The sequence below is a fragment of the Halomonas sp. I1 genome (genome assembly GCF_032334135.1).
In the GTDB taxonomy this organism is placed as follows: Bacteria; Pseudomonadota; Gammaproteobacteria; order Pseudomonadales; family Halomonadaceae; genus Halomonas.
Window position 1 is genome coordinate 284695 of record NZ_JAVXUS010000001.1, and the last position, 223558, is coordinate 508252.

The following is a 223558-nucleotide window of genomic DNA, read 5'->3' on the forward strand; positions in this document are numbered from 1 at the left end:
ATGAACAGGGTGCCCTGAAGCCCGGCGTTGAGGGGTTCGACCCCTTCATTCAGTCGGGGGCGGGCGGCTGGGCGGCGAACCGGGAGCGTTATCTGCAAGGCAGCAGGTGAGGCCATGGCAGGCCAGGCATGGTGCTGGCGTGAACCTCTCTCGCCACCCGACACGCGTCACTCCGCGTCCGCCGGCTGGCTGATGGACTTGGCAGCCTGACGAAGCGGCACCAGTTGCTGGCCGATCAGCGCCAGTTGAGTATGCAGCAACGGGGCCTCGCCCGATGCCGATTCAGCGTCCAGTGTGGCCAGGCCCATCGATAGCGTTTCGTCCTCGTCGGGCACCGGCTCACGCTCGCTCAGGTCGCGTGCCAACTTTCCCAGCGACGCCTCGATGGCCTCGGCCGCCGCTTCGGCCGAGTCGTCGCATGACGCCTCCGGTTCGCCACGATGGGCGCCGAGGGCCGAGAGATAGTTGAGCAGTGTATGAGAATGGAGCAGGAAGCGCAGGCCGATATCGGCGTCCCGGCGGAAGAACTCCGGCTCCTGCAGCACATTGCCGAGCAGCGTCGATAGCTCGGCATCGGCATTGTGGGCATTGCGCCGCGCCAGCCGATAACCGAGGTCATCGCGCTTTCCATGGCGGTACTGGTCGATGAGCGCGACGAAATAGACCCGACTGGCCTCCAGGGTGGCCGCTGCCTGATGATGCAGTCGACGGCCTTGCCAGTCGGGCAGGATCAGCAGCACCGCCAGCCCCGCGATGCCAGCCCCCAGCAGGGTATCGAACAGGCGTGGCCAGATCAGACCGAAGCCATCGCCTACCTGATTGAAGCAGCACAGTACCATCAGAGTGATCGAGGCCGTGGCAAGCAGGTAGCGGCGCCCTCGCAGGGCAAAGAAGGCCACCCCGGCCAGCACCGCGATGCCGACCTGGATCGACGCAGCGGGAAACAGGGTGATCATCGCCCAACCGGCCACCAGGCCGACCACCGTACCCAGGATGCGCTGCCTCAGGAACCGCCGCGTGGCTCCGAAGCTGGGCCGACAGACGAAGAGGCTGGTCAACAGGATCCAGTACCCCTGAGTGGGATGGATCAGATGCAGTACGGCATAGCCCGCCAGCAGGGTCACGGTCAGGCGAACGGCGTGGCGGAATACCGCCGAGCGCGGGGTCAACTGGTCGAGAATGCGTTCTCCGATGTCCCGCACGCCATGGGGCGTTCGATCATGAAGCGCCGCGTCCTCTCGCGGCGATGTGGTCTCGGGATTGCTGGCACTGGCCAGGCTCAGTTCCAGGGTCGCCAGGTTATCGGCCAGCGCGCTCAGAAAGGGGAGCAGAGAACGCCACTCGGGACGGTCCTGTTGCTCGAGATGAGCCAGCGAGGCATTGAGATCCTCCAGCGCCCGCTCGCTCCGTGCATGCTCGAAGGTACGATTGAGCAAGAGTGAACTGGCCAGAGCCCGGCAGGCCTGCCCTTGCTGGTCGAGCAGCCGTTGAGCGCGGAACAGCACGTCATGATGGAAGAACGCCTCGGTCAGCTCCCCATAGGGATAATGCGTCGAACTGGCGCGCTCATGGATATCCTGAGCGATAAAGTAAAGCTGCAGATAACGATCCAGCTTGCCGCTTCCCCGGGTTCCCTGCAGGCGGCGGAAGATCATCTCCTTGGCCTGGTTCAGCGCCTCGACCACGCGACCATTCTGCCGAGCCAGGGCCAGGCGACGCTCCTCGACGTCCAGATCCCGCAACGGCTCGAACAACGCTGACTTGAGCGCCAGGTAGCGACCCAGCTCGCGGAAGACACGCGCCAGGGATTGCTTGAGGGGCTGACGCGAGAAAAGCGCGCACCAGGCGACCGAAATCGCGCCATACCAGGCGGCGCCGGCCACCAGCAATGCCGGCTCGCGCCAGACGTCGCCCATGGCCGGATTGCCGCGATGCTCGAGGCTGATCATGGTGTAGATCGCCAGGATCAGGGTCGCGCTGGCGATGGTCGCATAGCGCTGATTCACCGCCCCCAGCATGGTCATGGCGAAGGCCGACAGCCCCAGTCCGAGGGCAAACCATCCAGGCGTGTCGAACAGCAGCTCCACCGCCAGCGATGCCACCGTGAAGCAGCACAGGGTCACCAGCAGGGCCCGCAACCGGTCTCGCCAGTGGTCATCCGTCTCGGCCAGAGCACTGGCGATGATGCCCAGGAACAGCGGAATCAGGCTGTTCATGTCATCGCGCCACCAGCACAGAAGAACGGTGCCGGTCAGGGCAATGAAGACTCGAAGGCTGTAGGCGAAGGACTCCAGGGTCCAGAGGCGACGCAGGGGCTGGGAGAGAAAGGGCGGCAGCATAGACTCCGTGACGGCATCGGCGAGGTGGCGAAGCCACCCAGTATAAGGCCTTTCAGTATTTAGACTTTAGTATAACGCTTGATGCCGACTTCTCCGAACTCATCTCATCAACGGCCTGGCGAGACCCAAAGCATTCGAGCGGCGAGATGCGAGATACGAACCCCGAAAACCCAGCTCGTAGCTCGTGGCTCGTGGCTCGTGGCTCGAAACCCAAAGCATACGAGAGGCGAGATCCGAGATCCGAACCCCGACAACCGTCTCCAGAGCCGAAGCTCCCTGCTCGAAGCTCGAAGCTCGTGGCTCGTGGCTCGTGGCTCGTGGCTCGTGGCTCGTGGCTCGTCAGATATCGCGCAGCAGCTTCTGCAATCGGTTCAAGTCACCGGAGTCACCGACCAGTCGCACCCGGCCTGCCATCATCCCGTCGAGGAAGGCTTGCTGGGTCGGCTTGCGGAGGATGCGTACTGCAGCGGCGGCATCCTCGAAACGCAGTTCCAGATCGAGATCCACCGGTAGACCGGTACCTGTCTCGATACCTCGCGGCGACATTCGGTAATGGCGGGCAATGGAGAGGTCCTCGGTGGCGATACCCCAGTCCAGCCCACGTATCTCGGTCAGGCGTTCACGGAATCGGGACTTGCGGCGCAGGGCTCGCTTGAGCAGCACGCCCAGCACCCACAGCATCACTCGAAGCTTCATGCGGGGATATCCGAGGGTTCGGAAGGGAAATTCACGGCCCGCCAAGATGGCGGGCCGTGCCGGGACGGGCCATTACTTGGTGACAGCGTCCTTGAGCCCCTTGCCCGGCTTGAAAGCCACCGTCTTGCTGGCCGGGATGGTAAGCGGCTTACCGGTCTGGGGGTTCTTGCCGGTGCGGGCGGCTCGCTCGCGCACGGTGAAGGTTCCAAAACCGATCAATGAAACATCCTTCCCATCGGACACACTGCCGGTAATCTCATCGAGAATGACATTCAGTACTTGACTGGCCTTGTCCTTGGATAGATCGGCACGCTCGGCAATCGCCGCGGCGAGTTCTGGTTTGCGCATACAGCCCTCCTTGTTTGACATCCTACCGGTGTCGGCCCACCGGCACTCTTGTTCTTCGGTTTTTCGCTCATGGATCTCCGGCTCCGCCCACCGACTGACTCTCGGTGACCCTGTCCACAAGGACCCGGGCCCCATGGGCGAAAGCCGCGTTGGTGACACAACAACGGTGCCCGCTCACAACGGCCGACAACCAGTGACACCGGGTGGCGCCGTCGTCGACGACTCTAGCCTAGCAACGGCGGAGCGATCCGCGCCAGTTCGACTTTCCGACGTACCTGGCTTCCCGTCAACGCAAATCCGCTCAAACGTCCGTCCTCGTCTTCGGCCAGGGCACTCAGGTTCCGGCCCTCGCCCTCGATACGCCAACGCGCCGGTGTTTCCCGAGGCGGCAGCGAAACTACCGGCAGCAGCGGTGTCTTCACCAGCACCGGCCAGGGGCCATAGCGCACAGCGGTCGGTGTACCGGCCAGTGTCGCCGCCAGCGCCCTGGCGCTGGCCTGCAACGGCTGAACGTACATGGCATTGACCCCATCGACACAGGCCACGTCCCCCAGGGCATGGACACCGGGGGCCGAGGTGGCGAGATAACGATCGGTGAGAATGCCCTCGGGAGCCACCGACAGCCCCGCCGCCTCGGCGAGTTCGCTGCGCGGCCTCAGTCCGGTGGCCACCAGCACCAGATCGGCCTCGAGGCCGGTACCATCGTCCAGAGTCACGCCCACCCGGGCACCGTCACCGCTCAGTTCGACCACGCTGCGACCGGTGCGCAGTGCGATACCGGCCTCGATGAAGGCCTCACCGAGAGCATGCCCCAGGGGCTCCGGCAGCAGACGCGGCAAGGGCGCGGACTCCGGCGCGATCATCTCGACGGCATGCCCCCCCGCGGTCAGGTCGTTGGCATACTCGCATCCCACCAGGCCGATGCCGACGACGGCGACCCTCGCCGGCCTGCCCAACGCCGCCAGGGCGGCGTGGAAGGCACGATAGTCATCGAGATCATTGATGGTAAAGACCCGGTCGGCCAGGGCCTCGGGAATCGCGAAAGGCGGCGTGGGCACCGCGCCGGTAGCCAGCACCAGCTCGTCATAGGGCAGGCGCTCGGTACCAATGCTCAGATGACGCCCTGACGGGTCGATGGCATCGACCCGAGTCCAGGTGCGCACGACCACATCGAGCGCTTCGGCCACCTCAAGGGCAGAGCGACTGGCCAGTCGCTCGGGGGGCAGGCGCTTGGCGAAGCCGGTGGACAACATCGGCTTGGAGTAGTCGTCACCGCTGTCGCCGGTAATCAGCGTGATCGGCCGCTCCGGCTGCAGGGCGCGCAACTGGCGCACCAGGCCGAGACCGGCCATGCCGGAGCCGATAAGGGTCAGGGGAGCGGTCATGGAAATCCTCGTTGCACGGGCCGCCATGGCCCACCACGGAGCGGAATATCGACCCGCCATGGTACACTAGCTGCCCTCAGGATTGGACGCGGAGAGCACGAATTGCGCAATGGCCCATCACTCGAACCTCGATGGCGCCCCCTGGCGGCTGCCCGTCCGGACATGAGCCCCGGCTGGTGGGACTGGCTTGCCACCCGGGACTCGCTGACCGAACGCTTGATCGACGCCGGCCAGCCGCGCCGCTTCCGGGTTCGGTTACTCGATCAACGCCATGGCTACCCGCATCGCGACGAGGCCCTGGCACTGGGCCTGGCGACACACCGCCTCGCCTGGGTACGCGAAGTGGCGCTGTGCCTCGACGAACGCCCCTGGGTCATGGCCCGCTCGGTGGCTCCGCTGAGCGCCTCCCACAGCCAGCACCGGCTGGAACGACTCGGCGAACGGTCCATGGGCAGCTGGCTGTTCCGCCAACCGGACCTCGAACGCGGCCCGATCGAGATCTGCGCGAGCCCGGGCCCCTTCCACGACGCCGAGGGCCCCTGGGGGCGTCGCTCGGTGCTGCGACACGACCGCTTGATGGTGCTCGTCCAGGAGTTCTTTCAGCAGGCCATGGTGGATGATCTTGGCTTGCCTTCACGTTAAGAAAACACTGATTTATTACTGCGCTCGATAGCCTGGCCGCCGGCGGTACTCGTGCGCGAGCCCGGTCAAATCCTCATTTACTATCGTGTAAACTGCGGTTATTGCGTTCCGGCGACGAACCAGTCTCTCGTTGCTCGCGACATAAATCAGCGCTTCCTTAGGCTAAGAACTTTCAGAAACCGACCGCGACAAGGCCTCCTCCATGCGAGAGAACCTGATGGATTCATCCCTGATGCGCCCTTCCGGGCTGGCCCGACTGCCCGACTTCCTGCACCTCACTCGCCTCGACCGCCCCATCGGCACCTGGCTGCTGATGTGGCCGACCCTCTGGGCGCTGTGGATGGCCGCCCAGGGCGTTCCCGAGCGCAAAATCGTGCTGGTCTTCGTCGCCGGCGTCTATCTGATGCGTGCCGCGGGCTGCGTGGTCAACGATTACGCCGACCGCCATTTCGACGGCCACGTCAAACGCACCCGCAACCGGCCTCTGGCCACGGGGAGAATCAGCGAGCGGGAAGCTAAGGGCCTCTTCGTGACCCTGGTGCTGCTCGCCTTCGCTCTGGTGTGGCTCACCAACCCCTTCACGGTGATGCTGTCGGTCGGCGGCGTCTTTCTGGCCTTCATCTATCCCTTCATGAAGCGCTATACCCACCTGCCCCAGGTCTTTCTAGGGGCGGCCTTCTCCTGGGGCATTCCCATGGCGTTCGGCGCGGTGCTCGGCCATGTCCCTGCCGAGGCCTGGCTGCTGCTGGCCGCCAACGTGGCCTGGACCGTGGCCTATGACACCGAATATGCCATGGTCGACCGGGACGACGATCTGAAGATCGGCATCAAGTCCACTGCCGTACTGTTCGGCCGCGCCGACAAGCTGATGATCGGTCTGCTGCAGCTGGTCACTCTGGCGCTGCTGGCCAAGGTGGGCCACGCCCTGGAACTGGGCCTTTTCTTCTGGCTGGGGCTCGCCGCCATGGCGGCGACCTTCGTGCACCAGCAGCGGCTGATTCGTGACCGGGATCGCGACCGCTGCTTCCAGGCATTTCTCAACAACCACTGGTCGGGCCTGCTGGTATTTGCCGGTATCGGGCTGTCATGGTGGCCATCGCTCGGCGGCTGACATCATCATGAACAGGCAGGCGACAAGACGCGACTGTCACGGTATTGTCATAAGGAAATGCTGTCATCGTCACCGACTTGTCATTGACCTTGACCATGAGGCCCCGGGATGACCGCCAAGACCGTACTGATCGTCGATGATGAAGCGCCGATCCGCGAAATGATCGCCGTCGCGCTGGAGATGGCCGACTATCACGTCCTCGAGGCGGACAATGCTCAGGCCGCCCACGCCATGATCGTCGACCACCAGCCCGACCTGGTGCTGCTCGACTGGATGATGCCCGGCACCAGCGGTATCGAGCTCGCGCGCCGCCTGAAGCGCGAGGAGACCACCGCCGAACTGCCGCTCATCATGCTCACCGCCAAGAGCGAGGAAGACAACAAGATCCAGGGCCTCGATGCCGGCGCCGACGACTACATCACCAAACCCTTCTCGCCCCGGGAGCTGGTGGCCCGGCTCAAGGCAGTGCTGCGCCGCTCGACGCCCCACGGCGTCGAGGACCCGGTGGAAGTCGATGGCCTGCTGCTCGACCCGGTCAGCCACCGCGTCAGCGTCGACGGCAAGTCCCTGGAAGTCGGCCCCACCGAGTATCGGCTGTTGCAGTTCTTCATGACCCATCAGGAACGCGCCTACACCCGGGGGCAACTGCTCGACCAGGTCTGGGGGGGCAATGTCTATGTCGAGGAACGTACCGTGGACGTGCACATTCGCCGCCTGCGCAAGGCACTGGGCGACCCCTATCAGCAGTTGATCCAGACCGTGCGAGGCACGGGCTACCGTTTCTCCGCCAAGGGCTGACGTGAGGCGGCTCTGGAAACGCGAACTATGGCGTCTGGCGGGACTGACCGCCATCGGCGCGCTGATCGGCTGGCCCTTCTCGGCCATCGGCGCCGGCATCGCGGTAGCCCTGGCGCTCCAGCTGGCCTATCAGCTGCGCCAGCTTCACGCTCTGCACGAATGGCTGGCCCATCATCCTCATGACGAACCGCCCGCCGCCTCCGGCTTGTGGGGCGAGCTGTTCGATCGCCTGTACCGTTATCAGAAGGGTCAGCGCATCACGCAACGGCGCCTGCGCGACACCCTGAGACGGATTCAGGAATCCTCCGAGGCGATGCGCGACAGCGTGGTCATGCTCGACCGTCACGGCGACATGGAATGGTGGAACAGTGCCGCCGAACGCATGCTGGGGTTGAAACCTGCCCATGATCGCGGTCAGCACATCACCAACCTGCTGCGCGATCCGCGCTTCGTCGATTATTTCCAGGCCCGGGACTACCGCGAGCCCCTGACGCTGAGCTCTCCCATCGACGAGCAGATGATCCTGCAGTTCCAGATTACGCTCTACGGCGACGACGAACGCCTGGTGATGGCTCGCGATATCACCCGCCTGCATCGTCTCGAACAGATGCGACGCGACTTCGTCGCCAACGTGTCCCATGAGCTGCGCACGCCGCTGACGGTGCTGAGCGGCTATCTGGAAACCTATGGCGACATGGCCGACCAGTTGCCCGGCCGACTGGGGCGAGGTTTCGAGCAGATGCGCAGCCAGACGACGCGCATGCAGAACCTGGTCAACGACCTGCTGCTGCTGTCGCGACTCGAGATCGATCAGGGTGGCCAGGACGATACGCCCATCGAGCTTGCCGGTCTGCTGGACAATATCCGCCGCGATGCCGAGGCGCTTTCCGACGGTCGTCACCACCTCGATGTCGAGATCGACGACTCACGCCGCCTGGTCGGCAGCGAGAAGGAAATCCACAGCGCCCTCTCCAACCTCGCCTTCAACGCCGTGCGCTACGCCGGGGAGCAGGCCCATATCGTCCTGCGCTGGACGAGCCACCCGGACGGCGCCTGCCTGGAGGTGGAGGACGATGGCGAAGGCATCGACCCTCACCACATTCCGCGCCTCACCGAGCGCTTCTATCGGGTCGACAAGGGCCGCAGCACCGCCACCGGCGGTACCGGCCTGGGTCTGGCCATCGTCAAGCACGTGCTGCTGCGCCACGGCGCACGACTCGAGATCGACTCCCACCCCGGCGAAGGTGCCACCTTTCGCTGCGTGTTCCCCGGCGAACGACTGGCCGCCGCCGACGACAAGGGGGATCGCCAGCGGCGGGCCTGATCCAGGGCATGTCCTGCGCTCGTTCAGCGCACCGGTGGAGCGGCTCGACCGGCGTCGGGTGTCAGCGCCCGGTAATAGCGATCCCACATCAACACCGCGGCGGCCACGGCACCGGGCAGCAGGAAGAGATTGGCCAGGGGCACCCAGGTGATCAGCGTCACCCAGCCCCCATAAGTGAGAGTCGGCCAGCGACGCGCCGCCAGTCGTCGACGCATGTCGGCGAAGCTCACCTTGTTGTTGTCCATGGGGTAGTCGAGATAGGTGATGGCCACGGTCCAGGCCGTGAAGGCGGCCCACAACAGCGGCGCGATCAGATTGATCACGGGGATCCAACTGATCACGAACAAAATCGCCATGCGCGGCAGGATATAGGCCAGCTTGACCAGCTCGCGACCGAGGGCATCGATGGCAGCACGTACCAGGCCGCGATCATCCAGGGGCGCACGTCCGGTGACCTGGATCTCGACCTTTTCCGCCAGGAAACCATAGAAGGGCGCGGCGATCAGGTGCGTCACCAGGGTGAAGGTAAAGAACACGATCAGGACCAGACTGATCACGAACAATGGCCATATCAGCCAGGAGAGCCAGTCGAGCCATCCCGGTACCATCGCCATCCAGCCATCCAGCCAGCCACCGAAATGGCCCAGCACATAGGTCAACATGCTCCCATAGACCAGCAGGTTGACGAGTATCGGCAGAAACACATAGCGGCGCAGTCCCCGCGAGTAGACCAGGCGGGTCCCTCGAGACAGCGCCGTGAAGGCATCCAGCATCGGTTTCACATCCTCGATCACGACGAAAACGGCCGCCGCTCGTGGCGACGGCCCATGTCTTCAGGCATGACCCGGCGAAGGCGGTTTCAGCGCTCGCCGAGCTCCTGATCGAGATCATCCGGATCCGTATGGCGGATGTCGAGTCCCTTGACCAGATAGACCACATACTCGGCCAGGTTGTTGGCGTGATCGCCGACACGCTCCAGGGCTCGCAGGATCCACATGATGCCGAGCACCGGTGAAATGGCGCGGGCATCTTCCATCATGAAGGTCATCAGCGAACGCATGGCGGTCTGATACTCGCTGTCGACCTGTTCGTCCTCCTGCACGACCTGCAACGCCAGTTCGGTATCGAAACGGGCGAAGGAGGTCAGGGCATCGCGCATCATGCGCCGAACATGCTCGCTGATGATGCGAACTTCGACGAAGCCGCGGTTTCCGACGTTGTTCTCGATCAGCTCGATGGCATTGCGGGCAATCTTGCTGGCCTCGTCACCGATGCGCTCCAGGTCGGAGGCGGCGCGGATCACCGCCAGTACCAGACGCAGGTCCGATGCCGCAGGCTGGCGGCGAGCCAGTACCCGTGTGCACTCGTCATCGATCTTGATCTGCATGTCGTTGACGGCGCGATCATTGTCCACCACCCGTTCGGCCAGGGAGGAATCGGCTTCGAGCAAGGCGCCCACCGCATCCTGTACCTGCTTCTCGACCAGGCCACCCATGGCCATCAGGTGGGTCTTGAGTTCCTCGAGCTCATGATTGAACTGGCGAGAAATATGCTGGCTGTGAATATCGCTGGTGATGTCCATCAGACTCTCCTGGGAGCAGGGCCATCAGGCCATGCGTCCGGTGATGTAGTTCTCGGTACGCGCGAGGCGCGGATTGGTGAACAGGGTATCGGTGGGGGCGTATTCCACCAGTTCGCCGTTCTGCAGAAAGGCGGTGTAGTCCGAGACTCGTGCTGCCTGCTGCATGTTGTGCGTGACCAGCACCAGGGTCAGGCTCGATTTCAGATTGCGGATCAGTTCCTCAACCTTCAGCGTGGAGATCGGGTCCAGCGCCGAAGCCGGCTCGTCGAGCAGCAGCACCTCAGGCCCCACGGCCAGGGTGCGGGCGATCACCAGGCGTTGCTGCTGCCCCCCGGACAACGACCAGGCGGAGGCCCGCAAGCGATCCTTCACCTCGTCCCACAGCGCCGACGAGCGCAGCGCCCACTCGACGATGTCGTCGACACGACGCTTGGGCATTCTGCCCTGCAGCCGCAGCCCGAAGGCCACATTGTCGTAGATCGACATGGGGAAGGGGTTGGGCGCCTGGAAGACCATCCCTACCCGTCGACGCAATTCGGCCACCGCCACCTCGGGAGCATGAATATCCTGTCCCTCGAGACGGATCTCGCCTTCCCACGCCACCTCCTCGTTGAGGTCATGCAGTCGATTGAGCGCGCGCAGCAGCGTCGACTTGCCGCACCCCGAAGGGCCGATGAAAGCCGTGACCCGGTGGCGCGGTACCCGCAACGTCAGATCGGCGAGCGCCGGCTTGTCGCCGTAGCGCAAGCCGAAGCCGCGAATCTCCAGACTCGTGGCATCGGGGCTGAAATCGATGAACGCGCCCGGCGAGGATCGCGTCTCCTGCATGACAGACATCAAGGGTCCCCTTGGCGCGACGGTGCCACCTCAATATTTCGGGAGGGTACCGTGGCGCGATCTCAAATGATGACGCAGAAATATTGCAGTCAGGTTAAGCACCAGAATCACCAGGACCAGCAACAATGCCGTGGCATAGATCAACGGCATCGCCGCCTGGACATCGCCGCCATGGAAGGCAGCATCGAAGATGTGGTAGCCCAGATGCATGAACTTCCTCTCAAGATGGAGGAAGGGAAACTCGCCATCCACCGGGACCTGGGGCGCCAGCTTGGCGACACCGACCAGCATCAAGGGCGCCACCTCACCGGCGGCGCGCGCCACCGCCAGGATCATTCCGGTCAGCATGGCCGGCGTGGCCATCGGCAAGACCACCCGGGTCAACATCTCGAGTCGGGTGGCACCCAGCGCCAGGGCGCCCTCGCGCTGGCTCTCGGGGATTCGGGCCAGTCCCTCCTCGGTGGCGACGATCACCACCGGCAGGGTCAACAACGCCAGCGTCAATGATGCCCATAACAGGCCGCCAGTACCGAAGGTCGGCGACGGCAGCGACGATGCGAAGAACCAGTCGTCCAGCTGGCCGCCGATGCCATAGACGAAGACACCGAGCCCGAAGACGCCATAGACGATGGACGGCACGCCGGCCAGGTTGCGTACGCCAATGCGTACCCAACGGGTCAGCCTTCCCTGGTGGGCCACCTCGTTGAGGTAGACCGCCGCCAGAACGCCGAAGGGCGTCACGAAGATCGACATCAACACCACCATCAGTATGGTGCCGAAGATCGCCGGCCAGACACCACCGGCGGTATTGGCGGCACGCGGTCCCTCGGAAAGGAAACGCCAGACATCCCGCCCCCAGGTCACGACCTTCTCGGTCACCCCCATGGCATTGGGTCTCAGCGCCCCCACCACCTCGATCAGCGGCTGACGCAACCGCCTGCCATCGACGGTTTCCAGCACCAGGGTGTCATCGGGCATGGCGGCCTGCCGCTCATGCACCCGCGCCTGGGCCTCGGCGAGTGCCTGACGCTCTCCTGGCGTCGCCTCGCCCGACTCGAGACGATGTACCAGAGGGCGAATCGTCCGGTCACGAAGCACATCGACCGATTCGCGGTGCGCTTCCAGGGTCGTCAATCGCCGCTCGAGAGCCGGCCAGGCCGCCTCACCGGCGATACGCTCGCCCGACTCGGCCTCGATGGCCGCAAGACGACCGATGAACTGGCCCCAGCGCCGCCGCTCCAGTACCACCAGGCCGGGAGGGTGGCCCACCTCCCGGATTTCGTCCAGGTCCACCCAGGCCCAGATGGCATCATCCAGGTCACGATTGTCGGTGCGATACAACCGTTCCCTGCCATCGCCGCCGGGCAGAGGCGCTTCCTCTACAGCACGCCCGGCCAGTTGTCGACCGTCATCGAGGGTCACCAGCGAGACATCGGCCGGCCAGAAATGTCCGAGCCCACGCACCGCCAACAGTCCCAGCAGCAACGCCAGCAGCGCCAGCGACGCCGCGACACTGCCGGCGGCCAGCCAGGCCCAGGGGCCCTCGCCACTCGCTGCTCGCTTCGGTGCACGTGGCCAGGGCGCCTTCATGATGTGCCTCCCATCCGGTGATAGCGACGGCGCAACCGCGACCTGACCACCTCGGCCAGGGTATTGACGCAGAAGGTGAAGACGAACAGCAGCAATGCCGCCAGCAACAGCAGGCGATAATGCGTTCCCCCCGGCGCGGCTTCGGGCAATTCGATGGCGATGCTGGCCGCCATCGAGCGCAGGCCATCGAGCGGGCTGGCGGTCATGAGCGCCGTATTGCCGCTGGCCATCAGCACGATCATGGTCTCCCCCACCGCCCGACCGGCGCCGATCATCACCGCCGACAGAACCCCCGGACCAGCCGCGGGCAACACCACTTTCCAGAATGACTGCCAACGGGTCGCACCCAGCGCCTCGGCGCCTTCGACCAGACTCTTCGGCACGCCCGACAAGGCATCTTCGGCCAGTGCATAGATACTCGGCATGACCGCGAAGCCCATTGCCATGCCGACGATGATCGCATTGCGGTTCGTATAGTCGAGCCCCAGGGAAACCTCGAGCCAGGCACGCAGATCACCGTCGAACCACCAGGCCTCCAACCAGGGTGCCAGCCAGGAAGACAGGCCCCAGATCAGCAGCAACCAGGGCAACAGCCACAACGCCGCCCACCCCATCGGCAGGCGGCGACGCAGCCCGGCTCCGAGGCGAGCCCACAGGCCGCCAGCGAGCAGCAGCCCCGGCGGCAGCATAATCAACAGGGTCATACCCAACGCCAGATGGACATCGAGCCAGGGCGCCAATACCAGTCCGGCGATGAAGCCAATGACGACGCCCGGCATGGCCTCCATCAACTCCAGGGTCGGCTTCAGGCGAGCCCTCAGGCGGCGCGACATGAACAGCGCCGAGTGCGCCGCCGCCCCCAGCGCCAACGGCACGGCGATCACCAGCGCCCAGAGCGCCGCATCCAGAGTTCCCCACACCAGGGGCAGCATCCCGAAACGAGGTTCAGCGCCTTCCTCGGGCAGTGCCGGCTGCCAGCGATGCACCGGCATGTCGAGCCCCTCGTAGGACTGGGGCAACCAGAGCGCATCCAGATTGATTCGCGGCGTATCCGTCGACGACCAGAACAGCGGCACCACCTCCACGGCCAGAAACACACCGATGGCCATCACTGCGGCGATCACGCCAATGCCGCCGGCGGTGATCAACGCCGTGGCCAGCCGGTCACGGGTCTGGCGAAGATGCCGGCGCAAGGGTGGCGGTGAAGGCGTGTGCGACATGGTGGGTCCAGAATGGAAGAAAAGCGGTAGCGAAAAAGTACGACAGTGTCATGACAATGCGGTGACAACCCTCAGGAATCCAGCGCTTCCAGCCCCAAGCGCCGGCGTTGTTTTTCCAGCACCTCCCGAGGCAAGGTCACGAATCCCAGTTCCTCGACGATCGACTGCCCTGCCGGCGACAGGACCAGGTCAACGAATGCACGCTCGACATCGGGCAGCGATTCGCCCGGGGGAAGGTTCACGTAAAGCCGCAGGTCACGAGCAAAGGGGTAGTCACCGCGACGCACCGCCGCCGGACCGGGCCGATGCAGGACACCCTCGGCATCGCGCAAGGCCACCGGATGGACGCCGGGCGTCAAGTGGTTGAGGCCCGCATAACCGATCGCCTGCGGGTCCGAGGCCACCGCCGCGACCACGGCGGCGGAGCCGGGGTGCTCGCTGACTTCGGGACGAAAGGCGCCATCGCACAAGGCCTCGCGACGAAACAGCTCATGCGTGCCGGAGACGGCATTGCGGCCATGCGGCATGATGCGTCCCTCAATGCCACCATCGATAAGCGGCGACCAGCGTTCCATGCTGTCATCGGCACCGCAACGACGGCCATCCGAGAAGATGGCATCCAACTCGGGGCGACTCAGACTACGCAGAGGATTGTGCCGATGCACCACCACGACCAGGGCATCCCGCGCCACGACGAGGGCCCGAGGGGGATAACCGTAGCGGCGCTCGAACGCCGCTTGTTCCTCCCCGGTCATCGGTCGCGACATGGGGCCCACCAGGGTCGTGCCGGCAGTCAACGCCGGTGGCGCACTGGCCGAACCACTGGCCTGGAGCTGAAGGCGCATGCCCGGATGCTGACGCGTCAGGCGCTCGCCCCAGCGCAGCATCAGGCCCGCCATGGTATCGGAACCCACGGTGCCCAGGGTGCCGACGGGCTCCTCGGCCGACGCCGGCGAGGCCCAGACCACACTCGCGACCAGCAAGACGGCCCATAGACGTTGGCGAATGGCGGATGGCATGCGTCCTCCCGACGGACAGGCAACTGATGGACATGTCCGCGTCATGATGCCGCAAAAGGTGGAGAGATCACGAACTTGCCGTTTATCATGGCTCGCCAGGACCGAGTGATCAGGAAACGCAATATCAGGCGTTGATGGATCTCCCCCCACACAACAATAAGCCAGGCCTCGACCCATGAGTGAACTCGATGATATCCCGGCACCACGCGGTCAGTTGACCCTGAAGCTGATCGCCAATCGCCAGGACACCAATCTGCACGGCGACATCCCCGGCGGCTGGCTGGTCGGCCACATGGACCAGGCCGCCGAACTGGCCGCCGGCCGAGAGGCCCACGGCCGAACCGCCACCGTGGCCATCGAGGCCATGGATTTCCTTTGCCCGGTCCGGGTGGGCTCCATGGTCAACATCTTCACCGACGTTCAGGAGATCGGCCACAGCTCGGTCAAGATCGAGGTCGAGGTATGGAGCCGTTCGCCCCAGGAGCGCGACCCCAATGAGCTGCACAAGGTCACCGAAGCCCGTTTCGTGATGGTCGCCCTGGACGATAACGGACGGATTCGGGCCGTCCACCAGAGCGACCGTTAGGCCTTGCCCGAGAAGCGCCTGAGACCGGCGACCTTTCAGGCAAGACCTGGCACCCGGCACGGTCTTACCCCAGCTGTTTTTCCCGAGCCTTCAAGTAGGCGAACTCGCCGACATCGGTGAAGGGACGCACCTTCTGCTGGAAGGCACGATAAGAGTCGTAGACCCGGCGTGACGCCTCGTCGTTCTCGACCTGCTTCTGCAGCACCTCTTGGGAAGACTCGCGCAACGCCGACATGACATCGTCGGGGAAGGAGCGCAGCTTGACGCCGTGCTCATCGACCAGCGTCTTCAGCGCCTCAGCGTTGCGCAGCGCGAACTCGCTGATCATGGCCAGGTTGGAGGCCCGCGCCGCTTCCGTCACCACGGCCTTGAGATCATCCGGCAGCGCCTTCCAGGCATCCAGATTGACGGTCCCTTCCAGAATGGCGCTGGGCTCGTTCCAGGCCGAGGTGTAGTAGTAATCCGCCACCTGGTGCAGGCCGAACGCCAGATCGTTGTAGGGCCCGACCCAGTCGGCCGCGTCCAGCACGCCGGTCTGCATGGAGGTGAAGATCTCGCTGCCGGGTGTGGTCATGGTGGTCACGCCGATGCCGCTCATCGCCTCCCCGGCCAGCCCGGGCAAGCGTAGCTTGAGCCCCTGCATGTCCTCCAGCGACTTGATTTCCTTCTTGAACCAGCCGGCCATCTGAGTGCCGGTATTACCCACCGGAAAGGGCTTGAGGTTGTGCTCGGCATAGACCTCGTCCCACAGGGACTGGCCATCGCCATCATACAGCCAGGCGTTGGTTTCGGTGGTGTTCATGCCGAAGGGCACGGCGGTGAAGAACTGGGCGGCGGCGACCTTGCCGCGCCAGTAATAGGAAGCGGAATGCCCCATTTCGGCGGTACCGGCCGATACGGCATCGAAGACTTCCATGGCCGGCACCATTTCCCCGGCACCATGGACCTTCACACGCATACGCCCGCCCGACATGCGCTCGATGCGCGCGGCGAAGTCATTGGCGCCGGTGCCCAGGGCGGGAAAGTTCTTCGGCCAGGACGTCACCATGTTCCAGGTGATGGTCTCCTGGGCGGAGGCGGTAGAAACGAAAGGCGCGGCGACGGCACCCGCCGTGCCGGCACCCAGCGTCTTGAGACTGGTCTTGAGAAAGTTGCGACGCTCCATGGCGAGGGCGGCTCCTTGATGGTTTTTATGCATCGTGCCAAGCGGCACTGTGTCCATCGGGCAGTATGCGCGAAAGCCAATTTCATCGGCAAGGTAGAGCCAGTTCTCGCCGAATGGCCAGCCGCCTCAGCTCGCCCGTTCCAGCGCAATGGAGACGGGCATGCGTACCGAGCGCTTGGGCTTGCCCAGCAACTGCACCCCCATGGCAGTAAAAAACACGACCGCAAACACCACCGTCGGAATCTTGCCGAAAAAGTGCAACGCCAGGGCACCGAGAATCACCGGCACCGTGACCAGCACGATCCTCGAGTACTTGCTGGCCGCCTCTTCCATCGCAGCGACGTGACCGGCAAGCGTCTCTCGGGACTCGCCCGCCACCAGATCATCCACGCCGCACTTGGGGCATGTGACCGTCTCGTCACGCAACAACCGCTGCGCGTGACGGTGTCGCAAGCCCACCTCCTTTTCACAAGCGGGGCAGGTATAGGTGGCAACCTTGGTACCTGAATCTTTCATGGTGGCGTCCTTATCTAAATTAAAAAAATGGGAATCGTTCAACTGCAGGATAGAAATGCCTAGTGGCCAGGCTACCCCAACTTCTGGTGTGAGCACGAAAATCTGCGGAAAGCTGCCGGCTTAAAGCTAATTGTCACTCCTTTTATTGGTGAGCATATTACTTACCATTTGAAATCCCATTAACACCCAAATCATTAGTAGCACAGGGCCCATTAAAATTAGCGTATAACCATGAACGGCTCCTCTGTGTACGCTTGAATAATAGTCAAAGGCCTCAATATTACCTGACCATGCCCCCCAAACAACCCAAACACCAAACGGAATGACCAGAGCTGAGAAAACCAAAAAACTTATCACCTTCTTTTTTACACCCCCTTCCATGTCGACCGGTAGTGAACACCTCTTTTTATAAATACCTTTAACCACAAAAAAACACGCTGCCGCAGACGATGGAGAAAAAATCAAATCAAGTATGGTGATCGGCACCCCCCACTTTACTCTAGCCACCTCCAGCGGCAGACTGATTACCAGGAACCCCATAACACACCCTAAAAATACAAGCAAAATTCTAGCCATAACCACCAAACTCTACACCTGTTTTCATAGAATAACTGCAGCACTTTGGAGCACGGGATTCTGGAGATGCAGATGCATGACCAGCCCCCTTAGCTTCCCATCAGCCGGTGATACTGAGCCATAATGGATGGGACGCTTGGTTTTCCTTGGTAGGCATATTCTTCCTTGGCCAAGCTACCGCCGGGGCGGGCGATGGCGCGCCTTTCCTGGCGGGGTGGTGTGAGCACGGCGTCCTTGCCGTGCGGGAGCGGTATCTTTCAGTCGAAGATGAAGGGTCACCCCACATGGGCCGCAAAAGGCACGCTGGGATAGGCCGCCTTCGGCGTCTCGCCGGCGGCGTCGTAGCCGAAGCGTTGTTCGATGGGGCCAAGGTCGAGGAAGGTCTCGCCACGCTCATAAGCGGCTTCGACCTGGCGGCTCAATTCGGTGAGCTCGGCGGACGGTTGCGCCCACTCGTCTTCGGGAAGCGGCTGTGACCATTCTGCCAGCCAGCCTTCGGGGGCTGCCTTGGGCAGCACGTGATTGACTCGGTACTCGGTGTACCAGCTGGCGAAGTAACCCAGCTCCATCCAGCACTTGAGACGATAATGCCAGAACGGCTTGCCTTCCCGCTCGTAGCGTTTCTTCTGGCGCGCCATCTCCTCCCTGTACCAGGCCACACTGTAATCGTCGGCGGACTCGGGCACCGCCTCGGGGCCTTCTTCCATGTAGCGGCGGATCAGCTCCCATTGCATCAAGGCCATCTGCAGGCTGGTCACATTGGCGGAAATCCCCGCCCCGGCCAGGCTATAGCCCGGTCGCTCCGGATCCGGCGGCAGGATATGCAGCTCCCAGCCGATCCCCGCCGGGCCACCTACCGTTACCGCCATGTTGCGCGTGGCCACCGCCACCACGTCTTCCCAGGGCACGAAGACGGTCTCCTTGCGCCAGCCGGCCAGGCGGCGGACCCCTCGATACAACGCCACATAGCCAATGGCCAGAACCGGCAAGACCACCAGGTGAAGCATCGCCATCCAAGTAATGCCAACTGGCCCCAGAAACTTTTCTTCTGACCCCAGAAAGCCCAAACCCACTAGCGTGGTCATGCCACTCATGGAAAAAAATGCAAACCAGAAGCCATACATTAGGTGAGCGCTAGGTGCCGGCAAGAAAATCCTTCGCCCGGGGTGCTCCACCACGAAGGCCACTTCGCGGCGCTGGCGATGAAAGCGTACCGGCGCGGTGCCACGAAGCCAGAGGTCGGGGATAATCAGCAGCGCTCCGAAGAACAGCACGCCTGCGTAGGCGCCCCCCCCCATATCCCCGAAGCATTGCCCCAGGTTAGACCGCCATCGTAGACACCAAAGGTGACGAAGAAGAACACCCCTAAAAAAAAGAGGATCATCCAGACCGCCGCCCCCCCCAGGCCAGCATGCCATTACGGCTGACGTTATGTTGCAGGTCCAGGGTCGCTTCGTTGCGGCGATAGACCAGTCGCCCCACGTCCGCGCCGGCCCCCGCCGTGGGCCCCAAGGGAATCGGCCTCGGGCTTAGTGCATAAAGCTCATTGGCACCGCGCGTCAGATGCTCGCCGGCGCGCAGCGCCATGGCAGCGGCGTCCTGTTCCTTGGTTTGGGTGGTCATGATCCTTCCTTTGTTCGTGGCAAGCTTCGATGCCCTACTTTATTAGGCGGTCCAGGGCGCAAGCGGCATGGCCTGCCAGGCGCTGGCCTCACGCCCTTCCAAGGGCTCGACGGGCCTCCAGTCCTCCCCGGGCGATACAGCATCCCGGCGGCTAAAGACCTCGAAGGCCGTAGTAGCGGTCGGCGACGATGCCCCCTGAGAGGTGATACGCACCACCAGTACCAGGGTATCCCAGTCACCGACGCGCTCGGGGTCCAGGGCATAATCCAACCGGCAGCTGCCCTCTTCCTGGGTCAGACCGGCGTGGGCCATCAGATCCTCGTGAAGCTCCTGCTGGCTACCGCGCGTTACGCCCCAGAGGCCCACCTGGAGGTTATCTGGATTGGGCGACTCCACCCCCGGCAGATTGAGACGCAGGTTCAAAGAGTTCGCCGGCGGTTCCGGCCCCACCGGCATGGTGGTCATACGCGCTGGCTGCTCGCCACGACGCCAAAGCACCGGCTTGCCATGCACCTCGGCGAGCTGCTGATGATGTGCCTGGAGCTCCCAGCCCTTGGGCTCGTCTCCCCAGACGCTGTTCTGGCACCACTGTTGCAGCGGCGAGAGCGAGTAGTACTCGTAGAGCAACTCGCCGATCACCACCAGCACCACCCCGACGGCGGCAATCCAGTTCAGCGGTACTGGGCCGAGGAAGGTCTTGCCCTGCTCCGAAGCGGCTTCGACCTGGCGACTCAACTCGGTGAAATCGGCGGATGGTTGCGCCCACTTGTCTTCGGGAAGCAACTGGGACCACGCCTCTACCCAGCCCTTGAGCAGCACATGATTAGGCCAGATTCTCGGCCTGCTCTGCAGAACAGGCATGCCGATGCCGTTCATTGATATGCATGACTGCATCAGACCCACGGCGGATATGGGGTAGCACGATTTCACTGGCCTTGGTGAAACGATGCCCGACTCGCACGGTATAGGATTTGAACACCCAGCTGAGGAAATTCTGCACGAAGGTAGCATCCTCGACATCCCGCCACTTGATGCCGAACATGCCCTTCGACCAGGGGAATATACCGCGATAGACCCAAACGCCTTCGGCGTCTGTATAGAGAACGATGCTACGAATCGTCAGTATCTGGACGACACAGACAGACAGCCAGAACAGGATGAAGATGGCCCCCAGCCAATCGCGAGTACCGGTCAGGGCCAATCCAATCACTACCATGACCAGAAAGATGATGATGGGGCGCACATAGGCCGTCCATGACATGGTGAAACGCTCACCGAGTTCGTTGGGCTGTTGCACGGATTCCATAGTGTTTTCCTCCTTGAATTAAAAACCGAGAGTGATAACTCCGTCATCCTTGATGAGCAGCAAAAGGCACGCTGGGATAGGCCGCCTTCGGCGTCTCGCCGGCGTCGTCGTAGCCGAAGCGTTGTTCGATGGGGCCAAGGTCGAGGAAGGTCTCGCCACGCTCATAAGCGGCTTCGACCTGGCGGCTCAATTCGGTGAGCTCGGCGGAAGGTGTGGCCCATTCGTCTTCGGGAAGCGGCTGTGACCATTCTGCCAGCCAGCCTTCGGGGGCTGCCTTGGGTAGCACGTGATTGACTCGGTACTCGGTGTACCAGCTGGCGAAATATCCCAGCTCCATCCAGCACTTGAGGCGGTAATGCCAGAAGGGTTTACCCATGGGCTTGCCTGCCTGCTCGTAGCGCTTCTTCTGGCGCGCCATCTCCTCCTTGTACCAGGTCACGCTATAGTCGTCGGCGCGTTCGGGCACCGCCTCGGGGCCTTCCTCCATGTAGCGGCGGATCAGTTCCCATTGCATCAAGGCCATCTGCAGACTGGTCACATTGGCGGAAATCCCGGCCCCGGCCAGGCTATACCCCGGTCGCTCCGGGTCCGGCGGCAGAATATGCAATTCCCAGCCGATGCCCGCCGGACCGCCGATGGTTACCGCCATGTTGCGCGTGGCCACCGCCACCACGTCCTCCCAGGGCACGAAAACGGTCTCCTTGCGCCAGCCCGCCTTGCGCCGAGCCCAACGATAGAAAAGCACATAGCCGATGGCCAGGGCGGGGGCGATAACCAGATGGGTGATCGCCATCCAGACAATACCCGTAACCCCCAACAATTCTTCTTCCCCTCCCAAGAAGCCCAGGCTGAACACCACGAAGCCGCCACTGATAGAAAACAGCGCAAACCAGAAGCCATACATCAGATGAGCGCTGGGGGACGGCAAGTAAACCTTGCGGCCCGGGTGCTCCACCACGAAGGCCACCTCGCGGCGCTGGCGATGAAAGCGTACCGGGGCGGTGCTACGAATCCAGAGGTCGGGGATGATGAGTAAGGCCATAAAAAATAGAAATGCTCCGTAGGCGCTCCCCCCCCATATTCCCAAAGCATTGGCCCAAGTAAAGCCGCTATAGGAGGCAAGATAAGCAACAAAGAGGAACACTCCCACAAAGGCAAGTATCATCCAAACGGTTACATCCCCCAGTGCCAGCATGCCGTTGCGGCTGACGTTATGTTGCAGGTCCAGGGTCGCTTCGTTGCGGCGAAAAATCAGCCGGCCAATATCCGCGCCGGCCCCGGCCTGAGGACCTAGCGGAACCGGACGCGGACTGAGGCTATACAGCTCATTGGGGCCGCGTGTCAGGTGCTCGCCGGCACGTAATGCCAGGGCGATCGAGTCCTGTTCATTATCTTCCGTGGTCATGGTCCTTCCTTGATTGATGGCACGTATTTCGCTACCCGAGTAATTAGTGCTTCCAAGGCATCAGCGGCATGGCCTGCCAGGCGCTGGCCTGGCGACCTTCCAGGGGCTCGACGGGTCTCCAGTCCTCCCCGGGCGATACAGCACCCCGGCGGCTAAAGACTTCGAAGGCCGCAGTAGCGGTAGGTGATGATGCCCCCTGAGAGGTAATACGCACCACCAGGATCAGGGTATCCCAGTCACCGACACGCTCGGGGTCAAGCGCATAATCCAACCGGCAGTTGCCCTCTTCCTGGGTAATGCCGGCGTGGGCCATCAAATCGTCGTGCAGTGCCTGCTGTCCGCCGCGTGATACGCCCCAGAAGCCCACCTGAAGGTTGTCCGCATTGGGCGACTCCACCCCCGGCAGGTTGAGACGCAGGTTCAGGGAACTCGCCGGCGGTTCCGGCCCCACCGGCATGGTGGTCATACGCGCTGGCTGCTCGCCACGGCGCCAAAGCACCGGCTTACCATGCACCTCGGCGAGATGCTGATGATGAGCCTGAAGATCCCAGCCCTCCGACTCGTCTCCCCAGACACTTTTCTGGCACCACTGCTGCAGCGGTGAGAGCGAGTAGTACTCGTAGAGCAACTCGCCGATCACCACCAGCACCACCCCGACGAATGCGACCCAGTTCAGCGGCACCGCCAGGCGCAACAGTCGCAAGCGCAACAATACAGCAGACGTGCCCCGAATTTTCCCCATCAGCCCGGCAATGCCAATCGGCAAGGTACCACCAATAATGGCCACATCGCCTGCCATGGCGATACCGGCCGCCAGACGCTGGCGATCAGTATCGGCGCGCCCCAACTTAGAGCCCTGTCGAAATAAATCTATAAAGGCTGCAGCAAACGAGAACCATGCCACGCCGATCATCGCGCGATTGGTCAGCCGCGCCCAGGCGTCCAAGTGATCCAGGCTGCCGGCCGCCTGCTTGACCGCCGTCTGGAAGGACTTGCCTTCGTAAAGGCGTCGATAGCGGGTATCGTGCAGAATCTCCAATACACTGGCGGTTGAGGCAATCGTCCCGAACGCGCCGGATAGGACGTTCAATGCTGCCTCGCCAATTCGTTCATTTGTTCGCAAGGAAGTACTCAACTGCTGAATGGCCCCACCAAACAGATAGCCATTCAACACCAGCATGAAGCCACTCAGCCCCACCGGCACGGCACGACTCGGGGCGATCTCCCCCTTCTCATTGCGCAACAGGGCATCCCAGGTCTTCTGATCCTGCAGCGCCTGACGAACCTTGCTCCGTTCAGTTAACGCCGCGCGGGAGGTCTGCTCGCTAAGGCCGGATACTTTAAAGGCCTGATGGCCCGCTTCATCGAGGGGATACGTCGCCTCGGCCAGTTCATCGAGCACACCAGCCAGGGCCTGACGCGGTTGACGAACGTCTGCACGCGCCTGGCGTATCCGCGAATCGTAGACCCGCTTGGGTAACTGCTTGCGCTGGCGCTCCAGTGTGCGCTCGATACGACTCGTCCTTTCCACCTCGTCCGCCAGGCGTTCGGCGCGTTGCAACAGGCTGTTGAGACGCTCGAGTACGGATGACTCGGGTATTTCCCAACCCAGTTGATAAGCGGAAAGCCGCGTGTAGAGCTCGTGTCGTATGCCGTTGGAGGTGCGCTCGAACAGGGCGCTGAAGCGCTCCTCGAGATTCAGCGATTCGGCCTCATCCAGCACGCTCGCCAGCAGGGCGCGCCCCAGCAATTTTTCCTTGGCCGTCAGCTCCGTGACGACAACCGCACGGGCGTCTTCGCCCAGGCCCTCCAGGTTCTGCAGGCGTAGCTGGTTCTGCTGTTCAAGGTGAGCTTGCCATTGGGCGCGAGTACCTGGTGTCGACTTCGCCGACATCAGCGCCATCAGGGTGGCCTGGGCGCTCTTCCAGTGGGCCGCCGCCGCATTGATGAAGCCGGTCAATGGTGTCACATGCAGACGGTGCGCCACCGTGACCTCGCCGAAGTAGTGCTGGTTCAGGAAGTCCTGCTGACCGCAGGCCTCCAAGGTCGTGAAGAGCCGATGCTCGAGGCTGCTGCGCAGGATGGCCTGGGTATCGTCTTCGCCATCGAGCAGGCTGGCATACTCGTGCCAGCGCGGCAGCAGGGTCTTGATGTCTTCGCCGACCTGCTCTTTGTGGGATCGCCACTCGCCCTGCCAACGGTCGGCATCGGCGAGAAATGACCGTATCTCATCGAGGCGAATGACGTCCTCGATACCTTGCTGGGCCAGCCATCGATCCCCTTCCTGGCTGCCGAAGACGCGCTCAAAATAGTCGTCGTGCGTCTCCCGGGCGAAGTCGCGGACCGATTCGGCGTCGGTACCCAGGCGCTCGGCGAGTTCACCACTCACAGTATGCACTTCCGCTTCCAGCGCCTGCTGTTCGCGGGACCGAAAGCCGGGGTGCCCGCCGCTGCTGGCAAGATCCTCCGAGCGCTTCTCATCGTACCGGTTCTGCAACCCCATCAGCTCCCGGAGCCGCTCCCTGTCCGACTCGCTGGCTTCCCCTAGCCATTCGGGAATCTCCCCCTGACCGGCACGCGCGATCATAGGATTCAGGTCGAGCTGCATGAAGCCGTCGATGGCCCGGGCGGCAAAGTGTTTCTCGGGCTCCTCGTCCAGCCAATCGGCCTCCTGACCGGCAATCAGCGTCCAGGCGCCGGCCAGATCGTTGGCTCGGGCCACCACGTCCTCGACGATCAGGCAGGCACTATCCTCACGATATTCGGCCTGGATATTCCCCTTGATGGTGGCCGCCTGTGCGGTCTGCCAGTCCGCGCTCGCCGTCCACTGATACTGGCCATAATCCAGGCGTTCTTCGGAGACGGTTCGCTCGCCCAGGTCATCCGCCAGCACCTCACCTAACTTATCGGGTGGCAACAGGTGGTCGGTGCCGTTGCCCGGGCAATAGCCACCAATATTGACCGTCAGCATCACCTCGTCCTGTACTTCCGACTTCGCCAGCAAGAGAGCCGCCCGCGTTTCCTCCAGTTCCACCTGGCTGTAGAGCACCTTGATGCTGCCGCGGCGTTCGAGAATGATCGGGTCACCGCTGCCATCCGGCATGACCTCGAAGGTCTGCAGCTCGTCGGGGGCGATGCTGTGAATCAGGTAGAGCCATCCCTGCCTGGCGGGTCGAATGCCGTTGGGACGGAAGTCTCCTTGGATGGGCGGCGATACCTCCGGCAGGGACACCTCTTGCTCGGGCTCCACCAGGGCATAGCGTACCGGCACCAACTGGAGGTCCGGCTTCTGCAGCGGACACTGCCCGGCCTCCTGGCCGGGATCGTTATCGCTCTGGTTATCAGCCACCCGGTTGGCGGATTCCATGTCGATGCTCATGCTGACGTCTCCTTGTTCAGCCGGTCCTGCGCGAGAGCCACCGCCGATTTGAGGCGCTCCATGGGCGGACGCCCGTCTGCCACTGTCAGGCATCTGGCCAACTCGGGCATGGACTCTTCCTCCAGCGCCGATCGGCCGTGGGCCCCGAGGATGTTGGCCAGACAGAAATGCGCGCGCCGTCCATGAAAACCAAGTGCCGCCGTCAACTCGATCACCTCGCCCGCAGCCTGCTCGGCGCCGTCGAAGGCGGGTAGCCAGGGCCCCTTGGCGAAATAGGCCTGTAAATGCTCGGCAAGCTCGAGACGAAATCGACGCCAAGCGATACGCGATAGCGACGCGCAATGTGCCTCGGTCAATTGGAAGCACCCAGGCGACTCGTCACGATGCCGCTCACTATCAGTCTCGAGGTGGTGCCAGTTCAGATCTGCTCCCTGCATCTCAGGCAACCAAAGACGTTCGATGGGGCCCAGGAGCGAGCTGGCCGTCGGGGCGGGCTCCGCCTCGAGCAAGCAGCGCATGACCTCGGGCGAGGCGATCCTCAGGAGTTGCTCGCCATGCCAGGGGTGCTCGACGATCAACAAGTTCCGAAGATGGTCGGCCAGCGCTTCCAGAGGTTCGTCGGAAGCCAGCAACCACCCCGCCTCTTTCGGCGCCACCTGTTCGATAAACCGTTCCATAATCGGGCTTTCGGGCTCGATCTCCACCAGGCAAGGCGACACGCCCCGGCAGTCGATCAGCGGGGTATCCAGAAATAGTGGCTCATAGACCGGCGTAGGATGCGTCTCGTAGAGCCAGCGCTCCACCGGCTCCATAGCCACGCCATCGAGCAGCAGGAATAACGAGGGCCGCGCGTGAGAGGCATGGACTGGCGGCGCTATCTGCGACCAGGCCTTCATTCCGAGCCGCTTCCCTGACCGTTGGACGAGGGTTTGCACAGCTGCGCCGTGGCCATCTGTTGTCGTAGCACGGCCTCCTGGCGCGGCGCCTCGATCGCCTCATGCGACTCCTCCTCGGCCTCCCCCGGCAGGATCGGGGTCTTGGCGCTCTGGCCGCTGCCGGAGCCGGGGCTGCCGCCGGAGTTGATCTTCACGCTCGGGCCGCTGAGGGTGACGCCGCTGGGGTCGAGCTTGACGAAGCTGCCGCCGGCCTTGAGCGTGACCTCGGCGCCGGCCTCGATGACCACCTTCATGCCGGCCTTGTGGTGTACCTCGCTGCCGGCCTCGACGAGCTGGGCGCGGCCGATCTTCTCGTGGCGGGTCTGGCCCACGCTGAGGTGGTCGTCGCCGTCGACCTGGGTACGCCGCTCGCCGTGCACGGTCAGGTGGTCGTCGCGGTCGAGTTCGCTGATGCGGTCGCGCTTGATCTTGAGGTCACTGTCGCGGCCGACCTCCTCGGTACGGTCGTTGCGGGTCAGCAGCTCCAGGTCCTTCTGGGCGTGCAGCCAGATCTGCTGCTGGTCGGCCTTGTCCTCGAAGCGCAGTTCGTTGAAGCCTTCACCCTGATGGGTCTGGGTGCGCAGCACGGTGCGCGTCTTGTGCGCCGGCAGTTCGTAGGGCGGCACGTTCACCGCGTGGTGGGTGCGTCCGGTGATGATCGGTTGATCGGGGTCACCCTCCAGGAATGACACGATGATCTCGTGGCCGATCCGGGGGATGGCCTGGAAGCCGTAGCCGCCGCCGGCCCAGCCCTGGCTGACGCGGATCCAGGCGCTGGCGGTCTCGTCCGGCTTGGCGTAGCGGTCCCAGGGGAACTGCACCTTGACCCGGCCGTGTTCGTCGCAGTAGATCTCTTCGCCCTCGGGGCCCACCACGAAGGCGATCTGCGGGCCGTCGACACGCGGCTTGGGCTGGGGGTCGGCCTGCCAGGTGATGTCCGCCGGGGCCAGGCTCAGCCGGTTGTTGAGCGTGGTCTGGCCGTCGGCCTGTGCGGCGTCTTCTTCCAGGGCCTGGGGCTGGGTGCCGTGGTGCGCTGCGCTGACCACCTGCCAGTCGCCCGGGGCCGGCAGGTCGTCGCCGCCGAGCGTGAAGCGGCGGCCGGGCGCCAGCTCGGCCAGGTTGCTTTCGGCCTCGGCGGTGGTCGCGTCGCGGCGCAGCCATTCGAGACGGTGACGGGTGAAGGCCTTGCCGGAGGGATCGGCCTTGAAGCGCCCGGGGTAGTCGAAGTGCTCGTATGCCTTCTCACGGGCACCACGCTGGGCATGCTGGTCGAGCCCCTCGCCCTGCTTGTCATGAAGCTGCGCGTAGGCGGGCTGCTTGAAGCTGTAGTCCTTGAGGGTGGCGCTGGCCGGGCGCACGCGGCTGGTCTGGCGCAGGCGGCGCACATGGGTCTCGGGCGGCGTGCCGCCGGCGCGGGAATGGTAGGTGCGCTCGCCCAGCGAGCTCAGCGCCTGGGGCGAGTCGGCGAACACCAGGCGGTGAATGCCGCCCTCGGCGTCCTCGAACTCGTGGAAGAAGCTGAAGCCTTCCTCGGCGGCCAGGCGCTGGATGAAGGCCAGATCGGTCTCGCGGTACTGCACCACGTATTCGCGCTTGGCGGGCTCGCGGGTGGCGGAGAAGGCCACGTCGGTGAGGCCATGTTCCTCGCACAGGGTGTTGATCACCGTCAGCGGCGAGACGTTCTGGAAGATGCGCGAGTTCTGCCGCAGCGAGAGTCGCCACAGCGCCGGGCGAATGGTGACGTGGTAATGGGTGCGGCGATGACCGCGATCCCCGCGGGCGAACTCGCTGACCACGCCGTGCACGCGGCGGGTCGGCCGGTCATCATGCCAGACGGTGAGCGTGGCCTCGCTTTCCAGCAGATCGCCGGGGTTGAGGTCGGGACGGCGGCTGGCGGCCTCGACCTCCAGAGTGAAGGGCGCGGAAAGTGCTTCGTCGAGGCGGAAGTCGACCACCGCCAGATCGAGACCGTCGCCGCCGGCCAGGCTGAGCGTGAAGTGCAGGCGATTGGGGTTGGCCATGTCAGCTGCCCTCCCCGGTGGCGCTGCCGATCACCACGCCGCCGCAGTCCACCTCGTGGCCGGTCAGGGCGGCGGGCTTGCCATCGATCATGACCGTGGCCGAGCCTTCGGCGATCTGGCGCGGGTGCAACGAATGATTCGGCTTGGTGTGCGGAGCCAGGGCATCTCCCTGGCGCGCCACCGGCTTGCCGTCGATCATCACCGTGGGACTGCCTTCGATGACCGGCGTGGGGGGAAAGCCTTCATGGTCGGTGCCGATGTCCCCGACCAGTACGAATTTGCGTCCCATCTTGACCTCCTTGTTTAACTGACGGCCGTGTCAGGCCGAAGGAAACACTGCATAAATGCCTGCGCGCGTAAATCGCTGCGTTGCGCGGTGCTAGAAACCTCGCCTAACGACTAGTTATGTCTCGTTTTCTGTGCTCCGCGCGCCTTGCGCTTCACAGCGCTCGGCTATTTATTCAGCATTTCCCGAACGGCGGACGCGCTTAGCCTCGTTCCATTGGGCCGGGGCCTCGTAATGGGCCACGCCCTGAGCGTCGATATAGCGACATTCGAAACCGGCCTTCTCCAGACTGCCGATCGCGATGCTGCACTGGCGCGGCAGCCGCACTTCCAGCGGGGTGCCGCGCAATACATTACGCAGGGTGGTCAGCAGCCGTCCGGCATGACCGCGCTCCTGCCACTGGGGCTCGACGAAGAAGAAGCGCAGTTGCCAGGCCGCCTCGTCATCGCGGCGGCAGACGAAGGCCATGCCGAGGGCGTGGCCATCCTCGTGGCGCAGGGCCAGCAATCGCCCCTGCCAATGCGCCACACCCTGCTGATCGCGCTGCAGCCAGAGGCCGCGATGCACGACGAACTCGAGGGCCCGGCGCAGGGTCTCGAGGCGCGACTCGTCACGCAGCACCCAGGGCGAGGCCCCGTTGCGCTCGGCGCGCCTGGCTGCCTCGAGAAAGTCGTCGATGTCGTCTGTGCGGGCATCCTCCAGCGGCAATGCCAGCGGCCTGGCGGACGCCGTGGCGGTGGCGTCCGGGGCATGCGGCTCGACCCGGGGTGTCGCGGTCGGCGCCGACCCGAGGGTCGTCTCCCGCGCCTTGTCGACCCATTGCTTAATTGCCTTGAGCATTGTCGCGACCTCCCTCGTCACGCTGGGCGACATCCGCCGTGCCGACCTCGGCCTCGCGTTCGGCATACAGCGCCACCGGCAGGTTGAAGCCGGCCACCAACGGCCTGGTGAAGGGGTTGTGCGGGCCGTCGGCGGTCAGACGGTAATGCACGCTGCCATTATCGACCTCGAAGCTGAGCTCCAGAGCGTGCTGACCGGCACCCGCCAGTTGCGCCTGATCGAGCAGGCGGAACCAGGCCCAGGGACCGTTGCGACTGAGGGTACGCGGCGAACGGTTGTACTCGCTGGGCACCAGAGTGATGCGGCTTTCATTGCTGTCGCGCAGGCCATTGGGCCAGATCATCGAGACCGGGTGGCGCGAACCATGGGCATAGTCGATGAGCTGACCATCGACACTGATCACCGCTCGGCGCTTGTTAGCACTCAGCGACAGAGGTTCGAGGGAGAAGGGCACATCCAGGCTGCCGTCACGATCCAGATAGGCATCTCGAATCCGCTCGGCTCGCTGGAAGGCCTGCATCACGCCCTCGCGCAGCAGGGAGTTTCCACGTGCATCGTGCAGCGCTTCCTCCTCGATGAACGGCTTGAGGTTGGACTCGTAGAAGGCATCCAGGGTGCCGCCGGAGGCAAAGAAACTCTCGAAGTCATTGAGGGCGACGTCGCGCTCGGCGCCCGGCGCTAGCGGATAACGACCCGCCAGACGACTCTGGAAGGGGGCTACCACATCATCGCGCCATTGCTTCTCGAGGTGACGGATCGCCGCGCTCATCAGCAACTGCCAGCTCTGATCGGCCAGGCTGACCAACATGCGGCCCACCGGATCCGGCGTTTCCTCGGCGATGCGCTGCAGACGGGTAATCGGGTCACCGCCACCCAGGGAGATACGGTCCCGCGCCAGCAGAAAGGCCTCACGCCCCGAGTCGCTGGCCTCATCAACCTGGCGCAGATAGTCACGCAGCTCGCCGACGGCGATCTTGATTTCGCTGAGGTTGGAGGGGTTGTCGCCACGCGCTCGGGTCAGGGCATCGAGCTCGACGAAGTCGCGTTCGATCTCGCTGGCCAGACGATAGCGCGGCGATTTCTGCAGGGCCTGACGCGCCTCCTCGTCGCCTTCGGGGAGCGTCGGGTAGAGGTCGGTCTGCTCTTCGACCTCGCCGAGCAGGCGATCCAGCGGGCGGCTGGCGCCGATCAGGCCATCGGCCACCACCACGGCCTGGTGAATATCGGGCAGGGGCACCATATGGATATCGGCCAGAGCCTCACGCCAGGTTCGGCGGTAGTCGCTGACATAGAGTTCGCGCAGGACATCCTGCAGGCGTTCACGGTCGGCCTTGCTGAAGTCGATGTCGTCGCGCTTGCCGAGTACCCACATGTCGATCAGGGCCAGCTCGGTGGCCTGGTCGAGCTGGTCGAGGAAGTAGTTCTCGAAGCCGCCCCGGGTCAGCAGACTGGGGATACGCACGTTCTGCGGATCGTCGTTGCGCGACATGAAGACCAGATTGAAGGCCGGGCCGACGCTGTCGCGCAGGTCGAGCATGGCCGAGCTACGCTGGTCGCTGCCGGACTTGAGGGAGGCATAGACGCGCTCGTGCATGGGCTGGCGGGCCAGCTCGCGTTGCGCCGCCGAGATGCTGCCGCGCAGTGGTGACATGGCATCCTGGGCACCGGGCACGCCGGCCTCGGCATGACCGGCCAGGTCGGTGTCGGCCATGGCATTGTCGAGGTGGTAGAGCAGTTGGCGCTGCACATCGCCCTGCCCGGGGAAGACCTGCTGCCAGCGCGCCGCCATGAAGTCGTGCACGCGTTCGGGCTGACGGCCGCTGGCATCGGCCATCATGCGGATGATGCGCAGCAGCGAGAGCTTGCGGTTGCTGCCCTCCACGGCGTCGTTCATGTCATCCATGATGCCGATCATCAGGGATGGCAGGAATTTCTGCTCGAGCAGCTGGAGGTAGGCATTGTCGATCTCGGCCCCCAGCTCATGCCCCTGGTAGAGCCCCATGTCGGCGAACAACCAAGGCCGCGAGCGGTAGTCACCGAACTCCTCGGTGGTGCTGATCAAACGGTTCAGCGGCTTGAGCAGGTCGCGCCCGGTAGGATCGCCGATGTTCCACTCATCGGGCTTGAGCATCAGGAAAGCCTGAGCCTTGTCTTCCACCGCGGCCAGGGCCTGCTGGTTCTTCTGGTAGAAGTGGCTCCAGCCGCCGACCATCGCCAGGCCGACGAACAGGCAGGCAAAGGTGCTGTAACGCTTGAGCTTTTCGCGCCGCCAGATCACCCGAGCGTTGTCACCGGCGAGGTTGGCTTCGGGGTAGATGATGCGCTCGAAGAGTTCTTCGGTGAAGTACTGCCCGGAACGTGCTGCGCGGTGGGCGGGCAACACACTGGTCTCCATACCGTAGCGGCGCGCTGCGGCATCGACGAAGGGGTCCTCAGGCACGCCCTGCTGATACACCGAGGTGAAATAGGCACCACGCACCATAGCAGCGGTGGAGAAGCGGTCGCTGGACAGTGCCTCGGTCAAAAAGCCATGCAGGACGTCACGCAGCCCGGCCAGTTGGCGAACGAAGCGGAACACCGCCTCGCGTTCGTTCTGGTCGCGGCATTCGTTGAGCAATGTGGGCAGTTGATGATTGAGGCGTTCGAGCATGGCGTCGTAGTGACTGACGAACTCGTCTTCCCACTGCCCGGGGGTGTCCAGGGCCTCAGCGGAGAAGGTGAAACCCATCGGCGTCTTGCGGGCAGTGCGCGAGTAGTGACGGAAGAACTCGTCGAAGCCATGCAGCAGGTCCATCTTGCTGAAGGTCACATAGACCGGCAGGCGGCTGCCGTGGCGCTCCATCAGCTCGCTGAGGCGGGCGCGCAGCAATGCAGCGTAGGCCTTGCGCACCACCACCCGGGCATCACTCAGGCGTGCCAGATCGAGCACCAGCACTACGCCATCCAGCGGCCGCCTGGGGCGTTGCTCCTCCAGCCAGTCGACAAAGTGATCCCAGAGTCGGCTCTTGGCTTCCTCGGGGGAGTCCTCCTGCAGGGCGCCCTGGGTCAACAACTCGCCGTCCGGGTCGATCAGTACCGCCTGGTCGCCGATCCACCAGTCGAAGCCGAGCTGATCGCGCTTGTGCTCGCCCGAAGCGTTGAGCAACTGCGTCAGCGAGAAGTTCTGTCCAGAGCGGTTGACCAGGCTGGTCTTACCGGCGTTTTCGACGCCCATCACCAGATACCAGGGCAGCCTGTAGCGCGCCCTCTTGCCGCCACCCAAGCGATCGGTGAGCGTCGCTAGAATGCTGTCGAGCCTCGCCTGCTGGCGAGCGATCAAATCGAGAACCGGGTCCTGGCGGTGCTGTTCCTGCGACTCGGCCTGCTCGTCGACCGCCTTGAGGCGCCGGGCCAGACGAATGCCCCAGACCACCGCCACCACGACGAACAGCACCAGAGTCACCAGGGCACGATTGACCCAGGGCTCGAGGGGACGCGTGTCGAAGGCCTGCCATTTTGGCCCCAGCCACCAGATTGCCACCACCAGCACGATGAGCAGCAGCCAGCCGAGCCACTTGCCCAGATTCTTGAGACTGCCCTGCACGCCCTTGGCGGCATTGGCATGGCTTCGGGCCTGGTTAGCCTGGCTCTGCATGGTAGAGAGCCCGGGCACCCAGCGACTGAGCGCCGATTTTATGCGTCCTTTCATTTGACTGCTTTCCTCATCCCTGTCGATTCGGTTGTGCTCATGACGCGCCCTCGCTCAGCGCTTGAAGCCGTTGCGGCAAGGCTGGCTCCCAGTGGTCGAGGTGGATGCCGCTGACCGCGTCGAGCAAAGCTCGATAATGTTGGCGAGCCATGGCCTCGAGCCCGGCCTCATGAAGCAGGTCGGCACTGGCCAAGCGCCAGTAGACGCTCTCCCGGGGCGAGCCCGAAGCCGCCAGCCCCTCATCGAGGACGGCCAGTGCCTCGCCCAGCCCCTCGCTTTGCAGCCGCTCGCGGGCGGTTTCCAGGCCCTGCTGCCAGGGGTCACCCCCGGCACCATAAGCGACGTTGGTCGTGCCGCTGTCTGCTCCCGAGGCCAGCCACTGTTGGATGGTCTCGTCGAGAAAGGCCGTGCCATCGCTGAAGGTCAGCTTGTCGAGACCGGGGAGGCGGTCGACGAAGCGGCGGGCTTCATCACGAATGGCTTCGGCGCAACCACCATGATCGAGACGCCTGGCCATCTCGGCGCTCAGGCGGTGGCCTTCCAGCCAGTAGGGACTGAGCGCCAGGCTATTCTCGATGCGCCGCCATTCCTCGAGACTGGGCCGGCCCGCCAGGGCCTCGCGATAGGCCGCCACCCGGTCAGCGGAGACCGGCGCCAGGTCGGTACGACCATCGGCTCGACTCATCGGCAGCGTCTGTATGGTGTGCCAGATGGCGTAGCGACGTAGCCGGTAGCCCAGCGGATCACCGGGGGCCTGGTCATTGAGAAACTCCGCCATCTTGATCAGCGACTGGCGGTTGGCGCGCTCGTTGCCGGACTCCAGACGCACCTCGGGTACTCGCGACGGTTCGGGGGCATCACTGTCGGTCGCCGGAGCGGCCGCCTGCCGCGGCGTTGACGCCTGCCGAGTATCGTGGCGGCCTACCGAGGCAGCAGCGGCGTCCGCGCCAGGCTCGGCCTGCTCCAGCAAGCGCGCCAGGTCGGCCAACGCCTGATCCGGCAGCTCGCGGGCGGCGGCCTGCTCACGCAATCTCTGCAAGGCCTGGCGGCAAGCAGCCAGTTCGGCCTCGGCGGCCGCGAAATCCAGCGACCCGGCCAGCTTGAAGCCGCGTTGGGTAAACTGCTGAAACAGCTTGCCGCGCATGCGATTGCCTTTTGCCCCGGGGGCCGGATAGGCCTCGACCCACCAGTGCTCGAGGCTGCCCGCCAGCAGGTGCAGCGACAGCGCGAAGCGCACCGGGTCGCCGCCCTGTTGCAGACAATGCAACAGGTGGCCCAGTACGCGCAGGTCCTTGCCCTGCTCGGTCAACAACCGCACGGCCCGATCTTCCGCGCCGGCCCAGTCCATGTCGCCATGCTGCAGGGAACCGACGCGCATCATCTGCTCATCTAGCCAGTCATAATCGTCGCTGTTGCCCAGGGGCTCACCCACCCCGTCACCGATAGGGCCGAGGATGTCGTCGAGCTGGGATTCACGGATAATTCTTATCGCCATGTCGTCATCAACGGATCGCTTGCCTGAGGTCGTCGCTGCCACATCGTTATCACCAGCGGCACATCTTGCGCAGGGGCTTTATCAGCTCTCGCAGGCCCGCCACGTCGAAACTGAGGCCATCGATGATCGACATCTCGCTGGCCAGCTCCAGGCGATGGCTGGACAGCAGATGCTTCAGGGTGTCGATGGCCGGCAGTCCTCGGCCGCCACTGAGCACATGGCCGCCATCCAGCACGCGCCAGTCCTGATCGGCCCTGACCGATTCGCCCTGGAAGGTCAGTGCCACCCGGGTGGCATCGCTGGGTTCGGGCAGATGTAGCTGAAACCGCGTGATATTGGCGGCACAGCTGATCACCAGCACGGGACGCGGGGGCACCGTGCCCAGTGCCGGTACGCTCAGCAGTACGCTGTCGTCGGTCTGTTCGACCATCAGCCCCATGTTCTGGGCATCGCGGCCGGCCTCGAGACGCACCACGCGCTGCCAGAGCCGCGAGCGCTCACCGGACGCGACATCACTGCCTGTCGATGCCTCGCGGAAGAGGTCGTCATAGCACTGCAGGCGCTCCAGGCGGACGTCGCTCGCGGCGCATTCACGGGCCTGGTCGAGGCGCTGTTGCGCGGCGTCGGCGCCCTGGCTATTGCCCTGCGCGGCGCCACCGAGGACCAGCGCAACACAGCATGCGGCCCATGCCAGGCACGGGCGGCGTTTGCCCGAGGTACGAGGGTGTCGGGGGTGAGTTGCTGTCATGAGTTATCCAGTTGCAGTTGGCGGCACTTGTGCGCCAGGGTCCGCTTGGGGAGCCCCAGGCTCTCGGCCGCCAGCGTTCGATTGCCATCGAAGAGTGCCAGCCGCTGCTGAATCAGCGACGCTTCATAGTCGCGCAGCGCCTGACGCAGATCGGCGATGTCGTCTTCATCGTCTGCCGCCCTGACCGCCTGCGACTCGAGTTGGTCGACGGCCTCATCGCTGGCGATGGGGCTGCGGGGCAGTACCATCAGGTCGATATCATCGCCGCTGTGCGTCATGGCACAGGCGTAGTCGATCAGATTCTTGAGCTCGCGGACGTTGCCCGGGTAATCCCGGTCATGAAGGTCAGCCAGGGCAGCCCGGCTGATGCCCACGAGTTCACGGCCCTCGCGCTCGCAGAAGTCGGCGATGAAGGCCTGAACCAGCGGCTCGATATCCTCACGACGCTCGCGCAAGGGTGGCAGCGCCAGCGGGAACTGGTTGAGGCGGTAGTAGAGGTCTGCCCGGAAATGGCCATCGCGCATGCGCTGATGCAACGGCTGGTGGGTCGCGGCGATCAGCCGCAGATCGACCCGGCACTCCTCGCTGGCGCCCAGCGGGCGATACCGCCCGGATTCCAGAACCCGCAGCAGCTTGGCCTGGAGCGACAGCGGCATGTCGCCGATTTCGTCCAGAAAGAGAGTACCGCCATCGGCCTGACCGACCAGCCCCTGCTGATCGCGGTCGGCACCGGAGAAGGCCCCCCTGGCATAGCCGAACAGCTCGGACTCCAGCAGGCTCTCTGGGATGGCCGCACAGTTCAGCGCCATGAAGGGGCCCTCGGCCCGCGCCGAGGCTCCGTGTATGCCGCGTGCCACCAGATCCTTGCCGGTGCCAGTCTCGCCGCGCAGCAGCACTGCCAGTTGGGTCTCGGCGGCGCGGACGGCCTGATCTCGCAGGGTCTGGATACTGGTGGAGTCGCCCTTGATCTGCTGACTCAGGCGACCGCTCAATGTCTGACGCCGGGCATCGGCATTGAACCGGGTCAGCGAGTCCTGCAGGTTGGCCTGATGCTGGCGCTCGCCCTGCTGGCGCAGATGCCAGGCCCAGAGCTGACAGAACAGGGCCTCGAAGGCCGCGAAGTCCAAGCTGGCCGTCAGCGGATCGAGGGTGTCGCGTGGCCCGACCAGACTCATGACGCCCAGCCATTGCTGATCGTCATCCGGGGCGCGTAACGGGCGCACCGTGAGCTGCCAACCGGCTGCACAGTCGGCTATCAGGGCCTGGAAGGCGGGGTGGTCGAGGCGCGAGCGCGCCTCGCCAAGCGCGATCTGCATCGGCTCACCGCGTCGAATGGCATGGGCATAGGGATGTGTGAAGTCATCACAGGCCAGCCGCACCCCCTGGCCCTCGTCGGAGAGCCAGCGCCCGCTGGAATCCAGCACCAGACAACTGGCCCGGGGAATGCCCAACCGCTGCTGCAGCAGCGTTTCGGCGCGCTGGCGTAGTTGGCGGGGAGACTGACTTTCGACCAGCGTCAAGGCACCGACCATCCCGGCCAATGGCGCCGAGTCAGGGGTGGTGATGGTGCGACCGATCGTCAGTTCTGCCATGGGGTTATGCCACCTCTGCCTTGAAGCCGCCTTCGGATACGCCGAGCACCACGCGCGAGATGGATTCCTGACGCGACAGGCGCTCGAGGATCGAACGCGAGACCGGCGGCAGCAACTCGCCCTCGATGACCGAGTCCAGCATGCGGGCGCCATTCTCGCTGCGGTTGGCCCGCTCACAGATGGCCTCGGCAAGCGCGGGGTCCAAGGTCACCTCGGCCTGACGGTGACGGTCGCGGATACGCTCGGCCAGGGTCTCGAGCTTGGCATCGACAATGCGCTGGAGTACCTGACGATTCAGCGGGAAGTACGGCACCACTTCCATGCGCGCCAGCAGGGCCGGCTTGAAGAACTCGGCCAGCACCGGGTAGAGGGCCGGTTCCAAGGCCTCGGGCTGGCCGGCATGGCGGACAATGGTCTCGTAGCCCAGATTGGAGGTCAGGAAGAACAGCACGTTGCGGCAGTCGATGAGCCGGCCTTCGCCGTCGGCCATCTCACCCTTGTCGAAGGCCTGATAGAAGAGGTTGAGCACGTCGGGGTGGGCCTTCTCGACCTCATCCAGCAGCACCACCGAGTAGGGGCGCTGACGAATGCTCTCGGTCAGCAGGCCGCCCTCGCCGAAACCAACATAGCCGGGGGGCGAGCCGATCAGGCGGGAGACGGTGTGCTTTTCCTGATACTCGGACATGTTGATGGTCGTCATGAACTGACGCCCGCCGTAGAGGCTCTCGGCGATCTGCACCACGGTTTCGGTCTTGCCCACACCACTCGGGCCGACCAGCAGGAAGGCCCCCAGCGGCAGGCCTGGACGGCGCAGGTCGGCACGCGCGGTCAGCAGGTGACGATGCAGGCGATTGACGGCCTCTTCCTGGCCCTTGATGGCCCGGCCAAGCTGTTCGGGGAGTTCGGTGAGCCGCGTCAGCTCGTCACTGGTGATACGCTCCACCGGGACACCAGTCCAGTCACCGATGACCTCGGCGATCTGGGCGTCCTCGACACTGGCATGCACCAGGGCATGATCGCGCTGCAGTCGCTCGAGGCGCGCCTCGTACTCGCTCAGGGCCTCGCGGCGCTGCTCATCCTCGTCGGGGAGGGCATCGCCGGCGTCCGGCGAGCCGTCGAGCAGGGCTTGATGGAGCTCGAGCATGGCATCGACGCATTCGCGCTGTTCCTGCCAGGCGCCCTGCAGTGCACCCAGCTCGGCCTCGTGACCGGCCAGGCGACGCATCAGCTCGTTGTGGCGTTGCTCGTCGGCCGGACGCCCCAGGCGCGTCTCGCGCTGCAGGTGGTCGTACTCGCGCCGCGCCGCTTGGTACTCGCTCTGCAGGTGACTGAGGCGACGCGGCTCGGCGTCCAGTGCCTGGGCGAGTCGGGTGCAGGCAGTATCCAGCACGTCGATGGCCTTGTCGGGTAGCTGGCGGCCGGCCAGATAGCGGGCGGAGAGTTCGGCGGCCGCGCGCAGGCCACTGTCGCCGATCAACACGCCATGGGTCGCCTCGTAGACATCGCGCAGGCCACGCAGGATGACCAGTGCCTGTTCGGTGTCGGGCTCGGCCAGGGTGACGGGCTGGAAGCGGCGCGACAGCGCCGGGTCCTTCTCAATGTGTTTCTTGTACTCGCGCCAGGTAGTCGCAGCGATGGTGCGCAGCTCGCCCCGGGCCAGCGCCGGCTTGAGCAGGTTGGCGGCATCGGCGCCACCTTCCTGGTTGCCGGCCCCGATCAGGGTGTGCGCCTCGTCGATGAACATCAGGGTCGGGCGCGGCGCCTGGCGCACTTCCTCGATGACGCCCTTGAGGCGCTTCTCGAACTCGCCCTTGACCGAGGCACCGGCCTGCAGCGCGCCCAGGTCCAAGGCGATGAGTTCCACGTCCACCAGCGAGGCCGGGACCTGACCGGCAACGATGCGCAGGGCCAGGCCTTCGACGACCGCGCTCTTGCCGACGCCAGCCTCACCCAGGACGATGGGGTTGTTCTTGCGGCGCCGCCCGAGGATATCGAGCATCTGGTCGATCTCGGGGTCACGTCCCAGCACCGGGTCGAGTTCGCCGTTGCGTGCCTGCTCGGTAAGCGAGGTGGCAAAGCGCGCCAGGGCGGAATCGCCACCATTCGCCGGGCGTGGCGCATTGTGTTCGGGGGTGGCAACCACGGCTTCGGCCGATTCGCGCGTCAGCAGCGTGAAGTCACGACGCAGCCGTTCGCGATTGATGCGCTCGAGCACGTTGCAACTGCTGGTGCCCAGGTAGCGTTCGGCATGGTGCAGCAGGGCGGTAAGTATCAGGCCGCTGCGCAACTCGCGGTGCTCGAACTCGGTGCTGGCCAGCAACCAGGCGTCCTGCAGCAACTCGACCAGCAGCGGCGAGAAAGCCGGTACGTCGGTGTCCAGCTCGGCGGTCGGGCGGGCGTCCTCGACCAGCGCCTGACGCAGCTCGTCGACATTGATGCCTTCGACCTCGAGTAATACTCGTATGTCACACAGCGGCTGATCGACCAGCGCCAGCAGCAGGTGCATGGCACTGACTTCCGCGGCCTGCTGTTCACCGCAGATCGCCGCGGCCTGCTCGAGCCCCTGACGGGACACGCCATTGAGGCGGCCGATCAGCGCCGCCAGATCCATCCTTAGCATGCCAGCTTCCCTAGTTGGTAATCCGGTCCAGTAGTGCACCGACCTGATCGGCCTGGTGCTCCAGCGAAATCGAGAGTCCGAAGTAGATCACCAGCATCATGCCGGCAAAGATCGCGAAGATGCCCCACAACGGCATGCCTTCTCCCTGGCGCCGGGAGGTGTTCTGCACGTTGTCCAGCGGGTGAGTGAGCAGGTCGTCCTCGTGGTGGTCCAGCGAGGCCAGCTGGTCACCGAGCTCGCGCAGTATCTGGTCGTATTCTTCCTTGCCGTCGGAGCGCACCTTGTAGCGCCCCTCGAAGCCCAGACACAGGCAGAGGTAGATGAAGGCCAGCATGTCGCGATAGCGCCGCGGCTCCTGGCGCAGGCGCGAGAGGATCGAGAAGACCTTTTCGCCGCCCCAGGTCTCGTTGTGAAAGCGTGCCAGCAATGAGTGCGCCGCCCAGACACTCTGATTGCCCCAGGGCGTGGCCATGACGGCTTCATCGATGAACGAGCACAGCACATAGCGATAGGCCAGCAGCGTGGGCCGGTCATAGCCCTGCTCGGTAAGCTCGACTTCGATGGATGCTATCTCGTCGACGACCTGGCGATACAGTTGGTCAATATCATCAACGTGTTCGACATGGCGAACCCGCACGACCATGCCCAGCAAGGGGCTGGCCGCATCGACCAGCGGATTGATGCTGTGGCCACGCAGCCGGAACCAGTAGTCCTCATCAGCGTCCAGGTGTCCCGCGTGACTGTGGACCAGCCAATCGAGTCCTTCCTCATTGATGCTGTCTTCATGGCGAGTGGCGTCGGGTGATACGAGCGTCGACATGGCTTAACTCCTGATGGCCCAGAACTGCATTTCGAGTCCAGGGAAGTCCCCGGCCACATGAAAGGCAAAGCCGCTGGCACCGCGCAGCATGTTCCAGGCCTCACTGTGGCGATCCAGACGGAAATAGGTGTAGCCCGCATGGAACGGCAGCTGCCGGGGCGCCACCGGCAGCGGCTCGAGGGGAATACCCGGTAGCTGCAGACTGATCAGCTCGCGTACACGCTCGACGCTGGCCACCTTGGTCTGCTGCACGAACAGTTTGCGCAACCTTTCCGGCGGCATGTCGGCGCGCACGGCGAGGATAAAGTCGGCATCTTCCAGCAGGCTCGAATCCTGCAGCGTGGCCACCTTGAGACCGAAACGTCGTGCCTGTAGCTGAATCGCCAGCGCTCGAGGTTCCAGCACCGTCGACAAGGACTGGCGCAGGCTCTGCATCAACGGCCGGAAGGCGGTTTCCGGATGATCGTGGTCATAGGCTGGAAACTCGGGTGGCAGACGAGACTCGCCCGTGAAAGTGAGAATTTCGCAGCAGGCCTCGAGCATGGCGCTGTAGAGGCGCTCCGGATGCAGATGGCCGAGCCGGGACAGATGCTGAAAACGCGGATGTACGCGGTTGAGCAACTGCAACAGCATGAATTCGGACACATCCGCCACACCGCTCTGGTTGGGGGTTGCCATGCGATGCGCCAAGTTGCGAGCACGTTCGCGCATCAATCCCGCCATTTCACTGACGAAACGTTGCAATACCGGCACCGCCTGTGCGTTGAGCAGGGTCGGCAGGAAATTCTCGTCCAGTACCAGACTGCCATCCGGGCGCCGCTCGACGATTCGAGCCACCGCCAGGCAGGCATAGGCACTGCGGTCTTCACTTTCCAGCAGCAGGCGCGGCGCCACACGGGCGAGATGCAGATCGGCCAGATCGCCTTCCTGAGAGTGCAGGTCGCGCACGCCGCGCGTCTCGGCACGATAGCGGGACGGCAACGACGAGGATTGCCAGTCAACCTCCGCGACACCATCGGTGGCCAACGGCAGCCCGAGATACACGATCTGGTTGGCCGTAGCGGCGTTGTCGATTTCCAGCGGTGAAGGCTCGACATCGTCGTCAGGCAACTGAAACGCCGTGCCATCCGGCATCACGCCGCTGGCCCTCGTCAGCGCAACGCGGCCGAAGCTCAGGTATTCCGCATTGATTTCCAGCGACAGAAACCCATGCAGATGGCTGCCGACACCGCGCAGGCGAGTCTCGATCAGCCCTTCCAGGCTTCTCTGCTGTTGCTGGAAGTGTTGCGGCTTGATGAACAGGCCTTCACTCCAGACGACTCGGTTACGACTGGTCATTGGGTTTCCTTTCTCAACTTGGCTTCATGCGCCAGCAAGTGCACCAGCAGGTGGTAGTCGCGACCGGTGTCATCGACACGCACGACTTTCTTCCACTGAGCCCGGTTGGGCGATGCGTAGAAGGCGATGATGCCGATATAGCGGGTGTCCTCCTCTATCTCGAAGGGCTCGTAGAACTTGAACTGGCCCGGCAACAAGGTGAAGTCATCGTGAGCCAGATAGTTGGTGCCCAGTGCGTCTTCCAGATCGCTGAAAAGCTGCTGACGATCAGCGGCCATCAGCATCGAATCGTCCTTGAGTTGCAGGATCTGGAAACGCAAGGGTGTTCCCTCGCCACCGAGATAGGGATTGACGTTCTCGGTAGCCAGCATGCTCAAATCGACCTTGGAGGGCCGATCTTCAAGCGGACCGACCGGCGTCGAAGGGTCACTCCAGACCTGATACGTCTTGCTGGCCACATCGGCCGTGGTCGAACAGCCCGCCAGCAATGCCACCAACACCAGGACAAGTGCACTGAGCCATGCACGTTTCTTGACGATGTCTCTGGTCATGACGCCTCCCGTTGCTGACGACGCAAGGAGGCGTCATAGGCCTGTTCGAAAACCTCCCAGAACAGTTTCTCGAAGCCCTGCTGGCGACCCGAGTTGAGTTCCTGAAAGTAATGGCGATACATGTTCCAGGCCCAGTCACCCTCGTTGTCGGTTTGCGCGCTGCCGGCACCACGGTAGGCCATGAAGCGCTTGAGCAACGCATCCGGCGAGAAGGCGGCCAGAATTGAGCGCAAGGCTTCATTGATGGCTTCTTCGATGGCCACCATGTGTTGCTGCTGGTGCTGCAGGCACTCTGTCACGGCGGCCGGGGCCGAAAGGTGTACAGGGCTGCGCTGTGCCGAAAACAGGGTTTCCAGGGTACGTTCGTAACTTTCGCCGAGGCGCAGCGGGTTGTCCTCGATAGGCTGGAGATGACGATCACGCAGCGGATAGCGGCGATCGTCATGATGCTGATGCAGCTGCAACAGCCCCTGGATGGTGGCATTCAGCGTCTTGCCCGACTCTTCCAGAAAGGCTTGCTGCTCGGTGCTGTCAGCAAAATTCAGGTGGCCGCCCAGGGCCCGCATCAAGGGAGAGGCACTGAGGTGCTCCATGCCGCTCTGGCCTGGCTCTTGCCAGCGGTCTTCGAGCTGTTCGCCGACCGAGCGCTCGAGATCATTCAGCAGCTTTTCGTCCATCTTGAGTTCCTTCTGGTATCCATGGGAAGGCAGGGAAGGTGTCCAGCTGACGGGATCTGCCTCGTCCACCGTGGTCATGAGTTCGTCTGGTGCCTCGAAAGGCGCGTCGGTCTGGCCGCTATCCTGCGTCGAGAGGGCAGCCAACGGGTCATGCTGGCGCTGTTCGGCGGTGATATCGCCCAGTGCCTTCAGGGGATCGTCACGCTGCTGGGTCTCGACCGTGGCAAAGGGACTGGCTTCTTTACTTTCCAGGAGTGCCTGATCATCGTTGACGAGCGTTGCCAGCGACTGCACACCGCCCTGCTCCGCCTGACGGTCACCCATGTGTACGCGCATGCGATATTCGCCGACGATCAACTCGTCACCGTCTCGCAGCGCCACATACTTGCTCTGCCCCAACGGCAAGGAGGCGTCGTTGACGAAGGTTCGACCACTTTGATCGATCAGGCAGAATTGGCTATCCCGCAAGCGGATTTCAGCATGTCCCGGCTGAATTCGGCCTGAATGATCCTGAAGCAGCCAGTCATCCGTGGGGGCGCTGCCCAGAGTACCGCCGGAGGCCGGGAAAACATGACTGCTGGTGGAGCGGCCTTCGAGCCGTTCACTGTTGGTGACCACCAGCGTGATTGCGGAATGTCGGGACGTTTCTGTCATGGAAATCTCACCGGGTCATCTGGATACGGACCCGGCGTCGCCGAGCCGTGGCGTTGAGGTCTGGGTTCACAAAGGTGGTCCAGCCAAGCTGGCAGCTCTTGCTATCGCCCAGGAGCATGGGGCGAACCTCGCTTTCGAGCAGCTCCAGTTCCAGGTCATAGGCCAGGGGCTCACGCAGCACGAAGGACACCAGGGTTTCCAGGGCGGCGTGGTCACGACCATCGGGCAGAAAGTCGCGAAAGCGCTCCAGGCTCAGGCCGCGCAGACAGAGCGCGAACTTGCCATTGATATCAGCCACACTGGCACCGGAAACCAGGTCCTGCCCCAGGGTGGCGCAACGCATGCCCATACTGCTGCGCTGGTCGTCGGGAATGATCACCCGCCGATAGACCCAGGGCTCGATCTCGACCTCGGGCAGGTCAAAGCAGTGGCCGACGATGCCGGAAACCACATCTGGCGAGCGTGACCGACCGGCCAGGAGACCGGCATAGGCGAGCATCTTGCTCCAGTTGATGGGCGTTTCACCGCGCAGGCGGTCATCGGCCAGCCCGGCAAGCGCGAACACGGCGGAAGAAAGTCCGTCGCTGGCTCCATCCTGATAGCGGACGTAATGCCGATACTTACGCCAGCCGCGATAGAGCAGTGTCAGGTAGCGGTGGTTGAACAGATTGAGAAAGTCTGTCGCCACGCCTTCACGATGCGCATCTTCATGCGCCATCGACTCCAGGTAATAGCTAGGCAGCGGTGATTGCGAACCCTGGAGCCCCAGGAAGCTGATGCGCATATTGTAGGTATCGGCATCGCGAGACTCGAGGTTGACGATGTCACTGCTGGGAAAGCCCAGCGAAGCCGTGGCGTGAAAGCGCACACGCTCGGTGTCCACGGCGCTGCCCTTTTCCAGGTCATCGCCGTGATACTGGTGAAGCAGCTCGACCAGCCGATAAAAGTTGTAGTGACGTGCGCCCTCGACCAGCGGGGAGAGCGTCACATCAGGGGTTGTTGCCCCGTCTGCAAGTTCCATGTGTAACGCTCTCGATTCTGCTGATTGATGACTTCCAGCTCATGAAAGGAGTTGATGCTGGCGTAGAGGGAGAAAAAGCGCGACAGCATACAGCCGAACAGGTAGAGGCCACCTTCATCACCGAAGGCTTCCTGATCCAGGGTCATGACGGAGCGCAGCCCCCGCACCGGCAACCCTTTATAAAGCCGGTCCACCGGCTGGGTCTGAATATCGACGATGCCCTGCAGGCGCTTCTGGGACATCCGCTCTGCCTGCCGATCCACCAGGGCACGAAAATCGTAGGCGCGTAGCACGGAACACAGGGCGTCACGATTCAGCAACGATAGATAGTTCAACGACAGATTGGAGATCAGCGTCCACAGCAGGCTGCCGTCCAGCGTGGGACGCATGGCCGGCGTGGGCCGGGTGATGTTGCGAAAGGTCGCAAACGAAGGGCTTTCATCGGTAGGAACATGCACATCGCCAATGGCCAGGCGCTCGGGCAACTCCCGGTTGCTGCAGGTCAGGCGCAGGGAGATGGTTTCGCGAAAGCCCATGCAGGCCTGCTCATCGCCCCGCACGAAGGCAATATCATGATCGAAGCCATCCCCACGCAGGCTGTCGCGCACACGAATTCGATAGTAGAGCGCCTGACGATCCCGGTCTCGTTCGATCTGGTGCTCGAAGCTTTCAAACGGCACATAGCGACGCGGCGCTCCACGAATGCGCCCGCTAGCGCTCTCCAGCCAACCTTCCACGTCATCGACGCTGAAGACTTCATAGTGCGAGGGGTAACGGCCACTGGGACGCACCCGATACTCGCTACGCTCGCCGGTCAGGTCGATCGGGTCGGCATCGTGCTCGAAGAGATTGATCGCCGGTGTGCAGAATAGCGCCAGGCTTTCGTCCACGACCCTGGCATCGGCCGGCAGGGTGCGCGAGAAGGTGAAACGCAGGGATACCGTCTCGGCCACACCGGCAGGCAAGTAGTCCCCCAGCGACTGCAGCTCGATAAAATGAAAGGCCTCGGGAAAACATAGGTATTCCTGCAGGATTCGATAGCCCTGATAGGCGTTTCGGGGATAAGGCAGCAAGGCATCCCTGGCACTCATGCCCACCGACTGCAGGAGGTAGGAAGGTAGACTCAGGCTGCGTCCATCGACCTCCAGTTCGATTCCCGCGAGATAGTGGTTCAGCCATAGATACAGGGTGCGCGCAGTGTATTCACTGCTGCCCAGATAAAGCCTCAACGCTCCGATGCCGATCTCGTTCAAGGGGCGATCACTGTGCACCGAGAGGTTCAACAGAAGCTGCGATGTCTCGCGGGAGTGCTGCACCTGGACCCCTTCATGGGCCAGCGGATAGACATTCAGGTCATGACAGGTGCGGAACTGGCAAACCGTGTCCTCGACGGCCTCGCTGGACAGCGCGGTGCCCTTGGGCACGACCTGGCCCGTACTTAGACTATTGAGGTGCGGCTTGAACTGGGCGATCGTTACACTGGGAACCGGCCTCAGATAGTTGGGCCAGAGCATGGCAACCAGTGAGTGCGTCAACTCGGGAAACTCGTCATCGACCTTCTCGCGAAGGCGTCCCGAGAGAAACGCAAAGCCCTCTAGCAGCCGTTCGACGTCGGGATCGGTGCTGTGCTCAGCGAGAAAGCGGCTCAGGCCGGGATTTCCCTCGGCGAACTCGCGTCCCTGGCGCTTGAGGAAGTCAAGTTCATCCCGATAGTAGCGATTCAGCATAACGGCCTCAGTTCAAGCACAGATAGCGCTTGTCGTTGAGCAGCAGATCAATGGTGGTTTCCGCCATGTCGTGATCGACATCCAGGACGGCCTGAACCTGAAAGCGCAGCTGCAGCGGGTCGTTGTCGTGATGGTGCTGAGTCTCGACATGAACGCGGTGAACACGCGGTTCATAGCGCTCGATGCACTCACGGATGGCACTCTCGACCTTGAGTTCCAGATCAAGCGCGCCGAGCGTGGCATCGTTCAGGTCCAACAGACCCAGGCCCGGTGCACATTCGCTGTGCCCCGGATGACTGTTGAGAAGCTCGACCAGATGGCGCTTGATGGAAGTGACCGTGGCCTCGACAACATCCGCCGACGGTACCGGGTGATTCGGTGCCGACAGGCGTTCGAAAAGGCTGGCGCCAGCCAGGCCGCTTCGATCTCTGGAAGCGGCCATGACGTCACTCCTTGTCGAGGCGACCCACCAGCGACAACTCGAAGTTGGCGCCCATATACTTGAAGTGCGGGCGCACTGCCAGGGATACCTGGTACCAGCCCGGGTCGCCTTCCACGTCGGAGACGTGCACCGAGGCGGCGCGCAGCGGACGGCGGCTTCTCACATCGGCAGGCGGGTTTTCCTGATCCGCCACGTACTGTCGAATCCAGGTGTTGAGCTCGCGCTCCAGGTCCTGACGCTCTTTCCAGGAGCCGATCTGCTCGCGCTGGAGCACCTTGATGTAGTGTGCCAGGCGATTGACGATGAACATGTAAGGCAATTGAGTGCCGAGCTTGTAGTTGGTCTCGGCCTCACGGCCCTCGGGCGTATTGGGGAACGTTTTGGGCTTCTGTACCGAGTTAGCCGAGAAGAAGGCCGCGTTATCGCTGCCCTTGCGCATCGTCAGCGAGATGAAACCTTCCTCGGCCATCTCGAATTCGCGCCGATCGGTGATCAGCACTTCGGTGGGAATCTTGTTCTGCAGTTGCCCCAGGGACTCGAAGGTGTGCGTGGGCAAGTTCTCGACGGCACCACCACTCTGCGGTCCTATGATGTTTGGGCACCAACGATACTTGGCAAAGCTGTCGTTGAGACGCTCGGCCAGCAGGTAGGCCGTATTGCCCCAAAGATAGTTGTCGTGACTATCGTTGACCGACTCGCGATAGTGGAACGACTTGACTGGATTTTCCTCAGGGTCGTAAGGCGTTCTCAGCAGGAAGCGGGGCGCGGTCAGGCCCAGATAACGGGAATCCTCCGACTCGCGCAGACTGCGCCAGCGGGTATACTTCGGCCCTTCGAAGATGGCCTTGAAGTCCTTGATGTTCGGCAGCTCTTCGAAGCTGTCGATGCCAAAGAAGCTGGGCGCCACGGAAGACAGGAATGGCGCATGCGCCATGGCGCCGACCGAGGCAGTATACTGCAGCAGCTTGATATCCGGTGTGGAGGGGGTGAAGTCGTAGTGGCCAATCATCGCTGCCACGGGTTCACCACCGAATTGACCATACTCAGCAGCATAAACATGCTGATACAGCCCACTCTGACTGAGCTCGGAGGCGAACTCGAAGTCCTCGAGCAGCTCTTCCTTGGTGGCGTGAAGGACATTGAGCTTGATATTCTCGCGGAAATCCGTGCGGTCCACGAGCAGTTTCAAGCCTCTCCAGGCGGACTCCAGGTGTTGAAACTCATCGGTGTGAATTACTTCATCGACCTGTTGGCCGATCTTACGATCCAGCTCGACGATCATTCGGTCGACGACTGACTTGTTGACCTGCTGCTGAGCGTCATCGGACTTCAAAAGCTCGCTGATGAAAGCCGCAACGCCCTGTTTGGCCACATCGTACCCGTCTTCATTGGGTACCATGCGGGTCTGCGCCATCACCTGGTCGAGCAATGACTCGGACTGAACCTCTTCGCTGGCAACGGCCTGGTTCTGTGTGGATTCCGTCATGATAATGCCTCGCTTCCGTGCGGGTAATCAGGTGTCGTTGGAGGATGCCTGGTTGTCGATGAGGTCCAGCTCGCTCAGCAACTGATCACGAGTAGCAGGATCTTCGATCAAGGCTTGCAGCCGCTCCCGGAAAGCAGGCACATTGCCCAGCGGTCCCTTGAGAGCAACCAATGCCTCACGGAGTTCGACAAGCTTCTGCAACTCGGGGATCTGACGAGCGACGCTATCCGGGCCGAAATCTTCCAGAGACTGAAGCTTCAGATCAACATTGAGCTCCTGACCGCTGGCATCATCCTCCAGGCGGCTGGGTACGGAAGTTTGCAGGCTTAGCCCGGCTTCACGCATTACGGACTGGAAGTTGTTCTTGTTGACCGAAACGGCCTCGCGATCCTCGATCGGCGCTTCTTCGTTACCCCCCTTGAAGTCGCCGACGATGAGCAGCTTCTGAGGCAGCTCCGTTTCGGCCTGATTATCTCCCGTGGCAGGTACGTACTTGATGTTGATGCGCTCTTTCGGCGCCACTGAACCTTCCTTGGCCATGATAGAAGCTCCCTTATCGTTAACGCTGAGATGGTGGTAATAGGGTTCCACCGGACCTTAAGCGTGGCTCAATCAACCAAATGCAATATCGGCCACAACGTCATCGCCACTGAATCGGATGTACTGAAAAAGGCATATAAGCACATCCCTGAAGACCGGGAGGAGGATATCATCACTACTAACTGATAGGGGGATTGCCAACATGGCCATCAACAAGAGGAAAGAGGGAAGACAAAAACACCACATCACCAATAACAAAAAAAACTCCATAAAAATCAATTAGATAAATACACGCAAATGCCAAAAAACTCCCCCATGTAAGAAATATCCTACGTCAATTTAATTAATCGATTACGAATAAAATGGTAAAAAAATCAAAACCTGCAAAACGACAGCTTGAAATAGCTTACATGCGGGGTGTGCTCGGGTGCCGTATAGTCCAGAGACAGGTATGGCCGCTATTGCAAGCTGCTGGCGCAAGGTCAGAAACCCTACGGTCGCTTGCGCACCTACCAGCCTTTGAGCTGCAGGACACGCTGGACCGGCTTGCAGTTCTCACCCAGCACGCCCGACAGCCGGCGATAGCCGTAGCTAGGTCGCGCTTTTGCACCGGTAACACAGACTGCGCCGTGGGAAGCCCAGCCGGCGGCAAAGTTTGGCAAGTGATACCTTGCGGCCTTCCTGGGCCATTTCCACCTGCAGCGACCTTACGAGTTCTCGTCCTCGTCGAGCAGGCGGCGCCACTTTTTTTAGTGCGTTGATCTGCAAGTGGGCCTCGCCCAGTGCCCCCTTGGTTTCCCACAAGTCGGACTCGTATTGCTCGCGGATATCCTTGGGGCGGGCCCTGAGTCCGTTCTCCATGTTGCGCTGGGCTTCATCGATCCAGCCTTCGACCTCGGAGACGGTGAGGTCACGCTGTCGGACGACCTCGGCGACCATGGTCTTGCCCTTGACGATACCCATGACCACGGACGCTTTACGCTTCGCGGTCCATTGCTTGATGGGGATATCGTTGCTCATTTTCTCCTCCTGATGGCTGCACTATACCCTGTGCAGCTCTGGAGGGGGCACTGCAGGCGCGCCTTCCCTGGCGAGAATTGGCCGCATGGCGTCCCTGCCATGCCTCGCTCCCGCGAGTCTGACTCGCAGGCTGTATTATCGACTATCCTTCTCGGCGACTCGGGATCGAGGGCCGGGGCGGCTGAGGGCCATATCGCTCATGCCACCAACAGCTCCCGGACACAGAATGCCAAACACTACTTAGAACCCATAACGTGGCGGGAACTTGGAAAGAGGTGGCTCTTTATTCAGCCATTCTTGAGCTAATTCCTCTGCCTCCTGTATTTTCTCAGGAGTCATATCACCTCGACTTTTATCCATAATCCATTCTGCGGTATCATTACCAGTTTCTTTAAAAACCGCATAACTAATACCCCAACCTTTAACTACGTTTTTTTTATTTTGGCATAAACCCTCTCTTATTTTTTCATTCCATCTTTCCGGGTCAAGGTAGCAACCACCCATTGTTAAGCGTTCTTCCAAATAACCATTATTTGATGATTTTACTTTCCACCGCCAAGCAGCTTCAGGTCTATTCTCCTTTCCTAAAACCTCGGCTAAGGCATCCATCGCTGGTACATATCCTTGCTCCGCTGCCTTGCGTAACCACCTTTCAGCGGCCTTCAGGCGCCGGGATTCCAGGAAGTACCAGCCGTAACCGCCATGGATCATGCTACCCATTCGATACTGGGCTTCGGGATTGCCAGCTTCGGCGGCGCGCTCGAGCCAGTCAATCCCTTCATCTTCGTCATCCAGGGCCGCATAGATATAGTAAAGCGCCACCATAGCATCCGTATCGCCGGCCTCGGCCTTAGGCAACGTGATGGCCCGGGCCTTTTCCCGCCAGCCTTCGGCCTCTTCTGGACAGTAATCTCCCGCAACACAGGCCCCGCCGCTGTGCAGCCTTAGCATGGCATAGGGATCACCGTGATCGGCGGCCTTGAGGTACCAATCCATGGCGTCGTGTGAGAGCCCTCTATCCAATAAGCGATTGGCTTCCCCCAGATAATACATGGACTCAACATCACCAGATTCGGCTGACTTTTCGAGATAAGGTTGCATCTTGATCCATTCGGATATGCCCCAAAGGCGCATCCCCTCTTCCTTGGCGGACCGGGCCTCGTCATCGAGGGCCAGCACCGAACACGGCAGACTCAGTAGCGCGATGGCGAACAATAACCGGACGAAGCACATCTTAGGGCTCCCGATAAGTGGCTTCTTTACCACGGGGTGTCTGAACGAAATGGCAGTGGGTGTCCATATCCTGACCGAGGCGTTGTGACACATTTTTATAACTTCTTCTGGCATCACCCGCATCACGATCTCCAGTAGAAGAAACAACTCTCATGAATTGGTCCAACCGATAGCGATTCTCGCAATAGGCACGCCCAAAGGCCTGGCGTCTGGCGCTTTCATTGTCGCTTTCCTCACCACTCCCCTCGGCGCCGCTGTACTCCCCATCCACCGACATCCTGGCCACGGCCTTCTCGAACAGGCGCTGGGCGGCGCGTCTTGGATAGTGGCCGTTCGTATAGCCCTCTTCGATCCATTCCAGGCATTGGGCGATGGCGATCTGTTGCAGATCGATCGCCTCATTGCGACCGTAGCGTTTGCCTTCGATTTCATAGCCCAGAAAGCCCGGCGCCGCTCTCAGCACATGCAGCAAGGGCCCCATAGCTTCGGGTGGAAGATGCTGCACCCAGGCACGCAACTCTCTTGCTCTGGCCGGGTTGGATGCCGTATCGACAATGGCATACGCGATCGGCCCGGCGCGCTCCGAGCGGGTGAAACCGGTATACAGGTCATCCAGGGTATCCAGGCCGCGTAGGGCCAGCATGCCAACATCCACCAGCAACATCGTCTGCACGAAGAACAGCTTGCGAAAGCCGTCGAAGGCCTCGGGGGTGATCCAGTCAACCACCTCGTATTCGTTGTCGACCAGGGCCTGGTGCAGCATGCCCATCCAGGGGTCCAGCCGGTTGGGGTCGAGAGTGACGGTCAGCTTGCCGCCGTAGCCGACCTTGAAGACCAGCCGCCCCTTGAGGGTCAAGACGAACTTGCCGTCCACCAGGCCAAGCTGGAAATCCGCCGTGGCGCCGTAACCCGCCGTTTTGGCCTGGTCGAGACCGACCACCGATACGCCGTTGTGGTCGAGGCTCAACCCTGTCTCGGTGGCAAGCGCCACACTGGCACCGGCAAAGCCCTTGAGCACCGGCTCGAGTTGCAGCGAGTAACACCCCAGGCTGCGGCGCTCGTTGCCTTTGTTGTGCAAGGTGCACGTGTATGGGCGACGCTTTCTTATCTCTAGCCACGCTACCGCCGGGGCGGGCGGCAGCGCACCTCCCCTGGCGAGAATTGGCCGCATGGCGTCCCTGCCATGCCTCGCTCCCGCGAGTCTGACTCGCAGGCTGTATTATCGACTATCCTTCTCGGCGACTCGGGATCGAGGGCCGGGGCGGCTGAAGGCCATATCGCTCATGCCACCAACAGCTCCCGGACACAGAATGCCAAACACTACTTAGAACCCATAACGTGGCGGAAACTTGGAAAGGGGTGGCTCTTTATTCAGCCATTCTTGAGCTAATTCTTCTGCCTCCTGTATTTTCTCAGGAGTCATATCACCTCGACTTTTATCCATAATCCATTCTGCGGTATCATTACCAGTTTCTTTAAAAACCGCATAACTAATACCCCAACCTTTAACTACGTTTTTTTTATTTTGGCATAAACCCTCTCTTATTTTTTCATTCCATCTTTCCGGGTCAAGGTAGCAACCACCCATTGTTAAGCGTTCTTCCAAATAACCATTATTTGATGCTTTTACTTTCCACCGCCAAGCAGCTTCAGGTCTATTCTCCTTTCCTAAAACCTCGGCTAAGGCATCCATCGCTGGTACATATCCTTGCTCCGCTGCCTTGCGTAACCACCTTTCGGCGGCCTTCAGGCGCCGGGATTCCAGGAAGTACCAGCCGTAACCGCCATGGATCATACTACCCATTCGATACTGGGCTTCGGGATTGCCGGCTTCGGCGGCGCGCTCGAGCCAGTCAACCCCTTCATCTTCGTCATTCAGGGCCGCATAGATATAGTAAAGCGCCACCATGGCATCCGTATCGCCGGCCTCGGCCTTAGGCAGTGTGATGGCCAGGGCCTTTTCCCGCCAGCCTTCGACCTCTTCTGGACAGTAATCTCCCGCAACACAGGCCCCGCCGCTGTGCAGCCTTAGCATGGCATAGGGGTCACCGTGATCGGCGGCCTTGAGATACCATTCCAAGGCCGCTCGAGTCATGCTGCCCATATGCTGACGACGCTCGGCTTCTCCCATGTAATACATGGACTCTACATCTCCGGCATTAGCCGCCTTTTCCAGATATGCCAATGCCGCTGTCGAATGACTAATGTTGTAGAGACGCATCCCTTCTTCCTTGGCCGCCTGGGCCTCGTCATCGAGGGCCAGCACCGAACACGGCAGACTCAGTAGCGCGATGGCGAACAATAACCGGTCGTAGCGCATCTTATGTCTCCCGATAAGTGGCTTCTTTGCCGCGGGGTGTCTGAACGAAGTGGCAGTGGGTGTCCATATCCTGCCCAAGGCGGCTGGTAATGCTTCGATATTTCTCACGTGCTTTTTGTGCTTCAAAATTGTCCGTTAATCCATGTTTCATAAACTGATCCAACTGATAGCGACTCTCACAGTAGGCACGCCCAAAGGCCTGGCGTCTGGCGCTTTCATCGTCGCTTTCATTGCTACTTTCATCGCCACCTGCCTCGGCGCCGCTGTACTCCCCATCCACCGACATCCTGGCCACGGCCTTCTCGAACAGGCGCTGGGCGGCGCGTCTTGGATAGTGGCCGTTCGTATAGCCCTCTTCGATCCATTCCAGGCATTGGGCGATGGCGATCTGTTGCAGATCGATCGCCTCATTGCGACCGTAGCGTTTGCCTCCGATTTCATAGCCCAGAAAGCCCGGCGCCGCTCTCAGCACATGCAGCAAGGGCCCCATAGCTTCGGGTGGAAGATGCTGCACCCAGGCACGCAACTCTCTTGCTCTGGCCGGGTTGGATGCCGTATCGACAATGGCATACGCGATCGGCCCGGCGCGCTCCGAGCGGGTGAAACCGGTATACAGGTCATCCAGGGTATCCAGGCCGCGTAGGGCCAGCATGCCAACATCCACCAGCAACATCGTCTGCACGAAGAACAGCTTGCGAAAGCCGTCGAAGGCCTCGGGGGTGATCCAGTCAACCACCTCGTATTCGTTGTCGACCAGGGCCTGGTGCAGCATGCCCATCCAGGGGTCCAGCCGGTTGGGGTCGAGAGTGACGGTCAGCTTGCCGCCGTAGCCGACCTTGAAGACCAGCCGCCCCTTGAGGGTCAAGACGAACTTGCCGTCCACCAGGCCAAGCTGGAAATCCGCCGTGGCGCCGTAACCCGCCAGTGCTTCGCCGGCCAGGGTCGCGCTGGAGAGGTTGCCCCAGTCATCCAGCGGGGCACTGAGCAGGCCAAGTTCGTCCAGGGCGGCGTACTTGGGCAGGCGTTGAATGATGTCGCGAGGCGGTTTCCAGCGCAGCGCCACGCTGCACTCCACCCCGATACCGACCCCGGCGAAGGCATCGAAGGCGCTGGCCGTGCCCGCCGTGTTGGCCTGGTCGAGACCGACCACCGATACGCCGTTGTGGTCGAGGCTCAACCCTGTCTCGGTGGCAAGCGCCACACTGGCACCGGCAAAGCCCTTGAGCACCGGCTCGAGTTGCAGCGAATAACACCCCAGGCTGCGGCGCTCGTTGCCTTTGTTATGCAGGGTGACGTGTATGGGCGATGCCTGGGTTTCGTCGGGGAGCGAGAAACGCCCCAACGAGAGTTCGCCGCCCAGCAAGTTGAAGGTGGCTTCTACCTTGGCCGAGAGGCTCGCCTTGCCACTGCCACTCGGCGGCGTCGCGGTCGGTTGGCCGATAGCGGTCGATTGCGCCGACACCCCGCCCTGTGTGGCGGCCGATGCACTGCCTTCCATGAATTGCACGGATAGCGCGGGCGTGGTGGCTTCGACCTTGTCGGGCCGGTCGGCCACAAGCGAGTCATTCAGATCGCCCTGGCGCATGCCGACCATGCGCAGGTACTGGGCCTGCGCCGAGGCATCGAACAGGCGCAGCACGTCGCGGGAGGGGCCGGTGAACAGCATGTTCTGCAACGCCTGGCCCCAGGCCTCGCGCTTGCCTTCCAGCCCGTCGATCTGCAAGGCCTGTTCTTCGAGATAGGCAAAGAAGCGCTCGGGCTGGAACAGCCCCATGGGTTCATCGTGCCATTCGCGGCGCCAGTCGATCGCCTGGCAGCCCCGACCGGCGAGCCAGATGGAAAGCGCATTTTCCTCGGCCTCCCACAATTGCCCAGGGAGAGCGCCGTCGCCGGGCAGGGCGCGCGTCAGGCCATCGTGCTCTTCGGCGTTCATGGCCAGGGCGGCCAGTTGATGCAGACTCAGGTGACTGAGCGACTTGGACCCGAGCGGTGAGCTGAATTCACGCAACGGGAAGTTATTGCGCACCACGACCTGAACACTGCGCTTCCTGTAGCCGAGTGCATGCCGCGGGTTGTCGACATCGGCATCCCAGAACAGGCTTCGTCGCGGTTGCATGGCTTGCGTTGCCTCGCGTGCCACCGCATAGACCGCATCCAGTCGTTGGCAGTACTGCTCGTAACGCCGGCGTTCGTCACCCAGCAGGAAGACGGGCAGCGTTGCCTGTCCCGCCGTGCTGTCACGCCAGTCGTCCAGCTTGGCTCCCATGGCGGAGGTCAACGCCGGCAACTCACCCAGCAACTCGAGGTAGGCATCGAAGGCGCGAATCCCCCCTTGAACACCAGACACGCGCCGGGTGCTGTTCGCCAGGGCGAATTCCGGCGTGGCGACGCCCATGGAGGCCAGCCGGAGAATGCTCTGCAAATACCCGGCCTCAACACTGCCATTCGCCTCGTCGAGATAGTCCGCATAGTTGAGGACATCGCAGGTGCTCAGTGCCTCTTCCGGGTTGCGGGTCTGGCAACTGGACATGTACCGATTGGCCTCCTGAAGCGCTTCCTTCCATGCTTCCCCCTGCGTCTGGGCCCGCAGCACATAGGCGGCGCGAGATTGCTGGTAGGTGCCCAGCGCAGCGTCTATCGCGTTTTCCCAGGCGCCGTAGTAGCGATCTCCTTCGACCTCGTAACCCTGCTCCTCGGCGGCTTTGCGCCCCTGTCCTTCCAGTGCGGCGATCTCGCCCTTGAGTTCATTGATCTTCCGGCTCGCCCGGCGAATCGATGCCCCGCGGCTCGAAGCCTTCTGTGCGTTGGCATCAACGAGCTCACGTTGCTTGTTGCGATAGGTGTCGCGCTGCTCCGGGGTCATGAAGCTCTCGACACTTGCCGGCATGATGCAATCGGTCAATCCGGACTCGGCATTCAGCTTCTGCAGGCGACGTTGCGGATCGCTCTCAGCAACGATGCCGGCGAGCTGATCGGCCGCTTCATGCAGGGCGTCGGAGACTGACTGCGTCAACAGCCAGAAGCTGCCGGTGCCGCTCAAATACAGAATGTCGGCCCACTGATTGTCCTCGCAGGGGTGAGGGGGCTCGGCCCCCACCTCATCGCCGCCCGGCTGGACCTCGCAGCCGGACAGCTCATGGACTGTGCGCTCCGGTGGTGTCGAGGCTGCGCCACCATCGGCGACCTGCCAGTCCCCTGTGTTGGAGTGGCCCCTTGCCGCGCCATCGTCCTTGATCAGATCATCCATTGAGTGACATCCCTTGCTGCCGCTTGCGACGACTTATTAATGCACTCGCGCATCGCCTCGACTTTCTTCCATGCCGGACGATTGGCCTCGAGGAGTTCTTGAATATCATGGCGCTGCCACCACCCTGGCTGCTTCAACAACGGTAACAAGGCTTCGAGATGTCGGGGCCGCGTAATGCCGTGCTGATTGAGTATCTGCAGCCCCTGAAGCCATTCCGAGTCGAGCTCATCGAGCCGAATCTCTAGCCGCTCGGCCAGAAACCAGGCTCGCGGCGCCGCTTTCAGCGCGGCTTGCATCTCGCGCGTCAGGCGTGGCGTTGCCTCCGAGACATCGTCCGGCGCCATTTCCTGCCAGGCTTGCCATCTGCCTTGAGGAGTAGGCGTGGAAATACCACCGAGCGGTGCCAGCCATTGCCTCAGAAACCGCCATTCTGCACTGCCCAGCAAGGCCGTCAGTACCCTCGGGTCCTGCCAATTGACCAGCGATTGCCCACCCTGGGCATCGTTCCAGACGACCATGTCTTGCAGATACTCGAGCAGATCGACAAAGGCGACATTCGGCGCCAGTTGACAGCACCAGCCCAGGCAGCGCTGTCGACAAAGCGACTCGGCGTTACGCCAGGCATTGCTATCGGGAGAGACCCTGATGAGCCAGGGGCTGGCCTCCTGCAGAGGTGCCATTGGCGTGCCGGCCAGCAGCACGGCATGTTCCTGCACCCCTTCACAGCCGAGCAGGTCGCGACTCGCTGCAGTGGCCCGGCGTTGATCGATGATCAGGTCGATGGGGCGATCCGTTCGTATCCAGGCCGCGGGGGCGCCCGAGACATAAGCCCTTTCGGGCAGTCGCGCTAACCACCCATGCATGGACAGTCCTCCCGCGTGCACTGGGTGTCGCTGATTTTCCCGCAGAGAGGCAGCATGGCGGCGCTGGAAACTTGGTAATCGAGCAGGCTCGGCAGCCTTTGCGGCTCCACCGTCTTATGCTGTTCCGGCTGAGCCTCCCCCGGCCGCAGCGGTGCCTGGGCGCTCTGGCCGGTGCCGCTGCCGGGGCTGCCGCCGGCGTTGATGCGCACACTGGGGCCTCCGATGGCGATGCCGCCGCCGTTGACGTTGAGAAAGCTGCCGCCGGCGGTGAGAGCCAGTTCGCTGCCGGCTTCGATGACCACCTTCTGGCCCGCCTTGATGTGCAGCTCGCGGCCGCTCTCGGTCAGCCAGGCCTGGCCGGCGTTGATATGCAGGCTGCCGTGAATGGTCAGGTGGTGGGCACCGTCGCTCTTCTCGCGCCGCTCGCCGCGCACGCTGTGGTGCTCGTTGCGGTCGAGCTCGCTGATGCGGTCGCGCTTGATCTTGAGGTCGCTGTCGCGGCCGACCTCCTCGGTACGGTCGTGGCGGGTCAGCAGCTCCAGGTCTTTCTGGGCGTGCAGCCAGATCTGCTGCTGGTCGGCCTTGTCCTCGAAGCGCAGTTCATTGAAGCCTTCACCCTGATGGGTCTGGGTGCGCAGCACGGTGCGCGTCTTGTGCGCCGGCAGTTCGTAGGGCGGCACGTTCACCGCGTGGTGGGTGCGCCCGGTGATGATCGGTTGATCGGGGTCACCCTCCAGGAATGAGATGATTATCTCGTGGCCGATCCGGGGGATGGCCTGGAAGCCATAGCCGCCGCCGGCCCAGCCCTGGCTGACGCGAACCCAGGCGCTGGCGGTCTCGTCCGGCTTGGCGTAGCGGTCCCAGGGGAACTGCACCTTGACCCGGCCGTGTTCGTCGCAGTAGATCTCTTCGCCCTCGGGGCCGACCACGAAGGCGATCTGCGGGCCGTCGACACGCGGTTTGGGCTGGGGGTCGGCCTGCCAGGTAATGTCCGCCGGGGCCAGGCTCAGCCGGTTGTTGAGCGTGGTCTGGCCGTCGGCCTGCACGGCGTCTTCTTCCAGGGCCTGGGGCTGGGTGCCGTGGTGCGCCACGCTGACCACCTGCCAGTCGCCCGGGGCCGGCAGGTCGTCGCCGCCGAGCGTGAAGCGGCGGCCGGGCGCCAGCTCGGCCAGGTTGCTTTCGGCCTCGGCGGTGGTCGCGTCGCGGCGCAGCCATTCGAGACGGTGGCGGGTGAAGGCCTTGCCGGAGGGATCGGCCTTGAAGCGCCCGGGGTAGTCGAAATGCTCGTACGCTTTCTCACGGGCACCACGCTGGGCATGCTGGTCGAGCCCCTCGCCCTGCTTGTCGTGCAGCTGTGCATAGGCGGGCTGCTTGAAGCTGTAGTCCTTGAGGGCGGCGCTGGCCGGGCGCACGCGACTGGTCTGGCGCAGGCGGCGCACATGGGTCTCGGGCGGTGTGCCACCGGCGCGGGAATGGTAGGTGCGCTCGCCCAGCGAGCTCAGCGCCTGGGGCGAGTCGGCGAACACCAGGCGGTGAATGCCGCCCTCGGCGTCCTCGAACTCGTGGAAGAAGCTGAAGCCTTCCTCGGCGGCCAGGCGCTGGATAAAGGCCAGATCGGTCTCGCGGTACTGCACCACGTATTCGCGCTTGGCGGGCTCGCGGGTGGCGGCGAAGGCCACGTCGGTGAGGCCATTTTCCTCGCACAGGGTGTTGATCACCGTCAGCGGCGAGACGTTCTGGAAGATGCGCGAATTCTGCCGCAGCGAGAGTCGCCACAACGCCGGGCGAATGGTGACGTGGTAATGGGTGCGGCGATGGCCGCGATCCCCGCGGGCGAACTCGCTGACCACGCCGTGCACGCGACGGGTCGACCGGTCGTCATGCCAGACGGTGAGCGTGGCCCCGCTTTCCAGCAGATCGCCGGGGTTGAGGTCGGGACGGCGGCTGGCGGCCTCGACCTCCAGAGTGAAGGGCGCGGAAAGTGCTTCGTCGAGGCGGAAGTCGACCACTGCCAGATCGAGACCGTCGCCGCCGGCCAGGCTGAGCGTGAAGTGCCATCCCTTGGCGCGCATGGCGTTCCTCCTGGAAGCCGTTTCTTGGATATGGTGCCATTCGGCAGCCGTCGTGGAGAATCACATCCGGGTCATCCACGACGGCTGCCCGGGCCAATGCCCAGGCAGCGGATTCCACCCGTGCGGCCTGAACCGAACCCAGGCCGCCGAGTGGCATCGGGGTGTTAACCCTCGATCGGCGCGCGCCAGTCGTCGGAACCGGAGGTACCGGCGACGGTGTGCTCCCAGTCGATCTTGCGGTAGGCCAGGGAGACGTCCATCAGTTGAGTAAACTCGGACTTGTTCGAGTCCTGAGCATGCGGCATGCGCAGGTTGATATCGACGATGGTGGCGTCGGTCAGGGTGGTGGTAAAGAAGTGTTCCTGCTTACCCTCTACCGAGGTGCGGTACCACTTCAGCTCAACGTTGGGCAGCATTTCCCCGGAAGCCAAGGCGTTGTACAGCAGCGGCACGGCCTTGTTCAGGGCCACGGTGAAGATGAACGGCTTGTGGGCACGCTGGCCGGCCGGCTGGCCGGACTGCGGGTCGGTCGGCACGGTGACGATGTGCTTGAATTCCTGAACCAGCATCTGGTCTTCGTGGCCCTCGACATAGATGTTGCCGACGGACTCGGGCGTGAAGGCACCGGCGGTGATGTTGCCCTGCGTCTGACCTTCGATGCTGATATAACATGGTGTTGGCATGAGTCGATTCCTTGACCGTGAATTCGCTGGGCGAATTTCGTTGAACGATTGGCGAATGTCCAAAGGACGCCCTGAAAAGGGCACTTTTAGTGCCAATTCATGCCATTTCTATTTAATTCAATAAGATATTGTAAATTCAAAACAAACGTAACGGGCAAATCGAGCAAGATCTTGCCTGGAAGCGAGCAAGAAGTTGCCCAGCGGGCAAGATCTTGCTCGATTTTTCGGGGCTTATGGCGCTTTTATTACGATGATTCTGTGGATAACTTGACGGGCCGCCGGACAAGACGGCCACCTTCTTCAAGCCGTGAAACCCCAACCTACAAAGGCGTCAACTTGGCGAAGCCAAGCACGAGCCACTTGTCACCCTCGCCCTCGAAGCTGACCTGGACCCGGGCGCGCTCGCCCTCGCCTTCGGCGTTGAGGATCACGCCTTCACCGAAGACGGGGTGACTGACACGCTGGCCGAGCGACAGCGACGGTAGATCCGTGCCGCCTTCGACGCCGTTCTGCTGCAGGGTCGGCGTGGGGCGCGAGGTGGTGACGGGTCGCGAGATCTGACCACGCAACCTGACCTCTTCCATGAAGCCTTCGGGCACCTCGCGCAGGAAGCGCGAAGGCCGCTGGAAGGTCTCCTTGCCATGTAGCCGACGCAGCTCGGCATGAGTGAGGTAGAGTTTTTTCATGGCCCGCGTCATGCCCACGTAGCAGAGCCGCCGTTCCTCTTCGAGACGCCCGGGTTCTTCCATCGACATCTTGTGCGGGAAGAGGCCTTCCTCGACACCGGCCATGAAGACCACGGGAAACTCCAGGCCCTTGGCCGAATGCAGCGTCATCAGCTGCACGCAATCCTCGAACTCGTCGGCTTCGTGATCGCCAGCATTGAGCGCCGCCTCGGCCAGGAAGGCTTCCAGAGCGGCCATACCTTCACCGGCTTCCACGCCTTCGAAGGCCTCGCTCTGGGTGAAGGCCTTGGCCGCCGTGACCAGTTCCTCCAGGTTCTCGACCCGAGCCTGGCCCTTCTCGCCCTTTTCGTTGCGGTGATGCTCGACGAGCCCGGTGCGTGCGTTGACGTGGTCGATGATATCGTGGAGCGACAGCCCCGACGCCTCGTTGTCGAGCTGTTCGATCAGGTCGGCGAAGGCCTGCAACGACGAAACGGCACGACCTCGCAGGCTGCCGTCCGAGGTGGCATCGTGCAGGGCTTGCCAGAGCGAATCGCCGGTCTGACGGGCCCGGTTGCGCAGGGTCTCGACCGTGCGGGTACCGATGCCACGAGCCGGCACATTGATCACCCGTTCCAATGACGCATCGTCGTCACGGTTAAGCAGCAGACGCAGATAGGCCAGGGCGTTTTTGATCTCCAGGCGCTCGTAGAAACGCTGACCGCCATAGATCCGGTAAGGCACGCCCTGACGAATCAGCGTCTCCTCGATGACCCGTGACTGGGCGTTGGAACGATACAGAATGGCGATCTCGCGACGATTGACGCCTTCCTCGACGCGCTCACGAATGGTGTCGACGATGTAACGTGCCTCGTCGAGGTCATTGAAGCCGCCATACACCGAGATGGGCTCGCCCCGGTCCCCCGCCGTCCACAGCTCCTTGCCCATGCGTTCGGCGTTGTAGCGAATCAGGGCGTTGGCGGCATCAAGGATCACGCTGGTGGAGCGATAGTTCTGCTCCAGGCGTACCAGCCTGGTGTCCGGGAATTCCTTCTCGAAGCGACGGATATTCTCGATACGCGCCCCGCGCCAGCCATAGATCGACTGGTCGTCATCGCCGACCACGGTCATCGGCGTACGCATGCCGGTGAGCAGTTTCAGCCAGGCATACTGCAGCGTATTGGTGTCCTGGAACTCGTCGACCAGCACATGGCCGAAACGCTCCTGGTAATGGGCCAGCAGGGCGGGGTTGTCGCGCAGCAGCTCGAGGCTGCGCAGCAGCAGTTCGCCGAAATCGACCAGGCCGCCGCGCTCGCAGGTCAATTGATAACGCTCGTACAGCTCGACCATCTGCGACAGATAGGCGTCGCCATGGGCATCCACCTGATGGGGGCGCAGGCCCTCCTCCTTGCACCCCGAGATGAAGGACTGCACCTGACGCGGCGGGTAACGCTCGTCGTCGATGTTGTAATCCTTGAGCAGACGCTTGATGAGGCGAAGTTGATCGTCGCTGTCGATGATCTGGAAATGCTGCGGCAAACGCGCATCCTGCCAGTGAGTGCGCAACAGGCGGTGGGCGATGGAGTGGAAAGTGCCCACCCAGACATGTCGCAGCGAAATGCCCAGCAAAGCCTCGAGGCGCGTGCGCATCTCCCGGGCCGCCTTGTTGGTGAAGGTCACTGCCAGCACGGCGTAGGGCGAAAGCCCCTCGGCCTGCATCAGCCAGGCGATACGATGCACCAGAACCCGCGTCTTGCCCGAGCCCGCGCCGGCCAGTACCAGCATGTTGCCCTGGGGAGCACTGACGGCCTCGCGCTGGGCCGGATTCATCTGATCGAGGATCGCCGTGACGTCGTCCATGGGGAAGGCATCGCTGCTCGGAAAATGGAGCGGTAGGTTAACACAAGCCGTAAGCCGTAAGCCGTAAGCCGTAAGCCGTAAGCCAGAGAACTACCCTCGAAGCCTGAGGTCATGAGTTTTCTTACAGCTTACCGCTTATAGCTTACAGCTCCTGAGCCGGCTACGCCGGCTCAGGACTCGTCTTCTTCCGGAAAGCGCAGCGGGTTGAGGCTTCGCTTCACCGCCTTGAGCTGTTCGGCGAGCTTGGGGCCGCGAGTCTTGGCCACGCCCACCGCCAGCACGTCGACCAGTACCAGGTGGGCGATGCGCGAGCTCATCGGCGTGTAGATCTCGGTGTCCTCGTGCACGTCGATGTATAGCGGCAGGCTCACTTCACCGGCCAGGGGGGTGTCGCTCGGGCATAGGCCGATCACCGTGGCACCAGCGTCACGCGCCATCCGCACGCTGGCCACCAGCGCCTTGGTACGGCCGGTCTGAGAGATCGCCACGACCACATCGCCTTCCTTGAGGGTCGCCGCCGACATGTTCTGCATGTGCGGATCGGTATAGGCGGCCGTGGAAATCTGCAGGCGGAAGAACTTGTGCTGGGCGTCGAAGGCCACCGCTCCGGAGGCGCCGAACCCGTAGAACTCCACGCGATTGGCCATGGCCAGGGCATTGATCGCCTGGCTGAGCGATTCGTTGTCCAGCCGGTCGCGGACCGATAACAGGGTGCCAACGGTGGAATCGAAAATGCTCTGCGAGAATTCCGCCACCGAGTCGCTGTCGTTCATGGAGAACTGCGCGAACTGGCTGCCCGTGGCCAGCATCTGAGCCAGCTTGAGCTTGAAGTCCTGAAACCCGTTGCAGCCCAGCGCCCGGCAGAAACGCACCACCGTGGGTTCGCTGACCTTGGCTTCGGTGGCCAGGTCGACGATGCGCATGTGGATCACTTCTTCGGGGTTGCGCAGCACGAAACGCGCCACTTTCTGCTCGGAGCGACGAAAATGCTCCATGCGGCGTCTCATTTCATCGAACAGGCCAAGGCTCACGCGGCACTCCTTGTTGCGACTCGCGGGCGTTATCTCGGCGTCCCGCGCATGTGTTGAGGGTCTCGATGTACACAGTATGCCCCAAGCCGTTCGGCAATGCGCACCCGGGGATTCATCGAGTCCATATGACAGACGTTGGTTGACGTGGCGTCATCATTCTGTCAAGTGGGGTATAGTAAGAAGTGCAGTGTCGGGCAGCGTCATTGGATGCCGGCACATTCACTGCAGACAGGAGAGTCGATCATGCGAAAAGCCGAACGGTTAACCTCCGTCAAGAGCGAACTTCTCGACATCTTCATGAGCATGGAAGTCAGCGAACACGAGCAGCGTTCCCGCACCGCGGCCCAACGCAACCTGCGCGCTCGGCGCGGTATCGAACTCCACGAGGAGTTCAAGCGCCTGAGCCAGGATATCGCCGAGCTTCCCGAGGACGAACCGAACGACGATATGCACTGATCACCAGACTCTCCACATGGCGTCTGACGCCAACACAAAGCCCCGCCGAAGCGGGGCTCAGGGGGGTGTCACCCTTGGTGACACGGCATCGCCGGCTTCTCAGAGGCTGGACACGAACACCGCAACCACCCCTATCGGAGCGACAAAGCGTGACACGATCGTCCAGATCATGGCGCCGGTGTCACCGAAGCCCAGCTCGCGACGCACGCTATCACGATCCAGCACCCAGGCGACGAAGACGATCGCCATCAGGCCCGTCAACGGCAACAGATACTTGCTGGTCAGGGTGTCGAGGAAGTCGAACACGTTGAAGCCGAAAATCAGCACGTCACTCCACACGTTGAACGCGAGCAACGCCGAGATTCCCAATGCCCAGGTCGCCACGCCCGCAACCAGGGTTGCGCCGACACGCGACAGCGGGGTGCGTTCCTCGACGAACTCCACCACCGGCTCCAGCAGGGAAATCGCCGACGTCAGGGCGGCAAACGTCAGCAGCAGGAAGAACATCAGTCCAAGGATGATGCCGCCTCCCATGTTGCCGAAGGCCAGCGGCAGGGTGACGAAGATCAATCCGGGGCCGGAGCTCAGGTCGAGGCCATTGGCGAAGACAATCGGGAAGATCGCCAGGCCGGCGACCAGGGCCACCAGGGTATCGAGGATGATGACGGTCCGAGCAGTCTTGAGCAGATTGACTTCCTGCCCCAGGTAGGAGCCATAGGCCATCATGATGCCCATGCCCAGGGACAGTGTGAAGAAGGCTTGACCCATGGCTGCCAATACCACGCCACCATCGAGCTTGCCGAAATCGAGATTGAACATGAATCCGACCGCCTCACCGAAGTGGCCGGTGGTCATGCCATAACCCACCAATACCAGCAACAGCACGCCGAGCGCGGGCATGAGGGTGCGAACGGCTCCCTCCAGCCCCTTGGTCACGCCACGAGCAACGATACCGATCACCAATAGCATGAAGATCGAATGGCCGATCAGCAGCAGCCCTGGATTGCCCAGCATGCCCGTAAACAGTGCATTGATACCATCGGCGTCCTGGCCGCTGAAGGCTCCGGTCACCGAACTCAGGGTATAGTACAGCGACCAACCGCCGATGACGCTGTAGAACGACAGGATCAGGAAGGCCCCGAGAATGCCGCTGACCCCGACCAGCATCCAGATGCGGGGCTGTCCAGCCCCCTTGGCCAGATCGCCCATGGCATTGGCCGGGTTGTTCTGGCCACGACGGCCGATCAACCATTCCGCCACCAGGATCGGTAGCCCCACCAGGGCGATACACAGCAAGTAGACCGCCACGAAGGCCGCGCCACCGCTATCGCCTACCATGTAGGGGAATTTCCAGATATTGCCCAGACCGACCGCGGAACCGGTTGCCGCGAGGATAAAGGTCAGTCGGGATGACCATTGTGCATGGGAAAGTTTCGACATGTTTCACCTTGAGAGTGCGTGTCGTCATTGATCGATCGGATGCAATGACGGCGTTGTGCTTGTAGTCGTCACGTCCGCGGTACGTCGGATCACAACGGACCGCTTCCAAGGGCATGACAGGTGCCGAGCAGGATCGCTGCCAGGGCGACGTCCCGTCACCGTTCGCACAATGTAACGGGAACCTCGAGGGGTTCGAAGACAAAATCACGCCGGGTAAGCGTGAATGCCCGCAATACCCCATGGCAAGTGACGATCAAGCCGTAAAAATATCTGATCATACGCTTGATGGCCAGCCGCCGGCCTGCCACGTCGATCATCGAAAAGGCTCAGAACAGCTCGACTTGCCGCTCTCCGGCAAACTCGGGCAGGGGCGGCGACCCGATATGCGTGGCAAGGGCATCGTGAAGCCGACGTGCTATCCGGGGGGAATGGCGATTATCGGCAGTATGCACAAAAAGGAAAGGGCTTATCCCCTGTTTTATCCACAACGCCAGCCTGGCGATCCAGGGGTGGAAATAACGGTCATTGATATCGGCATCGACATGGCCGATAAAACGCACCACAGGAAAATTTCCTGTGGAAATCACATGTAGCGGGCGCTTGGGCTTTTCGTCCTGGGCCTTGATCATGCCGGGGTGGCCCTGGGCCGAGGTGGAAAACAGTGGACGGACATCGAGCATGACACGATTGGCACCCTGACTTATCAACAGCCTGTTGAGTTCTATCTCGGCCGCCCCCTTGTGGAAAAATTCACTGTGGCGAACTTCCACAGCACAAGGAACATCGCTTGGCCAGCGCGCCAGCAGGGCCCGCAGTCTGGGCAGCTCCTCGGCCCCGAAATCCCGCGGAAGCTGGACCATCAAGGGACCGAGCCGCCCGCGCAGAGGATCGAGCGCCTCGAGAAAGGCGTCGAAGGACGACTCGATACCATCCAGCCGGTGCTCGTGAGTCAGGCTCGACGGCAACTTGAAGCAGAACCGGAAATCGGTCGGCACCTGGCGAGCCCATGTCGCCACGGTTTCCGGCTTCGGCGCCCCGCTATAGAAGGTGGTATTCCCCTCGACCGCGGAGAATACCCGGGCGTAGTCGCCGAGGTAACCTTGCGCGCCGCCGTGGGGCGGATAAAGGCTACCGCGCCAAGCGTCGTTGGCCCACATCGGCAGTCCCAGATGCAATCGTCCGCTCATCGCTGCCTGCCCACTCCTGGCCCCATTGGTCGCGCATGAATCGAGCATCACACTATACCGAGCCTCCAGGCTCTCGATCACCCATCCTCTGCTGAAGTGCCACGCCCTTTCGTGAAAGGGCGCTTCACGGGGCTTTCATGGCTCATCGGAAAATGCGTCGACAACACCATATGTTTGTCTAGAATGGATGATAGATACCATATCTTGTATAATAATGGCGTCGCCGTCATGATGGCGTCATTCGGGGCATTCGGCCCGATGGTTGTGACGAGACTTTTTTAACTGAGAATCTATATCATGTTTATTAAGATTTATAGCTCGCCCGACTGCATGCAGTGCCATGCCACCTACCGCGCCCTCGACAAGCAAGGGCTCGATTATACCGTGGTGGACATCAGCGAAGAGCCCGAGGCGGCCGATACCGTTCGGGAGCTCGGCTATCGCCAGTTGCCCGTGGTGGTTGCCGCGGACGACCACTGGTCCGGCTTCCGCCCGGAGCGCATTCGTCAGTTAGCCGGCTGACGGCGGAGACGAACGTGAGCGAACTGGTCTATTTCTCGACGCGATCGGGCAACACGCGCCGTTTCGTGGAGAAACTCGGCCTGCCCGCCCAGCGGATACCGTTGAGCCGCGATGAGCAGGCCCTGCGCGTGCATCGCCCCTTCGTGCTGGTGGTTCCCACCTATGGCGACGGCGATCCCGCCACGGCCGTGCCCGCTCCGGTGATCCGCTTTCTCAACGATGCGCACAATCGGGCCCTGATCCAGGGCGTGGTGGCAGGCGGCAACACCAATTTCGGCAGCGCTTACGGCCTGGCGGGCCGCGTCATTGCCCACAAGTGCCAGGTACCGCTGCTTTATCGCTTCGAGCTGATGGGCACCCCCGAGGATGTCGCCAAGGTACGTGAGTGCCTGGCCACGGAGATCGACAATGCTGGATGACACCCTGACCCACCCCGACGACACAGAGGAAACGGCGATGGCCTCCGCCGAACATGCGGCGCCAAAGGTGCTGGACTTTCATGCGCTCAATGCCATGCTCAACCTCTATGACGCCGACGGTCGTCTGCAACTGGATGCCGACAGGGAAGCCGCGCGTCAGTATTTCCTGCAGCACGTCAACCAGAACACGGTGTTCTTCCACACCCTGGAAGAGAAGCTGGATTACCTGGTCGAGGAAGGCTACTACGAGGGCGAGATCCTCGCGCAGTACGACGCAAGCTTCGTCAAGGCGCTGTTCGATCAGGCCTATGCGCTGAAATTTCGCTTCCAGAGCTTCCTCGGCGCCTTCAAATACTATACCAGCTACACCCTGAAGACCTTCGATGGCCAGCGCTATCTGGAGCGTTTCGAGGATCGCGTCTGCATGGTCGCCCTGACCCTGGCCCGCGGCGACGAGGCGCTGGCCCGGACCCTGGTCGACGAAATTCTCCATGGCCGCTTCCAGCCCGCCACGCCGACCTTCCTCAACTGCGGCAAGCAACAGCGCGGCGAGCTGGTCTCGTGCTTTTTGCTGCGCATCGAGGACAACATGGAATCGATCGGCCGCGCCATCAACTCCGCGTTGCAGCTGTCCAAGCGCGGCGGCGGGGTAGCCTTCTCGCTCAGCAATGTGCGCGAGGCCGGTGCACCGATCAAGCGTATCGCCAACCAGTCATCGGGCGTCATCCCGATCATGAAGATGCTGGAGGACGCCTTCTCGTACGCCAATCAACTGGGCGCGCGACAGGGTGCCGGGGCGGTCTATCTCAACGCGCACCATCCCGATATCCTGCGCTTTCTCGATACCAAGCGCGAGAACGCCGACGAGAAGATCCGCATCAAGACCCTGTCGCTGGGCGTGGTGATTCCCGACATCACCTTCGAGCTGGCCAAGCGCAACGAAGCGATGTACCTGTTCTCGCCCTATGATGTCGAACGGGTCTACGGCGTGCCCTTCGGCGATATCAGCGTGACCGAGAAGTACCAGGAAATGGTCGACGATGCGCGCATCCGCAAGACCAAGACCGACGCTCGGGAACTCTTCCAGACGCTCGCCGAGCTGCAGTTCGAATCCGGCTACCCTTATGTGCTGTTCGAGGATACCGCCAACCGCGACAACCCCATCGCCGGGCGTATCAACATGAGCAACCTGTGCTCGGAGATCCTGCAGGTCAATTCGCCCAGCGTTTACGACGATAACCTGGATTATCGCCGGACCGGCGAGGATATTTCCTGCAACCTCGGCTCGCTGAACATTGCTCGTGTGATGGATTCCCCGGACTTCGGTGCCAGCGTCGAGACCGCCGTGCGTGCACTGAGCGCGGTGTCCGAGATGAGCGACATTCGTTCGGTACCCTCTATCGCCGAGGCCAATGCCCGTTCCCACGCCATCGGCCTGGGGCAGATGAACCTGCACGGTTATCTGGCTCGCGAGCACATCCATTACGGTTCCGAAGAGGGGCTGGATTTCACCAACCTCTACTTCTACACCATTACCTACCACGCCGTGCGCGCCTCGAACCGCCTGGCCATCGAGCGTGGCGAGTCCTTCGCCGGCTTCGAGGACTCCGCCTACGCCAGCGGCAGCTATTTCGACAAGTACACCGAAAGCGAATGGCAACCCAGGACACAGCGGGTTCGGGATCTGTTCGACCAGGCCGGTATCCGGATTCCCACGCGCGAGGACTGGCGCGAGCTCAAGGCCTCGGTCATGCGCCATGGCCTGTTCAACCGCAACCTGCAGGCGGTGCCGCCGACCGGCTCGATTTCCTACATCAATCACGCCACCTCCAGCATTCATCCGGTGGTGTCGAAGATCGAGATCCGCAAGGAAGGCAAGCTGGGACGCGTCTACTATCCGGCGCCCTACCTCAACGATGACAACCAGGACTATTATCGCGACGCCTACGAGATCGGCCCCGAGAAGATCATCGATACCTATGCCGAGGCCACGCAGCATGTCGATCAGGGCCTGTCGCTGACGCTGTTCTTCCGCGACACGGCTACCACGCGGGATATCAACCGCGCGCAGATCTATGCCTGGCGCAAGGGCATCAAGACGATCTACTACGTGCGGCTGCGTCAGGCAGCCCTGGAAGGCACGGAAGTGGAAGGCTGTGTGTCCTGCACACTTTAAGATAACCGTCTTCAGGCAGGGGCATGGGGACAAGCCGAGAGGAGGTCCGACGCCAGGGAAGGCGTCGGTAGCGTACAGGGATGTATTTACAGCGCCTCCTCGTAGGCTTGTCGCCAGAGCACTCAGTTTCTAAAGAATGTCTTTTAATGCTCCCGGGGCGCTGGCCGTCCCGCGTGACAACCGGATGAGATATCAACCATGACCGTTCGACTGACCCGCGTCGATGCCATCAACTGGAACCGCCTCCAGGACGACAAGGACCTCGAGGTCTGGAACCGGCTTACCAGCAACTTCTGGCTGCCCGAAAAGATCCCGCTGTCCAATGATGTGCCATCGTGGAACACCCTCAGCGAACGCGAGCAGCAACTGACCATCCGGGTGTTCACCGGCCTGACGCTGCTCGACACCATTCAGGGCACGATCGGTGCGCCGGTACTGATCGAGGATGCGGTGACGCCCCACGAGGAAGCCGTGTTCACCAACATCAGCTTCATGGAGTCAGTGCATGCACGCTCCTACAGCTCGATCTTCTCGACGCTGTGCGCCACCCGGGATGTCGACGACGCCTACCGCTGGAGCGAAGAAAACCCGCACCTGCAGAACAAGGCGGAGCTGATCCTCGATCGCTACCGCACCGACGATCCGCTGATGCGCAAGGTCGCCAGCGTGTTCCTCGAGTCCTTCCTGTTCTATTCGGGTTTCTACCTGCCGATGTACTGGTCGAGCCGCGGCAAGCTGACCAATACCGCGGACCTGATTCGCCTGATCATCCGTGATGAAGCGGTGCACGGCTATTACATCGGCTACAAGTTCCAGCTTGCCCTGGAGCAGGAAACGCCGGAGCGCCAGAAGGCGATCAAGGACACCACCTATGATCTGCTGCTCGACCTCTACGACAATGAGGTCCAGTACACAGAATCGCTTTACGACGACGTCGGCCTGACCGAAGACGTCAAGGCATTCCTCCACTACAACGCCAACAAGGCATTAATGAACCTGGGGTTCGAGGCGCTGTTCCCGAACGCCACAGAAGCCGTCGACCCGGCCATCCTGGCCGCACTCTCGCCGGGTGCCGAAGAGAACCACGACTTCTTCTCGGGCTCGGGCTCCTCCTATGTCATCGGGCGCACCGAGCGGACGGAGGATGAGGACTGGGCCTTTTAACACCCTCCATGATAACGCCGGGGCGTCTACCCCGGCGTCGCTCTTTCGGATATGCCCGATGGGCCGTGGTGACCGCTATTCGACCGTCACGGACTTGGCCAGGTTGCGGGGTTGATCCACATCGGTGCCCTTGAGCACCGCAACATGGTAGGACAACAGCTGCAGCGGCAGGGTATAGAGGATCGGCGCCAGCGCGTCCTCGACAGGCGGCAGGTGCAGTACTCGGATGCCATCGTCGCTGGCCAGGCCAACACCTTCATCGGCAAAGACGAAGAGCTCTCCCCCGCGCGCCCTGACTTCCTGAAGGTTCGACTTCAGTTTGTCGAGCAGTTCGTCATTGGGCGCCACCGAGACCACCGGCATGTCGCTGTCGACCAGTGCCAGCGGGCCGTGCTTGAGCTCTCCCGCCGGATAGGCCTCGGCATGGATGTAGGAAATTTCCTTGAGCTTCAGCGCCCCTTCCAGGGCGACCGGGAAGTGGGCGCCACGGCCGAGAAAGAGGGCATGATGCTTCTCGGCAAAGGCCGTGGACAAGGCCTCGATCTCCCCATCCAGCGCCAGGACCCGCTCGACCCGGGCGGGCAGCCCGCGCAGGGCCTCGACCAGGGCAGCCTGCTCCTCTGCATCCTGGCCACGCACGCGGCCGAGCGCCAGGGTCAGCAGCATCAGAGCCGTCAACTGGGTAGTAAATGCCTTGGTCGAGGCCACGCCGATCTCCGGACCGGCCCGAGTCATCAGCGTCAGGTCGGACTCGCGGGCCAGGGAACTGCCCGGCACGTTGCAGATCGCCAGGCTGCCCAGGTAACCGCTGTCCTTGGCGAACCGCAGCGCCGCCAGGGTATCAGCGGTCTCACCGGACTGGGAGAGGGTCACGAAGAGCGTGTTCTCGGGCACCACCACCCGACGATAACGGTACTCGGAGGCGACCTCTACCTGCACCGGTACACCGGCGTAGCGCTCGAGCCAGTAACGGGCCACGAGACCGGCATGATAACTGGTTCCGCAAGCCACCAAGTGGATCTGGGAGACTCGCGAGAACAACGCTTCGGCACCGGGGCCGAAACTCCCCACCGGTACCGAGCGATCACCGAGCCGCCCTTCCAGGGTCTCGGCGATGACCGCCGGCTGCTCATGGATCTCCTTGAGCATGAAATGGCGATACTCGCCCTTGCTGGCACTGCCATCGCCATGCTCGAAGGTCTGAACCTCGCGCTCCACGGCCTGGCCCGAGGCGTCGAATACCTCGATGCTGCCGCCGGCGGAGAGCCGCACCACATCGCCTTCTTCGAGATAGATGAAGCGATCCGTGACCTGCAGCAGGGCCAGCGGGTCCGAGGCAATAAAAGCCTCCTCGATCCCGACCCCTACCACCAGGGGGCTGCCCTTGCGCGCACCGATCACCACATCCGGCTCGTCGGCATGGATCACCCCCAGGGCATAGGCACCATCGAGCCGTGCGATCACATCCTGCACCGCCGTCAGCAGATCCGTGGCCCGTGCTTCACGCTCGATCAAATGCGCGATGACCTCGGTGTCGGTCTGGGAGGCGAAATCATAACCGGCACCTTCCAGCTCGACCCGCAGGGACTCATGGTTCTCGATGATGCCATTGTGCACCACCGCCAGACGTTCACCGGACTGGTGGGGATGGGCATTCTCCTCGCTGGGACGTCCATGAGTCGCCCAGCGAGTGTGGGCGATGCCGCTGTGACCGGTAAGCGGCGACGCTTCCAGCTTTTCCTCGAGAGCCGCCACCTTGCCCAGGGCCCGGCGACGTTGCAGGCGTCCGTCGGTATCCCGCACCACCATGCCTGCCGAATCGTAACCGCGATATTCCAGGCGCAAGAGCCCTTCACGCAGGATTCCCTGTACGTTGCGTTGCGCCACGGCGCCGACGATGCCACACATGCCGAATCTCCTTAGTCATTCCCAAGCTTGGTAGGGCGCTTCCAGTCATCCTTGCTGATCATCCTCGACCGCTCGACCGCCAGGGCATGGTCGGCAACATCACGATCGATGGTGGACCCGGCTCCCACGGTAGCCCCCTTGCCCACGCTGACCGGCGCCACCAGGGCAGTGTTGGAGCCGATGAAGGCGTCATCGCCGATTTCGGTACGATGCTTGTTCGCGCCATCATAGTTGCAGGTAATGGTCCCCGCCCCCACGTTGACCCCCCGTCCTAGACGGGCGTCGCCGACATAGCTCAAGTGATTGATCTTGGAGCCCTCGCCGACCTCGGCATTCTTGGTCTCGACGAAATTGCCGACCTTGGCGCCGACCGCCAGCCGAGTCCCCGGACGCAGGCGTGCGAAGGGGCCAAGCTGATTGTGGCCGGCCACCACGGCCCCCTCGATGACGCTGTGGGGTTCGATGACCGTCTCGGCACCGATATGGCTGTCACGGATCACGCAATGAGGGCCGACACGTACGCCTTCTCCCAGTTCGACATCTCCCTCGAAGACGCAGCCGACATCGATCTCGACATCATGGCCGCACGTGAGGCGACCTCGTACATCCAGACGCGACGGGTCACGCAAGGCGACCCCTTGCGCCATCAACGACTCGGCGATATCGCCCTGCAGAGTACGCTCCAGTCGAGCCATCTGCCGGCGATCGTTGACCCCCTCCACCTCGACCGGGCGCGAGGGCTGGGCGGTGGTGACCTTGACGCCTTCGGCGGCGGCCATGGCAATGACATCGGTGAGGTAGTATTCGCCCTGGGCATTATCGGCCGACAGGCGGGGCAACCAGCGACGCAACTGGGCAGCGGTCATGGCCATGATGCCGGTATTGCACTCGCGCACCGCCCGTTGAGCCTCATCGGCATCCTTCTGCTCGACGATGGCCACTGCCTCGCCGGCTTCGTCACGCAGGATTCGACCATAGCCGGCGGGATCCTCCAGCGTCACCGTCAACAGCCCCATGTGCTGCTCATCGACGGGGGCCAGCAGCGCCCTCAGGGTGTCGCGTCGGATCAAGGGCACATCGCCGTAGAGCACCAGCACCTTGCCATCGCCGAGCTCTTCCAGAGACTGGGCCACGGCATGGCCGGTGCCCTTCTGTTCGGCCTGCAGAACGAAATGCACCGGGTACTCGGCCAGAGCCTCGTGCAGCCGTTCGGCACCATGACCCACGACCACATGGGTCCGTTCGGCCTCGAGCCCCGAGGTGGTGTCGAGTATATGGCGCACCATCGGCTTGCCGGCCAGTGGATGCAGTACCTTGGGCAGCGAAGAGCGCATGCGCGTCCCCTTGCCTGCTGCGAGTATCACCACATCGAGGGTCATCATGACTCCTTGTCCACTCATCAGATCCGATTCATTCTAGGCTGTCGGCCGTATCACTGGCCATCTTGGTTCGCTTCATCGGCGGCGCTACTGACGCCGTCACCGGCTTCCACCACCTCGATCCCCAGCCTGTCGACCACATCGCGACCGAAATGTGCCGCGAAAGCCGGACTCGCCAGGCTCTGCCAGCCATCTCCCTGGCGCACCAGCATCAACACCGCCAGGTCATGACGTTGAGCAAGGGCCATGCCTTCTCGCTCGCCGAGCACCGTCATGGCCGTGGCCCAGGCATCGGCGCGGGCGTTGGACGAACCGATGATCGTCACCGAGGCGAGACGGTGCTGGATCGGTCGCCCGGTACGGGGATCGATGGTGTGCGAATAGCGACGTCCATCCACCTCGAAATAATTGCGATAGTCTCCCGATGTGGCCACCGAGGTATCTTCCAGAGGCAGGACATGCTCCGCCTGGGGTCGACCGTTGCGCGGCACTTCGACGCCAATACGCCAGGGCTCGGCCTCTCCATCGCGATGGCCATCCACCTTGACCTCACCGCCCAGGTTGACCAGGAAGTTCTCCACACCCTGATCGGCCAGATAGGCGGCGACTCGATCGGTAGCATAGCCCTTGGCCACGCCGGAGAGGTCGACGAAGACATCCTTCAGTCGCCTGGCTCGATTATCGTCGACCTCCAGCTCCAGGGTCTCCATGCCGACTTCGGCGAGACGCTGCTCGATGAGAGAGTCGGCGGGCACTTCCTCGGGGCGGGCCTCGGGGCCGAAACTCCACAGGTTGACCAGGTCACCCACGGTGACATCGAAGGCACCGCCACTGGCGTCGCCCACCGATCGGGCAATATCCAGCACATGGACCAGCGGGGCGGAGAGTCTCTGCCATTCGCCGATCGGCGCCTCGTTGAAGGCCATCAGCTCGGCGTCATCGCGATAGGTCGACATCGAGGCATCCACCGCCTCCAGTTCGTCGAGAAAGCCGTCTTCCAGCGCCTCGGCCTCGGACTGCGTGAGGGGATCGGCGATGGTCACCTGATAGAAGGTCCCGAAGATATCGCCCTTCAGGGTGACGGGGGACTCCAGCGTACGCTCCGAACAACCGGCCAGCAGGACGACCAGCAGCAGGATTGGGATAACAAGGCGCTGTAAAGGGCTAAGCATGTAGATACTCCAATGGGAGGACAGCAATCGCTCTATAGGCGGAGAGGCGATGAGCTTCTCCGGCGCCAAGCCTTCGCGAGGGCGCTATGAACCCTTCCTTGGGCGCTACCGACGCCCTGCAGCGCTCTCGCATCCTGCGCCGCTTGCAGGTCCTGGGTTGGCCTTCCCTGGCCAACCCGTTCGGAGCAGTGCTCCTCACCCATGGCGTCGGACCCTCGCGCCGCCTTGTCCCCGGCGCTCATCGATCGCGCTAACCAAATAACCAGATCAGCGCAATGCCCAGAATGAGACGGTAGACCACGAAGGGCTGCATACCGATCCGCTTGATGAAGGCCAGGAAGAAGTGGATGCACAGATAGGCACTGATGCCCGACAGCACCGCACCCACCACCAGCGCCGTCCAGTCCACCGGCAACGGGGAACGAATCAGCTCCAGCGACTCCAGCCCACCGGCCAGCACGATCACCGGAATCGACAGCAGGAAGGAGAAGCGTGCCGCAGCTTCCCGGGTCAATCCCAGCATCAAGGCGGCCGTCATGGTGATGCCGGAACGCGAGGTGCCGGGTATCAAGGCCAGCGCCTGGGCCAGACCGATCCACAAGGCATCGCGCCAGCTCATCCGGTACTCGTCGCGCCGACCACGGTGGCGCCAGTCGACATAGCCGAGCAATAGACCGAAGACGATCAATCCTCCGGCCAGCACCAGCGGGGAGCGCATCACGCCCTCGATGACATCCTTGAACGCCAGGCCGACCACACAGACCGGGATCGTCGCCAACAAGACCCACCAAGCCAGACGTGCATCTTCATCGGTACCGCGCCCTGCCAGGCTGCAACACCAGCTGGTCGTCATGGCCGCAAGCTCATCGCGAAAATAAAGCACTACCGCCATCAAGCTGCCAAGGTGCAGCGCCACATCGAAGGCCAGGCCCTGATCCGGCCAGTCGGTCAGTACCGGCACCAGGATCAGGTGGGCGGAGCTGGAAACCGGCAGGAACTCGGTCAATCCCTGGACAATGGAAAGCAGAACGATCTGTAGCCAATCCATGGAGCACTCTGTGTCAGGCTGGGAAACGGCGCCCGCAGGCAACCGGCTCACGAGGATACACATCCCGCGCCCCGCTGTCCGCTCGTCTCAGCCACCGGACAGGATCAAGGTCGCGAAGCTGAAGTAGATCAAGACCCCGGATGCATCGATCAAGGTGGTCACCAACGGCGCCGAGGCGGTCGCCGGGTCCCAGCCGAACCGGTCGAGCACGAAAGGCAGACACATGCCCAGCAGGCTTCCGAACAGCACGATCGAGATCATGCTCACGGCCACCACGAGCGCCACGGCCTCGCCACCGCGCATCACACCGATCGGCGCCACCGCCAGGGCCATGGTCAGCCCCAGCGATCCGGCCACCAGCAGCTCGCGTCCCAGCAGCTTGCCCCAGTCTCGAACACCGACATCGCCGGTGGCCATGCCACGCACCATCAGGGTTGCCGCCTGGGCACCGGCATTGCCGCCACTGCCGATCAACAGCGGCAGGAAGAATACCAGCGCTACCTGGGCGGCAATGGTGTCCTCGAAGTGTGCAATACCGGCGCCGGACAGCAGGTTGCCGAACACCAGCAGTACCAGCCAGGTCACCCGCTTTCGATAGAGGCTGAGCAGCGGCACTCGACTGACACCATCCTCGAGTTGCCCGATGGACATCCCCTTGTGGATATCTTCGGTGGCCTCGGACTCGACCACGTCCAGCGCATCATCGTGGGTGACGATACCGACCAGACGTCGCTCCTCGTCGACCACCGGTACCGCCAGCAGGTCGTAGCGTGCCACGATTCGGGCCACCTCCTCCTGAGGCGTATCCACGGTGGCGTGAATCACATCACGGATCATCAGCTCGTCGACCCGAGCCCCGGGGCGGGCCACCATCAGTTGCCGCAACGACATGGTACCGGCCGGACGTCCATCGGCATCGAGCACATAGAGCTGATAGACCGTTTCGGCGTCCGGTGCGGTCTGGCGTACTCGCATCATCGCCCGAGAAACAGTCATGCCCATCGGGATCGCCACATAGTCGGAGGTCATCAAGGCACCGGCCGTCCCCTCCTCGTAGCTGGCCAGACGCATGAGTTCCTCGCGTTCCCGATGCGCCATGCGCCGCAGCAGTACCTCGCGACGGTCCTCGCCGAGCACCTTGAACAGGTCGGTACGCTCGTCGGCGCCCATTTCCTCGAGTACCGCCTGCAACTTGTCGTTGCGCATGGCAGCCGTGAAGGTGAGCTGTTCTTCATCATGCAGATGGCCGAGAACGCTGGCCTGGCGCTCCAGAGGAAGGCTGTCCAACAGGGCTCGACCGCGCAGCTCGTCGTCGTTCTCGAGCAGGTCATGGAGAATCTCGGCGATATCGGCGGAGCGCAGTTCGGGCAACTGGGCATTCAGCCGTTTCCGGTCATCTCCTTCCAGGGCACGGAGCAGGTCTACCTTGTGTTGCTCGAGGGACTCGTTGAGTGACATGGACATCCTCTCCCACCGCCGGAACGGCTCGATCACCCGATACGAACACGAAAACGCCTCCCGAAATAGATCCGGGAGGCGCCCTCGTCAATCACGCTCGGCTCGGTGCGGGCGTTCAGCCGCGACCGGCCTTGCGACGCAACTGCTGGATGGTACGCAGTTGGGCCATGGCTTCGGCCAACTCGGCCGCGGCGCGGGTGTAATCCAGCTCCGCGGTCTTGTCGTTCATGGCCTGCAGCGCCTCTTGGCGAGCCTGCTCGGCGGCTGCCTCGTCCAGGTCATCGGCACGCACGGCGGTATCGGCCAGCACGGTGACCACATCGGGCTGTACCTCGAGGAAGCCCCCCGAGACATAGAAGTGATCCTCCTCACCTCCGCCCCGGACGATCCGCACCGGACCGGGCGCAAGCTCGGTCAGCAGCGGCGTGTGGCCACCGAGGATCCCGAGATCCCCCATGCGGCCGGCCGCCACGACCTGCTCGGCTTCGCCGGAGTAGATCGACGCCTCGGCGCTGACGACCTCGCATTTGATGCTTTTCGTCATGATGACGTCTCCCAGGTGGAGGGATTACTTCATCTGGTTGGCTTTCTCGACGGCCTCGTCGATGGTGCCGACCATGTAGAAGGCCTGCTCCGGCAACTCGTCGTACTCGCCTTCGAGAATACCCTGGAACCCGCGAATGGTCTCCTTGAGGGAGACATACTTGCCGGGAGCGCCAGTGAACACCTCGGCGACGAAGAACGGCTGCGACAGGAAGCGCTGGATCTTCCGCGCCCGGGCCACGGACAACTTGTCCTCGTCGGACAGCTCATCCATGCCCAGAATGGCGATGATATCCTTGAGCTCCTTGTAGCGCTGCAGCACGCCCTGCACACCGCGCGCCACCTTGTAGTGCTCTTCACCGATGACCAGCGGATCCAGCTGACGAGAGGTGGAATCCAGCGGGTCGATGGCCGGATAGATACCCAGCTCGGCGATGGAACGCGCCAGTACCACGGTCGCATCCAGGTGCGAGAAGGTAGTCGCCGGTGACGGGTCGGTCAGGTCGTCCGCGGGGACATAGACCGCCTGCACGGAGGTGATGGACCCCGTTTTCGTGGAGGTGATGCGCTCCTGCAGGACGCCCATCTCCTCGGCCAGGGTCGGCTGATAACCCACCGCGGAGGGCATGCGGCCGAGCAGTGCGGACACCTCGGTACCGGCCAGGGTATAGCGGTAGATGTTATCGACGAACAACAGCACGTCGCGGCCTTCATCGCGGAATTTCTCGGCGATGGTCAGACCGGTCAGGGCCACGCGCAGGCGGTTGCCGGGCGGCTCGTTCATCTGGCCATAGACCAGGGAGACCTTGTCGAGGACGTTGGACTCCTGCATCTCGTGATAGAAGTCGTTGCCCTCGCGAGTCCGCTCGCCGACACCGGCGAACACGGAGTAACCGCTGTGCTCGGTGGCGATGTTGCGGATCAGCTCCATCATGTTGACGGTCTTGCCGACGCCGGCGCCGCCGAACAGACCGACCTTGCCACCCTTGGCGAAAGGACAGACCAGGTCGATGACCTTGATGCCGGTCTCCAGCAGCTCGTCTGCCGCCGCCTGATCCGCATAGCCAGGGGCCTTGCGGTGGATCGGCATGCGTTCCTGTTCACCGATCTCGCCGGCTTCGTCGATAGGCTGCCCCAGGACGTTCATGATCCGACCCAGGGTCTCCTTGCCCACCGGCACAGAAATGGCGGCACCGGTGCTGGCGATCTCGAGACCGCGCTTGAGCCCTTCGGTGGAGCCCATGGCGATGGTGCGCACCACGCCGTCGCCCAGCTGCTGCTGGACCTCAAGGATGGTCTCGCTGTTCGAGACCGTCAGCGCGTCGTAGACCTTGGGCACTTCGTCCCGCGGAAACTCTACGTCAATCACCGCGCCGATGATTTGTACGATACGTCCGCTCATCTTGGTTCCTCTCAAAGTACCTGCAAATGAAACCTGTATGCCTGGCGCTATACGGCGGCGGCGCCACCGACGATCTCGGAAATTTCCTGGGTAATGGCCGCTTGTCGGGCCTTGTTGTACACCAGTTCCAGGTCGTCGATCAGGTTGCCGGCGTTGTCGGTGGCACTCTTCATTGCGATCATGCGAGCGGCCTGCTCACAGGCCACGTTCTCGACTACCGCCTGATAGACCTGCGCCTCGACGAAACGCACGAGCAGGCTATCCAGCAGCGCCTTGGCATCCGGCTCATACAGGTAGTCCCAGCTGCTGGGACGCTCGAATTCCTCGTCGTCCTGCGCCTCGGCTCCCATGTCGGAAGACAGCGGCAACAGCTGACGAACCACCGGCTTCTGGGTCATGGTGTTGACGAACTCGTTGAACACCACGTAGAGGCGGTCCAGCTTGCCCTCGTCATAGGCGTCCAGCATCACCTTCACACTGCCGACCAGATCCTCGGCCCTGGGCGCTTCGCCCAGTCCGTTCTTGGCCGCCACCAGGTTGCCGCCATACTTGCGGAAGAAAGTGCCTGCCTTGCTGCCCAGAGTGCAGAAATCGAGCTCCGCCCCCTGGTCATGCCAGGCCTTGGCCTCCTTGACGACGGACTTGAACAGGTTGACGTTCAAGCCACCGCACAACCCCCGGTCGCTGGACACCACGATGAAACCGACACGCTTGACCTCGCGTTCCTCCATCCACGGATGCTTGTACTCCGGGTTGGCATCGGCGAGATGGCCCACGACCTTGCGAATCTGCTTGGCATAGGGCTGGCAGGCCTTCATACGGTCCTGCGCCTTGCGCATCTTCGACGCAGCCACCATTTCCATGGCGCTGGTAATCTTCTGCGTGTTCTTGATACTCCCGATCTGGGAGCGAATCTCTTTTGCGGCTGCCATAGCGATCTACCCTTGTTCGTGGACTCAGAAAGCTCCATGGCCCGCTCTGCCGAGCGGGCCGTCGGATTACCAGCTCTGAGTCGCCTTGAACTTGTCGAGACCTTCCTTCAAGCCGCTCTTGATCTCGTCGCTGTAGTCGCCGCTCTGGTTGATCGTGTCGAGCAGTTCGGCGTACTCGGACTTCATGAAGTCCTGCAGGGCACGCTCGAAGTCCAGCACCTTGTTGACCTCGACATCTTCCAGATAGCCTTCGTTGGCGGCATACAGAGTGACGGCCATCTGTGCCACGGACATCGGCGCGTACTGGTTCTGCTTCATCAGCTCCATCACGCGCTGGCCGTGCTCCAGCTGCTTGCGAGTCGCCTCGTCCAGGTCGGAGGCAAACTGGGCGAAGGCTGCCAGCTCGCGATACTGGGCCAGGGCCAGACGCACGCTGCCGCCGAGCTTCTTGATGACCTTGGTCTGGGCCGAGCCACCCACACGAGAGACCGACAGGCCGGCGTTGATCGCCGGACGGACGCCCGAGTTGAACAGGTCGGTTTCGAGGAAGATCTGACCGTCGGTGATGGAGATCACGTTGGTCGGAACGAACGCGGAAACGTCGCCGCCCTGAGTCTCGATGATCGGCAATGCGGTCAGCGAGCCGGTCTTGCCCTTCACTTCACCGTCGGTGAACTTCTCGACGTAGTCGGCGTTGACGCGCGCCGCGCGCTCGAGCAGACGCGAGTGGAGGTAGAAGACATCACCCGGGAAGGCTTCGCGGCCCGGCGGACGACGCAGCAGCAGGGAAACCTGGCGATAGGCCACGGCCTGCTTGGACAGATCGTCATAGACAATCAGGGCATCTTCACCGCGATCGCGGAAGTATTCCCCCATGGTGCAACCGGAATAGGCGGCGAGGAACTGCATCGGGGCCGGGTCGGCGGCGCCGGCGGCAACCACGATGGTGTGCTCCATGGCGTCGTGCTCTTCGAGCTTGCGCACCACGTTGGCGATCGTCGACTGCTTCTGGCCGATGGCCACGTAGACGCAGGTGACGTCCTTGCCCTTCTGGTTGATGATGGCATCGATGGCGATGGCGGACTTGCCGATCTGACGGTCACCGATGATCAGCTCGCGCTGACCGCGACCGATCGGCACCATGGCGTCGATCGACTTGAAGCCGGTCTGGATCGGCTGGTCGACCGACTGACGGGTGATGACACCTGGTGCCACCTTCTCGACCGCATCGGTCTTGTCGGTGCCCAGTTCGCCCTTGCCATCGATCGGGTTGCCCAGGGCATCGACCACGCGGCCGCGAAGCTCCGGACCCACCGGCACTTCAAGGATGCGACCGGTACACTGGGCGGTCATGCCCTCTTCGAGCTGCAGATAGTCACCCAGCACCACGGCGCCGACGTTGTCGCGCTCGAGGTTCAGCGTCATGCCATAGATGCCGCCGGGAAACTCGATCATCTCGCCGAACATCGCGTCGGCGAGACCATGGATCTGCACGATACCGTCAGACACGCTGACGATGGTGCCCTGGTTGCGGGCTTCGGATGCGACATCCAGCTTTTCGATACGCTGCTTGATGATGTCGCTGATCTCGGAAGGATTCAGTTGCTGCATGCCATGTCCCTCAGACTCAGGCGGAAAGGGCCTCGTGGAGGCGATTCAGTCGACCACGCACCGATCCGTCGATGACGGTATCGCCGGCACGCAGGACAACGCCGCCCAGAAGGCTGCTGTCCACCTGAGTGGTAATGGAGATTTCGCGGTTCAGACGCTTGGCCAGTGCACTCGCGAGCGTTTGTTGCTGCGCGTCGTCCAGCGGGAAGGCGGAGACGATATCCACGTCCATGCGCCTCTCCTGCTGGGCCTTGAGCAGCGCGAACTGCTCGGCGATGGCCGGCAGAGCCGCCAGGCGGCCCTTCTGACCGACCTGGAAAAGGAAGTTGCGCAGCTCGTCGTTCACGGCATCACCGCAGATTTCGACGAGCAGTTCCACCTTCTGCGCGCTGGTAAGCCGCGGATTGCCGAGCACCTGCCGGCGCAGGTCATCGTTGCCGACGACTTGCGCCACGCTGTCGAGCATACCGGCCCAGCCCTCGAGCGCCTGATGCTCAGTGGCATACTCGAAGGCTGCCTTGGCGTAGGGGCGAGCGACGGTTGACAGTTCCGCCATGGGTCACCTCCTCAAAGCTCGTCGGCGAGTTTGTCGACGAGCTTCGCGTGCTGCTTCTCGTCGATGGAGGATTCCAGGATGCGCTCAGCCCCCACGATGGCGAGCCGCGATACCTGCTCGCGCAGCTCCTCCTTCGCGCGGTTGACTTCCTGCTCAATCTCGGACTTGGCGTTGGTGATCATGCGCTCGCCTTCCTGGCGGGCCTGCTCACGTGCCTCGTCGATCATCTGGTTGGACCGCTTGTGGGCCTGTTCCAGGATTTCGGCCGCCTGCTCCTTGCTCTCACGCAGCGTCTCTTCGGCCTGTTGCTCGGCCAGTTCGAGATCGCGTGAAGCACGGCTGGCAGCGTCCAGGCCATCGGCGATCTTCTTCTGGCGCTCCTGCAGGGCCTGCATGACCGGGGGCCATACAAACCGCATGCAGAACCAGACGAAGAACGCAAAGGCGATAGCCTGGCCGATCAGGGTTAGGTTCAGGTTCACGCCAGCACCTCTCGCGTCACAGGTTTGGGGTTAAGATCACGACGGGTCTTGCGACCGTCGCAGATCAACCGACAAACGGGTTGGCGAAAGTGAAGAACAGCGCGATACCCACACCGATCATGGTCACGGCGTCCAGCAGGCCGGCGACGATGAACATCTTGACCTGCAGCATCGGGATCATTTCCGGCTGACGCGCGGCGCCTTCCAGGAACTTGCCGCCCAGGATACCGAAGCCGATGGCGGTACCCAGGGCACCCAGGCCGATCAGCAGGGACACGGCGATTGCGGTCATACCCAGAACTTGTGCTTCCATGATGGTCTCCAGTTTCAGTCGAGTGGTTTCAAGGGTCAGTGGGTTAAGGGTGAAGTGGTCAGTGCTTTTCCACCGCCATGCTCAGATAGACGATGGTCAGCATCATGAAGATGAAGGCCTGCAGGGTGATGACCAGGATATGGAACACCGCCCAGGGGAAGTGCAACGGCAGCTGCCACAGCCCGATCAACGCGATCAGGATGAAGATCAGCTCACCGGCGTAGAGGTTACCGAACAGACGCAGCGCCAGTGAGACCGGCTTGGCCAGCAGGGTGACGGTCTCCAGCAAAAAGTTGACCGGCACGAACAGTGCCTGAACCAGCTTGTTCGGCGAATTGAACGGATGCAGGGTCAGTTCGCCGATGAAACCGGAGAAGCCCTTGGCACGAATGGTATAGAAGATGATCAGGGCGAAGACCGACAACGACATGCCGAGGGTGGCATTGATGTCGGTGGTCGGCACGACCTTGAAGTAGACGTGGGCGGGATCGGCACCGAACATGGCCCCCACTTTCTGCGCCAGCATCGGCAGGAAGTCGACGGGTACCAGGTCCATCAGGTTCATCAGGAAGACCCAACAGAAGATGGTCAGCGACAAGGGCGCGATCAGCTTGCTCTTGCCGTGAAAGGTATCCTTGACCGAGCTGTCGACGAACTCGACCATCATTTCCACGAAGTTCTGCAACCCGGTGGGCACGCCGGTGGTTGCGGCTCGTCCCACCTTGCGAAACAGCAGCAGGAACAACAGACCAAGGCCGATCGACCAGCCCATGGTGTCGAGGTGCAGTGCCCAGAACCCCATCTCGGAGGCTTCGTCTGCGGAATGCGCGAAGCCCCAACCATTCTCGGGATGATGCCCGAAGGTCAGGTTCTGCAGGTGGTGCTGGATATAATACGACGTGCTCGGGTTGTTGCCTGCCATGGTCTGCCCTCGATGTCAGGTGTGTGACGGCCGCCGCAGGAGCCAGGGCCCCAGCCAATGAACGAACAGCGTCACCACATAAGCGCCAAAGAAGAAAGCGGGGTTTGAGGGAGGCACTGCGATGAACACCAGTGTGAACAGTACCGCCGTCAAACCGAACTTTCCGGCTTCCGCTTGATAGAAGCCATTAACGATGTTCTTGGCGTGTCGAGCCCCCTGATAACGAAAGACTCGCCAGGCAAAAAAGGCATTGGGCAGAAAGGCCACGGCGCCACCCGTGAGCGCGGAAAGCGCGCCGAGACCGCCATCCAACCAGGCAGCAACCCCCGATACCAGGCCGATCACCACCAATTGTGCGAGTAACAATCGCCTAACGCTCGGACGCTTGATCCTGGCTGCCATGGGCTCTCCATTTCTCTGCCTTGTCGTGGCGCCCAGGCCGCCTCGATGACCACCGCGTCTGCCAACGTCGGCGGTCCGGCGCGATTATAGGGAAGCGGCTCGATGGCTTCAACCGGATGAGGGGCGAATATGCGCGATATCGCACCGGCTTACGACTAAAAGTCGAGGAAAAAACGCGAACTTCTTTAGCCTGCTAAATGGGTCAGTGCCTCAACGGATGTGCTCGAGAATGCCATCCAGTTCTTCGAGACTGGCATAGCGGATCGTCACTCGCCCCTTTCCGCTCTGGCCATGCTGGATCTTCACCGGGGCACCGAGCAGGTCACCCAGACGCGATTCCAGCCTTGCCACATCCGGGCTGGGCTCGGGCCTGGCGGCCTTCTTGCGTCCTCCCGCAGCCAGCTGCTTCACGAGGGCCTCGGTGGCGCGCACGGTCAGGTCCTTGTTGACCACTTCGTGGGCGGCCTTGCGCTGCTTGGCACCCGACAACGCCAGCAGGGCACGCGCATGCCCCATATCGAGATCGCCCCGCTCGAGCAGCGTCTGTACCTCGGGATCCAGCGACAGCAGACGCAGCAGATTGGCCACCTGTGCCCGGGAACGACCCACGGCGTCTGCGGCCTGCTGTTGCGTCAACTCGAACTCGTCGAGAAGACGCTTCATGGCCATGGCTTCCTCGACCGGGTTGAGGCTCTCGCGCTGAATGTTCTCGATCAGCGCCAGCGCCAGTGCCACCTCGTCGGAGACCTCGCGTATCACCGCTGGAATGACATCGAGCTCGGCCAGTTGCGCCGCTCGCCAGCGCCGCTCGCCGGCAACGATCTCGTAGCGTTCCTCATCGATCGGACGCACCACGATCGGCTGCATGACGCCCTGGGCACGAATCGAGTCGGCCAGTTCCTCCAGCGCCTCGGGCTGAATGTCGCGACGAGGCTGATAGCGGCCTCGTGTCAGTTGACCGAGCGGCAGGCGTTCGAGACGTTCGTCCGCTCCGGGCAATGCCGGGGCGGCACCATCCAGTTCTGCCCCCTCCAGTGACGTGTCGACCTCGGGCAGATCAAAGCTGTCACGGCGTCGAGCGTTGGCGCCGATCAAGGCATCCAGGCCTCGTCCCAGGGCGCGTTGTTTGCGCGTCATCGAGTTTCCCTCATGTCCGGGGCTATACGGTTACAACGACAGGCGACGGATCAGTTCCTTGGCCAGCACCCGATGGGCCTGGCTGCCCCGCGAAAAGCGAGCGTACTTGGTCACCGGAAGACCGTGACTCGGTGCCTCGGCGACCCGGACGTTACGCGGGATGGTGGCCTTTAGCAGTGCATCGCCGAAATAGTCGCGCAACTGCTTGCTGACGTCACGGGTCAGACTATTACGGCTATCGAACATGGTGCGCAGGATGCCGAAGATCTCCAGGGGCGGGTTCACGCTGTCCTTGATCTGTTCGACGGTATCGAGCAATGCCGAAAGCCCTTCGAGGGCATAGAACTCACACTGCAGCGGAATGAGCACGCCATCGGCAGCGGTCAAGGCATTGACGGTGAGCATGTTCAGAGACGGCGGGCAGTCGATCAACACCACGTCGTACTCGGCGGCAACGTCCTCCAGCGCCTTGACCAGACAACGTTCGCGCCCTTCATCGCGTTCCAGCAGTTCCACCTCGGCGGCGGTCAGGTCGCCATTGCCGGGCAGCAGGGCAAAACCGGCCTCGGGGCAATCGAGTATCACCTCGCTGGGCTTGCGATCGCCGAGCACCACGTCGAGTACGCTGCCATCGAGCTCATGCTTGTCGATACCGCTGCCCATGGTGGCATGTCCCTGAGGATCCAGGTCGACCAGCAGCACGCGTCGATCCAGGGCCGCCAGGCTGGCGGCCAGGTTGACGGCGGTGGTGGTCTTGCCCACGCCGCCCTTCTGGTTGGTCAAGGCGATGATCTTGGTCACGGCGACATTCCTTGCGAGTGACGGACGCCTCAGGGGCGACCCTGGGTGGAATCGGTACGCTCGAGAATCACGAGCCGACGCTGGCCAGACTCGAAGGGCACCCTCAGCTCATGGCTAGCCCTCGGAGCCACATTCTCGGGCAGTCCGCTCAACTCATCATCCACGGTGGGGCCCTTCATGGCCAGCCACCGACCGCCATCGGCCACCAGATCGGCACTCAGCGAGACGAAATCCCCGAGGCTGGCAAAGGCTCGGGAAATCACCTCGCAATAGCCCTCCTGCGGGCCCTCGAAGGCCTCGACCCTGGCCTGGACGGGCGTGACATTGGTCAGGCCCAGTTCCATCACCGCCTGGCGCTGGAAGCGCACCTTCTTGCCATTGCTGTCGAGTAATGTCACTCGACGCTCGGGCTCCAGAATCGCCAGTACGAGGCCCGGCAACCCTGGCCCGGCGCCGACATCGAGCAGGGTCGCCCCCGTCACGAAGGGCGCCACGGCGGCGCTGTCGAGCAGATGGCGGGAAACCATCTCGTCGGGCGCACGTACCGCGGTGAGGTTATAGGCGCGATTCCACTTGTGCAACAACGCCAGCAGCGTCAACAAGCCTTCCCGGCGCGTCGGAAGGGCGTCGATACCGAGATCGTCGAGGCCCTGCTCCAGGCGCTCGCGCAGCCGATGGTCGTCACGAGTCATCCGTTGGCCACCCGGCTATCATCGAGCAGGCGTCGCTTCTTCAAGTGAATCAGCAGAATCGATACCGCCGCCGGTGTCACACCGGAAATACGCGATGCCTGCGCGAGGGTTTCCGGCTTCGCCTCGACGAGCTTCTGACGAATCTCGTTGGACAGCCCTTCGACCTGCTCATAGTCCAGATCATCGGGCAGAGGCGTGGCCTCATGCCGCTTGAGCTTGTCGATTTCGTCCTGCTGGCGATCGATATAGCCCTGATACTTGGCCTGAATCTGGACCTGGTCGGCCACCCGGTCATCCTCGACCGGCTCGCCGACCAATCCTGCCACGTCCTGATAGCCGAGTTCGGGACGCCGGAGCAGGTCGAGCAGGCTATATTCACGCTTCAAGGGCTGACCGGTCGTCTCGGCGACACGTTCGGCAGCATCGCTGCCGGGCTGGACCCAGAGGGACTTCAGGCGCGTGGTCTCGCGCTCCACGGCCTCGCGCTTGGCACTGAAGTCGGCCCAGCGTCGATCATCGACGAGCCCCAGCTCTCGACCGGTCTCGGTAAGCCGCATATCGGCGTTGTCTTCACGCAGCAGGAGACGATACTCCGCTCTGGACGTGAACATCCGGTAAGGCTCCCGAGTCCCCAGGGTGATCAGGTCATCGACCAGTACCCCCAGATAGGCTTCGTCACGGCGTGGCCACCAGGCATCGAGGCCGCGTGCCCGACGTGCGGCATTGAGCCCGGCCAGCAAGCCCTGGGCCCCCGCCTCTTCGTACCCGGTGGTACCGTTGATCTGCCCGGCAAAGTACAGGTTGTGGACAAATTTCGTTTCCAGCGAGTGCTTGAGATCACGGGGATCGAAGAAGTCATATTCGATCGCGTAACCCGGCCGCGTGATATGGGCGTTCTCCATCCCTCGGATCGAGCGGACGACCTGCAGCTGGACATCGAACGGCAAGGACGTGGAGATGCCATTGGGATACAGCTCGTGGGTATCCAGTCCCTCGGGCTCGACGAATATCTGGTGGCTCGTCTTGTCGGCAAAACGATGCACCTTGTCCTCGATGGACGGACAATAACGGGGCCCCACGCCTCCGATAGCCCCGGAGAACATCGGTGAGCGCTCCAGGTTGGCATGGATGATCTCGTGGGTCCGCTCATTGGTGTGAGCGATATGGCAGCTGACCTGACGAGGGTGCAGGTTGCGTTCGCCGCGATAGGACATGACCGGCGTCGGATCGTCGCCGGGCTGCTCGTCGAGCACCGAAAAGTCCACGCTCTTGGCATCGAGACGCGGCGGGGTGCCGGTCTTGAGACGATCAACGCGAAACGGCAGGGCACGTAACCGTTCAGCCAGGGCGTTGGAGGGGGGATCGCCGGCACGTCCCCCACGGCTGTTATCCAGCCCGATGTGGATAACACCGCCGAGGAAGGTGCCTGTGCACAGCACCACGGTCTCGCCCATGAAACGAATTCCCGTCTCGGTGCGGACGCCGCATACCTGGTCACCCTCGACGATGAGATCACCCGCGGCTTGCTGGAAGAGCGTCAGGTTGGGCTGGTTTTCCAGCATGCCGCGGATGGCAGCCTTGTAGAGAACGCGATCCGCCTGGGCACGAGTGGCTCGTACGGCTGGTCCTTTGCGGGCATTGAGCACACGAAACTGGATACCTCCCATGTCGGTGGCCAGTCCCATGGCGCCGCCGAGGGCGTCGATTTCCTTGACCAGATGACTCTTGCCGATCCCGCCGATGGCGGGATTGCACGACATCTGGCCCAGGGTCTCGATGTTGTGGGTCAAAAGCAGCGTCCGGCAGCCCGTGCGGGCCGAGGCCAGAGCGGCTTCGGTGCCCGCATGTCCACCACCGATGACGATGACGTCGAAACGGTCGGGGTACTCCAAGGTTCACCTCGTTCGGTGCAATGGCACCGATATTGCGAATCGGGGATGAAATCAGCCAGCCAGTATAAACCTCCTGTGGGTAATCGTCAGGGTTTTCCACACCCTGATTTTTCGCTTCGGTCCTGTCTGACCTCACTAGCTATTACATAAACAATAAAAGAATAAGAAGTTCTGTTGTTGTAGTAACTACTGGTGTGGACGTTTTCCGTGGATAAAGCGTTTTATTTTTTTAATATCAATGAGTTGAAGTGTTGATCAAAAGTTGGAGAAAGCGCGGGCGACCTGCGGACGAGGTGTTCGGGGCCTGTGGATGAAAGGGGAGGTTGCCCACAGGCGAGCACGAGCACGGCTTTTCCACCGATCCCTACCGTGATTGTCACCGCGTCTGTGAACAACCCGGCTTTTTTTCCACATCCCGGCAATGGCGGGCACCCTGGCGTGATTAGAGCGCTTGCGCCGAGCAGGTTTTCCACAGGCAAAAAAAAGCCCTGTCGATAGCGACAGGGCTCGCGGACGAGGCTGAAAAGCGGGGTGGGAAAGGTGATGTCAGTGCTTGAGCACTCGAGACAGGAAGCTTTGTGTTGGTGCTTCCGTGGGCGTGTCAAAGATGGTCTCGGGAGGACCTTCCTCGACGATCCGCCCCTTGTCGATGAAGATGACGCGGTCGGCGACCTCTCGGGCAAAGCCCATCTCGTGGGTCACGATCATCATGGTCATGCCGTCGTTGGCCAGCTCGCGCATGGCATCGAGGACTTCGCCGATCATTTCCGGATCCAGCGCCGAGGTGGGCTCATCGAAGAGCATCAGCCGCGGCTCCATGGCCAGGGCACGGGCCAGGGCGACGCGTTGCTGTTGTCCGCCAGAGAGCTGTGTGGGGTATTTGTAGATCTGATCGCTGATGCCCACCCGCTCCAGCAGTCGTTCGCCTGTCTCGACGGCTGTGGAGCGATCCTGGCCGCGTACTTTCATGGGGGCCAGGATCACGTTGTCGAGTACGCTCAGGTGCGGGAAGAGATTGAACTGCTGGAAGACCATGCCGACTTCGGTACGGATCTTCTGTAGCGCCTGAGTGGCCTTGCCGTCGGGCAGCAGCGGGTTGCCATCGACGTCCAGCTCGCCCTGCTGGAACTCTTCCAGGCCATTGACGCAGCGGATCAGGGTTGACTTGCCGGAGCCGCTGGCGCCGATGATGACCACTACTTCGCCTGGCGTCACCGTCAAGTCGATATCCTGCAGAACGTGAAGGCTGCCGAAGTGCTTGTTGAGCTTGTTCAGGCGCACGATGGGCTCGGCGCCGGACGTGGACTTCTCGTGATTCATGTCGTGCGTTCCTTTATTGTCCGACCAGGCCCTTGCGCTCGAGCAGACTCAGCGCAAGCGAGAGCGTCAGGGTGATCGCCAGATAAAGCATGGCGACCATCAGGTATACCTCCAGGGCCGTGAAGGTGGTGGCGATGTAGATCTGCCCCTGGCGGACCAGTTCACCGACCCCGATGACCGAGAACAACGAGGTGTCCTTGATGCTGATGATGCCCTGGTTGCCGAGCGATGGAATCATGCGCCGGAAGGCCTGAGGCCAGATGATGTAGCGGAAGGTCTGGGTCCTCGAGAGACCCAGCGACAATCCGGCCTCGCGCTGGCCTCGTTCGATGGACTGGACGCCGCCACGCACGATCTCCGATATGTAGGCACCGGAGTTGACGGCGATGGCCGCGATACCGGCGACCAGCGCATTGATGGGGCCACCGAGGAGCTGTGGAAGGCCATAGAAGATGAACAGCACCTGCACCAATACTGGGGTGCCGCGGAATATCTCGATATAGGTCGCGGCGGGAATCCGCAGCCAGGCAGACGGACTGATACGCAGCAGGCCGAAGATGATGCCGATGATAAAGCCGATGGCCAGGCCACCGAAGGATATCAGCAGGGTGTAGGGAATACCCGTTGCCAGTTGCGGAATGGAGGCGAAGGCCGCCTGCCAGTCGAATTGAAAGTCCACGGTGGGTCTCCCTTTCAGCGTGTTGTCATGGAAACACTGGTCTGGTGCGGCAACGATGAGGAGGACGCCGACAATGGCATTCGCCATACAGCATCGTTACACGGGGCTGCGCCGGCACGCTGAAAGAGTTCCGGCAGAGAGCGCATCCTCTTGCTCGCTTGATGGGCAGTGTTTCCTTGTCGAGAGAGGAACATGCTGGCAACGAAATGGGGTCGGGTCCTCGGACCCGACCCCATGTTCAGCATGACGTCTGAATCATTCCTCGTCGGAAGGAGCACCGAACCACTTGGCGTGGATGTCATCGTAGGTGCCATCTTCCTTCATCTCGGCCAGGGCCTCGTTGACGGGCTCGACCCATTCGCTGCCTTTGACGAGCGCGAGGCCGTATTGCTGGCCTTCGTAGAGCGGGCCAACGGTCTTGACCTGGCCTTTGCCCTTGGTCTGGGAGAAGTAGCCGACATTGGGCGCGTCGTAGAAGACCGCATCGACGCTTCCCCCCAGCAACGCCATGTACATGTCGCTTGAACCTGGATAGGGCGTGATATCGGCGCTGTCGCCGAGGTTTTCCTCGAGATAGTCGTAGCTGGTGGAGCCGATCTTGGTACCGACCTTCTTGCCCTCCAGGTCTTCGACGGCCTGGATACTGTCGTCGTCGGCGTTGACCAGCAGCTTCAGGCCGCTGTCATAGTAGGGGGCGGAGAAGTCGACGATCTCGGAGCGTTCGTCGGTGATGGTGATGCCGGCGATGGCGATATCGACGTTGCCGGTCTGGACGGCGGGGATGATGCCGTTGAAGTCCATGGTCCGGAGGTTGTAGTCGAACCCGGCCCGTTCGGAGACTTCCTGGATGATGTCCATGTCGAAACCGACCATTTCTCCGGTTTCCTGGTCCATCATCTCGAAGGGTACGAAGCTCGGATCGGTGGCCACATTGAGAGTCTGGTCCTGGGCGACGGCGAGGCCGGAGGTACCCAGGCCAAGACCGATGCAGGATGCCAGCGAGACCGCCTTCAGTTGACGTTTCATACGTTTCCCCATGGAAGCAATTATTGTGGAATACTCATCCACCATGGCGAGTTGTCGTGAAAGCGTCAAGTCCGGGCCAGCGGGACCTTCCAGCGGCGGGTCAACGGTTACGTTCAGACCATGAAGGAAGCGCCACAACCGCAGGTAGTGGTGGCATTGGGGTTCTGGATCATGAAGCGTGCCCCGGCCAGGCCTTCCTCGAAATCCACCGTGGAACCGACCAGGTACTGGTAGGACAGGGGATCGACTACCAGGGCCACATCGTCGAATTGCACCAACGTATCGTCGTCGGCGACCGCTTCGGCGAAGTCGAAACCGTACTGGAAACCGGAACAGCCGCCACCGGTCACGTAGACCCGCAGCTTGAGTTCCTGGTTACCCTCGTCCTCGACCAGGCTTCTGATGCGTGCCTTGGCGCTGTCGGACAGCAGCAGCGGAGTAGGAACGAAGGATGCGACACCGCTCATCGGTGACCTCCTCGTGATGGGTGGGTGTGGTTCATGCCACGATTATCCACACCACCCAGTAAAAAGGTCAACTATTGTGTGGGGGCTAGGGCATCATGGCCGGGGCGTCGAGGCCGGCCGTCTCATCGAGGCCGAACATCAGGTTGAGGTTGTGCACCGCCTGGCCGGAAGCGCCCTTGACCAGGTTGTCGATCACCGAAAGCACGACCACGGTGTCGCCGTCGCCGGGGCGATGAATCGCCAGGCGACACATGTTGGCGCCCTTGACGCTGCGGGTTTCGGGATGACTGCCCGCCGGCATCACGTCGACGAAGGGTTCATCGGCGAAGCGACGCTCGAACAGGCCCTGGAGGTCGTCGACATCATCGTGGAGCTGGCCATACAGGGTGGCGTGGATGCCGCGGATCATCGGGGTCAGGTGTGGTACGAAGGTCAGGTTTACCGGCCCCCTGGCCGCGTCGCCGAGCCCCTGGCGGATTTCCGGCAGGTGGCGATGTCCCGAGGCGCCATAGGATTTCATCGATTCGCTGGCTTCGGCCAGCAGCGAAGGTACCTTGGCCCCTCGTCCGGCGCCGGTAACGCCGGACTTGCAGTCGGCGATGATCCGCCCCGGATCGATCGATCCACTCTCGAGCAGCGGCAGCAGGCCGAGTTGCACGGCGGTGGGGTAGCAGCCGGGCACGGCGACCAGGCGAGCCGCGCGAATGCGCTCTCGGTTGGTCTCGGGTAGTCCATAGACCGCCTCATCGAGCAGTTCGGCAGCGCCGTGCGGCTGACCGTACCATTGGGTCCATTCTTCGGCGTCACGCAGGCGGAAATCCGCCGAGAGGTCGATGACACGGGTTCCCCGGTCAAGAAGCTCGCCGGCCAGGGAATGAGCGACGCCATGGGGCGTGGCGAAGAATACGGCGTCGCAGGTCGCCAGTCTTGCAGGGTCAGGGTCGCTGAAACGCAGATCATCGTAATGACCGCGCAGGTTGGGGTACAGCTCGCTGACGGCCAGGCCGGTTTCGCTGCGCGAGGTGATGGCCTCGACATGCACCTGCGGATGGCGAGCCAGCAATCTGAGCAGTTCGACTCCGGTATAGCCGGTGCCGCCGACGATTCCGACCTTGATCACGATGGGCTCCTCATTGGTGGACGCTGGGACCTCTGTCTCCGGATATGATACACAAGAGAAGCATGGCCTACCCAGTGGTGGCCATCCAGCGTTTCCATCATGCTCGGGTCCAGAGGAAGGTCACCTTGTCGCGACGCCCGCTACTCGATTTCACCCTGGATGGCTTCCGCCGTCGGTTGGCCAGTGTCGATGCCCTGCCTCAATTGTGTGTACTGGGTATTTTCTCGGGATTGATCACCGGGGGGTTGATGGTCGGCTTCCGCCTGTTGCTGGAAGTCGGGGCCATGGCCTTCATGCCCGGCGCCGATCCCGAGGCGTTCGAAGGTCTGTCTCCGGCGACCAGGGCCTTGCTGCCATTGCTGGCGGTGACCCTGATCGGCCTTTGGTTATGGCGCCAACCACCGGCCGGGCGCCAGATCGGCGTGGCCCATGTCATCGAGCGACTGACCTATCACCAGGGGCGCTTTCCGGTGCGCAACTGGGTCACGCAGTGGTGGGTCGGGCTGGTGTCGGTGTTGGGGGGGCTGTCCGCCGGGCGCGAGGGGCCGGCCATCCATCTCGGCGCCGCGGCATCCAGCGGACTCGGCCAGCGGCTACGCTTGCCCCACAACAGCCTGCGTGTCCTGGTGGCCTGCGGGACTGCCGCCGGTATCTCGGCCTCGTTCAATACGCCGATCGCCGGCGTCATCTTCGCCATGGAAGTGGTGATGATGGAATATACCATCACCGGCTTCATGCCGGTCATTCTGGCATCGACGATCGGTGCGTTGGTGGCGAGGATGGTTTATGGGGGCGAACGACCCTTCCAGATGAGCGGTGTGGAACTGGAATCGCTCTTCAATCTGCCCTGGATCGTGCTCAGTGCGCTGTTGATCGGTTTGATGGCCGGCCTCTTCGTGAGGGTGGCACGTTCCGGCAACATCATGAAACGCCTGCCCTTTGCGGGACGCCTGGCGATGGTCGGACTGCTGGTGGGAGGTGTGGCCTGGTGGTATCCCCAGGTACAAGGGATGGGGTACGACAGCCTGGGGGAAATACTGACCGGTACACCGTCGATCGATATGCTGCTGGCGCTGGCCATCGGCAAGCTGTTGCTGACGGCGATCGCCGTAGCTTGTGGTATTCCGGTGAGCATCATCGGTCCGATACTGGTGGCCGGGGGGGCTGCCGGCGCCCTGTGCGGGCTGCTTGGTGGCTGGCTGTTGCCTGAAATCGCTGCCGGTCCCGAGGTATATGCCATGCTAGGCATGGCGGCGATGATGGGGGCTGTGTTGCAGGCGCCCCTGGCAGCATTGATGGCACTGCTGGAGCTGACCCACAATCCCGGCCTGATCCTGCCGGGCATGCTGGCTGTGGTGGTCGCGGGCTTGACGTCGCGGCAGCTGTGCGGCTGCGACGGCTTCTTCATCAGTGTCACGCGCCATGGCTTGCATCCCTTGCAACAGCCGCTGATGCAGGCGCTTTCCCGCGTATCGGTCCCGGCGGTCATGGAGCGTGCCCTGGTGCGTACGCCGCGTCGCGTGACACGCGCCGAAGCCAGTGCCCTGCTCGATGGCAAGCCGGAATGGGTGATCATCGAGCGCTCCCGGGACGACAAGCCAATGCTGGCGCTCAAGGCCGCGGCCCTGGCGCGCTGGATGCTGGAACATGACGAGGGCGACAAGATCGGCAAGGATGGGCGTCTTGATCTACTGGAAATCCCCGGACAGCGCCTGGACCTGGCACCGATCCACCTGCAGGCGACTCTCTCCGAGGCCTTTGACCGGCTCAACACCAAGCACGTGGACGCTCTCTACGTAGAGCATGGGCACCGTCCCGGGAAGAAGCGCATTTCCGGTATCATCACTCGTGATGCCATCGAACGCTATTATCGCTTCAGCGACACTTGAGGAGTCGACATGTATCCCTGGATCAAGGCCCTTCACCTCGTGGCCGTGGTGACCTGGTTTGCCGCCATGTTCTATCTCCCGCGGCTCTACGTCTATCACGCCACGGCGCGTGACCGGGACGAGCGGCAAGCCATGGCGTATTTCGCCACCATGGAGCGCAAGCTCTATCGCGGCATCATGACCCCTTCGATGATCGCCGTTCTGGTGTTCGGCGGGATACTGCTCTATCAGGCGCCGGGCTGGCTCGGACAGGGGTGGATGCATATCAAGCTCACCCTGGTGGCATTGCTGGTGGCTTACCACCATGTCTGTCTGATCTATCTCAAGCAGTTCGCCGCCGAGCGTTGCCGGCGTTCTTCGCGTTATTTTCGTATTTTCAATGAGTTGCCTGTGGTCGCCTTGCTGGTGATCGTCATTCTTGCCGTGCTGAAGCCGTTCTGATGTCGAATTCCCTGATGACCAACCCCCACTTGCCGGTGGTGCTGGTGCTGGGGGGGCATGATCCCACCGGCGGTGCCGGCCTGGTGGCGGATGCCGAGGCCATTGCTGCCTGCGGTGGATGGGCACTGACGATTCCTACCGCCATGACGGCTCAGAACTGTCGAGATGTCAGGGCCGTTCACCCGGTGGGAGCCGGTCTCATCGTCGAGATGGCGAATGAGCTTGTGGATATCGAGATCGCCGCCATCAAGATTGGCTTGCTGGCCGATATGGCGACGCTGGATGCCGTGGTGGAGGTCGTTCGACAACGCCCCGGCGTGCCAGTGGTGGCGGACCCGGTACTCAAGGCCGGAGGGGGGCGCGAGTTATCCACCGAGGCGTTGGCCAGTGCCTATCGGTCGCGATTGCTGCCGCTTGTGGATATTCTGACACCGAATCACCTGGAGCTGTCGCGACTGGCCGAACGTCATTGCCATGACGAGACCCAGCGGGCGGTGAGCCTGATGCGCCTGGGGTGTCAGGCGGTACTGGTCACCGGGACCGAGGTGCCAGAGGCCCGTGAGTCGGCCGAAAGCGTGGTGCACACCCTGCACACGCCGGATGGCGATCGCCAGTGGGAGTGGCCGCGGCTGGACGGTGTCTTCCATGGCTCGGGGTGCACCCTGGCAGCGTCCCTGGCGGCCAGGCTAGCGTTGGGTGAATCGCTGGCCCGTGCCAGCGAGCAGGCTCAGGCTTTTACCTGGGAGGCCCTGGCGAATGGCTGGCGCCCCGGTCAGGAGCAGTGTCTGCCGAGGCGACTTTGGCGGTTACCGATCGACATGAAAGTAAGTCGACGGTGAGCCACCGGGCTGGTCTTTACCGGCGTCTGCGTCGAGAATGGGAGCCACGATGATCGGCCGAACGGGTAGGCGTATTTCGACGACATTCACCGTGAAATCACCGCTCGCTAAAAGCTTATCCAGAGATTTATCCACAGCCTGGAAGCCGCAGGCATCACGCTTCCAGGTGATCGAAAGGTTATCCTTCAACAGGACTAGAGGTTGACATGACCACATCCGCACAGCTCTTCGAACGGGCCTGTCGACACATCCCCGGCGGTGTCAATTCGCCGGTGCGTGCCTTCAAGGGACTGGAGCGTCCCCCGGTTTTCATGGAGCGTGCCCAGGGCGCTTATCTGTTCGATGTGGAAGGTAAGCGTTATATCGATTATGTCGGTTCCTGGGGGCCGATGATCACTGGCCATGCCGATCCCGATGTATTGGGGGCCGTTCGCGAGCGACTCGATGCCGGCCTCTCTTTCGGCACGCCTACCGCCATCGAGACTCAGATGGCCGATCTGATCTGCGAGATGATGCCCAGCATCGAGATGGTGCGCATGGTCAATTCCGGAACCGAGGCCACCATGTCGGCGGTGCGCTTGGCCCGTGGCTATACCGGACGCGACAAGATCGTCAAATTCGAGGGCAACTATCATGGCCATACCGACTCCTTGCTGGTCAAGGCCGGTTCCGGCGCTCTCACTCATGGCGAACCGAGCTCCCCGGGTGTACCGGCCTCACTGGCCGAACACACCGTGACGCTGCCCTATAACGATGCCGATGCCGTGGAAGCCTGTTTCGAGGAGATCGGCGATCAGGTTGCCTGCATCATCGTCGAGCCGGTGGCCGGCAACATGAACTGCATTCCGCCTCAGCCGGGGTTTCTGGAGACGCTGCGTCGGGTCTGCGATCGTCACGAAAGCGTCCTGATCTTCGATGAGGTGATGACCGGGTTTCGAGTCGCCATGGGGGGTGCCCAGGCCCACTATGGCGTCACGCCCGATCTGACCTGTCTGGGCAAGATCGTCGGTGGCGGGATGCCGGTGGGTGCCTTCGGTGGTCGTCGTTCGATCATGGAGAATATCTCGCCGCTCGGTCCGATCTATCAGGCCGGCACTCTGGCCGGGAACCCCCTGGCCATGGCGGCGGGCATTGCCCTGCTCGACAAGGTTCGTGAGCCGGGATTCCATGATGCTCTGACCCAGCGCGTCGAGACGCTGTGCAACGGACTTCGGACCAGAGCCGAGGAGGCTGGTATCGACATGATTGCCCAGCAAGCCGGGGGCATGTTCGGCATCTTCTTCACAGGCCAGAGCCGTGTGGACAATTTCGCTCAGGCGACGGCCTGCGATGCGGATGCTTTCCGGCGATTTTTCTCCGCCATGCTGGAGCATGGCATCTACATGGCGCCGTCAGCCTTCGAGGCCGGCTTCATGTCCAGCGCTCATGCACCCGAGGATATTCAGGCGACCCTCGATGCCGCCGAATCGGCTTTCGCGTCGATGCGCCAGGCTTGAGACGACGTTCCAGCTAGGAGATAGGCGATGAGCCAGCGACAGCCCCACGATACCCTGCCTCGGGAAGGTGACTACGATCTTGCGTCACTGCTTCTGTCCCTCTGCGCCTGGCACGGTGAGCATGACACGGATGATGCATCCTGTTCCCTCCGGGCGATTCGGGAACGGATGAATGCCGAGATACAGGGCCTGGAGTTGCTGATGAGCGGTGATGAGGACCGCCTCCGGTTGTCCGACCTGGCTCGTTGGCTAGAGGAAAACATTGCTCGCCTCGAACCGTTGCTGAGTGCGCGCGACACAATGTTGCTGCCAGAAAGCTGGGCAAGCGCCAATCCCCGTAGTCGATTGCTCGATGAAGGACGTGTCCTGGTGGCCAATGCCATTGATCGGGATCTTGACGGTGCGGGTGTCGATGGACCCCTCGATCCGGCCAGCGACGTGGCATCGTTGCTGGTGGGGCTCGAGGTGCGCGATGAGGGCCAGCTCTCTCATCAGGCTCTGGATAGTTACTTGCGCATTTCCGGTGATTACGAATTGCCCCGACTGTTACCGGTCTTCCGTGTCATTGAATGCCTGTCCGGTGCCCGTCGGGCCTTGCGACGTCGCGAGGAGGCCGGCGATGACGAGCAGCCGGCGTTGCTGGCGGAAACCATGAGTGCCTGTCGCCGCTACCTCGATCTTGCCGAGCGCTATACCGAGTTCCGATTCCCCCCTCTGGTCATCGGTGTCGGTGTGGCCGGAAGCGGCAAGAGTCGTTTTACGCGCACCCTGGTGAGCCGGTTGGGCGCGATCCGGTTATGCTCGGATGTGGAACGACGCCGGCTGCATGGGATTCATCCACAGGAGGAGAAGAAAGATGTGCCTGTGGACATCTTTTCCGATACGGCCACGGAAAAGACTTACCGCCGCTTGGCGAAGTATGCCGGCGCCTTGCTGGATGCCGGATTGCCGGTCTGTATTGATGGCACCTGCCTCAAGCGTGAACAACGTGACCTATTGCGCCATCAGGCCGAAGGCCGTGGCTTGCCCGTGCTGTTGATCAGTTTCGAGGCCGATGAGGCAACTCTCGAACGGCGTATCACCAAACGGGCCGCTCGTCAGGATGTGCTTGCCGAAGAAAGCCTCGCCATCCTGGCCCGACAACGTGAAGCCTTCGAAGATTTCAGCGATGAGGAACGTCTGTTGCTGGTCAGGCTTGATACCACTGCTGACAACGCTGCCGAGATACTGGCCGGGTTGATTCAGGAGCATGTGCGCTGAGACAGGTTTGACGTCAGCGTTCGCCGCGGGTCGGCGGCGCACCGAGATGCTGGCGTGCCCAATGTATCGCCTGCTTCCGCGTGTTGACGCCGATCTTCTTGAAGGTGTTGTAGAGATGCGATTTCACGGTGTGTTCACTGATTTCCAGTATCTCGGCGATCTCCAGGTTGGAGGAACCGGAACCCAGCAGGCCGATGATTTCTCGCTCTCGCTGGGTGAGCCCGCACGCCGGGCGATAGGCATTCAGTTGTTGCTGGCGCAGGTATTCCAGCAGACGCGCCATCAGCGTTCTTGACATCCAGGGGAGCCCGTCCATGAGGGTATTCAAGCCTTTGCAGATCAGTGACAGGTCATCCTGGCGATAGAAGACACCCTGCAGATGCATGGCAGCCAGCAGTTCGGCGGCCTTGTCTTCGTCGGTGAGGTTGAAGACCGCCAGTGACACGCCGGGCTGGTCCGCAGAATGGTCATACCAAGCTTGTATCGATGCCGCGTCCATGTGGTCGATGTCCAGCAGGATAACCGTGGGAAACGCCGTGGCGTCCGCCGGCCTTGACCCGGGAAGCGCGATGGCGACGGGGCACTCGAGCTGCTGATGTAGATAATCCACGAAAAGCTGGGATTGCGGGCTGGGTTCGGTGACGAGAAGCAGAGAGCGGTGGTCCTTGTCCATGGTGGAATCCTTGGCGTGACGAAAGCATTGTCTTGGTTTGAGGCCCGTCAGGAAAACACGGGATGAACGCCCGCGCGGATCATTCATGGCGTTATCGTTGTTCTTCTTGTGCGCTGATGCGTCGACCTCATCGACGGCCCAATGTTCCGGTCGACCTAGACCTGCGGTTATTCGCCTCTTCGAGCTATCATGGTTTCTTCGGCCTGTTACCCGGGGGCGGGGGCGCTCGCTGATCCATACCATGTTCCCTTTCATGAGCGTAATAGCTTGTCTCTATCATGAATGTAATCGCTCCGTCGGGAAAGTTAAATAATGTGTCGCCATGAGATGTATGTGATTGTTTGTTAATGTTTAATTCGCTAATTCATCGCGGCTCGTGACGGATACCGAAGCGTTTCCTCACCTTTAAATGGCTCGTAGAATACGACATCGACTCCCGTTTTCCGCCTTTCATTCGCAATGAGCGCACGACATGTCCAAGCATCTGGTACTGGCCAGCGGTAACGCCGGCAAGCTACGCGAATTTCATCAGCTTCTCGCCCCGTTGGGCTTCGATGTCAGGCCCCAGTCGACATTTGCTGTCGACGAAGTCGAAGAGACCGGGTTGACCTTCGTCGAGAATGCCTTGCTCAAGGCTCGAGAGGCCAGTCGTGTCAGTGGTGCCCCGGCCCTGGCGGACGATTCCGGCCTTGCTGTCGAGGCACTTCAGGGCCGACCCGGTATCTATTCCGCTCGCTTCGCCGGGGAGCCCAGGGATGATGAGCGCAATAACCGCCATCTTCTCGAGGCATTGAGCGATATTCCTGAAGGGCATCGTCATGCCCGCTATTGGTGCGTGCTGGTACTGCTGCGCCATGCCGAGGATCCAGTACCCTTGATCGTCCAGCGGCACTGGGACGGCGAGATCTTGGCTCATCCCCGTGGCGAGGGCGGCTTCGGTTACGATCCCTTGTTCTGGTTGCCGGATCAGGGGATGTCGGCAGCCGAACTGTCAGCCTCGGAGAAGAATCGTCTGAGTCATCGCGGTCGAGCTCTTCACGCCCTGGTGGACGCCTTGTCCGATGCTGTGTGGTCACCATGATCGACCACCTGCCGCCTCTGGCGCTCTATGTGCACGTTCCATGGTGTGTGCGCAAGTGTCCGTATTGTGACTTCAATTCCCATGGTGTGGGGCGGGGCGCCGAGTTGCCGGAGGAGGAATATCTGGCGGCACTGATCGATGATCTGGATGCCGATCTGCCGTTGGCCGCCGGTCGCGAGATTGTCAGCGTCTTCATAGGAGGGGGAACGCCGAGCCTGATGGCACCCTCCTTCTATCGTCGATTGCTCGAGGCACTGAAAGCACGCCTACCGTTGGCTCCGGACATCGAGATCACTCTCGAGGCGAATCCCGGTACCCTGGAGCGCGGGCGTTTCGCCGGGTATCGCCAGGCCGGCATCAACCGGCTCTCGCTCGGCGTCCAGAGTTTTCAGGACGATCAACTCGCCGTTCTGGGGCGGATCCATGGTGGCGCCGACGCCGAAGCTGCCATCCGGGAAGCTCGACATGCCGGCTTCGATAACCTCAATATCGATCTCATGCATGGCTTGCCCGGCCAGACGGTCGAATTGGCATTGGCTGACCTGGACAGGGCGCTGGCGCTTTCGCCCGAGCACCTCTCCTGGTATCAGCTGACCCTCGAACCCAATACCGAATTTCATTCTCGGCCGCCGACCCTGCCGGAAGAAGAAGTGCTCTGGGATATTCAGGATATTGGCCACGAACGACTGGAAGCGGCGGGGCTCTCGCGTTACGAGATATCCGCCTATGCACGGCCCGGACAGCGAGCACGCCATAACCTCAATTACTGGCGCTTCGGTGACTACCTGGGTATCGGTGCCGGTGCCCATGGCAAGTTGAGCGCACGGGAGGGGGAGGGCCTGGCGATCGAACGACGCTGGAAGGCGCGTCAGCCGGAGGCCTACCTGAGACGTCGCCGGGATCCTCGAGGATTCGTTGCCGGTCGTGCTCCGGTGGATCCCGATGAGCTCCCACTGGAGTTTGCCATGAACGCGTTGCGCCTCGTCGATGGTGTCTCGATGGCGACGTGGTGCGCACACACTGGGTATACGCCGGAGGTCATGTCATCGCGTCTGGTAGAGGCACGTGAAAAAGGACTTTTGGTGGAAGATGCCGGGAGACTTCAAGCATCGTCCCGCGGTCTATTATTCTTGAATGAGCTGTTGGCTCTCATCAGCGAAGCCGACGCGTAAAGGACGCCACCTTTTCCACAAGGAGTTACCCATGATGAAACCTCTTCGTCCGCTCGCCCCTCTGGCGGCCGCCGTTCTACTGGTGGGCTGTACCACCACGAACCCCAACAGCGGACAGACACAGCGCAACCAGACGGGAACTGGTGCCGCCATTGGTGCAGTGGTCGGGGCCGCTGCTGGCGCCTTGAGTGGCGATGGCAGCACGAGTCGGCGCGATCGTGCCTTGATCGGCGCCGCCGTGGGTGCTGCCGCTGGCGGTGGCGTGGGTGCCTACATGGACCGCCAGGAAGAACAACTGCGTCGCAACATGGAAGGGACCGGTATCGGGGTGGAGCGTCGAGGTAACGACATCGTGCTCAACATGCCGAGCAGTGTCACCTTCGGTTTCGACTCCAGTGATCTCACACCGGCGGCCACCAGTGCCCTGCAGGATGTTTCCCGGGTACTGACGCAGTATTCCGAGACCTTGATCAATATTGTCGGCCACACCGACAGTACCGGTGATGCTGCCTACAATCAGCGCCTTTCCGAGCGCCGTGCACAGGCGGTAGGGCAGTACCTGAGCCAGTCGGGCGTATCGGCCAGTCGGCTCAACATGCAGGGGTATGGCGAGAACCAGCCAGTCGCCAGCAATGAGACGGAAGCCGGCCGTGCCCAGAATCGTCGCGTCGAGATGACGTTGACGCCCATGACGCAGAGCTGATCGAGTTTGCGCTCCACGCATTGGCCCGCCTAGGCGGGCCTTTATTTGCCCACCTTGCCCATCCCGGGATTCAGGATCATGCTTTCCTATCAGCACGCCTATCATGCGGGCAATTTCGCCGACGTTCACAAGCACTTGACGCTTTATGCCGTCATTGATCACCTATTACGTAAATCGTCTCCTGTTACGTACATAGATACTCATGCCGGTCGTGGCCATTATCCCCTGGATGCCGAAGAGACCCGTCGATTAGGTGAGTACCGTGATGGTGCAGAAAGGCTCTGGAAGGAACGGCGCCGCCTGGCCGATGACCCGCTGCTGGCGGATTGGCTCGAAGGATTGGCGACGGCCCAGAACCGACAGAATCCGAAAACCCTCGGTCACTATCCCGGTTCGCCCTGGTGGCTGGCCCAGCGGTTACGTGAGCAGGACGCGCTGCAGCTGTTCGAGTTGCATCCCGGAGAGCACGACCACCTGAACAGGCAAGGCGTTCTCAACGGGGCACGTCACGTGCACGGCGATGGTCTGTCGGGGTTGATCGAGGCCTTGCCGGTGACAACGCCACGTTTGTGTGTACTGATCGATCCAAGCTACGAGCGCAAGGCGGAGTATGGCGACGTCGCCGATACGCTGCTCAAGGCCATGCGCAAGGCACGGCACGCAGTGGTGATGGTCTGGTATCCGCTATTACCGGCGGGGCGGCATGACGCGCTTCTCGACGCGCTCAAGAACGGCGGGTTGCGCAAGATCTGGCGCAGCGAACTAAAGGTGGCTTCGCCCCGACGGGAACACGGCATGTATGGCAGTGGCATGCTGGTGATCAATCCCCCCTGGGGATTGGACCAGCGCCTGGCCGATGCCATGGCGCAACTGGCGCCTGTGCTGGGAGACGCCTGCCACTACCGGGGCGACTGGTGGGTTCCGGAATGAACGACATGCCGGGCGATAGATCCGGCAACCCAAGGCAACTCAAGGAGGACGCCGAGGGGAGTGGTACGCATGCCGGGTTTCCGACCGGCAGAGGCCGGAACAGCTGTTGTCAGGTCTCTGTTACTTGCCGATGCAGAAGCTGCCGAAGATCTCGCCCAGGAGGTCATCGGCGCTGAATTCGCCGGTAATTTCCCCCAATGACTGCTGTGCGTCTCTCAGGTCTTCGGCGAGCAGTTCGCCGGCACCATGACCGGAGAGCTGGGCAGCGCCGTTATGCAGCGCCGTGGCGGCACGATCCAGGGCATCCAGGTGGCGGCGACGTGCCGAGAAGCGTCCCTCGGTCGTCGTCGAGAAGCCCATCACGGCCTTCAGGTGTTCCTTCAAGTTATCCACACCCTGGCCGGTCTTCGCCGAAAGGCGGACGATGGGGGTGGGTGTGGATAAATCGAGACCCGGTGGCTCCTGGCTGGTATCGACCTTGTTGCGGACCAGAGTGAGGCGGCTCGGGTCGGCGAGCCGCTGAACGAACTCGGGCCAGATGGTCATCGGGTCCACGGTATCGGTCGTCGTGGCATCGACCATCAGCAATACGCGATCGGCCTTTTCGATTTCCGACCAGGCTCTGGCCACGCCGATCTTCTCCACTGCGTCCGGTGTATCCCGCAGCCCGGCGGTATCGATCACGTGCAATGGCATGCCGTCCAGGTGGATGTGCTCGCGCAGCACGTCTCGCGTCGTTCCTTCGATGTCGGTGACGATGGCGGTGTCCTGCTCGGTGAGGGCATTGAGCAGACTCGACTTGCCGGCATTGGGCCGCCCGGCGATGACCACATTCATGCCCTCGCGCATCAAGGCGCCCTGACCGGCGCTATCGCGGACATCGGCGAGTGTCGTACGGATCGATTCGAGCTTGCCGGCGACGTGGCCATCGGCGAGGAAATCGATCTCTTCCTCGGGGAAATCGATGGCCGCCTCGACGTATATGCGCAGTTCGATGAGCTCTTGAACCAGTGCTTCGACGCGTCTCGAGAATTCGCCTTGCAGCGAGCGCAAGGCGTTCTCGGCGGCACCGCGGGAGCTTGCCTCGATCAGGTCGGCAATGGCCTCTGCCTGGGCCAGGTCCAGCTTGTCGTTGAGGAAGGCGCGTTCGGAAAACTCGCCGGGTCTGGCCAGTCTCGCTCCGAGCTGCACGCAGCGTTCCAGCAGCAGATCCATGATCACCGTGCCGCCGTGTCCTTGAAGTTCGAGGACATCCTCCCCGGTAAAGGAGCCGGGCCCCTCGAAGAACAGCGCGATGCCCTCGTCGAGCATGCCGTTCTCGCCCCGGAAAGGGCCATAGAGTGCTTGTCGCGGGGCAGGGCAGTGTCCCAGTACCTTGTCAGCGATCGAGCGGCAGGCGGGGCCCGATACGCGGATGATGCCCACGCCGCCCTGTCCGGGCGGTGTCGCCAGGGCGGCAATGGTGTCCTGTGCGTAAAGGCGTTCGGCCATCGATGATTCCTCGAGTGGGTCGCCGACATTGTCGATGTCGGCGCTCGGAAACGCCAGACCCCCGCGGGGCGGGGGTCTGGAAAAACGAACGAGCAGGCAGGTCTACTTGGTCTTCATGCCTTTGCCGACCTCGGGATCGGCCTCGATCTTGCGGGTGATGAAGTACTGCTGGGCGATGGAAGTGATGTTGTTCACCACCCAGTAGATCACCAGGCCAGCGGGGAACCACAGGAAGAAGAAGGTGAAGACCACCGGCAGCAGCTTCATGATCTTCGCCTGGGTCGGATCCGGCGGTGTCGGGTTGAGCAGTTGCTGCACGAACATCGATGCGCCCATCAGGATCGGCAGGATGAAGAAGGGATCCTTCACCGAGAGGTCGGTGATCCAGAACATGAAGGGCGCGTGACGCAGTTCCACCGACTCGAGCAGCATCCAGTACAGGGCGATGAAGACGGGCATCTGTACCAGGATAGGCAGACAGCCACCCAGGGGGTTGATCTTCTCCTTCTGGTAGAACTTCATCATCTCCTGGGACATCTTCTGGCGATCATCGCCGTACTGTTCCTTGAGGCGCTGCATCTCGGGGCCCAGCTTGCGCATGCGCGCCATGGACTTGTAGGCCTTGGCGGAGAGAGGCCAGAGAGCGGTCTTGACCAGCAGCGTCAGGATGACGATGGACCAGCCCCAGTTGCCGATCAGGTCATGGATGTGATCGAGCAGCCAGAACAGCGGGTTGGCGATGAACCACAACCAGCCGAAGTCGACGGTCAGCTCCAGGTGCGGCGCGACCGCTTCCAGGCGATCCTGGATCTTCGGCCCCATATAGAGTGTGGCCTGCAGCGAGGTTTCGCTCTGGGCGCCCAGAGTGCGGGTCGGACCGGCGAAGGCCGCCACGTTGCGATTTTTAGAGTCGGTCGAGGCGTAGTAGAGGTTCTGTTGGTCCTGGGGTGGGGCCCAGGCAGACGTGAAGTAGTGCTGAATCATGGCGACCCAGCCTCCCTCGACGTCGCGGTTCTCGAATTCGCCGTTGCGGATGTCTTCGAAACCGACCTTCAGATAGCGATCTTCCGGCGTGGAAAAGGCGGCGCCGAGGAAGGAGCTCATACCCATCTTCGGGCCGCTCGACGGGTCGCTGGTATTGTCGCGTACCAATTGGCCGACGAAACGCGCGGTAACCGGCGTTTCGCTGGGATTATCCAGCAGGTAGGCAACCTTCACGGCATAGCTGTCGCGATCGAAGGTGAAGCGCTTGATGACGTCCACGCCGTTGACGGTGGCACCAAGATCCACCTGGAGCTGGTCGTCATTTTCGCCCAACCGATATTCGGTCTGCTGGGGGGTAAAGGCGATGCGGCCCTGGTGCCCCTCCAGCTGGAGCCCCGAGCGGGCCACATAGCTGCGAGTGCCGTTATCGGAAAGCAGCACGAAGGGTTGCTCGGAGTTCTCGGCATACTTGTGCTGAGGCAGGGCGGCATACACGATGTCACCGCCTTGTGGATCGATGCGTACATCGAGTACATCGGTGGCAACTGCTACCAGGTCACGGCTGTTGGACGCCGCTTCGTTGCCGGGCATCGCGTTGCCCATGTCAGCGTCGGTGGTGCCACTGGATGGAACCGACAGGTCACCGCCGTCAGTGTCCCCGGTACCCTGGGACGGGGTCGATGCATTGTCGGTAATGGCCGGGGCCTGCGGCGCCTGAGTCGCCTGGCCATAGTCCTGATTCCACTGCACGACGATCAGATAGGCGAGTATCGCCAGGGGGATCAACAGGAGTAGTCGTTTTACGTCCATGAGGGGTCTGCCCGATGGGTGGTGAACATTCCGATGGCGCAGCGTGTGTCGCACACCCGACATACACGAAAGCCTGCCGATGGCAGGCTGGCTTCCGTCAGCGGAGCGTCCGCTTTCGAAGGGGCGGCGTCAAGCTCCGCAGCGAGAAGCGAGAACAGGCTCATGCGCGCTCCGCAGGATGACATCGGTGGTGCGCTGGATCGACCATCAGCGGTCTGTCGAGGCGCAAGAGGAACGGCTCGGCGTCTTTTGCGCTTCGCGCTCAAGGCGTCGCCACATACCCTGCAATTGGCGGTGGACAATCTCATTGTCCAGCTCCTGTACGCCTCGCCGGGCGAGCAATACGATGTCCACGGAGGGGAGTCGATGCTGGCGAAGCCGAACGGATTCGCGAGTGATTCGCTTGAGGCGATTGCGATCAACGGCCCGGCGGACGTTCTTCTTGCTGAAGATGAGGCCAAGGCGCGGGTGGCCCAATGCGTTGGGCGAGGCCAGGGCCATCAACCCCTTGCCGTGAAGCTTGAAAGCTGCCGTATCGAAGACACGTCGATAGTCCTCGGCGGTCAGCAGGCGCAGCCGCCGAGGAAAGCCCTGATTGGACACGCGTTTACGATCAAGCGCTCAGACGCTTGCGGCCCTTGGCGCGACGACGCGCCAGGACGGCACGACCATTCTTGGTGGCCATGCGAGCGCGGAAGCCATGTGCGCGCTTGCGCTTGAGAACGCTGGGTTGGAAGGTGCGTTTCATAACTGATTATTCCCACGTGGTTTTTGGAACGGATCGATAACGTCTGGGTACCCGGTTTCGATTGGAAACCCGGGGAGATTCGGATCAAGACCGGGAATTGTAGTGATTTCACGCCTACGGCGCAATTCCTCCTTGTGTGTCGTCACGCTGTGAACCGGCCTCATGGGCATGACAACGGTTACCTATTACGTATATATATTGAAAAAGCTGTTATTATAACTGGGGAAGATTTTTGTGGATAAGCTTTCTTTCCCCTTATAAATCAAAATTTTGCTTTGTTTCTTTTCGTGTGGACATCCTTGGAGGAAGTCGTGTGTTCCCGGTGGGTATACAGTGGATGGAAGCGGGTACTGTCCACAGCAGTGAATGATCCCCATTTTGCCCCCGGGCGTGTCCCGGTCCTGGGGACAGGGTTTTCCACAAACCTTTTTCAGGGCTCACTTCATGTGGATAACCCGATGGCTGGACGATACAATGTGCGGTCGTTCTTGAATCTATGATGGTGAGGTTGCGTGTCGCTCGCTCTCTGGCAACAGTGTCTGGCTACCCTGCAGGATGAATTGAGCTCTCAGCAGTTCAACACCTGGATTCGCCCATTGCAGGCGGAAGAGGAGGGGGAGTCCAACCAGTTGCGCCTGTTGGCTCCCAACCGGTTCGTGCGTGATTGGGTCAGTGACAAGTACGCCAAGCGCATCAGTGAGTTGATGCGCGAGCTGGCCCCTGCCAAACCACCCAAGGTGGTGTTGACCGTTGGCAGTCGTCGGGCGGCACCTGCCCCCCAGCCGCGGGAGCTCGGGGATCCGGTATCCGCGGCGCCTCGAGCTCCCGCCGTGCATACTCCTCCACGGGGTGATGTGGCGGATGAATCCGAAATCGATCGGTTGCGGGATGAAGGGGAGACACCGCGACGTCCCTCCGGCGAGCGACAGGTACAGGTCGAGGGCAGCCTCAAGCATAACAGCGGGTTGAACCAGAATTTCACCTTCGAAACCTTCGTCGAGGGCAAGTCCAACCAGTTGGCGCGGGCCGCTTCGCGCCAGGTCTCCGAGAATCCCGGCGGTGCTTATAATCCGCTGTTTCTCTACGGCGGAGTCGGCCTGGGCAAGACCCACCTGATGCATGCCGTCGGCAACGCCTTGGACGTACGCCGCGAGAATGCCCGGGTGGTGTACCTGCATTCCGAGCGTTTTGTTGCCGACATGGTCAAGGCGTTGCAACTCAACGCCATCAATGATTTCAAGCGCTTCTATCGCAGTGTCGATGCCTTGCTGATCGATGATATCCAGTTCTTTGCCGGCAAGGAGCGCTCCCAGGAAGAATTCTTCCATACCTTCAACGCCTTGCTTGAAGGCGGTCAGCAGATGATCCTGACGTCCGATCGCTATCCCAAGGAAATCAGCGGAGTAGAGGAGCGACTCAAGTCGCGTTTCGGCTGGGGGCTGACGGTGGCAATCGAGCCGCCGGAGCTCGAGACCCGGGTGGCGATCCTCATGAAGAAGGCCGATCAAGCCAAGGTCAATCTGCCGCATGATGCGGCCTTCTTCATTGCCCAAAAGATCCGTTCCAACGTGCGCGAGCTCGAAGGGGCGTTGAAAAAGGTCATCGCCGATTCCCATTTCATGGGCAAGACGATCACCCAGGACTTCATCCGCGAATCGCTCAAGGACCTGCTGGCCCTGCAGGACAAGCAGGTTGGTGTGGACAACATTCAGCGCACGGTAGCCGAGTACTATAAGATCAAGCTGGCGGACCTGTTGTCGAAGCGCCGTTCGCGTTCCGTGGCCCGCCCGCGGCAGGTCGCCATGGCACTGGCCAAGGAACTGACCAATCACAGTCTCCCCGAAATTGGCGATGCGTTTGGCGGTCGCGACCACACGACGGTGCTGCATGCGTGCCGCAAGGTGCAGGCTCTTCAGGATGAAAACGCGGATATTCGCGAGGATTACAAGAACCTGCTACGTCTATTGACGAGCTGAGTTCTCTAGATGACACGATCGACCGGTCGGCTCGCCGGCCTCACAACCCCTCCAGGACAAGAAGTGGAGTCGACATGAAATTTTCCATTTCCCGAGAAGCGCTGTTGCGCCCGCTGACTCTGGTCGCCGGCGTGGTGGAGCGGCGTCAGACCCTGCCGGTGCTGTCGAATGTCTTGATCCAGGTCGAACAGGATCAAGTGTCATTGACCGGCACCGATCTGGAAGTCGAGCTGATCGGTCGCACCGTGGCCAGCCAGGTGGATGACGCGGGGTCGGCCACCGTGCCGGCTCGAAAGTTGATGGATATCTGCAAGTCGCTACCGGACCAGGCCGAGGTTCAAATCGCTCTGGAGGATAATCGGGCGGTTCTGCGCAGCGGGCGTTCCCGTTTCACGCTGTCGACCTTGCCGGTGGCAGAGTTCCCCAATATCGAAGATGGTCAGAGCAGCGTCGAGTTGAGCTTGCCGCGAGGCACTCTCAAGCGTCTCATCGATGCAACGTCCTTTGCCATGGCTCAGCAGGATGTTCGCTATTATCTCAATGGCATGTTGCTTGAGTTCGGCACCAATCTGGTTCGGACCGTGGCCACCGATGGCCACCGGCTGGCGGTGGCGTCGCGTCCTGCCGAGATCCAGGTGGAGCCCGCTCAGAAGTTGATCGTGCCGCGCAAGGGGATCATGGAACTGGTTCGCCTGCTCGATGATGGTGACGATCCCGTGAGCCTGACACTGGGATCGACGCATATCCGTGCCCATACGGGGGATTTCACCTTCACGTCCAAGCTGGTCGATGGCAAGTTTCCCGATTACGAGCGTGTGGTGCCAAAAGGCGGGGACAAGGTTCTCATCGCCGAACGGACAGAGCTGCGCCAAGTGCTGTCACGCACCGCGATCCTGTCCAACGAAAAGTATCGCGGCGTGCGTCTCAATCTCGAAGAAGGCAACCTGCGGGTCATGGCCAACAACCCCGAGCAGGAAGAGGCCGAGGAGAACGTTGGCGTCGAATATGCCGGGCCGGCTATGGAAATCGGCTTCAATGTCGGCTATCTGGTCGATGTTCTCGGTGTGCTGGACGAGGATCGCGTACAGTTGACCCTGGCGGACCCCAACAGCAGTGCCTTGCTCGAGGAGCCCGGCGGCGGCGATGCACTTTATGTCGTCATGCCGATGCGCCTTTGAGACGACCCCTGACTCCCCGTGCCGATGTTCCTCTTTCAGTGGACATCGGCAATAGGATCCTTTCTCTCGATGCCTCTCGATCGCCTCGCTTTTCAGGGCCTGCGTAATCTCCAGGCCCTGGAGCTGACTCCTGGCCCTCGAATCAACCTCTTCATCGGTGACAACGGCACCGGCAAGACCAGCTTGCTGGAGGGAATACATGTTCTGGGCATGGGGCGCTCTTTCCGCGCGAGACAGCTGCGTCATGCCATCGCCCATGATGAGGAGAGCATGACCCTCCATGGCCGTTTGTCGGGTGACCCTCCCTTGCCCATAGGGGTGCGTCGCCGCCGGGATAGTGATGAGCTTGAGATGCGCCTGGCAGGGGAGAGGGTTAGCCGGGTAGCGCAGCTGGTGGAAACCCTGCCGCTGCAACTCATCAATCCCGATGCCTTTCGCCTTCTCGAGGGTTCACCGGCTGGGCGCCGTGAGTTCCTCGACTGGGGTGTGTTTCACGTGAAACACGATTTTCTCGATGCCTGGAAGCGCTTCAGAAGGGCGTTGAAGCATCGGAATGCTCTCCTCAGGCATGGTAGAATGACGGATGCGTCAATGGGCGCCTGGGAACGCGAACTGGCACATTGGGGCACTCGGCTGGATGAACTGCGTCGAGCCTGGATAGATGCGTTTCTGCCCGTGTTCCAGGAGACCCTGGGAGGGTTGATCGCCTTGCCCGAACTCCAGTTGCGTTATGCCCGAGGGTGGGATCGCAAGCGACAGCTTGCCGATGTGCTCGAGCAAAGCAGGGAAACCGATCAACAGATGGGGTTTACCCAACAGGGGCCACAGCGAGCAGATCTCGGCATACGTCTGGGGCGCCGGCCGGCGATCGAGACCCTGTCGAGAGGCCAGCAGAAGCTGGTAGTCAGTGCGCTGAAGCTTGCCCAGGGGCGGTTGCTGGAGCGCCTTACAGGCCGCTCCTGCGTCTATCTGATCGATGACCTCCCGGCTGAGCTGGATGGAGACCGCCGGCGTGTCTTCTGCGAGTGGTTGGCGCATATGCACTGTCAGGCGTTTATTACCAGTGTCGATCCGAATGCCTTGACGGACTCGTGGGATGTGGACACACCAGTGTCGATGTTTCACGTGAAACATACCGAGGCAGGGCAGGGGCAGCTGCTGCCGATGGACAGACAGACTTCATGATGGAGTAGTCAATGAGCGAACAAGCTTACGACTCATCAAGCATCAAGGTTCTCAAGGGCCTGGATGCGGTACGCAAGCGGCCCGGCATGTACATCGGCGACACCGATGACGGTACAGGCCTGCACCACATGGTGTTCGAGCTGGTGGACAACTCCATCGATGAAGCCCTGGCCGGACACTGTAGTGAAATTCGTGTGCTGATTCACCCGGACGAATCGATCACCGTCAGCGACAATGGACGCGGCATTCCGACCGAGATCCATGAGGGAGAAGGCGTTTCGGCCGCCGAAGTGATCATGACGGTGCTCCACGCCGGCGGCAAGTTCGATGATAATTCCTACAAGGTCTCCGGTGGCCTGCATGGCGTCGGGGTTTCTGTGGTCAATGCTCTTTCCGAGGAGTTGAAACTGACCATCTGGCGGCAAGGGAAGGTGCATGAGCAGATCTATCGCCACGGCGAGGCCGTGGCGCCGCTGTCGATAGTTGGCACCACTGAGCAGACCGGCAGCCGCGTGCATTTCCGGCCTTCATCCGAGACCTTCCATAATATCGAGTTTCACTACGATGTCCTCGCCAAGCGCCTGCGTGAGCTGTCATTCCTGAACTCCGGTGTGGCGATTCGCTTGACCGACGAACGTACCGGCAAGGAAGAGCTCTTCCATTATGAAGGGGGATTGCGCGCCTTCGTCGACCACCTGAACACCAACAAGACGGTCCTCAACCCGGTATTCCATTTTAATGTCGAGCGTGAGGATGGCGTCGGTGTCGAAGTGGCGATGCAATGGAACGATACTTTCGCCGAGAATATCTTCTGTTACACCAACAATATTCCCCAAGGCGATGGGGGTACACACCTGGCCGGGTTCCGGGCGTCGCTGACACGGACACTCAACCACTACATCGAGGCCGAGGGCTTGTTGAAGAAGGCCAAGGTCAACACCTCGGGCGATGATGCCAGGGAGGGTCTCACGGCCATCATCTCGGTCAAGGTACCGGATCCCAAGTTCTCGTCACAGACCAAGGACAAGCTGGTTTCCTCCGAGGTGAAGACGGCGGTGGAACAGGAGATGGGGCGCCAGTTCTCGGAGTACCTGGTCGAACGGCCGAACGAGGCCAAGGCCATCGTCAACAAGATGCTGGATGCGGCCCGGGCGCGCGAAGCGGCGCGCAAGGCACGTGACATGACGCGTCGCAAGGGCGCGCTGGATATCGCCGGGCTGCCCGGAAAACTGGCCGACTGCCAGGAAAAGGATCCTAGTCTGTCGGAGCTTTATCTGGTCGAGGGGGACTCGGCTGGTGGCAGTGCCAAGCAGGGGCGTGATCGCCGCACCCAGGCAATCCTGCCGCTCAAGGGCAAGATACTCAATGTGGAGAAGGCGCGTTTCGACAAGATGCTGTCTTCTGCCGAGGTCGGTACCCTGATCACGGCCCTGGGTTGTGGCATCGGCCGGGAAGAGTTCGATCCGGACAAGTTGCGTTACCATTCGATCATCATCATGACCGACGCTGATGTCGATGGCTCGCATATTCGTACGTTGTTGCTGACGTTCTTCTTCCGGCAGATGTCACAACTGATCGAGCGTGGGCATGTCTTCATCGCACAACCACCTCTTTACAAGATCAAGCGTGGGAAGCAGGAGAGCTACCTCAAGGATGAACAGGCTCTGACCGACTACCTGACCACCACGGCCCTGGATGGTGCTCGTCTGCACGTGAATGCTGATGCGCCGGGGATCGAGGGTGAAGGGCTCGAGGGGCTGGTCAAGCAGTATCGTGATGTCATGAACCGAATCGATCGCTTGTCCCGTGTCTATCCTGACATGGTTCTGCGCAAGATCGTGCATGCCGCCAGACTGGAAGGCGAAGAGAGCCTGCGGGACCGCGTGACCATGCAGAACTGGATCGAATACCTGCAAACCGAGATGGATGCCATCGTCTCTTATGAAGGCGGGCCTCGCTATACCTTCCGCCTGGAGGAAGACAGCGAGCGTGGCCTCTATCTGCCGGCCGTTACCCTGGCCGCGCATGGTGTCACCTCGGACTATGTCTGGGGGGTGGACTTCTTCACCAGTGCGGACTACCGAGCCATTACCGGACTTGGCGAGACACTGGATGACTTGCTCGAAGAGGGCGCCTACGTGGCTCGTGGCGAGCGGAAAAAGTCGGTTGGCAGCTTCTATGATGCTCTTGAGTGGTTGATGAATGAAGCCCAGCGTGGCCTTTCTATCCAACGTTACAAGGGGTTGGGGGAGATGAACCCCGAGCAGCTGTGGGAAACGACCATGGACCCCAATACGCGCCGCATGCTGCGGGTATCCATCGAGGATGCGGTGGCGGCCGACATGATGTTCAACACCCTGATGGGTGATGAGGTTGAGCCGCGCCGTTACTTCATCGAGCGGAACGCCCTGGTGGCCAATCTGGACATCTAGTCGGTTGCACAGATCGGAGATGTTTCACATGAAACATCTCCGGTGAGAAGACGCGAGGCGAGGGGCCGCATCGAACTGGCGATGTGGCCCCTTTCTTTTACGCGTCAGGCATGCTGCCGAGGGTCCGAGCACGAGAGAGACATTTTCGGCGGAGTGCACAGATGGTCGAACATCACCCTGACACGCTGTCGAGGGCGGCGTGCATGCGACACGATCAATCAAGGCAAGATGACTTGACCATTCTTCAAGGGATTGTATGAGAGGCCATGGGAGCATGACGGGAGATTATCTCGCCCTCTTGCCGTCCGGCAAACCCAGCACCATCAGTACGATGTTTCACGTGAAACATCTGGATTGAGAGAGGAAGGAAGGGTAGAAATCACTTTCTCAAGCCGAAGAAGTGTCGAGCAACCAATCGGTAAAGCCGGCCAGGTCCTTGAATATCTTCATGTTCGATGACGCGAGGTCGGGGTGTTTGTCCAGCGTGCGTTGCCCCTTGCCGGTCATCACCAGGGCCTGGCGACAGCCTGCTGCTTCGCCCGCCTGCATGTCTCTCAGGCTGTCACCGACCATCCAGCTTCCCTCGAGGGATGGCAGGCACAGGGCTTGACGAATTTCATGGAGCATCCCCGGTAGAGGCTTGCGGCAATGACAGCCATCGTTCGGGCCATGTGGGCAGTAAGCGATATAAGCCAGTTCACCACCGGCGGCATGCACCAGTGACTGCATATGTCGGTGCATGTCGGAAAGCACACCCTCGTCATAATAGCCGCGTGCGATGCCGGACTGGTTGGTGGCGATGGCAACCCGCCAGCCTGCATGGTGGAGCCTGGCGATTGCCTCGATGGCACTGGGGTAGGGAAGCCACTCGTCGAGCGACTTGATGTAATCATCGGAATCCTGGTTGATGACGCCATCCCGATCGAGAATGACAAGTCTGGTGGTCATGATGCAGTTTCCGTAGTGGTTCCGAGGGCTGAGGAAAGCAATAGGGGTTCGGGGGTCTGACCGCGGAATTCTACAGCCTACCCTGGAAACAGGACACTCCTGCCAGGGTGTGTGTTTCACGTGAAACAAGACGCCCCTTGCGCCGGAGGCCATGGTTCGGCCTAGTCCGATAGTGGCAGACGCTTGGCCAGAAAGTCGATGCAGGCCGAGACCTTGAGAGGGGTATGTTGACGTGCGGGCATGACGGCATGGACGGCGATGTCCGGCAGTTTCCAGTTGCTCAACACCTCGCAGAGACGGCCATTGGCCAAGGCTTCAGCGACAATGGATTCCGAGGTCTGAACGAGGCCGAGCCCCTGTTCGGCGGCAAGCGTCAAGGGAAGACCGTAATTGGACTTGAGTCGGCCGGACACAGGGATGACATGACGCTCATCACCGCGTTGCATGGCCCACTGGGCAGGACCTTGAAAGCGTGTGAAGTGGAGACAATGATGCTCATGAAGATCACAGGGATGGCGGGGTTCGCCATGATGCGCGAGATAGTCGGGTGAGGCCACGATCAGGCGTCGATCCCGAGCGATGCGTTTAGCTACCAGTCGGGAGTCGCCGAGTTGACCAATGCGAATGGCGAGGTCAAAGCCCTCACCGATGATATCGACAAAGTGGTCATCGAAGCAGGCATCGACGCTGACCGAGGGGTGAAGACGAAGAAAATCAGCCAGATGAGGTGCTATATGCAGGCGGCCGTAGTTGACTGGCAGGGAGACGCGTAGTTCGCCCTGAGGGCCCACCTGACGATCTCGCAGGCGGTCACCGGCCTGAGTGATGCTCCCCAGTGCCGGCTCTACCCGGATGAGATAGTCCTCTCCATCTTCGGTCAGGGTCAGGGCACGGGTAGAGCGGTTCAACAACCTTGTACCGAGACGTTGTTCCAGGGCATCGAGGCGTCGGCCGACCGAGCCACTGCTGATCAAGAGTCTCTCGGCGGCAGCTTGCAGGGAGCCGCGCCTAGCCACCTCGATGAAGGCGGCAATTTCATCGATTGTCACGCCATGATGTCGTGTCATAGAGGCGTCCAGTGGGTTGAGGTGAAAGGCATACGCTGCGGCTTCTTGCATGGCACGCAAGACAGCTTAGCAAGCGCTGCGCTGGAAGTGAGTACCTGGGCATCACATCCTTGAAGCATGTCCTGAGGAGAAAAGGAGTGAGTGCCATGTGGGCTTATGAGGTTCAGGATTTTGGATGGGATGCGCTGAAGCGAGTGGAGAGGCCAAGGCGAGCGCTGGGCACCCAGGAGGTTCGAGTACGAGTACGTGCAGCCGCCACCAATTACCGTGACCTGGTCTTGTTGCAGGGAGACTACCTACCGAGTATGCCAAGGCCCTATGTACCTCTCTCGGAAGGGGCTGGCGATGTGATAGAGGTTGGGGAGTGCGTAAGGACTCTATCCCCGGGCCAGAGGGTACTGGGGCACTATACCAGTCGCTGGTTGGAGGGGCCTTTCCAGCAGGAATACCATGCCAGCAAGGTTGGGGGGCCTATGGATGGTTGGCTGACGGAGGAAATTATCCTGCCGGCCTCTGCGTTGTTGCCCGTACCGGCCGGGTGGAGCTTCGAAGAAGCCGCCGCATTGGCTGTCTCCGGGGTTACGGCCTGGCATGCGCTGGGAGATATCGACGCTCTGTCGGGGAAGTGGGTGCTGATCGAGGGAAGCGGTAATGTTTCCCTGCAGGCACTGCAGCTGGCTGCTGCCGCAGGGGCTCATTCGCTGGTACTGACTTCGCGAAATGATGAAGACAGTCGGGGGAAGCTGTTGGAGTTGGGTGCCGAAGCCGTTATTGGCCCCGGGGAGGATGCCGAGCGACGCAAGGCTATCCTTGAGGCAAGCGGTTGGCATGGTATTGACGTAGCCATGGAGGTCGTCGGTGGCCATATGCTGACGGAGTTGGTGCTGCCGGTCATGGCCACCCGTGGAAGGGTCGCTGTGATCGGCTTTCTCGGGAGTGACCGGGTGGAGGGCGAACTGGTCGGCCCCATGCTTGCAAAACTACTGCATCTGGTCGGCATCAGCGTCGGCAGTCGCCAGCATTTCGAGGAGCTCCTGGCATTCATGGTCCGAAAGGGGCTGCGTCCACTGATCGGAGGTCGATATGAGCCGGGAGCGCTGAGGGAGGCGCTAACGTCTTCTCCATCCTTGGGAAAGAACGTCATTCTGATGTCCTAGTGTCCTGTATCAAAAGTTGGCTGTATTTCTGGCGTTCCTTGGGCCCCGCCTATGCGGCGTTGCCGTTCCTCGCCATAGCGCTGCTGTGTCACATTACGGCGCCTTGCCTGACGGTTCAGCGCGCTCGCCATATCTTCAATGAATTTCCAAAACAGGACATTAGAGTCCTTGGCATTCTGGGCCCATGGAACACGACCAGTGTTTCACGTGAAACATCATTGGGGGCTGGAATAAAAGGGGCCTGTTTCACGTGAAACAGGCCCCTGGTCTTGCCTCGAAATCTCTTCGGGCAACTCGTCGGGTTCAGTGCTGAAGTTCGGCGATATCCGCAACCTCCAGGAACAGGGCCTGAAGGCTGGCCAGCAGCGCCAGGCGATTGCGCTTCACTGCATCGTCGTCGGCCATGACCATCACCTGGTCGAAGAAACGATCCACTGGCTCGCGCAGGCTGGCCAGGATATCCAGTGCATCACTGTAACGGGCTTCGGCGAACAGAGGTGCTACCTGCTCCTGACAGACCGAGAGGGCGTCGTACAGCGCTTTCTCGGCGTTTTCCTGAAGCAAGCCCGGTTCGACATTGTGAGCCACGCCGGAGCCCTGCTTGGCGAGGATGTTGGCAACACGCTTGTTGGCGGCAGCCAGGGCGCTGGCCTCCTCGCGGCGGGAAAAGGCGTGCACCGCCTGCAGGCGGCGAGCAAAGTCGAGGGGCTTGGTGACAGGCCGGCTGCGTACGGCTAGATAGACCTCGGCCTCTATACCCTCGTCGCGTGCCCAGGCACGAAAGCGATCGAGCATATAGGCCAGGACCTCATCCACCAGCCCTTCGGCATTGGGCAGGCTCTGGTGCTGGGACGCGGCCAGTTCGAGCAGCTCGCGCAGATCCAGGTCCAGTTCGCCCTTGATCAGGATGTTGAGCACGCCGATGGAAGCGCGGCGCAGGGCAAACGGGTCCTTGGTGCCGCTGGGGCGTTGGCCGATACCGAAGATGCCGGTCAGAGTGTCGAGGCGATCGGCCAGTGCCAGGGCCAGGCCGGTTTGGGTGCTCGGTACTGCGTCCCCGGCGAAACGCGGCAGGTACTGCTCCTCCAGAGCATGGGCGACTTCGGCGTCCTCGCCATCGTGAGTGGCGTAGTAGCGGCCCATGGTGCCTTGAAGCTCGGTAAACTCCTGAACCATTTCGGTGACCAGGTCGCACTTGGCCAGCTCGCTGGCCCGTTGAGCTCGATTGACATCTCCTCCAATGCGACTGGCGATGAAGGCGGCAATCGCGCCACTGCGGTGGGCCTTGTCGGCCAGAGTGCCCAGCTGCTGCTGGAAGACGACGCTGGAAAGCTCCCTGATGCGCTCGCCTAGCGGTCGTTGACGATCGGTGTCATAGAAGAAGGCGGCATCGGCCAGACGTGGGCGTATGACCTTTTCGTTGCCCTGAATGACGAGCTCGGGTGCCTGACTGTCGATATTGGCGATGGTGATGAACTGGGGGCGGAGCCGTCCATCGTCATCCAGCAGGTGGAAGTACTTCTGGTTGGCCTTCATGGAGGACACCAGGCATTCGGCCGGAACCTCTAGGAAGCGCTCGTCGAAGCTGCCGGTCAGGGCGACTGGCCATTCGACCAGGCCGCTGACCTCGGTCAACAGTTCCTCGTCGATCACTGCGGTGGCAGATTGGACTTCAGCTTCGGCGAGTACCTGTTCGCGAATGCGCTCACGACGCTGCTCGCGATCCGCCAGGACCCAGGCGTTCCCCATGGCGTTCAGGTAGTCGTCGGCATGACCGAGATCGACAGGTTCTGGAGCGTGAAAGCGGTGGCCGCGTGTGGTGCGGCCGGCCTGGAGCCCCAGGGCGGATGCCTCGACGACGTGCTCGCCATAGAGCATCACCAGCCAGTGAGCGGGCCGCGAGAACTCCACCCGAGAAGCTCCCCAGCGCATGTTCTTGGGGACCGGCAGGGCAGCGATGGACTTCTCGACGATGCCGGGGAGCAGGGAGGTGGTGGCCTCTCCCGGCTGCTGTTCACGGTAGCCGAGCCAGGTTCCCTTGTCGGTTTCCAGGCGGATCAGGTCATTGACGTCGACGCCACAGGAACGGGCAAAACCTTCGGCAGCCCTGGTCGGCTCGCCGTCCTTGAAGGCGGCGGTCAGGGAGGGACCGCGGCGCTCGACCTCGCGATCCGGCTGCTTATCGGTCAGGGCAGCGATTTGAACGGCCAGGCGGCGCGGGCTGGCATAGGCACGGATTTCACCGTGATCGATATCGGCGTCGTCCAGTCCTTGGCGAATGCCATCGGCGAGAGCGTCGGACAGGGTGTCGATTGCGCTCGGCGGCAGTTCTTCGACGCCCAGTTCGAGCAGAAAGGTATCGGCGGCCATCTTCAAGCGTCTCCCTGTTCGGCAGGCGACTCATTCGCCAGCAGTTCTTGGCGCAGGGCCTCGGAGGCCAGCGGGAAGCCGGCGGCCTTGCGGGATTCATAGTAGGCATGGGCCACGTCGCGGGCCATGGTGCGTACGCGCAGGATGTAGCGCTGCCGCTCGGTCACCGAGATGGCGTGACGGGCATCGAGCAGGTTGAAGGTGTGCGAGGCTTTGAGGACCTGTTCGTAGGCGGGTAGCGGCAAGCTGGCGTCGAGCAGTTTGGTGCACTCGCGCTCCTGGTGGTCGAAGGCCTCGAAGAGTGCCGGGACGTCGGCATGCTCGAAGTTGTAGGCGGACTGCTCGCGCTCGTTCTGCAGGAAGACGTCCCCATAGGTCACCCGGGTACCGTCTGGTGCGACCGTCCAGACCAGGTCGTAGACACTGTCGACGTCCTGCACGTACATGGCGATTCGCTCGAGACCATAGGTCAACTCGCCAGTGACGGGGTAGCATTCCAGCCCGCCGGCCTGCTGGAAGTAGGTGAACTGTGTCACTTCCATGCCGTTGAGCCAGACTTCCCAACCGAGCCCCCAGGCGCCCAGGGTGGGGGACTCCCAGTTGTCTTCGACGAAGCGGATGTCATGGACCAGAGGATCGATGCCGAGACACTTCAGGGAGCCGAGATAAAGCTCCTGCAGGTCCGCCGGAGAAGGCTTCATCACCACCTGGAACTGGTAGTAGTGCTGCAGGCGGTTGGGGTTCTCGCCATAGCGGCCATCGGTGGGACGACGGGAAGGCTGCACGTAGGCGGCGTTCCAGGTCTCGGGGCCGATGGAGCGCAGGAAGGTGGCCGTATGGAAGGTTCCGGCCCCGACCTCCATGTCCAGGGGCTGGAGGACCACGCAGCCCTGTTCGGCCCAGTACTGCTGCAGGGCCAGGATCAGCCCCTGGAAGGTTGTCACGTCTGGCGTCGACTGTGTCATTGCGAAAGCACCGTTGGCCATGAATTCACGAGCCGTCAAGTATACAATCACAGGCAGATCGGTTATAGGCGCAGGCCCGGAGCAAGAGGAATCCCATGATCGTAGTGACAGGCGGGGCCGGCTTCATCGGCTCGAATCTGGTCAAGGCACTCAACGAGCGGGGCCATGACGACATCCTGGTGGTCGACGATCTACGCGACGGCACCAAGTTCATCAATCTCGTCGACTGCACCCTCGGCGACTATCTCGACAAGGACGAGTTCCTGGCGCGAGTCAGAGCCGCCCTGCGCGGTGAGCAGACGCACCTGCCGGCCATCGAGGCCATCTTTCACGAGGGGGCCTGTTCCGATACCACGGAGTGGGATGGGCGCTTCATGCTCGAGAATAATTTCGAGTACTCCAAGGAACTGCTGCATTTCTGCCAGCTCAAGGGCATCCCGTTCCTGTATGCCTCTTCCGCCGCGACCTATGGTGGCAGCGAGGTATTCCGAGAGGAGCCAGAGCACGAGAAGCCGCTGAACGTCTATGGCTATTCCAAGCTGCTGTTCGATCAGTATGTTCGAGCCCGGCATCATGAGTTCGAGAGCCAGGTGGTAGGGTTTCGTTACTTCAACGTCTATGGCCCCCGGGAACAGCACAAGGGCAAGATGGCCAGCGTGGCCTATCACCATCACACACAGATCAGCGGCGGCGAAAACCTCAAGTTGTTCGGTGCCTGGGCGGGTTACGAGGCGGGCATGCAAAGCCGTGACTTCATCTATGTGGGCGACGTGGTGGACGTCAACCTGTGGTTCCTCGACAACCCGACAGCTTCGGGCATCTTCAACCTGGGGACCGGGCGTGCCGAGCCCTTCAAGGCGATCGGCGAGGCGGTGATCGACTACTACGGCAAGGGCAAGATCGAATACATCGACTTCCCGGAGCACCTCAAGGGGCGCTACCAGAGCTATACACGCGCCGATATCGAGAGGCTGCGCGAGGCCGGCTATGATCGCGAGTTCCACACCGTTGCCGATGGCGTGCGCGCCTATATGGAGTGGCTGAATGGCTGAGGCCGCTCTCGGCGAGCGTATCCTGGTCGTCGGCCCGTCCTGGGTCGGCGACATGGTCATGGCGCAAAGCCTGTTCAAGACCCTCAAGGCGCGGTTGCCGGACGCCTATATCGGCGTCGTGGCGCCGGCCTGGTCGCGTCCGATCCTCGAGCGCATGGAAGAGGTCGATGAAGTGGCTCCGCTGGAGGTCGGGCACGGTGAGTTCGGTTGGACCACTCGGCGCCGTCTGGCCGCTGAACTGCGCGGTCGCTTCGATCGGGCCCTGGTCCTGCCTCGCTCCTGGAAGTCGGCGCTGGTGCCGTTCCTGGCGCGCATTCCTCATCGTACGGGCTTTACCGGCGAGCAACGCTATGGCCTGCTCAACGATCGTCGTCGTCTCGACAAGTCGATACTCGATCAGACCGTCAAGCGCTTCGTGGCGCTCGGCCTGTCGGCTGGCGAAGCCGAGCAGGGGGATTTCGTGGTGCCGCGGCCGGAACTGCGCCGGGACACGGCCAATCTGCAGCGCCTGCACGAAACGCTCGGCCTGAGCACTCGTCCGGCGATTGCCATGATGCCGGGCGCCGAGTACGGGCCGGCCAAACAGTGGCCCTTGTCCTATTTCCATGAACTGGCCCGGGCGCTGGTGGCCGAGGGCTATGAAGTTCGCGTGCTGGGCGGCCCCAAGGATGCCGCGGCCGGTGACGCGATCGCCAAGGACCTCACGGGGGTGCACAACCTCTGTGGACGCACTCGTCTCGGGGATGCCGTGGACCTGCTCGCCGATTGCCGACAGGCGGTGACCAACGACTCCGGCTTGATGCATGTGGCGGCGGCGGCCGGCACTCGTGTCCAGGCGATCTACGGTTCGTCTTCGCCCGACTACACACCGCCGCTTACCGGTGACGCCAACATCCACTACCTGGCGCTGGAGTGCTCGCCCTGCTTCGAGCGTACCTGCCCGCTGGGACACACCAACTGCCTCAATCACCTGCCGCCGGAGCGCTTGCTGAGCGCCATACGTGGCTAAAAGGCCGTTTCCCCGATATGACACCTACTGTTGACCAAGCATGGGCGATATGACCACCAGCCAGACCGACACTCACCGTTTTCCGGAACTCCTGGGCCAGGGGCTGGTCGCCACTGGCGTGCTGTTGCTGCCGGCATTGTCCCTGATCGTCGATAGTGGCTACTCCCTCGGGGCGGCGTTGCTGCTGCTGGGAGGCCTGGTGCTTGGCTGGCGGGGGGCGACGCAACGCATCGGGCGTCGCGAAACCTGGGTTCTTGTCGCCTTGCTGGGCTATGTCCTGGCGAACCTCGTGGCGCAGGCGGTGCATGATCTGCCATGGCGTGACTTCGACCGGCCGAGCCGTTTTCTGCTGGCGATACCGGCCTTCCTGCTGTTGTTGCGCTTTCCGCCGCGTGTCGAGCATTTCATGGCGGGGCTGGTGGCGGGGGCATCGCTGACCGGCCTCTGGGCTCTGTGGCAAAAGTTGATCGAGGGCGTCCCGCGTGCCATGGGGCATACCCATGTCATCCAGTTCGGCAACATCAGCATGTTGATGGGGCTGCTATGCCTGGCCGGGCTGGGCTGGGCAGCCATGCGACGACATCATGCCCGTGCCTGGATGGGAGTGCTGATCCTGGGTGGACTGCTGGGCATGCTGGGTTCATTGATGTCCGGGAGCCGAGGTGGCTGGGTCGGGTTGCCCCTGGTGGCCCTGGCCTTCTACCGGGCCTATGCCCCCTATGTGAGTCGGCGTCTTCAGGCGCTTATCGTCGGCGGCGGTACGATCATGCTGGCCCTGATACTGGCCATTCCGCAGACCGGTGTTGCTCACCGTGTCGGTCAGGCCTTCAGTAATGTCGAGCAGTACCTGGTCGAGGGTAATGCCAACACGTCGGTAGGATTGCGTTTCGACATGTGGTCGGCGGCGGCGCAGGCCATTCCCCGGCACCCAGTGCTTGGCTGGGACAGAGAAGGCTATATGGCCTTCGAGGCCGACCTCATCGAGCGCGGAGGACTGTCCCCGGCGATCGCGAATTTCGGTCATCCGCACAATGAGGTACTCAATACGCTGCTCTTCGAGGGCATCATTGGCCTGTTCGGGCTGCTGCTGCTCTACGGGGCGGCCTTGTGGCGCTTTCTGCCGGGGATCGAGAGCAATGACCTGTCTCGACGCTCGATGAGCCTGTGTGGCGCCTTGTTGCCGATATGCTTCATCGATTTCGGCCTGTCCCAGTCCTTCTTCGAGCACAACAGCGGTGTGATGGTCTACGCTTTCTTCCTGGTGGTTCTGGCCGCCCTGGTACGGCGCTTCGAATAGCCTCGTCGAGATGGATCACCCTGATATTTCTCTTGCTCTGGATGATCGTCATGGCGTTTGTGGTGCGTCATCCGGTGCCATGCCGCCAATATCGAAACCTTGCCAGAGGCGCTCATGAAGTGCCGTTTCCCGCTTGAGCTGATTGTTGAGGGTCTGCAGGCCGTGCTGTTCGATCAGAGTCGGCTCGTTCGAGAGCAGTGATACACCCAGTCCGGCGCGATGCCAGTCGATGACGAAGCCCATGGCTTCGAGCACCGTGGGCAGGATGTCCATGGTCGAGGCCTCGACCTTGATGCGACGTGGTGCGAGGTCGTTGCCGAGCAACATGAAGGTGTTGCTGCGCGGGCTGGCGGTCAGCGCTTCCCAGGCCGATACGCGCATCGACAGGTGATCGCTGGCGATGACCACCAGCGTATCCTTCAGCAGCCCTTCACCGGCAAGGCGTTTTACCAGATCATGGGCCATGCGGGCGGAGCACTCGACACTGTAGAGAATGTCCGTGCCCTCGAACTCCCCCTGGTGCTGGCGGCATTCGTCGGGTGGGTAGCCGTATGGTGGATGCGTGGCCAGGCTCAGGTTGACCAGCCCCCAGGGATCCCCCTGTTCTTCCAGGCGTCGAATCTCGTCGACGGTCATGGCATAGAGGTCGTCGTCGTAGAGGCCCCAACTGTTCAGGTTGTCCGGGTCATCGAGCCGAGGCGCCAGGTCGTCGCGGCCCAGCACTCGCGAGAACCCATGTCCTGCGTAGAACTTGCCCTTGCCGGCGAAGCGTTTGCTGGCACCCGCCATGTAGGTCAGAGAATAGCCCTGGCCGGCGAGCAGGTCGCCCAGGCAGGAGACGCCGGGTACGACTCGTTCGAGTGGCTCCAGCTGGCTGTCATGGAGCAACCCTGCCGGCATCAGCGGGACGCCACACTGGCTGGCGATCATGCCGGCCATGGTCCAGCCGGTATTATCGGCCTGACGTACGCCTTCGAATACCACACCCTGGTCGCCGAGGGCGCCGAGCGGTGCATAGACGTCGCCGAAACGCTCGCGATCGGCGTAGGTGCGCTCGAGACTCTCCAGGTAAATGACCAACAGATTGGGAGGGGAGGGCGGCTTCTCGAGGATCACCGGGGCAACGTAACGCTGGTCCAGCCAGGCGCCCTCCTCGGCGACGACGGCCGCGCCGCGTTGGCCGATGCCGTAGAGCAAGGGGTTGGTGGCCAGCAATGCCAACGCCAGCAGCCGCTCCAGCAGTCGCCAACGATGATCATGACGAACCAGCCAGGTGAAACTCGCCAGGACCGGGAGCATGGCCAGGGTGTAGAAGATGGCGACGATGGTGCGTTCGCCTCCGCCATGCTCGCTGATACCGGCCTGCAGGTGGAAGAGCACCGCACCGAGATCGACAATGCCGAAGCTGTCGGCGAGATAGACGTAGACACCCCAGAAGATGAGCGGCACGAGCGACCAGGGCCAGCCTTTCGCGGGTGGATGACGGGATGGTACGCCCCAGCGCAGGGCTCGAGCCGTCAACAGCCAGGCTGCCGTGATGGGCAGCTGGCCCCAGTGCGAGAGCTGGAGGGCCGTGACCAAGGCATAACCAAGAGCGAGCCCGAGAGTGAGCAAGGCCCACCAGCGGGGATGTTTTAGCCAGTCTGAGCGAGAGCGAAGCGTCATAAAAGTCTGCACTGCATGAGGCGTGATAGTGGGCCTTCAGATGCGGTTAGAATACGCCATTGGCGCGAGCGTTGGCGATGACGAATATCCCAATGAATGTTTGCAGGGCACCCCGGGCGGCCGGCGTCAATCAACTTTAGGTTGCGATTTCATGAACTAGCGCATAGATCGTTATATGGTTTGATTGGTTTGCGACAGGTAGCGCTCAAAGACCTTCATCGCGACAAGCATTTCGCGTTGCGAGTTAAAGAAACTAGCAATGTATCGGTTTGCGTTTCGAATGATGGCCTGGGCTTCTTCTGGGTGTGCTAAATAGTAGTCAATTTTTTCTTCCAGATCAGAAAAATCATCGCGCACCTCTACGTAGTGGTAGCCGGGAATCAGCGTGCCTTCCATGAGCCAAGTTTCATAAATGGGGCGTTTCATGAAACAGAGAGAGTTGGAAGCCATGATCCACTTCAGGTTGGTGGCGACATCGTTTCCTTCAATGCTTAAAATGAATTTGTATTCAAGCTGTTTTTCGATAGGCATGAAGGTTTTTCGGTAAGCTGCGGTTTTCTCCTTGTCATCAGTAGCACCAATATCACAGCATGGCAGGTTATAGCATTGATCCAAGAAATGACGACGATGAGGTTGGTGGGCCGCTCCACGCCACACCAAGGTGTTCCTCTTGTCGTCGTAACGATAACGATCTTTTACCGTATAGAAATGACGCACACTGTTGAGTTTAAGAAGTACAGAGTTTCGGTTTTCACCATGGATGGGCCGACTTTTGACAAAAGTCGGGACGTCGGGCACATAGACTTTGTCCCCGAATCGATAATGGTATGCAACATCGTCGGGGAAGTGTTTTGCTATTTGATAAAAGTCGAGATGATAAGTCGACTTTTTAAAGCTCAGGGATAGGTCGCGGTTTCGGGTTGCCGTGTCCGATAGAACGTGGGTGGCATCAAGCTTGTTGTAGTAATCGATACGCGCGTTGATAGCCTCCTGCTCAGCGCTGGGCAGGGCATCGAATGATGAGAGAAGTGCCTGGCACCGGCGTTGAAAAAAAGGCCTTGGAGGAAGTGACCTCAGAAGACCTGAGACATAAAACATCGTCTTGTGCGCGCGATAAGCATTCTTGCCGTTCATCATGGAGAGAAGAATCTAGTGAGTGGGATGTTGGGCAATAGACAAGTACAAATCCATGTAAGAATTGGCCATGGCCTCGGGAGTGTATTGACTGAGTTGTTGAGTGGCATTTTGAGCAAGCGTTAGACGCAATGCCTTGTCGCGCAGGCTGACCAGGTGGCGGGACAATGTTTCAGCGTCACCCGAGGGAAACAATAATCCCGTCTTTCCATGGTGGATAATATCCGGGATGCCGCCAGTCTGACTGGCGACGATAGGTACTCCGGCTTTCATGGCATCCAGAAGTACCGATCCCAGCCCTTCATTGCGTGAAGGAAAGGCAAAAACGTCCAGCGCCGCAAGATAATGCCCCAGGTCAGGCTTGAAGCCAGCCCAGACCACATTGTCCAAATCGGCACTTTCCTGTTTCAGGATGGTCTCATCTTCTCCCCGGCCAAAAAACACGAACAGCATGTCCGGCTGCGAGTGCTGTAGCCGGCGAGCGGCGTCAATCAGCACTCGTTGACCCTTGTGTCGATCCACCAGCGCGCCGGCATGGCCCACGAGGAAACGATCGGGATAGCGTGCACGAAAATCCTGAGCCACCTCAGGGGATGTTGTGAACGAGGTGAAGGCGCTGGGGATCTTTACCACCGGATACGGGCTGAGGGGCTGAATATTATCGGCGATGACACTGGATAGTGCGACGCAGCGCTGTGCATTGCGATAAAATAGGCGATTGCTGAATCTGCGCTTGACCGGCGTATCCACCCGGCGAGTAATGAGGTAGGGCGTGGCCAAGAATCGGTGATGCAGCCAGGCCCAATGAACGGCTTTGGCATCATGGGCATGGACCAAATCGGTGCGTCCGGCCTGCCGATGTCCGGCCAGCTGATGGCGAGCGCTGACAAAACGCACTCCCGGCGTGGTGGACAGTTCCGACCGCAGAGGAGAGTCAGGTTGGCACACCAGTGTCTGGGAGGAGATCCCGGGCTTGCCAGCCAACGCCTTGATCAGCAACACGGTTTGTCGCTCACCGCCACGAAACCCCTTGGCCAGATTGGCGTGGATGATATGCAAAGTCAGCCTCGCGGAAAGATTTGTAGGGATAATGGCGGCTATAGTAGCATTCATCTTCTATCCAGACAGGATGGCCCTCTGTATGCTCGCTGAGTTAAGTGTCGTTATTATTACACGCAACGCGGCGGGTACGCTGGCTCGTACGCTCAACGCGCTCGAACCCATCGGGGAGGTGGTCATTTATGACAATGGCTCTACTGACGAGACCCTCGAGATTGCCCGTCGTTATCACAATGTATCGTTGCATACGGGAGCTTTTCTCGGCTTTGGTCCGACCAAGCGCCATGCCGTATCTCTTGCCCGCCAGGACTGGATTCTTTCGCTGGATGCCGATGAAGCACCTACAGCTCGCTGGCTCGAGTCGCTGGGCAGCTGGCTGACCCATGCCGACACGCGGGAGGTCGTCGAGGTGAGGCGAGAAAACTGGCTGCTGGGGAAGCCCGTCCAGCATTCCGGTTGGGGCCGCGACTGGCTGATTCGGGTCTTCAATCGCCAGCACCATGACTTCAATGATGCCATGGTCCATGAATCCATTGCCGTTACCGACACCACTCAGGTGGTTCGCCTGGATGGCCATATTGAGCACCTGGCCGTGACCGAGCTTGGGCAGTTTCTGGAAAAGGTCAATCGTTACTCCGGGATTCGTGCGAGCTCCGATACCCTTCGTGTATACCCTGTATGGATCATTACGGTTAAGTCTGCCTTTGCCTTCTTTCGTACCTTCTTTTTGCAGAGAGGCTTTCTTGATGGGTGGCGTGGGCTGGTCATCGCGGTGTCAAACGCCAATGGTGTTTTCTGGAAATACATGAAACGCCGTGCTCGGGATCAATGACGGTACCTTGATGATGTCTAAAAGAAAACGGCTGTCGAGATATTGTAACTTCGGTTTGCTGGTAAACATCGCCAGTGTCCATGTGGGCACTAAGGACCGCTCATGAAAATAGCGTTAGTGCACATGCGTCATGCGGCATCCGGAGGTACCGAAAGATTTCTCAATGAATTGTCGCGTTACTTGGCTGAACGTGGAGAAAAGGTAACGATCATATGCCGCTCTCATTCAGCCCCACCTCATCCAGCCATTCGTTTTGTTCGCTTGCGTCCATTCAGTATTGGAAAGGCCCAGCGCATGTGGCGTTTTGCCCAGGCAGTAGAGCGTCACGTGGAAGCTGAGGACTATGATCTTGTCTACGGCTTGGGGAAAACCTGGACCCACGACTTGTTGCGAATCGGTGGAGGTACTGTCCATCGCCATCTGATCTCCAAGCCGAAGCGTCAGTGGCGTTGGAAGGACAGGGTGGCGGCGCGAATCGAGGCTCGGGCCATGACACCCGGGGCCTACTATCATGTGGTATCCAATTCCTGGCAGAGCGATAGAGAGGTCGCTGAAGCCTACGAGGTTCCTGTCGACAAGCGCTCGGTGATTCACAACTTTGTCGATACACGACGTTTCGACCGAGAACGCCTGGGTGACAGTGTACCTGATCTTGCTCGAGAGCTGGAGCTGAATGCATCCTGGCCGGTCTTCCTGTTTCTCGGTACCGGCTATCAGCGCAAGGGGTTGGCCTCGACCCTTGAGGCGTTCTCTCGGCTCGACATCGACGCACATCTCCTGGTAGTGGGGCGCGACTCCCGCCAGGCGAAGTTTGAAGAGTTGGCACGACAACTTGGTATAGCCGAAAAATGCCTTTTTCTGGGCGAACAGTCGTCTCCGGAACGGTACTTTTCTCTCGCTGACTGTTATGTGCTACCGGCATATTATGAGCCTTTCGGCTTTACCATACTCGAAGCGCTTGCCTGCGGTACACCCGTCATCACCACGGAAAACTGCGGGGCGAAAGAGGTAGTATCATCTGAGGTGGCCTCGGTAATCGATGGGGCCGATAATATAGCCAGCTTGACGTCCGCCATGGCTTATTGGGCGTCTCGCAAAGGTGATGCGTCATTGCGAGAACAATGCCGAGACACGGCATTGAAGCTTGATGTCAAAGAAGTCATGGATGAGAACTACCGCTGCATCCTGGACGTCTATCGGCAGAAGCAGGCAACCCGATGCTGACGGTCGACCATTGGGACATCATTGGGCAGGGGGATGAGCGCAACTGCTACCTCCATCCAGACGATCCGTCACGCTGTATCAAGCTCAGTCGCAAAGACAAGGCCAAGCAGACCCGTCGCGAACTACGCTATTTTCAGGCCTTGAAGCGCCGGGGTATTCCTTTTACACACATTCCAGAGTTTTTCGGAATAGTGGAAGATGAAACCCTGATTGGTTTCGAGCAGCAACTGGTCGTTGATGATCAAGGCAAGCTACCGCCCAATGTCGCCCAATACTTGAGTGTGCCGCTGACACCCCGGCAAATCAGCCGCTTCTGGGAGGGGCTTGATGCGCTCAAGGCGTATTTGTTGACGTATAACGTGGTGCCCTGCGACCTGGTGATGAGCAATCTGCTGGTGATCGAGAGGTCGGATGCCACGACCGTCATGTTAATAGATGGCCTGGGTGCCTCGGAGCTGATCCCGTTGCCTGAGTACCTGCCCTGGCTGGGGGGGCGAAAGATACGGCGCAAATGGGCAAAGTTCATTGCCAAATTCGTTGAGCCGCATTTTGCGGCCATGCAGACCGGTCAGCCTTCATAACCGCGGGTGATCACCCGAGCTACCCGTGACGCTTCGCTGGGTGCCAGGAACTTCTGCAACGAGCGTTCCAGGCGATCGAGATTGGCTTGCTGCCATCGGCCTGTACGGCGCAGGCGGCACCGGTCCAGGTCGATCATCCAGACTGCCCCCGAGGGGTCGATCAGCAGGTTGCGGGCGTTGAGGTCCACGTGGTCGAGGCCGGCATCGTGGAAACACCGTATGGTGTGGCCGACACGCTGCAGCAAGGCGGCGTCGGCTTCAGGGAGGAGCTCGGCCAGGGCGCGGGAGCCGGGAAGGCGTACGGTGAGCAGGCCGGCCTCGTAGGTGAGCCCATGGCGGGTGACGCCGGCGGCCACCGGGCGGGGCACGGGCAGGTCGAGCGCATGGAGGTGGGCGGTCAGGCGCATCTCGCGAAAGGCCCGGCTGCGCTCCACCCCGCACCAGAGATAGCGATCGGCACTGATTCGTGAGACGAGGCCACCGCGGCGGTAGGGGCGCAGCACCCACTGCTCGTGCTTCGCCTGGAGAAACAGGCTGGCGCCACGCCCGGGGGCCTCGCCGATGACCTTGCCTGTTCGGCGCCAGTACTCGGGGTCGAGGTGGTACGGGTCGATTTGTGGCGCCCCGTCGGCGTCACATAAACTATCCGCATCATATAGAATGCAAGTCTTTCCCTTTCGATACGTTGCCAATCGCATGAAGCATCCTCTGCCCGACCGACCCGAGCACATTGGTGTGCTGCGTCTCTCTGCCCTGGGCGATGTCTGCAATCTGGTACCGACGGTTCGCGCGTTGCAACGCCAATGGCCCGAGGCACGCATTACCTGGATCATCGGCAAGGGCGAGCACAGTCTACTGGCCGGGCTTTCCGGGGTCGAGTTCATCGTCTATGACAAGTCGACCGGGCTGGCGGGCATGCGCGAGCTCTGGCGGCACCTTGGCGATACCCGCTTCGACGTGCTGCTGCACATGCAGCAAGCATTGCGGGCCAGCGTGCTGTCGCTGGGTCTCAAGGCGGACCTGCGCGTCGGCTATGACAAGGCGCGTGCCAAGGATGCCCAGAACTGGTTCACCCATCGTCAGCTGGCGCCACATCCGCGGGCCCATGTTCTGGAATCCTTTCTCGATTTCGCCCGCCTGATGGGCGTCGAGGACCTCTCGCTGGACTGGTCATTACCGGTTCCCGAGGCCGCGCGCCAGGAGGCCGTCGGCTTCACGTCGGGAAGCCCTTACATCCTGATGAGCCCCTGCGCCAATCCACGCCTGCGCAACTTCCGCAACTGGTCTGCCGAGGGCTACGCAGCGGTGGTCGAACACGCCTGGGTTCAGCATGGCCTGAAGACGGTACTGACCGGCGGGGGGAGTACCCAGGAGCGCGAGATGGGGCAGCGCATCGCGGCCCAGGCCCAGTCCGGCGTGGTCATCGATGCGATCGGCGAATCCTCGCTCAAGGGGCTGTTGGCGCTGATCGACGAAGCGCGGGTGGTGATCGCGCCGGACTCGGGGCCGGTGCACATGGCCAATGCCATGGGCACGCCGACCGTCGGCCTGTTTGCCACGACCAACCCGGAGCGTGCCGGTCCCTATCTCTGGCGGGATCACGTGGTCAATCGCTACCCAGAGGCAGTACGCCGCTATTTGCACAAGGACCCCGACACGCTGTCCTGGGGGCAGCGTGTGCGCCATCCCGACGCCATGTCGCTGATACGTGCCGATGACGTGATCGATCGACTCGAGACACTGCTGGCCACGTTCTCGTCCCGCAAGCCAACGGAGCGCCCCGATGAAACTTGACCTGACCGCCCTGGAGCACTCACGCCTGCTGGTGGTGGGCGACGTCATGCTCGATCGTTACTTGCATGGTGGCACCTCGCGCATCTCTCCCGAGGCCCCGGTTCCCGTGGTCAGGGTCGAGGAGGACGAAGACCGCCCGGGTGGCGCGGCCAACGTGGCGCTCAATATCGCCTCGCTCGGGGCCCGAGCCGCCCTGGCTGGCCTGGTCGGCGATGACGACAACGCCGATCGGTTGATGCATCGCCTGGAAGATGCCGGTGTAAGTACTTACTTCTCTCGCAGCCCCGAGATACCGACCATCACCAAGCTGCGCGTCATGAGCCGCAACCAGCAACTGATCCGGCTCGATTTCGAGGAAGGGCTGGGCAAGGTCGATACCCAGGGATTGTCGGTACAGGTGGAGCAAGCGTTGCCCGACGCCGATCTGGTGATCCTCTCCGATTACGGCAAGGGAACCCTGACCGATGTCGCCACCCTGATCGCCCGCGTGCGCAACACCGGCAAACGGGTGCTGGTCGACCCCAAGGGGGGAGACTTCGGCAAGTACCGTGGCGCCAGCGTGATCACCCCCAACCTGACCGAGTTCGAGGCGGTGATGGGCCCCTGTCCCGATGACGCCACCCTGGCGGCTCGCGGTGAGGCGCTACGCGCCGAGCTGGAACTCGAGGCATTGCTGATCACTCGCAGCGAGAAGGGCATGACCCTGATCCGCGAGGGGGCAGACCCCCTGCACCTGCCGACGCGAGCCCGGGAGGTCTTCGACGTGACCGGTGCCGGGGATACCGTGATCGGCGTGCTGGGGCTGGCACTGGCGGCAGGCCATGGCTTCCCCGAGGCCATGACGCTCGCCAACCTGGCCGCCGGCCTTGTGGTGGCCAAACCCGGTACCGCGACCCTGTCCATCGCCGAACTCTATACTGCCCTGCACGGTGACAAGCTGGCCGAGTTCGGTGCCATCGAGGAGGCGCCGTTGTGCGAGGCGGTGCGTGCCGCCCAGGCGCGAGGCGAGCGAGTGGTGATGACCAACGGCTGCTTCGACATTCTGCATGCCGGCCATGTGGCCTATCTCGAACACGCCCGCCGGCTCGGCGATCGGCTGATCGTGGCGGTCAACGACGATGCCTCCATCGGGCGTCTGAAGGGTGCCTCGCGGCCGATCAATCCCCTGGCGCGGCGCATGCAGGTGCTGGCCGGGCTGGGCGCCGTCGACTGGGTGGTGCCGTTCGCCGAGGATACCCCGCAGCGGCTGATCGAGGCGGTGCTGCCCGATGTGCTGGTCAAGGGCGGCGACTATCGTCCCGAACAAATCGCCGGTGGCGAGGCGGTACGCGCCGCCGGGGGCGAAGTGAAGGTGCTGGGCTTCGAGGATGGCGTCTCCACCACGGCCATGATCTCCACCATTCTCGACAGGGAGCGCTGATGGCCGGTGGCCACCCCTGGACGCGTCGGCTCTATTCCGCCGCCCTGCTGGCGCTGGCGCCACTGCTCTGGTGGCGTGTGTGGCGCGAGCATCGAGTCGGCCGCTCTCGGGGCGAGCGGCTCGGTTGGGTCCCCGTCTCGAAGGCCGCCGATCGCCCACTGTGGCTGCATTGCGCCTCGGTCGGCGAAGTCCAGGCCGCACGGCCGCTGATCGACGCCCTGTGCCAGCGCTATCCACAGTACCGCTTGGTGATCACGACCATGACGGCCACCGGTGCCGAACGCGCCACGGCGTTGGCCGATGCCGCCAACCGCGAGGGAAAGGGCGAAGTGAGCCATTACTTTCTGCCTCTGGACTTTCCCTGTGCCGCCCGTCGCTTTGTCGCTCGTCTCCAGCCGGCGCTGGCAATCTTCTTCGAAACCGAACTCTGGCCCAATCTGCTGGCCTCCTGCACACGGTGTGACGTGCCCGTGGCCGTGGTGAACGGTCGCCTGTCGGCGCGTTCATTGCGGACATACCGGCGTCTGCGTCGCTTGATGCGCGGGGCGCTGTCTCATGTCGACTGGCTGGGCGCCAAGTCACGGCAGGATGCCGAACGCTTCAGGGAGCTCGGCATGGCGGAGCAGGCCACCTCGGTGACTGGCTCGTTGAAGTTCGATATCGCCGTCAATGATCGTGCCCGAGAGGTGAGTGATCGCTTGCGCTCATCGCTGGGCGGACGGCCGGTCTGGGTCGCGGGGTCCACGCATCCCGGCGAGGACGAAGCCCTGCTGGCGGCCCACGCCAGAGTGCGCGAGACGTTACCCGAGGCATTGCTGATTCTGGTGCCGCGCCATCCCCGGCGCTTCGAGGCGGTGGCCGAACTTTGTGCGGCGCGTGGTCTGGCCTGTACGCGGCGCTCGAGAGACGAGATACCGAGTACCGGCACGCCCGTCTACCTGGGCGATACCATGGGCGAGTTGAGTAGCCTCTATGGGGCGGCGGACCTGGCCTTCGTCGGCGGTAGCCTCGTGCCGGTGGGAGGCCACAACCTGCTCGAACCGGCCGCCATGGGGGTGCCGGTGCTGACCGGCCCCGAGCTGGCCAACTTCGAGGACGTGGCTGAGGCGCTGCGCGAGCACGGTGCCCTGGTGGAAGTGGCCGATGGCGATGCCCTGGCGTCGGCCCTGTTGCGATTGTTCGACGAGCCGGCGGAAAGGCATCGACTCGCCGAGGCTGGTCGAGCGGTGGTGGAGGCCAACCGGGGAGCCCTGGCCCGTACCATGGAAGGCCTGACACGGCTTCTTTCGGCGGAGTGAGCGCTTACAACTGGCCGGACGATAGATGAGCTTTTCCGGCGCCAAGCCTGCGCGAGGGCGCTGTACACCCTTCCGTGGGCGCTACTTTTGCCCTGCTGCACTTATGCGTCCTGCTACGCTTGCAGGACCGGGCCTGGCCTTCCATGGCCAGCCCGTTCGGCGGCAGGCGCCTCACCCATGGCAAAAGACCCTCGCTCCGCCTTGCCCCCGGCGCTCGTTATCACGGGAGCCCATGAATGCATCCTACTGCGGCGTCAGGCGCTCCACTCCCTGGCCGGTGCCGAGCAGCAGCACATCGGCGCCCCGGGCGGCGAACAGGCCGTTGGTCACCACGCCGACGATGGCGTTGAGCCGAGCCTCCATGGCCTCCGGATCGTCGATCATGAATTCATAGCAGTCGAGGATCTGGTTACCGTTGTCGGTGATCACCCCGTCGCGGTAGACCGGGTCCGCCCCCAGCTTGACCAGTTCCCGGGCGACATAGGAACGCGCCATGGGAATCACCTCCAGGGGCAGCGGAAAGTCGCCCAGGCGTTCGACACGCTTGGAGGCATCGGCGATGCACACGAAACGCTCCGAGCAGGCGGCGACGATCTTTTCCCGAGTGAGGGCTGCGCCACCGCCCTTGATCATGTGGAGGTGAGCATTCACTTCATCGGCGCCGTCGACATAGACGGGAAGCGTGCCGGTCTCGTTGAGCTCGAAGACATCGATCCCGTGGCCACGCAGGCGCTCGGCGGTCGCCTCCGAACTGGCCACTGCACCGCGGAAATCGTCGCGCAGCGTGGCCAGCTTGTCGATGAAGCGGTTGGCGGTGGAGCCGGTGCCTACGCCGATGACGATGTGGCGTCCGAGTAAGGGGCGGATCTCGTCGAGGGCGGCGGCGGCCACGGCGTCCTTGAGTTCGTCCTGAGTCATGTCCTGCTCGCTGTCCAGTAGGTGGCGGAATGCGGCGCCATTATAGGCCATGTCATCGCCTCGTGCTGGACGCCATGGCAGGCAGGATGCTACCAATAAGGGTTCCCTTCAGCCGCATCGGGACGCGTCGGGCACATGTCCGTGGTGCCCGTGACTCCCGCGGTTCTCACGCGCTACCCCATTGGGATATCAGGATGCTCGAAGCCACCGTCAAGAAAATCCTCCAGGCCCGGGTCTATGAAGCCGCCCGGGAAACGCCGATTTCGCCGGCCCCCTTTCTTTCCCGCCGGTTCAACAATCAGATCCTGATCAAGCGTGAAGACCTGCAACCGGTCCACTCCTTCAAGATTCGCGGCGCCTACAATTGCATGGCCCAACTGACCGACGAGCAGAAAGCCAAGGGCGTGATCGCCGCTTCGGCGGGCAATCATGCCCAGGGGCTGGCGATGGCCGCCAGGCAGATGGGCGTCAAGGCCGTGATCGTGATGCCGCGCATCACGCCGGAAATCAAGGTCCAGGCGGTGCGTGCCTGGGGAGCCAAGGTCGTGCTCAAGGGCGATGCCTTCGCCGCCGCCGCCGCCCACGCCCAGGAGTTGATCGAGGCGCACGGCTACACCTATATTCCGCCCTTCGACAATATGGATGTCATCGCCGGGCAAGGGACCGTTGCCATGGAGATACTGCGTCAGCAGGCCGGGCGACTGGATGCGATCTTTGTCCCGGTGGGGGGCGGCGGTCTGATCGCTGGCGTGGCGGCCTACGTCAAGTACCTGCGCCCGGAAATCAAGGTGATCGGCGTGGAGTCGGAGGACAGCGCCTGCCTCAAGGCGGCACTGGAGAGTGGCGAACGTGTGACGCTCGACCAGGTCGGCGTCTTTGCCGAAGGGGTGGCCGTGGCGCAGATCGGCGAGGCGCCCTTCGCGATCATGCGTGACCTGGTGGACGATGTCATCACCGTCAACACCGACGAGATGTGCGCCGCGGTGAAGGATATCTTCGAGGAGACTCGAGCGGTATCCGAGACCTCCGGGGCTCTATCGCTGGCCGGCCTCAAGAAGTATATCCAGTCGACCGGTGCCAGTGGAGAAACCCTGGTCTGCATCAACTCGGGTGCCAACACCAATTTTGACCGCCTGCAGCATATCGCCGAACGCACCGAGCTGGGCGAGCAGCGCGAGGCGATCCTGGCGGTCACCATTCCCGAGCGCCCCGGCAGCTTCAAGAAGTTCTGCCGAACCATCGGTAAGCGCATGGTCACCGAGTTCAACTATCGCTATGCCGACCCCGAGCAGGCGCATATCTTCGTCGGTGTTCAGGTCAAGCCGGGCGGCGAGGATCGTCAGGCGGTGATCGACAAGCTGCGCGACGCCGATTACCCGGTGGAGGATCTCACCGACAATGAGCTGGCCAAACTGCATATTCGTCATCTGGGAGGCGGTCGACCGCAGGAGCACTTCGAAGAGGAAGTGTATCGTTTCGAGTTTCCCGAGCGCCCTGGCGCCCTGATGAACTTCCTGACCCATCTGCCCCAGGACTGGAACATTTCGCTGTTTCACTATCGCAATCATGGTGCCGCCTATGGGCGCGTGCTGGTAGGCATGCAGGTGCCCAACGGCGATCACCGTCATGTCGAGGGGTACTTCGATGACATCGGGTATCGCTACTGGAAGGAAAGCGAGAATCCGGCGTATCGGCTATTCATGGCGTAATATGTAGAAAGTGAGTGCTGACTCACTTCAAAACGCCTGTCTGATCGGGTGATTTCACGATTTTCCCGGGGGTGGCGGTTGTCATGTCCGGGGCCTTCGGCTACTCTCTCACCCCGTGAGAAGCGCTGCTGCCGTACCGGCAATGTTTTTCGGAGATAGCGGCAGTGTCGCCGACAATGTGAGGCCGTTGCCGGACATTGTTGCCGAAGACGTTTCGCTGTCAACAATGTCGCGTGAAGCCATCATGATGGCATGATATTGCCACGAGTGGACGAGAAGGGAGTCGACGATGAAGCGTAAGCCCGATCTGATCATGGTACTGGTGCTGCTGTTCAGCATCGCGGTCGTGGCGACCGGCTATGCGCAGGCACTGGCGGGCAACTGATCGCGATTCTGGTGCAAGGTTGAGCACAACGGAAATATCGGGGGTGGTCGATGCGTCAAGCATCGGCCGCCTTCTTCCTTGGGAGGAAGGGCCTGCCTGGGAAGAAGGGGTTGGAATAGATAATGCGTGCGTCAGGGACGCAGGACTCGGCGGTCACTGACGATGGCATCCAGTGGCACATCCCAGGGAGCCGCCGGGAGTCGCTCGACGCGCTGGCAGTCGTGGGCCAGGCCGATCAGCCGCGGCCGGGGGCCGGGGCGACGGGTGAAAGCCAGGGTGCGGTCGTAGAAGCCGCCTCCCATGCCGATACGCTGGCCATCATCGTCGAAGCCGACCAGCGGCAGGAGGATGGCGTCCAGGGCCCAGGCCGCCTGGCGTCGGGCGCGATGTGCGCCGTATCGAGTATCGGGCTCGGAAATGCCGAAACGATTGGTCACCATGGGCGTGTTGCCATGGTAGTGGACGAACCACAGGGTGTTGGGTGCCAGGGGCCGCAATACCGGGAGGTAGGCGCGGGCGCCGCGCTTCGCGAGCCAGGGCAGCAGGGGGGTCGGGTCGATCTCGCCGTCGTTGGGCAGATAGAGTGCCAGGCGCCGGGCTCTGAAAACTTCCGGCAGTCGACGTAGGGAGCGGCATAGCCGCATGGCGGCGGCATCCTGCTCGCGCCGGTCGAGCTCGCGTCGACGACGTCGCAATTCGCGTCGCAGTTCGCGTCGTGCCTGTGGTGCGGCGGAATCCTGCATGACATTCATGATGGATGAAGTTCCCCAGAGTGCCGCTGTCGTTCTGGCCCTTGAACCCATTGGTTCAAGGTGGGTGGCCGCAGTCGAACCGTCAGGCTTTCCGTCTCACGGACATGCACACGGGTCCGACTAGCTATTGGCCCCCTGGGTAATGCGCATAGGCTCGAGGGACGATAACGACTGGCGAACACCCCAGGGAACGCCTTCCATCCTAGCAGAGCCGCCGGCCTGGCCAAAGGGGAGAATCCTCCTCAAGCCCCCTGACGGCCGGGGGCGTCGGACAGTGCCTTCTCCAGGCGCTGGCTGAGCTCGCTCAGGCTCTGTTCGCCGGCGCGCTGTTCGTCCTGGGTCTCGAGCAGTTCGTTGGCAATGTTCAGGGCCGCCATGATGGCAACCTTCTCGCGGTCGACCACCTTGCCCTGAGCGTGGATGCCCTGCATGGCGCGATCCAGGTAGCGCGCTGCGCGCTCGAGCTTGTCTTCCTCGTCCGGCGGACAGGCGATGACGTACTGCCGTTCCAGCAGGGTGATCTCGATGGTGGGCCGTGAAGAGTCGCTCATGGGTGCTCCGGAGGGCCGAGGGCGCGCCTCGGGGGGTCGATGCGTTAACATCGAGGGGAATACGAAGTTTCAGTCACTATAAGAGAGCCGTTCAAGCGCGGTCAACGCGCGCGGCTCCATCATGGATCGCGTCATGTCATTGATCAACGAACGCCAGGACTTTTCCACCATCGCCGATACCTTCCTGCTGCATGGCAGCATGCAGTCCCCGGCCTTCCTGGACGGCCGACTGTGCGCCTCTCTGGCATTGCACGATCTCGATGCCGAGGGTTGGCTGGAAATGGTCTGCCTCAACCTGGGCGTCGAGCAGCCCAGGGACGAGCCATCCGCCGAACGACTGCTGGGCTGGCGGCGCCAGACGCTGGAGGCCTTGTCCGCCGCGGAGATGAACTATGAGCCTCTTCTGCCCGATGAGCTGTTCTCGTTGGCGGAACGTGCCCAGGGGCTTCAGGAGTGGACCCTGGGGTTCCTGGAGGTGGTGCGCGACGCCGGTGACGAGCCTCGCAAGCAGTGGTCGGCGCCGCTCAGGGAAGCCATCGATGACCTCGCGGGGCTGACCGACATCGAGACCGATCTCGATGACAACGCCGAGAACGAGAATGACCTGTTCGCTCTGACCGAACACGCGAGGATGGCCGCCATGCTGCTCTATACCGAACAGCATCCGGGCAAGCCGCAGGTTGAGCAGGTCGAGGAGCCGGGCCCGACTCACTGAGGGAAATATTAACCCGGCAAGCTTTTATGTCGGGTTAATCGCGGCACAGGGACGTGCCGCCGCCGGCCGACAGGCCGGCGCGAGCCCGCGCCACACCAGAAGATCCACGCCTCTGCGCCAGCGTGGTGCGGGCGACAATCCAATAGATCAGGAGATCTGTTTGATTGCCAGGAAATAGTGTGTGCGTTCTGCGCGAGCGAACCGCCGTGTTGTAGCCGTCACCCCTGGCGGCTGCCGTGTGGACCCCATCCCTTCACGTTCGATCCAGGAGTCGTCATGCCGCCCGAAGCCGAGTGCCGCCCGCCTGCCATCAGCCTGGACGAGTATCGGAGGCGCCGCCGCCGCCTCATGGAGAACCTGCCGACGGGTGCCGCCGTACTGTTGCCCGGCGCTTCCCTGGTCACGCGTTCTCGGGACAGCGAGTTCCCCTTTCGACAGGACAGTGATTTTCACTATCTGACCGGTTTTCCCGAGCCGGATGCCCTGTTGTTGCTGCTGCCTGGTCGCACCGAAGGGGAGTCTGTGCTGTTCTGCCAGGACCGAGACCCGCCGATGGAGGCATGGACGGGTTATCGTCTCGGTGCCGAGGGAGCCGTTCGTGCCCATGGGGTCGACCAGGCCTTCGAAAATGCCGAGCGTGATGCCCGGCTGATGGAGCTGCTGGCGGGGTGGCACACGCTCTACCTTCCCCTGGACGATGCCTCGGCGCTGCGCCTGGCGGAGCGGCTGCATGCCGAGCTGGAAGCGAGGCCCCCTCAGGGCGTGCCGCCTGGCCTTGCCGATGTGGCGCCGATGCTGCACGCGCAGCGCCTTACCAAGAGCGCAGACGAGATCGACCTGCTTCGTCATGCCGGCAAGATCTCCGCCCATGCCCATCGGCGGGCAATGCGCACCTGTCGCCCGGGCCTTGCCGAATACCAGCTCCAGGCCGAACTGGAGCACGAGTTTCGCTGGCGAGGCGGCAGCGGGCCGGCCTATGCCAGTATCGTCGCTGGCGGGCGCAACGCCGGTGTGCTGCACTACATTGATAATCGAGAGACGCTGCGTGACGGAGAGCTGGTGTTGGTCGATGCCGGTGCTGAATTCGATCTCTACGCCGGGGATATCACTCGGACCTACCCGGTCAATGGCCGTTTCACATCGGCGCAGCGAGCCTTGTACGAGGTGGTGCTCGACGCCCAGGAGCAGGCCATCGAAGCCGTGTCTCCCGGCGTTACTCTCGCGTCGATCCACCGGGGCGTTGTGCGTGACCTCGCTGCCGGCCTGGTGGCCCTGGGGATCCTGGCCGAGGATGGCGAGGAAACGCCCGAGGCGATCGTCGCACGCCGCTTCTATCCTCACGCGACCTCCCACTGGCTGGGGCTCGATGTCCATGATGTAGGCGGTTACCGCCAGGGGGATGAGCCTCGGTGCCTGGTGCCGGGCATGGTGCTCACCATCGAGCCGGGCCTCTACCTGCCGGATGATGACGATCTGCCGGCGGCATTTCGCGGCCTTGGTATCCGCATCGAGGATGATGTGGTCGTGACCTGCGAGGGGCATGACGTCCTCACTCGGTCGGTCCCGAAGCGGGTGGCTGATATCGAGGCGCTGATGGATGAAAAGTGATCATCTGGTACATCGCCAGACCGTCTGTTATGTAATGTACATTATGAAATACTGGAGGATCGCGCATGAGCGAATCGCCCTCGGCTGAGACGTTTCGACGCGTGGATATCGCCATCGTTGGTGGCGGCCTGGTCGGCGCCAGCCTGGGAGCCGCACTGGCGCCGCTGATGCGTGATCAGGGCCTGTCCGTGGCGGTGATCGAGGCGGCCCCCTTGCCCGACGGTCTGGATGCTCCCTGGCAACCCAGCTTCGATGCCCGGGCCAGTGCCATTTCCCGGGGCACGGCGAACCATTTCGATAACCTGGGGGTGTGGTCGATGATGGCCGAGCGAGCCACCCCGATTCGCTGCATCCATGTCAGCGAGCAGGGGCGGATGGGGGCGACCCGGTTGCGTGCCGAGGAATTCGGCGAAGACGCCATGGGGCATGTGATTCCCAATGCCTGGGTGGGGCGTGTCCTGCATCGTCGGCTCGCCGAATTGCCCCTGGCGTGGCACTGTCCGGCTCGAGTGGAAGGTATTCAGCCCCGGGCCGGCGGCCATCGTCTCCAGCTTTCCGATGGCGTCTGCCTCGAAGCCGGCCTGACGGTGCTGGCCGATGGCGGTCGCTCGGGTCTCAAGGAGCGCCTCGGTATCGAGAGCCGAGAGCGCCCCTACGAGCAAGTCGCCGTGATTGCCACGGTGGCCCTCGATCGCCCCCACGATGGCATCGCCTATGAACGTTTCACGGACTCCGGCCCCATCGCCTTGCTGCCCATGGCCGGGCAGCACATGGCATTGATCTGGACCTTCGCGGCCGGTCGTGAACAAGATGCCCTGTCGTTGTCCGACCCGGACTTCCTGGCTCGTCTGCAAGCCTCCTTCGGCGACCGGGCGGGACGCTTTCGCCGTGTCGGCAAGCGCCATGCCTATCCCCTCTCGTTGGTCACCGCCAGTGAAACGGTACGTCCGGGGCTGGCGGTGATGGGGAACGCGGCCCATGCCCTGCACCCCGTGGCCGGACAGGGGTTCAACCTGGCCCTGCGGGGCGTGATGGATCTGGTGGCCGCCATCGAAGCGGGCCTGGTGCGAGGCGATGCGCCGGGCGAGGCGGCCACGCTGAATGATTTCGAGGCGCGCCGCAGCGGGGACCGGGATAATGTGATCCGCTTCAGCGATGGCCTGGTGCGGCTGTTCGGCTTCGATCATCCCTTGTTGTCACGCGCCCGGGCCGCCGGCCTGGTGGGGCTCAACCTGCTGGGGCCGCTGCGCCGCACACTGGCCAGGCGGGCCATGGGGGTGGAACGATGATGACACCAGACGAGAGCGGAGAAAGGATGCCAGATGACCAGTGACATAGGGGATAACGAGGTGATCATCGTCGGTGGCGGCATGGTCGGTGCGACCCTGGCTTGCCTGCTGGGGCAGGCCGGCGTGCCGGTGATGCTGCTGGATGCCGCCGCGTCGTCCGTGAACGCCGAGACGGCGGGCCGTGGTCCGGCGGACCTGCGGGTCAGTGCGCTCACGCCGGTTTCCCAGCGTCTGCTGGACGGCCTGGATGTCTGGCCGTCGATGCGGGAGCGTCGTGTCACGCCTTACCGGCGCATGCGGGTCTGGGACGGCCAAGGCACCGGCGAGGTGAGCTTCTCTGCCGACCAGGCGGGCCTGCCGGTTCTCGGCCATATCGTCGAGAATGATGTCGTAGTGGCGGCCCTGGACGCGCGCCTGGCGGCGCTGCCGACGGTACGACGGCGGTTTGCCGCGCGGGTCGCCGGGCTCGAGATGCCCGATGACGATCCGGTGTTGTGTCTGGAAAATGGGGAAAGGCTGAGGGCGCCGCTGGTGGTGGCCGCCGATGGGGCGCGTTCGCCACTGAGGGAGATGGCCGGGATCGAGACCCGGTCAGATGACACCGGCCAGGTGGCGCTGGTGACCTCGGTGCGCACCGAGCGCCCCCATGGGGGCGTGGCGCGGCAAGCCTTCCTCGCCGATGGCCCCCTGGCGTTTCTGCCACTGACGCTGGAAGGCGATGAGCGGCATTGCTCCATCGTCTGGTCGACGTCGCCGATCGAAGCCGAGCGGTTGGCGGCGCTGTCGCCGGCATCACTGGGAGCGGAGCTGGAGGCCGGCATCGGCGCCTGCCTGGGCCGGGTGACACCGACCGACCGTGCGGTATGCCTGCCGCTGGCCCAGCGTCATGCCGAACGCTACACGCTGCCGGGGCTGGCGCTGGTGGGTGATGCCGCGCACAGCATTCACCCTCTGGCGGGTCAGGGGGCCAACCTGGGGATGATGGACGTGGCGGTGCTGGCCGAAGAATTGCTGTCGGCGCGACGCCGTGGCATTGCCTTGGGCGATGAGGCCTGGCTGACACGCTATGCGCGTCGTCGTCGAGGCGACAATGCCGCCATGCTGCGCCTGATGGATGCGTTCCGGCTACTGTTCGGCACGCGCCACCCGGCCTTGACCCTGGCGCGTAACCTGGGGCTTTCCGGTGTCGACCGACTCGGGCCCGTCAAGCGCTTGCTGATGCAACAGGCATCAGGGCAGCGGGGGCGCCTGCCCGCCGCCTGCCGCTGATGCCGCAACGTCAGCGCTTGCGTTCATCCAGCACGTTCAAGGCCTTGAGCAGGTTCAGGGCTTCGCCGAGCTGGTAGTCGTCGCGCAGGCGGGCATTGAGTTCGCCCTCTTCCTCGTCTTCGCCGTTGCCGACCAGGTGCCCTTCCAGGTCGGCTTCGCGGACCTGCAGACCATTATCCTGGGCGACCTCCAGGCGGCCGCGAACCACCTCGACATCGGGCTCGATGCCCTGGGCTTGAATGGAGCGACCGCTCGGTGTGAAGTAGCGTGCGGTGGTCAGTTTGAGCGCTTCGTTCTCGCCCAACGGCATGATCTGCTGCACGGACCCCTTGCCGAAACTTTCGGTACCCATCACCACGCCGCGTCTCTGATCCTGCAGGGCGCCGGCGACGATTTCTGCCGCCGAGGCGCTGCCGCCGTTGATCAGCACCACCAGAGGCACATCGGGAGCGGTGGTAGCGCGATTGGCATAGAAGCTCAATTCGCTGTCGGCCAGCCGGCCTTCGGTGTAGACGATGCGGCCATCATCGAGAAAGGCATCGGCCACATCGACGGCGGCTTGAAGCACGCCGCCGGGGTTGTTGCGAAGGTCCAGCACCAGCCCCTGCAACGGGCCGTCCTCCGTCAATGCGTTCAGGGCCTCGGTGACCTGCTCGCCGGTGCGGGTCTGGAACTGGCTGACCCGGAGGTAGCCGTAACCCGGTGCCAGGGTATCGCTCTTAACGCTCTGGGTCCGGATGATTTCACGCTCCAGGGTGATGTTGCGCGGCGCGTCCTCGCCCTGGCGCATGATGGTCAGGCGAATGTCGGTCCCCGGATCGCCGCGCATCAGCTCGACCGCTTCCTGCAACGACAGGCCCTCGGTCGGGGTGTCGTCGATGCGCAGGATAGTGTCCTGGGCCTGGAGGCCGGCTCGCGAGGCGGGCGTGTCATCGATGGGCGTGATCACAGTGAGCTGACCGTCACGCTTGCCGACCTCGATGCCCACGCCACCGAACTCGCCCTGGGTGGACTCGCGCAGACTCTCATAGTCTTCGGCGTCGAGGTAGGTGGAGTGCGGATCCAGTTCGCTCAACATGCCGCGCATGGCATTGCGCAGCAGGGTGGCGTCATCGACCTCCTCGACATAGGCGCGCTTGATGCGCTCGAAAACCTCGGCGAAGGCCTGAATCTCGGCCACCGGCAGGTCGTCTTCCGTCTCGGGAGCGGCAACGACGAATAACGGAGCGGCGAGCAGGGCGATGGGAAGCAGTACGGCTCCCAGGCGGCGCCGAAGGGTGGGGCTAAGGGACATGCGGTCTCTCGCGGTTCCAGTGGAGTAGGTCCAGCATAGCGTGGGCATGGCGGCCAAGAAAACACTGAAGCGGGGAGCCACCGTTCCGGACCGCCGTGCCGGGCTTATCGCCGGGCTATCCAGCCCTGGGGATCGATCGGGTCGCCGGCACGGCGCACCTCGAAATAGAGGCCTGGCGAGGGCTGTCCGCCGGAGGCGCCCACCACACCGATGGCCTGCCCCGTCTCGACGGCCGAGCCGACCTCGACGTTGAAGTGCTGCAAGTGAGCGTGCAGCGTCATCACGCCATCGCCGTGGTCGATGATCAACAGGTTGCCGAAGCCCCGCATCCAGTCGGCGAATACCACACGACCGGCATGTACCGCCTCGACCGGCGTGCCGGCCGAGGTGCGGATCAACATGCCGTTGCGATGTACGCCGCGCCCCTGGTGGAACGCCGAGGTGAGCTGCCCCTGGACCGGCCAGGGCAGGTCGCCTCGGGTTTCGCCGATGGCGGTGGAGGGGGGTGGGCGCTCCAGGCGGGCCAGTCGCTCCTGAACCTGCTGCAGCACCTGTTCGGCATGGGCCTGTTCCTGATCGAGGGCGGAAAGGCGGTCCTCCTTGGTGGCGTAGCGCTCGTCGAGCTTGGCCACCAGGGCTTCGCGCTCGTCCACCTGACTCGCCAGCTCGGCGCTGCGTTTTTCCAGCTCGGCGGCGAGTTGATCCAGTCGTTGGCCGCGTTCGTCCAGGGCCTGCTGGTTGTCGCCCAGTGCCGTGTCCAGTCTGTCGAGTTCGTCCAGCCGGGCATTGCGGGCGTCGGCGAGGCGATTGAGGTAGGTCTGCAGGCGGTCCAGCCGGCTCGGATCGTCCTGGTTGAGCAGCAGCTTGAGCTGTGGCGTCAGGCCGAGCCGGTAGAGGGCTTCGATCTGTTGCTCCAGGGCGGCGATCTGCTCCTGACGTTCGGCTTCCAGGCGCTCGCGCTCTTCTTCCAGTTCGATGACTTCGTCACGCAGCGCGCGGCGCTGCGCCTGGATGTCGTCGAGCCGACGGTGCGTCTCGGCCAACGCGGTCTCGATCTGGCGCAGTGCCTCGCTGGCCTCGTCCCGGGCCTGCCCGGTGGTCTCGAGCTCGCGGGAGACATCCTGAATGCGCTCACCGATGACGTCGAGCTGCTGCCGGGCCTCTTGCTCATCGGTAACGGCCATGGCCGGCGACACGGCCAGCCATAGTGTCAGAGGCAGCAGGCAGCGCGCGCCTCGCCGTCGAGGGAATGCCTGACTCACTGGGGTTCGATCAGAGTCCGGCCGGTCATCTCGTCGGGTACCGGCTGGTCCATCATCGCCAGCAGCGTCGGTGCGAGGTCGCACAGGCTGCCGTCGTCGAGAAGCCGAAGCGGGCGCTCGCCGACATAGACCAGCGGTACCTGGAAGGTGGTGTGGGCGGTCTGGGGCGCTCCGGTCTCGGGGTGGACCATCTGCTCGGCATTGCCGTGGTCGGCGGTGATCAGGCAGGCGCCGCCTGCCTTCTCCATGGCCTCGACCACCCGTCCGACACAGGCATCCACGGCCTCGATGGCGGCCACGGCGGCGTCGAAGTCACCGGTATGGCCGACCATGTCGCCGTTGGCATAGTTGCACACGACCAAGTCGAAGTTGTCGGATTCGATGGCGTCGATCAGGCGGTCGGTGACCTCCTCGGCGCTCATCTCGGGCTTTTCGTCGTAGGTCTTCACGTCCTGGGGGGAAGGCACCAGTATCCGCGTCTCGCCCTTGAACTCGGCTTCGCGGCCGCCGGAGAAGAAGAAGGTGACGTGAGCGTACTTTTCGGTCTCGGCGATCCGCAGCTGGGTGAGGCCGCGTTGCTCCATGACCTCGCCCAGGGTGTTGGGTAGGTCAGCCGGCGGGAAGGCGGCCGGCGCCGGGATATCGGCGGCGTACTGGGTCATGGTCACCAGGCTGCCGTTGGCCAGCCGTGGGCGGGCCTGGCGCGCGAAGCCATCGAAACCGTCCTCGACGAAGGCTCGGGTCAGCTCCCTGGCACGGTCGGCGCGAAAGTTCATGAACAGCGCGGCGTCGCCGTCGTCCATGGTGATCGGCGTGCCGCCGGGGGCAATAGCGGTGGCGGTGACGAACTCGTCGGTCTCGTCGCGTTCGTAGGCGGCCTGCAGGCCGGCCTCGGCGCTGGCTGCCTGATGGTCGGCGTGGCCTTCGGTCACCAAGCGATAGGCCTGCTCGACACGCGCCCAGCGGTTATCGCGGTCCATGGCGAAATAGCGGCCGATGAGCGAGGCGACGAAGCCGTTGTCGGCGCCGACTAGGTCGGCCAGCTTGGCGTTGGCACGTTCGATGGAGGCCAGGGCGCTTTTTGGAGCGGTGTCGCGGCCGTCGAGAAAACCGTGCAGATAGATGCGCCTGGCGCCACGCTGGGCGGCCAGTTCGGCCATGGCCAGGATGTGGTCCTCGTGACTGTGGACACCGCCCGGTGACAGCAGGCCCAGCAGGTGAACCGCCTTGCCGGCGTCCACGGCGGCGTCGATGGCGTCGGTCAGCACAGCGTTGTCGGCCAGTTCGTTGTCTTCGATGGCCTTGGTGATGCGTGTGAAGTCCTGGTAGACGATGCGCCCGGCCCCGAGGTTCATGTGGCCGACCTCAGAGTTGCCCATCTGGCCGTCCGGCAGGCCCACGAAACGTCCATCGGTATGCAGCAGGCCATGGGGCCGCTCTTTCTGGAGGCGGTCCATGACCGGGGTTCGCGCGGCCTGCACCGCATTGTGGGAAGCGTCCGGGTTGTGGCCGTAGCCGTCGAGGATGATCAGTGCTACCGGGCGGGGCGTCGGGGTCGAAGTATCGGTCATGGGAGGCCTCGTAGTGAAGAAGCGTTGGGCGCGACACCTTGCCGGCCGTCGGGGAAGCGCTGAAGATATCGTCGAGCGCACTGGCAACGAGACATGACAGGGTCAGCCTGGCTGTCGAGCCGCACGTGACGCAGCGATTCATTCGCACCGGCCGTTCAGCCGTGTTGCCTTGATGGGGTCGCGACTTGCCACTGCATACGGCATCATATCGCACGGGTCCACCGGGCGTCATTTTGGCCGTCCTCGGTCGGGGCCTGCATCATGTATACTGGGCGCCGCCGGCGGTTGCCGGCCCGTTCACCGTGCACCCGAAGAAGAGTTACTCCAAGCCATGATCGATCAGCTGTTCGAATTCGTGCAGAACCATCCACTGCTGGTGGGCGCCTTCCTGCTGGTGTTGCTCGCCTGGGTCCTCTATGAGGTCCGCAACAGCGGCGCCAACGGCGTGACTACCAGCGAGGCCACCCAGCTGGTCAATCGTGAGGACGCCGTGGTGCTCGACATCCGCGAGGCCAAGGACTTCAAGGCGGGCCACATCGCCGGCGCACGCAACATTCCCCAGAGCCGGATCGATGACCGCCTCGCCGAGCTCGACAAGTTCAAGGACAAGCCGGTCATCGTGGTCTGCAAGCACGGCCAGAGTTCCGGTGCCGTCCAGGGCAAGCTGGCCAAGGCCGGCTTCGAGCGTGCGCTAAAGCTCAAGGGCGGCATGACCCAGTGGCAGACCGACGGCCTGCCGCTGGTCAAGAAGTGACACGCCGGTTTCTCCCACTTCTCTATTTAACGTAAAGGACGCATTTCCATGGCGGAAGACAATAACCAGAGCAGCGGCGCCAACGGCCAGGCCGCCGACCAGCAGGACAAGCCGCAGGTACAGTTCGCTCTGCAGCGTATCTACATCAAGGATCTCTCCTTCGAAGCCCCGAATTCTCCGGCCGTGTTCCAGCAGCCGTTCAAGCCCAAGGTTGGCCTGGACCTGGACACGACCCACCAGAAGATCGGCGAGGACCTTTACGAGGTGGTCGTCAAGGTGACCGCGCAGGTAACGCACAGCGAGGAAGGCACGACCTCCTTCCTGGCCGAGGTCGAGCAGGCCGGCATGTTCCGGATCGGTGGGCTCGAGGGCGCGCAGCTGGATCATACCCTGGGGGCGTTCTGCCCCAATGTGCTGTTTCCCTATGCCCGTGAGTGCGTCGACAATCTGGTCAACCGCGGCGGTTTCCCCCCGCTGATGCTGGCGCCGGTGAACTTCGAGGCGATCTACGCTCAGCGCAAGCAGCGCGAGGCCCAGCAACAGCAGGGCGAGCAGGCCACCCAGTAACGTTCGCGAGGATGGCCGTCAGCAAGCGCATGCACAGCCTATGGCGATAAAAGTCCCTCGCATCCACGTCGCTACCGAGCTGGTGGCCGGCGACGATATCGTGCTGCCTGAGGGCCCGGCCCGCCATCTGGCGAGGGTGCTGCGTCTCGGCGAGGGGGCCCAACTGCGGCTGTTCGATGGCCGGGGCGTCGAGGCCGAGGCGGTGCTGGTCGAGGCCAGCCGCAAGCGAGTGGTGGCACGGGTCGAACACGTTGCCGCCGGGCGCGGCGAGTCGCCTCTGGCCGTGCACCTGGGCCAGGCGATCTCCAAGGGCGACCGCATGGACTACGCCATCCAGAAGGCCGTGGAGCTGGGCGTCGCCGAGATCACGCCGCTGTATACCGAGCATGGCGACGTGCGTCTCAAGGGCGATCGCGAGGCCAGGAAGCTGGCCCATTGGCAGGCGGTCGCGGCCAGTGCCTGCGAGCAGTGCGGTCGTGCGACGGTGCCGCCGGTACATCCGCCCCGCAGCCTGGCCGACTGGCTGACCGAGCGGGATGAGCCTCTGCGCCTGGTGCTGCATCCCGGCACGCCCGGTGTGCTCGATCGGCATGAGGCGCCCGCCCGTGCGGCACTGCTGATCGGCCCCGAGGGGGGGCTATCTTCTGCCGAGGTGGATGCCGCCACCGGTGACGATTTCGCCTCCTTGACCCTGGGTCCGCGCATCCTGCGTACCGAGACCGCCCCGGTGGTCGCCCTGACGCTGCTGCAGGATCGCTTCGGGGACCTGTAGCCACTGGGTCGGCCTCGCCCCCATAATGACCTTACATCCTTCCGGAAGACTCGCATGTCCGATTATCGAGAGCGTCGTGCCGGCCACTCACGCCGCGAGCCCATGCGCCGAGCCCGCGAACCCCGGGCGAACGTCGGTGAGGTGGCCTACCTGCCCGTGGTGACGGTCAACGAGACCGGGGCCTTCCTCGACTGGGGACATGCTCACGACCTCCTGCTGCCCTTCGGAGAGCAGCGTTTTCGCCCCACGGTGGGGCGTCGCGTGCTGGTGATGATCCTCGAGGACGCGCGCGGTCGACCTTTTGCCTCCCAGCGCCTCGACCGCTACTTGTCCGATCATGCCGAGGGCCTGGCTGCCGGCGATGCCGTGGCGCTGGTCATCGCCGACCAGACCGACCTGGGCTACAAGGCGGTGGTGGACGGCCGTTTCTGGGGGCTGCTGTATCGCGATGACGTGACGCGGCCACTGCGCCGTGGCCAGCGCCTGGAGGGCCATGTGAAGCGGGTCCGTGAAGACGGCCGCCTGGATCTGTCGCTGTTGCCGACCGGCTCGGCGCGGCTCGATGTGGTGGGCGAGGCGGTGCTCAAGGCGCTGCGCGAGAGCGGCGGGTACCTGCCGCTTGGCGACAAGAGCTCGGCCGACGAGATCAAGGCGCGACTAGGCGTCAGCAAGAATGCCTTCAAGCAGGCTAGCGGCCGGCTCTACAAGCAGGGGATCGTCACCCTGGAGCCGACGGGTATCCGCCTGGTGCCGGGGCGGGAGTGACCCCGAAACCCCTGATAGCGGGAAGCACGGCGTTTCCGGCGATAGGTCTATGAGGGGGCGCTGTGAACCCTTCCATGGGCGCTACCGATGCCATCCATGGCATCGGACCCCCTCTACGACCTATCGCCGGCGCCTCTTGTGTGCTTCTGTCGGATTGAGGAGGCCCTGCCTTGGTGCCCTTGCCGGCCATACGGCATACTGGCCGCATTGACCCTTCACTCCGGAATCCGATTCGATGAACGATCGTCCCCTCAAGGTCGGCGTGGTGATGGATCCCATCGCCGACCTCAGCTACAAGAAGGACACCAGCCTGGCGATGCTGTGGGCCGCCCGGGATCGCGGCTGGTCGTTGCACTACATGGAACAGGAGGATCTGTTCCTGCGCGATGGCCGGGCCCATGCCCGCTGGCGCGACCTCGAGGTGTATCGCGACCCCGACCACTGGTATGCGTTGGGCGAGTCCCGGGTCGCGCCGCTCGCCGAGCTGGATGTGGTGCTGATGCGCAAGGACCCACCGGTGGACGGGCGCTTTCTCGATGCCGTTCACCTGCTCGGCTTCGCCGAGCGTGAAGGCGTGCTGGTGGTCAACCCGACCCGCGCCCTGCTGGAATGCAACGAAAAACTGTTCGCCCAGCAGTTCCCGCAGTGCTGTGCGCCGACCCTGGTGTCCAGTCGCGACACCGAGATCCGTGCCTTCCATGCCGAGCATGGCGACGTCATCCTCAAGCCCCTGGACGGCATGGGTGGCAGCGGGATCTTCCACGTCGGCCCAGAGGGACGCAATCTCGGCGCGGTGATCGAGACGCTGACCGAGCGGGGGCACCGTCAGGCCATGGCCCAGCGTTATCTCCCGGAGATCAAGGACGGTGACACCCGCATCCTCCTGGTGGAGGGCGAACCGGTGCCCTATGGCCTGGCCAGGGTACCCATGGCCGGCGAGACACGGGGTAACCTGGCGGCCGGCGGCCGGGGCGTCAGCCGCGAGCTCACCGACCGGGACCTCTGGCTGGTCGAGCAGGTGCAGCCGATGATTCGCGACAAGGCGCTGATGTTCGTCGGCCTCGACGTCATCGGCGACTACATCACCGAAATCAATGTGACCAGCCCGACCTGCGTGCGCGAGATCGACGATCAGCGCGGCACCGATATTGCCGGCTCGCTGATGGACGCCATCTCTCGGCGTCTCGCCGGGTAGAGGTGGTACAATCCTCGGGAAATACCGAACTCGACCAGGCCGTGCTGGACACCGTTCGCGATGTCATGCCTTGTCGTCCCCTCGATGCGGGCATGGGCAAGGAGAGGACCTGTTCATCACGCGCGTCTGTCGATTCGGCGAAGGCAAACATTACGGCGTTCACAAGGTCCGCCGGGGAGTCCCATGCAAAGCTTGAAAAACCACTTCCTGATGGCGATGCCGCACCTGGAAGATCCCAATTTCGCCGGCACCCTGAGCTATCTGTGCGATTACGACGAAAAGGGCACCATGGGGGTGATCGTCAATCGGCCGCTGGAGCTGACCCTCGATGCGCTGTTCGAGCAGCTCGAGCTCGAGGGCGGCGACAGTCCGCATCGTAACGTGCCCGTCTACTATGGCGGGCCGACCCACAAGGATCGCGGCTTCATCCTGCACGAAGGGGGCAGTGAAGACTGGGATTCGAGTCTGCAGGTGGCCGATGACATCGCCCTGACCACGTCCATGGACATTCTGGAGGCCCTGGCTGCCGGCCGTGGCCCCGAACGCTTTCTGGTATGTCTCGGCTGTGCCGGCTGGGAGTCCGGTCAGCTCGAGTCCGAGCTCAAGGACAATGCCTGGCTCACTGTCGAGGGGCGGGCCGATATTCTCTTCGAGGTGGAGCCCGAGCAGCGTCTCGGCGCCAGCGCCGGCATTCTCGGCGTCGACTTGAACTTGATGACCCGCGAGGCGGGGCACTCCTGACATGACGGAAGCGACCTGTGCTCGCCCGGCGCGTTCGTCAGCCGGGCATCACCCCGGGGAGCGGTGTCGATGAGTGGCAATGGCCAGCGCCTGATCCTGGGCTTTGACTTCGGCACCCGGCGCATCGGCGTGGCGGTGGGCAACGAGCTCACCGCCAGTGCCCGGGCGTTGGATCCGTTGCCGGCCCGTGACGGCATCCCCGACTGGGCGCGGGTGGCGCGGCTGGTCGACGAGTGGCGCCCGGACCTGTTCGTGGTCGGTCTGCCGCTCAACATGGATGGCACCGAGAGCGACATGAGCACCCGCGCGCGCAAGTTCGGCAAGCGGCTGTTCGGCCGCTACGGCATCCCCTGCGAGATGGCCGACGAGCGTGGCTCGACCCGCGAGGCCAAGGCCATCGCCCGTGACGCCGGACATCGCGGCAACTACCGCGACGACGGCGTCGACGGCCTGGCCGCGGTGCTGATTCTCGAAGGCTGGCTGGCCGACCGGGAAGGCTTACCCCGCTGAGAGGGTGCTTACAAATTACTGCGCTCGACCATATTTAAACACCCTCTGATGACGTGTTGTCAGGCCTCCTGGGCCCTTTCTTCCTCGCCGTGATACTTCTCCACGAAATCCCCCACCTCGACGCAGGTGAATCTCTCGATGAAGAAGGCGAGGGTCGAGGGGCGCTGAAAGCGTTCCTCGAAACGCTCCGTCTCGTCGCCCTGACCTCGAATCACGCTGGCCCGGTAATGTTCACCCTCGCGGATGACATTGACGGTGGCAGGGCGCGGGGCGTCGCGCTTTTCCACCACCAGCTCGTCTTGTCGCTCCAGTAGTTCGCGCAATGTTCGACCGCCTTCGATCTCGTCCGGCGAGGCCCAGAGGTCCTGATCGCGATTGCCGTAACGGAACAGCAGTAGGGTCGGTATCGCGGTGAAGATGATGTTGGCCAGCAGCCAGGTGAGCTCGGCGCTCGAGGGGGAGGTCGTGAACATCAGCCAGATGTTCGTCGCGATGGCGACGGCGAGAAGCCCGGCGAAGGGGCGCCAGGTCCGCCAGCTCATGACCTGGCGGCCGAGGAAGTAGCCCCAGAGCCCGGCGACGGTCACGGTGCCGATGGCCAGTTGAACCAGCGAGAGTGGCGTGCCGCCACCCATCACGACGGCAAGGACGCCGACCGCCAGCAGCGCGGTATAGAAGATCGCCAGCAGGGTATAGGCACGTTGCAGATTCATCGGCTCACCTCTCCTCGTCACAGGTTGTCGCGTTGCATCTTTGCGGGGCCCCGCGCCCCTGATGGCCATCGACGGCCTCCCTGCCAGCTTAGGCGAAACTCGCCGATGGGTCCTCCCCACGTCGACGGTCAACGTTCAGCGTCATCCACGCCGACGGTCTTCGGCACGAACCAGGGCACGTCGCGCAGGTCCTTCTCGACCAGGTCTTCCACCTGCAGGAGGGTCGCGAAGATCGCCATGCGCACCGGGATGCCGTTGTCGGTCTGGCGGAAGATCGCCAGGCGCGGGTCGCCGTTGAGGTTCACGTCCAGGTCGTTGGCATCGGGTCGACTGTCGCGGGGCAGCGGGTGCATGACGATGGCGTGGTCATTGACGCGCTGGTCCATGAAGGCCTTGTCCACGGTGTAGTCACGGGACAGGCTGAAGCCCTCGCTCATCTCGGCGGTGAAGCGCTCCTTCTGGATGCGCGTGGTGTAGACCATGTCCACGTCCGAGTAGTCGGCAGCCAGGCTTTCGCGAGTCTCGACCCGGTGGCCGCGAGAGGCGACCAGTTCGATCAGGTGCTGCGGCATCTCGAGGCCCGGCGGCGAGACCAGAGTGATCCGCATCGGTTCGTAGAGCGACAGCAGCTTGATCAGCGAGTGCACGGTGCGGCCGAACTTCAGGTCGCCGGTGAGCAGGACATGGGCGCCGGCCAGGCGCTTGCCGCGCCGGGCGAACTCCTTGTCGATGGTGTAGATGTCGAGCAGTGCCTGGCTGGGGTGCTCGCCGGGGCCGTCGCCGCCGTTGATCACCGGCACGTTGGTCGCGCTGGCGAATTCGGCCACCGAGCCCTGTTCCGGGTGACGCATCACGATGGCGTCGCAGTAGCCGCTCATCACCCGGCTGGTGTCGTAGAGCGATTCGCCCTTGGCCATGGAGGAGAAGGTGAAGCCGGTGGTATCACAGACGCTGCCGCCCAGCCGGCAGAAGGCCGCATGAAAACTGACCCGGGTACGGGTACTGGCCTCGAAGAAGAGGTTGCCGAGCACTGCGCCCTCCAGGACCCGGGTGACCTTGCGGCGTTGGGCGACCGGCTCCATGCGTGCCGCCACGCGCATCAGGTGATCGACATCGTCGCGGGACAGGGAATCGATGGAGAGAAGATGGGAACTCATGCGTGGGCCTCGGCTGGCGGTTGAGATGGCGAGCCTAGTGTAACGTCACGGCAGGGGCGCTTCACTGTCTTGGTATTCCCGCATCACCTCGGCGAGCTCGCCGACGCGACGAATGGCGGCCTCGCGCGAGGCAGTGGGACGCTCGGCGTAATTGAGGCGCAGACAGTGGCGATACTTGCCCGAGGCGGAGAACATGGGCCCCGGTGCCACGTGCAGGCGTTCGGCGGCGAGTCGTTCATTGAGTCGGGGCGTATCGATGGTCTCGGGCAGTTCCACCCACAGCAGGAAGCCGCCCCGGGGCTGGCTGATGCGGGTGCCGGCGGGGAAGTATTCGCCGACCCAGTCGATCATGAGGTCTCGCTGGCGCTGGTAACGGCGGGTGATCTCGCGCAGGTGGCGCTGGTAATGGCCTTTTTCGATGAAGGCGGCGACGGCACGCTGGGGCTGAGTCGCCGAGGCGCCGGTGGAGACGTACTTCTCGTGCAGGGCGCGGTCACGGTAGCGTCCCGGCGCGATCCAGCCGACCCTCAGGCCCGGCATCAGGCTCTTCGACACCCCGCTGCACAGCAATACCCGCCCCTCATCGTCGAAGGCCTTGATGGCCCTGGGCCGGGGCGTGTCGAAGGCCAGGTCGCCATAGATATCGTCCTCGATGAGCGCCACGTCGTAGCGCCGGGCCAACTTGAGCAGCTCGCGTTTGCGCGACTCGGGCATGGTATAGCCGAGCGGGTTGTTGCAGGTCGGCGTGACCTGGATGGCACGGATCGGCCACTGGTCCAGCGCCAGCTCCAGCGCCTCGAGGCTGATGCCGCGACGCGGGTCGGTGGGAATCTCCATCACCTTGAGGCCATGGGCCTCGAGAATCTGCATGGCGCCGTAGAAGCTGGGGGAATCCACGGCGACCACGTCGCCGGGGGCGGCGAGCATGCGCAGGGCGATGGCCAGGGCCTCCTGGCAGCCGGTGGTGATGACCACGTCATCGGGATGCAGCAGGCAGCCGGATGTCGTGGCCAGGCGAGCCACCTGCTGGCGTAGCGGTGGGTGGCCGGCCAGGCCATCGTAGCCGAGGTCGCGAGGGTCCGGATCACGGTGCAGGCCGGAAAGCAGGCGACCCAGCGGCTTGAGAGTCGTGGCATCCAGGGCCGGTGTGCCGGCGCCCAGGCGTCGCGGCTGGTCGTCGCCCGGGCCCGACCCGACCATGGCCAGCACCTGGTCCCACTGCGCGACCTCGATCGGCCGCTGGGCGGGACGGGAGGTCGTCGGCAAGTCCCGGGGCCGAGGGCGCGGCAATACATAATGGCCGGAGCGAGGGCGTGCGGCAGCGAGGCCCGCCTCCTCCAGGCGTGCATAGGCACTCTGCGCGGTGGTGACACTGATGCCCTGCTCACGGCATAGCGCGCGAATCGAGGGGAGCCGGTCGCCGACCGGATAGATACCCTGGGCGATGCGCCGGGCGAGCAGGTCGGCGATGTCGTCGTAGCGTGTCGGGACTGTCATCGCTATATTCATCCGAAGCGGTACAGATGAGCGCAAGGCGCTCGGTACAGTCAGGCTGACAGTCAAACTGTACCCTATATAAACGATGATATTGAATCTGTATCGGTCGCGATGTCGCGCCTAACCTGTCGGAACCTTCCCGAAGGGCTGCGACAGGAGGCTCATGATGTGTGATCGTTGGGTTCACTGGAGACTGGCCTGGCGTCGCCAGCGGCAGCGCCATCACACTCGCCGCCGGCTGCGTGACCTTGACGCGCGGCTGCTCGACGATGTCGGAATCAGCGTGGCCCGGGCCAAGCGCGAAGCCCGCAAGCCGTTCTGGCGACGTTGAGCGGCGGCAGCGTCAGGCCATGGCCTCTATGCTGAAAACCCTTATGCTGGAAAGTCCAGGCCGAGGTCGTGGCCTCGAGGGAAATACGCCAATTCGATACAGGAGGTTCCATGCCCAGCCCACTCTCCCGTTACTATTTGCTGGACGTGTTCACCGATACGCCGCTGGCAGGCAACCCGCTGGCCGTTTTTCTCGATGCCGAAGGCATGGAGGCGTCGCACATGCAGGCGATCGCCAACGAGCTCAACCTGGCGGAAACGGTCTTCGTGGGGGCACGAAAGGCAGAGAACGACTTTCCGATACGCATCTTTACGCCGAGCCGCGAGCTGCCGTTCGCCGGCCACCCGACCATCGGCACGGCGCACCTGCTCGCCGCCCAAGGGCTGGTGGACGCAACGCGCCCTCTGACGCTGCGGGCTCCGGTGGGGGCTTTGGAGGTTCGCTTCGAGGGGGAGGAAGCGCGTTTCACTACCGCTGTGCCCGCCGAGGTCGGCACGAGTTCACTGGGACGCACTGCCGCGGCCACATTGCTCGGCCTCGAGTCGTCGGCGATCGCTGGCGACCCGGTCCAGGCCTCCTGCGGGCTGCCATTCCACCTCATCCCCCTGGATAGCGAAGCCTCGCTGGCGAAGGTAATGCCGGACGTCGGCCAATGGGCGTTGCATGTCTCGCCCAGCGGGGTCGAGCAGATCTACCTGTATGTGGAGAACGGTGAGTCGCTGTCGACGCGCACCTTCATTCGCGCCTTTGCCGGCTTGAAGGAGGACCCTGCCACCGGCAGCGCGGCATCGGCGCTGGCCGGCTACCTGGGGACTCGAGATCGGCTCGATGACCGCCAGTGGCGCATTCGCCAGGGAGTGGACATGGGGCGCCCCAGCGAGATCATCGCCCGGGCCCGGCGCGACGGCGACCAGGTACGGGTCGAGGTCGCCGGTCAGGCCTGCCTCGTCGGTGAAGGCGCCTTTTATCCCCGGGATTGAGTCGGCGTTACCCTCATTTCGCCGGTGAGAGACGGGCATCGGCCTGCCGCGAGGCGGGCCGGGCCAGGCACCAGAAGCTGGCCATCGAGAGGATGCCGGCCAGGCCGATCGTCAGGGCCATGGCGTGGGAGGTGCCGTCATGGAACTGGCCGACCAGGGTGCCGATCAGTGCCGCCACGGTCATCTGCAGAAAGCCGAACAGCGAAGAGGCCGAGCCGGCGCATTGCGGGTTGGGCGCGAGGGCTCCCGCCATGCTCTGGGGCATCAGGATGCCGAAACCGACGAGGAACAGGATGTGCGGACCGATGATCGCCCAGGCGGCGTAGATGCCGGCGAACGCCAGTCCGGCCATGGTGGTGCCGGCCAGGGCGCACAGCAGGGTGGCGTATTGCAGCAGCCGATCGCGCCCCAGTCGATGGCTGTAGCGGCCGCTGAGCAATGAGCCGACGAAGAACCCTGCGACGATCAGCATGAAACCGATGCCGTACTCGAAGGGCGTCAATCCCATGAAGTCGATCAGCACGAAGGACGAGCCGGAGAGAAAGGCGAACAGGCCGGCGAAGCCGGTGGCATTGGTCAGGGTATAGCCGAGGAAGGTGCGCTGGGTCAGCAGCATACGGAAATTGGCCAGAATCACACTGGGCTGTATCGACTGGCGTCGCTCGGCGGGCAGCGGCTCGGGCATCGCGAATGCCAGCAACAGCAGCATCGCCCCGGCGTACAGTGCCAGCAACGTGAAGATGGCCTGCCAGCCGAAGAACAACAGCAGGCCGGCGCCGATGACCGGCGCCAGTGCCGGTGCCAGCGCCATGGTGCTGGCCATGTAGGAGAGCACGCGGCTGGCCTCGACAGGGCCGAAGATGTCGCGTACCGCGGCGCGGGCCAGCACCGGTCCGGCGGCGCCGCCAAAGGCCTGCAGGAAACGGCCGACGAGCAGAGTTTCGATATTGCTGGCCAGCATGCACAACAGGCTGGCCAGCAGGAAGAGGCCGAATCCGGCGATCATCACCGGACGACGCCCAAAACGGTCGGAGATCGGTCCACAGAACAGCTGGGCCAGGGCGAAGCCGGCCATGTAGAGGCTCAGAGTCAACTGGATCTCGTCGGGCCCGGTCGACAACGACTCGGCCATGCTGGGCATGGCGGGTAGATACATGTCGGTGGCCAGGGGCCCAAGGGCGGTCAAGGTGGCCAATAGCACTACGGTGGCGGGGGAGGTCAGCCTCAGCACGTCCTGCTCCATGAGTGAGTGATCGCCAGGGACGCGACAGGCGGGCCGGCGTGTGCCGTGCCCGCCTGTCGTCGGGTAACGCCCTGGGGCGCCGAATGGATCGAGCCATCCTGGACTCGTCACCGCCTCCGCCTGGAGGTGATGCTGGTGACGATCTTTCTTAGACCGCTCATTATAACCCAGTTTTTATTTTGCTGCTCATCGGCCAGGCGTGCGACGCCATCAGGCCAGGTCGTCAAATGTCCTCGGAAGATCACCTGTACCCGGGTGGAGAGCGTCTTGCCGTCGGCTTCGCCCTCGAACGCGTCGGTGCGGTTATGGGTGTCTCTGCGAGAGGCGTGCCTAGTGAAAGGCGTCACTTGTGTGCGAAAACGCACAAGGTGCCGTATCAGATGACGGGAGGTGGCTCGGGAGGGAAAGAGCGTGCTGGCTGGGCCCTTTTGGAAGGCCCAGCCGTCATGTCCGGCGAGAGAGGCGGTCAGGTGGTATCCGGCTGCTCGCCGGGGGCGGCGAGCCGGAAGGCATCCAGCGCGCGGGCGTTTCCGGTGATGCGCCGGATCCGCGGGTAGGCCGAGAGGTCGCACTCGAAGCGTTCGGCGTTGTAAACCTGAGGCACCAGGCAGACGTCGGCCAGGGTCGGTGCGTCGCCGTGACAGAAGTCGCCGCTGCCGGCCTCCCGGCTGAGCATGGCCTCGAGGGCGGCGAAGCCCTGGTGGATCCAGTGGCGGTACCAGGTCAGCTTGGCGTCGTCATCGACCCCGAGCTCATTCACCAGATACTTGAGCACTCGCAGGTTGTCCAGCGGATGGATCTCGCAGGCCACCACCTGGCACAGCGCTCGGACCCGGGCGCGGTCGGCGGGATGCTCGGGCAGCAGCGCTGGCTCGGGGTGGCGTTCTTCCAGATACTCGCAGATCGCCAGCGACTGGGTGAGTCGCAGCCCATCGTCGGTCTCCAGCACCGGTACCAGGCCCTGGGGGTTATGGGCGAGAAAGGCGTCGTCTCGCTGCTCGCCCTTGACCAGGTTGATCGGGGCCTGGTCATAGGCCAGGTGCTTCAGGTTCAGCGCGATGCGTACCCGGTAGGCGGCCGACGAACGGAAATAGCCGTAGAGTGTCGTCATTTGCCTGCCTCCTCGAGATTCAGTGTGGCTGATATTTCACGACCTGTTGGTCGATGGCGCCGAAGATACTCTGACCATCGCGGTCGAACATCTCGATGCGCACCCGGTCGCCGAAGCGCATGAAGGGGGTGCTGCTGTCGCCGTGAAGGATCTTCTCGACCATGCGCACCTCGGCCAGACAACTGTAGCCCACGCCGCCGTCCGCGACCGGCTTGCCGGGCCCGCCATTGGCGTCCGGGTTGGAGACGGTACCCGAGCCGATGACGGCACCGGCGCCCAGGTGACGGGTACGGGCGGCGTGGGCCACCAGCTCGGGAAAGCCGAAGATCATGTCGGGGCCGGCCTCGGGCTCGCCGAACGTGTCGCCGTTGAGGTGAACGGTGAGCGGCAGGTGGACGCGGCCATCCTTCCAGGCGTCGCCCAGCTCGTCTGGTGTCACGCAGATCGGTGAGAAGCTGGAGGCCGGCTTGGCCTGGAAGAAGCCGAAGCCCTTGGCCAGCTCGCCGGGAATCAGGCCGCGCAGGCTGACGTCGTTGACCAGCATCACGAGCTTGATGTGGTCGGCGGCGGCCTTGGTGTCGACGCCCATGGGCACGTCGTCGGTGATCACGGCGATTTCGCCCTCGAAATCGATGCCGTGCTCCTCGCTGACGGCCTCGATGTCTTCGGTGGGGGCCAGGAGGGCATCGCCGCCGCCCTGGTACATCAGGGGGTCGGTCCAGAAGGTTTCCGGCATTTCGGCGCCCCGCGCCTGGCGCACCAGTTGAACGTGGTTGAGGTAGGCCGAGCCATCGGCCCAGTGGTAGGTGCGCGGCAAGGGGGAATGCAGGGCGGTCTGGTCGAGATCGAAGGCGCCCTCGGCCTGGCCGTCGTTGAGCTGGGCGTAGCGTTGTTCGAGGCGGGGGGCCAGCGCATCCCAGTTCTCGATGGCGGCCTGCAGGGTCGGCGCGATGTCGGTGGCGCGCACGGCGCGGGTCAGGTCGCGGGAGACCACGATCAGTTCGCCGTCGCGGCCCTGGTTGAGAGAAGCGAGTTTCATGGGTGTCGTTCCTGTGCTGTCAGAGGGAGTGCGGATGTCGATTGCTGGAAAGTGATGAGCTTGTCCGTCGACAAGACTCCGCGAGGGCGCTGTAAACCCTTCCCTGGGCGCTACTTTTGCCATCCCTGGCAAAAGACCCTCGCTGCGTCTTGTCCCCGGCGCTCATCACCGTCGTCAGCTCAGCGGGTCGTCGGGTCGAAGTGGCGTTGCAGCGTCGACCAGACGTCCACGTAGTCGCGTTGGCGGAAGTCGGCGGCCAGTGCGGCCTCGGTGGGGTGGAAGACGTAGCGGCTCTCGAACATGAAGGCCAGGGTATTGCCGAGATACTGAGGCGTCAGTTCTGCCGTCGAGGCCTTCTCGAAGGTGTCGGCATCCGGGCCGTGCGGCGACATGCAGTTGTGCAGGCTGGCGCCGCCGGGCCGGAAGCCTTCGGCCTTGGCGTCGTAGGTGCCATGGACCAGCCCCATGAACTCGCTCATCAGGTTGCGGTGGAACCAGGGCGGGCGGAAGGTGTGCTCGGCGACCATCCAGCGTGGTGGGAAGACGACGAAATCGATATTGGCCATCCCCGGGGTGTCCGATGGCGAGGTCAGCACCGTGAAGATCGAGGGGTCGGGGTGGTCGAAACTCACCGTGTTGATGGTATTGAAGCACGCCAGGTCGTACTTGCAGGGCGCGTAGTTACCGTGCCAGGCCACCACGTCCAGGGGGGAGTGATCCAGGCGGGTGGTCCAGAAGCGACCGGAGAACTTGGCCACCAGCTCGATGTCGCCCTCGATATCCTCATAGGCGGCCACCGGGCTTTCGAAGTCTCGTGGGTTGGCCAGGCCGTTGGCGCCGATGGGGCCCAGATCGGGCAGCTCCAGGGGCATGCCGTAATTCTCGCAGATATAGCCGCGTGCGGCGTCGCTGTCGTTGGCGAGGCGAACCTGGAACTTGATGCCACGGGGAATCACGGCGATCTCGCCGCCGGTGACGTCGAGTTCGCCCATCTCGGTGCGCAGCCGTAGGCCGCCATGCTGCGGGACGATCAGGAGTTCACCGTCGGCATCGTAGAAGAAGCGCTCGGTCATGTCGTGGTTGAAGGCGTAGACGTGCACACCGCAGCCAGTCTGGGCGTCGGCGTTGCCGTTGACGGCCACGCTCAGCAGCCCATCGATGAAGTCGGTGGGGGCCTCCGGCAGCGGGGCGGGGTCCCAGCGCATCTGATTGGGATCGGCGGCCGGGTTGGCCAGTGGTGAGGTCGCCACCTTCTCCATTTCCAGGGGTTCGTAGGCACTCTGTACCACCGAGGGGCGAATGCGATACAGCCAACTGCGCAGGTTGTGATGACGCGGGGCGGTGAACGCCGAGCCGGAGAGCTGCTCGGCATAGAGGCCGTAAGGGCAGCGCTGAGGTGAGTTCTGGCCATCGGGCAGTGCGCCTGCCAGGGCTTCGGTGGCGAAGTGATTGCGAAAGCCACGCTGATAGTCGAGCGATGTTGTCATTCTGGGCGACCTCTCGGCATATGGTTTCATATGAAACTATATGGAGAATGCTAGTCGCATATGGTTTCATGTGCAACTATTCAGTACGCGCTATCCGACTATCTGCCTGAACGACGCGCCCGGGTGACTCATGACTGCCGAAACGCCGCCGACGGACTTCGATCTCGACCATTTCCTGCCCTATCGACTGGATCGGCTGGCGGATCGCGTCAGCGAGGCTCTGGCGCAGCTTTATGAAGCCCATTACGACCTGAATGTGGCGCAATGGCGGGTGTTGGCCTGGTTGCATCATCGGCATGAGCTGACGGCCAAGCAGATCTGTGCGTCGACGCGCATGGACAAGGCCCGGGTGTCGCGGGCCGTTCAGGTGCTCGAAGGACGCGAGCTGATCGTACGCCGTCCGTCGCCACGGGATCAGCGCCTGCACGAGCTACGCCTGACCGAAGCCGGCCAGGCACTGATGATCGAACTGGTTCCGCGGGTCAGGACATGGGAGGCGGAGCTGGTGGCGCCGCTGACGACGGACGAATACCGTCGGCTGCTCGACATGATGGGTCGGCTCGAGCACCGGCTCCAGGAAGGCGAGTAGCCGGCGGCTCAGGCCGGTACGTCGTTCGGGGCGGGAACGCGGCCGCCGAGCCGGGCGGTGATGTCGCTGGCCGCATCGCGAACCAGCTCGCCGAGTTCCAGCAGCCGGGGCTCGGGAATGCGGGCGACCGGGCCGGAAACGGAGATGGCGGCCAGCGGGGTGCCGTGCTCGTCGTGGATGCAGGCGGCCACGCAGTGCAGGCCGACGGCATGCTCCTCGCGATCGCAGGCATAGCCCCGCTCACGGATCTCGGCCATGCTCTCGCGCAGGGCGACCGGGTCGTGCAGGGTGTTGTTGGTGACCCGTGCCAGCCCGCGTTCGTCGAGAATACGCTCGAATTCGTCGTCCGGCAGCCAGGCCATCAACGCCTTGCCGACGCCGGAGGCGTGCAGGGGCGCACGGGACCCGAGACGCGTGATCATGCGCATCATCTGCGGTGACTCGCTCTGGGCGAGGAAGACCGCCGTGCTGCCCTCGCGTACGCCGAGGTTGGCGGTTTCGCCGGTCTGGGTGGTCAGGCGGCGGAGGAAGGGGCGGCTGGTGCCGACGAAGTCCCTTGCCTCGAGGAAGCTGTTGCCGATGCGGAAGGTCTTGACGTCGATCTTCCACACTCCGAGCTCGTTGTCCTGAGTGACATAGCCCTGGCTCTGGAGAGCCTGCAACAGCCGGTGGGTCGTCGAGGGGGCGAGCTCCGATTGCTCGGCGATCTCGGACAGGGCCAGGCCGCCGGGGCTGCCCGCCAGGCGTTCGAGCAGATTGAGCCCGCGCACCAGCGACTGGCTGTGCCCGCCGCTGCTCTTGCCGGTTGCCGGCCGTCCCGCTGTTCTGCGCCTGCCTTCGCTCACCTCTTGTCTCCCGAGTCACTGCTGTTGTTGAGGGAAACACTACTTAAATGCCTGCGCATGCAAATCGCTTCGTTGCGCGGTGCTCGAAAGCTCGCCTAACCCCTCGTTATGTCTCGCTTTCTGTGCTCCACGCGTCTTGCGCTTCACTATGCTCGGCTATTTATTCAGCGTTTCCTGAGTCGTCAGCATACCGTGTCGTTGTCGTTCTGTCTCGCTTTCGGAAATGGTTTCCAGACTCATCTTTGGTGGTAGAGGTGCCCGCCAGGCCTTTCGGTTGACGTATCATCGAGCGTTCGCGTCGTTATCGGGGGAGAGTGGCGATGCCAGAACACGATCAAGAACATCGAGAGGACGAGCTGACCGGGTTGCTGGCACGGGCCGCCGTGCTGGTGATCGACGACGAGCCGGGCATGCGCAACTTCCTGGTGAAGACGCTGCGCCTGTATTGCCGTGAGGTCGTCGAGGCCGAGGATGTCGACCAGGCCGAGGCCCGGATGCACCAGACGAGCTTCGATGTGGTGCTGCTCGACAACGTCATGCCCGGACGCAACGGTATCGAGTGGCTTGCCGAGCGGCACCGTCAGGGTGCCATCGCCGACACCATCGTGGTCACGGCCTATGCCGACCTGGATACCGCCATCGAGGCGATGCGTGCCGGTGCCCGTGACTTCATCCTCAAGCCGGTGCGTTCCAATCAGGTGTTGAATGCCGTGCGTCGCTGCATCGAGCTGGGCCAGCTCAAGCGGGAGAACACCTTGCTGCGCCACGAGTTGCAGAGCACGGATATCTGGCGGCGGCGTCGCAGCGAGCTCATCGGCGATTCCGAGGAAATCGAGGAGGTGCGCCGAACCCTGGGACGAGTGGTCAACATGCCGACGCCGATCCTGGTCTGCGGCGAGTCCGGCACCGGCAAGGAGGTGGCCGCGCGACACCTGCATGCCGCCTCGGAACGTGCGTCGTATCCCTTCGTGGCGGTGAACTGCGCGGCGATCCCCGCCGATATGCTGGAGATCGAGCTGTTCGGCCATACGCGCAACGCCTTCGCCGGGGCCGAAGGATATCGCGAAGGGTTGCTGGTGTCCGCCCAGGGGGGAACGGTCTTTCTCGATGAGATCGGGGAGTTGTCGGCTGCCGCGCAGCTGGCGCTGACCCGGGTGCTCGAGGACCGCACCGTGCGACCGGTGGGCGGCGAACAAGAGGTGCCGCTGGACCTGCGCTTCGTGTGTGCGACCTCCAAGGACCTGGCTCGTGAAGTGGCCGCGGGGCATTTCCGGGAAGATCTCTACTTCCGCGTCAATGTCATCGAGGTCAAGATGCCGCCGTTGCGGCGCCGTGGCGCGGATACCCTGGCGCTGGCCGAGCTGTTCATGTCCGAGATTGCCCGCCAGCTCGGTCTGGAACGGCTGGCGATCGATGCCACTACCCGGGCGGCTATCCTGCGCCACCGCTGGCCGGGCAACATTCGGGAACTGCTGAACTTCGTCGAGCGCTCCCTGATCTTCGGCCGCTTCCCGCTCGAGACGCTGGCGCCGCCACCCGAGACGGAGATCGAGACACTGGAGATCGTCGAGCGGCGCCAGATCCTCGATGCCCTGGAGGCGACTCACGGCAACCGTGCAGAGGCCGCCCGGCGGCTCGGTGTCTCGCGCAAGACCGTGGATCGCAAGTGCGCCGCCTGGGGCATCTGACATGAGGTGGGTGTTGCCGTCCTGGACACGGTCGGTGCGCGTGCGCCTGCTGGTCATCGCCCTGCTGCCGATGCTGGTACTGCTGCCGCTGCTGCTGGGCATGGCGGTGCTGCGCTGGTCCGGGAAGGTGGACGACCTGCTGACGGTGAAGGTCAATGGCGATCTGACCATTGCCCATCAGTACATGGCGCGGTTGCGCAAGAACTCGGGGGACCGCATCGAGTCGCTGGGGGCTTCCGTCGCCTTTGCCGAGCGCATGGCGCAACCGGACACGGCGTCGGATTTTCTCGAGCGCCGCCGCCGTGCGCTCGGGCTCGACTTTCTGTACGTGGTCACGCGTCGCGGGCGCATCATTTCATCCGATACGCCTTCCCTGTCGGATTATGCGGCCCGTGACTGGCCGGTGGTGCGTGCGGCGCTCGATGGCACCACGCGCAGTGCGGTCGATGTCTTCGACCATGAGCAGTTGACGGGGCTGTCGCCATCCCTGGCCGAGCGGGCGAGGGTGCCGATCGTGCCGACCCGGGCGGCGGTGCCGACCTCCCGCCGCGTGGTAGAGAACGGCATGATGCTGCACGCGGCGGCGCCGGTCAGGCTGCCGGATGGCCAGCGTGCGGCCCTGGTCGGCGGGCAATTGCTGAACCGCAATCTCGACTTCATCGATACCATCAATGACCTGGTCTATCGTGATCGGAGCCTGCCCGAGGGGAGTCAGGGCACGGCCACCCTGTTCCTTGATGATGTCCGGGTGTCGACCAATGTGCGCCTGTTCGAGGGCGAACGCGCTCTGGGTACCCGAGTGTCGGCGGAGGTCCGGTCGCAGGTGCTGGAACGGGGCGAGGTCTGGCTCGATCGTGCCTTCGTGGTCAACGACTGGTACATCTCCGCCTACGAGCCCATCGTCGACAGCTACGGCGAACGGGTCGGCATGCTCTATGTCGGTTTCCTCGAGGCACCGTTTCGCGAGGCGCGGATCACCAGCATCATTCTCATTGCCGTGATCTTCCTGGCGATCACCGCCATCTCGGTACCGATCTTCCTGCGTTGGGCAAGGCGCATCTTTCGGCCGCTGGAGCGCATGAACGAGACGATCGGGCGCGTCGAGGCGGGAGATCTCGGGGCACGTATCGGGTCGGGCGGCGGTCGTGGCGAGATCAGTCGGGTGGCCCATCACCTCGATGACCTGCTCGACCAGGTTCAGGAGCGGGATCGTCGCCTGCGTGGCTGGGCGAGCGAACTGAATGCCAAGGTCGAGGAACGTACCCGTGATCTCCAGGAGGCCAATCGACGCCTGGAACGCACCACCGAGCAGTTGGTGATGTCGGAGAAGCTCGCCGCGGTGGGCGAAATCACCGCCGGCGTCGCCCACGAGATCAACAACCCCGTGGCGGTCATCCAGGGCAACCTGGATGTCGCCCGCCAGACGCTCGGCTCGCGGGCCGATGAGGTCACCACCGAGTTCGACCTGATCGACGACCAGGTGCACCGCATTTCGGCGATCATCGCCAAGCTGTTGCAGTTCGCTCGTCCCGGTGAATTCTCGGGGTCGGCCAATCGCCTGATTCCCGCCGAAGTGATCGACGACTGCCTGGTACTGACTCGCCACCTGTCGAAGAAGGCCGACATTACCGTCGAACGGGATGACCGCAGCGCGGCGGCCATCCTGGTGGAGCGGACCGAGCTGCAGCAGGTCATCATCAACCTGGTGGTGAACGCCATTCATGCCATGCCCGAGGGCGGGACCCTGTCCCTGGAGACCGAGGATCGCGTCGTCGAGGGGGTGCCGGGGGTCGCGATCATCGTCACGGATAGCGGGCGCGGGATGCCGCCCGAGGTGCTCAGGCGGATCTTCGACCCCTTCTTCACCACCAAGCGCTCCCAGGGCACGGGGCTCGGGCTCTCGATCAGTCAGACGCTCATGGCCCGCGCCGGGGGCTGGATTGATGCGGTGAGCGAGCAGGGTGCCGGAAGTCGATTTACCGTCTGGGTGCCGTCTTGCCGGTGAGAAGGTCAGAATGTCCCGTTTCACCGTGATCGCCTGGTTGCCCCGAGGACAATTCGGCCACGCCGATGCCGCCTCCAGAGCAGTGATTGTGACAAGATGTCCTTTTATCTATTTGATAATAAAGGATTTTTGTTTGACGTCGGTGGGGCGGAGTCCCATTCTTCCGTGGGTGTAGCAGCTTGTCGCATCACGACCTGAGAGGGTGTTTACAAATCCCTCTGAGAGCGCTCCGACCGGGGCGCGCGGTCAACACGGGAGACATTACAACAATGAGCAACGCCAACTCTCGCGGCATGTTCTCCTTCCTGCTGAAGGAGCACATTGTCGCCAAACCCGGGTTCAATCGCTGGCTGGTGCCGCTGGCCTCCATCGCGATCCATCTGTGCATCGGGTCGGTGTACGCCTGGTCCGTCTTCAACCCCGCCCTGACCCGGCAGATCGGGGTAGTGGCACCGGCCGCCGGGGACTGGAGCCTGTCATCCGTGGTCTGGATCTTTTCCGTGGCCATCTTCACCCTCGGCCTCGCCGCGGCCTTCGGTGGCAAGTGGCTCGAGGAGGTCGGGCCGCGCATGGTCGGTGTGGTCTCCGCCTTTTGCTGGGGGGGCGGCTTCCTGGTCGGTTCTGTGGGCATCGTCAGTCATCAACTGTGGCTGATCTATCTCGGCTATGGGGTCATCGGCGGCTGCGGGCTGGGGCTGGCCTATGTCTCACCCGTCTCGACCTTGATTCGCTGGTTTCCCGACCGCCGGGGCATGGCGACCGGTATGGCGATCATGGGCTTCGGCGGTGGCGCGATGATTGGTGCACCGCTGATCGGCTACCTGCTCAATGCCTTCGCCGAGGCGCCGGCCTATCTCGGCAGCGCGGATACGGTAGAGCTGATGACCGAGGCGGGGCGGCGTTTCGCCGAGACGGCCAATGGCCAGGTCGAGGTGGTCGTCGCTTCGGCGGCCCAGGCCGCCGAACTGCCTGGCGGTGGCGAAGCCGGCGTCTATGCGGTGGGCACGGGGAATACCGGGGCCGCCGCGACCTTCGTCACCCTCGGGGTCGTCTATTTCGTCATCATGATGATCGCGTCCTTCAGCTATCGGGTGCCGCCGGCCGACTGGAAGCCGGAGGGCTGGACCCCGCCCGAGGAGCGGGAGAGCAAGTCGATGATTACCCGCCATCACGTGCACATCAATCAAGCGTTGAAGACACGGCAGTTCTGGCAGATGTGGGTCATGCTGTGTTTCAACGTGACCGCGGGGATCGGGGTCATCGGCGTGGCCAAGACCATGATGACCGAGATCTTCGGCTCCACGATGCCGGGCATCGTCACCGCGGCTTTTGCCTCGACCTATGTGCTGATGATCTCGGTCTTCAACATGGTGGGTCGCTTCTTCTGGGCCTCGACATCGGACTATATCGGCCGCAAGAACACCTACCACTGCTTCTTCGTGCTGGGCACGCTGCTCTACATGTCGATTCCCTTCCTGGCATCGGCCGTCAGCAGCAATCCGACTGTCATCTATCTGGCGGGCTTCTATGCGGCGACCATGGTGATCTTCACCATGTACGGGGGCGGTTTCGCGACCATTCCGGCCTATCTGGCCGATGTCTTCGGCACCTTGCATGTCGGGGGGATTCACGGCCGCATACTCACGGCCTGGTCGACCGCCGGCATCCTGGGGCCCTTCGCCATCACCTTCTTGCGCGACATGTCGCGTCACAACGCCATTACCGAGCTGGTCGCCAAGGTCGATCCGGCGGCGTTCCGCGAGGCCTTCGGCGCACCGGTGGCCCAACTGGATGCGCTGGTGGAGGCGAACACGGTCACCATCGCACGTTTGATGGAGATCGTGCCGCCCGACACGGTGGATCCGACGTCCAGCCTCTACAACACGACCATGTATGCCATGGCGGCGTTGCTGGTGGTCGCCTTTTTCGCCAACCTGTTCATCCGGCCGGTGGGTGAGCGGCATCATGTCGAAAATACCCACCCCGAGGCGGCGCCGGCGAAATAGCGGGGCGCGCGACACGGCCTGACGAAAAACGGGGCCTCGCACTGGCGAGGCCCCGTTTCGTCATGGTGTAGCAGAAGCGCGTTCAGACGTCGTTGCGGAAGGCACGGTCCTGACGCGGCAGCACCAGGTTGAGCACGATGGCGCACAGCGCGCCGGGGATCAGGCCGGACTCGATGATCGCCTTGACGTTCTCGCTGTAGTCGGCATAGATGCCTTCCTGAGCCGGCAGGCCGATGGCTGCCGACAGCGAGATCCCGATGATCACCATATTGCGCTTGTTGAAGTCGATATGGGACAGCATCTTGATGCCGGCACTGGCGATCATGCCGAACATGATCAGCACCGTGCCGCCCAGCACGGCATTCGGGATGCCCGAGACCAGGCCGCCCAGCTTGGGCAGCAGGCCGGCCAGCATCAGGAAGCCACCGCCGATGGCCACCACATAGCGACTGACCACCCCGGTCAGGGCGACGATACCGACGTTCTGGCTGAAGCTGATCTGCGGATAGGCGTTGAAGATGGCGGCAAAGACGCTGGACAGGCCATCGGCCATCACCCCACCGGACAGCTCCTTCTTGGTCGGCTCGCGGTCCATGCCACCCGAGGTGGTGCCGACGATGTCACCAATGGATTCGGCGCAGGTGACCACCGCCAGCAGGACTACCGGCACGATGGCGGCCAGGTGGAACTCGATGCCGATGGCGAAGGGCACCGGGAGCGAGAACCAGTCCGCCTGGGCGACCGAACCGAAGTCCACGTAGCCCAGGGCGGCGGCGACGATGAAACCGATGACCAGCCCGATCAGGGGTGCGGTTTCGGACCAGATGCCTCGACCGAATTGGTGCAGGCCCAGGATGATCACCAGCACCAGGGCGGCGAGCAGCAGGTTGTGGGCGGCCCCGAAGTCCTCGGCGCCGAAGCCGCCGGCGGCGTAGGCGAAGCCGACCGGCATCAGCAGGGTGCCGATCATGATCACGAAGGTACCGGTCACCACCGGCGGGAACAGGAAACGTACCCAGGGCAGGAACAGGCCCACCAGCGCCATGGCGACCCCGCCACACAGTGCCGCGCCGAGCGCTGCGGGTACCCCCATGCCCACGGCAATGGGGATCAGGACTGGCACGAAGCCGAAGCTGGTGCCCATCACGATGGGCAGACGGGCGCCGATGGGGCCGAGCCCCAGCGACTGTACCAGGGTCGCTACCCCGGCCACGAACATCGCTGCCTGGATCATCAGGGTCGTCTGGGCCTCCGATAGGTCGGCGGCGCCGGCGATGATGATGGGCACGGTGACGTTGCTGACGAACATCGCCAGTACGTGCTGGATGCCCAGCGGGATGGCCCGTGTCAGGGGCGGCATGGCGTTGACGTCGTGGGTGCTGCGCACCTTCGTCTGATTGGCCTCGGTGGCGACATCGGGTGTCGACATTGGGTATCTCCTGTTGTCGTTGTTGGGAACCCGTTGATGAGCCGCCGCGCGACGGCGCTGTCTCAGAGCGCTCGTCTGAGGGTGGCGGCGGCGGCGTCGTGCTGGGCCAGCAGGGCGTCGAGGTCGACGTCCACCGGCCGGCCCTCAGTCACCCGCCACTGCCCGGCGACCATCACGCGGTCCGCGCGATGGGCACCGCACAGCAGCAGGGCGGCGATGGGGTTATCGGCACCGGAAAAGCGGGCCTCGTCCAGGGTGAACATTGCCAGGTCGGCCTGTTGGCCGGGGGCGAGACCACCGATGTCGGTGCGCCCCAGGCAGGCGGCGGAGCCGCGGGTCGCCCAGCGGATCACATCGTCGTGGGTCACCTGGCTCGGCGAGTAGCGCAGTCGTCCGAGCAGCAATGCCTGGCGCATCTCTTCGGCGAGATTGGAATGATCGTTGGACGCAGAGCCGTCCACGGCGAGTCCCACCGGACAGCCGGCGGCTTCCAGGTCCAGGGTGCGGCACATGCCGGAGCCCAGCACCATGTTCGACGAGGGGCAATGGGCGATACCGGTGCCGGCCTGGCCGAGACGTGCCACCTCATCGTCGTTGAAGTGGATGCCATGGGCCAGCCAGGTGCGGTCGCCAAGCCAGCCGGTCGCCTCGAGGTAGTCCAGCGGACGCATGCCGAACAGGCGCTGGCAGTAGGCCGTTTCGTCCTCGGTCTCCGCCAGGTGGGTATGCAGTCGCACGTCGCGCGTCTCGGCCAGACGGGCGCTTTCCTGCATCAGTTCGCGACTGACCGAAAAGGGAGAGCAGGGGGCCAGCGCCAGGGTGATCATGGCGCCATCGCCACGCTCATGATAGGCGTCGATCAGGCGCGCGCTCTCGTCGAGGATCGTCGCTTCGTCCTGCACCACTGACTGTGGCGGAAGGCCGCCATCGTCGCGGCCCACGCTCATCGAGCCGCGTGTCAGGGCGGCGCGCACGCCGAGGCGACGGGCGGTTTCTACCTGCACGTCGATGGCCCGGGTCAGGGCGCCGGAGAAGACGTAATGGTGGTCGGCCACCGTGGTGCAGCCGGACATCAGCAGCTCGACCATGGCCAGCTCGCTGGCCAGGGCCATCTGTGACTCGTCGAGGTTGGCCCAGACATCGTAGAGAGTGGTCAACCAGGGAAAGAGCTCCTTGTTCAGGGCCGGCGAATAGGCCCGGGTCAAGGTCTGGTAGAAATGATGATGGGTGTTGACCAGGCCCGGCAACAGGACATGACGCGAGGCATCGAAGGTGGCATCGACCCGGCTGTTGGGGCGTCCTCCCGCCGGTACCGCTTCGATGATCCGCGAGCCCTGGACGACCACGCCGCCGGCGGCGCTAGCCTCGCTGCAGGCGAGTGGGTGCTGTATCCAGAGTGTCTGTTCATTCGAGTTCATCAGTGGAGTCCTCCTCGGGTCCCGCGTGCACGCGGCCCCTGCCAGTGGCAAAGGGTTACCCAAGTCTCGCAACCGACCTGAGGCTTGGTTCAGGTGCCTTTGTATTTGTGTGTACCCGTGGTTAAACAATTGCGGGTAGTTATTGTGTACAAAATGAGAGCCGAATGCTCGACTGTCAAGTCATTCCGGTGAGGGGGGGCGTCAACGGAGAATCTTTATGCGTAACGTGATGAAAAGGTTCGCATTGCCCGGGGGGCTTCCGGAACGCGTGGGTGGAGAGTGCTCCTAAGTTAATCTTGACAAATATAGGATTTCTCACCATAGCTGAATCAACAATTGCGACATGCTTCATCATTCGACACGGGTCCATGTCAGTAGTATCGGTTGAGACATGAACCGGGTGCAGGGGACTGGAGGAAGTGTCATGTCAAAATGGCAGCATGGTCGACTGTTCAAGAGCGGTTTTCTCATCCCACTCCTGGTGAGCGGTCCAGCGTTCGCTCAGAGCGTCACCGGGACCATCGATGTATCGATCGAGTTGACGGCAGCCTGCGAGGTCAATGAGTCGACGTCCACCAGTGGCGTGGATTTCGGCAGCCTGGATTTCGGCAGCCATTCCACGCTGTTCGTCGACGCCGACGCCGAGGTACTCAACGGTGGCACTGCCATCGAAGTACTGTGTTCGCCCGGGGTCACGCCGTCCTTCCAGATTTCCGGTGGGGCGAACGACGGCGACAGTGGTTCGCAGAATCACGCCATGGCCGATGGTAGCGGCAATTTCGTGCCTTACTCGATTTTCACCGATGCCGCGCGGACCAGCGTTCTCGATGCCGGCACGCCTCATGCGCTATCCGGCACGGCCGATGGCGTAACCCCTCAGACGCTGGCGCTGTATGGCCGGGCCTATGGTCAGCCGGGGCTGGCAGCGGGCAGCTATAGCGACACCCTGAACGTCGAACTGTCATTTTGAGGCAAGGCGCGTCGTGGCTGACGGCGCTGTTGGCAAGCCTGGTGCCGGTTCAGGAGGGGGTGGCGCAGGCGGCACCCCAGGCCAGCTTTCAGGTCTCGGCTATCATCAGCGAGGGGTGCCTGGTCAACAGCGACATCCCTGAGGGGGGCGCATCGCTGGGCGATCTGGGGCGGCTGGACTTTGGCACCGCCTCTTCGTTGTCGCAGCAGACCCATGCCTCCGCGCTGGTCGATGCCACCGGTGTGACCCTGAGCTGCACGCCGGGGCTCGACCTGACCATGCGTATCGACGGTGGCCACCATGCCAGCGGCGGTGTACGCCACATGGAAAGCGACGAGGGGGCGGTTCTGGCCTATGCCCTGTTCGCCGATGCCGGTCACCAGCAGGCTATCGGGATCGACTCGCCGCTCGACATCGATACCCTTTCCGACCCGAACGATATTGCCTTGCCGGTACATGGACGGCTGACACTGCCCGGCGCACGGCCGCCGGGCGTCTACACGGACCGCTTGACGGTGACTCTGGAATGGTGATGGCGATGAGACGGCGATGGTTCCACGCGTTGAGAGGCCTTCTGGTGGCTTGCCTTCTGGCAACGGCGCTGCCGGTCGGTGCCAGTGCCCTGATGATCTGGCCGATTCATCCGGTCATCGAGGAGGGCCAGTCGGCAACGGCGTTGTGGCTGGAGAACCGGGGCAGCGAGCCGGTGCTGATTCAGTTGCGTATCTTCGACTGGCAACAGCGGGATGGCGAGAACCACTACCGGCGCCAGTCCGATCTCGTGGGCAGCCCGCCCATGATGGAGGTAGCGCCGGGGCAGAGGCAGATGGTGCGTCTGATCCGTCGCGTGCCGCCACCCTCGTCGGGAGAGCGGGCCTGGCGCGTTATCCTGGACGAGATTCCGACGGCCTCTGCTGACGATGAGCCGGCTGGGCAGCCCCGAGCCGGTGTCGCGCTGCAGATGCGCTACTCCTTGCCGTTGTTCGATCACGGCGGGGATATCGTGCCCGAGCACGTCGAAGACGTCGCATCCATGCTCGACTGGCGTGTCATCCGCGAGAGCGGTCGTCGTTACCTGGAGGTGCGCAATCGTGGCGAGCGACATGTGCGCCTCACCGAGGTGTCATTCGATCGGCGTGCCACCGTCACCGAGGGGTTGCTGGGGTACGTGCTGGTCGACAGCCATCGCCGCTGGCCGCTGGAAGGCGTGACCCCGGGTGATGCCCTGTTCGCTCGGGTCAATGGTGGGGAGCCGGTGCGCTTGGCGAGATGGTCCTCGGCACCTTGAGTCGGGATCCGAAAAGGGAGTGCCGATGCGGAGGCTGCGACGACTGTGCCGGGATGGTACCTGCCTGTGGTGGGTGGTCATGTCGCCGCTCGTCGACGGTCAGGACTTGCCACCGCCACCGGTCGCCGATGCCGCCATGGAACAAGCGATCCCGCTGCATCTGGAACTGGTGCTCAATCAGCGGCCGACCGGACGGGTAGTCGCGGTGACGCGCCGCGGGGCGGGACTGCTGGTCGCGCCGGGGACCCTCGATGCCATCGAGCTGCCCGAGCGGTTGGCGTCGATGGACCGGCTCGACCTGACGCGACTCGAGGCGATCGAGGCGCACTATGATGCGCCGCGCCAGCGTCTGGAGGTGACGGTGCCCACCGCCTGGCTGCCTCGACAACAATTGGCAGGACGAACGGATCGTGCATCCTCCGAAGCGCTCAGCAGCCCCGGTGCACTGGTCAATTACGATCTGCATGTCAGCGAGGCGCGCCGGGGCACCACACGCGCCTCGCTATGGCATGAGGCTCGGCTGTTCGGACTGGGAGGAAGCTGGCGCAGTACCGGTGCATGGCGCGAGCGACTGGGCTCGACATCCGGCGACGCGGTCGACGAGTCGGCCTATGTCCGCTACGACACGACCTGGCGCCACGATGATCAGCAGCGCTTGTTGAGCTACGAGGCGGGGGATGTCGTCACTCGCCCCTTGAGCTGGACCCGCTCCGTGCGGCTCGGGGGCGTGCAGGTGTCGCGTGATTTCGCGATTCGCCCGGACCTGATCACCTATCCGTTGCCTAGCTTCTCCGGTGAGGCCGAGGTGCCCACCACCCTCGACCTGTTCGTCAACGGCAACCGGGTCGAGCGTCGGGATCTCGCCCCGGGGCCTTTCACACTGTCTGATGTGCCGAGCCTCAACGGGGCCGGCGAGGCGCGGCTGGTGACCGAGGACATCCAGGGGCGCCGACAGGTCAGGACCCTGCCCTTTTATGTGACCAATGAGCTGCTCAGGCCGGGGTTGGCCAGTTTCAGTATCGGCGCCGGTGCCTTGCGGCGAGGCTATGGTCAGCGCAGTTTCGACTACGGGGAGGCCGCGGCCAGTGCCTCTCAGCGCATCGGGGTCACCGAGACGCTGACGCTCGGCGGACACGCCGAACTGGCCGACACCCTGACCCTGGGCGGTGTGGGCATGACCCTCGGACTCTGGCGTGCCGGCACCCTGGAGTTGGCGTATCAGCACGCGGAAGGGGCGTTCGGCAAGGGAGCCGCCCATAGCCTGGGGTATCAGTACCGGGGGCGCAATGTCAGCTTCGGTGCCCGGCATGAGCGCCGAGAGGCGGGGTTCGCCGACCTTTCCGATGTCGTGGCTCGCCGGGCTCCCGAACATGCCCGCACGCGGACGCAGGTGACCGCCAGTGCTTCCCTGGGCGATTGGGGCAATGTCGCGGCCGGTTATTTTGAGGTCGATGATGGCGCGTCGACCCGGTTGCTGAATCTGTCCTATCAGCGCCCGCTGTGGCGCAAGGCGTATTTGTCGTTGAGTGCCAATCGTGAGGTCGGTGGAGGCTGGGGCGGGCTCATGCAGGTCACGCTGGCCCTTGGTCATGGCCAGGGTGTTGCGAGTGCCGGCATCCAGCACGATGCGGATGGCGAGTCGGCCCGGCAGCTGCAGTACTCGCGTGCGGCACCGCTGGCGGGGGGCTGGGGGTGGAACCTTGGGGTGCGCCACCGTGATGGTCAGGCGACCTATCGCCAGGTGGATGTCCGCCGCCGTGGTGACAGAGCCACCTGGCGTCTGGGGATGCAGGGGAGCGGAGAGGACGATACCTATTTTGGCGGTCTGAGCGGCTCGGCCGTCATCATGGCCGGACGCGGCTTCCTGGCCAACGAGGTCAACGACAGTTTCGTCGTGGTGTCTACCGACGGCGAGGCCGATGTGCCGGTGCGCTACGAGAACCAGACGGTCGGACGCACCGATGAGGAGGGTTACCTGTTGGTGCCCTGGGGGACCGCCTATTATCCCGGCAAGTATGAGATCGATCCGCTCGCACTGCCCGTCGAGGTGGCGACACCGGAGGTTGAGCGACGCGTGGCCGTCGCGTCGCGCAGTGGCTATCTGCTGTCGTTCGAGTTGCCGCGTCGTACGTCCGCCAGCCTGCGCCTGGTGGATGTCGACGGCGAGGAGCTTCCGCTCGGTGCGCGGGTGCACGCATCGAGTGGCGAGCATGCGGTGGTCGGCTGGGACGGCATGACCTATCTCGAGACGGTATCGGCGGGAATGCGCCTGCGCGTGGTGCTGCCGGATGGTCGCCAGTGCCTGGCGACACCGTCGTTACCCGATGAGGCGGAGGGACGCCTGGACCTGGCATCCGTGACCTGCCGTGACGAGGAGACGTGATGGGGACCTTCATCCACCCTGCCTGGCGGGGGGCCGCCAGCCTGTTGTTGCTGCTGGTCGTGGCGTTCGGGGCGACCTCCGCCCGAGCCTGCGATGTGGTGGCGCCGAATCCATTGGCGAGTTTCGGTAGCGCGAGCTCGCTGACGGTGGCCGGCAGTGTCCAGCAGACATCGGCGCAGCCCAACGCCGGTGTGGAGTGCTCGGCACCGTTGCTGTCGGTACTCGGCAGTGACTATGTGAACGTGACGATCTCCAGCGCCAATGGCGGCGAACTCGTGGCGCCCATGGGGGATACCATCGACTATGACATCTTTGCCGATCCCGGCGGTCAGGTGCCGCTGACACTGGGCACCACCTACGATTATTACAATGCCACCCTGCTGGACCTGCTCGGCCTGCTGGGGAGCAGTGGCCCGATCGAGCTGCCGATGTATTACCGTACCCTGCCGGGCTCCGCCGGCAATGTCGCCGCCGGTCTCTATACCGATACCCTGACCGTCAACTGGAACTGGTCCGTCTGCGAGGGGCTCGGCATCGGGGGGATCTGCCTCGGCCGGAACAACGGGAGCGGCACCAGCACCATCACCCTGCAGCTCGAGGTCCTGCCGGACTGCGTGATCGACGCCCCCGATCTGGATTTCGGCTCGGCGCCGCTGGTGGCGGGGTTCAATCCGGTGACTCGGACGCTTTCGGTACGCTGTACCAAGGGGCAGGCCTACAGCGTGGGGTTGGGCGACGGCCAGCATGCTGCCTCCGGCCAGCGGCGCATGGCGTCGTCGGGCGAGTATCTACGCTATGAGCTCTTCAAGGGGGCCAGCGGGCTGTCACGCTGGGGCAGCCAAGGGGCGGAGCGACGCGATTCGACCCAGGCGGACAGTGCGCCGGGCCACCATGACGGCGTGACCGCCCAGGGATTCATCTATCGCGGCGTCATCGACGAGAATCAGCCGACGCCATCGGCCGGTGTCTATACGGATTCGGTCGTCGTGGAGGTGGCGTTCTAGAAGGACGTTGCAGACGCCGCCCGTGGCAGCGCCTGCCACGGATCAGCCTTCGAAGCTGGTTTCCGAGTAGAGTACCCGCACGCGCAGGGTATGTGTCACCTTGCTCAGTGCCTCCAGGGCGCGGGGGCCGTATTCCTTGTCCACGTCGATGACCACATAACCGATGCGCTCGTTGGTCTGCAGGTACTGGCCGAGGATGTTGATGTCATCCTCGGAAAGCACCCGGTTGATCTCGGACATCACGCCGGGCACGTTCTCGTGGATGTGCAGCAGGCGGTGCTTGCCGGGGTGGGCCGGCAGGGCGACCTCGGGGAAGTTCACCGAGGTGATGGTGGTGCCATTGTCGGAGAAGGTCACCAGCTTTTCGGATACCTCGATGCCGATGTTCTCCTGGGCTTCCAGGGTGGAGCCGCCGATGTGCGGGGTGAGGATGACGTTGTTCAGGCCGCGCAGCGGACTGACGAACTCCTCGTTGTTGCCCTTGGGCTCGACCGGGAAGACATCGATGGCCGCACCGTTGAGGCGGCCGGCCTGGAGGGCCTCGGCCAGCGCCTCGATCACGACCACGCTGCCGCGGGAGGCATTGATCAGGATGCTGCCCGGCTTCATCAGGCCGATCTGCTCTTCGCCGATCATCCAACGGGTGGAGGGCAGGTCCGGCACATGCAGGCTGACGATGTCGGCACGTGCCAGCAACTCCTCGAGGCTGCCCACCTGGCGGGCATTGCCCATGCCGAGCTTGGTGACGACATCGTAGTAGATGACGTCGAAGCCCAGTGCCTCGGACAGCACCGAGAGCTGGGCGCCGATGCTGCCATAGCCGATGATGCCCAATGTCTTGCCCCGGGCCTCATGGGCGTTCTTGGCCGACTTCAGCCAGCCTCCCTGATGGGCGCTGGCGCTCTTCTCGGGGATACCACGCAGCAGCATGATCGACTCGGCCAGCACCAGCTCGGCCACCGAGCGGGTGTTGGAGTAAGGGGCATTGAAGACGGGGATACCCCGCACCAGGGCCGCATCGAGGTCGACCTGGTTGGTGCCGATGCAGAAGCAGCCCACGGCCACGAGCTTCTCGGCGGCGGCGAAGACGCGCTCGTTGAGCTGGGTACGGGAACGGATGCCGATGAAGTGGACGTCACGGATCTTGTCGATCAGCGATTCCTCGTCCAGCGAGGTCGACAGGTGTTCGATGTTGGTGTACCCGGCATTCAGGAAATTGTCCACCGCGCTCTGGTGGACGCCCTCGAGCAGCAGGATCTTGATCTTGCTCTTGTCCAGGGACGTTTTGGCCATGGTCGAATCAACCCCTTCTATGGTGCGCGCCGCATGCGTTTCAGGAAGGTGACGCTTGGGTTGTCGGGGCATCTGCCCGGCAATCTCTAGCGTTAAATAAGGGCCGATATCTTACCACAGCACGATCCGCTGCGGATGAAAATGCCGCCTGGCCTGGATGAGCGGCTTGCATGATGGGGATGCCGCCGGGCACGGGGCAGACGACCCCCGGGGGGGAGCGTGTATACTGTCGCCCTCATGGTGAGATGGCGACGAGGGCAGCCATGGCGGGACAGGACAAGCAGCGACAGGACACCGAGGAAACGGCGCCGGCGGATTTCGCGGCGACCGTGGAGCGCCTTGAGGCGTTGGTGGAACGACTGGAATCCGGTGAGTTGTCGCTGGAGGCGTCGTTGACGGCCTTCGAGCAGGGCGTTCGCCTGACCCGTGATGCCCAGCGCCGACTCGACGAGGCCGAGCTCAAGGTTCGCACCCTGACCGAGGGAGAGGAAGGCGGCATCGATCTCAAGCCCTTCGCGTCACCCGAGGAGGATGGCGGTGAACATTGAACGCTTGATGACCGCGGATCGGTGCCGCGTGGACGAACGCCTGGAAAGGCTCTTCGCGCGCGGCGAGGCGGCGCCCTCGGCGCGTCTGGACGCGGCCATGCGCCATGGCGTGCTGGTCGGTGGCAAACGCTTGCGGCCGGTGCTGGTCTATGCCGCGGGCCGTGCCCTCGGCGCCGGTGACGAGGCCCTCGATGGGCCGGCGATGGCCGTCGAGCTGGTGCATGCCTACTCGCTGGTGCACGACGACCTGCCGGCCATGGATGACGATGACGTACGCCGGGGCCGGCCCACCGTGCATCGCGCCTATGACGAGGCCACTGCCATCCTGGCCGGCGACGCACTGCAGACCCTGGCCTTCGAAGTGCTGGCCGATACCGATCCACCGCGCCTTTCGGCGATGGTCGGCACCCTGGCCCGTGCCGCCGGACGCGATGGCATGGCGGCCGGCCAGGCACTGGACCTGGATGCGGTGGGAGGCCATCCCGACCTGGCGGCGCTGGCGACCATGCATCGTCACAAGACAGGGGCGCTGATCCATGCCGCCGTGCGGCTGGGGGGGCTGGCGGCGGTGGCCGAGGACGACGAGCGCCTGCTGGCGCTGGAACGCTACGCCGCCGCCATCGGGCTGGCGTTCCAGATTCGCGATGACGTGCTCGACGTGACCGGCGATACGACCGTTCTCGGCAAGGCCTCGGGGGCGGATGCCGCCCGTGACAAGCCGACCTATCCCACTCTACTGGGGCTTGAGGGGGCCGATGACAAGGCCCGATCCCTGGTGGACGAGGCCGTATCGGCCCTGGCGCCGCTGGGCGAGGCCGGCACCGTGCTGGCCACCCTGGCCCGATACATGATCGAGCGTGACCACTGAACCACAGGGCCAACATGAAGCTGTTCGATGACATTCCGGTCGAGCGTCCGGCTACGCCGCTGCTCGACACCCTCGAAACACCGGCCGCGCTGCGTGCCATGGACGAGGCTCAGCTGGTGCAGGTGGCCGACGAGTTACGTGCCTATCTGCTCTACAGCGTGGGCGTCTCCGGTGGCCATTTCGGCGCCGGACTCGGCGTCGTGGAGCTGACGGTGGCACTGCACCATGCCCTGGAGACGCCCCATGACCGTCTCGTCTGGGATGTCGGTCACCAGGCGTATCCGCACAAGATTCTCACCGGTCGCCGTGAAGCGATGAAGCATATTCGCCAGTTCGGTGGCCTGGCGGCGTTTCCGCGCCGCAGCGAATCGCCCTATGACACCTTCGGGGTAGGACATTCCAGCACCTCCGTTTCCGCCGCTCTGGGCATGGCGCTGGCCGCCCGCACGCGAGACGAGAAGCGTCGGGTTTGCGCGGTGATCGGCGATGGCGCCCTGTCCGCCGGGATGGCCTTCGAGGCCCTGGCCCACGCCGGCCATGTGGATGCCAACCTGCTGGTGATCCTCAACGACAACGAGATGTCGATTTCCGAGAACGTCGGCGGCATGGCCAGTTATCTGGCGCGGATCCTGGCCAGCAAGCCCTACACCAGCATGCGCGAGGGCGGCAAGAAGGTGCTGTCGCACCTGCCCGGCGCCCTGGAGCTGGCCCGGCGAACCGAGGAGCACATGAAGGGCATGGTCAGCCCGGCGACGTTGTTCGAGGAAATGGGCTTCAACTACATCGGCCCGCTCGATGGACATGACCTGCCGACCCTGGTTCAGACTCTGCGCAATATGCGCGATATGGACGGGCCCCAGTTTCTCCACGTGAAGACACGCAAGGGACGCGGCTTCCTGCCCGCCGAGGCCGACCCCATTGGCTATCACGCCATCACCAAGCTGGAGAAGAACGGCGAAACGCCGCCGCCGTTCAAGCCGGCTCAGTCGGCTGCCGCGCTCGGGGAGAAGAGCGATACATCGCACTCGACGTCGCGCGACGATCTATCGCGCCCGAAGCCGCGCAACGATCTATCGCGCCCGAAGCCGCGCAAGTATTGCAACGTCTTCGGCGACTGGCTGTGCGACATGGCGGCGGTCGACGAGCGGCTGGTCGGGATCACGCCGGCGATGCGCGAGGGGTCCGACCTGGTGCGGTTCTCCCAGGAGTATCCGGAGCGCTACTATGACGTGGCGATCGCCGAGCAGCATGCGGTGACTCTGGCCGCCGGTCTGGCCTGTGAGGCGATGAAACCGGTCGTCGCCATCTATTCCACCTTCCTGCAACGTGGTTACGATCAGCTCATCCACGACGTGGCGGTGCAGGCGCTGGACGTGACCTTCGCCATCGATCGTGCCGGCGTGGTGGGCGAGGACGGACCTACCCACCATGGGGCGCTGGATCTGGCCTACCTGCGCTGCGTGCCGGGCATGGTGGTGCTGGCGCCCGCCGACGAGGCCGAGTGTCGTGCGCTGCTCAGTGCCGCCTATCATCATCCCGGCCCGGCCGCCGTGCGCTACCCGCGGGGTACCGGTCCCGGTACGGTGATTCCCGAGCACCTCGAGGCGCTGCCCATCGGTGAGGCCGAGATGCGTCGTCGGGCCGGCGGCGATGGGCAGAGGGTGGCGTTGCTGGCTTTCGGCAGCCTCAATGGCCCGGCCGCCGAAGTGGCCGAGCGCCTCGATGCCACCCATCTCAACATGCGGTCGATCAAGCCGCTGGACCGTGAGGCGGTACTGGCGGCGGCCGACGAGCACGACCTGCTGGTGACCCTGGAGGAAAACGTGGTAGCCGGTGGCGCCGGTAGCGGCGTCGGCGAGCTGCTGGCCGCGGAGGGGCGCCGGACAGCATTGCTACAGCTGGGACTGCCCGATGCCTTCGTCGAGCATGGCAAGCCGGCGGAATTGCTCGCCGAGTGCGGGCTCGACGCCGAGGGGATAGAGGCCTCGATCAGGCACCGCCTCGGCTGAGAGGGTGTTTACAAACTACTGCGCTCGCCCATACCGCGTTGAAATTCGGCTAGAAGTGCTCATTTAGTACGAATAAACTCCGCATTCTCGCCGAATTTCGCCTTATCTGGCCGTCGCTCGTGACTTTTGTAAGCACCCTCTGAGCGCCGCGCGACATCCCGGCGGACGCCTGCGGTCACCTGCCTTCATGGGGCAGCCGCATCGCGCCTGTCCTGCCTGGATGCTATGCTCCCCGCCATCTTTGCGAGACGTGTTTCAAGGAGTCGACATGCTGGCCATGGTGCTGATCGGTGGGTTGCTGGGATTTCTGGTCGGTGGCCCGGTGGGCCTGCTGATCGGGGGCGGCCTCGGCTACTGGCTCGTCCGGCGCCTGCGCCGTAGCATGCTGGGCCGATTGGCCGGGGTGCAGGCGCAGTTTCTCGAGTCGACCTTCGCGGTCATGGGGTGCATGTGCAAGGCCGATGGTCAGGTCTCCGAAGCCGAACTCGATGCCTCCCGCCAGCTTTGGGACCGCCTGCGGCTGAGTGAGGAGCAGCGTGCCAAGGCGCGGGCCGATTTCACCCGTGGCAAGGGCGAGGACTTCGATCTCGAGGCGGAGCTGGCCAAGATCCGACAGATCGTGGGCAACCAGCCGGCGCTACGGCAGGTGTTCCTTCAGGTGCAACTCGCGGCCATCGCCGCCGATGGCGAGCTCCATCCCGCCGAACGCGATATGTTGATGCGGGTGGTGCGCGGGCTGGGTTGCTCCGAGGCCGAGATCGCCCAGATCGAAGCCATGTTGCGCGGGGCCGCCGAGGGGGGCAGCGCCACGCACGAAGTGTCGCTCGAGGATGCTTATCAGGTTCTGGGCGTGTCATCCGATGCCAGCGATGCCGAGATCAAGCGCCAGTATCGCCGCCTGATGAGCGAGAACCATCCCGACAAGCTGGCCGCCAAGGGCCTGCCGGAGAACATGCGCGAGGTGGCCAAGGAACGTACCAGCGAGATCGGCAACGCCTACGAGCGCATTCGCAAGGCACGTTCTGCCGACGCGGCCTGATCCCCGAGGCGGCATTCTTTCGTCACGACGGCCCGTGCTTTCCGGAATGTGACATGGTGGTTGTCGGGCCACGCGGACCGGCCTAGGATGCGCGGCGACCCGCCGGCCCGGTGGGGACGACGCCTCTGCCTCGGTCCGGCCAAGTGATGCCGAGGCATTCTTGTGGTGATCGACAAGAATTCCAAGGAGACCCCTGATGTCTTTCGGTCCGCTTTCCCTCCTGCCGCCCGTGCTGGCCATCGTGCTGGCGCTGGCGACGCGCAACGTGATACCAGCGCTGTTCTGCGGCGTCTGGCTGGGTGCCACCATGCTCAGCGGCGGCAATCCGGCCGCTGGCCTCTACGACAGCTTCAACGATTTCATCATCCCGAGCGTGGGGGATGAGTGGAGCGTTACCGTTCTGATCTACTGCGGTCTGTTCGGCGTGTTGATCACGGTGCTCCAGCGTACTGGCGGTGCCCAGGCCATCGCCCGGGCCATTTCCGAGCGGGTCGCCTCGCGCCGTGGCGCTCAGGGAGCGACGCTCGGGCTCGGCATGCTGATCTTCTTCGAGGACTACTTCAATGCCCTGACGGTGGGCAGCGTGATGCGCCCGATCACCGATCGCATGAAGGTCTCCCGCGAAAAGCTGGCCTATATCGTCGATTCGACCTCGGCTCCCATGTGCCTGCTGGGGCCGGTATCCACCTGGGTGGTCTTCGTGATGGGGTTGATCGGTACGCAGCTGACCGAGATGGACGTCAGCGGCTCCGAGTACCTGATCTACCTCTCCTCCATTCCGCTGAACTTCTATGCCTGGCTGGCACTTGGACTGATCGCCTTCATCGTCATCACCCAGTGGGATTTCGGTCCCATGGCGCGTGCCGAGCATCGTGCCCGGACCACCGGCGAGGTGCTGGCCAAGGATGCCACGCCGCCCTCCGACCGGGAGGTCGCCGAGATGGACGTGATCCCCGAGGCCCAGGCTCGCAAGCGCAACATGCTGGTACCGATCGCCGTGCTGGTGTTGATGATTCCTCCGATGTTCCTGTGGACCGGCAACTATCCCGAGAATGATCTGGTCACCGCCGTGGGCGAGGCCAATGGTGGTCTGTCGATCCTGATCGCCACCTTCGTGGCGGTAGTCGTCGGCCTGGTCATGGGCATGCAGCAGAAGCTCTTCGACTTCCGCGAGTCCATGGATATCGTCGTCGCCGGGATCAAGAGCATGACCCTGGTCTACATCATCCTGACGCTGGCCTGGTCGATCGGCAGCGTGACCTCGGAGCTGGGGACCGCCGACTATCTGGTGACCCTGGCGGAGGCGAACATCGCCCCCAGCCTGGTGCCGGTGCTGCTGTTCCTGATCGGGGCCCTGGTCGCTTTCACGACCGGGACGTCCTACGGCACCTTCGCGATCATGATCCCCATTGCCATGCCGGTGGCGATGGCAATGGACCTGTCGTTGTCGCTGGCGATTGCCGCCGTTCTCAGTGGCGGCATCTTCGGCGATCACTGCTCGCCGATCTCGGATACCACCATTCTCTCTTCGGCGGGTTCCTCCTGCGACCATATCGACCATGTGCGCACCCAACTGCCCTATGCGGTATGTGCCGGGCTGGCCGGCATCCTGGCCTTCTTCATCGCCGGCCTCTCCGGCAGTGCGCTGGTCGGCGGTCTTGCTGGCGCCGTAGCGCTGGTAGTGACGGCGGTAGTACTGCGTACTCTCTGGGGCGGGGCGTCACCGCGCGACGAGGCGCTGGTCGATTGAGAAGACGGCGTCGCCCTGTCTTCCGAGCATGAAAAAGGCCCCTCGAGCAGGGGCCTTCTTGCGTCAGGTCGGAGCCTGTCGAAAAACGTGGTTTCAGGTAGTCGCTTCCCGAGCCGGCTTCAGCGGATCCTCTGTCACGGCAATGTTTGTCTCGTGCTGCTGCTGGGCGCGCAGCTTGAGGCGGGCCTTGGCCATGGCAGCGCTGCCGCTTCCGGCGACCAGGTCGGCGGAGGGGTCTGCCTGGATCTGAGCCGTCGGTGCATGCTGGCTGACGGCGGATAGCGGCTCGCCGAGCTGCAGAGCGCGCTCGCTTGCCGGGTCGGCCTGGGCGGCCAGGGGCAGGGTGGCGAGCAGCAGGCTGGCGGTCATCAGTTTGGTTTTCATCTCGGGTACCTCGCTTGCGATGTTTGATAACATGCATTTTATTAGCGAGCTAAGTGTAACGCCAGAGAAAACTATCGATCGATGCGATCGTTCCAGGCTATTGATATCGTCGGGAAGCGGCGTCAGGGCTTTCGTTCTATATCCACATCGCCGGCCGGCGTGAAATCGCCCAGTGCCATCATGTGGCCGAGTTTGCCGGCCTTGGTGGACAGGTAGTGCTCGTTGTGCGGGTTGAGGCCCGTGGTCAGGCCCACGCGTTCGACCACGTCCACGCCGACTCGGGTCAGGGCCTCGACCTTGCGGGGGTTGTTGGTCATCAGCCTGAGCGAGTCGATGCCCAGGTGCTCGAGCATCGGCAGGCAGAGGTCGTAGCGGCGCAGGTCGGCTGAGAAGCCCAATTGCTCGTTGGCCTCGACGGTGTCGGCCCCCTGGTCCTGAAGGTGGTAGGCGCGGATCTTGTTGAGCAGGCCGATGCCGCGACCTTCCTGGCGCAGATAGAGCAGCACGCCGCGGCCCGCCTCGGCAATGCGCTTGAGCGCTTCCTGGAGCTGGTAGCCGCAGTCGCAGCGCATCGAGAACAGGGCATCGCCGGTGAGACATTCGGAATGCACGCGGCCGAGCACCGGCTGGCCGTCGGCGACCTCGCCCAGTGTCAGGACGACATGATCCTTGCCGGTGGCTTCGTCCTCGAAGCCATGCATGGTGAAAGTGGCCCATGGAGTGGGGAGCCGGGAGGCGGCGATGTAGCGAATCGTCACGATGTACCTCGATGAAGGACCGGGCGTGGCCGTCGGGATGATCTCATTCTATCAGGAAGGCGAGTCGGGCTCACGGTCGAGCCTGATGGGTTACAATGGCGGCCACATTTTCCGTGGATGAGCGAACGCATGGAACTCGAGAACGACCGCCTGCTGCGCGCCCTGGCGTGTCAGCCCGTTGATCGCACGCCGGTCTGGATGATGCGTCAGGCAGGTCGCTACCTGCCGGAGTATCGCGAAGTACGCGCCGAGGCAGGCAGCTTCATGGATCTCTGTCGCGATCGTGACAGGGCCTGTGAGGTAACGTTGCAGCCACTGGAGCGCTACCCGCTGGATGCCGCCATCCTGTTCTCGGATATCTTGACCATTCCTGATGCCATGGGACTGGGGCTGTACTTCGAGACCGGCGAGGGCCCGAAATTCCGCAAGCCGGTGCGCACGCCCGAGGCGGTAGAGGCGCTCACCGTCCCCGATGCCGAGCGCGATCTGGACTATGTAATGAATGCCGTCACCACCATCCGCCGCGAGCTGAAGGGGCGCGTGCCCTTGATCGGCTTTTCCGGCAGTCCCTGGACACTGGCGACCTATATGGTGGAAGGCGCTTCGAGCAAGGACTTCCGTCATGTGAAGGCCATGCTTTATGACACGCCGGATACCATGCATCGGCTGCTCGACCTGCTGGCCCGGGCGGTGACGGACTATCTCAATGCCCAGATCCGTGCCGGTGCCCAGGTCGTGCAGATCTTCGATACCTGGGGCGGTGCGTTGTCGACGCCGGCCTATGAGGCCTTCTCGCTGCGCTACATGAAGCAGATCGTGGATGGTTTGATCCGTGAGCGCGAGGGGCGGCGCGTGCCGGTGATCCTGTTCACCAAGAACGGCGGCCAGTGGCTCGAGGCTCAGGCGGCAACCGGTGCCGATGCCCTGGGGCTGGACTGGAGTACCGAGCTTGCCGGTGCCCGGGAACGGGTCGGCCAGCGTGTTGCGCTGCAGGGCAACCTGGACCCCAATGTGCTGTTCGCCCGTCCTCGGGCGATTCGTGACGAGGTGGCGCGAATCCTCGATAGCTACGGCTCGGGACCCGGCCATGTCTTCAACCTGGGCCATGGCATCAGTCAGTTTACCGACCCCGAGCGTGTCACGGCCTTCATCGAGGCGTTGCATGAGCTGAGTCCCGCCTACCATCGGGAATGAGGCGGGCGCGGATAAATGAATCGACCGGCGTGCCTTGGCGCGCGGGTTGTCACCACGAGGGTCCATGATGAACACCTCCCCCGATTCCGGCTGGTTCACCGAAGTCTTCGACAGCCAGGGCAGCGCCTTCGCGCTGAAGGTTACCGACAAGCTGCACGAGGTGCAGAGCGACTACCAGCACCTCGAGGTCTACGCGACCGAGTCATTTGGCAACCTGCTGGTGCTGGATGGCTGTGTGATGCTGACCGATCGCGACAATTTTCTCTATCACGAGATGATCGCGCATCCGGCCTTGTTCACCCACGCCGATCCGAAGCGCGTGGTGATCATCGGCGGCGGTGATTGCGGCACCCTGCGCGAAGTGCTGCGCCATCCCGGCGTGGAGCGGGTCACCCAGATCGATATCGACGAGGAAGTGACCCGGGCTGCCGAGCGTTTCTTTCCTACCTTGACCGAGGCGAACGACGACCCCCGCGCCGAACTGGCCTTCACCGACGGCGTGCGCTGGGTCGATGAGGCGGAGGCCGGCAGCGTCGATGTACTGATCATCGATTCCACCGACCCGGTGGGGCCGGCGGAAGGGCTGTTCACCACCGACTTCCTGCGCCGTTGTCATCGTATCCTGCGTCCCGGCGGCGTGATGGTGCAGCAGAGCGAGTCGCCGCTCTACCACAGCGGTTCGATCATCCGGGAGCTGCGTCGCGACATGGGCGAGGCCGGTTTCGGCAGCGTGGCGACCTTGCCGTTCCCGCAGCCCGTCTATCCATCCGGCTGGTGGAGCGTCACCCTGGCCGGCAAGGGATGCGACGTGAATGACTTCCGTGAAGGTGATGCGCGGGAGGCCGGTCTGCCGCTCGACTACTACACCGCCGAGGTACACCGGGGCGCCCTGGCGCTGCCGCCCTTCATGCGACGGGCGTTCGGCTGAGGCCCGGGGCCGGCGGTGCCCTCACAACCGCGGTTCGTGGCGTGACACGGGCTCCGCCTCGCCGTCGTTCGGGTTCAGTGTCGGCTCGTTGCCCCCCTGACGTCGGGCCGGCGCCGGCTGGGTGACGCGGGCGCTGCCGATGACGTCATCGTCCATCGAGACTGGACGTGCCGAGGATGTCCAGGCGCGTTCGGTGTCGTGGACGGCCGGACGCCGATCGAAGGAACGGGTCACCACATCGCCCGGTGCGAAGCCGACGCGCAGGTTCGCCAGGTGGTAGGGCAGCAACCATAGTTCGGCGATCAGGCGGACACCGACCATGGCCAGCAAGAGCGCGCCGCCCCCGAGAGCGAGGCGTGGCCAGGCGGCCAGCCAGGTCGTGTCGGCGAGCCAGGGGGTATGCGGTGCCAGCCACAGGCCGCCGGCCACCAGCAGGCCGAGCTGAATGACGGCGTGGCAGAACAGCAAGGTGCGTCGCGGCAGGGGGTGCCGGGGAAAGAAGAATTGCCGCATGTTGAGTCCTCCGGATAGCGTCGGCGGTCGAGGTGCCGAGGTTGCGCCGGCGCTCCTTGCCGGTGAGCCCGCATCCTACCCTAGACGGCAGCGCTCGGGCAGTGTCCGCGAAGACCGACGCCGAGTGTCGCCAGGTGCCGTCTTCCGCTCGCCGAGCCGTGCTGGTCGGTGTCGGGAATCCGTCAGGAGTAATAGGGCAGATCGATCTGATCGCTGCTGCGAATGCCCTCCGTCATGTGCCGGCACTGCTTGAGAAACTCCCGCATGCCGGTGGCCAGGTACTTGTGGCGATGCCAGATGAAGGCGAACTGGCGACGCAGGTCCAGGTCGGGTGTCGGAATCTGCACCAGGCTGCCGCGTCGGAAGGCATCGCGCAGGGCCAGCTTGGAGACGCAACCGATGCCGAGGCCCGATTCCACGGCCCGCTTGATGCCCTCGGTATGTTCCAGTTCGAGCAGGGTATTGAAGCGCCCGCGACGATGACGCGCGGCCTGTTCCAGCGTCAGCCGGGTGCCCGATCCCTGCTCGCGCATGATCCAGGCTTCCCGCAGCAGGCGGTCCAGTTCCACCGACCCCTGGTTCGCCAGGTGGTGGCGCGGTGAGCAGAAGACCGCGAGCTCATCCTCCACCCAGGGCTGGGTGATGACGTCGTCTTCTTCGCACTGGCCTTCGATCAGCCCCAGGTCGAGCTCATGTTGTCGAACTTCCTCGATGATGGTGCGCGTATTGCGGACCTGCAGACGCACGCGGCTGCCGGGATGGCGCTGCATGAAATCGCTGATCAGCAGGGTGGCCAGGTAATTACCGATGGTCAGGGTGGCACCCACGTCCAGGGTGCCGATGCCCTGCTGGCCGCGCAGCAGTTCCTCGACCTCTTCGGCGCGGTCGAGCAGCGCCACCGCCTTGGGCAGCAGCTGGAAGCCCAGGGCGTTGAGCTTGAGGCGCTTGCCGAGGCGGTCCAGCAGTTGGCAGTCGAACTGCCGTTCCAGCTCGGCCAGGGCGGTACTGGCCGCCGACTGGGAGAGTGCCAGTGACCGGGCGGCTCGGGAGACGCTCTCGTGCTGGGCCACGGCGACGAAGACCTCAAGCTGACGCAGGGTATAGCGCATCCGACTGGCTCCAGGATAGTTTTATCCAGAGTATAGATAAGCTTTATCCATACAATTCATTTAACAGATATTCTGGCCTTCCTTAGAATTCATTGCAAAGAGTTAATAGTTTTAATATGCATTTCTGGAATATAAGGGTGCCGACATGAGCAAGTTTGCCGAGGAAGAAGTCCTCAGCGTCCATCACTGGAATGACACGCTGTTCAGCTTCCGCACCACCCGTGAGCGCAGCCTGCGTTTCAAGAACGGTCAGTTCGTGATGATCGGCCTGGAGGTCGAGGGCAAGCCGCTGATGCGTGCCTACTCCGTCGCCAGTCCCAACTACGAGGACCACCTGGAGTTCTTCAGTATCAAGGTGCCGGATGGCCCGCTGACTTCTCGGCTGCAGCACCTCCAGGTCGGCGACAAGATCATGGTCAGCCGAAAGCCCACCGGCACACTGGTCACCGACGACCTGCTGCCGGGGCGCAACCTCTATCTGCTCTCCACCGGCACCGGCCTGGCGCCGTTCATGAGCCTGATCCAGGACCCCGAGGCCTATGAGCGTTTCGAGAAGATCGTGCTGGTCCATGGCGTGCGCAGCGTCAGTGAGCTCGCCTACGCCGACTTCATTTCCAAGGAACTGCCGGCGCATGAGTACCTGGGCGAAGAGATCAGTGAGAAGCTGGTCTACTACCCGACGGTAACGCGAGAAGACTTCCACACCACCGGCCGTCTGACCGACCATATCCGGACGGGAAAGCTGTTCGAGGATACCGATCTGCCGACCATCGATCCCAAGCAGGATCGTGCCATGCTCTGCGGCAGCCCGGCGATGCTCGACGAGACCAGCTCCCTGCTCGACGAGCTGGGCTTCAATATCTCGCCGCGCATGGGCGACCCCGGCGACTACGTCATCGAGCGGGCCTTCGTCGAGAAATAAGCGGCCCGGCTGCGCTGGGAGCTGTAAGCCTTAAGCGTTAAGCTGGAAGAACAACCGCTCCCAGGCACTAGCCATGGGGGCGGTTTCATTCATGCTACTTTCGAGCCTCGAGCTTCGAGTTGCAGCTCTGGAGGCGGTTGTCGGGGTTTGGATCTCGTATCTCGCCGCTCGTATGCTTTGGGTTTCGAGCTTACGCGCGGCGCCAACCTTGCTACTATATCTCTCCTTCATGTTTCCAGTCAGGACGTTGCCGTGTTGACGCTGCTTGCCGAGCGTGTCTCGCGACATCTCGAGCGCTCCCCCAAGTCCCCCAAGTATCTGTGCATGCGTGATGCGCTCATCGAGCTGATCGTCGAAGGGCGGTTGAGCGAGGGTACGCGTTTGCCCACCGAGCAGGCATTGGCCGAGGCACTTCCCCTCAGCCTCGGGACGGTGCAGAAAGCTCTGCGCGACCTGGTGGAAAGCGGCGAGCTGTATCGGCGGCGCCGCCTGGGCACCTTCGTCGCCGGAGGCGACCATCGGCGCGAGATCACCACGCCGGCCTTCAGCTTCCTGCGCCCCGATGGCTCGCGGGTGCGCATGGTCTTCATTCGCCTGATGAAGCGTGAGCGGGTCGGGATGGACCGTCCCGGCAAGTGGTGCGAAGCGCTCGGGCCCTGTGAGGCAGGCTATATCCGCCTGGTGCGCCAGGACCGTATCGATGGTGCTTTCGACTGCCACACCGAGATCTATCTGCGGGCGGATCAGGCCGAGGCCCTGCTCGAAGCGCCGGTCGAGGCATTCGAGCACGAGAGTGTCCTGCCCCTTCTGCAGGCGCGGACGCGTATGGTCGTCGGCCATGCCGATAACCGAGTACGTATGGTGCGCCTCCCAAGAGCGGTAGCCAAGGCCATCGCCTCCGATGCGGGGCCGTCGGCACCAGGGCTGCGGCTCGACACCCTCTATCGCCTCCAGGATGGTTCGGCCGTCGCCTGGCAGGTCATGCATATCCCCGCCAACGATTACTCTCTCTCGCTGCACACCGAGCTGCGTTGATCGTCGAGACACCTCGGCTCTTTTGACTCGTGACACCCGTATCACTCGCGCTTCGAGCAGCCCGGATCGTCCATCCTGACGATGTGTCGCCGATTTTTGCCTTGTGACCCACATGGATGCGGGAAATGCGTTGGCTTGCCTGAAGTCGGTCCAGGCCCCGGCCGTCGCTCGTCGACTTTCGTACAGAGCTTAGGCGTCATTCTCGTTTCATGCACCATAAATACTATATAGTATTGACAGGTGTGGCGACGCCTCTATACTGCTGCCATAGATCATATAAAAAACAAAGTTCCATAATTGATGCATTTTGGCTGATACATCCGACCGATGAGGACTATGTCATGAGTTGGACAACCGTCTGCAAGACTGACCAGGTGCAGGAAGACTTCCCCTATTCCGCCAAGCTCGATGGCAAGGAAGTCGGTGTGTATGTGCTGGATGGCGAGTACTACGCCCTCGAGGACGTCTGTCCCCATGCCTATGCCCTTCTGTCCCAGGGGTTTGTCGAGGACGGCCAGGTGGAGTGCCCGCTGCACGAGGCGACCTTCGACATCAAGAGCGGCAAGTGCCTGCGCGAGCCTGCCGACCGCGACCTCCACATCTACCCGGTGCGGATCCTCGATGACGAAGTGCAACTCCAGACCAGCGAGGAGAGCTGAACCATGGCCCAGCAGGACTACAACCCCCAACTGAAGCAGTGGCAACGCATTATCCCCTCCAGCGAACCTGGCCAGGGTTACATCGAGGCGCCCGGTGGCTTCGCCAATCCCGTCTGGCAGACCCGTGCCAGTGCGCCGGGCGCCTTCGAACACGCTCTGGTGGAAGCCCTCGAAGAGGTTTTCGCCGACGGCGCGACCGAGCTGGACGCTGTGGTCGAGGGCCTCAACGCCCGCCATCGCCACGATCGCAACGGCCAGGCCTGGACCCAGGAAAGCTTCCTTCAGGAGATGGCGGTGCTCGGGCAGTGAGCCGCCCCGGGGCCACGCCCCTTCGCCAGTACAAGACATAACGAGGTCGAGACATGACTAGTGCATCCTCCGTCGACACCGCCGTCCAGGACTATCTGGACAGCGGCCTGCGTTCCCTCTGGTATCCCGTCGCCGCCAGCTGGGAGGTCGGCAGCAATCCCGTCGGCATCACCCGGCTGGGCGAGAACCTGGTGCTGTGGCGCGGCTTCGACGGCACCCTGCATGCCGTCGAGGACCGCTGCCCCCACCGCGGTGCCCGCCTGTCCAAGGGCTGGAACCTGGGCGATCGCCTGGCCTGCTGGTATCACGGCGTCGAGGTCAACGGCGAGGGCGAGGTCTGCGACGTGCCGGCGATCAGCAACAGCCCGCTGGTCGGCCAGGCCTGCGTGCGCCGCTACCCGATCCAGGAGGCTCACGGCGCCATTTTCGTCTACTTCGGCACCACCCCGGACGAGGAACCCGGCGAGCTCGCGCTGCCCGAGCAGCTGACCGACGGCGAGACCTACGGCCACTTCCTGTGCACCGCCACCTGGAAGTGCAACTATCAGTACGCCATCGACAACGTCATGGACCCGATGCACGGCACCTACCTGCACTCGGATTCCCACTCCATGGCCGAGGGTGACCGTCAGGCGGAGATGGTGCTCGAGCCCACCGAGAGCGGCTTCGTGTTCAAGAAGACCGGTCAGACCGGGGTCAACTTCGACTGGGTGGAGTTCGGCAACACCAACGCCCTGTGGCTGCGCCTGTCGATTCCCTACCAGCAGCGCTTCGGCCCGGGCGGCCCCTTCTGGATCGTCGGCATGGCGGTGCCCGAGGACAAGGAACATACCCGGGTGTTCTTCTGGCGGGTGCGCAAGGTGGACGGCTGGCAGCGCCAGGTGTGGCGCTTCTTCTACCGTACCAAGCTCGAGCAGCTGCACTGGGACGTGCTGGAACAGGATCGCATCATCCTCGAGAACCTGGCCCCGGATGCCCGCCTGCACGAGAACCTCTACCAGCACGACGTGGGCCTCTCGCGGCTGCGCCGGGTGATGCTGAAGATGGCCAAGAAGCAGCTGGCCGAGCGCCAGCAGGCGGCCTGACATGGCCCAGATGCTCAACGACAAGCGCATCCTGGTGACCGGGGCCGCCCGCGGCCTGGGTCGCAGCGTCGCCGAGGCTGCCGCCGCCGAGGGCGCGCGGCTGGTGATCAGCGACATCCTCGAGGCCGAGCTGGCGCAGACCGCCTCGGCGCTGCGCGAGCGCGGTGCCGAGGTCGAGGCGCTGGTCATCGACCAGGCCGATCCCGACTCGATCGAGGCGGGTATGGCGCGGGTCGCCGAGGGCGGCGCCCTGGACGGCCTGGTCAACAACGCGGCGATCGCCACCGGGGTCGGCGGCGAGACCATGATGGACTACGACATGGCCCTGTGGGACCGGGTGATGGCGGTCAACGTGCGCGGCACCTGGCTGATGACCCGGGCCGCGGTGCCGCTGCTCGAGGCCGATGGCGGCGGCCAAGTGGTCAACCTGGCCTCGGACACCGCCCTGTGGGGCGCGCCCAAGCTGATGGCCTACGTGGCCAGCAAGGGTGCGGTGATCTCCATGACCCGCTCCATGGCCCGCGAGCTGGGCGAGCGTCGCATCGGCGTCAACGCCGTGGCCCCGGGGCTGACCCACTGCGAGGCCACCGAGTACGTGCCCCAGGAACGCTACGACTACTACGCCCAGGGGCGCGCCCTGAAGCGCGAGCAGCAGCCCGACGACGTGGACGGGACCATCCTCTACCTGCTGTCGGATTGGTCGGCCTTCGTCACCGGCCAGGTGATCCCCATCAACGGCGGTTTCGTCTTCAACTGAGGTGGTGCACATGGCAAGCGATATCCAGCACATCGTGGTGATCGGCGGCGGCCAGGCCGGTGGCTATGCCTGCAAGGCGCTGCGCGGCGAGGGCTTCGAGGGCCGCCTGACCGTGGTCGCCGACGAGCCCCACGACTTCTACGAACGGCCGCCGCTGTCCAAGGGTGTGGTCACCGACAGCGAACCGCTGCCCCGGCTTTTCCCCGAGGATAGCCTGGCGGCCCTCGACATCGACTGGCAACGTCCGCGCCGGGCCGTCGAGATCGATCGCGAGACCGGCGAGGTGGTGCTCGACGACGGCGAGCGGCTGCCCTACGATCGCCTGCTGATCGCCACCGGCAGCCGCCCGCGAATGCCGGTGGCCGACTGGGCGGAGATCGCCAACGTCTTGACCCTGCGCACCTGGGACGATGCCGCCCGGCTCAAGGCCAAGCTCGAGCAGAGCCGCCGGATCGGCATCATCGGCGGCGGCTGGATCGGCCTCGAGGTGGCCTCCAGCGCCCGGAGGCTGGGCGTCGAGGTGGATGTCTTCGAGCGGGCCCCGGCGCTGTGCGGTCGCAGCGTGGGCCCCGAGGTGGCCGAGGCGATCCGCGAGCTCCACGAGCGCCACGGCGTCGGCCTGGCGCTTGAGCGACAGGATATCCGGCTCGACGAGTCGGCCGACGGCCGGGTGCGCGTCACCGCCGACGGCGAGTCCCGCGAGCCCTACGACCTGGTGGTGGTGGGCGTCGGCGTCGAGATCAACCTGGAACTGGCCCGCGAGGCCGGGCTCAAGACCGAGCAGGGCATCGTCATCGATGCCGCCGGGCACACCTCGGACCCGCGGATCTTCGCCGCCGGCGATGTGGCCCAGCATCCCCACCTGGGACTCTGCCTGCAGTCCTGGGCCTACGCCCAGAACCAGGCCCGGGTGGTGGCCGACGCCATGCTCGGCAAGGCGGCCCACTACGACGAGCCGGCCTGGCTGTGGTCGGACCAGCACGGCGTCAACATCCAGATCCTCGGCGTGCCGAGCGGTGAGCTGCATTGCGTGGTGCGTCGCGATCCCCAGGGGCCGGTGTTCTTCTATCTGGATGGCGAGCAGCGGCTGGTACAGATGGTCGCCTTCGACCAGCCGCGTGCCATCAAGCTCGGCAAACGCTGGCTGGCCGCCGAGCGGGTCCTCGACCCGGACGCCCTGGGGGATCCCGAATACAACCTGATGCAGCTGCGCTGAGCTTGGCCCGGCGCCGTGTGCCAGGGTCATGAGTTGCCCGATTTCACCACCCCGGCCCCGGGTCCCGGTACTGCTCGGTTGCCCTCCGTCTTCCTCGGCGACATGTTGGTCGACGTCATGGGGCCGGCGTGCCCCTTCCTTTGCTCATCGTTACCGGGCTGTCCCCCTGACGGCGCTCCGCCGGTATGCCTGGCCATGTTCCAGCAAGGTGTCGAGCCTGCTTCGTGTCGAAACCGCCGTTTGACAACGGTGGTAGGGCGACTTATCTTTGCGGTAATCAAATAATAAACAAAGTTTCAAATATGAATTATCAGTCCGCATTCGTGGATAGGAACAAGAACATGACAAATCTGAAGATCGGAATATGTGGTGGTGGTATCGGTGGGCTGTGTGCGGCACTGGCGCTACGCCAGCAGGGCCATGAGGCTATCGTCTTCGAACGCGCCAAGCAGTTCCTGCGCATCGGTGCCGACGTGAATCTCACGCCCAATGCCGTGCGTGCCCTGGATCGGTTGGGCGTCGGCGAAATCCTGCGCGAGACGGCGGCGCGTCCGACCCATCGCATCAGTCGTACCTGGGACACCGGCGAGGAAACCTCGCGCCTGCCCATGAGCGAGGCCGCCGAGCAGCGTTATGGTGCCCCGCAGCTGACGATCCACCGTGGTGATCTGCTTCGAGCCCTCGAGGAAGCGCTTCCGGATGAAGCCATCCGGCTGGGCAAGCAGGCTGAACGCATCGAGCATGGCAAGCCGATGCGTATTCACTTCGCCGATGGCAGCCATGATGACGTCGACCTGGTGATCGGCGGTGATGGCATCCATTCGGCCGTGCGTCGTGAGCTGTTCGGTGACGATCAGCCCGAGTTCACCGGTCTGGTGTCCTATCGGGCTGTGGTACCACGTACCGCGGTGCCCGAGGTCGAGAACCTTGATGCGTTCACCAAGTGGTGGGGGCCGACACCCGACATCCAGGTGGTGGTCTTCCCCTTGACGCGTGGCGAGGAGGTCTTCGTCTTCGCGACCACCCCTCAGGACGACTGGCGCGATGAATCCTGGACACTGCCCGGCGACGTCGAGGAGTTGCGGGGGGTCTACAAGGATTTCCACCCCGATGTCCGAGCCTTGCTGGCGGCCTGTGACAGCGTGACCAAATCGGCTCTTTACGTGCGCGAACCCATGGAGCGCTGGTCCTTGGGCGATGCGACCTTGCTCGGCGATGCCGCCCATCCCATGGTGCCTTTCATGGCCCAGGGCGCCTGCATGGCCATCGAGGATGCCGTGGTGTTGTCGCGTTGCCTGGAAGGTGCCGGTCGCGATGATCTGCCGGCGGCCCTGGAGCGCTATGAGCTGGCCAGGAAGGAGCGTACCGCCCAGGTGCAGCGCGGTTCACGTGCCAATGACTGGCTCAAGGGTGAAGGCAATGCCGACTGGGTCTATGGCTATGATGCCTGGGGCCTGGAACTGCCCTGATGCTACCGGGGCGTTCGATTCATCGACTTCAATAACAACACGCGAGGAAAGACCGACCATGACCAAGCAGCTCCTGTTCAAGTCGCTGTTGAGCTTGTCCCTGATCGGGGCGACCGGTGTCGTTCAGGCCGAGGAGATAAGACTCAACGCTGTCTCTTTCACCCCCAAGACGGCGGTGGTGTCCCATGGTTTCGAAGAGTTCGTCACGGCCATCAATGAAGAGTTCGATGGCGAGCTCGAGATCAACTGGCGTGGTGGCCCCGAGGTGATGCCGCCCTTCCGGCTGGCCGATGCCGTGCGTAACGGATCCATCGACATGGCCTTGACCAGTCCCAGCTATTATTCAGGACTCGTGCCATCGGCCACGGCGTCCAACCTTTCCTTCAAGACCTACGAGGAAATTGCCGAAACCGACTACCTGGAGCGCATGACCCAGGTGCATGCAGAGCGCGGTTTGCACTTTCTCGGCGAGATCCCGGCCAGTCCGGTGAAGTTCTTCCTGTTCTTCAAGGACGAAGTCGCTGGCATCGATGACCTGGAGGGCAAGCGCATTCGTGTCTTCCCGACCATCCTGCCGTTCGTGGAATCGCTGGGTGCCGAGCCCCTGGTGATGCCCATGGGCGAGATCTATACCGCCATGGAGCGTGGCGTCATCGATGGCTTCGCCCAGAGCAATCTTGGCTGGGTCGATCAGTTCAAGGATGTGGTGAACTATTACATCACCCCACGTTTCTATCGTGCCGGATTCAATGTGCTGGTCAATCCCGAGGCTTGGGAAGAGCTGCCCGAGGGGCTGCGCGAACGTGTGCAGGCCTATCTGCGCGAGGAACTGGCGCCGCAGATCGATCGGAGCTGGGAGGAGACGATGGTCACGGCCCAGACACAGATGGAGGATGCCGGGTTCCAGGAGGTCAGGCTGAGCGGGGAAGCTGCCGATGAGTACCTGGATACTGCGATCGAGGCCGCCTGGCAGCATCTCGCCGAAGATGTCGACCCTGATCTGCACGCCGAGCTCAGGGCCATGCTGGTCGACTGAATGTGATCCGATGCCGGTGCCAGTCGTCGTGGTGCCGGTATTCATCCACCTCCCGGGGCTTTCGTTATGGATGATTCCTTCTCCGTCGAGCATGCGTCGTCCAACGCCTTCATGCGTGGCGTCAGTCGGCTCAACCTTTGGTTGGCCTGGCTCAGTGGCCTGGTGCTGGTGATCGCGACCGGGCTGGTATTCCTGGAGATCCTGTCACGACTGATCTTCGATCGCTCCCTGGTCTGGGTCGTCGAGCTCAGCGAGTATGCGTTGCTCTACATGACCTTCCTCGGTGCCCCCTACCTGCTCGAAAAGCATCGTCATGTGGCCATCGACCTGGTGACCGATGCCCTGCCGGCGTGGCCGCGGCGTCTGCTGGTCGCGGCACTGAGCGCGCTGGCGGCGGTGGCCTGTGGCTACTGTGCCTGGGTCGGCGGTGTGGTGACACTCGACCAGCTCGAGCACGGGATGCGCGAGACCACCCTGATGCGACCGCCGAGCTATCTGATCACCCTGGTCTTTCCTCTCGGCATGCTGTTGCTCGCGATCCAGTTCGTGGCGCAGACGCTCGACAGTTTCAAGCGCTGAGCCCCGAGTGGCACGCGCAAAGACAATAATCTCCCCTGGAGGCTGATATGGACTGGTGGCTGACGCTGCTCCTGCTCATGGGACCGCTCCTGCTACTGATGATGCTCGGCATGCCGGTGGCATTCGCCTTTCTGGTCGTCAACCTGGTAGGCGCCTATGTGCTGCTGGGTGGCATGTCGGGGGTCGAACAGCTGGTGATCAACACCACCGGTGCGCTGACCAGTTTCACGCTGGTGCCCATCGCCATGTTCATGATCATGGGCGAGGTGATGTTCCGGTCGGGTATCGCCAACGATCTGCTGGACACGCTCGACAAGTGGTTCGGCAAGCTTCGCGGTCGCCTGGCCTTCATGGCCGTGGGAGGCGGGGTGCTGTTCTCCACCCTGACCGGTAACAGCATGGGCTCGATCGCGCTGCTGGGTTCCAGCCTGGTGCCGGAAATGGAGAAACGTGGCTACCAGAAACCCATGTCGCTGGGGCCGATCCTCGGTTCCGCCGGCCTGGCGATCATGATTCCGCCGAGTTCACTGGCCGTCGTGCTGGGCGTCGTGGCTGAATTGCCGATCGGTCGGCTATTGATTGCCATCATCCTGCCCGGTTTGTTGATGGCGGTGCTCTATACCGCCTACATTCTCGGTCGCTGTACCCTGCAGCCGGAGGTGGCGCCGTCCTTCGACGTCGCACCCACCTCGATGCGGGTCAAGCTCGAGGCCGGGGCGCGCAACATCCTGCCCATCGGCATCATCGTCTTCGCCGTGGTCGGCGTGATCTTCCTGGGCCTGGCTACACCCACCGAGGCGGCCGCCTCGGGCGCCGTGGCGACGGTGCTGCTGGCGCTGTTCAAGCGTCGCCTGAGCTTCGATATCTTCAAGAGCTCGATGTTCGAGAGTGCTGCCATCTCGGTGATGGTACTGCTGATCGTTGCCGGTGCCATCGCCTTCACCCAGTTGCTGTCCTTCACCGGGGCAACCTTCGGCCTGATGGATGCCGTGCTCGGGTTGCCCTTCGACGACAAGACCATCGTGCTGGCCATGGTGCTGACCATCGTGGTGCTCGGCATGTTCATGGGGCCATTGCCGATCATGATGATTACCCTGCCGATCTTCGTGCCGGTGGTGGAGCAGTTCGGCTTCGATCCCCTCTGGTTTTCCGTGCTCTTCCTGATCGCCATCGAGACCGGCTCCACCTCACCGCCGCTGGGTGCCGCATTGTTCGTGATGAAGGCCGTGGCGCCCGAGGGAACCCGCATGGGCAGCATCTACAAGTCGGCGTTGCCCTTTCTGGTCTGTGACTTCCTGGCCATCGGTATCGTTTTCGCCTTTCCCGAGATCGTCACCTGGCCGGTTGGCCTGATGTTCGACTGAATCGATGCCCGGTGGGCGACGCCGGACATATGTCTGAGGAAGCTATCATGCGACGTCCCAACTTCGTCATCTTCGTCACCGACCAGCAGCGTGCCGAGCACCTGGGCTGCTATGGCGATCCGACCGTGCGGACGCCTAATCTGGATGGCCTGGCCGCCGACGGTGTGCGCTTCGAACGTTTCCATGTCGCCACGCCAATCTGTCAGCCCAATCGGGCCTGCCTGGTCACCGGACAGCAACCCTCGGTCAACGGCGTGCGTCAGAACGGGATTCCGCTGGATCTGGACAGCGTCACCTTTGCCGATGTGTTGCGTGACGCCGGCTATAACACCGGTTATATCGGCAAGGCCCACTTTCAGAACGTCACCGACATTCCGGCGCCCGAGCGGCGCCAGGGAGGGCAGGGGGAGACCCTGCCCGACGAGCTCGGTCATAGCCTGCGTCGACAGCGCACGGGCGATGCCTATCGTTGGGAAGTGCGTCGACGCTGGGCCGACCGTCCCGATCTGGAACTGCCGACGCCTTATTACGGCTTCGATCATGTGCGCCTGTGCATCGGCCACGGCGACCTGGTGGAAGGGCACTATACCGCCTGGCTGCGCGAGCGCCACGCCGATCCGGATGCGCTGCGCGGCCCGGCCAACGCCCTGCCCGACGAGCGCGTCACGGCGCCACAATGCTGGCGCACAGCACTGCCGGAGGCCGACTACCCGACTCGCTACGTCGCCGAGCAGGCGTGTGATTTCCTCGACAAGCAGGATGGCGAGACGCCCTTCGTGCTCGTGGTGTCCTTTCCCGATCCTCACCATCCCTTCACGCCGCCTGGGCGTTACTGGTCCATGTACGACCCCGATGACGTCGTGTTGCCCCTCAACGCCGACGAGTCCGTCGATGGTATCCCGGGTCTGCCCGCCTCGGCGCTGACGGCCTACCGCTGGGGGGAGGACGAGCCAGAAAGTCATTGGCCGCTGACGTTATCCGAACGTCAGATCCGCGAAATCATCGCCCTCAACTACGGCAGTATCAGCATGATCGATGATGCCGTGGGTGAGGTGATGGGGCGTCTCGAAGCCCTGGGGCTGAACGAGGATACCGTGGTGGCCTTCACGTCCGATCATGGCGATTACATGGGCGATCACGGCACCGTGCTCAAGCTCGGCCTGCACTTTCAGAGTGTCGTGCGCGTGCCCTTGATCTGGCGTGATCCCCGAACCGTCGAGTCGAGGGGGAGCAGGTCCTCTCGGTTGGGCAGTGCCATCGATCTGGCCCCGACCCTGCTGCAGCGAGCCGGACTGCGCATCCCGGTCGGCATGCAGGGGCGCGATCTCTTCGGTGAGGCGCCGGCTGCCCCGGTGCTCATCGAGGATGCCGGTATCGAGGTGTTTCGTGATGGAGATGCCGGCAGTGGCATCACCACGCTGGTGACGGATGGCTGGCGACTCAGCCTCTTCGAGGGCGAGGCGGGCGGAGAGCTCTACGACTTGGCCGAGGACCCGCATGAGACGTGCAATCTCTGGATGGATCCGGGGTGTCAGGCGCAGAAGGCATTACTGCTCGAGTGCCTGGCACGACGCATGGCCGAGCTTCGAGACAAGCGACTCTCGGCATCGGCCAGAGCCTGATGGGACCACGGGAGAAGCGGCCCGTGACGAGGCTCTCTTCTCCTGAAACCTCTTTGATTTCATGTAATTACCGTTTTTCTGGCGAAGGCGAACACACCTTGACAACGGGGCTTTAGAAGGCTATTTTTATTTGTATCAAATAAGAAATGTAGTTTTAAATATGAATCGATGAAGGGTCGGCATCGACCAGGGAGCATCGGCTCGCCGGTTGCAATCCGGTATCTTGGGTTCAGGAGCGCCACATGCGATGTAAGAACAGTAAGGTCGGCGCGAACGGATTCCGACACCAAGTGACGAGGACGCCATGAACGGTAGCGAAAAGGATGCACGCAAATACATGATTCCGGGCCTGGAGCGCGGCTTGATCATTCTGATGGAGCTGAGCCGCAACCATCGGGAGATGAGCTTCGCCGAGATCGTCAAGCGTGTCGATATTCCCAAGGCCACGGCCTATCGTGCGATCCAGACCCTCGAGTACATGGGGTTCATCCGGCGTCATCCCTCCACCGGGCTGTATACGCTCGGTGTCAATGTTCTTCGTCTGGGGTTCGAATACGTCGCTTCCCTGGATGTCGTCCAGGTCGGTCAGCCGGTGATCGAGTCGTTGCGCGACAAGACCGGTTGCTCGAGCCACATCGCCATTCGGGATGGGCAGGATGTCATCTACGTGGCCAGGGTCAGTGCAGCCAACGCCACGATTCGGCGGGTCAGCGTGGGGACTCGGCTGCCGGTGCATCGTACCTCCCTCGGGCGTGTGCTGTTGACCGGCATGAGTCGCGAGGCATTCGAGGCGCTCTATCCAGAGGAAGCGCTGCCGGACAATGAGCCTGGTGCGCCCGAGGACCGGGAGACGCTCTGGCAGCGGGTTCAGGAGGATCGCCAGCGCGGCTATGTCATCGGCGAATCCTTCTTCCAGTTCGGTATCTCCTCCATCGTCTATCCGCTGTTCAACCATGACGGCGAGGTCGAGGGCGTGGTCAGCATCATGGTCCCGGTGCACGAGATTCCGGAAAGTGATCGCGACCGCCTGCGCCACGATGTTGCCGAGGCGGCCGACAACATATCGAATCTGCTGGGATATCAGGGCCATCCCGGGGAGCACTACAAGATGAGATGACCCCAGGCTGATTCAATCCGCCGGGTGCTTCACCTGGAGCGCATCCGGTCATTACCACAGATCACCGCGCAGTCGTCGCGATGCTCATGCATCGCGAAGAGGGGCTTCGTGTGTCTGAAACGTCCAACAAGAGTGACGGTCGAGGTCACATTAGCAGGAGATCGACATGAGTATCGTGGGTATCGAAGCGCTGGAGTTCGGCGCCGAGGACATCGAGACCGGCAAGCGGTTCGCCGAGGATTTCGGGCTGGCCAGTATCGAGGAAGAGGCCGAGAGCGCGACCTTCGAAGCGCTCAACGGAGGGCAACTGGTGATCCGTGGCATCGATGACCCGGCGTTGCCCGAGGCATTCGAGTCAGGATCGACCCTGCGCCGCATGACCTGGGGCGTGGCCGATGTGGAGGCGCTGGCGGAATTGCGCGAGCGGCTGTGCGATCAGCCGGGCTTTGTCGACAATGGCGACAGTCTCGAGTGTCGCGACCCCAATGGGCTGACCGTACGCATTCAGCCTACCTCGCTGCGCGATGTCGAGCTGGAAGTGACACCGATCAACCAATGGGGTGACATGCGCCGGGTCGATCAGCCGAGTCCGGTGTACGAACGGGCTACGCCGGCCAGCATCGGCCATGCGGTCTTCTTCGTCGACGACCTGGAGGCGAGCGAGAGATTTTACCGTGAGCTGCTGGGGTTCTCGGTCTCTGACCGCTATATCGACCGCGCCGTCTTTCTGCGCATGCAGGCACGCGGGGGGCATCACAACCTCTTCCTCCTCAAACTGCCGCATCGGGGTGCGGGCTTGAACCATGTGGCCTTCACGGTGCGCGACATTCATGAGGTGATCGGGGGTGGCCTGGCCATGAACCGGCGCCAGTGGAGCACCTTCATCGGGCCCGGGCGGCACCCCGTTTCCTCGGCCTACTTCTGGTACTTCAACAGCCCGTTGGGCGGCGCTTTCGAGTATTACACCAACGAGGACTATCTGACCGAAGCCTGGGAGCCGAGAGAGATGCAGCATTCGCTGGAATCCTTCACCGAATGGGCCATCGAGGGCGGTATCGACGCCGATACCCGGCGCCAGAAGCAGCCCGAAGCCTGAATCCGGTCGGGCACCTGACGGCCCGATAATCGACAGACAAGAATCGGAGCCGGTCGCCCGTGGGCGGCCGGTCCGGGGAGCCTTTGTTCCGACATTCGGCGCGGCGCCGTCGGGCCAAGTGCAGGAAGGTATTTCCCGGGCACCGACGAGAGCCGCGCCATCCTGAGGAGACACAGCATGTCCGCACAGTTTGAAACCTGGAAAAAGCCCGACGATCTGTCTTTCGCTGACTGGATCGAATCGCGCGTTGCGCGTTTCAAGGGCCGCAAGTATGACTGGAACGCGCTGAAGTTCCAGGCCGACTACGACCCCAAGTACCGCCGTGCCCAGATGCGCTACATCGGCACCGGTGCCACCGGCGTGGCTGATGACACCAACACCATCCCGGCCGAGCACTTCACCTTCTCGACCATGGTGCTGCCGTCCAAGTGCGAGGGCCCGCTGCACGTGCATGACGACGTGGAGGAAGTGTTCTTCGTGCTCAAGGGCTCCATTCGCCTGTTCCTCAAGGACGGCGATCACTACACCGAGACCGTGCTCGAGGAGCGTGATGTGGTCTCCGTGCCGCCGGGCATCTATCGCGGCCTGCTCAACGAGAGCGAGGAGGAGGCCCTGATGTGCGTGATGCTGGGCACGCCCAAGCCGCAGATCCCGACCTATCCGGACGATCACCCGCTGTCCAAGGTCAAGCGCGACGGATGAACGGGCCGGCCATGACACCCCAGGCAATGACACCCGGGCAATTGACGCTCGACGCCGGCCGCCAGGCCTACCGCGAGACCGGCGAGGGCCCCGCCATCGTGCTGCTCCACGGCATCAGCTCCGGAGCGGCCTCCTGGGCGCCGCTGGCCGCGCGCCTGGGCGGCTATCGGCTGCTGGCCTGGGATGCGCCGGGCTACGGCGGCAGCCAGCCGCTGGCCGAGGCCGAGCCCACGGCGGCCGACTATGCCGCGCGTCTCGAGGCCTGGCTCGACGCCCTGGGCGTCGAACGCTGTGTGCTGGTCGGCCACTCGCTGGGGGCGATGATGGCCAGCGCCTTCGCCGCCCGCCGGCCCGAGCGGCTGGCCGGGGTGGTCCTGGCCGACCCGGCGCTCGGCTATCGCGGCGCCGACGAGGACAAGCGCGACAGCGTCTACCGCAGCCGCTGGACAATGCTCGTCGAGCAGGGCCACGAGGCCTATGCCGCGGCCCGCGCCCCACGCCTGCTGCGCGATGGCGCCCGGGACGAGGATGTCGCCCGGGTCCGCGAGGGCATGCAGCGCCTGCACGTCGCGGGCTTCGCCCAGGCCTGCTGGATGCTGGCCAACGACGCCCTGGAGGGCTATCTGCCCCAGGGCTTGCCGGTACCGGCCACGGTGCTGTGCGGCGACGAGGACGCCATCACCACGCCTGCGGCCTCGCGGGCCCTGGCCGAGCGACTGGGGCTGCCCTATCGCGACCTGCCGCGCGCCGGGCATGCCAGCTACATCGATGCCCCCGAGGCCTTCGCCGCGGCCGTCGCGGCCTTCGCCGGGCCGCTGCTGGCGCCATCCACCCGGCACTGAGACGAGGACGACACCATGAGCTTTATGATCGAAGACCGGGTCGCGGTGGTCACCGGCGGATCCTCCGGGATCGGCCTCGAGACCGTGCGCCTGCTGCTGACCCACGGCGCCCGGGTGGCGCTGTGCGGCCGTAACGCCGAGCGCCTCGCGGCGGCCCGCGCCGCCCTCCAAGAGGAATTCCCCGCCGCCGAACTGCTGGCCGAGACCTGCGACGTGCTCGACGAGGCGTCCTGCGCGGCCTTCGCCGAGGCCGTGGCCGAGCGCTTCGGCGGCGCCGACATGCTGATCGCCAACGCCGGCCAGGGCTACGTGGCCCATTTCGACGACACCCCGCGGGAGGCCTGGCTGTCCGAGGCCAACCTCAAGCTGTTCGGGGTGCTCAATCCGCTGAGCGCCTTCCGCGACCAGCTGGCGGCCTCCGAGATCGGTTCGCTGACCTGCGTCAACTCGCTGCTGGCGCTGCAGCCCGAGCCGCACATGATCGCCACCTCGGCGGCCCGGGCGGCGCTGCTCAACATGACCCACTCGCTGTCCCACGAGCTGGTCGGCGACGGCATTCGGGTCAACTCCATCCTGCTGGGCATGGTCGAGTCCGGCCAGTGGCGGCGCCGCTTCGAGCAGCGCGACGATACCTCCCAGACCTGGGAAGAGTGGATCGGCGCCATCGCCGCCAAGCGCGGCATCCCCATGGGCCGCCTGGGTCGCCCGCAGGAGCCGGCCCGCGCGCTGGTCTTCCTGGCCTCCCCGATGGCTTCCTTCACCACCGGCGCCGCCCTGGACGTCTCCGGTGGCTTCAACCGCCACCTGTGACGACACGGAGAATCCCATGACCCAACGACTGATGATGATCGGCTACGGCGCCATGGGCAGCGAGGTGCATCGCCTGCTGCCCGCGGGCCTGGAACTGGCCTGGGTGGTGGTGCCGGAGGCCTTCGCCGCCGATGTGCGCGACCGCCTGGCCGGTCAGGCCGAGGTGCTGACCGCCATCGACCAGTGCGCCGAGCGCCCCGACCTGGTGGTCGAGTGCGCCGGCCAGCCGGGCCTCGCCGAACACGGCGAGGCGGTGCTGCGCCGCGGCCTGACCCTGGCGGTGGTGGCCACCGGCGCGCTGGCCGACGAGGTCCTGTACGAGCGGCTCGCCACCGCGGCCCGCGAGGGTGGCGGGCGCATGCAGCTGTTGTCGGGGGCCATCGCCGGGATGGACGGCCTGGCGGCGGCCCGCGAAGGCGGCCTGGACGAGGTCACCTACGAGGCCTGCAAGGCGCCGCGCAGCTGGAAGGGCAGCCACGCCGAGCAGCTCGTCGACCTCGATGCCGTCGCCGAGAAGACGGTGTTCTTCGAGGGCGACGCCGGCGAGGCCGCGCGACTGTTCCCGGCCAACTCCAACGTCGCTGCCACCATCGCCCTGGCCGGGGTGGGCATGCGCGACACCCGGGTGAAGCTGATCGTCGATCCGGCGACCACGCGCAATACCCACCGTATCCATGCCAGGGGGCGCTTCGGCGAGTTCACCATCGAGCTCAACGGCCATCCCCTGGAAAGCAATCCCAAGACCTCGACCCTCGCCGCCCTGTCGGTGGTGCGCGCCTGTCGCCAGGCGCTCGAGCCGGTCTCGTTCTAAGGGAGGTGTCCGAGATGACCCTGAAGATTTTCGTTGCCGGCGAATGGCGCGAGGGCCGCGGCGACCCCATGGTGTCGCGTTTCCCCGCCGACGGTTCGGTGAACGCCGAGCTCAACGCCGCGAGCCTCGACGACGTCGAGAAGGCGATCGCCACTGCCGACGCGGCCTGGCGTGCCCCCGCCTGGCGCGAGCGTCTGCCCCACGAGCGGGCCGAGGTGCTGTATCGCGTCAGCGACCTGATCCGCGAGCGCCTCGACGAGCTCGCCGCCCTGCAGACCCGCGACAACGGCAAGCCGCTGGCCGAGGCCCGTGGCCTGGTGGCCAGCGCCGCCGGTACCGCGCGCTACTTCGCGGCGGCCTGCGAGACCCTGGAGGGCGAGCTGCCCACCCGCCGCAACGCCGAGTTCCTGACCCTGAGCCAGTACGAGCCGCTCGGGGTGATCGCCGCCATTACGCCCTGGAACTCGCCGATCGCCAGCGAGATGCAGAAGGTCGCCCCGGCGCTGGCCGGCGGTAACGCCGTGGTGCTCAAGCCCGCCGAGGCCACCCCGCTGATGGCGCTGAAGCTCGCCGAGCTGTTCGAGCAGGCCGGCCTGCCCAAGGGGCTGCTCAGCGTGCTGCCGGGCCGCGGCCGGGTGATCGGCGAAGCCATCGCCCGCCATCCCAGGGTGCGCAAGATCTCCTTCACCGGCGGCACCGGCACCGGGCGTCACCTGGCCCACGTGGCCGCCGACAAGCTGATCGGCACCTCCCTGGAGCTGGGCGGCAAGTCGCCGACCATCATCCACGAGGACGCCGACCTGGAGCAGGCGGTGAAGGGCGTGGCCTACGGCATCTTCAGCTCCGCCGGCCAGGCCTGCATCGCCGGCTCGCGGCTGTTCATCCACCGCAGCCGCTACGACGAGGTCATGGCGCGCCTGGAGACCATCGCCCGCGAGCTGCGCGTCGGCCACCCCGAGACTCCCGGCGTGCACCTGGGCCCGCTGATCAGCGAGGCGCACCGCGACGGCGTGGCGGCCTACGTCGAGCGGGCCCGCGAGGAGGGCGGCCGCATCCGCGCCGGTGGCGTGATCCCCACCGAGGGCGAGCTGGCCGCGGGGAGCTTCTATCCGCCGACCCTGATCGAGGGCCTGCCCCACGACAGCGCGGTCTGCCAGGAGGAGATCTTCGGCCCGGTGCTGGTGGCGCTGCCCTATGACGACGAGGACGAGCTGGTCGGCATGGCCAACGACAACGTCTACGGCTTGGCCGCCGGCATCTGGAGCGCCGACTACCGCGCGGCCCTGCGCCTCGCCGACCGGCTCGAGGCCGGCACGGTGTGGATCAACACCTACAAGAAGTTCTCCATCTCGACGCCCTTCGGCGGCTACAAGGAGAGCGGCCTGGGCCGCGAGAAGGGCCGCCAGGGCATCCAGGCCTACATGCAGCAGAAGAGCCTGTACCTGGGCCTCGACGCGAACCCCAACAGCTGGTGCGACTGAGCGCCCACGGTCACAGAGGATTAGCATCATGACGACCATCACCGTGGGCGACGCCGTCGCCCGCACCCTGGAAGCCTACGCGGTCTCGGCCGTGTATGGCGTGATCTCCATCCACAACCTGCCGATCGCCGACGCCATCGGCCAGCGCGAGCGGGTGCGCTTCGTGCCCTCCCGCGGCGAGGCCGGGGCGGTGACCATGGCCGACGGCCACACCCGCGTCGGCGGGCTCGGCGTGGCCCTGACCAGCACCGGCGCGGGCGCCGGCAATGCCGTGGGCGCCATGCTCGAGGCGCTCAACGCCGGCACCCCGCTGCTGCACATCACCGGCCAGGTCGAGAAGGCCTACCTGGATCGCGACGCCGGCTTCATCCACGAGACCCGCGACCAGATGGGCTTCCTCGCGGCCTGCTCCAAGCGTGCCTACCGCGCCTGCACCCCCGAGCAGGTGGTGCCGCTGCTGCACCGCGCCATCCAGGAGGCGATGACCCTGCCGCGGGGCCCGGTGAGCCTGGAGGTTCCCATCGACATCCAGGCCAGCCGGGTCGAGTGGATCGAGACCGCGCCGGCATCGCCCGCCGCGCCGGCCCGGGCCGCCGACGCCGAGGTCGACGCCCTGGCCGAGCGGCTGCTGGCCGCCAAGCGGCCGGTGCTGTGGATCGGCGGCGGCTGCCTGGAGGCCGGGGACGCCGTGCGTCGCCTGGCCGACGCCGGCATCCCGGTGGTCTCCAGCACCCATGCCCGCGGCGTGCTGCCCGACAGCCATCCGCGCAGCCTGCGCGCCTTCCACAGCGCCCCGGCGGTGGAGGAACTGTTCGCCGCCAGCGACCTGATGCTGGTGGCCGGCTCGCGGCTGCGCAGCAACGAGACCCGCACCTACTCGGTGACCCTGCCGCGGCCGCTGGTGCAGATCGACGTCGATCCGGCGGCAGCTCACCGCAACTACTCCGCCGACGCCTTCCTGTGCGGCGAGTGCGGCGACGTGCTGTCGCGCCTGGCCGATCGCCTGGAAGGCAAGCGCGCCCCCAACGCCGAGGTCGACCGCGATGTCGCCAAGGCCGTGGCGGCCGCCGAACGGGCGTTGCGCGACCAGGTCGGCGAGTATGCCAGGCTCAGCGACGCAGTGCGCGAGGCGCTGCCCGACGACGGTGTCTTCGTGCGCGACATTACTGTTTCCGGCAGCACCTGGGGCAGCCGGCTGCTGCCGATCGAGCGGCCCTTGACCAATATCCATTCACTCGCGGGTGCCATCGGTCAGGGACTGGCCACCGGCATCGGCTGCGCCGTGGGCGCCGAGGGCCGCAAGGTGGTCACCGTGGTCGGCGACGGCGGCCTGATGCTGATGGTCGGGGAGTTGGCCACGCTGGCTCAGGAAGGCCTCGACATGACCCTGGTGGTGATGAACGACGGCGGCTACGGCGTGATGCGCGGCATCCAGGACAAGTACTTCGAGGGCCGCCAGTACTACAACGACCTGCATACGCCGGACTTCATGGCCATGGCCGACGCCCTGGGCCTGCCGTGCTGGAAGGTCAGCCATGGCGACGACTTCCAGGCCGTGCTGGCCGAGGCCGTCGGTCAGCACGGCCCGGCGGTGGTCGAGGTGGACATGACGCGGGTGGGACCGCTCGAGTTCTCCGGCCCTCCCCAGAAGACGCTTTATTGAACCGGCGGGCGCGCGTCGTGGTTTTGCTGAGCCTGCGGCGTTGTCCTTTCGTTCATCGGGCAAGAGGAGGTTACGGGACATCCAAGTGCCTATAGAGAGTTTCTAGCGACTGCATCCCACGTCACTTTGCTAGCGACGTACAATCACAACAAACGAGAGTTGTATCATGATATATAAAAAGACGCTGATGCTGGCAGCACTGTTGCCGGTAGGGCTGACTAGTGCCACGACATCCCAGGCCTTCGATGTGGTACCGGCTGGCGAGCCCGTCGTGACGGGCGAGCCGAGCCGCGTCGGAGCGCCCTGGAACCATCGCAGCACCTTCAACATTCCCGGCACGAACACCGATATTGCCTTCGGGGGTTATGTCAAGTTCGATGCGCTTTATGACTTTGATTACAATCTGGGAGAGATTACTGATCCACTGGCAACTGCCAGCGAGGACAATGCCACCGACGGCAAGACGACGTTCACTGCACAAGAAACGCGCCTCAACTTTCGCACCCAGACCCAGACCGATTTCGGTATGCTGAATACCTATTTCGAAGGTCATTTTGCCCCCGACAACAAGTTCAACCTGCGCCATGCCTACGGCGAGTACAACGGCTTTCTGGCCGGCCAGTCCTGGACCAATTTCATGTTTTTTCTGGGGACACCGAGGATCCTCAAGCTGGGTGGACCGATCGGCTATGCCACCGGCCGCCCCGAACAGGTGCGCTATACCCATGAGTCAGGGGGGAACACCTTCGCGGTGGCCCTCGAGAACCCGGAGTACTCGGTATCCGATCTCGGCCCCGGCGGTGCCGTCGACGAGAATACCGAGCTGCCGGACCTGACGCTGCGTTACCGCTACAAGCGCAATTTCGGTGTTTCCGGCGTGGTACGCCAGGTCTCCACCGATTCGGCTGTCAACGGGCAGGACGAGAGTGCGACCGGCTACGGGGTGGCCGCCCAGGCGGCGCTGCCGATGAACAACACCACGCTCAAGGGCAACTTGATGGTAGGCAGTGGCCTGGGCGGCTACCTGGACTATGTGCCGGCGTCCGGTGCCAAGTTCCGTGCGCCCGATGCCTATCTGGCTGCCGATGGGTCGCTCGAGACCGTCGATATGCGCAGCTATGGCGTTTCCCTGGATCACCGCTGGAACAGTGACTGGTCGAGCTCCATCGGCACCTCACGAGTTCATCAGGACCTGCCGGATGACGCGCCGGCCTTCCAAGGGATGACCGACACCGTGCAGTTTTCCCATGTGAACCTGATCTGGGACGTGAACGAGCGTCTGGCAGTGGGCATGGAATACCAGTACGTCGACCTCGAAAGGGTCAGTGGCGAGAAAGTGGATGCCAGTCGCCTCCAGGCCAGTGCCAAGTTCCAGTTCTGATCCCCCCGGCGACGCCGGGAGCTGTGAGCCGTAAGACGTAAGAACGCCCGGACATTGTCCGGGCTGGAAGCTTGAAGAAACCCAGCTGCGAGAAACGAGTCACGAAAGTCAACCCCGGCTCCGAACGACTCGTTGCTCGCCGCTCGGGACTCGTATGCTTTCTCTTCGAGCTTACACCGCGTCCTTGTCGGTTTCGCCGGTGCGGATGCGGATGACCTGTTCGAGCGGCGTGACGAAGATCTTGCCGTCGCCGATCTTGCCGGTATTGGCCACTTGGGTGATGGCGTCGATGACCTGCTCGGTCATGTCGTCATCCACCGCGACCTCGAGCTTGACCTTGGGCAGGAAGTCGACCACGTATTCGGCACCGCGATAGAGCTCGGTATGGCCCTTCTGGCGGCCGAAGCCCTTGACCTCGGTGACGGTGATGCCCTGGACGCCGATCTCGGAGAGTGATTCGCGTACGTCGTCGAGCTTGAACGGCTTGATGATGGCGGTCACCAGTTTCATGGTCTTGTCCTCGCGTGGTTCGTGTGCCGGCGGCGCCGCACGCCGCCCTTGCTGGCCTCATTGTGACAGAGCATACACCCGCTGCGAACAGAATAAAAAAGCCCCCTTGCGGGGGCCAGTGGAGCACGCCAGCTCACTCGGGGGTCGCCTCATTTCTTGGCGACGTTGAACTCGGGGTAGGCTTCGAGACCGCATTCGGCCAGGTCGACGCCTTCGTATTCTTCTTCTTCGCTGACCCGGATACCCATCACGGCCTTGAGGATCAGCCAGACGATCAGGCTGGCCACGAATACCCAGATGAAGATGCCGAGGATGCCGATGATCTGGGCGCCGAAGCTGGCACTGCTGTTGGACAGCGGTACCGCCAGCACCCCCCAGATCCCGACCATGCCGTGGGCGGAGATGGCACCGACCGGATCATCGAGCTTCAGCTTGTCGAGGCTGACGATGGAGATGACCACCAGCAGGCCGCCGAACCCACCGATCAGGGTGGCACCCAGGGCGCTGGGCGACAGCGGGTCGGCGGTGATGGATACCAGGCCGGCGATGGCGCCGTTCAGTGCCATGGTCAGGTCGGCCTTGCGGAACCAGGCCTTGGCCAGGATCAGGGCGGCGATCACGCCCCCGGCGGCGGCTGCGTTGGTGTTGACCAGTACCTGCGCCATGTTGTTGGCGGACGCCACATCGGACACCTTCAGCTCGGAGCCGCCGTTGAAGCCGAACCAGCCCAGCCACAGGATGAAGGTACCCAGTGTCGCCAGCGGCATGTTGGCGCCCGGAATGGCGTAGATGGCCCCGTCCTTGCCATATTTGCCCTTGCGGGGGCCGAGGACCAGCACGCCGGCCAGCGCGGCGGAAGCGCCTGCCATGTGCACGATACCGGAGCCGGCATAATCGGAGAACCCGATCTCGGCCAGCCAGCCGCCGCCCCAGGTCCAGTAGCCGGAGACCGGGTAGATGAAACCGGTCAGAATCACGGTGAAGATCAAGAAGGCCCAGAGTTTCATGCGTTCGGCGACCGCACCGGAGACGATCGACATGGCGGTGGCCACGAACACGACCTGGAAGAAGAAGTCGGCGCGGGCGGAGTAATAGGGAGCGTCGTCACCGCCGGCGGTCACCGCGTCCACGGTATTCTCGCCACCCAGCAGAAAGCCCAGGCTGGGCAGGACGCCGCCGGCACTGCTGGAGTACATGAGGTAGTAGCCCACCAGCAGGTACATGGTACAGGCGATGGCGAACAGGGCGATGTTCTTGGTCAGGATCTCGGCGGTGTTCTTGGAGCGGACCAGGCCGGCCTCGAGCATCGAGAAACCGGCGGCCATCCACATCACCAGGGCGCCGCAGATCAGGAAGTAGAACGTATCGAGCGCATAAGCAAGCTCTGTCATGACAAAGGTCTCCGTATCGGGAACAGGCAGGAAGGCGGTCGGCGATCAGACGGCGTCGGCGCCACGCTCGCCGGTGCGGATGCGGATGACGTCTTCCAGCGGGGTCACGAAGACCTTGCCATCGCCGATCTTGCCACTGTTGGCGGCATTGCAGATGGCATCCAGCACGGTATCCAGGCGGTCGTCATCCACCGCGACCTCGACCTTGACCTTGGGCAGGAAGTCGACGACGTATTCGGCGCCGCGATATAGCTCGGTATGCCCCTTCTGGCGACCGAAGCCCTTGACCTCGGTGACGGTGATGCCCTGTACGCCGTTGTCGGCGAGTGCTTCGCGGACATCGTCGAGCTTGAAGGGCTTGATGACGGCGGTAATCAGCTTCATCCCGGTTCTCCCTTGTTCGGTGAGCGCGGCACGTTGCCGCGCGGTGCATGCTTGTCCTGGTGTAGCGCAAACCGTGCCAGGTTCTCTGATAGTCCTTTTTTTTCATTAACCTGTGGCATGAGAATGCCGACTGGCACCGGAAGCGGTGCAAGGTGGCATGGGCGTTGTGCACTGGTTTGGTGCTTCGTCTGCGCTGCCGTGCCCCAGAAGGTGGCGGTCGGGAAGAATGCGGTGAGAGGACGCCTTGCGTATCCTGTCGGGAGGTTCCCTACTATCGTTCAGGAGAAGCAGCATGGTCAGCCAGGATCGCATCGGCCGCTTGGCTCAGCAGATCGGTGAGCGCCTTCAAGGTGCCTCTCAGGCTCCGGAAGACGTACAGAAAGGCGTGCAGCAGGTGGTAAAGGGCGCCTTCGATCGTCTCGAGCTCGTCTCACGGGAGGATTTCGACATCCTGATGGATGTCCTGCAGCGAACTCGAGGGCGAGTCGAAGCCCTGGAGAAGCAGGTCGCCGCCCTGGAAGACGCGCTGGATGCCTCTGCCGCCACCGTCGACGAGGAGGCCGAAGAGGTCCGGGAAGCCGCGACGGGCCCCGATTCCCCCGAGGAGGATGCCGGCGCCGGTGAGACCGGGCGGTGACCCGGCGGGCGTACTCCGTGCCACTGGTCTAGCCTGAGAAGGCGAGACAAGGACGTCACATCCGGACAAAACAGAGGCGCGAGGGAACGCCGATGACGCTGGCGATTGTTCGCACTCGGGCAGGCCTGGGCCTGGAGGCGCCCGAGGTGCTGGTCGAGGTCCATCTATCCAATGGCCTGCCGGGCATTACCCTGGTCGGGCTGCCGGAAACCGCCGTCAAGGAAAGCCGTGAGCGGGTGCGCAGCGCCCTGGTCAATGCCGGCTTCGAGTTTCCGCTGCGGCGTATCACCCTGAACCTGGCGCCCGCCGACCTGCCCAAGGACGGCGGGCGTTTCGACCTGCCGATCGCCCTGGGCCTGCTGGTCGCTTCGGGGCAGATTCCCCCTGAGGCTCTGGCGGAGCTGGAGTGCGTTGGCGAGCTGGCGCTGGACGGTAGCCTGCGCCCGGCGAGTGGTGTGCTGCCGCTGGCCATGGCCTCGCGGCAAGCGGGACGTCGCTTGATCGTGCCCCGTGCCAACGCCGACGAAGCGGCCCTGGCCGGTGACCTGGAGGTGCTGCCCGCCGAGCATTTGCTGGAGGTGGTGGCTCACTTGCTCGGGCAGGAGCCCATCGCCGTCCACCGGTTGCAGGCGCCCCCTCGGCGGGATGCATCGGAGCCGGATCTGCGCGAGGTCAGGGGGCAGCACCAGGCGCGTCGGGCCCTGGAGATCGCGGCGGCGGGCGGGCATAACCTGTTGTTCGCCGGTCCACCGGGCACCGGCAAGACCATGCTGGCCAGCCGCCTGCCCGGCATCCTGCCGCCGCTCGGTGAGGACGAAGCGCTGGAAGTGGCGGCGGTGCGTTCGGTCAGTGGCCTGCCGCTGGCGGAACAGTGGGGGCGTCGACCCTTCCGGGCCCCACATCACACCGCGAGCGCCGTGGCACTGGTCGGCGGCGGTTCGCGCCCCAAACCGGGGGAAATCTCTCTGGCGCACCATGGTGTGTTGTTTCTCGATGAACTGCCGGAGTTTTCGCGGCAGGTGCTGGAAGTGATGCGCGAGCCCATGGAGTCCGGGCAGATCCATATCGCCCGAGCGAGCCACGAACGTCGCTACCCGGCGCGCTTCCAGCTGGTGGCGGCGATGAACCCTTGCCCCTGCGGTCACCTGGGTGACCCTCGCCAGGCGTGTCATTGCACGGCGGCGCAGATTCAGCGCTATCAGGCGCGGTTATCGGGGCCTCTGCTGGATCGCATCGATCTGCAGGTCGAGGTGCCGAGCCTGCCGGCAGACCAGTTGACATCCCGTGAGCCTGGCGAAGACTCGGCGACGGTACGCCAAAGGGTCCTGGCGGCGCGCGAGCGCCAATGGGCGAGGGGGGCGCTCAATGCTCACCTGGCAGGCCCCGACCTGGAGGCCGCTTGTGCACTGGGCGCCGAGGATCGCGCCTGGCTCGCCGAAGTGCTGGAACGGCTGCAGCTCTCGGCGCGCGCCTTCCACCGGGTGCTGCGGGTGGCCCTGACCCTCGCCGACCTGGCCGGAGCGGGGCGACCCGATCGCGAGCATCTGATCGAAGCCATCGGCTATCGCCAGCTCGACCGGCTGCTCAAGGGCGGCTGAGGCCAGGGCTACAGGGCGGTCGCGTCGAGAGCGCCGTCGATGTGGGTTTCCCACAATACCTGGTCACGGCCGGGGCGTCGCAGGGAAAGGGTCAGACGGTAGGGCAGCAGCTCGCGGTCGGAGAGTTGCAGGCGTGGCGCCGAGGCACTCAGGCGGCTGTCGAGGCGCCACTGATTGCGTCCCGCACCCTCGGTGAGGGAGGGACGCCAGTCAAGCACCTGAGGACCGTCGTCGAGCCCCAGCAGGGCACGGGTCAAGCTTTCCATCAGGCGTTCATCGGAGAGGCCCAGTTCAGGGTCGACCGCCGGCATGGCCAGTAGCAGCACCTGGTCGGTGGCCGGACTGGGCAGGGTCGGCGAGGCGGCCACCTGCTCGGCGACGCGCTCGCCTAGCCCGAACAGCGCCTGGCGCACGGTCTCGGGGCGCTCCGGAGTGGCGGCGCAACCGGTGAGGGCGAGCAGCAACAGCACCAGAAGTGCCCGTTGAGGAGTGTTCATGAGCAACGACGCCTTTCAGGGGGCAGGGCCTCGAAACTTTCCTCCAGGTCGGCGAGGAAGCGCGCCAGGTCAGCGAACAGCGTGCGGCGTATCGGCTCGGCCTCGTTGACCAGGTGGTGTCGGGCTTCGGGATGGCGACAGATTTCGGCATTGGGGAACTTGCGATCCAGCACGTCGAGGTTCCATTCCCAGTCCACGGTCGAATCCTGCTCGCCCTGCAGGATGAGGGTGGGCACACGGCTGGGGGGCAAGGCCAGCAGGCGGGGCATCCAACGTCGCATGGCATCGACCCATTCCATGGTCAGGCGTTCCGGTTGCAGCGGGTCGCCTTCTCGCAGGAAGGTGGCAAAGTCGCTGTCGGTGGAATTGTCGCGAAAGCGGCGTGGTACCGAGCGCACGAAGGGGCCTACCAGCCGGTGCAACCAGCTGGATTGCGGCCAGCCCCAGGGGCGTACCAGCGGGGCCAGCAGGGCGAGGCCATGCCAGTGGCCGTCATTGCCCCGCGTGAGCGCATCGGTGGCCAGTATGGCAGCGCCGGTGCTCTGGCCGATCCCGACCCAGGGAGGCGCGGCCAGGTCGCGGTCCTCGAGCTCCCGGCGAAGGTCGGTCAGGCAGGCGCCGTATTCGTCGAAGTCGCCGATGGAAGCGCGAGGGCCACTGGAGAGGCCGTGTCCGGGGAGGTCCCAGAGCACGACGCGCCAGTTGCGCTCAAGCAGGCATTCGAGCAGATGGCGATAGAGCCCCAGGTGGTCATAGTAACCATGCACGACCCAGATCGTGCCGATGGGCTCCCTGGGCGTCCATATCTGGGTCCATAGCCGGAAGCCGTGTATTTCCACATGGCCCACGTGCAGGTCCATCGTCTCGGCGAGCAGCGGACTCAGGCCATAATGGTCGAGATAGTGCTCCAGCGCCTGGCCGGCCTGCTCGGCCGGCGCGAGGGGGCCGAGTTCCTGTAAGGGAGTGAAGTCGCTCATCGCATCCTCTGCTGTGCTTGCCCATGCTAGCGTCAAGCCGGCGGCGGAGCCAGCCATGAACTCGAAGTGAAAGCGTCGGCCACGTCTCGTCATTTGGTCGATATCGCGGCGTGGCGCGTCCTCCCTGGCTTTACATGTGGAATAATTTTCCACAAAATTATTGTCGAGCAGTCACCCTTCGCTGTCCGGCCGCTCGGTGCCAGGGGGCGCCGAACTGCCACGCATAAGGAGAACGACCCATGACCCAACGCATTACCCGCCATCGTCTTCAGGTGGCCGCCGAGCTGGACCGTTTCATCAATGAGCAGGCTCTGCCGGGAACCGGTGTCGACCCCGAAGCCTTCTGGTCCGGCGTGGACGCCCTCTTTCACGATCTGACACCAAAGAACCGTGAACTGCTCGCCGAGCGGGATCGCCTGCAGGCCGAGCTCGATACCTGGCATCGTGACCATGCGGGACCGGTGCGTGACATGGCAGCGTACCGTGCCTTCCTCGAGGAGATCGGGTATCTGGTGGAGGCGCCGGCGAATGTCGACGTCACCACCACCAATGTCGATCGCGAGATCGCCGTTCAGGCCGGGCCACAGCTGGTGGTGCCGGTGAACAACGCCCGCTATGCCCTGAATGCCGCCAACGCGCGCTGGGGCAGCCTCTACGATGCCCTCTACGGCACCGATGCCATTTCCGAGGAAGACGGTGCCGAGAAGGGCGACAGCTTCAATCCCAGGCGTGCCGAGAAGGTCGTCGCCTACGCCCGCGGCGTGCTGGACCGTGCCGCCCCCCTGGCCACCGGCTCCCATCGCGAGGCAGTCAAGTATGCGCTGCGTGACGGTCACCTCGTCGTGACCCTGGAAGGCGGTCGCGAGACCGGCCTCAAGGCGCCCGGCAAACTGGTGGGTTTCCAGGGGGAAGCCGAGGCGCCCGATGCGGTACTGCTGGTCAATCACGACTTGCATCTGGAGATCCGGATCGATGCCGGCCACCCCATCGGCAAGACTGATCCAGCGGGGGTCAAGGATGTGGTCGTGGAAGCGGCCCTGACGTCCATCATGGACTGCGAGGATTCCGTAGCCGCGGTGGATGCCGAAGACAAGGTCGAGGTCTACGCCAACTGGCTGGGTCTGATGAAGGGCGACCTGGAGACCCAGATCGAGAAGGGCGGCAAGACCTATACCCGCCGACTCAACGATGATCGCACCTGGCGCAATCCCGCGGGTGGCGAAGTGACCCTGCCGGGACGCTCGTTGCTGTTCGTACGCAACGTCGGCCACCTCATGACCACGCCGGCGGTGCTCGATGCCGATGGCAACGAGTTGCCCGAGGGCATCCTCGATGGCGTCGTCACCAGCCTGATCGCCCTGCACGACCTAGCCAAGGGCAAGGGGGAGCCTCGCAACTCCCGCGAAGGGTCGGTGTATATCGTCAAGCCGAAGATGCATGGCCCGAAGGAAGTGGCCTTCGCCGATGCGCTTTTCGCACGTGTCGAGGACCTGCTGGGCATGACCCGCGACACCCTGAAGATGGGCATCATGGATGAGGAGCGCCGGACCTCGGTCAACCTCAAGGCGTGTATTGCCGAGGCCACCTCGCGGGTGGTGTTCATCAATACTGGTTTCCTGGATCGCACCGGTGACGAGATGCATTCCACCATGGAAGCCGGCCCGATGATCCGCAAGGGCGACATGAAGAACAGCGCCTGGATCGGCGCCTACGAGCGCAGCAATGTGCAGACCGGCCTGGCCTGCGGGCTGCGTGGTCATGCCCAGATCGGCAAGGGCATGTGGGCCATGCCGGACCTGATGGCGGCGATGCTCGAGCAGAAGATCGGCCATCCCCGGGCCGGTGCCAATACCGCCTGGGTGCCATCTCCCACGGCGGCGACCCTGCACTCGTTGCATTATCACCAGGTCAGCGTCGCCGACGTGCAACGCGAGCTCGAAGCTCAGGGCGAGCCCGATTGTCTGGATGAGCTGCTTACCGTGCCGGTGGCCGAACGCCCGGACTGGAGCGACGATGATATCCAGCAGGAGCTCGACAACAACTGCCAGGGGATCCTCGGCTATGTGGTGCGCTGGGTGGAGCACGGCGTGGGGTGCTCCAAGGTGCCGGACATCCATGATGTCGGCTTGATGGAGGATCGTGCGACCCTGCGGATCTCCAGCCAGCATGTGGCCAACTGGCTGCATCACGGCGTGGTGGATGAAGCCCGCGTGCGGGATACCCTCGAGCGCATGGCGAAGGTCGTCGACGAGCAGAATGCCGGCGATCCGGCGTATACGGCGATGAGTGCCGATTTCTCGGCCTCGCATGCTTTCCAGGCCGCCTCCGACCTGATCTTCAAGGGGCTCGAACAACCGGCCGGCTACACCGAGCCGCTGCTGCACCACTGGCGCGCGGTTCACAAGGGAGCCTGATCGGCTGCGGGCTGCGGGCTGCGGGCTGCGGGCTGCGGGCTGCGAGATGCGAGATGCGAGATGCGAGATGCGAGATGCGAGATTGAGGTTGCGATCTCCGGGTAGCAGGACACCCTGATACTCGTCGCTCGTCGCTCGTCGCTCGTCGCTCGTCGCTCGTCGCTCGTCGCTCGTAGCTCGTAGCTCGTCGCTCGTAGCTCGTCGCTCGTAGCTTTTTCTCGGGCACGACGAGAAAAGAATGTCACAAAAGGGTATAGACCACGACAGAAATCACGAAAGATAC

The 223558-nt window shown here is 63.3% G+C and carries 199 protein-coding genes and 1 other RNA gene (1 of these 200 cut by a window edge); 88 read left to right on the forward strand and 112 right to left on the reverse strand.

What is annotated here, in order from left to right; genetic code table 11:
• On the forward strand, positions 1 to 110 hold the final stretch of the coding sequence (locus RSO41_RS01315) for an NAD(P)H-dependent oxidoreductase (RefSeq protein ID WP_315617017.1). The gene continues 700 nt to the left of window position 1, outside the view; 110 of the gene's 810 nt are visible here — the last part of the coding sequence; its start codon lies beyond the left edge, outside the window; the stop codon is at positions 108 to 110.
• A gap of 57 nt (positions 111 to 167) precedes the next feature.
• Here RSO41_RS01315 and yccS read toward each other — a convergent pair whose 3' ends face one another.
• The 4 genes from yccS to RSO41_RS01335 all read right to left on the reverse strand — a co-directional run bounded on the left by yccS (position 168) and on the right by RSO41_RS01335 (position 4768).
• On the reverse strand, positions 168 to 2339 hold the full coding sequence (gene yccS, locus RSO41_RS01320; protein WP_315617019.1) for a YccS family putative transporter: 2172 nt from the start codon (positions 2337 to 2339) through the stop codon (positions 168 to 170).
• A gap of 339 nt (positions 2340 to 2678) precedes the next feature.
• On the reverse strand, positions 2679 to 3035 hold the full coding sequence (locus RSO41_RS01325; protein WP_315617021.1) for a hypothetical protein: 357 nt from the start codon (positions 3033 to 3035) through the stop codon (positions 2679 to 2681).
• 72 nt (positions 3036 to 3107) lie between these two features.
• On the reverse strand, positions 3108 to 3383 hold the full coding sequence (locus tag RSO41_RS01330; protein WP_315617023.1) for an HU family DNA-binding protein: 276 nt from the start codon (positions 3381 to 3383) through the stop codon (positions 3108 to 3110).
• 224 nt (positions 3384 to 3607) lie between these two features.
• Positions 3608 to 4768: an NAD(P)/FAD-dependent oxidoreductase gene (locus tag RSO41_RS01335; protein ID WP_315617025.1), complete on the reverse strand. Its 1161-nt coding sequence runs from the start codon at positions 4766 to 4768 to the stop codon at positions 3608 to 3610.
• A 162-nt stretch (positions 4769 to 4930) separates the two neighbouring features.
• Between RSO41_RS01335 and RSO41_RS01340 the strand changes: the two genes are divergently transcribed.
• From RSO41_RS01340 to phoR, 4 genes are all read left to right on the forward strand, one after another.
• On the forward strand, positions 4931 to 5410 hold the full coding sequence (locus RSO41_RS01340; protein ID WP_315617583.1) for a chorismate--pyruvate lyase family protein: 480 nt from the start codon (positions 4931 to 4933) through the stop codon (positions 5408 to 5410).
• Between the two features lie 217 nt (positions 5411 to 5627).
• On the forward strand, positions 5628 to 6521 hold the full coding sequence (gene ubiA / locus RSO41_RS01345) for a 4-hydroxybenzoate octaprenyltransferase (RefSeq protein ID WP_315617027.1): 894 nt from the start codon (positions 5628 to 5630) through the stop codon (positions 6519 to 6521).
• A gap of 108 nt (positions 6522 to 6629) precedes the next feature.
• Positions 6630 to 7319, forward strand: coding sequence for a phosphate regulon transcriptional regulator PhoB (gene phoB, locus RSO41_RS01350; RefSeq protein WP_275289082.1), 690 nt, complete (start codon positions 6630 to 6632; stop codon positions 7317 to 7319).
• Between the two features lies 1 nt (position 7320).
• The gene (gene phoR, locus RSO41_RS01355) at positions 7321 to 8643 is read left to right on the forward strand and encodes a phosphate regulon sensor histidine kinase PhoR (RefSeq protein ID WP_315617033.1); all 1323 of its coding nucleotides are present in this window, start codon (positions 7321 to 7323) and stop codon (positions 8641 to 8643) included.
• Positions 8644 to 8666: 23 nt separating this feature from the next.
• Here the strand turns inward: phoR and cysZ are convergent, their stop codons facing one another.
• The 6 genes from cysZ to RSO41_RS01385 form a co-directional block, all read right to left on the reverse strand.
• Positions 8667 to 9416 (reverse strand): sulfate transporter CysZ, encoded by a 750-nt coding sequence (gene cysZ, locus RSO41_RS01360; protein WP_315617035.1) that lies wholly within the window; start codon positions 9414 to 9416, stop codon positions 8667 to 8669.
• A gap of 86 nt (positions 9417 to 9502) precedes the next feature.
• Positions 9503 to 10225, reverse strand: a complete 723-nt coding sequence (gene phoU / locus RSO41_RS01365) for a phosphate signaling complex protein PhoU (RefSeq protein WP_315617036.1) — start codon at positions 10223 to 10225, stop codon at positions 9503 to 9505.
• A 24-nt stretch (positions 10226 to 10249) separates the two neighbouring features.
• Positions 10250 to 11062 (reverse strand): phosphate ABC transporter ATP-binding protein PstB, encoded by an 813-nt coding sequence (pstB, locus tag RSO41_RS01370; RefSeq protein WP_315617038.1) that lies wholly within the window; start codon positions 11060 to 11062, stop codon positions 10250 to 10252.
• Positions 11063 to 11092: 30 nt separating this feature from the next.
• Entirely contained in the window at positions 11093 to 12652 is a 1560-nt protein-coding gene (gene pstA / locus RSO41_RS01375) for a phosphate ABC transporter permease PstA (protein ID WP_315617041.1), read from the reverse strand.
• Positions 12649 to 13872 (reverse strand): ABC transporter permease subunit, encoded by a 1224-nt coding sequence (locus tag RSO41_RS01380; RefSeq protein WP_315617043.1) that lies wholly within the window; start codon positions 13870 to 13872, stop codon positions 12649 to 12651. Before RSO41_RS01380 ends, pstA begins: the two co-directional genes overlap by 4 nt.
• A 71-nt stretch (positions 13873 to 13943) precedes the next feature.
• Positions 13944 to 14891: a phosphate ABC transporter substrate-binding protein gene (locus tag RSO41_RS01385; RefSeq protein WP_315617045.1), complete on the reverse strand. Its 948-nt coding sequence runs from the start codon at positions 14889 to 14891 to the stop codon at positions 13944 to 13946.
• 175 nt (positions 14892 to 15066) lie between these two features.
• Here RSO41_RS01385 and RSO41_RS01390 point away from each other — a divergent pair, with 175 nt between their 5' ends.
• Positions 15067 to 15477, forward strand: a complete 411-nt coding sequence (locus RSO41_RS01390; protein ID WP_315617047.1) for an acyl-CoA thioesterase — start codon at positions 15067 to 15069, stop codon at positions 15475 to 15477.
• A 64-nt stretch (positions 15478 to 15541) separates the two neighbouring features.
• Here RSO41_RS01390 and RSO41_RS01395 read toward each other — a convergent pair whose 3' ends face one another.
• The 37 genes from RSO41_RS01395 to hexR form a co-directional block, all read right to left on the reverse strand.
• A complete protein-coding gene (locus RSO41_RS01395) occupies positions 15542 to 16642 on the reverse strand; it encodes a TRAP transporter substrate-binding protein (protein WP_315617049.1) in 1101 nt (366 codons plus the stop codon).
• 126 nt (positions 16643 to 16768) lie between these two features.
• Positions 16769 to 17158, reverse strand: coding sequence for a hypothetical protein (locus tag RSO41_RS01400; protein WP_315617051.1), 390 nt, complete (start codon positions 17156 to 17158; stop codon positions 16769 to 16771).
• Between the two features lie 126 nt (positions 17159 to 17284).
• The gene (locus RSO41_RS01405) at positions 17285 to 17734 is read right to left on the reverse strand and encodes a hypothetical protein (protein ID WP_315617053.1); all 450 of its coding nucleotides are present in this window, start codon (positions 17732 to 17734) and stop codon (positions 17285 to 17287) included.
• 275 nt (positions 17735 to 18009) lie between these two features.
• Positions 18010 to 18747: a hypothetical protein gene (locus RSO41_RS01410; RefSeq protein ID WP_315617055.1), complete on the reverse strand. Its 738-nt coding sequence runs from the start codon at positions 18745 to 18747 to the stop codon at positions 18010 to 18012.
• 367 nt (positions 18748 to 19114) lie between these two features.
• On the reverse strand, positions 19115 to 19357 hold the full coding sequence (locus tag RSO41_RS01415; protein WP_315617057.1) for a hypothetical protein: 243 nt from the start codon (positions 19355 to 19357) through the stop codon (positions 19115 to 19117).
• Positions 19358 to 19399: 42 nt separating this feature from the next.
• Complete coding sequence (locus RSO41_RS01420; protein WP_315617059.1) at positions 19400 to 20218, reverse strand: hypothetical protein; 819 nt, start codon at positions 20216 to 20218, stop codon at positions 19400 to 19402.
• Positions 20181 to 20663, reverse strand: a complete 483-nt coding sequence (locus RSO41_RS01425) for a hypothetical protein (protein ID WP_315617061.1) — start codon at positions 20661 to 20663, stop codon at positions 20181 to 20183. Before RSO41_RS01425 ends, RSO41_RS01420 begins: the two co-directional genes overlap by 38 nt.
• A gap of 43 nt (positions 20664 to 20706) precedes the next feature.
• A complete protein-coding gene (locus tag RSO41_RS01430; RefSeq protein WP_315617063.1) occupies positions 20707 to 22068 on the reverse strand; it encodes a hypothetical protein in 1362 nt (453 codons plus the stop codon).
• 43 nt (positions 22069 to 22111) lie between these two features.
• A complete protein-coding gene (locus RSO41_RS01435; RefSeq protein ID WP_315617065.1) occupies positions 22112 to 25447 on the reverse strand; it encodes a toxin VasX in 3336 nt (1111 codons plus the stop codon).
• Complete coding sequence (locus RSO41_RS01440) at positions 25444 to 26343, reverse strand: DUF4123 domain-containing protein (RefSeq protein WP_315617067.1); 900 nt, start codon at positions 26341 to 26343, stop codon at positions 25444 to 25446. The genes RSO41_RS01435 and RSO41_RS01440 overlap by 4 nt, the downstream gene beginning before the upstream one ends.
• Positions 26340 to 28403, reverse strand: a complete 2064-nt coding sequence (locus RSO41_RS01445) for a type VI secretion system Vgr family protein (RefSeq protein ID WP_315617068.1) — start codon at positions 28401 to 28403, stop codon at positions 26340 to 26342. The genes RSO41_RS01440 and RSO41_RS01445 overlap by 4 nt, the downstream gene beginning before the upstream one ends.
• Position 28404: 1 nt before the next feature.
• Positions 28405 to 28692 (reverse strand): type VI secretion system PAAR protein, encoded by a 288-nt coding sequence (locus tag RSO41_RS01450; protein WP_315617070.1) that lies wholly within the window; start codon positions 28690 to 28692, stop codon positions 28405 to 28407.
• Between the two features lie 168 nt (positions 28693 to 28860).
• Entirely contained in the window at positions 28861 to 29529 is a 669-nt protein-coding gene (locus tag RSO41_RS01455; protein ID WP_315617072.1) for a GNAT family N-acetyltransferase, read from the reverse strand.
• A complete protein-coding gene (gene tssM, locus RSO41_RS01460) occupies positions 29513 to 33217 on the reverse strand; it encodes a type VI secretion system membrane subunit TssM (protein ID WP_315617074.1) in 3705 nt (1234 codons plus the stop codon). Before tssM ends, RSO41_RS01455 begins: the two co-directional genes overlap by 17 nt.
• A gap of 37 nt (positions 33218 to 33254) precedes the next feature.
• Positions 33255 to 34712 (reverse strand): type VI secretion system protein TssA, encoded by a 1458-nt coding sequence (gene tssA, locus RSO41_RS01465; RefSeq protein ID WP_315617076.1) that lies wholly within the window; start codon positions 34710 to 34712, stop codon positions 33255 to 33257.
• 49 nt (positions 34713 to 34761) lie between these two features.
• Complete coding sequence (vasI, locus tag RSO41_RS01470) at positions 34762 to 35460, reverse strand: type VI secretion system-associated protein VasI (protein WP_315617078.1); 699 nt, start codon at positions 35458 to 35460, stop codon at positions 34762 to 34764.
• Positions 35457 to 37052, reverse strand: coding sequence for a sigma-54 interaction domain-containing protein (locus RSO41_RS01475; RefSeq protein ID WP_315617080.1), 1596 nt, complete (start codon positions 37050 to 37052; stop codon positions 35457 to 35459). Before RSO41_RS01475 ends, vasI begins: the two co-directional genes overlap by 4 nt.
• Positions 37053 to 37056: 4 nt before the next feature.
• Positions 37057 to 39672, reverse strand: a complete 2616-nt coding sequence (tssH, locus tag RSO41_RS01480; protein WP_315617082.1) for a type VI secretion system ATPase TssH — start codon at positions 39670 to 39672, stop codon at positions 37057 to 37059.
• A gap of 10 nt (positions 39673 to 39682) precedes the next feature.
• Positions 39683 to 40492, reverse strand: a complete 810-nt coding sequence (gene icmH / locus RSO41_RS01485) for a type IVB secretion system protein IcmH/DotU (protein WP_315617084.1) — start codon at positions 40490 to 40492, stop codon at positions 39683 to 39685.
• Between the two features lie 3 nt (positions 40493 to 40495).
• A complete protein-coding gene (gene tssK, locus RSO41_RS01490) occupies positions 40496 to 41830 on the reverse strand; it encodes a type VI secretion system baseplate subunit TssK (protein ID WP_315617086.1) in 1335 nt (444 codons plus the stop codon).
• Positions 41827 to 42381: a type VI secretion system lipoprotein TssJ gene (gene tssJ, locus RSO41_RS01495; RefSeq protein WP_315617088.1), complete on the reverse strand. Its 555-nt coding sequence runs from the start codon at positions 42379 to 42381 to the stop codon at positions 41827 to 41829. Before tssJ ends, tssK begins: the two co-directional genes overlap by 4 nt.
• Positions 42378 to 43712, reverse strand: a complete 1335-nt coding sequence (tagH, locus tag RSO41_RS01500; protein WP_315617090.1) for a type VI secretion system-associated FHA domain protein TagH — start codon at positions 43710 to 43712, stop codon at positions 42378 to 42380. Before tagH ends, tssJ begins: the two co-directional genes overlap by 4 nt.
• A 7-nt stretch (positions 43713 to 43719) precedes the next feature.
• Positions 43720 to 44733: a type VI secretion system baseplate subunit TssG gene (tssG, locus tag RSO41_RS01505; RefSeq protein ID WP_315617092.1), complete on the reverse strand. Its 1014-nt coding sequence runs from the start codon at positions 44731 to 44733 to the stop codon at positions 43720 to 43722.
• The gene (gene tssF, locus RSO41_RS01510; RefSeq protein ID WP_315617094.1) at positions 44697 to 46460 is read right to left on the reverse strand and encodes a type VI secretion system baseplate subunit TssF; all 1764 of its coding nucleotides are present in this window, start codon (positions 46458 to 46460) and stop codon (positions 44697 to 44699) included. The genes tssG and tssF overlap by 37 nt, the downstream gene beginning before the upstream one ends.
• A 7-nt stretch (positions 46461 to 46467) precedes the next feature.
• Entirely contained in the window at positions 46468 to 46902 is a 435-nt protein-coding gene (gene tssE, locus RSO41_RS01515) for a type VI secretion system baseplate subunit TssE (protein WP_315617096.1), read from the reverse strand.
• A 4-nt stretch (positions 46903 to 46906) separates the two neighbouring features.
• Positions 46907 to 48391: a type VI secretion system contractile sheath large subunit gene (tssC, locus tag RSO41_RS01520; protein ID WP_410000308.1), complete on the reverse strand. Its 1485-nt coding sequence runs from the start codon at positions 48389 to 48391 to the stop codon at positions 46907 to 46909.
• Positions 48392 to 48415: 24 nt separating this feature from the next.
• Entirely contained in the window at positions 48416 to 48928 is a 513-nt protein-coding gene (gene tssB, locus RSO41_RS01525) for a type VI secretion system contractile sheath small subunit (RefSeq protein WP_315617101.1), read from the reverse strand.
• Between the two features lie 591 nt (positions 48929 to 49519).
• The gene (locus RSO41_RS01530) at positions 49520 to 49948 is read right to left on the reverse strand and encodes a DUF1153 domain-containing protein (protein ID WP_315617103.1); all 429 of its coding nucleotides are present in this window, start codon (positions 49946 to 49948) and stop codon (positions 49520 to 49522) included.
• Positions 49949 to 50188: 240 nt separating this feature from the next.
• The gene (locus RSO41_RS01535) at positions 50189 to 51181 is read right to left on the reverse strand and encodes a tetratricopeptide repeat protein (RefSeq protein ID WP_315617105.1); all 993 of its coding nucleotides are present in this window, start codon (positions 51179 to 51181) and stop codon (positions 50189 to 50191) included.
• A gap of 1 nt (position 51182) precedes the next feature.
• The gene (locus RSO41_RS01540) at positions 51183 to 52259 is read right to left on the reverse strand and encodes a hypothetical protein (protein ID WP_315617107.1); all 1077 of its coding nucleotides are present in this window, start codon (positions 52257 to 52259) and stop codon (positions 51183 to 51185) included.
• Positions 52260 to 52505: 246 nt separating this feature from the next.
• Entirely contained in the window at positions 52506 to 53501 is a 996-nt protein-coding gene (locus tag RSO41_RS01545; protein WP_315617109.1) for a tetratricopeptide repeat protein, read from the reverse strand.
• A 1-nt stretch (position 53502) separates the two neighbouring features.
• Positions 53503 to 56748: a hypothetical protein gene (locus RSO41_RS01550; RefSeq protein ID WP_315617110.1), complete on the reverse strand. Its 3246-nt coding sequence runs from the start codon at positions 56746 to 56748 to the stop codon at positions 53503 to 53505.
• Positions 56736 to 57611, reverse strand: a complete 876-nt coding sequence (locus RSO41_RS01555; RefSeq protein ID WP_315617112.1) for a DUF4123 domain-containing protein — start codon at positions 57609 to 57611, stop codon at positions 56736 to 56738. The genes RSO41_RS01550 and RSO41_RS01555 overlap by 13 nt, the downstream gene beginning before the upstream one ends.
• Complete coding sequence (locus RSO41_RS01560; protein WP_315617114.1) at positions 57596 to 59683, reverse strand: type VI secretion system Vgr family protein; 2088 nt, start codon at positions 59681 to 59683, stop codon at positions 57596 to 57598. The genes RSO41_RS01555 and RSO41_RS01560 overlap by 16 nt, the downstream gene beginning before the upstream one ends.
• A 164-nt stretch (positions 59684 to 59847) precedes the next feature.
• Entirely contained in the window at positions 59848 to 60366 is a 519-nt protein-coding gene (locus tag RSO41_RS01565) for an Hcp family type VI secretion system effector (RefSeq protein WP_315617116.1), read from the reverse strand.
• A gap of 320 nt (positions 60367 to 60686) precedes the next feature.
• Positions 60687 to 62891, reverse strand: coding sequence for a DNA helicase II (uvrD, locus tag RSO41_RS01570; protein WP_315617118.1), 2205 nt, complete (start codon positions 62889 to 62891; stop codon positions 60687 to 60689).
• 170 nt (positions 62892 to 63061) lie between these two features.
• Entirely contained in the window at positions 63062 to 63922 is an 861-nt protein-coding gene (hexR, locus tag RSO41_RS01575) for a transcriptional regulator HexR (protein WP_275288035.1), read from the reverse strand.
• 243 nt (positions 63923 to 64165) lie between these two features.
• Between hexR and RSO41_RS01580 the strand changes: the two genes are divergently transcribed.
• Positions 64166 to 64378, forward strand: a complete 213-nt coding sequence (locus RSO41_RS01580; RefSeq protein ID WP_013334182.1) for a PA3496 family putative envelope integrity protein — start codon at positions 64166 to 64168, stop codon at positions 64376 to 64378.
• Between the two features lie 99 nt (positions 64379 to 64477).
• Here the strand turns inward: RSO41_RS01580 and RSO41_RS01585 are convergent, their stop codons facing one another.
• Together RSO41_RS01585 and RSO41_RS01590 are read right to left on the reverse strand one after the other, a co-directional pair.
• Positions 64478 to 65818, reverse strand: coding sequence for a sodium-dependent transporter (locus RSO41_RS01585; protein WP_315617125.1), 1341 nt, complete (start codon positions 65816 to 65818; stop codon positions 64478 to 64480).
• Between the two features lie 326 nt (positions 65819 to 66144).
• Entirely contained in the window at positions 66145 to 67005 is an 861-nt protein-coding gene (locus RSO41_RS01590; protein WP_315617127.1) for a DUF72 domain-containing protein, read from the reverse strand.
• Between the two features lie 297 nt (positions 67006 to 67302).
• On the opposite strand from RSO41_RS01590, the gene nrdH reads away from it, so the two are divergent.
• The 4 genes from nrdH to nrdF all read left to right on the forward strand — a co-directional run bounded on the left by nrdH (position 67303) and on the right by nrdF (position 71286).
• Positions 67303 to 67527, forward strand: coding sequence for a glutaredoxin-like protein NrdH (gene nrdH / locus RSO41_RS01595; RefSeq protein ID WP_315617129.1), 225 nt, complete (start codon positions 67303 to 67305; stop codon positions 67525 to 67527).
• A gap of 14 nt (positions 67528 to 67541) precedes the next feature.
• Positions 67542 to 67946 (forward strand): class Ib ribonucleoside-diphosphate reductase assembly flavoprotein NrdI, encoded by a 405-nt coding sequence (gene nrdI / locus RSO41_RS01600; RefSeq protein ID WP_315617131.1) that lies wholly within the window; start codon positions 67542 to 67544, stop codon positions 67944 to 67946.
• Positions 67947 to 67983: 37 nt separating this feature from the next.
• Positions 67984 to 70122: a class 1b ribonucleoside-diphosphate reductase subunit alpha gene (nrdE, locus tag RSO41_RS01605; protein ID WP_410000309.1), complete on the forward strand. Its 2139-nt coding sequence runs from the start codon at positions 67984 to 67986 to the stop codon at positions 70120 to 70122.
• 198 nt (positions 70123 to 70320) lie between these two features.
• Positions 70321 to 71286 (forward strand): class 1b ribonucleoside-diphosphate reductase subunit beta, encoded by a 966-nt coding sequence (gene nrdF / locus RSO41_RS01610; protein WP_315617135.1) that lies wholly within the window; start codon positions 70321 to 70323, stop codon positions 71284 to 71286.
• Between the two features lie 75 nt (positions 71287 to 71361).
• On the opposite strand, the gene glmS is transcribed toward nrdF, so the two are convergent.
• The 23 genes from glmS to argC all read right to left on the reverse strand — a co-directional run bounded on the left by glmS (position 71362) and on the right by argC (position 94548).
• Complete coding sequence (glmS, locus tag RSO41_RS01615; protein WP_315617137.1) at positions 71362 to 73194, reverse strand: glutamine--fructose-6-phosphate transaminase (isomerizing); 1833 nt, start codon at positions 73192 to 73194, stop codon at positions 71362 to 71364.
• Positions 73195 to 73205: 11 nt separating this feature from the next.
• Positions 73206 to 74576, reverse strand: a complete 1371-nt coding sequence (gene glmU, locus RSO41_RS01620) for a bifunctional UDP-N-acetylglucosamine diphosphorylase/glucosamine-1-phosphate N-acetyltransferase GlmU (protein WP_315617139.1) — start codon at positions 74574 to 74576, stop codon at positions 73206 to 73208.
• A gap of 50 nt (positions 74577 to 74626) precedes the next feature.
• Complete coding sequence (locus tag RSO41_RS01625; protein WP_315617141.1) at positions 74627 to 75745, reverse strand: FAD:protein FMN transferase; 1119 nt, start codon at positions 75743 to 75745, stop codon at positions 74627 to 74629.
• Between the two features lie 250 nt (positions 75746 to 75995).
• The gene (locus RSO41_RS01630; protein WP_315617143.1) at positions 75996 to 76793 is read right to left on the reverse strand and encodes an undecaprenyl-diphosphate phosphatase; all 798 of its coding nucleotides are present in this window, start codon (positions 76791 to 76793) and stop codon (positions 75996 to 75998) included.
• An 87-nt stretch (positions 76794 to 76880) separates the two neighbouring features.
• Positions 76881 to 78251 (reverse strand): magnesium transporter, encoded by a 1371-nt coding sequence (mgtE, locus tag RSO41_RS01635; RefSeq protein WP_315617145.1) that lies wholly within the window; start codon positions 78249 to 78251, stop codon positions 76881 to 76883.
• Positions 78252 to 78366: 115 nt separating this feature from the next.
• Entirely contained in the window at positions 78367 to 78795 is a 429-nt protein-coding gene (locus RSO41_RS01640; protein ID WP_315617147.1) for a F0F1 ATP synthase subunit epsilon, read from the reverse strand.
• A gap of 24 nt (positions 78796 to 78819) precedes the next feature.
• Positions 78820 to 80196 carry a F0F1 ATP synthase subunit beta gene (gene atpD / locus RSO41_RS01645; RefSeq protein WP_315617149.1) on the reverse strand — a complete coding sequence of 459 codons (1377 nt, stop codon included), beginning with the start codon at positions 80194 to 80196 and terminating at the stop codon, positions 78820 to 78822.
• A gap of 47 nt (positions 80197 to 80243) precedes the next feature.
• On the reverse strand, positions 80244 to 81128 hold the full coding sequence (atpG, locus tag RSO41_RS01650) for a F0F1 ATP synthase subunit gamma (protein WP_315617151.1): 885 nt from the start codon (positions 81126 to 81128) through the stop codon (positions 80244 to 80246).
• 66 nt (positions 81129 to 81194) lie between these two features.
• Positions 81195 to 82739 carry a F0F1 ATP synthase subunit alpha gene (atpA, locus tag RSO41_RS01655; RefSeq protein WP_315617153.1) on the reverse strand — a complete coding sequence of 515 codons (1545 nt, stop codon included), beginning with the start codon at positions 82737 to 82739 and terminating at the stop codon, positions 81195 to 81197.
• Between the two features lie 16 nt (positions 82740 to 82755).
• On the reverse strand, positions 82756 to 83295 hold the full coding sequence (locus RSO41_RS01660; protein WP_315617155.1) for a F0F1 ATP synthase subunit delta: 540 nt from the start codon (positions 83293 to 83295) through the stop codon (positions 82756 to 82758).
• 11 nt (positions 83296 to 83306) lie between these two features.
• Positions 83307 to 83777 carry a F0F1 ATP synthase subunit B gene (locus RSO41_RS01665; RefSeq protein WP_013334202.1) on the reverse strand — a complete coding sequence of 157 codons (471 nt, stop codon included), beginning with the start codon at positions 83775 to 83777 and terminating at the stop codon, positions 83307 to 83309.
• A gap of 64 nt (positions 83778 to 83841) precedes the next feature.
• Positions 83842 to 84090 carry a F0F1 ATP synthase subunit C gene (gene atpE / locus RSO41_RS01670; RefSeq protein WP_013334203.1) on the reverse strand — a complete coding sequence of 83 codons (249 nt, stop codon included), beginning with the start codon at positions 84088 to 84090 and terminating at the stop codon, positions 83842 to 83844.
• 58 nt (positions 84091 to 84148) lie between these two features.
• Positions 84149 to 85012, reverse strand: a complete 864-nt coding sequence (gene atpB, locus RSO41_RS01675) for a F0F1 ATP synthase subunit A (protein WP_315617161.1) — start codon at positions 85010 to 85012, stop codon at positions 84149 to 84151.
• A gap of 15 nt (positions 85013 to 85027) precedes the next feature.
• Positions 85028 to 85414, reverse strand: a complete 387-nt coding sequence (locus RSO41_RS01680) for a F0F1 ATP synthase subunit I (protein ID WP_315617163.1) — start codon at positions 85412 to 85414, stop codon at positions 85028 to 85030.
• A 210-nt stretch (positions 85415 to 85624) separates the two neighbouring features.
• Complete coding sequence (locus RSO41_RS01685; protein ID WP_315617165.1) at positions 85625 to 86551, reverse strand: ParB/RepB/Spo0J family partition protein; 927 nt, start codon at positions 86549 to 86551, stop codon at positions 85625 to 85627.
• Positions 86552 to 86581: 30 nt separating this feature from the next.
• Positions 86582 to 87352: a ParA family protein gene (locus RSO41_RS01690; protein ID WP_315617167.1), complete on the reverse strand. Its 771-nt coding sequence runs from the start codon at positions 87350 to 87352 to the stop codon at positions 86582 to 86584.
• 29 nt (positions 87353 to 87381) lie between these two features.
• Positions 87382 to 88044 carry a 16S rRNA (guanine(527)-N(7))-methyltransferase RsmG gene (gene rsmG, locus RSO41_RS01695; RefSeq protein WP_315617169.1) on the reverse strand — a complete coding sequence of 221 codons (663 nt, stop codon included), beginning with the start codon at positions 88042 to 88044 and terminating at the stop codon, positions 87382 to 87384.
• Complete coding sequence (mnmG, locus tag RSO41_RS01700) at positions 88041 to 89936, reverse strand: tRNA uridine-5-carboxymethylaminomethyl(34) synthesis enzyme MnmG (RefSeq protein ID WP_315617171.1); 1896 nt, start codon at positions 89934 to 89936, stop codon at positions 88041 to 88043. The genes rsmG and mnmG overlap by 4 nt, the downstream gene beginning before the upstream one ends.
• A 546-nt stretch (positions 89937 to 90482) precedes the next feature.
• Positions 90483 to 91256 (reverse strand): amino acid ABC transporter ATP-binding protein, encoded by a 774-nt coding sequence (locus tag RSO41_RS01705; protein ID WP_315617173.1) that lies wholly within the window; start codon positions 91254 to 91256, stop codon positions 90483 to 90485.
• 13 nt (positions 91257 to 91269) lie between these two features.
• The gene (locus RSO41_RS01710) at positions 91270 to 91935 is read right to left on the reverse strand and encodes an amino acid ABC transporter permease (protein ID WP_315617175.1); all 666 of its coding nucleotides are present in this window, start codon (positions 91933 to 91935) and stop codon (positions 91270 to 91272) included.
• 255 nt (positions 91936 to 92190) lie between these two features.
• Positions 92191 to 92961 (reverse strand): transporter substrate-binding domain-containing protein, encoded by a 771-nt coding sequence (locus tag RSO41_RS01715; protein WP_315617177.1) that lies wholly within the window; start codon positions 92959 to 92961, stop codon positions 92191 to 92193.
• Positions 92962 to 93074: 113 nt separating this feature from the next.
• The gene (gene erpA / locus RSO41_RS01720; protein ID WP_315617179.1) at positions 93075 to 93428 is read right to left on the reverse strand and encodes an iron-sulfur cluster insertion protein ErpA; all 354 of its coding nucleotides are present in this window, start codon (positions 93426 to 93428) and stop codon (positions 93075 to 93077) included.
• 85 nt (positions 93429 to 93513) lie between these two features.
• Entirely contained in the window at positions 93514 to 94548 is a 1035-nt protein-coding gene (gene argC / locus RSO41_RS01725) for an N-acetyl-gamma-glutamyl-phosphate reductase (protein ID WP_315617181.1), read from the reverse strand.
• Between the two features lie 125 nt (positions 94549 to 94673).
• Between argC and RSO41_RS01730 the strand changes: the two genes are divergently transcribed.
• The 5 genes from RSO41_RS01730 (at position 94674) to RSO41_RS01750 (ending at position 100473) form a co-directional block, all read left to right on the forward strand.
• A complete protein-coding gene (locus RSO41_RS01730) occupies positions 94674 to 96437 on the forward strand; it encodes a chloride channel protein (RefSeq protein ID WP_315617584.1) in 1764 nt (587 codons plus the stop codon).
• A gap of 9 nt (positions 96438 to 96446) precedes the next feature.
• Positions 96447 to 96878, forward strand: coding sequence for a protoporphyrinogen oxidase HemJ (gene hemJ, locus RSO41_RS01735; RefSeq protein ID WP_315617183.1), 432 nt, complete (start codon positions 96447 to 96449; stop codon positions 96876 to 96878).
• 14 nt (positions 96879 to 96892) lie between these two features.
• Positions 96893 to 97717 carry a hydroxymethylpyrimidine/phosphomethylpyrimidine kinase gene (locus tag RSO41_RS01740; RefSeq protein ID WP_410000310.1) on the forward strand — a complete coding sequence of 275 codons (825 nt, stop codon included), beginning with the start codon at positions 96893 to 96895 and terminating at the stop codon, positions 97715 to 97717.
• A gap of 206 nt (positions 97718 to 97923) precedes the next feature.
• Positions 97924 to 99213 (forward strand): glutamate-1-semialdehyde 2,1-aminomutase, encoded by a 1290-nt coding sequence (hemL, locus tag RSO41_RS01745; protein ID WP_315617187.1) that lies wholly within the window; start codon positions 97924 to 97926, stop codon positions 99211 to 99213.
• 27 nt (positions 99214 to 99240) lie between these two features.
• On the forward strand, positions 99241 to 100473 hold the full coding sequence (locus RSO41_RS01750) for an ATP-binding protein (protein WP_315617189.1): 1233 nt from the start codon (positions 99241 to 99243) through the stop codon (positions 100471 to 100473).
• Between the two features lie 13 nt (positions 100474 to 100486).
• Here the strand turns inward: RSO41_RS01750 and RSO41_RS01755 are convergent, their stop codons facing one another.
• Positions 100487 to 101389, reverse strand: coding sequence for a LuxR C-terminal-related transcriptional regulator (locus RSO41_RS01755; RefSeq protein WP_315617192.1), 903 nt, complete (start codon positions 101387 to 101389; stop codon positions 100487 to 100489).
• 229 nt (positions 101390 to 101618) lie between these two features.
• Here RSO41_RS01755 and rdgB point away from each other — a divergent pair, with 229 nt between their 5' ends.
• The 4 genes from rdgB (at position 101619) to RSO41_RS01775 (ending at position 105032) form a co-directional block, all read left to right on the forward strand.
• On the forward strand, positions 101619 to 102227 hold the full coding sequence (gene rdgB / locus RSO41_RS01760; RefSeq protein WP_315617196.1) for an RdgB/HAM1 family non-canonical purine NTP pyrophosphatase: 609 nt from the start codon (positions 101619 to 101621) through the stop codon (positions 102225 to 102227).
• On the forward strand, positions 102224 to 103399 hold the full coding sequence (gene hemW, locus RSO41_RS01765) for a radical SAM family heme chaperone HemW (RefSeq protein WP_315617198.1): 1176 nt from the start codon (positions 102224 to 102226) through the stop codon (positions 103397 to 103399). The genes rdgB and hemW overlap by 4 nt, the downstream gene beginning before the upstream one ends.
• Positions 103400 to 103433: 34 nt before the next feature.
• The gene (locus RSO41_RS01770; RefSeq protein WP_315617585.1) at positions 103434 to 104102 is read left to right on the forward strand and encodes an OmpA family protein; all 669 of its coding nucleotides are present in this window, start codon (positions 103434 to 103436) and stop codon (positions 104100 to 104102) included.
• 78 nt (positions 104103 to 104180) lie between these two features.
• A complete protein-coding gene (locus RSO41_RS01775) occupies positions 104181 to 105032 on the forward strand; it encodes a 23S rRNA (adenine(2030)-N(6))-methyltransferase RlmJ (RefSeq protein ID WP_315617200.1) in 852 nt (283 codons plus the stop codon).
• A gap of 120 nt (positions 105033 to 105152) precedes the next feature.
• Here the strand turns inward: RSO41_RS01775 and mnmE are convergent, their stop codons facing one another.
• The 4 genes from mnmE to rpmH form a co-directional block, all read right to left on the reverse strand.
• On the reverse strand, positions 105153 to 106523 hold the full coding sequence (gene mnmE / locus RSO41_RS01780) for a tRNA uridine-5-carboxymethylaminomethyl(34) synthesis GTPase MnmE (protein ID WP_315617202.1): 1371 nt from the start codon (positions 106521 to 106523) through the stop codon (positions 105153 to 105155).
• Positions 106524 to 106625: 102 nt separating this feature from the next.
• On the reverse strand, positions 106626 to 108317 hold the full coding sequence (gene yidC / locus RSO41_RS01785; protein WP_315617204.1) for a membrane protein insertase YidC: 1692 nt from the start codon (positions 108315 to 108317) through the stop codon (positions 106626 to 106628).
• 207 nt (positions 108318 to 108524) lie between these two features.
• A complete protein-coding gene (gene rnpA, locus RSO41_RS01790) occupies positions 108525 to 108920 on the reverse strand; it encodes a ribonuclease P protein component (protein WP_315617206.1) in 396 nt (131 codons plus the stop codon).
• Between the two features lie 10 nt (positions 108921 to 108930).
• Positions 108931 to 109065 (reverse strand): 50S ribosomal protein L34, encoded by a 135-nt coding sequence (gene rpmH / locus RSO41_RS01795; protein ID WP_008959105.1) that lies wholly within the window; start codon positions 109063 to 109065, stop codon positions 108931 to 108933.
• A gap of 512 nt (positions 109066 to 109577) precedes the next feature.
• Between rpmH and dnaA the strand changes: the two genes are divergently transcribed.
• The 4 genes from dnaA to gyrB all read left to right on the forward strand — a co-directional run bounded on the left by dnaA (position 109578) and on the right by gyrB (position 115836).
• On the forward strand, positions 109578 to 111041 hold the full coding sequence (dnaA, locus tag RSO41_RS01800) for a chromosomal replication initiator protein DnaA (RefSeq protein ID WP_315617209.1): 1464 nt from the start codon (positions 109578 to 109580) through the stop codon (positions 111039 to 111041).
• Positions 111042 to 111115: 74 nt separating this feature from the next.
• Positions 111116 to 112219 (forward strand): DNA polymerase III subunit beta, encoded by a 1104-nt coding sequence (gene dnaN, locus RSO41_RS01805; protein ID WP_315617211.1) that lies wholly within the window; start codon positions 111116 to 111118, stop codon positions 112217 to 112219.
• 69 nt (positions 112220 to 112288) lie between these two features.
• Entirely contained in the window at positions 112289 to 113404 is a 1116-nt protein-coding gene (gene recF / locus RSO41_RS01810; RefSeq protein WP_315617213.1) for a DNA replication/repair protein RecF, read from the forward strand.
• 11 nt (positions 113405 to 113415) lie between these two features.
• Positions 113416 to 115836 carry a DNA topoisomerase (ATP-hydrolyzing) subunit B gene (gene gyrB, locus RSO41_RS01815; RefSeq protein WP_315617215.1) on the forward strand — a complete coding sequence of 807 codons (2421 nt, stop codon included), beginning with the start codon at positions 113416 to 113418 and terminating at the stop codon, positions 115834 to 115836.
• A 387-nt stretch (positions 115837 to 116223) separates the two neighbouring features.
• On the opposite strand, the gene gmhB is transcribed toward gyrB, so the two are convergent.
• The gene (gmhB, locus tag RSO41_RS01820) at positions 116224 to 116784 is read right to left on the reverse strand and encodes a D-glycero-beta-D-manno-heptose 1,7-bisphosphate 7-phosphatase (protein WP_315617217.1); all 561 of its coding nucleotides are present in this window, start codon (positions 116782 to 116784) and stop codon (positions 116224 to 116226) included.
• A 161-nt stretch (positions 116785 to 116945) separates the two neighbouring features.
• Positions 116946 to 117833, reverse strand: a complete 888-nt coding sequence (locus RSO41_RS01825; RefSeq protein ID WP_315617219.1) for a LysR family transcriptional regulator — start codon at positions 117831 to 117833, stop codon at positions 116946 to 116948.
• A 164-nt stretch (positions 117834 to 117997) separates the two neighbouring features.
• On the opposite strand from RSO41_RS01825, the gene RSO41_RS01830 reads away from it, so the two are divergent.
• On the forward strand, positions 117998 to 119008 hold the full coding sequence (locus RSO41_RS01830) for an NAD(P)-dependent alcohol dehydrogenase (protein WP_315617221.1): 1011 nt from the start codon (positions 117998 to 118000) through the stop codon (positions 119006 to 119008).
• A gap of 303 nt (positions 119009 to 119311) precedes the next feature.
• Here the strand turns inward: RSO41_RS01830 and glyS are convergent, their stop codons facing one another.
• Together glyS and glyQ are read right to left on the reverse strand one after the other, a co-directional pair.
• Positions 119312 to 121378 carry a glycine--tRNA ligase subunit beta gene (glyS, locus tag RSO41_RS01835; RefSeq protein WP_315617223.1) on the reverse strand — a complete coding sequence of 689 codons (2067 nt, stop codon included), beginning with the start codon at positions 121376 to 121378 and terminating at the stop codon, positions 119312 to 119314.
• 2 nt (positions 121379 to 121380) lie between these two features.
• The gene (gene glyQ / locus RSO41_RS01840; protein WP_315617225.1) at positions 121381 to 122343 is read right to left on the reverse strand and encodes a glycine--tRNA ligase subunit alpha; all 963 of its coding nucleotides are present in this window, start codon (positions 122341 to 122343) and stop codon (positions 121381 to 121383) included.
• A 95-nt stretch (positions 122344 to 122438) separates the two neighbouring features.
• Here glyQ and rfaD point away from each other — a divergent pair, with 95 nt between their 5' ends.
• The 3 genes from rfaD to RSO41_RS01855 are packed head-to-tail and all read left to right on the forward strand — an operon-like array spanning position 122439 to position 125701.
• Positions 122439 to 123395, forward strand: a complete 957-nt coding sequence (gene rfaD, locus RSO41_RS01845; protein WP_315617227.1) for an ADP-glyceromanno-heptose 6-epimerase — start codon at positions 122439 to 122441, stop codon at positions 123393 to 123395.
• Positions 123388 to 124404 (forward strand): lipopolysaccharide heptosyltransferase II, encoded by a 1017-nt coding sequence (gene waaF, locus RSO41_RS01850; RefSeq protein WP_315617229.1) that lies wholly within the window; start codon positions 123388 to 123390, stop codon positions 124402 to 124404. Before rfaD ends, waaF begins: the two co-directional genes overlap by 8 nt.
• Before the next feature lie 40 nt (positions 124405 to 124444).
• Positions 124445 to 125701, forward strand: coding sequence for an O-antigen ligase family protein (locus RSO41_RS01855; protein WP_315617231.1), 1257 nt, complete (start codon positions 124445 to 124447; stop codon positions 125699 to 125701).
• A 48-nt stretch (positions 125702 to 125749) separates the two neighbouring features.
• On the opposite strand, the gene RSO41_RS01860 is transcribed toward RSO41_RS01855, so the two are convergent.
• From RSO41_RS01860 to RSO41_RS01870, 3 genes are all read right to left on the reverse strand, one after another.
• Entirely contained in the window at positions 125750 to 127366 is a 1617-nt protein-coding gene (locus tag RSO41_RS01860) for a sulfatase-like hydrolase/transferase (protein WP_315617233.1), read from the reverse strand.
• A 171-nt stretch (positions 127367 to 127537) separates the two neighbouring features.
• Positions 127538 to 128503: a glycosyl transferase family 90 gene (locus RSO41_RS01865; RefSeq protein WP_315617235.1), complete on the reverse strand. Its 966-nt coding sequence runs from the start codon at positions 128501 to 128503 to the stop codon at positions 127538 to 127540.
• 12 nt (positions 128504 to 128515) lie between these two features.
• The gene (locus tag RSO41_RS01870) at positions 128516 to 129613 is read right to left on the reverse strand and encodes a glycosyltransferase family 4 protein (RefSeq protein ID WP_315617237.1); all 1098 of its coding nucleotides are present in this window, start codon (positions 129611 to 129613) and stop codon (positions 128516 to 128518) included.
• 28 nt (positions 129614 to 129641) lie between these two features.
• On the opposite strand from RSO41_RS01870, the gene RSO41_RS01875 reads away from it, so the two are divergent.
• The 3 genes from RSO41_RS01875 to RSO41_RS01885 all read left to right on the forward strand — a co-directional run bounded on the left by RSO41_RS01875 (position 129642) and on the right by RSO41_RS01885 (position 132196).
• Positions 129642 to 130391: a glycosyltransferase family 2 protein gene (locus RSO41_RS01875; protein ID WP_315617239.1), complete on the forward strand. Its 750-nt coding sequence runs from the start codon at positions 129642 to 129644 to the stop codon at positions 130389 to 130391.
• 102 nt (positions 130392 to 130493) lie between these two features.
• Positions 130494 to 131615 (forward strand): glycosyltransferase family 4 protein, encoded by a 1122-nt coding sequence (locus RSO41_RS01880; protein WP_315617241.1) that lies wholly within the window; start codon positions 130494 to 130496, stop codon positions 131613 to 131615.
• Positions 131609 to 132196 carry a YrbL family protein gene (locus RSO41_RS01885; protein ID WP_315617243.1) on the forward strand — a complete coding sequence of 196 codons (588 nt, stop codon included), beginning with the start codon at positions 131609 to 131611 and terminating at the stop codon, positions 132194 to 132196. The genes RSO41_RS01880 and RSO41_RS01885 overlap by 7 nt, the downstream gene beginning before the upstream one ends.
• Here the strand turns inward: RSO41_RS01885 and RSO41_RS01890 are convergent.
• Positions 132184 to 132894: a 3-deoxy-D-manno-octulosonic acid kinase gene (locus RSO41_RS01890; RefSeq protein ID WP_315617245.1), complete on the reverse strand. Its 711-nt coding sequence runs from the start codon at positions 132892 to 132894 to the stop codon at positions 132184 to 132186. The two genes, RSO41_RS01885 and RSO41_RS01890, sit on opposite strands and share 13 nt — an antisense overlap.
• Here RSO41_RS01890 and RSO41_RS01895 point away from each other — a divergent pair.
• The 3 genes from RSO41_RS01895 to waaA are packed head-to-tail and all read left to right on the forward strand — an operon-like array spanning position 132893 to position 136708.
• A complete protein-coding gene (locus RSO41_RS01895) occupies positions 132893 to 133990 on the forward strand; it encodes a glycosyltransferase family 9 protein (protein ID WP_315617247.1) in 1098 nt (365 codons plus the stop codon). The two genes, RSO41_RS01890 and RSO41_RS01895, sit on opposite strands and share 2 nt — an antisense overlap.
• A complete protein-coding gene (hldE, locus tag RSO41_RS01900; protein ID WP_315617249.1) occupies positions 133980 to 135410 on the forward strand; it encodes a bifunctional D-glycero-beta-D-manno-heptose-7-phosphate kinase/D-glycero-beta-D-manno-heptose 1-phosphate adenylyltransferase HldE in 1431 nt (476 codons plus the stop codon). The genes RSO41_RS01895 and hldE overlap by 11 nt, the downstream gene beginning before the upstream one ends.
• On the forward strand, positions 135410 to 136708 hold the full coding sequence (gene waaA / locus RSO41_RS01905; protein WP_315617251.1) for a lipid IV(A) 3-deoxy-D-manno-octulosonic acid transferase: 1299 nt from the start codon (positions 135410 to 135412) through the stop codon (positions 136706 to 136708). Before hldE ends, waaA begins: the two co-directional genes overlap by 1 nt.
• A 243-nt stretch (positions 136709 to 136951) precedes the next feature.
• Here the strand turns inward: waaA and rpiA are convergent, their stop codons facing one another.
• Positions 136952 to 137626 (reverse strand): ribose-5-phosphate isomerase RpiA, encoded by a 675-nt coding sequence (gene rpiA, locus RSO41_RS01910; RefSeq protein WP_315617586.1) that lies wholly within the window; start codon positions 137624 to 137626, stop codon positions 136952 to 136954.
• 194 nt (positions 137627 to 137820) lie between these two features.
• Here rpiA and ilvA point away from each other — a divergent pair, with 194 nt between their 5' ends.
• Positions 137821 to 139335, forward strand: a complete 1515-nt coding sequence (gene ilvA, locus RSO41_RS01915) for a threonine ammonia-lyase, biosynthetic (RefSeq protein WP_315617253.1) — start codon at positions 137821 to 137823, stop codon at positions 139333 to 139335.
• A 516-nt stretch (positions 139336 to 139851) separates the two neighbouring features.
• Here ilvA and RSO41_RS01920 read toward each other — a convergent pair.
• The 3 genes from RSO41_RS01920 to RSO41_RS01930 form a co-directional block, all read right to left on the reverse strand.
• Positions 139852 to 140472, reverse strand: a complete 621-nt coding sequence (locus RSO41_RS01920) for a 5-formyltetrahydrofolate cyclo-ligase (RefSeq protein WP_315617255.1) — start codon at positions 140470 to 140472, stop codon at positions 139852 to 139854.
• Positions 140473 to 140480: 8 nt separating this feature from the next.
• Positions 140481 to 140665, reverse strand: a non-coding RNA gene (gene ssrS, locus RSO41_RS01925) — 6S RNA.
• A 49-nt stretch (positions 140666 to 140714) separates the two neighbouring features.
• On the reverse strand, positions 140715 to 141023 hold the full coding sequence (locus RSO41_RS01930) for a cell division protein ZapA (RefSeq protein WP_315617257.1): 309 nt from the start codon (positions 141021 to 141023) through the stop codon (positions 140715 to 140717).
• Positions 141024 to 141156: 133 nt separating this feature from the next.
• On the opposite strand from RSO41_RS01930, the gene RSO41_RS01935 reads away from it, so the two are divergent.
• The 4 genes from RSO41_RS01935 to RSO41_RS01950 all read left to right on the forward strand — a co-directional run bounded on the left by RSO41_RS01935 (position 141157) and on the right by RSO41_RS01950 (position 145904).
• Positions 141157 to 141738 carry a UPF0149 family protein gene (locus tag RSO41_RS01935; protein ID WP_315617259.1) on the forward strand — a complete coding sequence of 194 codons (582 nt, stop codon included), beginning with the start codon at positions 141157 to 141159 and terminating at the stop codon, positions 141736 to 141738.
• Between the two features lie 276 nt (positions 141739 to 142014).
• On the forward strand, positions 142015 to 143346 hold the full coding sequence (locus RSO41_RS01940; protein ID WP_315617261.1) for an aminopeptidase P N-terminal domain-containing protein: 1332 nt from the start codon (positions 142015 to 142017) through the stop codon (positions 143344 to 143346).
• A gap of 65 nt (positions 143347 to 143411) precedes the next feature.
• Positions 143412 to 144635 carry a 2-octaprenyl-6-methoxyphenyl hydroxylase gene (ubiH, locus tag RSO41_RS01945; protein WP_315617263.1) on the forward strand — a complete coding sequence of 408 codons (1224 nt, stop codon included), beginning with the start codon at positions 143412 to 143414 and terminating at the stop codon, positions 144633 to 144635.
• Between the two features lie 33 nt (positions 144636 to 144668).
• Entirely contained in the window at positions 144669 to 145904 is a 1236-nt protein-coding gene (locus tag RSO41_RS01950) for a UbiH/UbiF/VisC/COQ6 family ubiquinone biosynthesis hydroxylase (protein WP_315617265.1), read from the forward strand.
• A 10-nt stretch (positions 145905 to 145914) separates the two neighbouring features.
• Here the strand turns inward: RSO41_RS01950 and RSO41_RS01955 are convergent, their stop codons facing one another.
• The 3 genes from RSO41_RS01955 to gpmI all read right to left on the reverse strand — a co-directional run bounded on the left by RSO41_RS01955 (position 145915) and on the right by gpmI (position 150031).
• Positions 145915 to 147198, reverse strand: a complete 1284-nt coding sequence (locus RSO41_RS01955; RefSeq protein ID WP_315617267.1) for a S41 family peptidase — start codon at positions 147196 to 147198, stop codon at positions 145915 to 145917.
• Positions 147199 to 147302: 104 nt separating this feature from the next.
• Positions 147303 to 148460 carry a murein hydrolase activator EnvC family protein gene (locus tag RSO41_RS01960; RefSeq protein ID WP_315617269.1) on the reverse strand — a complete coding sequence of 386 codons (1158 nt, stop codon included), beginning with the start codon at positions 148458 to 148460 and terminating at the stop codon, positions 147303 to 147305.
• Positions 148457 to 150031 carry a 2,3-bisphosphoglycerate-independent phosphoglycerate mutase gene (gene gpmI, locus RSO41_RS01965; protein WP_315617271.1) on the reverse strand — a complete coding sequence of 525 codons (1575 nt, stop codon included), beginning with the start codon at positions 150029 to 150031 and terminating at the stop codon, positions 148457 to 148459. Before gpmI ends, RSO41_RS01960 begins: the two co-directional genes overlap by 4 nt.
• 331 nt (positions 150032 to 150362) lie before the next feature.
• On the opposite strand from gpmI, the gene RSO41_RS01970 reads away from it, so the two are divergent.
• The 7 genes from RSO41_RS01970 to ruvX all read left to right on the forward strand — a co-directional run bounded on the left by RSO41_RS01970 (position 150363) and on the right by ruvX (position 155335).
• A complete protein-coding gene (locus tag RSO41_RS01970) occupies positions 150363 to 150785 on the forward strand; it encodes a rhodanese-like domain-containing protein (RefSeq protein WP_315617273.1) in 423 nt (140 codons plus the stop codon).
• Positions 150786 to 150833: 48 nt separating this feature from the next.
• Positions 150834 to 151352, forward strand: coding sequence for a protein-export chaperone SecB (gene secB, locus RSO41_RS01975; protein WP_315617275.1), 519 nt, complete (start codon positions 150834 to 150836; stop codon positions 151350 to 151352).
• 40 nt (positions 151353 to 151392) lie between these two features.
• Complete coding sequence (locus tag RSO41_RS01980; RefSeq protein ID WP_315617277.1) at positions 151393 to 152124, forward strand: 16S rRNA (uracil(1498)-N(3))-methyltransferase; 732 nt, start codon at positions 151393 to 151395, stop codon at positions 152122 to 152124.
• Between the two features lie 102 nt (positions 152125 to 152226).
• Positions 152227 to 152889, forward strand: a complete 663-nt coding sequence (locus RSO41_RS01985; protein WP_315617587.1) for an RNA-binding protein — start codon at positions 152227 to 152229, stop codon at positions 152887 to 152889.
• A 235-nt stretch (positions 152890 to 153124) separates the two neighbouring features.
• Positions 153125 to 154084, forward strand: coding sequence for a glutathione synthase (gene gshB / locus RSO41_RS01990; RefSeq protein WP_315617279.1), 960 nt, complete (start codon positions 153125 to 153127; stop codon positions 154082 to 154084).
• 183 nt (positions 154085 to 154267) lie between these two features.
• Complete coding sequence (locus RSO41_RS01995; protein ID WP_315617281.1) at positions 154268 to 154825, forward strand: YqgE/AlgH family protein; 558 nt, start codon at positions 154268 to 154270, stop codon at positions 154823 to 154825.
• A gap of 69 nt (positions 154826 to 154894) precedes the next feature.
• Positions 154895 to 155335: a Holliday junction resolvase RuvX gene (ruvX, locus tag RSO41_RS02000; protein WP_315617283.1), complete on the forward strand. Its 441-nt coding sequence runs from the start codon at positions 154895 to 154897 to the stop codon at positions 155333 to 155335.
• A 59-nt stretch (positions 155336 to 155394) separates the two neighbouring features.
• On the opposite strand, the gene RSO41_RS02005 is transcribed toward ruvX, so the two are convergent.
• The 3 genes from RSO41_RS02005 to RSO41_RS02015 all read right to left on the reverse strand — a co-directional run bounded on the left by RSO41_RS02005 (position 155395) and on the right by RSO41_RS02015 (position 158702).
• Positions 155395 to 156048 (reverse strand): hypothetical protein, encoded by a 654-nt coding sequence (locus RSO41_RS02005; protein ID WP_315617285.1) that lies wholly within the window; start codon positions 156046 to 156048, stop codon positions 155395 to 155397.
• Between the two features lie 128 nt (positions 156049 to 156176).
• Positions 156177 to 157205, reverse strand: coding sequence for an aspartate carbamoyltransferase (pyrB, locus tag RSO41_RS02010; protein ID WP_315617287.1), 1029 nt, complete (start codon positions 157203 to 157205; stop codon positions 156177 to 156179).
• Positions 157206 to 157250: 45 nt separating this feature from the next.
• On the reverse strand, positions 157251 to 158702 hold the full coding sequence (locus tag RSO41_RS02015) for a PLP-dependent aminotransferase family protein (protein ID WP_315617289.1): 1452 nt from the start codon (positions 158700 to 158702) through the stop codon (positions 157251 to 157253).
• A gap of 166 nt (positions 158703 to 158868) precedes the next feature.
• Between RSO41_RS02015 and RSO41_RS02020 the strand changes: the two genes are divergently transcribed.
• On the forward strand, positions 158869 to 159033 hold the full coding sequence (locus RSO41_RS02020; RefSeq protein ID WP_315617291.1) for a DUF1127 domain-containing protein: 165 nt from the start codon (positions 158869 to 158871) through the stop codon (positions 159031 to 159033).
• A gap of 110 nt (positions 159034 to 159143) precedes the next feature.
• Positions 159144 to 160013 carry a PhzF family phenazine biosynthesis protein gene (locus RSO41_RS02025; RefSeq protein ID WP_315617293.1) on the forward strand — a complete coding sequence of 290 codons (870 nt, stop codon included), beginning with the start codon at positions 159144 to 159146 and terminating at the stop codon, positions 160011 to 160013.
• Positions 160014 to 160026: 13 nt separating this feature from the next.
• On the opposite strand, the gene RSO41_RS02030 is transcribed toward RSO41_RS02025, so the two are convergent.
• The 4 genes from RSO41_RS02030 to hmgA form a co-directional block, all read right to left on the reverse strand.
• The gene (locus tag RSO41_RS02030) at positions 160027 to 161244 is read right to left on the reverse strand and encodes a multidrug effflux MFS transporter (protein WP_315617295.1); all 1218 of its coding nucleotides are present in this window, start codon (positions 161242 to 161244) and stop codon (positions 160027 to 160029) included.
• Positions 161245 to 161722: 478 nt separating this feature from the next.
• The gene (maiA, locus tag RSO41_RS02035; protein ID WP_315617297.1) at positions 161723 to 162367 is read right to left on the reverse strand and encodes a maleylacetoacetate isomerase; all 645 of its coding nucleotides are present in this window, start codon (positions 162365 to 162367) and stop codon (positions 161723 to 161725) included.
• 19 nt (positions 162368 to 162386) lie between these two features.
• Positions 162387 to 163406, reverse strand: coding sequence for a fumarylacetoacetate hydrolase family protein (locus RSO41_RS02040; RefSeq protein ID WP_315617299.1), 1020 nt, complete (start codon positions 163404 to 163406; stop codon positions 162387 to 162389).
• Positions 163407 to 163585: 179 nt separating this feature from the next.
• Positions 163586 to 164893 carry a homogentisate 1,2-dioxygenase gene (gene hmgA, locus RSO41_RS02045; protein ID WP_315617301.1) on the reverse strand — a complete coding sequence of 436 codons (1308 nt, stop codon included), beginning with the start codon at positions 164891 to 164893 and terminating at the stop codon, positions 163586 to 163588.
• A gap of 130 nt (positions 164894 to 165023) precedes the next feature.
• Here hmgA and RSO41_RS02050 point away from each other — a divergent pair, with 130 nt between their 5' ends.
• Positions 165024 to 165482 carry a MarR family winged helix-turn-helix transcriptional regulator gene (locus tag RSO41_RS02050; RefSeq protein ID WP_315617303.1) on the forward strand — a complete coding sequence of 153 codons (459 nt, stop codon included), beginning with the start codon at positions 165024 to 165026 and terminating at the stop codon, positions 165480 to 165482.
• Positions 165483 to 165490: 8 nt separating this feature from the next.
• Here RSO41_RS02050 and bhcR read toward each other — a convergent pair whose 3' ends face one another.
• The gene (gene bhcR, locus RSO41_RS02055) at positions 165491 to 166327 is read right to left on the reverse strand and encodes an HTH-type transcriptional regulator BhcR (RefSeq protein ID WP_315617305.1); all 837 of its coding nucleotides are present in this window, start codon (positions 166325 to 166327) and stop codon (positions 165491 to 165493) included.
• Positions 166328 to 166647: 320 nt separating this feature from the next.
• On the opposite strand from bhcR, the gene RSO41_RS02060 reads away from it, so the two are divergent.
• The 3 genes from RSO41_RS02060 to RSO41_RS02070 all read left to right on the forward strand — a co-directional run bounded on the left by RSO41_RS02060 (position 166648) and on the right by RSO41_RS02070 (position 172026).
• Positions 166648 to 168015: a sigma-54 dependent transcriptional regulator gene (locus RSO41_RS02060; protein WP_315617307.1), complete on the forward strand. Its 1368-nt coding sequence runs from the start codon at positions 166648 to 166650 to the stop codon at positions 168013 to 168015.
• A 10-nt stretch (positions 168016 to 168025) separates the two neighbouring features.
• Complete coding sequence (locus tag RSO41_RS02065) at positions 168026 to 170020, forward strand: cache domain-containing protein (protein ID WP_315617588.1); 1995 nt, start codon at positions 168026 to 168028, stop codon at positions 170018 to 170020.
• 269 nt (positions 170021 to 170289) lie between these two features.
• Positions 170290 to 172026, forward strand: coding sequence for an OFA family MFS transporter (locus RSO41_RS02070; protein ID WP_315617309.1), 1737 nt, complete (start codon positions 170290 to 170292; stop codon positions 172024 to 172026).
• A gap of 82 nt (positions 172027 to 172108) precedes the next feature.
• Here the strand turns inward: RSO41_RS02070 and RSO41_RS02075 are convergent, their stop codons facing one another.
• The gene (locus RSO41_RS02075) at positions 172109 to 173455 is read right to left on the reverse strand and encodes a nucleobase:cation symporter-2 family protein (RefSeq protein ID WP_315617311.1); all 1347 of its coding nucleotides are present in this window, start codon (positions 173453 to 173455) and stop codon (positions 172109 to 172111) included.
• A gap of 62 nt (positions 173456 to 173517) precedes the next feature.
• Positions 173518 to 174873, reverse strand: a complete 1356-nt coding sequence (locus RSO41_RS02080; RefSeq protein ID WP_315617313.1) for an 8-oxoguanine deaminase — start codon at positions 174871 to 174873, stop codon at positions 173518 to 173520.
• 424 nt (positions 174874 to 175297) lie between these two features.
• On the opposite strand from RSO41_RS02080, the gene RSO41_RS02085 reads away from it, so the two are divergent.
• Genes RSO41_RS02085 through RSO41_RS02105 form a run of 5 tightly spaced genes read left to right on the forward strand, consistent with a single transcriptional unit; the run spans position 175298 to position 180518 of the window.
• Positions 175298 to 175843 (forward strand): spore coat U domain-containing protein, encoded by a 546-nt coding sequence (locus tag RSO41_RS02085; RefSeq protein WP_315617315.1) that lies wholly within the window; start codon positions 175298 to 175300, stop codon positions 175841 to 175843.
• Positions 175844 to 175872: 29 nt separating this feature from the next.
• Complete coding sequence (locus tag RSO41_RS02090) at positions 175873 to 176376, forward strand: spore coat U domain-containing protein (protein ID WP_315617317.1); 504 nt, start codon at positions 175873 to 175875, stop codon at positions 176374 to 176376.
• A gap of 44 nt (positions 176377 to 176420) precedes the next feature.
• A complete protein-coding gene (locus tag RSO41_RS02095) occupies positions 176421 to 177131 on the forward strand; it encodes a molecular chaperone (RefSeq protein ID WP_315617319.1) in 711 nt (236 codons plus the stop codon).
• 25 nt (positions 177132 to 177156) lie between these two features.
• Positions 177157 to 179514, forward strand: coding sequence for a fimbria/pilus outer membrane usher protein (locus RSO41_RS02100; protein WP_315617320.1), 2358 nt, complete (start codon positions 177157 to 177159; stop codon positions 179512 to 179514).
• Positions 179514 to 180518: a spore coat U domain-containing protein gene (locus tag RSO41_RS02105; RefSeq protein ID WP_315617322.1), complete on the forward strand. Its 1005-nt coding sequence runs from the start codon at positions 179514 to 179516 to the stop codon at positions 180516 to 180518. Before RSO41_RS02100 ends, RSO41_RS02105 begins: the two co-directional genes overlap by 1 nt.
• Before the next feature lie 42 nt (positions 180519 to 180560).
• Here the strand turns inward: RSO41_RS02105 and serA are convergent, their stop codons facing one another.
• Entirely contained in the window at positions 180561 to 181811 is a 1251-nt protein-coding gene (gene serA, locus RSO41_RS02110) for a phosphoglycerate dehydrogenase (protein WP_315617323.1), read from the reverse strand.
• 263 nt (positions 181812 to 182074) lie between these two features.
• On the opposite strand from serA, the gene RSO41_RS02115 reads away from it, so the two are divergent.
• The 5 genes from RSO41_RS02115 to RSO41_RS02135 all read left to right on the forward strand — a co-directional run bounded on the left by RSO41_RS02115 (position 182075) and on the right by RSO41_RS02135 (position 188025).
• Entirely contained in the window at positions 182075 to 182359 is a 285-nt protein-coding gene (locus tag RSO41_RS02115; RefSeq protein ID WP_315617325.1) for an exodeoxyribonuclease VII small subunit, read from the forward strand.
• Positions 182343 to 183227: a (2E,6E)-farnesyl diphosphate synthase gene (gene ispA, locus RSO41_RS02120; RefSeq protein WP_315617327.1), complete on the forward strand. Its 885-nt coding sequence runs from the start codon at positions 182343 to 182345 to the stop codon at positions 183225 to 183227. Before RSO41_RS02115 ends, ispA begins: the two co-directional genes overlap by 17 nt.
• A 14-nt stretch (positions 183228 to 183241) precedes the next feature.
• A complete protein-coding gene (locus tag RSO41_RS02125) occupies positions 183242 to 185236 on the forward strand; it encodes a 1-deoxy-D-xylulose-5-phosphate synthase (protein WP_315617329.1) in 1995 nt (664 codons plus the stop codon).
• 268 nt (positions 185237 to 185504) lie between these two features.
• Positions 185505 to 186275, forward strand: a complete 771-nt coding sequence (gene djlA / locus RSO41_RS02130; protein WP_315617331.1) for a co-chaperone DjlA — start codon at positions 185505 to 185507, stop codon at positions 186273 to 186275.
• Between the two features lie 196 nt (positions 186276 to 186471).
• The gene (locus tag RSO41_RS02135; RefSeq protein ID WP_315617332.1) at positions 186472 to 188025 is read left to right on the forward strand and encodes a Na+/H+ antiporter NhaC family protein; all 1554 of its coding nucleotides are present in this window, start codon (positions 186472 to 186474) and stop codon (positions 188023 to 188025) included.
• Positions 188026 to 188118: 93 nt separating this feature from the next.
• On the opposite strand, the gene RSO41_RS02140 is transcribed toward RSO41_RS02135, so the two are convergent.
• Together RSO41_RS02140 and ribA are read right to left on the reverse strand one after the other, a co-directional pair.
• Positions 188119 to 188409: a hypothetical protein gene (locus tag RSO41_RS02140; RefSeq protein ID WP_315617333.1), complete on the reverse strand. Its 291-nt coding sequence runs from the start codon at positions 188407 to 188409 to the stop codon at positions 188119 to 188121.
• A 122-nt stretch (positions 188410 to 188531) separates the two neighbouring features.
• A complete protein-coding gene (gene ribA, locus RSO41_RS02145) occupies positions 188532 to 189167 on the reverse strand; it encodes a GTP cyclohydrolase II (RefSeq protein ID WP_315617334.1) in 636 nt (211 codons plus the stop codon).
• Between the two features lie 129 nt (positions 189168 to 189296).
• Here ribA and hemE point away from each other — a divergent pair, with 129 nt between their 5' ends.
• Complete coding sequence (gene hemE / locus RSO41_RS02150) at positions 189297 to 190361, forward strand: uroporphyrinogen decarboxylase (RefSeq protein ID WP_315617335.1); 1065 nt, start codon at positions 189297 to 189299, stop codon at positions 190359 to 190361.
• Between the two features lie 67 nt (positions 190362 to 190428).
• A complete protein-coding gene (speE, locus tag RSO41_RS02155) occupies positions 190429 to 191289 on the forward strand; it encodes a polyamine aminopropyltransferase (RefSeq protein WP_315617589.1) in 861 nt (286 codons plus the stop codon).
• 21 nt (positions 191290 to 191310) lie between these two features.
• Here the strand turns inward: speE and RSO41_RS02160 are convergent, their stop codons facing one another.
• Together RSO41_RS02160 and RSO41_RS02165 are read right to left on the reverse strand one after the other, a co-directional pair.
• A complete protein-coding gene (locus tag RSO41_RS02160; RefSeq protein WP_315617336.1) occupies positions 191311 to 191802 on the reverse strand; it encodes a hypothetical protein in 492 nt (163 codons plus the stop codon).
• Positions 191803 to 191984: 182 nt separating this feature from the next.
• The gene (locus tag RSO41_RS02165; RefSeq protein ID WP_315617338.1) at positions 191985 to 192911 is read right to left on the reverse strand and encodes a LysR family transcriptional regulator; all 927 of its coding nucleotides are present in this window, start codon (positions 192909 to 192911) and stop codon (positions 191985 to 191987) included.
• Positions 192912 to 193056: 145 nt separating this feature from the next.
• Between RSO41_RS02165 and RSO41_RS02170 the strand changes: the two genes are divergently transcribed.
• The 21 genes from RSO41_RS02170 to RSO41_RS02270 all read left to right on the forward strand — a co-directional run bounded on the left by RSO41_RS02170 (position 193057) and on the right by RSO41_RS02270 (position 214867).
• Entirely contained in the window at positions 193057 to 193833 is a 777-nt protein-coding gene (locus RSO41_RS02170) for a ferredoxin--NADP reductase (RefSeq protein WP_275286498.1), read from the forward strand.
• Between the two features lie 252 nt (positions 193834 to 194085).
• Positions 194086 to 194868: a GntR family transcriptional regulator gene (locus tag RSO41_RS02175; RefSeq protein ID WP_315617342.1), complete on the forward strand. Its 783-nt coding sequence runs from the start codon at positions 194086 to 194088 to the stop codon at positions 194866 to 194868.
• 341 nt (positions 194869 to 195209) lie between these two features.
• Positions 195210 to 195527, forward strand: a complete 318-nt coding sequence (gene nirD, locus RSO41_RS02180; protein WP_315617344.1) for a nitrite reductase small subunit NirD — start codon at positions 195210 to 195212, stop codon at positions 195525 to 195527.
• Positions 195528 to 195530: 3 nt separating this feature from the next.
• Positions 195531 to 195836 (forward strand): recombinase-like helix-turn-helix domain-containing protein, encoded by a 306-nt coding sequence (locus RSO41_RS02185; RefSeq protein ID WP_315617346.1) that lies wholly within the window; start codon positions 195531 to 195533, stop codon positions 195834 to 195836.
• Positions 195837 to 195889: 53 nt separating this feature from the next.
• A complete protein-coding gene (locus tag RSO41_RS02190; RefSeq protein WP_315617348.1) occupies positions 195890 to 196921 on the forward strand; it encodes an aromatic ring-hydroxylating dioxygenase subunit alpha in 1032 nt (343 codons plus the stop codon).
• Position 196922: 1 nt separating this feature from the next.
• The gene (locus tag RSO41_RS02195) at positions 196923 to 197678 is read left to right on the forward strand and encodes an SDR family oxidoreductase (protein WP_315617350.1); all 756 of its coding nucleotides are present in this window, start codon (positions 196923 to 196925) and stop codon (positions 197676 to 197678) included.
• A gap of 10 nt (positions 197679 to 197688) precedes the next feature.
• Positions 197689 to 198894 carry an NAD(P)/FAD-dependent oxidoreductase gene (locus tag RSO41_RS02200; protein ID WP_315617351.1) on the forward strand — a complete coding sequence of 402 codons (1206 nt, stop codon included), beginning with the start codon at positions 197689 to 197691 and terminating at the stop codon, positions 198892 to 198894.
• Positions 198895 to 199235: 341 nt separating this feature from the next.
• Positions 199236 to 200363, forward strand: coding sequence for an FAD-dependent monooxygenase (locus tag RSO41_RS02205; RefSeq protein ID WP_315617353.1), 1128 nt, complete (start codon positions 199236 to 199238; stop codon positions 200361 to 200363).
• A gap of 58 nt (positions 200364 to 200421) precedes the next feature.
• Positions 200422 to 201399, forward strand: coding sequence for a TRAP transporter substrate-binding protein DctP (gene dctP / locus RSO41_RS02210; protein WP_315617355.1), 978 nt, complete (start codon positions 200422 to 200424; stop codon positions 201397 to 201399).
• A gap of 66 nt (positions 201400 to 201465) precedes the next feature.
• Positions 201466 to 201978: a TRAP transporter small permease gene (locus RSO41_RS02215; protein ID WP_315617357.1), complete on the forward strand. Its 513-nt coding sequence runs from the start codon at positions 201466 to 201468 to the stop codon at positions 201976 to 201978.
• Positions 201979 to 202025: 47 nt separating this feature from the next.
• Positions 202026 to 203342 carry a TRAP transporter large permease gene (locus tag RSO41_RS02220; protein ID WP_315617359.1) on the forward strand — a complete coding sequence of 439 codons (1317 nt, stop codon included), beginning with the start codon at positions 202026 to 202028 and terminating at the stop codon, positions 203340 to 203342.
• Between the two features lie 47 nt (positions 203343 to 203389).
• Positions 203390 to 204964: a sulfatase gene (locus RSO41_RS02225; protein WP_315617362.1), complete on the forward strand. Its 1575-nt coding sequence runs from the start codon at positions 203390 to 203392 to the stop codon at positions 204962 to 204964.
• 304 nt (positions 204965 to 205268) lie between these two features.
• Positions 205269 to 206081 carry an IclR family transcriptional regulator gene (locus RSO41_RS02230; RefSeq protein WP_315617364.1) on the forward strand — a complete coding sequence of 271 codons (813 nt, stop codon included), beginning with the start codon at positions 205269 to 205271 and terminating at the stop codon, positions 206079 to 206081.
• Positions 206082 to 206247: 166 nt separating this feature from the next.
• Complete coding sequence (locus RSO41_RS02235; RefSeq protein ID WP_315617366.1) at positions 206248 to 207177, forward strand: VOC family protein; 930 nt, start codon at positions 206248 to 206250, stop codon at positions 207175 to 207177.
• A 177-nt stretch (positions 207178 to 207354) separates the two neighbouring features.
• Positions 207355 to 207879 carry a cupin domain-containing protein gene (locus RSO41_RS02240; protein ID WP_315617368.1) on the forward strand — a complete coding sequence of 175 codons (525 nt, stop codon included), beginning with the start codon at positions 207355 to 207357 and terminating at the stop codon, positions 207877 to 207879.
• Between the two features lie 11 nt (positions 207880 to 207890).
• Entirely contained in the window at positions 207891 to 208721 is an 831-nt protein-coding gene (locus RSO41_RS02245) for an alpha/beta hydrolase (RefSeq protein WP_315617370.1), read from the forward strand.
• A 15-nt stretch (positions 208722 to 208736) separates the two neighbouring features.
• On the forward strand, positions 208737 to 209531 hold the full coding sequence (locus tag RSO41_RS02250; RefSeq protein ID WP_315617372.1) for an SDR family oxidoreductase: 795 nt from the start codon (positions 208737 to 208739) through the stop codon (positions 209529 to 209531).
• A gap of 16 nt (positions 209532 to 209547) precedes the next feature.
• A complete protein-coding gene (locus RSO41_RS02255) occupies positions 209548 to 210342 on the forward strand; it encodes an aspartate dehydrogenase (protein ID WP_315617374.1) in 795 nt (264 codons plus the stop codon).
• A 14-nt stretch (positions 210343 to 210356) separates the two neighbouring features.
• Positions 210357 to 211823, forward strand: a complete 1467-nt coding sequence (locus RSO41_RS02260; protein WP_315617376.1) for an aldehyde dehydrogenase — start codon at positions 210357 to 210359, stop codon at positions 211821 to 211823.
• A gap of 28 nt (positions 211824 to 211851) precedes the next feature.
• Positions 211852 to 213486 (forward strand): thiamine pyrophosphate-binding protein, encoded by a 1635-nt coding sequence (locus RSO41_RS02265; RefSeq protein WP_315617378.1) that lies wholly within the window; start codon positions 211852 to 211854, stop codon positions 213484 to 213486.
• Positions 213487 to 213652: 166 nt separating this feature from the next.
• Entirely contained in the window at positions 213653 to 214867 is a 1215-nt protein-coding gene (locus RSO41_RS02270; RefSeq protein ID WP_315617380.1) for a DcaP family trimeric outer membrane transporter, read from the forward strand.
• A 171-nt stretch (positions 214868 to 215038) separates the two neighbouring features.
• Here the strand turns inward: RSO41_RS02270 and glnK are convergent, their stop codons facing one another.
• The 3 genes from glnK to RSO41_RS02285 form a co-directional block, all read right to left on the reverse strand.
• Positions 215039 to 215377, reverse strand: a complete 339-nt coding sequence (glnK, locus tag RSO41_RS02275) for a P-II family nitrogen regulator (RefSeq protein ID WP_064699844.1) — start codon at positions 215375 to 215377, stop codon at positions 215039 to 215041.
• Between the two features lie 149 nt (positions 215378 to 215526).
• The gene (locus RSO41_RS02280; protein ID WP_315617385.1) at positions 215527 to 216768 is read right to left on the reverse strand and encodes an ammonium transporter; all 1242 of its coding nucleotides are present in this window, start codon (positions 216766 to 216768) and stop codon (positions 215527 to 215529) included.
• A gap of 45 nt (positions 216769 to 216813) precedes the next feature.
• Positions 216814 to 217152: a P-II family nitrogen regulator gene (locus tag RSO41_RS02285; RefSeq protein WP_013330858.1), complete on the reverse strand. Its 339-nt coding sequence runs from the start codon at positions 217150 to 217152 to the stop codon at positions 216814 to 216816.
• 292 nt (positions 217153 to 217444) lie between these two features.
• Between RSO41_RS02285 and RSO41_RS02290 the strand changes: the two genes are divergently transcribed.
• Positions 217445 to 217789, forward strand: a complete 345-nt coding sequence (locus RSO41_RS02290) for an accessory factor UbiK family protein (protein ID WP_315617391.1) — start codon at positions 217445 to 217447, stop codon at positions 217787 to 217789.
• A gap of 92 nt (positions 217790 to 217881) precedes the next feature.
• On the forward strand, positions 217882 to 219387 hold the full coding sequence (locus tag RSO41_RS02295) for a YifB family Mg chelatase-like AAA ATPase (protein WP_315617393.1): 1506 nt from the start codon (positions 217882 to 217884) through the stop codon (positions 219385 to 219387).
• Positions 219388 to 219395: 8 nt separating this feature from the next.
• Here the strand turns inward: RSO41_RS02295 and RSO41_RS02300 are convergent, their stop codons facing one another.
• Together RSO41_RS02300 and RSO41_RS02305 are read right to left on the reverse strand one after the other, a co-directional pair.
• Entirely contained in the window at positions 219396 to 219884 is a 489-nt protein-coding gene (locus RSO41_RS02300; RefSeq protein ID WP_315617395.1) for a hypothetical protein, read from the reverse strand.
• Positions 219881 to 220861, reverse strand: coding sequence for an alpha/beta hydrolase (locus tag RSO41_RS02305; protein ID WP_315617397.1), 981 nt, complete (start codon positions 220859 to 220861; stop codon positions 219881 to 219883). Before RSO41_RS02305 ends, RSO41_RS02300 begins: the two co-directional genes overlap by 4 nt.
• A gap of 239 nt (positions 220862 to 221100) precedes the next feature.
• Between RSO41_RS02305 and RSO41_RS02310 the strand changes: the two genes are divergently transcribed.
• Positions 221101 to 223275 carry a malate synthase G gene (locus tag RSO41_RS02310; protein ID WP_315617399.1) on the forward strand — a complete coding sequence of 725 codons (2175 nt, stop codon included), beginning with the start codon at positions 221101 to 221103 and terminating at the stop codon, positions 223273 to 223275.
• The last annotated feature ends 283 nt before the right edge of the window (positions 223276 to 223558 follow it).

What these genes read in the sequence shown, in the direction of transcription:
- yccS (WP_315617019.1), bottom strand. Translation starts at nt 2,339, where the DNA reads ATGCTGCCGCCCTTTCTCTCCCAGCCCCTGCGTCGCCTCTGGACCCTG.
- RSO41_RS01325 (WP_315617021.1), bottom strand. Translation starts at nt 3,035, where the DNA reads ATGAAGCTTCGAGTGATGCTGTGGGTGCTGGGCGTGCTGCTCAAGCGA.
- RSO41_RS01330 (WP_315617023.1), bottom strand. Translation starts at nt 3,383, where the DNA reads ATGCGCAAACCAGAACTCGCCGCGGCGATTGCCGAGCGTGCCGATCTA.
- RSO41_RS01335 (WP_315617025.1), bottom strand. Translation starts at nt 4,768, where the DNA reads ATGACCGCTCCCCTGACCCTTATCGGCTCCGGCATGGCCGGTCTCGGC.
- RSO41_RS01340 (WP_315617583.1), top strand. Translation starts at nt 4,931, where the DNA reads ATGAGCCCCGGCTGGTGGGACTGGCTTGCCACCCGGGACTCGCTGACC.
- ubiA (WP_315617027.1), top strand. Translation starts at nt 5,628, where the DNA reads ATGGATTCATCCCTGATGCGCCCTTCCGGGCTGGCCCGACTGCCCGAC.
- phoB (WP_275289082.1), top strand. Translation starts at nt 6,630, where the DNA reads ATGACCGCCAAGACCGTACTGATCGTCGATGATGAAGCGCCGATCCGC.
- cysZ (WP_315617035.1), bottom strand. Translation starts at nt 9,416, where the DNA reads ATGCTGGATGCCTTCACGGCGCTGTCTCGAGGGACCCGCCTGGTCTAC.
- phoU (WP_315617036.1), bottom strand. Translation starts at nt 10,225, where the DNA reads ATGGACATCACCAGCGATATTCACAGCCAGCATATTTCTCGCCAGTTC.
- pstB (WP_315617038.1), bottom strand. Translation starts at nt 11,062, where the DNA reads ATGTCTGTCATGCAGGAGACGCGATCCTCGCCGGGCGCGTTCATCGAT.
- pstA (WP_315617041.1), bottom strand. Translation starts at nt 12,652, where the DNA reads ATGAAGGCGCCCTGGCCACGTGCACCGAAGCGAGCAGCGAGTGGCGAG.
- RSO41_RS01380 (WP_315617043.1), bottom strand. Translation starts at nt 13,872, where the DNA reads ATGTCGCACACGCCTTCACCGCCACCCTTGCGCCGGCATCTTCGCCAG.
- RSO41_RS01385 (WP_315617045.1), bottom strand. Translation starts at nt 14,891, where the DNA reads ATGCCATCCGCCATTCGCCAACGTCTATGGGCCGTCTTGCTGGTCGCG.
- RSO41_RS01390 (WP_315617047.1), top strand. Translation starts at nt 15,067, where the DNA reads ATGAGTGAACTCGATGATATCCCGGCACCACGCGGTCAGTTGACCCTG.
- RSO41_RS01395 (WP_315617049.1), bottom strand. Translation starts at nt 16,642, where the DNA reads ATGGAGCGTCGCAACTTTCTCAAGACCAGTCTCAAGACGCTGGGTGCC.
- RSO41_RS01400 (WP_315617051.1), bottom strand. Translation starts at nt 17,158, where the DNA reads ATGAAAGATTCAGGTACCAAGGTTGCCACCTATACCTGCCCCGCTTGT.
- RSO41_RS01405 (WP_315617053.1), bottom strand. Translation starts at nt 17,734, where the DNA reads ATGGCTAGAATTTTGCTTGTATTTTTAGGGTGTGTTATGGGGTTCCTG.
- RSO41_RS01410 (WP_315617055.1), bottom strand. Translation starts at nt 18,747, where the DNA reads ATGGCGATGCTTCACCTGGTGGTCTTGCCGGTTCTGGCCATTGGCTAT.
- RSO41_RS01415 (WP_315617057.1), bottom strand. Translation starts at nt 19,357, where the DNA reads ATGACCACCCAAACCAAGGAACAGGACGCCGCTGCCATGGCGCTGCGC.
- RSO41_RS01420 (WP_315617059.1), bottom strand. Translation starts at nt 20,218, where the DNA reads ATGCCTGTTCTGCAGAGCAGGCCGAGAATCTGGCCTAATCATGTGCTG.
- RSO41_RS01425 (WP_315617061.1), bottom strand. Translation starts at nt 20,663, where the DNA reads ATGGAATCCGTGCAACAGCCCAACGAACTCGGTGAGCGTTTCACCATG.
- RSO41_RS01430 (WP_315617063.1), bottom strand. Translation starts at nt 22,068, where the DNA reads ATGACCACGGAAGATAATGAACAGGACTCGATCGCCCTGGCATTACGT.
- RSO41_RS01435 (WP_315617065.1), bottom strand. Translation starts at nt 25,447, where the DNA reads ATGAGCATCGACATGGAATCCGCCAACCGGGTGGCTGATAACCAGAGC.
- RSO41_RS01440 (WP_315617067.1), bottom strand. Translation starts at nt 26,343, where the DNA reads ATGAAGGCCTGGTCGCAGATAGCGCCGCCAGTCCATGCCTCTCACGCG.
- RSO41_RS01445 (WP_315617068.1), bottom strand. Translation starts at nt 28,403, where the DNA reads ATGGCCAACCCCAATCGCCTGCACTTCACGCTCAGCCTGGCCGGCGGC.
- RSO41_RS01450 (WP_315617070.1), bottom strand. Translation starts at nt 28,692, where the DNA reads ATGGGACGCAAATTCGTACTGGTCGGGGACATCGGCACCGACCATGAA.
- RSO41_RS01455 (WP_315617072.1), bottom strand. Translation starts at nt 29,529, where the DNA reads ATGCTCAAGGCAATTAAGCAATGGGTCGACAAGGCGCGGGAGACGACC.
- tssM (WP_315617074.1), bottom strand. Translation starts at nt 33,217, where the DNA reads ATGAAAGGACGCATAAAATCGGCGCTCAGTCGCTGGGTGCCCGGGCTC.
- tssA (WP_315617076.1), bottom strand. Translation starts at nt 34,712, where the DNA reads ATGGCGATAAGAATTATCCGTGAATCCCAGCTCGACGACATCCTCGGC.
- vasI (WP_315617078.1), bottom strand. Translation starts at nt 35,460, where the DNA reads ATGACAGCAACTCACCCCCGACACCCTCGTACCTCGGGCAAACGCCGC.
- RSO41_RS01475 (WP_315617080.1), bottom strand. Translation starts at nt 37,052, where the DNA reads ATGGCAGAACTGACGATCGGTCGCACCATCACCACCCCTGACTCGGCG.
- tssH (WP_315617082.1), bottom strand. Translation starts at nt 39,672, where the DNA reads ATGCTAAGGATGGATCTGGCGGCGCTGATCGGCCGCCTCAATGGCGTG.
- icmH (WP_315617084.1), bottom strand. Translation starts at nt 40,492, where the DNA reads ATGTCGACGCTCGTATCACCCGACGCCACTCGCCATGAAGACAGCATC.
- tssK (WP_315617086.1), bottom strand. Translation starts at nt 41,830, where the DNA reads ATGACCAGTCGTAACCGAGTCGTCTGGAGTGAAGGCCTGTTCATCAAG.
- tssJ (WP_315617088.1), bottom strand. Translation starts at nt 42,381, where the DNA reads ATGACCAGAGACATCGTCAAGAAACGTGCATGGCTCAGTGCACTTGTC.
- tagH (WP_315617090.1), bottom strand. Translation starts at nt 43,712, where the DNA reads ATGACAGAAACGTCCCGACATTCCGCAATCACGCTGGTGGTCACCAAC.
- tssG (WP_315617092.1), bottom strand. Translation starts at nt 44,733, where the DNA reads ATGGAACTTGCAGACGGGGCAACAACCCCTGATGTGACGCTCTCCCCG.
- tssF (WP_315617094.1), bottom strand. Translation starts at nt 46,460, where the DNA reads ATGCTGAATCGCTACTATCGGGATGAACTTGACTTCCTCAAGCGCCAG.
- tssE (WP_315617096.1), bottom strand. Translation starts at nt 46,902, where the DNA reads ATGGCCGCTTCCAGAGATCGAAGCGGCCTGGCTGGCGCCAGCCTTTTC.
- tssB (WP_315617101.1), bottom strand. Translation starts at nt 48,928, where the DNA reads ATGGCCAAGGAAGGTTCAGTGGCGCCGAAAGAGCGCATCAACATCAAG.
- RSO41_RS01530 (WP_315617103.1), bottom strand. Translation starts at nt 49,948, where the DNA reads ATGAGCAACGATATCCCCATCAAGCAATGGACCGCGAAGCGTAAAGCG.
- RSO41_RS01535 (WP_315617105.1), bottom strand. Translation starts at nt 51,181, where the DNA reads ATGTGCTTCGTCCGGTTATTGTTCGCCATCGCGCTACTGAGTCTGCCG.
- RSO41_RS01545 (WP_315617109.1), bottom strand. Translation starts at nt 53,501, where the DNA reads ATGCGCTACGACCGGTTATTGTTCGCCATCGCGCTACTGAGTCTGCCG.
- RSO41_RS01550 (WP_315617110.1), bottom strand. Translation starts at nt 56,748, where the DNA reads ATGGATGATCTGATCAAGGACGATGGCGCGGCAAGGGGCCACTCCAAC.
- RSO41_RS01555 (WP_315617112.1), bottom strand. Translation starts at nt 57,611, where the DNA reads ATGCATGGGTGGTTAGCGCGACTGCCCGAAAGGGCTTATGTCTCGGGC.
- RSO41_RS01560 (WP_315617114.1), bottom strand. Translation starts at nt 59,683, where the DNA reads ATGCGCGCCAAGGGATGGCACTTCACGCTCAGCCTGGCCGGCGGCGAC.
- RSO41_RS01565 (WP_315617116.1), bottom strand. Translation starts at nt 60,366, where the DNA reads ATGCCAACACCATGTTATATCAGCATCGAAGGTCAGACGCAGGGCAAC.
- uvrD (WP_315617118.1), bottom strand. Translation starts at nt 62,891, where the DNA reads ATGGACGACGTCACGGCGATCCTCGATCAGATGAATCCGGCCCAGCGC.
- RSO41_RS01580 (WP_013334182.1), top strand. Translation starts at nt 64,166, where the DNA reads ATGCGAAAAGCCGAACGGTTAACCTCCGTCAAGAGCGAACTTCTCGAC.
- RSO41_RS01585 (WP_315617125.1), bottom strand. Translation starts at nt 65,818, where the DNA reads ATGTCGAAACTTTCCCATGCACAATGGTCATCCCGACTGACCTTTATC.
- RSO41_RS01590 (WP_315617127.1), bottom strand. Translation starts at nt 67,005, where the DNA reads ATGAGCGGACGATTGCATCTGGGACTGCCGATGTGGGCCAACGACGCT.
- nrdH (WP_315617129.1), top strand. Translation starts at nt 67,303, where the DNA reads ATGTTTATTAAGATTTATAGCTCGCCCGACTGCATGCAGTGCCATGCC.
- nrdE (WP_410000309.1), top strand. Translation starts at nt 67,984, where the DNA reads ATGGCCTCCGCCGAACATGCGGCGCCAAAGGTGCTGGACTTTCATGCG.
- nrdF (WP_315617135.1), top strand. Translation starts at nt 70,321, where the DNA reads ATGACCGTTCGACTGACCCGCGTCGATGCCATCAACTGGAACCGCCTC.
- glmS (WP_315617137.1), bottom strand. Translation starts at nt 73,194, where the DNA reads ATGTGTGGCATCGTCGGCGCCGTGGCGCAACGCAACGTACAGGGAATC.
- glmU (WP_315617139.1), bottom strand. Translation starts at nt 74,576, where the DNA reads ATGATGACCCTCGATGTGGTGATACTCGCAGCAGGCAAGGGGACGCGC.
- RSO41_RS01625 (WP_315617141.1), bottom strand. Translation starts at nt 75,745, where the DNA reads ATGCTTAGCCCTTTACAGCGCCTTGTTATCCCAATCCTGCTGCTGGTC.
- RSO41_RS01630 (WP_315617143.1), bottom strand. Translation starts at nt 76,793, where the DNA reads ATGGATTGGCTACAGATCGTTCTGCTTTCCATTGTCCAGGGATTGACC.
- mgtE (WP_315617145.1), bottom strand. Translation starts at nt 78,251, where the DNA reads ATGTCACTCAACGAGTCCCTCGAGCAACACAAGGTAGACCTGCTCCGT.
- RSO41_RS01640 (WP_315617147.1), bottom strand. Translation starts at nt 78,795, where the DNA reads ATGACGAAAAGCATCAAATGCGAGGTCGTCAGCGCCGAGGCGTCGATC.
- atpD (WP_315617149.1), bottom strand. Translation starts at nt 80,196, where the DNA reads ATGAGCGGACGTATCGTACAAATCATCGGCGCGGTGATTGACGTAGAG.
- atpG (WP_315617151.1), bottom strand. Translation starts at nt 81,128, where the DNA reads ATGGCAGCCGCAAAAGAGATTCGCTCCCAGATCGGGAGTATCAAGAAC.
- atpA (WP_315617153.1), bottom strand. Translation starts at nt 82,739, where the DNA reads ATGCAGCAACTGAATCCTTCCGAGATCAGCGACATCATCAAGCAGCGT.
- RSO41_RS01660 (WP_315617155.1), bottom strand. Translation starts at nt 83,295, where the DNA reads ATGGCGGAACTGTCAACCGTCGCTCGCCCCTACGCCAAGGCAGCCTTC.
- atpE (WP_013334203.1), bottom strand. Translation starts at nt 84,090, where the DNA reads ATGGAAGCACAAGTTCTGGGTATGACCGCAATCGCCGTGTCCCTGCTG.
- atpB (WP_315617161.1), bottom strand. Translation starts at nt 85,012, where the DNA reads ATGGCAGGCAACAACCCGAGCACGTCGTATTATATCCAGCACCACCTG.
- RSO41_RS01680 (WP_315617163.1), bottom strand. Translation starts at nt 85,414, where the DNA reads ATGGCAGCCAGGATCAAGCGTCCGAGCGTTAGGCGATTGTTACTCGCA.
- RSO41_RS01685 (WP_315617165.1), bottom strand. Translation starts at nt 86,551, where the DNA reads ATGACGCGCAAACAACGCGCCCTGGGACGAGGCCTGGATGCCTTGATC.
- rsmG (WP_315617169.1), bottom strand. Translation starts at nt 88,044, where the DNA reads ATGACTCGTGACGACCATCGGCTGCGCGAGCGCCTGGAGCAGGGCCTC.
- RSO41_RS01705 (WP_315617173.1), bottom strand. Translation starts at nt 91,256, where the DNA reads ATGAATCACGAGAAGTCCACGTCCGGCGCCGAGCCCATCGTGCGCCTG.
- RSO41_RS01715 (WP_315617177.1), bottom strand. Translation starts at nt 92,961, where the DNA reads ATGAAACGTCAACTGAAGGCGGTCTCGCTGGCATCCTGCATCGGTCTT.
- erpA (WP_315617179.1), bottom strand. Translation starts at nt 93,428, where the DNA reads ATGAGCGGTGTCGCATCCTTCGTTCCTACTCCGCTGCTGCTGTCCGAC.
- hemJ (WP_315617183.1), top strand. Translation starts at nt 96,447, where the DNA reads ATGTATCCCTGGATCAAGGCCCTTCACCTCGTGGCCGTGGTGACCTGG.
- RSO41_RS01740 (WP_410000310.1), top strand. Translation starts at nt 96,893, where the DNA reads ATGACCAACCCCCACTTGCCGGTGGTGCTGGTGCTGGGGGGGCATGAT.
- hemL (WP_315617187.1), top strand. Translation starts at nt 97,924, where the DNA reads ATGACCACATCCGCACAGCTCTTCGAACGGGCCTGTCGACACATCCCC.
- RSO41_RS01750 (WP_315617189.1), top strand. Translation starts at nt 99,241, where the DNA reads ATGAGCCAGCGACAGCCCCACGATACCCTGCCTCGGGAAGGTGACTAC.
- RSO41_RS01755 (WP_315617192.1), bottom strand. Translation starts at nt 101,389, where the DNA reads ATGGTATGGATCAGCGAGCGCCCCCGCCCCCGGGTAACAGGCCGAAGA.
- rdgB (WP_315617196.1), top strand. Translation starts at nt 101,619, where the DNA reads ATGTCCAAGCATCTGGTACTGGCCAGCGGTAACGCCGGCAAGCTACGC.
- hemW (WP_315617198.1), top strand. Translation starts at nt 102,224, where the DNA reads ATGATCGACCACCTGCCGCCTCTGGCGCTCTATGTGCACGTTCCATGG.
- RSO41_RS01770 (WP_315617585.1), top strand. Translation starts at nt 103,434, where the DNA reads ATGAAACCTCTTCGTCCGCTCGCCCCTCTGGCGGCCGCCGTTCTACTG.
- RSO41_RS01775 (WP_315617200.1), top strand. Translation starts at nt 104,181, where the DNA reads ATGCTTTCCTATCAGCACGCCTATCATGCGGGCAATTTCGCCGACGTT.
- mnmE (WP_315617202.1), bottom strand. Translation starts at nt 106,523, where the DNA reads ATGGCCGAACGCCTTTACGCACAGGACACCATTGCCGCCCTGGCGACA.
- yidC (WP_315617204.1), bottom strand. Translation starts at nt 108,317, where the DNA reads ATGGACGTAAAACGACTACTCCTGTTGATCCCCCTGGCGATACTCGCC.
- rpmH (WP_008959105.1), bottom strand. Translation starts at nt 109,065, where the DNA reads ATGAAACGCACCTTCCAACCCAGCGTTCTCAAGCGCAAGCGCGCACAT.
- dnaN (WP_315617211.1), top strand. Translation starts at nt 111,116, where the DNA reads ATGAAATTTTCCATTTCCCGAGAAGCGCTGTTGCGCCCGCTGACTCTG.
- recF (WP_315617213.1), top strand. Translation starts at nt 112,289, where the DNA reads ATGCCTCTCGATCGCCTCGCTTTTCAGGGCCTGCGTAATCTCCAGGCC.
- gyrB (WP_315617215.1), top strand. Translation starts at nt 113,416, where the DNA reads ATGAGCGAACAAGCTTACGACTCATCAAGCATCAAGGTTCTCAAGGGC.
- gmhB (WP_315617217.1), bottom strand. Translation starts at nt 116,784, where the DNA reads ATGACCACCAGACTTGTCATTCTCGATCGGGATGGCGTCATCAACCAG.
- RSO41_RS01830 (WP_315617221.1), top strand. Translation starts at nt 117,998, where the DNA reads ATGTGGGCTTATGAGGTTCAGGATTTTGGATGGGATGCGCTGAAGCGA.
- glyS (WP_315617223.1), bottom strand. Translation starts at nt 121,378, where the DNA reads ATGGCCGCCGATACCTTTCTGCTCGAACTGGGCGTCGAAGAACTGCCG.
- glyQ (WP_315617225.1), bottom strand. Translation starts at nt 122,343, where the DNA reads ATGACACAGTCGACGCCAGACGTGACAACCTTCCAGGGGCTGATCCTG.
- rfaD (WP_315617227.1), top strand. Translation starts at nt 122,439, where the DNA reads ATGATCGTAGTGACAGGCGGGGCCGGCTTCATCGGCTCGAATCTGGTC.
- waaF (WP_315617229.1), top strand. Translation starts at nt 123,388, where the DNA reads ATGGCTGAGGCCGCTCTCGGCGAGCGTATCCTGGTCGTCGGCCCGTCC.
- RSO41_RS01855 (WP_315617231.1), top strand. Translation starts at nt 124,445, where the DNA reads ATGGGCGATATGACCACCAGCCAGACCGACACTCACCGTTTTCCGGAA.
- RSO41_RS01860 (WP_315617233.1), bottom strand. Translation starts at nt 127,366, where the DNA reads ATGACGCTTCGCTCTCGCTCAGACTGGCTAAAACATCCCCGCTGGTGG.
- RSO41_RS01865 (WP_315617235.1), bottom strand. Translation starts at nt 128,503, where the DNA reads ATGATGAACGGCAAGAATGCTTATCGCGCGCACAAGACGATGTTTTAT.
- RSO41_RS01870 (WP_315617237.1), bottom strand. Translation starts at nt 129,613, where the DNA reads ATGAATGCTACTATAGCCGCCATTATCCCTACAAATCTTTCCGCGAGG.
- RSO41_RS01875 (WP_315617239.1), top strand. Translation starts at nt 129,642, where the DNA reads ATGCTCGCTGAGTTAAGTGTCGTTATTATTACACGCAACGCGGCGGGT.
- RSO41_RS01880 (WP_315617241.1), top strand. Translation starts at nt 130,494, where the DNA reads ATGAAAATAGCGTTAGTGCACATGCGTCATGCGGCATCCGGAGGTACC.
- RSO41_RS01885 (WP_315617243.1), top strand. Translation starts at nt 131,609, where the DNA reads ATGCTGACGGTCGACCATTGGGACATCATTGGGCAGGGGGATGAGCGC.
- RSO41_RS01895 (WP_315617247.1), top strand. Translation starts at nt 132,893, where the DNA reads ATGAAGCATCCTCTGCCCGACCGACCCGAGCACATTGGTGTGCTGCGT.
- RSO41_RS01890 (WP_315617245.1), bottom strand. Translation starts at nt 132,894, where the DNA reads ATGCGATTGGCAACGTATCGAAAGGGAAAGACTTGCATTCTATATGAT.
- hldE (WP_315617249.1), top strand. Translation starts at nt 133,980, where the DNA reads ATGAAACTTGACCTGACCGCCCTGGAGCACTCACGCCTGCTGGTGGTG.
- waaA (WP_315617251.1), top strand. Translation starts at nt 135,410, where the DNA reads ATGGCCGGTGGCCACCCCTGGACGCGTCGGCTCTATTCCGCCGCCCTG.
- rpiA (WP_315617586.1), bottom strand. Translation starts at nt 137,626, where the DNA reads ATGACTCAGGACGAACTCAAGGACGCCGTGGCCGCCGCCGCCCTCGAC.
- ilvA (WP_315617253.1), top strand. Translation starts at nt 137,821, where the DNA reads ATGCTCGAAGCCACCGTCAAGAAAATCCTCCAGGCCCGGGTCTATGAA.
- RSO41_RS01920 (WP_315617255.1), bottom strand. Translation starts at nt 140,472, where the DNA reads ATGAATGTCATGCAGGATTCCGCCGCACCACAGGCACGACGCGAACTG.
- RSO41_RS01930 (WP_315617257.1), bottom strand. Translation starts at nt 141,023, where the DNA reads ATGAGCGACTCTTCACGGCCCACCATCGAGATCACCCTGCTGGAACGG.
- RSO41_RS01935 (WP_315617259.1), top strand. Translation starts at nt 141,157, where the DNA reads ATGTCATTGATCAACGAACGCCAGGACTTTTCCACCATCGCCGATACC.
- RSO41_RS01940 (WP_315617261.1), top strand. Translation starts at nt 142,015, where the DNA reads ATGCCGCCCGAAGCCGAGTGCCGCCCGCCTGCCATCAGCCTGGACGAG.
- ubiH (WP_315617263.1), top strand. Translation starts at nt 143,412, where the DNA reads ATGAGCGAATCGCCCTCGGCTGAGACGTTTCGACGCGTGGATATCGCC.
- RSO41_RS01950 (WP_315617265.1), top strand. Translation starts at nt 144,669, where the DNA reads ATGACCAGTGACATAGGGGATAACGAGGTGATCATCGTCGGTGGCGGC.
- RSO41_RS01955 (WP_315617267.1), bottom strand. Translation starts at nt 147,198, where the DNA reads ATGTCCCTTAGCCCCACCCTTCGGCGCCGCCTGGGAGCCGTACTGCTT.
- gpmI (WP_315617271.1), bottom strand. Translation starts at nt 150,031, where the DNA reads ATGACCGATACTTCGACCCCGACGCCCCGCCCGGTAGCACTGATCATC.
- RSO41_RS01970 (WP_315617273.1), top strand. Translation starts at nt 150,363, where the DNA reads ATGATCGATCAGCTGTTCGAATTCGTGCAGAACCATCCACTGCTGGTG.
- secB (WP_315617275.1), top strand. Translation starts at nt 150,834, where the DNA reads ATGGCGGAAGACAATAACCAGAGCAGCGGCGCCAACGGCCAGGCCGCC.
- RSO41_RS01980 (WP_315617277.1), top strand. Translation starts at nt 151,393, where the DNA reads ATGGCGATAAAAGTCCCTCGCATCCACGTCGCTACCGAGCTGGTGGCC.
- RSO41_RS01985 (WP_315617587.1), top strand. Translation starts at nt 152,227, where the DNA reads ATGCGCCGAGCCCGCGAACCCCGGGCGAACGTCGGTGAGGTGGCCTAC.
- gshB (WP_315617279.1), top strand. Translation starts at nt 153,125, where the DNA reads ATGAACGATCGTCCCCTCAAGGTCGGCGTGGTGATGGATCCCATCGCC.
- RSO41_RS01995 (WP_315617281.1), top strand. Translation starts at nt 154,268, where the DNA reads ATGCAAAGCTTGAAAAACCACTTCCTGATGGCGATGCCGCACCTGGAA.
- ruvX (WP_315617283.1), top strand. Translation starts at nt 154,895, where the DNA reads ATGAGTGGCAATGGCCAGCGCCTGATCCTGGGCTTTGACTTCGGCACC.
- RSO41_RS02005 (WP_315617285.1), bottom strand. Translation starts at nt 156,048, where the DNA reads ATGAATCTGCAACGTGCCTATACCCTGCTGGCGATCTTCTATACCGCG.
- pyrB (WP_315617287.1), bottom strand. Translation starts at nt 157,205, where the DNA reads ATGAGTTCCCATCTTCTCTCCATCGATTCCCTGTCCCGCGACGATGTC.
- RSO41_RS02015 (WP_315617289.1), bottom strand. Translation starts at nt 158,702, where the DNA reads ATGACAGTCCCGACACGCTACGACGACATCGCCGACCTGCTCGCCCGG.
- RSO41_RS02020 (WP_315617291.1), top strand. Translation starts at nt 158,869, where the DNA reads ATGTGTGATCGTTGGGTTCACTGGAGACTGGCCTGGCGTCGCCAGCGG.
- RSO41_RS02025 (WP_315617293.1), top strand. Translation starts at nt 159,144, where the DNA reads ATGCCCAGCCCACTCTCCCGTTACTATTTGCTGGACGTGTTCACCGAT.
- maiA (WP_315617297.1), bottom strand. Translation starts at nt 162,367, where the DNA reads ATGACGACACTCTACGGCTATTTCCGTTCGTCGGCCGCCTACCGGGTA.
- RSO41_RS02040 (WP_315617299.1), bottom strand. Translation starts at nt 163,406, where the DNA reads ATGAAACTCGCTTCTCTCAACCAGGGCCGCGACGGCGAACTGATCGTG.
- hmgA (WP_315617301.1), bottom strand. Translation starts at nt 164,893, where the DNA reads ATGACAACATCGCTCGACTATCAGCGTGGCTTTCGCAATCACTTCGCC.
- RSO41_RS02050 (WP_315617303.1), top strand. Translation starts at nt 165,024, where the DNA reads ATGACTGCCGAAACGCCGCCGACGGACTTCGATCTCGACCATTTCCTG.
- RSO41_RS02060 (WP_315617307.1), top strand. Translation starts at nt 166,648, where the DNA reads ATGCCAGAACACGATCAAGAACATCGAGAGGACGAGCTGACCGGGTTG.
- RSO41_RS02070 (WP_315617309.1), top strand. Translation starts at nt 170,290, where the DNA reads ATGAGCAACGCCAACTCTCGCGGCATGTTCTCCTTCCTGCTGAAGGAG.
- RSO41_RS02075 (WP_315617311.1), bottom strand. Translation starts at nt 173,455, where the DNA reads ATGTCGACACCCGATGTCGCCACCGAGGCCAATCAGACGAAGGTGCGC.
- RSO41_RS02080 (WP_315617313.1), bottom strand. Translation starts at nt 174,873, where the DNA reads ATGAACTCGAATGAACAGACACTCTGGATACAGCACCCACTCGCCTGC.
- RSO41_RS02085 (WP_315617315.1), top strand. Translation starts at nt 175,298, where the DNA reads ATGTCAAAATGGCAGCATGGTCGACTGTTCAAGAGCGGTTTTCTCATC.
- RSO41_RS02100 (WP_315617320.1), top strand. Translation starts at nt 177,157, where the DNA reads ATGCGGAGGCTGCGACGACTGTGCCGGGATGGTACCTGCCTGTGGTGG.
- RSO41_RS02105 (WP_315617322.1), top strand. Translation starts at nt 179,514, where the DNA reads ATGGGGACCTTCATCCACCCTGCCTGGCGGGGGGCCGCCAGCCTGTTG.
- serA (WP_315617323.1), bottom strand. Translation starts at nt 181,811, where the DNA reads ATGGCCAAAACGTCCCTGGACAAGAGCAAGATCAAGATCCTGCTGCTC.
- RSO41_RS02115 (WP_315617325.1), top strand. Translation starts at nt 182,075, where the DNA reads ATGGCGGGACAGGACAAGCAGCGACAGGACACCGAGGAAACGGCGCCG.
- ispA (WP_315617327.1), top strand. Translation starts at nt 182,343, where the DNA reads ATGGCGGTGAACATTGAACGCTTGATGACCGCGGATCGGTGCCGCGTG.
- RSO41_RS02125 (WP_315617329.1), top strand. Translation starts at nt 183,242, where the DNA reads ATGAAGCTGTTCGATGACATTCCGGTCGAGCGTCCGGCTACGCCGCTG.
- djlA (WP_315617331.1), top strand. Translation starts at nt 185,505, where the DNA reads ATGCTGGCCATGGTGCTGATCGGTGGGTTGCTGGGATTTCTGGTCGGT.
- RSO41_RS02135 (WP_315617332.1), top strand. Translation starts at nt 186,472, where the DNA reads ATGTCTTTCGGTCCGCTTTCCCTCCTGCCGCCCGTGCTGGCCATCGTG.
- RSO41_RS02140 (WP_315617333.1), bottom strand. Translation starts at nt 188,409, where the DNA reads ATGAAAACCAAACTGATGACCGCCAGCCTGCTGCTCGCCACCCTGCCC.
- hemE (WP_315617335.1), top strand. Translation starts at nt 189,297, where the DNA reads ATGGAACTCGAGAACGACCGCCTGCTGCGCGCCCTGGCGTGTCAGCCC.
- speE (WP_315617589.1), top strand. Translation starts at nt 190,429, where the DNA reads ATGAACACCTCCCCCGATTCCGGCTGGTTCACCGAAGTCTTCGACAGC.
- RSO41_RS02160 (WP_315617336.1), bottom strand. Translation starts at nt 191,802, where the DNA reads ATGCGGCAATTCTTCTTTCCCCGGCACCCCCTGCCGCGACGCACCTTG.
- RSO41_RS02165 (WP_315617338.1), bottom strand. Translation starts at nt 192,911, where the DNA reads ATGCGCTATACCCTGCGTCAGCTTGAGGTCTTCGTCGCCGTGGCCCAG.
- RSO41_RS02170 (WP_275286498.1), top strand. Translation starts at nt 193,057, where the DNA reads ATGAGCAAGTTTGCCGAGGAAGAAGTCCTCAGCGTCCATCACTGGAAT.
- nirD (WP_315617344.1), top strand. Translation starts at nt 195,210, where the DNA reads ATGAGTTGGACAACCGTCTGCAAGACTGACCAGGTGCAGGAAGACTTC.
- RSO41_RS02185 (WP_315617346.1), top strand. Translation starts at nt 195,531, where the DNA reads ATGGCCCAGCAGGACTACAACCCCCAACTGAAGCAGTGGCAACGCATT.
- RSO41_RS02190 (WP_315617348.1), top strand. Translation starts at nt 195,890, where the DNA reads ATGACTAGTGCATCCTCCGTCGACACCGCCGTCCAGGACTATCTGGAC.
- RSO41_RS02195 (WP_315617350.1), top strand. Translation starts at nt 196,923, where the DNA reads ATGGCCCAGATGCTCAACGACAAGCGCATCCTGGTGACCGGGGCCGCC.
- RSO41_RS02200 (WP_315617351.1), top strand. Translation starts at nt 197,689, where the DNA reads ATGGCAAGCGATATCCAGCACATCGTGGTGATCGGCGGCGGCCAGGCC.
- RSO41_RS02205 (WP_315617353.1), top strand. Translation starts at nt 199,236, where the DNA reads ATGACAAATCTGAAGATCGGAATATGTGGTGGTGGTATCGGTGGGCTG.
- dctP (WP_315617355.1), top strand. Translation starts at nt 200,422, where the DNA reads ATGACCAAGCAGCTCCTGTTCAAGTCGCTGTTGAGCTTGTCCCTGATC.
- RSO41_RS02215 (WP_315617357.1), top strand. Translation starts at nt 201,466, where the DNA reads ATGGATGATTCCTTCTCCGTCGAGCATGCGTCGTCCAACGCCTTCATG.
- RSO41_RS02220 (WP_315617359.1), top strand. Translation starts at nt 202,026, where the DNA reads ATGGACTGGTGGCTGACGCTGCTCCTGCTCATGGGACCGCTCCTGCTA.
- RSO41_RS02225 (WP_315617362.1), top strand. Translation starts at nt 203,390, where the DNA reads ATGCGACGTCCCAACTTCGTCATCTTCGTCACCGACCAGCAGCGTGCC.
- RSO41_RS02230 (WP_315617364.1), top strand. Translation starts at nt 205,269, where the DNA reads ATGAACGGTAGCGAAAAGGATGCACGCAAATACATGATTCCGGGCCTG.
- RSO41_RS02235 (WP_315617366.1), top strand. Translation starts at nt 206,248, where the DNA reads ATGAGTATCGTGGGTATCGAAGCGCTGGAGTTCGGCGCCGAGGACATC.
- RSO41_RS02240 (WP_315617368.1), top strand. Translation starts at nt 207,355, where the DNA reads ATGTCCGCACAGTTTGAAACCTGGAAAAAGCCCGACGATCTGTCTTTC.
- RSO41_RS02245 (WP_315617370.1), top strand. Translation starts at nt 207,891, where the DNA reads ATGACACCCCAGGCAATGACACCCGGGCAATTGACGCTCGACGCCGGC.
- RSO41_RS02250 (WP_315617372.1), top strand. Translation starts at nt 208,737, where the DNA reads ATGAGCTTTATGATCGAAGACCGGGTCGCGGTGGTCACCGGCGGATCC.
- RSO41_RS02255 (WP_315617374.1), top strand. Translation starts at nt 209,548, where the DNA reads ATGACCCAACGACTGATGATGATCGGCTACGGCGCCATGGGCAGCGAG.
- RSO41_RS02260 (WP_315617376.1), top strand. Translation starts at nt 210,357, where the DNA reads ATGACCCTGAAGATTTTCGTTGCCGGCGAATGGCGCGAGGGCCGCGGC.
- RSO41_RS02265 (WP_315617378.1), top strand. Translation starts at nt 211,852, where the DNA reads ATGACGACCATCACCGTGGGCGACGCCGTCGCCCGCACCCTGGAAGCC.
- RSO41_RS02270 (WP_315617380.1), top strand. Translation starts at nt 213,653, where the DNA reads ATGATATATAAAAAGACGCTGATGCTGGCAGCACTGTTGCCGGTAGGG.
- glnK (WP_064699844.1), bottom strand. Translation starts at nt 215,377, where the DNA reads ATGAAACTGGTGACCGCCATCATCAAGCCGTTCAAGCTCGACGACGTA.
- RSO41_RS02280 (WP_315617385.1), bottom strand. Translation starts at nt 216,768, where the DNA reads ATGACAGAGCTTGCTTATGCGCTCGATACGTTCTACTTCCTGATCTGC.
- RSO41_RS02285 (WP_013330858.1), bottom strand. Translation starts at nt 217,152, where the DNA reads ATGAAGCTGATTACCGCCGTCATCAAGCCCTTCAAGCTCGACGATGTC.
- RSO41_RS02290 (WP_315617391.1), top strand. Translation starts at nt 217,445, where the DNA reads ATGGTCAGCCAGGATCGCATCGGCCGCTTGGCTCAGCAGATCGGTGAG.
- RSO41_RS02295 (WP_315617393.1), top strand. Translation starts at nt 217,882, where the DNA reads ATGACGCTGGCGATTGTTCGCACTCGGGCAGGCCTGGGCCTGGAGGCG.
- RSO41_RS02300 (WP_315617395.1), bottom strand. Translation starts at nt 219,884, where the DNA reads ATGAACACTCCTCAACGGGCACTTCTGGTGCTGTTGCTGCTCGCCCTC.
- RSO41_RS02305 (WP_315617397.1), bottom strand. Translation starts at nt 220,861, where the DNA reads ATGAGCGACTTCACTCCCTTACAGGAACTCGGCCCCCTCGCGCCGGCC.
- RSO41_RS02310 (WP_315617399.1), top strand. Translation starts at nt 221,101, where the DNA reads ATGACCCAACGCATTACCCGCCATCGTCTTCAGGTGGCCGCCGAGCTG.